The sequence below is a fragment of the Psychromonas arctica genome (genome assembly GCF_036697365.1).
In the GTDB taxonomy this organism is placed as follows: domain Bacteria; phylum Pseudomonadota; class Gammaproteobacteria; order Enterobacterales; family Psychromonadaceae; genus Psychromonas; species Psychromonas arctica_A.
The window spans coordinates 1-200,411 of sequence record NZ_JBAHZA010000007.1 but is presented as its reverse complement, the minus strand read 5'-3'; the positions used below and the strand labels follow the sequence as shown (position 1 = coordinate 200,411).

The following is a 200,411-nucleotide window of genomic DNA, read 5'->3' as shown; positions in this document are numbered from 1 at the left end:
GTTCCAGCTTCATCTCGTATTCATAGCGAAGAAGATGAGCGTCCAATTGGTCGTCTATTAGTAGATGCGACTTTCAGTCCTGTTGAGCGTATTGCTTACAGTGTTGAATCAGCTCGTGTTGAACAACGTACCGATTTAGACAAGCTTGTTATCGATATGGAAACAGATGGTACTTTAGAGCCTGAAGAAGCAATTCGTCGCGCAGCTACAATTTTAGCTGAGCAATTAGACGCATTTGTTGATTTGCGCACTACTTATGAAGCACCAGTAGCTGAAGCTAAACCTGAGTTTGATCCAATTCTTTTACGCCCAGTAGATGATTTAGAACTAACTGTTCGTTCTGCTAACTGTTTGAAAGCAGAGTCGATTCACTATATCGGTGATCTAGTACAACGTACTGAAGTTGAACTTCTAAAAACGCCTAATTTAGGTAAGAAGTCTCTAACTGAAATCAAAGATGTTCTTGCTTCACGTGGACTGTCTCTAGGCATGCGCTTAGAAAACTGGCCACCAGCAAGTTTAATCGAAGATTAGTCTAAAACCGACTTACGAATAATAAGGATTAGGTTATGCGCCATCGTCAAAGTGGACGTCAACTTAACCGAAACAGCAGCCACCGTCAGGCTATGTTTCGTAATATGGCAATCTCTATTGCTACGCACGAAGTTATTAAAACTACAGTGCCAAAAGCAAAAGAATTGCGTCGTGTAATTGAGCCATTAATTACATTAGCTAAAACGGATAGCGTTGCTAACCGTCGTTTAGCATTTGCTCGTCTTCGTGATGATGCAGTAGTGGCAAAATTATTTAATGAACTAGGTCCTCGCTACGCGACTCGTCCTGGTGGTTACACTAGTATCATTAAATGTGGTTTCCGTACTGGCGATAAAGCTCCTATGGCTTACATCCAGTTCGTTGACCGTCCAGTTGTAGCGGACGAAGAAGCGTAAGCTTCTTTATAGTTGCAAGAAAAAAGCCGAACTTATGTTCGGCTTTTTTGTGTCTGAAATTAAAGCTATCTTGTACTCTTAAGATAGCTTATGTGCGGTTAAGTGTATTCGTCTAAACGTTTTTGTACCGCTCTATTGATCACTTCTGCTAACTTATCAAAGCAAGCTTGTCGTGCACTGTTATTGCGGCTTAGTAATACTATCTGGCGAGATGGCACTGGCGGCTCAAACGGAATATATTTTACACCTGCCTGATTACGATTTAGTGGGATAGCTAATTGAGGTAGTAATGTCACCCCGTTTTCAGCACTTATCATATGTCGTAATGTTTCTAAACTCGTTGCCTTAAAGCTATTGTCTTCAATTGCGCCTGCGGCAAAGCAAAACCCTAAAGCTTGATCGCGTAAACAATGGCCATCCGCTAGCATTAGTACATGTTCACCACTCAGTTCTTGTAAACTAATTTGACGTTGATTAGACCAGGCATGTTTATCAGATAATGCGAGTTCTAAAGGCTCATCATAAAGTACTAACTGATTAAATTGTTCCATATCAGGCATCAAAGCTAGCATTAAACAATCTAATTCACCTTCTTCTAATTGTTTGATAAGCGTTTGTGTTTGGTTTTCATGTAAATAGAGCTCTAAATCAGGAAAAGCCTCTTTCATTACCGGAACAATTAATGGTAATAGGTAAGGAGCTACTGTCGGAATAAGTCCAATATGCAATGTGCCACGCATCGGTTCATTATGACTTTTTGCTATCTCTTTTAACGACTTAGCTTCCAATAGAATTGTTTTAGCTTTAGCTACGATATCAAGACCAGCAGGAGTGAAGATAACCTTTCTTGAAGATCGCTCCATTAATTGAACATTAAGTTCCTCTTCTAACTTTTTGATTTGACCGCTTAATGTTGGTTGACTGACAAAACATCTATCAGCGGCTTTTCTAAAATGTTTTAATTCTTCTAAAGCAATCAGGTATTCGAGATCTCTGAAATTCATAACATTAACCTTACACAATATATAATACTTTTATCCTAACATATCCCACTATCAGTGTTATTGGATTATTTAGCACTTAAGGGGTAAATATAGGCATAGGAAAGCAATTTCTTATTTATTTGAAGTTAACTAGCATTCCTTCATTATCTTTTTAGTAAAGATGTCTTAAACTCTACTTTATATCTGGATATTTCTAATATTAATCTACATATTTTGCTCATTTCTGGTTAGTATTATTTTAGTTTGTGTTAATGTTTAGTTCATACGGATATTTAAATCTATTTGCTTATATTAATTGCAGTAAACCTTCTGCAACTCTATTTTGAAAAGGAATTCCCATGAAGTGGTACCAAGTTCTATCCATCGCATTATTAACCTCACTATTATTTGCGTGTGGAGGAGGTGGTGATGGCGGTTTAAGTTTAGGTGGCAGCAGTTCTACTGATACGACCGATTCAACTGATTCTGACGATACAGATACAACTGAATCGCCTGATTCAACTGATTCACTCTCTTTGAGCTCTGTATTATATCTTTGTCCTAGTGATTGGGATCAAGACGATGGTACAGATTCTTGTACGGAAACGACTGAAGTATCAGAAGTTAATCCTGGAATACTCGCTGTTACTTTATTATTAAATGGTCAGGCGGTTGTTGATAGCAATCAGATTATTTCGGCAACAACGACTCTTGGAGAGCTTTCTGTCGACACTGCACTAACCAATAGTGAAGGTGTTGCGTATTTTACAGTTACTTCAGGTGATACGTTAGGAGCAGGTCGAATTTCTTTAGAAACCGATGCTTTTGAAGATGATATTGGTTCAGTAACTGATGATGAAATTAATTTTGAAATCACAGAAGAAGATTTTGAAATTACCATTGAAAATGAGCTTAATGGCGTTTCATTAGCTCAAAATGCATCAACTTTGATTACCGTTAGTTTAACCCTAGACGGTGAAGCTTATACATCACCTGTTGAAGTTACTTTTACTTCTTCATGTGCTGAAGATGAGACTGCTAATTTAGATGAAACGGTAACGACTAGTAATGGTATTGCTCAAGCAACATACCAAGCAGTTGGTTGTACTGGTGACGATACGATTACGGCATCAACGGATCTTAATAGCATCTCAGTAACTACTACGATCAATGTTGCTAGTTCTGCAGCAAACAGTATTCGCTTCATCAGCGCAACTCCAACAGATATTGCTATTGAAGGTACAGGTGGTGCTGATCGTCAAGAAACCTCTACAGTGATTTTTGAAGTCGTAGATATTAATGGTTCTGCGAGTTCTTTACAGAATGTTACTTTTTCATTAAACAATGCACCATCAGGTACAACACTTAGTGTCGATGAAGCAACGACTAACAGTGATGGACAAGTGTCTGTTATTGTTAAAGCGGGTAATGTTGCTGGACCAGTTAGAGTTCAGGTTGAAGTTACTGATTCTGAACCTTTAATTTCTAGTATTTCCGATCAACTTGTTATTTCTACCGGTTTACCAGATCAAGATAGTTTTTCATTTGCTCTTGAAGATCACTCTCCTGAATCATTAGGAATTGATGGGGTAACGGTATCTGCTAGCGTATTACTTGCTGATAGGTTTAATAACGCAGTGCCAGACGGTACGACTATTTTCTTTGATACGGAAGGTGGTGCGATTCGCGATGCAGAGACGGGTACGACAGGGGCTTGTACTACTTCTGGTAGTGGTTGTTCAGTAAACTGGGTTTCACAAAATCCGCGTCCAGAAGGGAATATGCTAACCAATTTTAACGATACTGATCAATGTGGTTATTTTGCATTTGCCCCTACAGGTTTAAATTCAACAGGCCCTTGTATCGAACTTGATGAGGATGGTTATGTTGGTATGGGGAAACCATGGGGTGGGCGAGTAACTATTACTGCTTATACACCGGGTGAAGAGAACTTTGTTGATAATGATGGAGATGGTTTATTTACTTCAGCCGATACATTTGATGAAGTTAATGATGACCTTTCTGAAGTCTTCTTTGATGATAATGAAAATGGAACTTATGATTTCGGTGAAGAGGAGTATCAAGACATTGATGGGAGCCTTGATTACTCTTCTACGAATACAAAATATAATGGTACTTTATGTGATGATGGAACTTGTACAAAAGAACTGGTACACGTTCGTGACCAACAGATTCTAATCATGGCTTCTAGCGATCAATATATCCGTGTTCAAGATAGTAGTGGAACGGATATTGGAGAGATAGATATTAGTGATGCTAGTATCGAATCTTACAAAGTAACTGCTTATTTTGCAGATATCTATAACAATAGACCGCCAACAGGTACCACAATTAATGTCTCTACAGATAATGGACAACTATCAGGACAAACATCGTGGGAAGTCAGCAGTAGCAGTGCTATTGGTCCTTACCAAATTGAATTTACAGTCATTCAAGAAGATACTGCAAATGATAAAACCTTCGATATTCTATCAATTGAATTAGAAACACCTGAGGGTGGAACGCTAACATTCGAAATGGATGTACGTGACGCTGGTTAACTTCGTTTAGTTATTAAATATATTAAGGAGCTTCGGCTCCTTTTTTCTTACCTGCTTTTTGATAAATTTAACTTTGTGGCATACTTCCTGCTTTTATAAAACTGTGCAACAATTTATTGGCAGGAGCTATTATGAAACAATTTTTACATCGCATAACAGAGCAACAAGGGATCACCACTACTATGATGTGGATGTGTGTTAGTTGTGCTGTTTTATTAATTATTCCAAGTTCATTATTTTCTCTCAATAATTCAGACCTTTTACCCGCTTCTTATGCCCCTTATATGTGGGTGTTAACTTTATTAACCGGTTGTTACTTGCTGACACGGCTATTATCATTTTCTTTTTCAGGGTTAAAAGAGTATTACTTGAGCCAGCGCTTAGTTGTGCGTAGAAATAAGATGATTCGTCAATTAGACTTTGAAGAGAAAGCCTTATTACGTGAATTTATTATTCAACGTAAAACGGTGTTGGCTTTGCCGCTAACTGAACCAGCGGTGAGTAACTTATTAGCTTCTGGCGTTTTAGCACCGGCTTTTGAAACACAAGAGATTAAAGGCAGTAGTCGTATTATTAAGCTGTCAATTGCTATTGAAGCAAGAGAAAAATTGACTCATAAGGTAATAGGTCTACCTGTTGGAAAATTGACAGAGACTGAAGCTGAGGTATTGAAAGCAGCACGCCCACAATATGCACGCAATAACTATATCTCACTGAACTAATGTCTCTTTTTATTAGTACTTTTCAAGCAGTGTTATAACAACACTTTTCTGACACTGCTTTAGCCAAGCCCAAATTTTCTATATAATAAACTCTTTTATAACTTCTTTGTGTGAGAGAGTATGACTCCTGAACGTTTTGCCCGTATAACTTCCATGTTAAACCGCCGTCAACCAGACCTAACCGTTTTTATGGAACAGGTGCACATGCAGCATAACTTAGCTGCTATCGTTCGTACAGCGGACGCTATGGGCATTAATAATGTACATGCTACATGGGATATTGATTCGACACGTATTTCACGAAATGTTGCATCAGGTAGTCAGAAATGGGTTAATGTACATTCTCATGATACGGTACAAGATGCTGTGGCAGTAATGCGTGAACAAGGTATGCAGATTATCGCAACTAATTTATCAGCTACTGCGATTGATTTTCGAGAAGTGGATTACACCAAACCTACTGCTATTTTAATGGGACAAGAGAAGTATGGCATTAGTGATGAAGCGCTAGCGCTAGCTGATCAGGATGTGATTATCCCGATGGTTGGAATGTGTCAGTCTTTGAACGTATCTGTTGCATCTGCATTAATTATGTATGAGGCACAACGTCAGCGTGAAATTGCTGGTATGTATGATCAAGTTTGCCAATTACCTAAAGAAGAACAACACCGTATTTTATTTGAAGGTGGTCATCCCATCTATCGTCAATTATGTCGAGAAAAAAGCTTACCTTACCCACCATTAGACGAAGAAGGTCAAATTGCTGCTTCTGAAGATTGGTGGAATGCCATCCGTGGACGTAAATAATTAAAGGAGAACGTTTAATGAGCTTATACCAAGACCGTTTATTAACGGAAGGCATACGTATCATTGAAAAAAGTACTCCATCAGATCAGTTTCATGCCGATTACGCTGAGTTAAGCTTTGAGCAAGCTTTAACAAAGCGTACAAAATTAGCTGAATTACGCTATCAAATTTCGCCTGTTTTAAAGCACTTTCATCAGCTGTTTACGGTGTTTTACAGTTTGCTATGTATTTTGTTTTTCATCATAGGTGCCTCTAGCGTATCTCAGCTGTTAGTTAATCAAAGCAATTCCCAGATTAACTTCTTTTGGGCGATTGTGTTATTTCTTGCCCCTAATCTATTGTCTCTTATTATATGGCTATTTGTTTTTTTTAAACCTGGTGCGTTACGTTCATCTTGGTTAGCCAATATTAGCCTTTCGCTTATTTCATTATTAGATAAATTACTGCATAAACCTCATGACCAGCACCCATATTATACAACGCTGTTTCGCTATTATTTCGAGCATCAGTTTGGTACTTATTTGGGGCGTGCCCGTATTTCCTTAGTAAGCCATTTATGGTGGAGTTGTTATTTAATGGGGGCGACTTTATCTTTGCTATTAGTCTTAGCAACACATCAAGTTGACTTTATTTGGCAAACCACGATTTTAAGTGAAGATGTGTTCATGCAAATAACACAGCTATTAACAGCTATGCCTGATGCATTAGGGATCACCGTGCCAAATATGAATGATGTAGCACAAGCGAGTATTGGTGCGGTTAACTCTTTAAGTTCAGCACAAGAAAATAGAGTGAGTTGGGCTAACTTATTAATTTTTAGTTTAACGATTTATGCATTACTGCCTCGCGTTATATTGATGCTATTTTTTAAACAACGAGTGAAGTCTAAGCAGAGCCATTATCAAATTAACTTTTCGTTACCATATTATGTGCAATTAAAAGGGCAATTACAGCCTGTTAGTAGCCGCTCTTTTATTAGTGATCCTGATTCACAGAGTGAAGACAATATAGATTTAGCAGCTCATAATACTTTGTCAGGCAATAATGATTTTCCAACAGATGCTTTACCACTCGCGGTTGAGTTAAATGGGGCATTATTAAATAGTGTCCGAGGGTTGATTGCCCTTACATATTCCCACTCATTAATAAATGTCATTGATGGACAGACACAACAACAAGCAATCTCTTTAATTACGCATTCTAAGGCTACTAATTTAGCTTTGTATGTTGATATCAAGCGTGTACCAGATCGAGGTTGGTTAAGTTTTGTTAAAAAATGTAGTAGCGATCCCTCAATGACTGTTTATTTGATTATTTTAGGTGAAGTCGTTTTGCAGGAAGATGATAGAGCTTCGCTTAGGTTTAAGGACTGGGTTGAGATGGCTAGTCAAGCTGGTATAGATGCAAGCTATATCACTTATAAGCAAATCAGTGAGGTTGAAAGTGAATAAACAATTATTATCGGTTGCTGTGGTAGGTCATGCAAATACAGGTAAAACCTCTTTAATTCGTACTTTGTTACGCGACGCTAGCTTTGGTGAAATTGCTGATAAAGCTGGGACGACACGGCATGTTGAAGGTGCTGAAATTCGTGTCGATAATAACCAAAATTTAGTGATTTATGATACACCTGGTTTAGAAGATTCAATTAATCTACTGCAAATGATTGATGGAGGGTCTGAACAAGGTGATGGTGTTGACCGCTTACTCTCTTTTATTCAACATGAAGCTAATTTCCCTGAATTAAGTCAAGAACTTAAGGTATTAAAGGCGTTATTAAGTAACGATATTATTTTTTATGTTGTGGATGTACGCGAGCCTATTTTAGGAAAATACCGCGACGAATTAAAAATCTTAAGTTATGCCGCGAAACCTATTATTCCTGTATTGAACTTTATTGATTCGCCTGGCGCTGATGTCACAGCATGGCAAACACAATTAGCTCGTTTAAATTTACATGCTTTTGTTAGTTTTGATAGCGTCGTTTTTCGTTTTTCTGATGAGTTAAAAATCTATCAAAAAATGCAAACTCTATTAGCTCACAGAGAGCAGCAGCTAGCTGAGCTTATCGAGCAGCGCAAACAACAATGGCAAGAAAGAGAAGTTGCAGCGCAGCAGCTAATTGCACAATTATTGGTAGAAGCAGCGGCATGCCGTTTTAAAGCAGATAATAATGAACAAAGCATTGAAGTATTTAGTGAAAAATTACAATCGCGTATTCGTCAGCTGGAAAGAAAAACATTAACGCAATTATTGGCTCTTTATCAGTTTAAGCAAGATGATATCGATCAACATGAATTACCGATTCAAGAAGGGCAATGGGAATTAGATCTTTTCTCTTCGGATAACCTACAAGAGTTTGGTGTTAAAGCAACCAGTAACTTTGTAAAGGGGGCTGGTGTTGGTGTGGCTGTCGATTTAGTTGCCGCTGGAATGACTTTAGGTGCTGCTGCTTTAGCTGGCGGTGTCGCAGGCGTTCTGTGGGGAGTGAAACAACGCTACTATGATGAAATTCAAGCTAAAGTAAAAGGTCATCGTTATCTGTGTGCTGACGATTTGACGCTACAAGTATTGTGGGCTCGACAACTCAGTTTGTTACTCGCATTGCAGCAACGTGGTCATGCAAGCATGACTAAGGTTTCCTTAGCCATGGTTAAATCAGATAAAATAGTATTGCCCAAACAATGGGGGAAATGGCTACGTAGAGCCCGTCAACATCCGCAATGGTTAGCGTCTAACAAGAGCGAACAACCTTTATTAGAAGATAAAAAGCAGCTTATTGTTGATCAAATTACCGTGGCCTTAACAAGTATTAGCGAGCGTAAAGCTGCTGAGTAAATGAAAATATTAAAGTAAATCAGAGATAGAAATACCCAAACCAATGGTATTAGTATATTCATTATATTCGATCAGGCTATTGCCATAACCTGAAGTGACTTGTAGATAACCTTTTACTTTTCCATACAAAGGGAAACTCCATGCGGCTTCAACAGAGCCTTTACTAAAGCCACTTTCAATATTGTTTTGGCTGGTAAATGAATAAACGTGTTCATTATGTTTATAGGCAATAATTACCTTACCATGACCGTAATAGTCTAATAAGTCAGGGTTATCGTCATCTGAGCTTGCTTCTTCTAGTCGATACCAAGGGTTAATAGAGATTACTAAGTTTTGTCTATCAAAAATAAAGCTACTATCAATTCGATTCCAACTACGAGAGCTTGGTTCTGATTTACCATTAGATTGGTGCACAAAACCAATGCTCGCTGCTTTAAAGCGCCACCCAGATCCTAATTCTTTATTAGCATCCCAGATTAAAAAGGCTTCTGGCTCATAGTTGGTTTCACGAAAGGGCGAAGATGACGCCGTATTGTATGCTTGCCATAGTGAACGTTGCGTATAAGCCACATAGCCGGAGATAGGTAAATTACCTATATTATGAAATAAAGGCATTTTGAAACTAATTTGAAATTTCACTTCCAAACGTTGATAAGTATTACCGTTATTTTTATATATATCATAGTCTTGGATTTTATCGTTAAAAGAGAAGGGTAATAAATAGTTAGGTTTATGCGGTATAATTGAAAAATTAACCAGCTCACTAATTGCCTCATCTTCTAATCGCTCATCAATGGCATTAGTTTCTGGTAATAAGGTAACCTCATCTTCAATAGGCTCAACAAGAGGTTCTGTTTCAGCAAATGCAAAAACATGCCATGTTGCTATGAAGACAAAAAAAATAAATCGCATACTTATTCCCTTAAATAAAAGATGCATACCACAAAGTTTATGTATTACATTATCGTTAATGTTAGTTCAGTCTAAACTATTATAAGTTTACGTATAGATTATTAAGCTTATAAGTTGCTAGGATTCAAAATGAAATTAAATAAAATTCCTTTATCAGCGCTGAAGGGTGTTGGTGCAAAAGTAGCTGAAAGATTGAGTAAAATAGGCTTAAACTCAGTTGAGGATATGTTATTTCATTTACCTTTACATTATCAAGATCGTACTCGGATTTATCCTATTAAAGCGATTAAAGATGGGATGCAAGTAAGTGTGCAGGGCGAAGTAGTGAGTTGCCAAGTACAGTTTGGTAAACGCCGCATCTTGAAGTGTAAAATAAACGATGGTGAAGGTATCGCGACGCTTAATTTCTTCCATTTTAATGCTGGGCAAAAAAATAGTTTCAAAGAAGGGCAATGGATACAATGCTTCGGTGAGTTTAAGCGAGGCTATCAAGGGTTAGAGGTGACTCATCCTGATTACTCTTTAGTGAGTGAAAATACTACGGTTTCAATGGAAGAAGCATTAACGCCAATTTACCCAACAACCGAAGGATTAAAGCAAAATAGCTTACGTCAATTAACAGAACAAGCCTTACAACATCTACAGCAAAATCAAGTCGAGGAATTAATTCCTACCGCCTTATTATCACATCCGATTAGTCTATTCGATGCATTAATGACCATTCATCGACCACCACCATCGGCAAGTATCGAACAATTAGAGGATCGATCTCACCCCGCTCAACAGCGATTAATTATTGAAGAGTTATTAGCACAGCAAATCAGCATGCTGGTATTACGTAGTCAAGCACAACAACATCAAGCGCCAGTATTGAGTGCGACAGGAGAGTTGTCAGAGAAGCTATTAGCAAATTTACCCTTTACACCGACAGGGGCTCAGCAACGGGTTAATCATGAAATTCAGCAAGACCTGATAAAAAATTTGCCGATGATGCGCTTAGTACAGGGTGATGTTGGGTCGGGTAAAACGTTAGTGGCTGCATTGGCTGCATTAACTGCGATTGAAGCTGGTTATCAAGTTGCACTCATGGCACCAACCGAATTATTAGCTGAGCAACACCTATTAAACTTCCAAGCTTGGTTCGAGCCTTTAGGGATTAGAGTTGGTATGTTGTCAGGTAAGATGAAAGTAAAAGAAAAGCGTGATCAAACTGAAAATATTACATTAGGTTTATCGCAAATGGTGGTAGGCACACACGCTTTATTTTCTGATAACGTGAAGTTTCATAATCTGGCATTAATCATAGTTGATGAGCAACACCGTTTTGGTGTTGACCAACGTTTATCGCTGCGTGAAAAAGGCATTAATAATGGTTCAGTGCCTCATCAGTTAACCATGACAGCTACACCAATCCCTCGTACCTTAGCAATGACAGCTTATGCTGATTTAAGTGTTTCTATTATTGATGAGTTACCCCCAGGTAGAACACCTATCCAAACTGTTGCTCTTGCTGACTCTAGACGTGAGGAAATTATTCAGCGAGTTTATCAAGCCTGTAAAAATGAAGGACGTCAGGCTTATTGGGTGTGTACATTGATTGAAGAGTCAGAAGCGTTGGAATGCCAGGCAGCTGAAGATACAGCTAATGAATTACAGTTAGCGTTAACTGATTTACGCATTGGTTTAGTACATGGTCGAATGAAGGCTGCTGAAAAACAATATGTGATGGATGCGTTTAAAGCCGGAGAACTTGATTTACTAGTAGCAACGACAGTAATTGAAGTGGGTGTAGATGTGCCGAACTCTAGTTTAATGATTATTGAAAATCCTGAGCGTCTTGGTTTAGCGCAGCTACATCAATTACGTGGCCGTGTAGGCCGTGGTGAAGTCGCGAGTCATTGTGTCTTGTTGTACAAATATCCTTTGTCTAAAACAGCACTAAAGCGTCTTAATGTCCTTAGAGAAAGTAATGATGGTTTTTATATTGCAGAGCAAGATTTAGCGATTCGAGGTCCTGGTGAAGTATTAGGCACAAAACAAACGGGCGTTGCGGATATGAAGATTGCGGATCTATTAAGAGACCAAGTGTTAATTCCACAAGTACAGCAATTAGCATTAACGCTAATTCAATATCATCCTGAATATATTAAACCGCTGGTGGAACGTTGGTTGGGCGATAAGCCCGTTTATGCGCAAGTCTAATTAGATTTAGCTTGAAAAGGGGGATCTATTGATTATTTTGCTTGTATAAAAGCCAGTAATGTTACTGGCTAAATTAGCTAATTTTTTATTTACAACCCTATTCCCGCTAAGGTAAATTCAGGTGGGTTGTCAAATAACACTTCTTGACGGCTGGGTATTTCCCCTTTAATTAACCAACTTGGAATATAATCAGATTCAAACTCTGGTACTTTTCCTGTTGTTTGGTAGTGCAGGGCCAATACACCTAATAATCGTCTCAATAGCATGGCTGACCCACGATAAAGCCCCATTGAATCTTTACCTACTGGCTCTCCAGGTTCTCGTGGTAATAAATCTGCATAATATTCATAGGATGCTTTAATGGCTTCTGTGGTTGCATCACTTAGGCTACTGCGCTGTAGTTTCCACATGCTGGCTATTACACTGACAACTGAATACTCTAAAAAATGAAAACTAACTTCTGCTTCTATACTGGTGAGTTGCTCAATTTTACCGTGCTCCGCATATTGCATAACAGCTCTTAATGCGTCTGTTTGTTGTTGTTTGTCATGTGTATTTGAATAAAATAGCTTATAAAAATGAAAAAAGGCTTTATGAACCTCAAAGTTGCGATGGACTCCTGCCGCTTCATCTAAAAAATGGATGGGATAGGCCTGCAATTCATCTACAATAAACGACTCTTTACATAAGGTGGCCGCTATTGCCGCATCAAGCCATGTATGATCAGAGCTGTAGTGGTGTTTTCCTACGGGAGTTGGCGTTAATATAACAAGCTCACTAGCTAATTCCACCGGCGTTAATCTATTAGGGCTTAAATGCATCCGAAAATGCATCCGGCCAAAATCAGTCGTTTGATAAAGCAACCACATACAGTGTGTTTTAGGCCAACCTAACATCACTGCTTTAGTAAATAAATCCCAATAATGGTCTAATCTCAGTGGCGCAGCATGTTGAATACTTTCTTTCGTAAATACCTTTTTTGATGTTTCATTTGCATTATCAATACGACTTAGTAAGTATTCACTGCGCTGTTTCTTTTCATTTAACCAGTGATTTTTATTGTGATGTTGTCTGATATCCATCTTTTACCTTATTGTATATCGATAAATAAAGCCCTCTAATAGCTATTAGAGGGCTTAAACTTAAAGTACTATTAATGTATTTTAGAGTAGTGAGACTGATATATTTTTTGGGGCTTTATTATTTAATCAGATAGATTAAGCTCTTTGAGTTTACGTGTGAGTGTGTTTCTCCCCCAACCTAATAATTTAGCCGCTTCATGTTTTTTACCTTGAGTGTGTTTTAATGCGCTTTGTAGCATTATTTTTTCAAACTCGGGTAAGAGTTGCCCTAGAATATTACTTTCGCCATTTTTAAGTTGTGCATCAGCCCATTTTTTCAGGCTCTCTTGCCAGATTACTGGTTCGCCTTCTTGCTGAGGGACTTCTTGTTCACTTAGTTCAGGTGGTAGATCGCTAATATGCACTTCCTGCCCACTAGCCATGACAGTTAACCAACGGCATATATTCTCTAATTGACGAACATTACCCGGCCAAGGTAAGTCACTTAAATAGTTAATTGTTGCTTTTGTTAGCTGTTTACTTTCTACGGTCAATTCATTAGCGATATTTTGTAAAAAATGGTTTGCTAATAAAGCAATATCTTCACGACGCTCTTTTAATGCTGGTAGTTGTAAACGAATAACATTTAAACGATGGAAAAGATCTTCACGGAAGTCGCCACTTTGTACTTTTTTCTCAAGATTTTGATGTGTTGCAGCAATTATGCGTACATCGACCTTAATCGCTTGGTGACCACCTACGCGATAAAACTGTCCATCGGCTAACACACGTAATAAACGCGTTTGCACATCTAATGGCATATCTCCAATTTCATCTAAGAATAGTGTGCCACCATCAGCCTGTTCGAAACGACCTTGGCGATTAGCTGCTGCACCAGTAAATGCACCTTTTTCATGGCCAAATAGCTCTGCTTCGATTAACTCTTTAGGGATTGCGGCCATGTTTAAGGCAATGAAGGTTTCATCTTTGCGTGGACTATGTTTATGTAAAGCTTGTGCAACTAGTTCTTTACCAGTCCCCGATTGACCGTTAATAAGTACGCTCATACTTGAGCGAGATAAACGTCCAATCACACGGAAAACTTCTTGCATTGCAGGTGCTTCACCAATAATTTCAGGTGTAGCAATAGGTTGTGCATTAGGTTTTCTTTGCTGTTTTAGCTCTTTACTATGGTTAAGTGCACGTTTGATTAGATCGGTTGCTTCATGAATATCAAAGGGTTTTGGTAAGTACTCAAAGGCACCACTTTGATAAGCATTTACTGCACTGTCTAAATCTGAATGTGCGGTCATAATTATGATTGGGATCAGCGGATAACGCTGATGTATTTTTTGCATCAACTCTAAGCCATCGATACCAGGCATACGCACGTCAGAGATAATAATCTCTGGTTGTTCTATTAGCAGTTGCTGCCATAAACATTCTGCATCAGGGAAGCTAGCATGTTCAATATTTTCTGCTTTTAATGTGCGTTCTAATACCCAACGAATGGCGTGGTCATCATCTACAATCCAAGCGGCCATTATAGCTCCTTATTTTTTATTATTATATTTAACGTTAAATTGGTAAAAACACAGAAAACTCTGTTTTGCCTTTACAACTTTTAAATTCAATTCGTCCGTGATGTTGCTTGATTAATTCTTGTGCAATAGATAACCCTAAACCTGTACCATCTTTTCGTCCAGTTACCATTGGATAAAATAGTGTGCTGCGTAAGTGCATAGGAATACCAGGTCCAGTATCAGTAATTTTTATTTCTGTGGCTAAGCGTTGTGGTAAACCATTAATAGTGACTTGATGTGCAGTACGCGTGCGTAAGGTTATCGTATGATTTTCAGGGAGATCTTGTAATGCTTGCACTGCGTTTTGAACTATATTTAAAAATGCTTGTTGCAATTGATCTGGCTGCATTTCAAAGTCTGGAATACTTGGGTCGTAATCAATATGCAGAGTGATATTGTCTGGAACATTAAAACTGACTAGTTTGCGTACTTTTTCTAATACAGAGTGGATGTTATGGATACTTTTGGTACCCGGCTTTTGAGGGCCTAATAATCTGTTTACCAATGCACTAAGTCGGTCTGCTTGCTCAATAATAATTTGTGTAAATTCTTTCAGATCCGGGTTAGGTAACTCTGCTTCTAATAATTGTGCTGCACCACGTAAACCACCCAATGGGTTCTTAATTTCATGTGCTAAACCACGCACTAGTTCTTGCGCAGCTTTTTGCTGATGCTCTTGATAATGTACTTGGCTAATACGCTTTTGTTGTTCGATACAACGCATCTCAATCACTATATAAGGTGTCACTTTTGTATCTATGTAACTTGCACTCAAATCGATCAGTAGTGGCGTGCCATCGATTAGGAGTGTTATTTCATTTTCGGTGAATGAAGACTCTTCCAATAATAGGTTTTCAATTGATTCAGGTGAAAAATGAAATTGCTCAGCGATCGCTTTTAAGGTTTGACCATATAATCTCTGTTTACTTTGAGAGAGTAACTGTTCACTCGCAGGATTTGCATAAATTAAAGTCAACGAAGAATCTAACGCAACAAATGCTGTTTTTGCCTCTTCAAGGAAGGTAAAGATAAGGTCGAGACTAGGTTCTTTTTGCATATATTGGCAATCTACTTAATGGATATACGTTGTAAATGAATCGTAACAATTTGTGTTTTAGCTAATACTTTTCCATCTTCACCGAGTAAGTGCGCTTGAACCTGGTGAGTGCCTCGGTCAACATTGAGTGCTCTGATAGTTGGTGACATTTGCGGAGATCCTAAGGCTTGACCATCTAAATATAACTGTAGCAACTGTGTGCTTTCTTTTTCCGGTGTTGTTTTTACATTAATTTCTAATGTGCCTTCATTGCTACGAATAGCTGTATCATCTTGTGGGTAAACAATTTCAGCTTGGTATTTAACTACTGCTTTCTTATTTTTTTCTGATTCTTGTTTAGTTTTGTTGGAAGAATTCACTGAACGTGTATCAATAGGCTCTTGATTAGAAACAAGGTTTTTATTTTCCACAGTTATTTGCGGTGTCCCAGGGGGAGCTGTATCTGAAAAATGTGTTTTACCTTGGCTATCTATCCAACGGTATATTTTTGTTTCAGCGAAGGAAAGTGTGGAATAGCTGCAAAATAATAATGTTAAAAACGTAGTTAATTTCATAATCTAAACCTTAATAGTAAATACTTGATTGTCGAATAGCTAAAGGATTAAGACAATAAAAAAATTTACTGTAAACGAGGTTATTCTATAAATGTTAACCTTTACTCATATAATGAGGTCATTCAATGTAACAGTGGTCTGCATTTTCTATTGATAATTTTGCTTAGTGTCTAAGTGGAAAATTAAAATAAAAGGAGTGAGCAATAGCTCACTCCTAGTTCGGCTTTGTTATTGTTATTTAATAAATAACATTTCTGAGTATTTAGGCAATGGCCATAACTCATCAGCAACAAGTAGCTCAAGTGCATCAGCATGCTCACGAGCTTCGCCCATTAATGGACAAAGAACGTCTGCACTGTGGCGCATATGTGCTTCTGCATCAGCAAAATCATGTTTAGCAACTTCTGTATCAATTTTAGTGATTGCCGCTAATAAACCATTTACGTGCTCAGCAACTTGCTTAGTGATGCTTGAATCTAATTCAATACCTAAGTCTTGAGTTGAAGTAGCAGCTAGGCTTAGCTCTGATAAGTAAGCGATTGCTGCAGGGTAAATTTTAGTTTTAGCAATATCGCTTACTAATTTAGCTTCAACTTCAATTGCTAGGTTGTATTGCTCAGCATAAACTTCGTAACGGCTTTCTAGTTCAACTGGTGTTAGTACACCTGTATTCTGGAATAGCTCAATGACTTCTTGTGATTTAAATGCTGGTAAAGCATCTGCAGTTGTTGGGATGTTTTTAAGACCACGTTCTTCAACAGCAGCTGTATGCCATTCAGAAGAGTAACCATCACCACCGAATACAGCGTTTCCGTGAAGTTCCATTAACTCTTTTAGTACAGTAATAACGGCAGCTGTTTGGTCTTCAGTTTTTAACGCAGCTTCTAGTTTTTCTGCAATCCAGTTTAATGAATCAGCAAGCATTGTATTCATTGCAACTAACGGGCCTGATACAGACTGTTCAGAACCTACTGCACGGAATTCAAAACGGTTACCTGTGAATGCAAATGGAGACGTACGGTTACGGTCACCTGGATCACGGTCAAAGTTAAGAATTTGAGAAAGACCTAAATCCATCTCGCCGCCTTGAGTACAAGTTGTTAATTTACCTGTTTTGATTTCATCAAATACTTTCTCTAACTGGTCACCTAGGTAAACAGAAAGGATTGCTGGTGGCGCTTCATTAGCACCTAAACGATGGTCATTACCAGCAGAAGCGATAACTGCACGTAATAATGGACCGTATTTGTGTACACCACGAATTACCGCACCACAGAACAATAAGAACTGTAGGTTTTTGTGTGGTGTTTTACCTGGATCAAGTAAGTTACCTTGTGTGCTATTACCAACAGACCAGTTAACGTGTTTACCTGAACCATTTACACCTGCGAATGGTTTTTCGTGTAGTAGACATAGGAAGCCGTGCTCTTTAGCCGTTTGCTTCATCATTGTCATTAACAATTGTTGTTGGTCTGCACCTACGTTAGCTGCGCCGTAGTAAGGAGCAATCTCGAATTGTCCTGGAGCAACTTCGTTGTGGTGAGTTTTAGCTGGGATACCTAGCTTGTATAGTTTGTCTTCAAAATCTTGCATGAACACTTGAACACGTGCAGGGATTGCACCAAAGTAGTGATCATCAAATTGTTGACCTTTAGCTGGCGCAGCACCAAATAGTGTACGTCCTGCTAATAGTAAGTCTGGACGTGCGTTAGCAAAATTCTCATCAACTAAGAAGTATTCTTGCTCAGGACCACAGCTTGAGTTTAATGCAGCAACTTCTGTTTCACCCATTAATTTAAGTACTTTCTGTGCTGCTTCATCCATTGCAGAGTTAGAGCGTAGAAGTGGGATTTTTTTATCTAGTGCTTCACCAGTCCAAGACATGAATACACTTGGAATCATTAATGTTGCGCCATTTGCTGTTTGTTGGATATAAGCAGGGCTTGTTGGATCCCATGCTGTATAGCCACGTGCAGCGTTAGTCATACGTAGGCTACCGTTAGGGAAAGAAGAACCATCTGGTTCACCTTTAATTAATAGGCTACCTGTAAATTCGTTAATTGCATTACCTTCAGAGTTAGTCAAGATGAATGCATCATGTTTTTCAGCAGTGATATTAGTCATTGGGTAGAAAACATGAGAGAAGAACTTAGCACCTTTAGATAGTGCCCAGTCTTTCATTGCTGCAGCAATAATATCAGCTGTTGCTTTATCTAAAGCGACACCTGTTTGAACTGTTTTCTTAATCGCTTTAAATGCATTTTTTGATACTGCTTCTTCCATCTTAGCTAGATTAAAAACATCAGTAGCCCAGATTTGATTTAGTGGCTCAGTTTGAGCGACCTCTTTTGGTGCACGGTTAGTAATTTGTTCAATTGCTTGTAGGCGGACTTGGTTTCCACTCATGTAATGCTCCTTGCTGATATTAATAGCGCTGTTGTTATTTGTGATAACTATTATTAGAGGTTAAATACTAAAATTTGAAGTTATGACAACTAGATAATTAGAATTTAGCAAGAAGTAAGCCAGTTTTGTTTTTACTGGGTTATTTGTAGATAAAAACAAAAAAGGACAGCAATAAGCAGTCCTTTTAAATTTAAAGAGTGAGAGGGGTTATACGCTGTAGTATAGGTCAAACTCTTTTGGATGTGTTGCTTGTGAAACAGCTTCACATTCAGCAGTTTTTAGCTCAATAAACGCATCAATAGCTTCATTTGAGAATACACCACCTTCGATTAAGAAATCACGATCAGCATCTAGTGCAGCTAGTGCTTCTTCGAAAGAAACAGCTACTTGTGGAATTGCATCTGCTTCTTCTTTTGGTAGGTCGTATAAGTCTTTATCCAAAGAATCACCAGGATGAATCTTGTTTTTAATACCGTCAAGACCCGCCATTAACATCGCAGAGAAACCTAGGTAAGGATTCATAGTTGGGTCCGGGAAACGTACTTCAATACGTGCAGCGCGTGCTGTTGGTACGATTGGGATACGAATAGATGCAGAGCGGTTACCTGCTGAGTAAGCTAGCATTACTGGTGCTTCAAAGCCTGGAATCAGACGTTTGTAAGAGTTAGTTGATGCATTAGTAAATGCATTAATTGCTTTAGCGTGTTTGATAATACCGCCAATGTAATAAAGCGCCAGCTCAGATAAACCGCCGTAACCATCACCTGAGAATAAGTTAACGCCATCTTTACCTAATGATTGGTGACAGTGGTTACCAGAACCGTTATCGCCAACTAATGGTTTAGGCATAAATGTTGCTGTTTGGCCGTATGCGTGAGCAACGTTATGTACAACATATTTGTAAATTTGGATTTCGTCTGCTTTTTCAACCATAGTATTAAAACGACAAGCGATCTCATTTTGACCCGCCGTTGCTACTTCATGGTGATGAGCTTCAACTACTAAGCCCATTTCTTCCATGATTAAGCACATAGCTGAACGTGTATTTTGTGATGAATCAACCGGTGCTACAGGGAAGTAACCGCCTTTGATACCAGGACGATGGCCTGTGTTACCATCTTCATAAGATGTGCCTGAATTCCATGCCGCTTCTTTGGCATCGATTGAGTAGAAAGCACCTGAGATACTGTTACCGTATTTAACGTCATCAAATAGGAAAAACTCTGGTTCTGGACCAAATAAAACAGTGTCTGCTATACCTGTAGAGCGCATGTATGCTTCAGCACGCTTAGCAACAGAACGTGGGTCACGATCGTAGCCTTGCATGGTTTTTGGTTCTAATACATCACAACGTAAGTTCAATGTTACATCATCTGTAAATGGGTCTAGTACTGCTGTTGAAGGCACTGGCATTAATACCATGTCAGAGTCTTGAATTCCTTTCCAACCTGCAATTGAAGAACCATCAAACATTTTACCTTCTTCGAAGAAGTCTTCAGTTACTTGGTGGTGCGGGATCGAAACGTGTTGCTCTTTACCATGCGTATCAGTAAAGCGTAAATCAACGAATTTTACATCTTGCTCTTGGATTAAAGCTAAAACGTCTTGGATTGTTTGTACAGACATGTTGTAGAACCTCATTTGACATCGGAATGTGATGAATTGAAAATTATATTTCTTGATAAAGAAATAGGAATTTATCGGTTTTCTAGTCTTATATATATCATGTCACTTAAAATATGCCAACTCGATTGTCCCCAACAAGCTTGAAAGTTGGCACCATAAAAAAGGGTGACTCAGCGCTTTTTTGTACTTATTTGGTGCATTAACGCACTTATTTGGTGCGGCGTTGTTTTGGTGTGATAATTAGGCTGTTTTTTTTGCTGTTTTATCCATTTTAACTAACTGTGACCGACTTAAAACTTTCTATTTTTGAAATTATGTTTACAATGTGCGCACATTTGGCTAGAACACTTCCTGTGCTTTTATTGCCTAATTCTTTTTATACCAATTAAATAAAAATAGACCCGTCTACTTTTATTTAATTGGTATTTTTAATAGTAAGTTATTTTTGAGGCGCATCATGTCGTTAGATAAATTAAGAAATATTGCCATCATTGCTCACGTTGACCATGGTAAAACAACATTGGTTGATAAACTGTTAGAGCAGTCTGGTACATTAGATTCACGCGGTGGTTCTGAAGAACGTGTAATGGACTCTAACGATCTTGAAAAAGAACGTGGTATTACCATCCTTGCAAAAAACACTGCAATCGTATGGAACGATTACCATATCAATATCGTAGATACTCCTGGACATGCTGACTTCGGTGGTGAAGTAGAGCGTATTTTATCTATGGTAGACAGTGTTTGTCTTATCGTTGATGCAGTTGATGGCCCAATGCCACAAACTCGCTTCGTAACACAAAAAGCATTCGCACATGGCCTTAAGCCAATTGTTGTTATTAACAAAATTGACAAACCAGGCGCACGTCCTGAGTGGGTAATGGATCAAGTATTTGATTTATTCGATAACTTAGGTGCAACTGATGACCAATTAGACTTCCAAGTTGTTTATGCTTCTGCATTAAACGGTTGGGCAAGTACTGATATGGACGTGCAAAAAGATAACATGGAAGACTTATTCCAAACTGTTGTTGATACTGTTGCTCCACCAGTAGCGGATCGCGAAGGCGATTTCCAAATGCAAATTTCTCAACTTGATTACAACTCTTACGTTGGTGTAATCGGTGTTGGTCGTATTACACGCGGTGAAGTTAAAGTAAATCAACAAGTGACTATTGTTGGTGCTGACGGTAAAGAGCGTAAAGGTAAAGTTGGTCAAGTATTAGGTTACTTAGGTCTTGAGCGCCATGACGTTGAAGTTGCAGAAGCTGGTGACATTATTGCAATCAGTGGTTTAGGTGAACTTAAAATCTCTGACACTATCTGTGCTCAAACAAATGTTGAAGCATTACCACCGTTAACTGTTGATGAACCAACGGTAACAATGACATTCCAAGTAAATACTTCTCCATTCTGTGGTAAAGAAGGTAAATACGTTACTTCACGTAATATCTTAGATCGTCTACATAAAGAGCTAGTACATAACGTTGCACTTAAAGTAGAAGAAACAGAAGATCCAGATAAATTTAAAGTATCGGGTCGTGGTGAACTACATTTAGGTATCTTAATCGAGAACATGCGTCGTGAAGGTTACGAATTAGCTGTATCTCGTCCTGAAGTAATCGAGAAGATGATTGACGGTCAGTTACACGAGCCAATGGAAACATTGACAATTGACTGTGAAGAAGAGCACCAAGGCTCTATCATGGAACAATTAGGTATCCGTAAAGCGGAACTAACTAATATGATTCCAGATGGTAAAGGACGTGTTCGTTTAGACTTTATGATTCCAAGTCGTGGTTTAATCGGTTTCCAAACTGAGTTTATGACAATCACTTCTGGTTCTGGTCTTCTATACCATAGCTTTGATCATTACGGTCCTCATAAAGGCGGTACTATTGGTCAACGTCAAAATGGTGTATTGGTCTCAAACCAAGCAGGTAAAGCAGTTACTTACTCTTTATTCTTCTTACAAGATCGTGGTCGCCTATTCTTAGGTCACGGTACAGAAGTATATGAAGGTCAAATTATCGGTATTCATAACCGTGCTAACGACTTAACTGTAAACTGTGTTAAAGGTAAGCAACTTACTAACGTACGTGCGTCAGGAACAGATGAAGCGCAAACGTTATCACCTGAAATCAAACTAACACTTGAGCAAGCGTTAGAGTTTATTGATGTTGATGAATTAGTAGAAGTAACACCAGAAAGCATTCGTATTCGTAAGAAACTACTTACAGAGAACGAACGTAAACGTGCTGCTCGTCCAGCTAAAGGTTAATTCGTTTACATAAACGCTTAACTTGTTACTATGAGGCCTTACGATTGTAAGGCCTTTTTTTTATGTTAAATTTAGTACTAGCCATTTAATGGCTATCATTCATTGATGATGCTGAGGAGTATTATGTTTCAACTAGACCAGCAAATATTAATAGGAAAAATGAAAACGCTCTATGGTTATGGGGTTTTTCTCTTCAAACGCAGCAAAGAAGATAATATCAAAGTACCAGCAGGGCACCTTGCTTATGTGACTTTGTTATCGATAGTCCCTTGTCTTGCTGTAGTCTTTTACATGCTTTCTGCTTTTCCGATGTTTTCTGAATTAAATCGTATTATTGAAGATTTGATTTATAACAGCTTTGTGCCGACTGCTGGCGACGCCGTTAAAGAGCACATGACTGGTTTTATTGAAAACACTAAGCAGATGAGTATGGTGGGTATAGCTTCCTTGGTTGTGATCGCGTTATTACTGATCTCTACTATCGACCAAACCTTGAATCGTATTTGGCGCTGTAATAGAAAACGTTCAACTATCCACGCATTTACCATTTACTGGACTATTTTAAGTTTAGGTCCAATTATTATCGGTGGTAGCATTGCATTAAGCTCTTACCTCTTTTCTATTGTGCAAACCGATGGTTTCTTGTCAGTTGGGCAGCAGTTGTTGAGCTTCATGCCTTTTCTTTTCTCATGGTTAGCTTTTGCTGGGGTTTATACTTTAGTACCACATCAACGCGTCACATTTCGTTGTGCTGTTATTGGTGGTTTTGTTGCGGCGTTAATGTTTAATTTAGCGACTGACTTATTCAGCTTATATATTACCAATTTCCCATCTCAACAAATTATTTATGGCGCCTTAGCGGTTATCCCTATTATGTTTGTTTGGATCTATTTTAGTTGGTTAATTGTATTAATAGGTGCCGAAGTAACATCGACCTTAGATGAGTTCTTTTATCCTGAAGAAACTGAGCTAGATGAGCTTGAGGAAGTCTCATGATAGCCATGATACAACGTGTTAATAATGCATCTGTATCTGTTGATAATGCTGTAGTAGGACAGATTGATAGTGGTTTATTGGTATTATTAGGCGTTGAGAAAGATGATACAGAAAGTCAGGCCAAGCGTTTGGCTGAAAAGGTATTAGCTTACCGTATTTTTTCTGATGAAAATGGCAAAATGAACCTCAATGTCAAACAAGCTGATGGTGATTTGTTAGTTATTTCTCAATTCACCTTGGTTGCAGATACTAAAAAAGGCAATCGCCCAGGCTTTAGTAATAGCGCTGAACCTGCTGAAGCGAAACGCCTCTATGAGTATTTCAGTAAGCAATGTGAACAGTTAGGTTGCCATGTTGAAAATGGAATTTTTGCAGCAGATATGCAAGTCACATCAACCAATGATGGGCCAACGACCTTTTGGTTGCAGGTTTAATTCGCTGTAAGTGAATGCTTGGCTAGTGATAGACCCATAGTATTAAAGATTAAAATACTATGGGTAAATTCGATAGAAGTGTGATTTTTTAAAACCAACGTGTAATTTCTGGTGTTGATGAACTAGAACCAGAGCTGCCTATATTAGTACTGGTGATTTGTTCATCGAAATGAACGCCTGCTCCGCCACTTACATTTAGATAATCACTACGTAAAGAACCATAGATATCACCACTTGCTGTGACATTGATCGCTGCATCGGGTGCATAAGCGGTTAAAAACATATCTGTTGAGCCAGACAAGGTAACACCATAATCACTATTATCCCCACCAGAGTCATACCCTGAGTATAGAATAAATGAATTTTCACCATCACTATTTACTGCCGAAGTAGCTGTATTACCATCACTATCTAAAGCATATACACCACCATCAGCTGTTGTTGTAAAAGTACCTTCGGTAATGATGGTTAGCGTTGCACCATCTTCCACATAAATTTTATCTTCAATAGAGGTGTCCCCACTTAAATAGATGGTGACATTATTACCGCTTTCGATAGTGATTGTATTACCATTTTGAAAGTTATCAATGCTCATTACATAGACTTCTGTTTCTTCACCTAAAAAGTCGATACTTGCTGTTTCTGTATCAAAGCTATCTGTGGTACCACTGTCTTTGTTATATGACTCTAGTCCTGTATCGGTAAATACATAGTCAGTGTAAGGCCAATATGAAAAAGAGTAAGCGGTTGGAGATACACTTCCTAAACTACCTACACCATCCGTTGTGTTAGCAAATTCACTGGTTAAATCTAATATGTCGCAGGTTTCAGTACCAACGTCACTAACTTGAGCAGTATCATAATAGGTTGCATTACTAACACTGCCATAACTAGGATAATTTAAATCTCCACTGTATGAAATCGGATTATCATAACTGTTTAGTATGGTGACATCACCGTTAGCGCTAATACTATCCATGGTTGTTGATGAGTAGGAGTTGGTGACATTACCTGTTGCCTGTGCGTTTCCATCAATAGAGCCAGAGCTGCCTAAGTCAATGTTGCCTGACACATGAGCATCACCTGAAATAGAAGCTGATCCCGACATGGTTAAGTCGCCATTAATCGACACATTTCCATCAATAGGTGAGCTACCACTTAAAGTTAAGCCACTAGCATCTTCGTTTAATACTGAAACATCACCATTATTGCCTGGGTTGCTAGAGTCATAAGCACCTTCACTTGAATCATAACTATCGACGGTGCCACTGCCTCCTAATGTTGCACCATCACAGGTAGTGATTGCACCTGTAAAAACAGAGTTTCCTGAAGAGGAAGTTAATGAAAATGAACCGCGCATTGCATACGTGCCATCGTAGTGAAAGCCTGAACTATTAATTTCTCTTATATCACTATCTAACCAAGCATCAATATTATGATGGTAACCACCAGAATCATTTTGGGCACTGTTTAATAGAGTCATCATATCGTCAGTTGATAGACTACTGTCTGCGCTGAGCGTGTTATAAGCTTCTGCCAGGCCATTTTCAGCTTGTAAACGTGCATTAAGTTCTTTGGAATAATTACCAGCCATGCGCTCTTGATTGAGGTTTTCTTGGATGGTGTCGAACACAATTAAACTACCAAGAAATGTGATCACTAATACAGTAATTAATGCAAACCCTTGGTTCTCTTTAGGTTGGCTGTAAGCGTTATTCATGTTCATTCCCTAAACTATTCATTCAAGCCTAAAATGGCTTGTCGTTGTGCAAACATCATTTGTATTGAATCAGTTTCATCAGCTGGGGTGATTGAAACGGTTAATAGGTTATCGCTAATGGCAAAACTTAGAGCATCGATATTAGTGCCAATAGCAGTAAAGGTTTTGCTAGCATCATCTAAACCTGCCGTGGTGTATTCTGCACACATTAATTCACCATCAGCCAGGCGATAGCTTTCATAATATTGGCTACTCATGCCATTACCTAAGCAGCTGGTATATGTTTCACCTGTATCTAAATTGTCTAGATTAAAAGTTAAGTCTAACTGCTTATAAGTATTACCGTCGCTTCCGGTATAGGATTTGTCATCCATTTCATCTGCTCGGTGTATTGCTCGGCTAAAAATCGAGTTACTAAAACGCAGGACTTCTTGTGTATTTTCTAATTGCTGTGAATAAGTTGAGGTTTCTTTTAAACTTGAGAATACCGTTGCTATACCTAATATAATCAATAACGATAAGGCCATTGCAATCATTAATTCGGTTAAGCTAAATCCAGTTTGTTTTATCTTATATAATGGTTTCATTTTATTGCACCTAAGGACAAATATCTGGGAAAACAGCTTGCACGGATACTTCATCTTCTACATCAGTTAAACGCTGATCACCCCAGTCTATGCTGATCTTTAATGTATCGGTAATATCAAAGGTAGTTGGATCAAAAGTACGGGTAAACCCATCAGCTAAGGTTAAGTCGCCGAGGCTTTTAGACCCATCTTTTAGTTCGCAAAGTGAATTCCAAATTTGCTCTACCGTGTTGCTTGCTTCAATACTTGCCAGTGTATATTGGCTACTACTGCGCGCATACTGTAGGCTCTTATTTTGTGTATAAGCTAAGCCTAAAACGGATAAAGCTGCAATTAGAAGGGCAATTAATAGTTCAATTAAAGTAAAGCCACTCTGTTTGTTGTTCTGTTTACTGCTATGTCTGGCACGACTAAATGAATTTAACATTACTCGCAGTCTCCGCTATCTGTACTGACCTGAATTTGACCACTGTTATAAATAGATAAACAACGGTATTCATCTTCCCAAGTAAACTCGAGTTGCTCATTTTCTGCAAAACCTGTTTTTTGTACGACAAGAGATACTTCACTCGCACTTCCAGCCGAGGGTACGATAGAGACTTGATCAGTTGCCAGGGTAATGGTTTTAATGGTGCTGTCTGCTCCCGATACCTGATTTGTTAATGTCCAAGTTAAACGGTTGTTTGAGGATGTTAAGGTCACTTCTTCATTACGCTTCAATGCTTCGGAGCGTGTTAATTGGTAAATGCTCTGCACTTGGTTAACCGCGACGCTCATACTATTATCACGGATTAAAGTACTCCAACTAGGAATAGCGATTATTGATAAAATAATAACAATCGCGACGGTGACCATCAGCTCAATCAGTGTAAAGCCTTGCTGTTTGGTTGTTATCATTTCCAACATCCTGAAGTAGTTGGCGTTTTTTTGCCAAGGTAATCAAAAGTTAACGTGCCGCAGCTATCATTAGATTGACTAGTACTCGAGATAGGTGATGCAGAGATAGTGTATTTATCATCCTCTAATTCGCTAAAGCTTACCGTGTAATAGTCTGTGCTAAAGTTGCTAGCGGTTGCGCTAGAACCTGAATAATTACCCTGACGAGAGTAATAACGCTCTAACTGCTGGCTTAATTCAATCATCGATTGTTGCACTTCATAACGATAGCTTTTCTGAACGGCAGTAACGTATGAAGCAAACCCAATTTGCGCTAAAATAGCGACAACGGCTATAACGATTAACAGCTCTATCAGCGTAAAGCCAGTTTGCTTTTCGGCATATTGATGCTTATTTTCTTTGGAGCAAAATCTTGTCATAAAAAGTAACATTAAAGGTATACCATTGGTTGGGTAGGATGAGCTTATATAATATATCGGTAGCATCTCATTTTAGTTTAATAATATTACAAATAATAAGAGTGTAAATAGAAACTAATAAATATTGGGTAGTTGTGTCCTAAAACTCCTATTTATTCATGGTGAGAAGACTTTTATTTTGCTTTCACTTGTTGCATAGTCCACTGTCTTCACCATTTGCTTTCACAATATAATTAAAAGAGCTCATTAAATGATGCCAGTTAAGCCCATTTATCTACTATTTTGTTGCATGTCTTTAACCCTTTCTGCTTTTGTTTATGCGGCCACTAATTCATCTGCTGAGTCTACTATGAAAAATATTGAAGTAATTAATAGTTCGATTACCCAAAGCCCTAATGATAAACGTGAATATCAAGTGATCCGTTTAGCAAACCAACTAGAGGTTCTGCTTATTTCCGATCCTGATTTAAAAAATAGTGCAGCTTCTTTATCTGTACCGATCGGAAGCATGCATAATCCAGATTCACAGCTTGGCTTAGCCCATTATTTAGAGCATATGCTATTTCTAGGTTCGAAGCGCTATCCAGTGATTAATGAATACAGTAAATTCATGAGTCAAAATGGTGGATATACCAATGCATATACAGCACAAGATGCAACAGTCTATGGATTTGAAGTCAATGATAATGCATTTGGTGAAGCATTAGATAGGTTAGGCGATGTTATGAATGAGCCGCTTTTAGATGAACAGTATGCTGAAAAAGAGCGCCATACAGTAAATGCAGAAAATGAAACGTATGTTGATAATGATATGCGTAAACTTTATGCACTTCAGCGTTACTCTCTGAATCCAGAACATCCAATGGCTCGTTTTAGTACTGGTAACTTAGAGACGTTAGTAGATAAACCAAATAGTAATTTGCAAGAAGAGCTAACTGCTTTTTTTAAAGCACATTACTCAGCAAATAATATGAAAGTTGCTTTGATTAGCCCACGCTCAATTCAAGATATGCAAACTATTGCTGTAAAATTTTTAACGCAGATCCCTAATAATAATGTCACTACACCGCTGATCATGACTCCATTAGTTACCGACAAACAGTTAGCTTTAGAAGTGCAAATGAAACCTACGGTTGATCTGAAGTTGTTACAAGTGAATTTTTTGATCCCAAGTGTGAAAGATGAATATATGTATCAACCGGGCGGTTATATTAGTCGTTTATTAGGGTCTGATCATAAAGGTGGTTTATCTGATTATCTACAAAAGTTAGGTTTAGCAGAGTCAGTTTCTGCAGGTTTTTATGCAGCTCAAAGCGAACAGTACTCTCAGTTTAGTTTGACCTTTAAACTCACTAATAAAGGGTTAACTCAGCAAGATACCGTGCTAGCAAGTTTATTTGCTTATATTCAGTTAGTTAAAGATAAAGGGATTAACCAACTGCAATATTCTGAACAGAAAAAAAGTTTAGATAACTATTTTCAGTTTTTGCCGAAGCAATCTAGTTTTCAATATGTGATGTCTCTATCTGCGAATATGCAGAAATATCCTTTGCAGGATTTACTCTCTTATTCATTCCGTTTAGATGCCTTCAAGCCGAAGTTAATAGCACAACTATTGGAGTATCTGACACCTGAGAATAGCCGTTTATTCGTCGTTTCTCCCGATGCAAATGTAAATAAAGATATTCCATTTTATAAAGGAAAATATGCACAGCATAAAATTAAACCTTCTCGTCTACAGCGTTGGTTAAACTCTGCTCTGGATATTCAATCAAAAATGACTTTGCCTGTGCGTAATGACTGGTTACCTGAAGACTTATCTATAGTTCAAGAAGAAAAAAGTAAACAGGCGATCCATTTAGTGAAAGAATCTGGCTTATCGGTTTGGATTAAACAAAGCCAATTAAATCAGCCTAAAGGAACCTATAAGTTACAATTAAATAATGATTTGAACGATCGTAGTCCTGCTGCGCGAATCAAAATAAATCTATTATTAGATGTGCTACAAAAACAATTGGCAGAGCTAAGTTTTGTTACTCAAGAAGCTGGTCTTGGTTTTTCTATTAGCAGTAACGATGGACTGATGATTAGTACCAGTGGTTATAGTGATAAACAGGGGAAATTATTACTGACCTTATTGGATTATTTAAATAGTATGGAAATTGATGAACAGTCGATAAGCTTAGCTAAGCAAGACCTAATACGTCGATTGAAAAATCAATCCAAAATGAAAGCGATGGATTTAGGCTTAGACGGCTTTAGAAAGGTCGTACGTTCTCCTTCATGGTCGAATGAAACTCTATTAAAAGCTGTTGACCCAATAACCGCTGATGACCTTAAGCAATTAGTTAAACAAATATTATCTCAATCTAGTGTTAGATTATTGGCCTTAGGTAATTTCTCTACTATTGACGTGTTGCAATTAACCGCGCAATTAAAGGTGAAGATTAAAATTCAGCCTAATCCATTTTATACCATTCATCGCTTACATGCTGACCCAGAACAAGGTGCTTTAAACTTTGTCCGTCAATCAGAGTTAGATGATGATGCGCTAGCTAGTGTGTATTTGATGGTCGACCAAGATCCTATCTCACAAGCAAAAGCTGAGTTATTAAATAAGCTATTAAAACCTGCTTTTTATGATCAAATTCGTACTCAAGAGCAACTAACTTATTCTCCTTTTACCGCCAGTATTGAAGTCGATAAAAGTGTTGGTTTTGGTTTATTTACACAAAGCCCAACCATTGGAAGCGCTGCTTTATATGAGCGATTTAAAGCATTTTTAGAGAACTTCAAAACGGTGTTAGCAAATACTACCGAAAGCGAGTTTGAAGAGATAAAGAAAGCACATATTGCCAACTATTTAGCGAAGCCAAGTAACCTCAGTACAGAGTTTTCTTACCTGATTGGTGAGTGGATGAGCAATAAAGATAAAATTGATACGAAACAGCAGCATGTTGAACAACTACGCTCTATAACTTTAAAAGAAGTACAAGCATATTACAGTCGCTTATTCTTTGATAAAAGAGAAGCTCAACAAATTATTGTACAAGTTAAAGGTAAAAAGTTTAGTGAAGAAGCTCCTTTATCACTGACGCCTGAAATTGCCATATCAACAATTGAACAGTTAAACATTCAACCAAAGTAAACATTACTTTTCGTACATTATATGTGAACTTTTATAAGTGATCATGTTCACACTTAATGTACGCAGGTAAGGAACTTACAGAAGCTCCATTAAATCATTAATTACTCAAGCTCTTAGGTGAAAGCCCACAAGAGCTTTAGCTATGTATGGGACAAACTGAAATATTGGAGTAGTTATTTAATACTATTACGATATAGCCGTTCTGAGTGCAACTATATTATTTTAATGGGGCTGTGAGGACAAACAATTACATGAAATTAAGGCATTTTTACTGAGGTAAAAACTATTAATAGCTGTAATGGGTACAAGTACATAAGAAATTTATAACAATAAAAAAACAAAGGACGAACAGTATGAAAAAAATACTACTTACAACGGCTGTTGCATTAGCATTACCTTTAAATGTTTATGCCGCTGATGAGAAAAGCGAGTTTGTTGAAGGTGACGCAACGGTTGGCGGCGAAGCCGAGTTAGGGGCAACGGTAACGACAGGTAATACTGACACTTCTTCATTTAAAGCTGCTTTGGAAATAAAGCAAGAGCTGTCTAATTGGGAAAATACTTACTCTTTTGATGGTACCTATAAAAAAGATGAAGATGAAGTTACTGCAAAACGTTATTACTTCGAAGTACAAGGTGATTATCAAATTGATGATGTAAGTTATTTATTTGCTAATACGAACTATGAGATTGACCCTTTCTCTGGTTATGACTACGCATCTAGTACATCTGCGGGTTATGGTTACCGTTTTATTGATACTAAGCGTATGTCTTTAACGGCTGAAGCTGGCCCAGGTTATGTTTACCAGAAGTATGATGATGATTCAGCTGAAACTGAAGGGGAAGATTACGATGCAAGTGCGGTTGCACATATCGTTGTTGATTTCCAAACTAAAATTGGCGATTCTGCTAAATTCCAACAAAAGTTTGTTGCGGATTGGGGAAGTAAACTAGATGGCCGTTCAGAAACATCAATTTCAGCTAACTTAGTTGGTTCATTGGCAATGAAATTTGCTGTCGTGGTTCGTTATGATAATAAACCACTTGAAGATGTTAAAAGTACTGACACAGAAACGACGATGACATTATTATACGGCTTCTAATATTAGGGTTTAATAGTGGCTCACTCTGTTTTGAGGCAGTTTATTGAATCTAACTCTTATCGTTAGTACAAAATAATAAAATATCACAATAAGGCAATTAACTAATATGATTGTTTTATTGTGATTTCACCTTCCAATTACTTCTCTTAAACTACTTTATTTATTATTTTATCGCGGTAATTAACTGATAAATATAATAAAATGGCCTGTTTTGATGTGCTTAATGTTACTTATATCACATTAGCTTTGTTGGTTTTTAGTTTTATTTTTTAAATGTTATGTTACCTAATGACATTTGTTAGAATCTTTCCCTCTAAATTAAAAGGTTAATATTCATGCGGCTGTCTCTGCCCTCTGCTTTGCTTACAATGATTAATATTGTGTTTATGACACTGATTTTTACTCATAATGCTTTTGCACAGCCAGAGAAAATAGAAGCAGAGATAGAACTTACCCCCCAAGAAAAGCAGTATATTAAAGACCACCCAGTCATTAAAGTGCATACCGCAGCCTCATGGCACCCTTTCAATTATATCGAAAACGGTGAAGTATCTGGTTACAACAATGATTTGATCCGATTAGTCGCAGAAAAAACAGGATTAAAAATCGAGTTTGTTATTGGTTACGAATGGAATGAATATTTAGAAAAATTAAAAAATAAAGAGATAGATGTTCTCTCTAATATGAAAATAACCCCTGAAAGACAGCAATTTACTACCTTCACACATAACCAAACCCTAAGCTCTATAGATGGTTTACTTACACGAACAGGAGAAGTCTTTTTAAATGATTTCAGCGATATACAGTCTATCGCTGTGATAAAAGGCTTTTATTATGAAGAACTTCTTAATAAGTATTATCCTGATATACAGCTCATGGTTACCAACACAACAGAACAAGCGATTCAATTGTTAGTAGATGGGAAAGTAAATGGTGTTTTAGATTCTTACGATGCGATTAATTACTATGTTAAACGCTCTTTACTGCCAAATGTAGTGAATACTGCGTTAATAGATCATAAGGTTTTTCATTATTTGCCTAAATTTATGGGAGTACAAAAAGGTAATTTAGTATTACGTGATATTCTTGATAAAGGTTTGTTATCGTTAAATAAAAAAGACATAGATGAATTGCATCAAAAGTGGAAGTCGCAAATTAGCTTTGGCAAATCCTATTACGCAGCAAACTACCAAGATCGATTACCTATTCTTTCTAGCATACAACAAAATTATTTAGACAAACATGGCGCATTAATTATGTGTGTCGATCCTGATTGGTTGCCTATAGAAGCCATCAGAAATGGCAAACATATTGGTATTTCTGCTGAATTTGTACGTTTATTCGCACAACGTATTAGCAGCCCAATAGAACTACACGTCACTTCAACTTGGGCGGAAGCACTACAAGCGTTAAAAGATGGGCGTTGTGACTTTACTCCTACGATTAAAAATACGCCTCGTCGTAAGGAGTTCCTATCTTTTACACCTGACTATGTCGCTTTCCCATTAGCATTAATAACAGCGGGTGACAATTATCCTTATAAATTACAACAGGTACTGCATAAACCTTTAGGTATGTTGAAGGATAGTTCATACCGAGAATTGTTAAGTGAAAAATACCCGGATGCAGATTTTCACGAATACCATACCTTGAAAGAAGGATTGGATGCGGTAAGCGACGGTGATATATATGGTTTTATTGATGTGCTACCTGTGATGGTGAATCAGATTCAACATGCGTATCCTAATTTAAAAATAGTGGATCAATTTTCAAGTGATTACTCATTTGCTTTGGCCGTTGAAAAAGGGAATTTAACGCTATTAAGTATTTTCAATAAAGTAATTGGGTCGATTAGTCTCCAAAAGAAACAAGAAATCTTAAACAAATGGTTACCTGCATTATATGAAAGAAAGACCAGTGTTGAAGGGTACTTAATTGCAGTAATTGGCATGTTTCTTCTTACCTTTTTGTTATTGCTGTTATCACTTTCTTATAGAACGAAGTATAAAAAACTACACATAAAAAATATCCATTTAGAACAACTTGCCATGCGAGACTTCTTAACCAGCTTGCCAAATCAGGCTTATTTCAATGAGTTTTTCAAGAAAGAGTGGGTGAGAAGCAGACGCTCAGGTGAAAAAATTTCTTTATTGTTAATTGATGTTGATAATACCAAACAGGTTAACGAAAAATATGGTCGCAACATTGGTGACCAATGCTTAATTGAACTATCTCAACGTTTAAGTAACATTATTCAACGCCCTGCGGATTTATTAGCTCGCCTCGAGCAGGATACCTTTGCGGTATTATTGCCAGACACCTCGGAAGAAGGTATCAAAGCACTTACGGCAGAAATTTTTTATATGATTAACGGTTGGAGCTTTTCTTTTAAAGGCATGAAAGACCCTGGCTCTATTACCATGAGTATTGGTGCAGCTTGTATGGTATCTAATGGCGATTACTTAGAAGAAGAGCTAATGCGTCGTGCCGAGCAAGCTTTATATCAAGCTCAGGATAAAGGGAAAGGGCAGTTAGTGATTTATAAAAATAACCATTAAAGTTAAATCATTTAGATAAAGTCTGCTTAGCTTATAATAAGTCATCACAATATGCCTTACTGCCTCTAGCAATCTTCTTTAGCTTGTTCTTTAAGGTGTTTTGCACCTGATGAGATAATCGGTATAATCGGCGCTTATTTACTCATAAGGTCCGCTGTTTATGCGTCCTAGTCACCGCTCTCCCGAACAACATCGAGATATTACCATTACTCGGCATTATACCGATCATGCCGAAGGCTCTGTATTAATAGAGGTCGGTAAAACTAAAGTCCTATGTAATGCTAGTGTTGCAATGTCTGTACCGCGTTTTTTACGTGGTAAAGGCAAAGGTTGGGTGACCGCTGAATATGCAATGCTACCTCGTGCTACGCATGCGCGTAATCAACGTGAAGTAGTAAAAGGTAAACAAGACGGTCGAACATTAGAAATTCAGCGTTTGATTGCTCGCTCATTGCGTGCCGCAGTAAATTTAAAAGCATTAGGTGAACATACCATTACTGTCGATTGTGATGTAATTCAAGCAGATGGCGGCACACGTACAGCCGCCATAACAGGAGCATGTATTGCCCTTGTAGATGCACTGAACTGGATGGTGGCAAGTGGAAAGTTAAAGAAAAACCCACTAAAACAGATGATCGCCGCCATTTCTGTTGGCATTTATCAAGATACTGCCATTTGTGATTTAGACTACGCCGAAGACTCAAAAGCACAAACTGATATGAATATTGTGATGACAGAGCAAGGCGGTATGATTGAAATTCAAGGCACGGCTGAACAAGGTGAGTTTAGCCACACCCAATTATTAGCAATGTTGGCGTTAGCCAATAATAGTATTACCCAGTTAATTATCGAGCAGAAAAAAGCATTGGAAATGGAGTAAAAAATGAAAGCTTATCAAAAAGAGTTTATTGAGTTTGCAATTGAAAAACAGGTATTAAAATTTGGTGAATTTACCCTAAAATCTGGACGTATTAGTCCATATTTCTTTAATGCTGGTTTGTTTAATACCGGTAGAGATCTGGCTCGATTGGGTCGTTTTTATGCTGCTGCACTGCAGGATTCAAGTATCGATTTTGACTTGCTATTTGGTCCTGCTTATAAAGGCATTCCAATTGCTACAACTACAGCAGTTGCTTTGTCTAATGATTATGATTTAGATGTTCCTTATTGTTTTAACCGTAAAGAAGCAAAAACTCATGGCGAAGGTGGGAGTTTGGTTGGGTCTGACTTGGAAGGTAAGATTATGCTGGTGGATGACGTGATCACTGCTGGTACAGCGATTCGAGAGTCAATGGATATTATTAATGCACATCAAGCACAGCTTGCAGGTGTGTTAATTGCTTTAGATCGCCAAGAAAAAGGTAAAGCAGAGTTATCAGCGATTCAAGAAGTAGAACGTGATTATGATGCCAAAGTTATTTCGATTGTTAAACTAGCTGATGTGGTAACTTACCTTGAAACATTACCTGACATGCAACAACACCTTGAGTCTGTTAAAGCGTACCGTGCTCAATACGGTATTTAAGTGATTGTTTAATATGTACTAATACGTTAACTAGCCTTATTTTTATGATATTGCTGTAACTAACAAGTACAAAAAAAGGCGAAACAGTTATGCTTCGCCTTTTTACATTTTACTTATAAAACTGTATTCGCTTTATCTTTATGATTCGGTTTTGCTATTAACCATTGGTACTTTATCTTCATCAAATTCAGGGCTCGCTTTATGTTGGCTTGCGATGAATGAATAGATAACAGGTAGAATGAATAAGGTAAATAACGTACCAATCGATAAGCCCGCTACAATAACAATACCAATACCAAACCGACTCACCGCACCAGCACCAGATGCAAATAGCAGTGGAATCAAACCTGCTACCATCGCTGCCGTTGTCATTAAGATTGGACGCAAACGTACTGTCGCTGCTTTTTTCACAGCTGCAATACGATCTAAGCCATGATGGAGCTGTTCTTCTTTAGCAACTTCTGCAATCAAAATACCATGTTTAGTAATTAAGCCTACTAAGGTGATCAATCCCACTTGCGTGTAGATATTCATGGTTGCGGCACCCCAAGCAAGTACCATTAATGCACCGCTGATCGCCAATGGAACAGTCATGATAATCACTAGCGGATCTCGCATACTTTCAAATTGACTAGCGAGTACTAAAAAGATGATAAACAATGCCAAGATAAAGGTGACATATAATGCTCCACCTTCAGTCACAAATTGGCGAGCCTCACCTAAGTAATCATGAGTATAACCTTGTGGTAATTTAGTCTCAGATAAGCCCTCAAAGAAAGTAATTGCTGTACCCATTGTCACACCCGGTGATAGTACCGCGCCAACAGTTGCACTATTAAGCTGATTGAAATGAGGTAATGAACGGGGCTCTGCAACCACATCAATTGTAATTAACTCACTTAACGGTACCATATTGCCATTTTTAGCCGGGACATAAAAATCGCCTAATTTTTCTGGCGCTAATCGATATTTCCGCTCTACTTGTGCAATTACTTCATAACTACGTCCGATTAAGTTAATGCGATTTAAATAGCCGTCACTTAATAATGTCCCTAGCGTTATCCCGATATCTTGCATAGTTACCCCGTAGGCACCTGCTTTATCACGGTCTATTTTGATATTCATTGTTGCTGAGTCAAAGGCTAAATCTAGCTCTGAATAAACAAAGTTAGGGTTCGCTTGGGTTTCTGCTAAGACATCTGTAGCAATGCTCACTAAGCTTTGGAACGGATTAGATGTAGTGATTACAAACTGCACCGGTAAACCACCAGAAGATCCTGGTAATTCAGGACGTTGGAAGGTCACTGTGGCAACAGAAGGGATCTCTGCGAAAGCAGGTGTTAAAGTCGCAGATAGTTCCGCAGGTCCTTTTTCACGTTGGCTCCAAGGCTTCATAATCGCGATACCAAATGCTTGATTAGCATTAGGGATACCCGACATAGCTAAGCTACTTTCCACTTCTGGTTGTGCAGAAATCTCATCAGTAACCAAACGCATACTATTTTCAATGAAATCGAGATTAGCATTGGAAGGGGCTTTAGAGAGCATCATTAATACTCCTTTGTCTTCCTTTGGTGCTAACTCTGATGGAATGAATTTAAATAAGTAAGGTAATGATATAAACACTAATATGGCAAAGATAATGATGGCAGGTCGACGTGTCATAATTACATCAAGCGCATTACCATATTTATTGGTTAACCCTGTTAATACTTTATCAACACCACGCTCAAAACGGTTTGGTTGATGATTAACAGTTAACATCTTGCTACACATCATAGGAGATAATGTTAAGGCTACGATACCCGAGACAAATACTGCCCCAGCAAGGGTTAAAGCAAACTCGGTAAATAATGAACCAGTAATACCACCCATTAACGCAATAGGCGCATATACAGCTGCCAGCGTAATTGTCATCGAGATAACCGGCACTGCAATTTCGCGGGTACCTATAATCGCCGCACGGAAAGGATCCTCGCCTGCTTTAATATGCCGGTCGATATTTTCTACCACAACAATCGCATCATCGACCACCAGACCGATCGCTAATACCATGGCTAGTAGCGTCATTAAATTGATGGTAAAACCAAACATCTGCATCACTACTGCAACGCCAATCAATGAGAGTGGGATAGTAATAATTGGGATCACAACTGCACGCCATGAACCTAAGAACAGGATCATTACGATAAGTACAATTAAACCTGCTTCTGCGATAGTTTTAACTACTTCATCAATAGACTCTTCGATAGCGATTGTTGAATCGTAGAGTACTTCCATATTGATTGAGCTTGGATTACTTTTTTCCAAGCTTGGCAGCATATCTCTTACGTCGGCAGTGATATCTAATGGATTAGCCGTAGGTGTTGAGTCAATTGCGACCACAACGGCGTCATTACCATTTGCCATAGCACGGTATGTATCATGACTTTTTTCTAATGAAACACGCGCGATATCTTGTAAATGTATGGTTCTACCATCATCGCGAGTTGCAATAATTAGCTTCTCAAGCTCTTCAGCACTAGTAACCTGTGTTTTTGCATTGCCATTAAACAGGGTGTAGTAACCCATTGCTTGGCCTGTAGCAGATTGAATGTTATTGGCCTGTAGGATACTAATGACTTCAGAGGTACTTAGCCCAAATGCGGCCATGCGTTCCGGATCTAGCCAAATACGCATTGCAAACTCAGTACCGCCATAAAGGTTAACTTTTGCTACCCCGTTGATGCTGAATAACTGAGGTTTGATCACACGTTGTAGGTAATCAGTGATTTGACTTGAGTTAAGCTGATCACTTGAAAAAGCAATATAGATAACCGATGTGGTTGAACCTGTACTGACATCAATCGTTGGATCTTCTGCTTCACTGGGTAGTTGGGAGCTAACGCCGTTAACTTTGGCGAGAATATCAGCGACTGCGCCGCTTGGGTCAGTATTCAAGTTCATGTTCACGGTAATAACAGAACTACCTAAGGTACTTTGTGAACTGATATAATCAATGTTATCTGCCTGTGCAATGGCTTGTTCAATGGGCTGTGTAATAAAGCCTTGAATCAGATCTGCATTAGCACCGTAGTAACTAGTTGTCACTGTTACTACGGTATTGGTCATATTAGGGTACTCTCGTACCTGCATTTTGCTCAGCGCTTGCACACCTAACAGTACAATGAGCAAGCTCAACGATACTGCTAAAACAGGGCGCTTTATAAAAATATCGGTAAATTTCATTCAATCACCTACAGAGCTGGAAGAACAGAGGGTGCATCAAGCGCATCGGATTCAACAATTTTAACACGTGAGCCATTGCTTAAACGTATTTGACCGCTAGTGACGATTTGATCGCCTGCTTTAAGGCCTGACAGTACGTGTATTTTGTCTTCTTTGGTTTTACCTAAAGTCACAATCTGCTGTTTCGCTTCTAAGTAAGTATTACCATCGTCTGCTTCTTTCTCAGTGAGCACATAAACTGTTTCACCGTATAATGTATAATTAATTGCAGTTACTGGGACGACGATTTGATCTTCAATAGTTGGTAAAATCACATCAGCTTTAGCAAACATACCTGAACGTAATATTTGTTGCTCATTAGGTATAGAAGCTTGAACTTGTACTAGGCCGCTTTGAGAATTTACGGCTGGTTCAATTGCTGAAATTTTACCGGTAAAGGCTGTATCTGGCTGAGCATCAATAAAAATATTCATCGCCTGATCGATATGCAATTTATTCAAATCGTTTTGCGCAACAGTAAAACGTATTTGCATGCGGCTAATATCTTCTAATTGCACAATTTCTGAACCGCTCGCTAAGTATTGACCTAAGAATACATTTCTCAGACCGGCGATACCTGAAAACGGTGCGCGAATAGTGCGTAAACTAATAGTTGCTTCATAACCTTCTATTTCACCTTTTAAAGCAAGAAATTCTGCTTCTGCATCATCAACATCGCCTTGTGAAATAGAGCCTTTTTTGAGTAGGGACTTGAGTCGTTTGTAATTACGTTCAATGGCAGGCAATCGAGCTTTAGCTGTTTTTAGGTTAGCTTTTTCTACTTCACTGTCTAAGTATAAAATAGGCTCATCTTTCTTCATCTGCTGTCCAGATGTGAAGTTGATTTTTGCTACCTTGCCAGCGACTTCATTGGCAATGGTTACACCTTGAATTGGTTCGATAAATCCTATTGCACGAAGATGTGGAGTCCAATCCTCTAATGCTGCTGTCGTTGCAGTCACCGAAAATACAGGAGTAGGGCGAGAAGCAAGATATTCTTTAATCTTTTGTGCCTTAAACATGTTAAATCCAATGACACTGCCAAAGACGACAATTGCTAAGATGATTGCCGAAGCTATCCATTTTTTCATTATGTTAGTCCTGTTCGTTAAGGTGTTGGTTTTGAATAATATGCCAAGAAGCATCCCTGACTTGGTTTAGCTGTGACTGCTCTGGTACGACTCTACCTTTTGTAACTTGTTTGGCTAAAGCAATTGCCGTTTCCAGGCTTGCTGCAATTAACGCGAATAATTGCCAATTCACAAAACGCTCTGAATCGATGCCTTCTTGGTAGAAGTCAATGATCAGTTTAAATGTTTTGTTTTCAAATAACGTTAGCTCTGTTTGGTCAATATTAGGCACATAATGCAACATTTCTAATAAGCTTAAGCGCTTCGGATTTTCAATCACAAAATTGAAAACGTTTTGCCAAACCAAATCATATTTCTCTTTGTTAGAAAGTGTCGTTTTCCAATCTTTAAAAATAACTTCTGCAGATTCAGTACTAATGAATTTTTGCAGTTCATTTAACAATGTTTCTTTGCTTTCAAAGTAACGATAAATGGTGCCAATAGAAACACCTGCCTGTTCAGCTAGGTTTTGCATTGAAAATGCATAAAAACCATATTGAGTTAATACGGTTTCTGCTGCGATTAGGATTTTAATTTTTTTTTGCATTATTTTATTTAAAAAGTGAATGAATGTTCATTATCGTTAAATGACATATTTTTGCAATCTTAAAGTAGCAATCTACTTTATAAACATTATGGACTATTTTTAATTCACTTTGTCAAAAAAATATATGTATATAGGTTTGAAGGAGTATAGTTTTTCTCCTGTACTGACTTTCTATGTAAAGATCCGTAAAATCAAACTGATCTTTTTTAACGTAGGACAACTCATGAAATTAAATCCTGGTCAGGATGCCGCTGTCAAAATGATTTCCGGGCCCTGTCTTGTACTTGCTGGTGCTGGAAGTGGTAAAACGCGAGTAATTACTAATAAAATTGCTTATTTAGTACAACACTGTGATTATCAAGCTAGAAATATTGTTGCTGTTACTTTTACTAATAAAGCAGCTCGAGAAATGAAAGAGCGTGTTAGCGAAACGCTAGGACGCAAAGAATCTCGTGGATTAATGGTATCAACTTTTCACTCTCTAGGCTTAGAGATCATTAAGCGAGAAGTTAAAACGCTTGGAATGAAAGCAGGATTTACGCTATTTGATGATCAAGATACCTTAGCACTATTAAAAGAGTTAACAGAGAAACAGCTAAAAGAAGATATGGATTTGATTAAGGCTTTGGTAACGCAGATTTCCAACTGGAAAAATGCGTTGATTTTACCAGCGCAAGCAATCAAACAAGCAAAAGGTGAGCGAGATGTTATTTTCGCGCATTGTTATGATTTATACCAACGTCAATTAAAAGCATATAACGCATTAGATTTTGATGATTTGATTGTTTTACCTACCTTATTATTAAAGTTTAAAGAAGAAGTACGTCTACGTTGGCAAAAGAAGATTCGTTACTTGTTGGTGGATGAATATCAAGATACTAATACTAGCCAATATGAGCTTATTAAATCCCTAGTGGGCGAGCGAGCTCGTTTTACTGTGGTAGGTGATGATGATCAGTCGATTTACTCATGGCGTGGTGCAAGGCCTGAAAATTTAGTTTTGTTACAGCGCGATTTCCCACAATTAAAAGTGATTAAATTAGAGCAAAACTATCGTTCTAGTCAACGCGTTTTAAAAGCGGCAAATGTGTTAATTGCGAATAATCCTCATGAATTTGATAAACGTTTATTCAGTGAATTAGCTTACGGTGAATCCATTAAAGTGTTGTTTGCTAAAAATGAACAGCATGAAGCAGAACGTGTAGTGATGGAGTTATCTGGCCATAAATTTATGAATGGTGCTAACTTCAAAGACTACGCTGTGTTATACCGTGGTAATCATCAAAGTCGGTTACTTGAGAAAGTGATGATGGAAAACCGTATTCCATACAAAATTAGTGGCGGCACGTCCTTTTTCGCGCGTAGCGAAGTGAAAGACATCATGGCGTATTTGAAGCTGTTGGTAAATCATGATGATGAAAACGCATTTATACGAGTGGTAAACAAACCGCCGAGAGGAATAGGAGCAGTGAGCCGTGAAAAGCTTGGTAATTATGCAAATTTACGTCACATAAGCATGTTTGCTGCAAGTTTTGAAATAGGTTTAGAGCAAACCTTAAATGGTAAAGGATTGCAATCTGTACAAGCTTTTACACGTTGGCTAGTTGAATTAAATGATCGTTTAAAACGAGAGGACGACATAGAAGTTGTACGTGATTTAATTCGTGATATTGGCTATGAAGATTGGTTATATGAAAGTAGCCCAAGTCCGAAAGCTGCAGAGATGCAAATGAAAAATGTATCTACGTTATTTAAGTGGGTAACTGAAATGCTAAAAGGTGATGATCTCGATGAAGAGATGACACTAGAGCAAGTCGTCGCACGTTTAACCTTACGTGATATGCTGTCACGTAACGAAAGTGAAGAAGAGTTAGATCAAGTTCAGTTAATGACACTACACGCTTCTAAAGGTCTAGAGTTTCCTTATGTATATATGATTGGAATGGAAGAGGGCTTATTACCACATCAAGTGAGCATTGATGAAGATAATGTGGAAGAAGAGCGTCGTTTAGCCTATGTCGGTATTACTCGAGCCCAAAAAGAATTAACCTTTACTTTAGCGAAAGAGCGAAGCCAATATGGTGAAACGGTGAAACCCGAACCAAGCCGCTTTTTAAATGAATTACCACAGGAAGATGTGGAATGGGAAAGTGGCCCTAAAAAACGCACTGAAGAACAGAAACAGCAGTTAGCAGATAAAGGAATTGCTAGCTTAAAAGCACTGTTTGATTGATTTCAATACTAACTGGTAGCGAGTGTTGCTAGTAGTTAGTAGGTAAGGCGGGTCGAATAGACCTCGAAAGGATTTACAACTTGTTTGCGGCAAATAGGTTTTTGCTAGCAGTTTTAATACTAAACTTAGACTATTAGGAGTCACACATGTTAGATAACATCGAAGGTCAACGCGTACCCAATGTTACTTTCCCAACTCGTCAGGGTGATGAGTGGGTTAATATCACTACTGACCAGTTATTTAAAAATAAAACGGTAGTGGTGTTTGCATTACCAGGTGCATTTACACCGACTTGTTCTTCAACACATCTTCCTCGTTACAATGAGTTAGCTGCTGTGTTAAAAGAAAACGGTGTTGATGAGGTTGTATGTTTAAGCGTTAATGATACGTTTGTAATGAATGCATGGCTTGCAGATCAAGAAGCTGAGCATATTACCGTTGTACCTGATGGTAGTGGTGAGTTCACTGAAGGCATGGGTATGTTAGTGAATAAAAATGACATCGGTTTTGGTAAGCGCAGCTGGCGTTACAGTATGTTAGTAAAAGATGGCGTGATTGAAAAAATGTTCATTGAGCCAAATCAGCCTGGTGACCCGTTTGAAGTGTCTGATGCAGATACGATGTTAAATTACATTAATCCAACTGCTAAAGCACCTTCAGCAGTTGCTCTATTAACTAAACCGGGTTGTCCTTTCTGCGAAAAAGCCAAAGCAGCTCTAAAAGACAATAAGATCAAGTTTGAAGAGATTGTATTAGGCAAAGACGCTACTAGCGTTGCACTTAAAGCAATGTCTGGCCAAACAACAGTGCCACAAATATTTGTTGATGGTAAGCACCTAGGTGACAGTGATGCAGCGGTTGCTTACGCAAATAGCTAAACTGTCCCTCGATTATTATTGATTATCAGCGTATGTTTTTCTTATTAAGACATACGCTTTTTTTTACCCTATTTATTCAAATTATCATTATTTACCTTAGTCAAAAGTGGAGAACAATATGAAGCAAGTTAATGTTCAAGTTGCCGTTATTGGTGCTGGATCTGCAGGTTTATCGGCCTATCGAGCGGCGAAACAAACAACTGATTCAGTCGTCCTCATTGAAGGTGGAACGTATGGCACTACCTGTGCTCGTGTCGGTTGCATGCCAAGTAAATTGTTAATTGCTGCAGCAGAGGTTGCTCATAGCGCAGCACATACTGAACCCTTTGGTATTGTTATTGATGGGCAAATAAATATTGATGGTAAAAAAGTGATGCAACGAGTACGCGATGAGCGTGATCGATTTGTAGGTTTGGTCGTCGACGCCATTGATGAAATAGACCCTCAAGATAAACTAATAGGTAACGTTAAGTTTTTAACAGAAACGCAATTGCAACTTGATGATCACACGACTGTCAATGCGCAGCGTGTTGTTATTGCTACTGGATCTCGGCCAACTTATCCCAATGCATGGGATGATCTTGGGGATAAGTTAATTGTGAATGATGACGTATTTGATTGGCAAGATTTACCAAGTTCAGTTGCTGTATTCGGACCTGGTGTGATTGGTCTGGAATTAGGTCAATCATTACATCGATTAGGTGTTGAAGTATTGATGTTTGGCATGGGAGGAAAAGTAGGCCCCTTCACTGATCCTGAGATTATGGATTATGCTGAAAAAACCTTTAGTGATGAATTTTATCTAGATGCCGATGCAAAAGTTAATAACATGCAACTCAATGGAGAGTTAGTTGAAATTACTTATATTGATAAGCAAGGAAAAGAACAAATTAAACACGTTGAGTATGTGCTTGCTGCCACTGGACGCCGCCCTAATGTGGATAACTTAGGTTTAGAGCAAATAGCAATAGATTTTGATGACCGAGGCGTGCCCGTTGCTGATCCTCATACAATGCAGACCTCTATCTCCTCTATTTTTATTGCTGGTGATGCAAGTAACCAAGTTCCTTTGTTACATGAAGCCGCTGACCAAGGCAAAATAGCAGGTAGAAATGCTGCTATTTATCCAAATATTGTTACTGGTTTACGTCGCTCTGCTATTGCGGCTGTGTTTACTGACCCTCAACTCGCCATGGTCGGGTTAAGTTATCAACAAGTAACAGAGAAATTGGGTGGATGTGACTGTTTTGAAACGGGAAGTGTTTCTTTTGAAAACCAAGGTCGCAGTCGCGTCATGCTTAAAAATAAAGGTTTATTACATCTTTACGGAGAACAGGGAACAGGGCGCTTTTTAGGGGCTGAAATAATTGGTCCTCAAGCAGAGCATTTGGCTCATTTACTCGCTTGGGCTCATCAAAATCGCATGACCATTTCTCAAATGCTAGAAATGCCCTTTTATCACCCGGTGATAGAAGAAGGAGTGCGCACCGCTCTACGAGATCTTAACGCTAAACTGAAATTGGGATCGGCTATGACCAGTGAATGTATGGAGTGTGGTCCCGGTTGTTAAGCTTTATTGAGTGTTACTGTATTAATGAGGTTTCATTCAGTAACACTTAACAAGTGTAGGGATTTATAGCTTAAAGGTAAGCTATAAATAACCCTACAAAAATGGCAATCCCAACATAGTTATTATCTAAAAATGCTTTAAAACAGTTAGCACGTTGTCTATTTTTAATCTGTACTTGTTGTTGTATAAATAAGCCTGACACCACTATAAGTGCAACATAATAAAATCCATTTAAGTTTTCTAATATACCTACCGTTAATAAAATGAGTAAAGTGGTCAATTGCAAAGCTGCAATAATAATTTTATCGAATCGACCAAATAAAATAGCGGTAGACTTGATGCCTATTTTTAAATCATCTTCTTTATCTACCATGCCATACATAGTGTCATAAGCAACGGTCCAAGTTAGGTTTGCGATAAACAGTAACCAAACAATATTATCTAGCTGGTTTGCTTGTGCTGCATAGGCCATCGGAATTGACCAACTGAAAGCTAAACCTAATACAAACTGAGGGAGATTAGTAAAGCGCTTCATGAATGGGTAGATAAAAGCTAACAATAAGCCAACAAATGATAATTGAATCGTTAACGCATTCTGCGTCAATACTAATAGGAAAGCTGCTAAGGCTAAGGAGATAAATAAGTATATCGCTTCTTTGCTAGTGGCGCGGCCAGAAGGTAAAGGACGATTCTTTGTTCGCTCTACAAAGCCATCTACTTTACGGTCCGCAAAATCATTAATGACGCAGCCTGCACTTCGCATAATAAAGACACCTAGGCAAAACACAATGAGAGTACTTAAGTTAGGTAACCCTTCAGCGGCAACCCAAAGAGCCCATAATGTAGGCCAAAGTAATAATAATGTACCGATTGGCTTATCTGCTCGCATTAATTGTATAAAAGCTTGGCGTTTAGGTGCGTTTAGATATGAGATCATTGATAAATTTCCGATGCAGGAAGAAAAACTTCGCTAACGAGTAATGGTTTATTTTCTATATAAAAAAGAGAACGTCTTGCCCAAAGTGAATGATCACAGCTTTGGTCTAATGTGTGACATAGCTGATGTATCAAAGAGCCAGATTTAAATTCTGCTATTTCTATTGTGCCACGCTTTAAAGATGTGCTTTGAAAAAGAAAACGGCCTAGGGATTCACTACCAATATTTGCTAATGCTTGTTGGCTATCCGATAAAGTCTGCGAAGGTATTTCTGTTTGTGCAAAAACGTGAGCTCTTTGATCGCAATATAAAAAAACTTCTCTTACTAGTATTTGTTGAGCGTCAGAAAAGTGTACTGAAAGTGGTGTTGCTTCTGAATTGGTGGTTACTTGTTGGCGCACTTCTACATTAAAACTTTGGCAATGTTGCTCCAGTTTTTTAGTTAATGAGCTTTCATCTAATAGCCATGAAAGCACTTTCTGCGAGCAGTTGTCGACAGACTCAGCTTCTTGCCAAGTAGCGGATGAAGCGATATTAAGCAGTTGGTTAAGCATACAAGCCTTTCATTAAATAGCATTAATTACACTCGTTAGTATGATTTTATACTTACAAAACTGAGTCTACTTAATTTAATACTGTTGTCGTAGATGATAGATAATGGCTGATTATAACAATACTGATTCGTTTATTAACTGAACTTAGTGAAAAATTATGATTTATTCTCATTAACATGCATAAAATCTCAGGATATTTTTAATGATTATTACTTTTTATCCACACTAATCGGTTATGGCTGCTATCATATATGTCAAAAGTATTATTAAAATTTTTGTAGGAATTAAGGATGTTTAAGAAAGTATTATTATGCGTTTTACCTTTGGTATTATTGTCTCCGTTAAACTTTGTTGTCGCTGAAGAAGAAGCGACTCAATTAACATCAGACTACCAGTATTTTGCATTAGACCCAGACATCATTACTAATTATATTAAGCCAGGTAAACGATTAGGTTATATAAGAGTTGGCATCGACCTAATGGTAAAATCCAATAAAGCTTTCCAGGAAGTTGAATTACATGAGCCTTTGATTCGTGATCGTATTATTACCGTATTAGGTGAGCAAAATGAGCAACAAATCCGCTCGGTCAGTGAGCGTAAAGCAATTAGATTGCGTTGCTTAAATGAAGCAAACGATGCGATTTTTGAAATTACAGGTGATAGACCAATAGAAGATCTACTTTTTACTAAATACTTAGATCAGTAATCACCTGTAAATTGTTGCTATAGTTTTAGTCTATGGCAAACAAAAGCTAACATTAGTCCTGCTAATAAACCGACTAAATGCGCATAGTTGGCCAAATTGGTAGGTAAAATATCAATAAATCCTAGTATTAACCAACCTATTAAAATAGCAAACATGCCGTTGGGAAGGTGCACTCTGCTTGTTTTATCTAATTGCCCAAATAACCAACAATATCCCACTAACGCATATACAACACCGCTTAACCCTCCAAAATATGGACCGACTAAAAAGAATTGAGATAGGTTGGAGGCTACGGCTGAAAATAAGAATAATATTATTAGACGTTGTTTACCGTGTTGTTTTTCTACTAAGCCACCTAATTGCCACCACCATAACAAATTAAATACGATATGAAGTAAGCTAAAATGTAATAAAGCCGGAGTGATAAAGCGCCAGCTTTGAAGATAATCAAAAGGCTGCTGTTGATAAAATGCTAAGAATGAATTCAAAGGGTTAAATACACCGAACGCAATTAGCGCATAAATAATGCAGCAAATAGCAAACAGGCTATGTGTCAATATACCTGCTTGGCGTTTGAAGTTACTGAATAAATCAGCATTCGCATAAGAGAGTTGATCTGGTGCACTTTTTAAGTCGCCTGATTCCCAGCTTGCTGAAAGGTATTTACTTTGAGTTGGGTTCGCTAAGAATTCTGCTAACGCTTTTTCTGCAATATGCAGTTGTTGCTCTTGCTCGAGCAATATTTCATAAGAGAATTCTGAATGTTGGATAGTATTACTGATTTTTTGGCTATTTAAATAATCTGAGAATGCTTGCGCTAAACGAAGATGTTCAAAACGATGTAAAGATATCATAGCGTTTCCTATAATTTTTTATGTGTGTAGCAAAAAATATATTGATAGAACTGTTAATAATATTGGTGGTGTTACTTGCTATTCATATCAACTGAACTAATTTAATTAGAGCTGTCTGATTGTTGTACCGATAGTATTAACTATATGAATAAGGTTGTACGAAATAAAATAGGTTCGTTTAAGTGTTCATTGAATTCATCAATTAAGCTTATCGAAAAATTAATTATTGGAATAGTACAAGTCATCATATTAACTAATGTTATTGGTGTTAGATGGTATTGAACTGGATTAGTTGCTAATCCATGATATCAAAGGACTAGTACTATATAGGTATATGAAAAATATAGCGATATAGACTATTGGCAGTTTATGGTTTATTGATTAAAATGACATGAATTGTATTCGCCAAAACACATTATAATAACAAGGAAAATAATATGAATATTAAATCTGCTCGTACTCTAGCACTTGCTGCTTCACTGTTTTTAGTACCAACAAGCTTCCAAGCTGCATTTGCTGCTGACTTTGGTAGCATTGCTACTTCAAGTTTAGAAAAAGTAAATTCTGCAACAAGCAGCGCAGAAGAAAAAGTGAGCTCAGCAACTACTAGTGCAGAAGATAAAGTTAGTTCTGTAAAAACAAGTGCGGAAGAAAAAGTAAGCACTGTTAGTTCAAGTGCCGATAGCTCAAAAATCGATATCAACAGTGCTTCAGTAGAAGAGCTAACATCTGTTTCAGGTATCGGTACTTCAATTGCTGAAAAAATCGTTGAGTACCGTGAGCAATACGGTGACTTCACTGATTTAGCTGACTTAACCAATATCAGTGGTATAGGTAGTTCTACTTTAACTAAAATTTTACCTTACTTAAGCCTATAATTCGGCCCAAAAGTGACTCGATAAACCACTATTATTAGTGGTTTTTTTGTTTTTAAGCTTAATTTTTAGGAATGTTGATGACTATTTTAGTAACAGGTGGTGCAGGTTATATTGGATCCCATACCGTTGTTGAATTATTAAATGAAGGACAGCAAGTTATTATCGTTGATAATTTAGTTAACGCTTCATTAGAATCTTTAAGTCGAGTTGAAAAAATTACCGGTAAAGCACCTCTATTCTATGAAGGTGACATTTTAAACAAAGCTTTTTTGGATAGCGTTTTTGCTGAGCATGATATTGAGTGTGTTATCCACTTTGCTGGATTAAAAGCAGTGGGTAAGTCAGTTGCTAAACCTGTCTCTTATTACCAAAATAATGTTCAAGGTACGTTAACTTTACTAGATGCAATGAAAGAAGCGGGTGTATTTAAGCTAGTCTTTAGTTCATCAGCCACAGTTTATGGCGATCCTGCAAGTTTACCAATACGTGAAGATTTTCCCGTCGGTGGCACAACAAATCCTTATGGTACCTCTAAGTTAATGGTAGAGATGATATTAGCGGATGTAGCTAAATCAGATCCACGTTGGGCTTTCGTTATTTTACGCTACTTTAACCCGGTTGGTGCTCATTTATCAGGACTGATTGGAGAAGATCCTAATGGTATCCCAAACAATTTATTACCTTACATATCACAAGTAGGCGTAGGAAAGCTAAGCCAATTGGCAATTTTTGGCGATGACTATGATACTCAAGATGGTACTGGCGTCCGAGATTACATCCATGTTGTTGATTTAGCGATTGGGCACTTAAAAGCCTTAACACGCATTCAAAGTGACACAGGCGTGTTTATTTACAATCTAGGGACTGGAAACGGTTATTCAGTGTTAGATATGGTTAAAGCCTTTGAAGCTGCGAGTGGCAAAGCGATTCCATATCAAGTATCTCCTAGAAGAGAAGGTGATATAGCAGCTTGTTATGCAGCGCCAGAAAAAGCGTTATCAGATTTAGGTTGGCAAGCAGAGCGCGATTTAGATGCAATGATGCAAGATACATGGCGTTGGCAATCTGCTAACCCTAATGGTTATAAATAGCTGTTATTTTTTAATGAAAATAAGTTACCGCAGTTTTATAAATTACTACGGTAACAAGGCTTAAGGTTCGTATAAATGTACTCTATTCTTGCCTGCATTTTTAGCTTGAAATAAACCTTGTTCTGCATAATCTACTAGCTTGCTGCTTTTTAATTCATTACGGTAAGTCACGGCTCCTATGCTTACCGTGATATTGATGATTTCATCTTCATATTGTACACAAAGCAATTCAGTACTTTTGCGAATCATTTCTGCGACCTGTTGGGCAATCTCGTCATTACTGTTATTGAGCAAAATAATAAATTCTTCACCTTCCCAGCGAGCTACAATATCGGTTTTACGGATACAGTCTTTTAACTTATTCGCGAGTCTTTTGAGAACCGCATCTCCTGCAACTTGACTATATAACTCATTTATATTTTTAAAGTTATCTATATTAATTAATAAAATAGAGAATGAGCCTTTTTTTGTATGCTGCATAAGTAATCTGTCTGACAGTAAGTCATTAAAATAACGACGAGTATAGACATCCGTTAATTCATCTTTTTCTGACAATTGTTTTAATTTTATAGAGTGGTTGCTATTTTGCGTGATCCAACGGTGAATACCGTAAGAAACAAGCATAAAGCCAAATAGCTGTACGATATCTTTAAAGAATACTGCTAATAGCCAAGGTTGAATAAAAATTTCGTTTAAAGTATTAGTGAAGGTAGCGATAAATATAAAAAAGAATCCACTAACTAAGAACTTATGAACATCTAAGTTATATTTTACGTTATTCAAATTAACTAATAAAAAGAATAGGGTGATGGATACGATTGTGTGAAAGAAAAGATTATATAAGTCTATTTGAGTTGTAATAGGAAAGATCCAAGCTTGTAACGAGATATAAGCAAGAACAAAAGAGTAAAGTGAATTTAGCGTACTTTTTTTAGTCAAAGGCTCTTCTCTATTTGCTAAATGATAATCAAATCAGTTAATGTTGATTATAAATAAATATTTTTAATAACTTACTATAATTGTTTTTTTTAGTAAATAAATGAACTTGATTATTAGCGAATATTTGAATTTTGTGATTAATGCTTTATTTCTGTGGACTATCTCTCTATCATTAAGGATCCGTTTTTTAGATGGTTTTTTCCGATGCCTAAAGTGACTCAGCAAGATATTTCAACAAGTTTTGGTCGTAACATTATTGACCGAGGTACCCAGTATTTTAAAGAAAGTCGTGTATTAGCTTGCGACTTCGATGAATCCACTAACTCTTTGGTAGGGCTAGTTAGGGGGAGCAGCGAAACTCCTTATAATACCAAAGCATCTATTAAGCCTTCTAATAAAGGCGGTTATATCATTCACAGTACTTGCTCTTGTAAAGTTGGGTGGAATTGTAAGCACGCTGTTGCCCTATTATTAGCTTACCAAGCTGATACTCCAGATTATAACGTAGAAAACAGTTACCAAGCTTGGTATGAGATGTTGAGTGGAAAAGCTGCTGTTCCAGAAAAAGTAAGAGCATCTGCTTATCAAGGCCACTTCCGTTTTTCTTTTGACAAAAAAGTGTTGAACCATGAGCACCGTTATATCAAGGTCGAGTTCGGTACAGTACGCTTTTTAAAAAGTGAAAATACTCACGTATTTAGTGAGAAAGATTTAGTTTCTGTTGCAGATAATGAAAGTTGGATGGAAAGCTTTAAATGGGTAGAGGATGTCGATGTTGAGATTCTACGTTTATTGTTAACCAAAGAAGGGCGTCCGGCCAAGCTTGGGAAAACTTACATTAAAACTGAGTTAGACTTATTAGCTTTACAGAAAATATTAGCGACGGGGCGTTGTTTTTGGGAAACGTTGGACCAAAAAATTACACCTGCCGATACCCGTGCTTTACATTTAGATTGGGAAAGTACTGAAGATGGGTTAAAACAACTAACGGTCAACCTTGCTGAATGTGATGAATGGTTGTTAGTCCCTACCCCTACCCCTTATTTCTACGATTTAACTCGCCATCAAGCGGGGAGAATAGCTACAGATTTTAATCGTGATTGGTTGCTATCATTATTACAAACTCCTCCATTAGGCGAAGAACAAAGAGCACACTTTACACAGGAAGTGTCGCTTGGTTTTGCACAGGATGTTTTACCTAACCCACAACATTATGATATTCAGCAAATCGATGGGCCGTTACAAGTTATTTTTAAGTTGGATGTGCAAACAATTAAAAGTCAGCCTTTATTTCTTGGACGCTTATATTTTAAATATGGGGAGTTAGTTTTAACTCCAAGTATTTTGGAAGACAAGCAACGCAATCAATATATGCATAAAGGACAAATAGTTAGCATTAATCGTGACATTGAAGCGGAAACTGCGGCGCTTAACGAATTTAATGACCTGTGTTTACTTGATGTTTATATGTATGATCCTAAATACAAAGTAAGTAAGGACTTACAAGGTATTTTGCCACCTGAACTAGGCGGCACTCAAGAGTTTCAATGGCTATCATTACTGACTGCTCATAAAGCACGTTTAGAAGTATTAGGTTGGCAGTTTGATATCGCTAAAGACTTAGCCTTACAAAGCCAGCAGGTTGATAGTATTGATATTGATATTGATGAAAAAGGTAACTGGTTCGATTTAGGTGTCTCTATTGAAGTCGACGGCAAGCGCATTGAGTTATTACCATTATTACTAGAATGGTTACGAAGCAATGAAGATTGGCAGCAAAACAGTTACGATATTTTATTAGCACAAGGTAATGGGCGCCCATTACGTGTTAAACGTGAGTCAATTCAGCCTATTTTATCTATTCTGCAAGAGTTGGGTGAAGTTAATGAAAGCAAAATTAATTTACCGCAAAACCAAGCTGCCTTATTAGCTCAATTACCTGAAATTAATCGATGGATTGGTGGCGAACATGTACAGGCATTAGCGGAAAAACTCGCTAATTTTAGTGGAATCCAAGATGTTGATGCGCCAGATGGGTTAGTAGCAGATCTTCGTGATTACCAAAAAGAAGGCCTAAATTGGCTAATGTTCTTAAATGAGTATGGTTTTTCTGGTGTTTTAGCCGATGACATGGGCTTAGGTAAAACAGTACAAACATTGGCTTACTTGTTATATAAAAAACAGCATCAACTATTAGAACAGCCTGCCATGGTTATTTGTCCAACGTCTTTAGTGGGTAACTGGTTAAATGAAGCGATTAAGTTTACGCCAGATCTAAAAGTGTTGGTGTTACATGGTGTTAATCGTCATCAATTCTTTAATGAGATTAATGATTATGACTTAGTGATCACTACCTATCCATTGATTGCGCGTGACTTTAAAGAGTTTACTGATTACTCATTTTCAGATTTGATTTTAGATGAAGCACAAACCATTAAAAACCCGTTAGCAAAAATGACTAAAAGTATTAAGTTAATCGATGCAAAACAGCGTATATGTTTGACTGGTACACCAATGGAAAATCATTTAGGTGAGTTGTGGTCACTGTTTGACTTCCTAATGCCTGGTTTTCTTGGCTCATACAGTACTTTTAATCGTGTTTATAGAAAAGGTATTGAAGGCGAAGGTAACCATCAGATCCAACAATGGTTAATTCAAAAAACTAAACCATTTTTATTACGTCGTACTAAAGATGATGTGGCAAAAGAGTTGCCTGCTAAAACTGAAATTATTCATACTATTGGTCTGCAAAACGATCAACGTACTCTGTATGAAAGTATTCGTATCACTATGGAAGCAAAAGTACGAGATTTACTGCGTGAGAAAGGTATGGCGAGAAGCCGTATAGAGTTTTTAGATGCATTATTAAAACTACGTCAAGCTTGTTGTGACCCTCGCTTAGTGAAATTAGAGCATGCACAGGATATTAAAAGTTCAGCGAAGTTAGACTTCTTAATGGAACTGTTACCGGAAATGGTGGAAGAAGGGCGTCGCATTTTGATCTTCTCTCAATTTGCACAAATGCTTGGCTTGATTGGTGATGCCTTACAGGAAGCTGGGATTGATTTTGTAAAACTAACAGGGCAAACGCGTAACCGAAGCGAAGTGATTGAAAAATTCCAAGCGGGCGATGTACCTGTTTTCTTAATATCTCTTAAGGCTGGTGGTGTAGGGCTTAACTTAACGACTGCAGATACTGTCATCCACTACGATCCGTGGTGGAATCCTGCCGTTGAAAATCAAGCAACTGACCGAGCTTATCGTATTGGTCAAGATAAGCCGGTATTTGTTTATAAACTGATTTGTGAGCAAACTGTTGAAGAACGCGTATTAGCTTTACAATCACGTAAGCAAAAATTAGCTGATAGCGTATATGGTAAAGAGCAAGAGGAAAACTTTGCTCCGGATAATAGTGATGCTTTATTAAAACTGTTTGAACGTTACTAAATGTCTATAGAACAGGACTTATTAGCCCCAATTAAAGCATTTTTGTACGTAGAGACACCACAAGCTTGGATAGATAAAGCTAAGCTCGTGGAGAATCAATCAGCTTTACTGGTTGATCATATGATTTGCGAGCTAAAAGCGGCACAGACAGCCATGTTATTAATTCGTCGTTACGCTGTAGACAAAGACAGTGGCGATGCTTTAATGGCATGGTTGACGCCTTACAATGATTATGTTTATCGCAAACAAGGGGATTGGAAGGCATTATCTAATAGTAGTCTGTCTAAAAACATCGTTGCTAAAGCTGGTACTCTTTATGGACAAGACTTGATCGATAAAATGGTTTTGTTGATCAAAGAAGAGCTACATCATTTTTATCAGGTCGTAGAGATCATGCAAGCTCGAGATATTAATTTCGATTTTGTAGGCTCTAGTCGTTATGCAAAAGAGCTATTAAGTCATGTCACCACACATGAACCAAATACATTAATTGATAAATTGATTTGTAGTGCTTATATTGAGGCGCGATCTTGTGAGCGCTTTGCTAAAATAGCTGAGCATCTTGACCCAATTTTAAATAAATTTTATGTCTCTTTATTGCGTTCAGAAGCAAGGCATTATCAAGATTATTTAACGTTAGCTGAACAGATTGCTGGTGAGGATATTTCTGAGCGTATTGGTTACTTTGGAGAGTTAGAAGCTAGATTGATTCGAGAGCCTGATACAGACTTCAAGTTTCACAGCGGATGTCCAGTCTAACCAGCCAATTTCTAACTAGTAAGCGGCTGTAATTTATATTACAGCCGTCACAGGTTAGTGTTCGATACTGATATCAGTCGTTGGGATACAGCTACAAGCTAACACATAACCGTCCTCTATCTCTTCTTTAAATAAACCTTGATTATTTAAGACTTTTACTTCGCCCGATAACAATTTTGTTTTACAACGGCCACATTTTCCGCCTCTGCAAGAGTATGGAATATTAATACCAGCAGCTTCAGCTTGATCTAATAATAAACCTTTGTCATTACCTGCCACTTTAATGTCCGATTTTGAAAAGTACATTTGAATAGCTTTATGGCTAAGCTTTTCATTGCCTAACATGGATGTATATTTTGGAGATTGTTGTGTTTCAAGTACTTGTATTGTATCGCCAGCACGTATAACACCTTGATTGAGTGCAATTAAATTTTGTCCAAAATCAATATCACCTTCATGAAATCTAAAGCCTGCCAGTGTTTTCAGGGGCTGCTCTAAATCTGGTACGCCAGTTAAGGGATCAACATTAGTAAAATTACAGCGAGAGCAGGGTTTACTAACTTCAAACTCCACTTCACCAATTTTGATGCGTAACCAAGTATCTTCAATAAAAGCAACGTCGCCTTTAACGATAAGGTTAGGGCGAAAGTGTAAGGCAGTTACTGGCTTATCTAAATGAGCATTGAGCTCATCCACAGAGGCTTGGTTGATTAATAAAAGTGGATACCCATCAGCAAATGAAACTTGAGTTGTACGGTTCTTGACACAACGAATGGTATTCTCTGAAAAATAAACTAGTTGGCAATCTTGTTTTAAATAGGTTGAAAACCATTGGTCATAATCAGGGTGGCAATGTTGAGCTTGCATATTATCTGCCCAAACTTCTACTGTTTGCATCTGCTCAGTAAAATGTTCAGGCTGAATGTAGATACTAGGCTGCTTTGGCGCACTAACTAGCAACCCTTTTTTAGAAAACTCTATACTAACCTGAGTTAATTGTGGGTGAGTTCGACCAGTAATAAATTTACCATTGAGATCGACCAGCATATAACGTCTATCGTTGGTTAAGCCTTTTTCCTCAACAAATGTTTGAGGTAATTGAATACCTTTAGTGGACTTAATTGGATAAATATAGAGATCTGTTAAGCTTTGCACACTAATCCTTAAGTAGTTCGTTCGCGTAAATAACCTGCATAATCAGGAATACGTGTCGCGTAGACTTTATCAATATGGTACGAATCCATAATAAAATCTGCTGTTGCGATATTGGTAGCAATAGGAATGTTCCAGACAGCAGCTAAACGTAATAGCGCTTTTACGTCTGTATCATGAGGAACTGCATTCATTGGGTCCCAGAAAAAGATTAATAGGTCTAAGTTACCTTCAGCTATCTTTGAGCCTAGTTGTTGATCGCCACCCATTGGGCCGGATAACAAACATTGGATGGGTAAGCTGGTTTTTTTTTGCAGTAAAACCCCGGTCGTACCTGTAGCAAATAGATCGTGCTGTGCTAACTGAGCTTTTCGTTTGTCAGCCCAATTAATGAGTAAATCTTTCATATGATCATGTGCAACTAACGCAATTTTTTTAGATTGCGCTATGTCACGTGTAATGTATTCCATAATATTACCTTTTAAACTTATGCAGAGTAGTGCTTATCACCAAACATCATTTTATACATTAGCCAAATAGCTAATATGAGTGTGATAGTAATAGAAAGGAAGTTAGACCCTAGTTCAGGGTACAACGCGCCAGTGAAAGCGGCATAAGAGAAGATACCAATAAAAAATGCTGCCCAAGCAGGGCGGATAGTCGTTTCATTATTCGTTTCATTGATGTATGAACGATAAAAATGACTGATCGCGAAAAACAAAGTTACAAATGGAAAAATGGAAAACGTTACTTGTGAGATGGTTAATATAGAAAAACAGGCGTTAGCCGATAAGCCGATTAAAAAAGTATAAATTAACCATTTTACCGATATGTTGCTTTCTTGCATTTTATCACTCCTAGAATTTGGTTATTTGGAATCTAAAAATAGCATGAACCCATGCCTATTTCTTGTTTTTTATAACGATGATGAGAGCTTAGCACCTGATCTTGAAGTTGTTGTAAAAATTTTACCTAACCCGCGAATTGTTGTAAGAATGTGTGACAAATGCTATCAAATTGTTAATATAAGTTTTATTTCCTATTTGAGGTTGCCTAATGTCTACACCCAAAAGTCCAAAAGCCGCTACTGTAAATTATGATTATGATGCAATTGTTATTGGTACTGGCCCCGGTGGTGAAGGCGCTGCAATGAAGCTAGCAAAGGCGGGTAAACGCGTTGCTGTTGTAGAAAAGTATAGAGATATTGGCGGGGGGTGCACCCATTGGGGAACCATTCCTTCAAAAGCATTACGTCATAGCGTTACGCAATTGATTGAGCTCAAAAATAATGCATTGTTTACAAATAACTATCCTCAAAAGCACGCTTTTACTTTTGCCGATGTGCTTCACCACACTCAGCAAGTTATTGGACAGCAAGTCAAAATGCGCAGTAGCTTTTATAATCGTAATAACTGTACATTACATTTTGGCGAAGCTTCTTTTGTTGATAACCATTCAATTAAAGTGAAAAATCCCGATGGTTCTGTAGAAGTCATTACCGCACAAGATATTATTATTGCTACTGGATCTCGACCTTATCATCCTACAGATATTAACTTTGAAGCTGCTAATATTTATGACAGTGATACTATTTTATCTTTGGATTATCAGCCGAAGAATATTGTTATTTATGGTGCGGGCGTCATCGGTTGTGAATATGCTTCTATTTTTAGAGGGTTAAGTGTCAAAACTGATTTAATTAATACACGGGACAGGCTGTTGTCTTTTCTAGATGCTGAAATGTCCGATGCTTTATCTTATCATTTTAGAAACTCAGGCATGATTCTGCGTCATGATGAAGAATATAAAAAAGTAGAATCTTCATCGGAAGGTGTAGTTATCCACTTTAAGTCAGGTAAAAAAATGAAAGCAGATTGTTTACTTTATGCTAATGGACGTACTGGTAATACTGATTTATTAAATCTTGAAGCTGTTGGTTTGACACCAGACGGCCGAGGCCAATTAGCAATTAATGAACACTATCAAACGGCTGTGGATAATATTTATGCCGTGGGTGATGTGATTGGTTACCCGAGCTTAGCGAGTGCTGCTTATGACCAAGGCCGTATTGCTGCCAACTTAATTATCACGCGAGAAGGTAATAAAAAATTAATTAAAGATATTCCAACAGGTATTTATACTATTCCAGAGATCAGCTCCGTGGGTAAAACAGAGCAAATGTTAACGCAACAAAAAGTCCCTTATGAAGTTGGTCGAGCACAATTTAAAGATTTAGCTCGTTCACAAATTCTCGGTTCTGATGTGGGTAGTTTGAAGATTTTATTTCATCGTGAAACCAAAGAAATTTTAGGTATTCATTGTTTTGGTGAAAGAGCGGCGGAAATTATTCATATTGGTCAGGCAATAATGGAGCAGGAAGGAGCAGGTAATACTATTGAGTACTTTGTGCGTACGACTTTTAATTATCCTACAATGGCCGAAGCATACCGTGTAGCGGCTCTAAATGGTTTAAATAGATTATTCTAAATAGATTAAATATAAAAAATGGGCAGTTGATGGCTGCCCATTATTTTTAGTTATTATCGGTGATTTTTCATCACCCATAACAAAGCACTGATACAACGTGCTTCTTGAAAATCATCCCTGTTTAATAACTCATCTACTTTACTGATTGGCCATTTAATCACTTCTAATGGTTCAGGCTCATCACCTATTAAGCGCTCAGGGTATAAATCTTTAGCCATAAATAACGTCATTTCACTACTAAAGTAACTCGGTGCCATGACCACCTTTCTTAATTCAGTAAAGTCATTTGCTCCATAACCGACTTCTTCTTTAAGCTCTCTATTAGCAGCTTGAATCGCTGTTTCACCTGGATCAATTAAACCTTTTGGAAAGCCTAATTCATAACTGTGGGTACCTGCAGCATACTCTCGAATTAACAGGATAGTCTCTTCATCATAAAAAGGGACGATTAAGACGGCACCTTGTGTACTACTTTTCATTCGCTCAAATTCACGTTGTTCACCGTTGCTGAATTTAAGTTTTAATGTTTCAATTTTAAAAAAACGGCTACAAGCAGCAACACTCTTACTTAATATGGTTGGTAAAATAGGTGATGAGTTACTCATAGCTGCCTCGTAATGTTCAATTAAGTGGTATGGATAAATAAAATACTGTTGAATGTATAGTAAGTATTCATAAAAGCCTACAATATTTATTGTAAGCTTTTATTCTTAATTAACGACCCTTATCTAAAATAACTCATCGTCATAGATAGTACCGCCGGTTTGTGTATCAGATTCACTATACATAGGTTCTGGCACATAATCTTTCGGAATATGAGAGTATCTGAAAAATTCAAATAACGTGGAACTATCAGTTGCTGTTGTTAATAGTCCTGTTGCAGCATCGATGCGTACTGTTGTAATAGATGCTGGACGTTTAGGCTTATATTCAGGCTTATCTTTCATCACTTTGCTCATAAACAGATTCCAAGCTGGTAACGCTGTTCTGCTACCAAATTCACCACCTGCTACTTGGTTTCTACCCAAGTTATTATTGTAAGCTGCACGACCTAATTCTCGATTAAAGTCATCAAAGCCTACCCAAGAAGTAGCGACCATATTACCTACAAAACCAGAGAACCAAGCATCTTTCGAATCATTGGTTGTCCCTGTTTTCCCCCCCATATCTTGTCTGCCAATAGCACGTGCTGCTCGCCATCCGGTACCATTCCAATTAGTTTTATTTTTTCTATTGCCTCCACCCCATACTGCGGTGCGCAATAGCTCTCGTACCAAAAATGCGGTATCAGGACGTATTGCTGACTCCGCTATTTGTGATTTGGCAACAGGAGAAATAGCACAAACTTCAGCATTATGGTCATTAACGGTTCTAGTAGCTAAAGGGTCCGACTCGATTGCTGCTCCTTGTGCTTTGTATTCTTTTGTACATTCAGGACAAGCTATCTTTGGTGCTGCTTGGTACAAAATAGTACCGTATGCATCTTCAATTCGTTCGATAATATAAGGCTCTACTTTATATCCTCCGTTAGCAATGATGGCATAGCCGGTAGCTAAATCGATAGGAGTCATAGATGCCGACCCTAAAGCAAGCGAGTTACTTCTTGGCATATCATCTTCATTGAAACCGAACTTAGTCAGTTGATCAATAACAGTCGTTAAGCCTATATCTTCAACTAAGCGCACTGATACTACGTTTTTCGATTGCCCTAACGCTTGGCGTAAGCGAATTGGCCCTGCATAGACAGCAGGGGAGTTTTTAGGACGCCATGCTTCGCTGCCACTCCATTGGTTAATCGGTGTATCATTAACGAGTGTAGCTAAGGTATAGCCATTATCTAACGCTGCTGAATAGATGAATGGTTTAATATTAGAGCCGACTTGACGCTTAGCTTGCGTTGCTCGATTAAACTTGCTTTGTACAAAGCTATATCCACCGACTAATGAAGTGATTGCTCCATCCTGTGGATTTAAAGAAATAAATGCAGAGCTAACATCAGGGTATTGTGATAATTGCAGTTGTTTTGTGACTTTTTTGTCTTTAGTAACGTCAACTTGACGCACCCAGATTTGCTCACCTACTTTTACAATATCCGATGCTTTTTTAGGTGGTAAACCTTGTCTCGAATCACTTATAAATGCACGTGCCCAGCTTAATCCATCCCATTCAATAGCAGATTTTTTCTCTGACTCACCTTTAATGAGTACTTCTATGCTTTTATCTTTGACTGCAACAACCACTGCAGGTTGTAAGTTTCCGAAGCTTGCTTCTTTAGCGAGCGTTTTAGCAATTTTATCTGCAGACCACGGAGCTTCGCCATCTTCCCACAACACTTTTGTCGGGCCACGGTAACCGTGTCGCATATCGTAATTGTGTGAGTTTTCTATTACTGCATTATTAGCAGCTTGCTGCGCTTCAGTAGTAATCGTTGTGTAAACATTAAAGCCTTCATTGTAGCTTCTTTCTTTACCATAAAGCTCAATTAGCTTATTACGTGCAATTTCTGCTACATAATGCGCAGATAAAGTAATTTCTGCACCATGGTAACGACTTAATACTTTTTCATTACGTGCATCTTCATACTCTTTTTGTGAGATATAACCTTCATCTAACATACGCAACAATACAATATTGCGTCGCTCAGTGGCATTTTCCACTGAATAAATAGGGTTTAAACGAGATGGCGCTTTAGGTAAACCTGCTAATACTGCCATTTCAGATAAAGTTAAATCCGATACATTTTTTCCGAAGTAAACTTGTGCCGCAGCACCTACACCAAAAGAGCGATGACCTAACGCAATCTTATTAAGATAAAGCATTAATATTTCGTCTTTTGTGAGGATTTGTTCAATCTGTATAGCAATAAATATTTCGCGGACTTTACGAAGAATTGTCTTTTCATTGCTTAAAAAGAAGTTTCGTGCAACTTGTTGGGTGATTGTACTTGCCCCTTGCTTTGCACTACCTGACATAATGTAAACACTTGCTGCACGTAAGATACCTATTGGATCCATACCCACATGTTGGTAAAAGCGACTATCTTCCGTAGCAATAAATGCATTTACTAGTTGATCTGGAATTTCTTTGCGTAATAATGGGATACGTCGCTTTTCACCAAATTGAGAAATGAGCTCCCCATCTTTACTTAGTACTTTCATTGGTACTTGTAGAGGTATATCTTGAATGCTAGTAACATCAGGTAAGTCTGATTTAAGTTGATAATAAATGACAAATACTGCGGCTATGCCAATAAAAATCAATATAATAGCAACTAAAAAAAGTCTTTTGAGCCATTTCATCATATTTAAATAATTCCATCGGTATCGTGACTAAGTCACTTTTATGTTAGATATATAGGATGTGTAGTATATAGTGATAAATTATGAGTTAAAGAGCGAACTGTGACTTATCGGCTTGGAAGTTATCGAAATTAAACTTATTATCACCATACACTAATTTAAAAAAGTATTTATTATAGCTATAGGTAGCAAGGAAATTATGTTTTTTGGATTAAAAAAATTAGGTTCTCGCAGTGTCATTGGGATTGATTTTGGATCAAGTTCAATCAAAGCTATTGCGATTTCAAAAGGACAAGGAACGTATCGCGTAGACGGTATCGCTGAAGCGCCTTTAACAAAAGGTTTGATTGTCGATAACCGTTTTGAAGAAGTCGATAAAATCACTGCTATCCTTAAACAAATTCGTCACAGTTTTCCTTCCGGCCTTAAAAATGTTGCTATTGCAGTCACTGGATCTGACGTTATCACTAAAGTCATGAAAATGAATGCTTCATTAGATGAACTAGATTTAGAATCTCGCGTTGAGATTGAAGTTGAAAATAGTATTCCTTTTCCACTGGATGAGATATTTATTGATTTTGAGGTTATGGGACCTAGTGAAAGTGATAAATCTTTAAATGACATTTTGGTTAGTGCAGCTCGTAAAGAGCGTGTGTTATCCCAAGCTCAATGTGTTGATAATAGTGGGTTAAAAACAACAATTGTAGATATTGCTAGCCATGCTTTAGCACGTTCAGCAGAGGTGATTATGACTTCTGATGATTATAACCGTGGCGTGGCAGTAGTTGATATCGGTGCAACACAAATGATGTTAAATATTCTATATCAAGGTAATGTTATTTTTACCCGCAGCAAAAGTCATGGTGGCGCGCTGTGCACTCAAATGCTTTCAGAACGTTACGGTATGCCTATCCAAGAAGCTGAACAGGCTAAACTTAATGAAGACCTTCCAATTGATGCTGAGCTTGATGTTATTACCCCTTTTGTAAATATGACGGTTAACCATTTACGTTTTGATTTGCGCATGTTCACTAACGCACCTAATAATGTTGATGTACAAAAGCTGATTTTGATGGGGGGTGGTGTATTAATGAAGTCTCTTGCTAAGCAGTTACAAGATGAACTTGAATTTGAAGTAGAAATTGCGGATCCCTCACTGGCTCTTGAATGTAAAAGTAAAGAAGAAAATAAATTATTAAAAGAATCTGGTGCTAAATATATGATGGCATTAGGTTTAGCATTAAGAGGCGTTTCATAATGTCGAATATTAATCTACTGCCATGGCGCGAAAATTATAAAAAACAGAAGAAAACAGCGTTCTTTATCATATTGGCTATTAGTGCTTTAGTGGCATTAGGAGTGTCCTATGCCGGGAAAATGTATGTAGATTCCTTAATCAACGCACAAAACGAAAGGAATCAATATTTACAAACAGAAACTATCATTTTAGATCGCCGTATCGCTGAAATCAGTGATATTAAAAAACAAAAAGCGGAGTTGGTAAGACGTATTAATTTAATTCAACAACTTGAAGAGCAAAGAAATACAATTACAAAGTTCTTCAATACGTTACCTGAAGTAACACCACCAGGTGTTTATACCAACTCAATTTCTTTTAATAAAGGAAAAGCGGATGTGAGAGGGCTATCTGACTCAACAGGGCAAGTAAGTAATATGTTAAGAAATATTGATAATTCAGGTTGGTTAGGTGATGCTGCGCTACCTTCTATTGTTAGTGGTCCGACAGAGCCTATCAAGTTATATAATTTTTCGATGAACTTTATTGTTCTGCCTGAAGATGAAGACGGGAAGTAATCATGCATATTAATGATATGGATTTCGATAATGTAGGTAGTTGGCCTAAATTGCATAAGACAGTGGTCATTGCGATTGTTTGTATTTTATTAATTGGTGGTTTTTATTATTACGTAATTGAAGACCAACTTAAACAGCTTGATAAAGTTGAAGCAAAAGAGTTAGCGCTTAAGAATGAATTTAAAGTCAAAGCTGCGTTGTCTTCAAATCTGGAAGCGTACCGCGAACAAATGACTGAAATTGAAGTGATTTTAGCTGGATTAGTAAACAAACTACCGACCAAAAAAGAGCTGGCTAGCCTTTTAGATGATATCGGCTTTATTGGTTCTAATAACGGCTTGCAATTTAAAAGTCTGAATTGGGGTGTAAAGAAACAATTAGAGTTAGCAGAAGAAGTGCCGATAAGTATTAAGGTGGTAGGTACCTATGAGCAGTTAGGTAAGTTTTCAGCAGACATTGCGGCTTTGCCACGCATTGTGATATTAGATAATTTACGGTTAAAGCATAATGATGAAAATACGTTGATACTTGATATTGTTGCCAAAACTTACCAATATAAAGGAAATAAATAATGAAAAAATTATTACCTTTACCTCTGGTGTTTTTATTATTTTCTTGTTCTGAGGCAAACCTCGAAGACTTAAATCAATTTGTTGTTGATACTAAAGCTAAAGTTTACCCAGTGAAAAATGAAGTGCCTACGCTGAAAAAAATCGACACGCTTAACTTCACTCAGGCGGATGGAAGAAATCCTTTTTCTCAACCTAAGCTTGAAGTCATTGCCGAAGTAAAGGATACTCCTAAAAGTTGCCCTCAACCAAATTTTGAACGTAAAAAACAAGCGCTTGAGATGTATTCATTGGGACAAATGCAAATGCGCGGTACGTTACTTAAAGACGACCAGCTATGGGCGTTAGTGCAAATATCTGGTAATGAGGTGCACCGTGTTAAGCCGGGTAACTATTTAGGGTTAAATTACGGAAAAGTACTAAAAATAAATAAAGAACAAATTGATCTATTGGAGCTCGCACCAGATAAAAATGGTTGTTGGGAAGAACGCCTCACACAGATTAAATTAGTCTCAAAATAAAGTTAATCAGGGATGAAACGGAAATCATGAAATTATTAAATCTAAAGCAAATTGCTCTATTAAGTATTAGTAGCCTTTTGTTCATTTTATCTCCTTTTGCAGTTGCTGAATCGCAACTGATTAAATTAAACGTTAATCCACTCTCGGAAGGGAAGTTTGAATTAAAGTTTGAATTTAATGAAACCATTAGCAGTTACACTGATAAATTAAATTATCGTCCTAATAAATTAGTTATTGATGTTACAGATGCGAGTTCATTGCTTGAATTAAACTCTATCACTATCGATAAGAATGGTGTTAAAACTGTTGAAGCTGAACGCATGAGCGAAGGGTTACGTTTAACTATCAATATTGAAGAGTTAATGCCTTATTATATTGCCGAGCAAGGTAAAAACTTAGTGGTTCGTTTTGGCGATACTGAACAAAAGTCTGCTGCGACAGAGTCCGAGTCAGCAATTGCTGCTGCAATCTTGCAAGAAACCGGTGATCAAACTGCACAAAAAACATTAAGCGAAGCTGCTGAGAAAGCACGTAAAGCTGCATTAATTGAGCGTCCAAAAGGTTATGTTAATACGATTTCTGATATCGACTTTAAGCGTGGCTCTGAAGGGCAAGGCAAGTTGTTTGTTTATTTAGATAACTCTAGTGTTGCTGTTGATATTAAACGCCGCGACCAACAACTTATTGTGGAGTTTCAAAGTACTTTTATTCCTGACGATTTTTTGTACATCATGGATGTAGTTGATTTCGCTACTACTGTTAATAAAATTGAGACTTTCCGTGAAGATGGTAAAACACGTTTTGTTTTTACCATCAAAGACGAATACAACTATCGCTACGATCAACTAGATACTTTATTCATGATCGAGGTTTCAAAGAAACCAGAAGACGAAGCTGAAGCTCCATATGAAGGTAAGGCTATCTCTCTTAACTTCCAAGATATTCCTGTACGTACAGTGTTACAGTTAATCGCTGATTTTAACGGTTTTAACTTAGTTATTACTGATTCTGTAAGCGGTAATATTACTCTCCGCTTAGACGACGTTCCATGGGAGCAGGCGTTAGATATTATCTTAAAAGTACGTGGTTTAGGTAAACGTATGGACGGTAATGTATTAATGGTTGCACCAGCATCTGAACTTGCTGCTTCTGAACGTCAACAATTAGAGTCTAATAATGAAGTTGCTGCATTAGCGCCTTTATATTCAGAGTTTATTCAAATTAACTATGCAAAGGCAGAGACAATTGCTGCATTGTTATCAGGTCAGAGTGCGAGCTTGCTTTCTGAACGTGGTAATGTGACCGTTGATACACGAACTAATATTCTGTTAATTAAAGATACCGCTGCAGTGATTGATTCTGTTAAAGAAATTATCGAAGTGTTAGATGTTGCTGTTCGCCAAGTTGTTATTGAAGCGCGAATGGTTACGGTTAGTGATTCTGTTGCGGAAGATTTAGGGGTAAGTTGGGGATTAGATTCTAGTTCTGGGGACTCTGATTCCAGATTAAATACTTTAGATGTAAATCTACCTGTTGCTTCATCAGCCGGTACATTAGGTTTCCAAGTTGCGACATTAGCAAATGGTAATATTCTTGATTTAGAGTTATCTGCTTTAGAGCAAGAAAGTAAAGCTGAGATTATTGCGAGTCCACGTATTACAACGCTTAATCAACAGACTGCTTATATTGAGCAAGGTACTGAAATACCATACGTTGAATCATCTTCATCGGGTGCGACTACAGTAAGCTTTGAAAAAGCGGTATTAAGCTTACAGGTAACACCGCAAATAACACCGGACAATAAATTGATCCTAGATTTAGTGATTACTCAAGATTCAGTTGGTGAAACAGTGACCACTAGTGATGGTGAGTCAGTATCTATTGATACACAAGAGATTCAAACTCAGGTGTTAGTTGATAATGGTGAAACACTTGTACTAGGTGGTATTTACCAACAACAAATCTCGGATACGATCAGTAAGGTGCCAGTTTTAGGTGATATACCTTATCTAGGTTACTTCTTTAGAAACTCGGTTACTGACAACACAAAATCAGAGTTACTTATTTTTGTTACACCACGTATTGTGATGCAAACAAAATACTAAGTTACATTTTTATTAATACATTCAAAAAGCCTGAAGTTTATCTTCGGGCTTCTTTTTTTATGGCTTGCAATATATTGTTAACAATTGCGATAATAAGGCACTTCTCTTTAATTTTTAAGGGGCTTCCCAATAATCAACCACTTGAGTAAAAATTCAACATGGCAGAACAGCGTAATATATTTTTAATTGGCCCAATGGGGGCTGGTAAAAGCACAATTGGCCGTCAACTAGCACAAATGCTGCACTTAGACTTCCTTGATTCAGATAGTGAAATTGAACGCAAAACAGGCGCTGATATCGCTTGGGTGTTTGATGTCGAAGGCGAAGAAGGTTTCAGAAACCGCGAACAAGAGATGTTAGATGAGCTAACTAAAAAACATGGTATTGTTTTAGCAACTGGTGGTGGTGCCGTTATTCGTCAAGAAAACAGAACGCACTTATCGGCTCGAGGTATTGTTGTTTATTTAAAGACAAGCGTACAAAAGCAGCTGGCAAGAACCTTAAAAGACAAGCGTCGACCACTTCTACAAACAGATGATCCACAATCAGTATTAGAAACTCTTGCTGAAAAACGTAATGCACTTTACGAAGAAGCTGCGGATTACACAATTGAAACTGACGAGCAAAGTGCCAAAGTAGTTGCAAGTCAAATTATAGCCTTATTGGATTTTTAATGGAAAAGTTACTCGTTGATCTAGGTGATCGTAGTTACCCTATCTCGATAGGTTCAAATCTGTTATCGGATACTAGCTTGTTGAGTAGTGCGATAAAGGGCAAAAAAGTCATGATCGTGACGAATGATGTTGTTGCACCGCTTTATTTAGAAGCTTGTAAAAATACATTAAAAGACTATCAAATCGATGACGTAATTTTACCGGATGGCGAGCAACATAAAAATCTAAGCACTTTTGAAATTATTTTAAGTGAACTATTAGCTAAAAAGCATGCGCGTGACACTACTATCATTGCATTAGGCGGTGGTGTAATTGGTGATATGGCAGGCTTTGCTGCGGCATGTTACCAACGTGGTATAGCCTTTGTGCAGATACCAACTACCTTATTATCTCAAGTTGATTCTTCTGTTGGCGGTAAAACTGCTGTGAATCATCCTTTAGGTAAGAATATGATTGGTGCATTTTATCAGCCGCAAGCGGTTGTGATTGATATCGAATGCCTAAAAACCTTACCTGCACGAGAGTTTGCAGCAGGTATGGCTGAAGTTATTAAGTATGGAATCATATACGATCAAGACTTCTTTAAGTGGCTTGAACAAAACATTGAAGCGATCAAATCGTTAGATCCTACATCTATTATTTATATGCTGAAACGCTGTTGTGCGATTAAGGCAGAAGTTGTTGCACTAGATGAGAAAGAACATGGTATCCGTGCACTGTTAAATCTTGGCCATACTTTTGGGCATGCGATCGAAGCCGAGCAAGGCTACGGTAATTGGTTACACGGTGAAGCGGTTGCTGCAGGTATGGTATTAGCGGCAGAAACATCTTTTGTTTTAGGCTTAATTGAACATGATGATGTTGATCGTATTATCGATTTAATCGAAGCTTTTGACCTTCCATTAGCAGCTCCAGAAAATATGCAATATGCACATTTTGCTGAACATATGCAGCTAGATAAAAAAGTGTTGGATGGAAAATTACGTTTAGTATTACCAACGTCAATTGGTACCAGTGCATTATTTGATAATGTGAGTGAAATTGTACTTCGCGATGTCATAGAATCTTAATTTATTATGGTTGAAAGAACGCTTATTTCGCTTCCTTCACAGTTGCAGCTTTTAGAGCGGCTGCAACACCATATATACCTATCTTCTTCTCTTATTTTTATCACCGGAGAAACCGGATCTGGTAAAACGACACTCACAGAAAACTTAACGAATACATTACCTGCAGATTTAAAGCAGGTTTATTTAGCTTTATCTGATGTTGCAACTATTCCTGTATTAAGGCAAAAAGTGATTGAACAATTGTTTGATCGTGCGCTATTTAATGCTCATGATAAATTGGTTGATTCAGTTGAGCGTTTGCAAGAGCAGTTTAGTCAATCTCAGAATCGTTTGTTAATTATTGATAATGCGCATCTTTTACCTACAGATTTTTTGATTGAATTATGTGAGCTATTAGCGTCTTTTGAATTAACTAATAACAAAAACGTCAATGTCATGCTGTTAGTTGACCCAGTATCTACTAATAATTTTTTAAGTTACCTTACCTCAAACTTAGTTGATAGATTACGTAAGAAAATTAATCGATTAGAGCTGGTGTTACCCGCATTAACAAGTCAAGAAGCAACGGCTTTGTTAGCCCATAACTTCCAGCAAATAGGTTATCAAGCTAAATTGCAGCATCAAGATGCGTTGAATCATCAATTACATCTTTGCGAAGGCAATCCCAAAAAGATTATTTCGTTAGCCGAAGAGCTTAGCCAGGGAGGCTTTAAAGAAGATAAGCATGCTTGGGTTAAAACATGGCTACCTGCAGCGCTATTGATGCTGTCATTGATTGCTATTGTTACAGCACTTGGAATTTACTTATATCCTAAATTTATTCCGGAACAACAAATACAGAGTGGCGTAGCTGATTTATCAATGCCAGGTACTTCTAAGCTCGAATTAAATCAGCAATTAACTCCTATGATAGAGCCTTTAGCTGGTGGATGGTCTAGTTTCGATTTAGATATTGATAATAATGAAAGCCTAGTAGGATTATCTGATGAAACTGAGCAGCGTGTGGTGATCTCTAATGATCAATTAATAGAGTTATCTGTATTGGTTGAACAGCCCTACAATGAAATGGAAGAGGCTCCTCAAGCAATACAGGACCAGGCTATACCATTATTACTGAGATCCAATAGAAAAGTAGAGGATTCAGAAAGCAATACAACACAACAAGAACAGATAAAAAATACTCAACCAGAAATAATAGCCGAAAATACAGAGCAAACAGGTAATGTGGCAGCACAGAACTTGCCTGAAGTGACACAATCTACAGATAATTTGCTAACTGCTCCTAGTATTCTGCTGAGTAAAAACCCTAAAAACCTAACAATACAAGTTTCAGCTATGTCTACCCGCTCTTATTTAGCAGATTTTAAGCAGAAATTTAATTCAACAGAAAATGTATTTACCTACCAAACTATTCGTAACAATAAACCTTGGTTTGTTGTCGTTTATGGAGAATACACATCAAAAGCATCTGCAGATTTGGCCATTAAAAATTTGCCAGCTGCATTTGCAGGTATGCCTACTTGGATAAAGTCATGGCAAGCAGTACACAATGATTTGCGGTTAAATAATGAATAAAAAAAATAGAGCCTTTTTAAAATGGGCTGGTGGGAAGTTTACCTTAACTGAACAAATTAATGCACGCTTACCAAAAGCTAATAGATTAATAGAACCCTTTGTTGGAGCAGGATCAGTGTTTTTAAACAGTGATTTTGATGAGTATGTTCTGAATGATATTAATCCTGATTTAATTGAAATGTATAAAATCATCAAGCGTAAACCTAAACAGTTTATCCGCGATGCTAAAGTATATTTTCAAGCAAAATATAATCAGGAAGACGTTTATTATCAATTGCGTGAAAAGTTTAATAAAAGTGATGATGTTTACCTTCGCTCATTATTATTCTTGTATATGAATCGCCACGGTTATAATGGCTTATGTCGTTATAATAAAAGTGGTGGATTTAACGTACCTTTTGGTCGTTATAAGCAACCCTATTTTCCTGAAAGCGAGCTATTGTTCTTTGCTGAAAAAGCAAAAAAAGCTACATTCACTTGTAAACCATACCAAAAACTATTTTTGTATTTACGTGATAGTGATGTTTTGTATTGTGATCCGCCATACGTACCTTTAAGTAAAAGTGCTTCTTTCACTAGTTATGCGACGCAAGGCTTTAGTTTGGATGATCAAGCTCAATTAGCGAAGTTAGCTCGTGAAAGTAAAGCAGCGGTGTTGTTAAGTAATCATGATACGACTTTAACCCAAGAGTTATACCGTGATGCTGAGTGCGATAAAATATTTGTATCGCGAACTATCAGTAGTAAATCGACTGACCGTAAGCCGGTTGCCGAATTATTTGCTTTTTTTCCAGCTAAAGTTAAATCAAGCGCAAACATCACAAATAAAAATTAGTGTGTTAGTTCCTGCTTAGGTAGAATAGGCTACTCATACTTTAGCTTATTTCTATTTAGGAACAGACCATTATGACAGATTATTTAATCGCGCCTTCAATCCTTTCTGCAGACTTTGCTCGTTTGGGTGATGATGTTCAAAAAGTATTAGATGATGGTGCTGATGTAGTACATTTTGATGTGATGGATAACCATTACGTGCCTAACCTAACAATCGGTCCAATGGTGTGTAAAGCACTACGTGACTTCGGTATTACGGCACCAATTGATGTGCATTTAATGGTGCAACCAGTAGATACTATGATTGTTGAATTTGCTAAAGCTGGTGCGTCTATTATTACCTTTCACCCAGAAGCATCACAGCATGTAGATCGATCTTTACAGCTTATTAAAGATCATGGTTGTAAAGCTGGTTTAGTTTTAAATCCAGCAACGTCTTTAGAGCAGTTAACCCACGTAATGGATAAATTGGATGTTGTATTGTTAATGTCTGTAAATCCTGGTTTTGGCGGTCAGTCATTTATCCCTCATACATTAGAAAAATTACGTCAAGTACGTAAATTAATTGATGAAAGTGGCCGTGATATTCGTTTACAAGTAGACGGTGGAGTGAAGACAGACAACATTAAAGAGATCGCAGAAGCCGGTGCAGATATGTTTGTTGCAGGTTCCGCTATCTTTAATCAGCCTGATTATAAAGCGGTGATTGACGAGATGCGTGAACAATTAGCTGAAGTAAAATAAAAGCAGCTGATTATGTCTCAACTTACTGATATTAAATTAATCTGTTTTGATCTTGATGGAACACTAGTTAACAGCGTTCCTGACCTGCGTTTATCATTAAATGCAATGCTAGATGAACTGTCTTTGCCTCATGTTAATGACCTAGTGGTAAAAACATGGGTTGGTGATGGTATTGCTAAAATGGTTGAACGTTGTTTACTTCACGTCAATGGTTCTGAGTCTTCTCAAGAGTTACTTACTAGTGCTGTGAGTATTTTTGAACGATATTATCAGCAATTCTTAAATACTGAATCTGGCTTATATCCTGCGGTAAAAAGTACTTTATTTAAGCTGCAAGATAAAGGTTATAAAATAGCGCTCATTACTAATAAGGCTGAGAAGTTCTTACCTGAATTACTTGCTTACTTTGGCATTGACCGGTGTTTTGATTTGTTTCTAGGCGGTGATACTTTAGCGCGAAATAAGCCAGATCCAATGCAAGTCGAATATGCCTGTGAGCATTTTAATATTAGTGCTTTGCAAACTGTTATGGTTGGTGATTCGCGTAATGATATTTTAGCTGGACAGAATGCCAAAGTATCTACCATCGCCTTAACTTATGGTTATAATTTTGGCGAACCGATTGCACAGATTAACCCAGATTATATTGTTAACCATTTCGATGAATTATTAACATTGCTGTAAGCGCAATGAAGGAAAGAAAAATGACTAAACCCGTTGTATTAAGTGGATGCCAGCCATCAGGCGGCTTAACGATTGGTAACTACATGGGTGCACTACGCCAATGGGTAGTGATGCAAGAAGCCAATGACTGTTTGTTTTGTTTGGTTGATCTGCATGCGATTACCGTTCGTCAAGATCCTAAAGCATTACGTAATGCGATTTATGATGGCTTAGCTATGTACCAAGCTGTTGGTATTGATCCACAAAAAAGCACTATGTTTATACAATCACAAGTGCCTGAACATGCAGAGTTATCTTGGATTTTAAATTGCCATACGCAAATGGGTGAGTTAAACCGCATGACACAGTTTAAGGATAAGTCGCAAAAAAATGTGACTAATATTAATGCTGGTCTATATAGCTACCCTGTATTAATGGCTGCTGATATTTTATTGTATGGTCCAAAGCACGTGCCAGTAGGTAGCGATCAAAAACAACATCTTGAGTTAGCACGTGATATCGCGACTCGCTTTAATAATGCTTATGGCGATACCTTCGTAGTACCTGAGCCTGCTATTCCAGAGCATGGTGCACGCATTATGAGCTTACAAGAGCCAACTAAGAAGATGTCTAAATCTGATGACAATGAAAAGAACTTCATTGCTTTATTGGAAGATCCGAAAAAAATAGCTAAGAAAATTAAAAGCGCTGCGACAGACTCTGATGAGCAAGCGCGTATCTATTTTGATACTGCTGAAAAACCAGGTGTATCTAACTTACTGACTTTATTATCATGTTCAACAAACCGCTCTATCGAGAGTTTGATCCCTGAATATGAAGATAAGATGTATGGCCACTTGAAATCAGATACTGCCGATGCTGTTGTGACTCTATTAGAGCCAATTCAAGCTCGTTTTAAAGAGTTACGTGCAGATGAGCAAGCATTACAAGCAATGGCTCGAGTAGGCGCTGAAAAAGCACGAGAGCGTGCCGCTGAGACTTTAGCTAAAGTTTACGACCGTATTGGTTTTTTACCTAAATAGATTTACTAAAAAATACAGTGAATAAAAAGGGCTGATAACATTTAATGTTATCAGCCCTTTTTATTAGCAAAGATTGGATATGATACTCATTATATTAAATAAGAGTGGTGGATATTATCCTTCCCCTAATCCTTTACCTGCATCTTTTTTGTTAATTAACTCAATCATGTAACCATCAGGGTCTTTAACAAAGGCAATCACTGTTGAACCACCTTTCACAGGACCTGGTTCGCGGGTAATAACGCCGCCTAAGCTTTTGATCTTTTCACAGGTTTGGTAAATATCATCAGTTTCGATAGCAATATGTCCGTAGGCATTACCCATATCATAACTATCTGTACCCCAGTTATAAGTTAATTCGATTACAGTAGTATCTACTTCATCACCATAACCAAGAAACGCTAATGTATATTTATACTCAGAGTTTTCTGATTGGCGTAATAGTTTCATATCCAACACATTTTGATAAAAATCGATCGATTTTTCTAAGTTGGTAACACGTAACATAGTGTGTAATAAACGCATAAGCATGTCCTTTAATTAAAATAAATAATACCGATCAAATAGCCAATTTATCGGTTGTCTCCAATGAATGAGATCCTATCATAAATGCACTTAATGACAGGTTAATCTTACTGTTGATTATTGCTTCCAGTTAACTATTTTTTTCTCTTTGCCAGTTAGTAAACGGCGAATATTACTGATATGTCGCAAGATGATTAAACACGATAACATCAATACAGGTAAGGTAAACTCTGGTTTGATGAGGTGTACATACACAGGCGCAGCTATTGCGGTGATAATGGCGGCCAAAGACGCGTAACCGCTGATTGCCACTGTCAGTAACCAGGTAATAACGACTAACCCTGTCATATCCATTCCCAAAGGCAGTAAAGTCCCTAATCCTGTGGCGACTGCTTTACCGCCCTTAAAGTTAAAGTAAGGGGGGAAAATATGCCCTAAACAAGTGGCAATCCCAATAATGCCAATGGCAAAGGGGGGAATACCAACGAAATAAGCCAGATAAACAGGAATTGTGCCTTTTAATAGATCAAAAATAAGTACTAAGCTAGCAGCCTGTGCATGATGCATGCGTAAAATATTAGTCGCACCAGGATTTTTTGAGCCTTGAGTTCTAGGATCCGTCCATCCTTTATATCTGCACAATAAAATTGCACCATTAACTGCGCCTAGAAAATAGGCTGATATGCTAAAAATAAGTGTTGCCAGTATAATCATGGTACTTATTTCATCCTATTAAGGTAAAATGCGAGTCAACTATATATTGTCCACAGATACAAGCTGTGGTCAGAAATTATAATTTTCAGGTTAACACCTGAGTCTACTCGCTAACGACAATAAAAAAAAGCGCAGTGATATCAAAACCAAATACAATGATGGGATAGAAATATGGATATTGTTTTTATAAAACAGCTGCAAGTAATCAGCACAATTGGTGTGTATGGTTGGGAAAAGGGCGTTCAACAAAAGCTCTATTTTGATTTAGAAATGGCACATGATAATAAGCCTGCAGCTGCTGATGATGATATTAATCTAGCATTAAACTATTTTAGTGTTTCAGAGCGTGTTAGCCAATTTGCACAACAAAATCAGTTTGAGTTAATTGAAACAATGGCTGAACGAGTAGCAGCACTAATAATGGAAGAATTTGCTGTTCCTTGGATTAAGTTAACTTTACATAAACCTGGTGCTTTACCTAAAGCACAAAGCCTAGGTGTTCAGATCGAGCGTGGTGCCAAGTAATGGCTCATATTTTCATCGGAGTCGGTTCAAGTATCAATCGACGTGAAAATATTCGCTTGGGTATACAAGCATTACAACAAGCATTTGGGGAATTAAGGTTATCCAATGTGTATGAAAGCGAGGCGGTAGGGTTTGATGGTAGCCACTTTTATAATTTAGTGGTGGAACTATCCAGTGATTTATCTATCGAAGAGCTGATAACACAGTTAAAAGCTATAGAGATACAATTAGGCAGACCATTAAAAGCATTAAAATATGCACCAAGAACATTAGATCTGGACCTACTATTATATGACGATGTCATTGATAATAGTCGTGATCTACCTCGTGCAGAAATAACATTGAATGCATTTGTATTAAAACCGTTAGCAGAATTAGCACCTACATTACTACACCCTGTTTTGAAGCTTAGTTACCATACTTTATGGTCACAATACCCTGCTAATAAACAGAAATTATGGAAAGTGGATTCACCCGTTATCACTGAACCACTATCACCACAGTAACCAAAAGAGATAAATATGAGTTTTTTAGAAGTTATCGTTCTAGCCTTGATTCAAGGTTTAACTGAGTTTTTACCGATTTCAAGTTCTGCACATTTGTTATTACCTTCTGTTTTATTAGGGTGGCAAGATCAAGGTCTGGCATTTGATTTGGTATTAAACATAGGTACTTTAGCGGCAGTGGTAATCTACTTCCAGAAAGATCTACGCAATATGTCATTTGCATGGTTTAACTCGATTAAACATAAACAAACTACACAAGACAGTAAATTAGCTTGGTGGATCATTTGGGCGACTATTCCCGCTGCGCTTATTGGATTTTTTGGAAAAGACTACATTGAATTATATTTACGTAGTGGTTACGTAGTCGCAACGACGACGGTGTTTTTTGGTCTTTTACTTTGGTGGGCGGATGCTAAAGCGGTACAAATTAAGACGGAATACCAGACAGGATTAAAAGGTGCGATCTTTTTAGGTTGTGCGCAGGCATTAGCTTTGATTCCAGGAACATCTCGTTCAGGTATTACTATTACAGCAGGCTTGATGCTCGGATTAACACGTAACGCTGCAGCTCGTTTTTCGTTCTTGATGTCGGTACCAATTATCTCTATGGCATCTGGATATGATTTACTTAAATTTATCTTATCGGATCAATATGTAGATTGGGGATCATTGATGCTTGGTGCTGGTGTTTCTTTTATTAGTGCTATTTTATGTATTCATGTCTTCTTAATACTATTAAATAAAGTAGGTATGTTACCTTTTGTTATTTATCGTTTGATATTAGGCGCGGCGCTTTTTTACGTACTAAGTTAACAAGATGCAAACGCTCAGACGGGCTTTTGCATCTTTTCAATCAATATAATCCTAAACCAATATTTATGCTGGTTTAGGATTATTATTCTTAAAATCTTGTACCAAATCTATTCTTTGTTGCTGCAGTCTATTTCTGATCTCTGCACCTTGAAAACCCTGTTTAATAATCGCTTGGATGTCAGCAGTTAATGCCTGTTGGAAAGCTTGCCACATATAATCGGCAGTCGGGTAAGGTAATAATTCAAAGCCCGTTCTACCTTTAGAGTCAGCCACGCAACATTGCAACATTTGCTGGAATCGTTGTGGTTTACGCCATGCGTCACACTTATCCATAATGCCGACCATAGTACTTGCGCGTAATTCAAAAGCACTGTGAATATTAGTATGGTGTTCGCTGACTAATAACGCTAAATCTCTACACTCATTAGGTACTTTTAAGCGTTTACAAAACTTTTTAATGACTGCTAGCCCTTTGATACCATGACCTTTATGGCTTGGCCATTCACTTTCAGGCGTTAATGCTTTGCCCAAGTCATGCACTAGGCAAGCGAAACGGAAGGCTACCGAGTCTGATAATAAACAAGCTTGCTCCAAGACCATTAATGTATGAATGCCAGTATCTATTTCTGGATGCCAGCGTTTGGGAGCCGGTACTCCATATAAATTATCGATTTCAGGAAACAGTGCCGCTAGTGCCCCACAGTCACGTAACACTTGAAAGTAAACGTGTGGGCTATCAGTGCGTAGCGCTTTTTCCGTCTCCACCCAAACGCGCTCTGGAGTTAAACTTTGTAACTCGCCACTTGCGGCTATGTCAGACATCAGCTGTAGGGTTTCAGATGCAATTTCAAAACCTAATCCAGCAAAGCGTGCAGCAAAACGAGCAACACGTAATACTCGAAGTGGATCTTCACTAAAAGCAGGGCTGATATGGCGTAGTACTTTAGCCGCTAAATCTTGTTGCCCTGAGTATGGATCTATTAGTTTACCGTCTGAAGCTTTAGCTATGGCATTGATGGTAAGGTCGCGGCGAGCTAAATCATCTTCTAAAGTGACATCTTCGCCGGCATAACAGGTGAAGCCTGTATAACCAACTCCTTGCTTCCGCTCAGTACGGGCTAATGCATATTCCTCACCTGTTGTTGGGTGCAGAAACACAGGGAAGTCTTTACCTACTTGAGTAAAGCCTTGTGCTAACATATTGTCTGGGGTGCTGTTCGTGACAACAAAGTCTTGGTCTTTGACTTCGATACCTAATAACTTGTCCCTTACTGCTCCACCAACCAAAAACACTTGCATTGTTTATCCCCTTAATCACCAATACTCTTATTATAACCAAACTATTAAAAGATGCAGAAGCTTGTATGCTTTATTAATAATGATTGTCACGGATATATGTTTTAATATGATGTTAACATAGTGATAATTAGCTTATTTATTTCGACTCTTATGAACATGGTTCCACTCGAGTGTAAGGTATAACATGTATCAAGATTTCTTTTCTTTGAAAGAACAACCATTTTCTATTTCTCCCGATCCTGATTTCCTCTTTTTGAGTGATAGACACAAAGAAGCATTAGCACACTTAATGTATGGACTACAGGGCAATGGTGGTTTTGTTCTGCTCACAGGTGAAGTTGGAACGGGGAAAACTACGGTCTGTCGTGCCTTACTACAAGATATCTCAGAGCAAATAGATATTGCTTTTGTACTCAATCCTGCGCAAACAGAGGTGGAATTATTAGCGACTATCTGTGACCAGTTTAAGATTGATTATGATCAACAACGAGCAAGCTTAAAGAGCCTATTTGATGCAATTAGTGGTTGGATGTTACATAACTTAGAAAAAGGCCGAAGTGCGATTGTCTTAATTGATGAAGCACAACATTTGAGTTTTGCTGTATTAGAGCAACTACGTTTATTAACCAATATTGAATCCAACAATAAGAAACCATTACAGGTTATCCTTATTGGCCAAACAGAACTACAACAAAAACTAAAAGAAAATCAGTTGCGTCAGCTAGCCCAGCGTATTACTGCTCGTTATCATTTATTACCATTGACTCTGCAAGAAACGGAATACTATATTCAACATCGTCTGAATGTAGCTGGAGCGAGTTATCCTATTTTCGATACCAAGCTATTAAAGCGCGTCTTTAAATATAGTCGAGGTATTCCTCGTTTAATCAATCTAATATGCGATCGAAGCTTACTGTGTGCTTTTAGCCAAAACACGCCAAAAGTTACAGCCAATATGATTGATTTAGCAGTAAAAGAGATCGATTTAAGTTTAGATCAAGACCTAGCTAAAGATTTGTTTAAATACGGTTGGCGAGTGTTGTTCTTAGTGATACTTATCGCAGTTACCGCTTATCAGGCTCCGAAAATTTGGCATCACTTAATGCAACCTGAACAGGCTTTTGAAACAGTCAGCGAATTACACTTAAATGTGATACCTGCGGAGCAACAAACTCAAGAACAAGCTGTGTTTAATTCACCAGTATCAACCACAGCTCCACTAATACAAGATAACTTATCTTGGTTTGATAATTACCCTGCTCTAGATTTATCTAAAGGTGAGTATGCAACGGCATTACAAACTTTATACGCTGTATGGGGTTATCAAGTTGAGCTAAGTAGAGCTAATTGTGAGCAAGCGAGTAGAGCTTCATTATTATGCGTATCAACGAATACCTCATTGGATAGGTTAACTACTTTAAACTATCCTGCTGTAATTGAATTAGCCTCTGATGAAGATATTATTTATGCGGTTTTATACCGTTTTGAAGATCAATTTGAATTATTAATTGGAGCACAAAAAATAATAGTAGATCGTGATTGGTTAACGGAATACTGGAGCGGCGAGTTAACGTTATTATGGCAACCGCCATTTGACGTAACAAAACCATTAAAGTTTGGTGAGAAAAGTGGTCGAGTGATGTGGTTAGCTGCTCAGCTTAATCGTTTATATGGACTGCCAGATACACAAAAAGATCGTTTTGACTGGAAGTTAAAAGAGCAAGTTATTGAGTTTCAGGAAGATAATGGGTTAGTTGCAGATGGTATCGCTGGGCAACAAACATTAATGCTACTTGTACAACAATTAGATCCTAAAATACCGTCATTACTATAGAGGCATTATGTCGACCATTTTAAAAGCATTAGAAAAGAGTAAGGCACAGACAACTGCATTGCATGTCGAGCCAACCGCTAATAACGGTTGGAAGGTACTTATAATATCAGTATTGCTTCTAATCGCGATATTGTTAGGTGTCGTTATTTTTTTACTGTTACGTCCGACTCAGGAAACACTAACTCCAAACGTTATACCTAAGTCTGAAGTGTTAGTGCCAGAGCCTACTTTAGTTGTGAAAACATTAGCACCTATAGAGCAACAAGCAACTCAAGTTAGTGAAGTGCAATTTAAAACAATTCCTTTACCAATAAGACAGCCTCCTGTGCCTTCTTGGAATACTAATGGGACAGAGGTTACCGCCGAGCAAGAGTCGGTATTGCCTGAGCCAATCAATGAAGTCGGGCTTACTGCACAAGATAAGTTGGATGCAATTAATACAAAAGAGCAAGATGAAAAGGTGTTATCGGAGATTGATTTAGAAAATGTACCTGACTCGCTAAAACAACGCTTTGCCTTAGCTGTTGAAGAAGAAAAAAATGGTGTATTAAGAGAACAAACTATCGAGCAAGAACCACCTGAAGTAATGGCATCTGAAATTCATGAAATGCCGAACCGTTTTCAGGAGCAAGTCCCGGCTATGCGCTATGATTCACATGTTTATTCCAGTGATGAAGCTGAACGCTGGATCCGTATTAATGGTGTTGATATGCGAGTAGGAGACTTTGTTGGTGATGTTGAGCTGGTGGATATATTGCCTCAACAGAGTGTTTTTCGTTTAGGTGGGCAAAGCTTTACGATAGAGTCTTTACAGGATTGGAAAGGCTAATAGTTGAGTTATACCAATCACACTAATTAACTGATCTATTTTACTTGTTAAAATAACTTATTTCTTCGTTGTAATTTTCGAAAGTAGAACAACTACTTAACTTAAATCACGCCTTGAACTTAGTCATTTTTCCTGCGTAAAATTTAGATCACTTATTTAATATAATTGGTATTAATTGTAATTAACTAATAAAAAACGCACCGAAGTGCGTTTTTTATTGGAGATAAAAGGTGCTTTACCAATTATCAGTACGTTTCTTACGGCGTGGTAAAAATGGGATAATTAAACCAACTAACATACCAAAGAATAAAACACTTCCTCCGTACATTAACCATTCCATTTTAACGCGTTCATCTTTTGTATCTTGCAATAAATCTAGCTCCATATTGCGTTCTTTTAAATCTGCAATGGTGTCTCGCAATGCTCTTTTTTCGCTATCTAATTGTGCGATTAAGCTATCTTTATCGATGATTGCTTGAGTTTGTTCCGCATTTGCCGCTTCATTTTCACTATTAATTGTATTGAGTTTATCTTGGCTCTCTTGATACTTCTTTTGTAATGCAGGTAGCAAGGATTTTGCTGGTTTTTGGGTTTGGATTTCAGATGCTTTTACCCAACCAACACGGCCTGTAGACGTTTTTACCTGCGAGAATTTAGTCTTTTCGTTATACTTTAATGTATCTACTGCAGTGCCTACCTCAATCGTACCAATAATACGATATTGTAAACTCGGACCAGAGTGCATGTAGATAGAAAGTTCGTCACTTACATATTGTGTTGCTGCGAAGCTGCTGATTGGGAAGAGTAAACACAGCAAAAATAATTTGATTAATTTCAAAAGAAAAACCCTTAACAAATAAATTGAGCAATCATTCTAAAAGCAATTGCTGCTCAGTAAAAGCAAAAAGAGAGCCTAAGCTCTCTTTTTCGTTTAGAAGTATTAAATTCTAAGAAAAAATACTTTTTAATAGGTAGAAGAAAACGATCGATAGTCCAGCACCGATTGGCAGAGTTACTACCCAAGAGATAACTATGTTACGAACGACACCTAAATTCAATGCAGCAATACCACGAGCCATACCGACACCTAATACCGCACCTACTAATGTTTGCGTTGTAGAAATAGGCAAACCAGTTCCCGATGCGATAACAACGGTTGAGGCTGCAGCTAATTCTGCTGCAAAACCTCGGCTAGGCGTTAAGTGAGTAATACCGTGGCCAATTGTTGCCATTACGCGTTTACCAAAAATAGCTAGACCTAGTACGATACCAATACCACCTAATGGTAAAATCCACCAAGCAAGTTGTGCTTTAGCAGTAATTTCGCCATCGTGTTCAACTATATTAACCACTGCTGCTAATGGACCAATCGCATTTGCAACATCGTTTGAACCATGTGCAAAGGCCATCGCACAAGCAGTCACTATCATTAGTACTGCGAATATTTTCTCTACATTAGCAAAATGCATTTCTTTATCTGCTTGTGGATCTATTTTAACTCGGTTGATAAATATTCTACCTACAACCGCGACGATAAAGCCGATAATAATAGCTAATGCAATCGCTTCTATAGTCGAAAAATGCAAACCGATATGTTTAAGACCTTTAGTAATAGTTACCAGCGATAATACAAAACCTGCTAAAAACATATATAAAGGCACATAACGTTTCGCATTGGTTATCGGGTCTTTGGTATTAAATATTAACTTTTGAGAACTCATAAAGATCAAGTAAGCAATAATACCTGAGATGAGTGGAGTAATAACCCAACTACCTACGATACCTATAACCTTGCCCCAAGTAACACTGTCTACGCCAACACCCACAGCCGAAAAGCCTACGATCGCACCCACGATCGAGTGAGTAGTTGATACAGGCCAGCCATAGAAAGATGCGATAATGAGCCATAAACCTGCTGCTAATAATGCTGCTGTCATCCCGTAAACAAGTAATTCAGGTTGGTCTATAAAGTAAGCTGCATCAATAATACCTTTACGTATTGTTGATGTTACTTCTCCGCCAGCTAAATAAGCACCAGAAAACTCGAAGATCATTGCAATAATAATCGCTTGTTTAATGGTTAATGCTTTAGAGCCAACTGATGTACCCATGGCATTTGCCACGTCATTTGCACCAATACCCCAAGCCATTAAAAAGCCAACCGTACCAGCAAGCAAAACTAACATGCTGCCGTATGTGTTTAAAATATCCATGATTTAGTCCTTAACGCTAAGATCTTACTAGGATCAGCTCTAGCTGAGTGCCGATCAGTTCAGAATGGTCTGCTAGACTGCCTACCCATTCTAAAATTTTGTACAAAAACATTACATCTACTGGTTTGTAGTTATCTTCAATGGCTAGCAAATTGCGGCGAAGTTTGATTTGTAATGAGTCTGTATCATCTTCAATCGTTTCAAGTACTTCAATCATCTTAGTGACGATGTCTACTTCACGGCCTTTAAAGCCCGTTTCAAGTAATTCATCTAATTCATTAATCGCATTTTTTGCTTGTTGGATAGCATCTAAACTACGTTGTATATACGCCATGAAATCAACAAAAATTTCACTTGGTATTTGTAGCTGGCGTCCGTATACGCGTCCTGCGATATCTTTTGCGGTATTAGCTATTTTATCTTGGCGATTAACTAGCTCAATTAAATCAGCTCGATCAATCGGCATGAACAAACCTTTAGGCAGCGTTAAACGTAATTCGCGTTTAAGCTCATCGGCATCTTGTTCAAACTGAGATATTTGTTGGCGTACTTGGTCTGCTTTTACCCAATCATTATTCGAGCTTGCTTCAAAGAACGGCAACAATAATTCGCTACATACTGCGACTTTGTCCATGTGTAATTGGATTGGTTTAATTGGAGATTTTGCAAATACTCCAAATATCGAATTAACTGGCATGATTCACCTTCGAGTTTTATGGCATTATTGCCACTTTCTAGTTCTATTGACTTATATTCAGCCGCGCATGTTAACTTTCTTTTGCACACAATAGAACATCAATTTAGTATTATTCAGTAAATTTTACGATTTTAAATGATCCAAACCATCAAAATAAGGGTAATTTCGGTAAACATTATGGAAACAGAAATAGAAATTAAATTTTTTTTCAATGCACACTTTGCCGACGAATTACTGCATAAAATCAGTCAATACACGGTCATTTCCCATAAAAATCAAATGTTATATAACGTTTATTTTGAAACCCCTACACGTGCATTAAGAGCAATGGATATGGGCTTACGAGTTAGACGTATTGATGGTCAGAGCACACAAACCATTAAAACATCAGGCCGTGTTATTGGTGGTTTGCATCAACGACCTGAATATAATGAACCGATAGAGGGTTTAGATCCACAATTAGCACTATTTAATAATAAAATTTGGCCTGATAACTGCGATATTGAGCAATTACAGACTCAATTATCGCCTTTATTTAGTACTGATTTTAGACGTTTACATTGGTTATTAGAAATGCCTGACGGCACTTTGATCGAAGTTGCTTATGACTGCGGTAAAATAACAGCTGCACAACAAGAAGAAGATATTTGTGAAATTGAGCTGGAATTAGTTAAAGGTGATGAAGCTCAATTATTTGTACTAGGTAAAGATATTGCCTCATTACCACAGGTTCGCTTAGGTAATGTGAGTAAAGCGCAACGTGGTTATATGTTGAATGAAGGCGCGAGTTTTGCTGTTAAACCTATCGACTTCTCTGATTTACAACCGGAAATGGACTTAAAAGAAGCCTTATCAGTGAACTTTCAACATGGCCTCAAACACCTGCAATATCATGAAAACTGCTACCTTGAAGGTGGAGACTTTAATGCTTTAGTTGAATTACAAAAAAGCATTATGTTTTTGCATCAAAATATACATCTGTTTCATGATGCGGGTACTTCTTTTAAAGGCTATAGCTGGGTAGAAGATTTGCAATGGTTGGCAAGAAGCTTTTCATGGGTTGATGAGCGTTTGGTATTTCAAAAGTTATTGGAGAATAAAGCTTACTATATTCGTAAGCTACCAAAATTAAAGCAACTTCAAAAAAATCTACGCTTAGCAGAACAAGCTTTACCAAGCGAAGAAGATATCTTTAACATGTTACATAGTTCGCGCTATTGTCACTTTGTATTAGGGTTAACAGAGTGGTTAATCAAACTGGAAAAAACTGCTCAGAAAGAGCATGACTCAAATTCATTATTAGCTTTTTCAGATAAAGCATTAACTGAAGGTTGGTCTAAATTAAAAGCAGAACTGTCTGCAGAGCCTTTATTAACCATTGAAAATCTATTGCAACACCAAGGTTTATTGGCAGCAAATTTAATGATTGGATTTAGTTTTGGTAACTTATTTGATGCACAACGTAGTGTTGAGTATTGCTATCCATGGTTGGATATTTACCAAGGCATGCAGGAACTTTCAATGTTAGATGCGATTTATGAACAAGCGCTAGAAGAAGAAGATATTGAAATTAGAAATGAATATTTTAAATGGGTGAAACGCAAACAATATTCATTGTTGAGTGCCATCGAACAATCAAAGCAATACGCCGTTGCAAATGAAATGTATTGGTTAGCGCCGGAGCACTAAACTGGGTAACAAAAGAAGGAAAGTGAGTTATATAATAGTAAATAGATCACAATCTTTTCATATTTACTCCTAATTGGATAATTTATTCGATAGATTGAGCTAATGTTTTGAATCTAAAGGCCGATAACCTATTTATGGTTATCTTCCTTTACTTTATAGCAGTGAAATTAACTAAAAGTCATTGCTATTATTTACTGACATTTGAGCGATTCTATGGAAAAAATACAATTAAACGGTTTAGAAAAACAACTGGTCAATACTTCTGCCTTAAGTAAGGGGATTCTTTTATTTGTAATGGGGGCGATTCTTGCGCTCATACTCAGTCAACTTTTTTCATTTAGTCTACTTCCCGTTTTTATCTTGTTATTTGTATTAAGTCTTTTTGTGGTTTGGCAGGACTACTGCAACCAAAAGCAATTATTGGTATTACAGAGCTACCTTCAGGACCCCGAGTCATCTCAACCTGAACAACTAAAAGGCGCTTTTTCACAGCTTTATTTTTTCGCAAACAGCCAAACAGCTGAAGCTAGTCAACAAAGTGAAGAAGATAAAAATACCTTAGGAAAGTTGCATGAGGTTACAGAGCAATTTGGCTCATGTATGGAGATGATCAACGACTCCATTGCAGAAGAGTTTGATCAAATAGAATCGTTAGCAACAGCGATGAATCAAATGACAGCAGCTGTACGTGAAGTGGAAGATAATGCTGAAAGTGCTTCAGCTTCTACATCAGAGGCTTCGACAGTTGCTGAAGAAGGACGTCAAGCAGTTGATGCTACTATCACTTCGATTAACTCTCTGTCTCGTAATATCGGAGATTCAGCTGCCGCTGTTAATAATGTTGAAATAAAAGTAGAGAGTATTGGTAGTGTCGTTGATACCATCCGAAGTATTTCAGATCAAACTAACTTATTAGCGTTAAATGCTGCCATTGAAGCTGCTCGCGCGGGTGAAGCTGGCCGAGGTTTTGCAGTGGTTGCTGATGAAGTGCGTAACCTAGCCAAACGTACACAAGATGCAACGGTTGAAATTCAAGGAATGATAGAATTATTACAGCAAAGTGCTCAACAAGCAGTAGGATTGATGGACAGCAGTGTTAAAGAAGCGGAAGTTGGTGTAACCGAAGTGACCAAAGCTGGCATCCAATTATCGGATATTGTAGATAAAGTCAGCAATATTTCAGATTTAAACTACCAAATTGCATCAGCTGCTAAAGAGCAAGCCACTGTCGCGGATGATATTAATACTAATCTCGTTCAGGTTAAAGAGATAGTAGAAGGTTCTGTAGTTGTACTTCAAGAAGTAACTGAAATGACTGATGAGATTTTAGGTTACACGGTATTGTTAGTGAAAAAGTAGTGATCAGTTAGAGTTAGGTAACTAAGTTTAAGGTAACTAAGCCTAAGCTAACGATGCTTTTTAGTTTGCTTACCGTAATAGGCATTTATCGGGATCGTGTTGCCTATCGTTTTGTTTATCTAGAACTGAAACTATTTATAATGAAGCAGAATAAATATACTTTTATTCTGCTTGCTCAAAGTATTCACTGCCAGAGGCAAATTGAGTCAACTCTTCAACTACACATTTTTTGATATCTAACTGATTTTCAGCAGGAATGTTATAGCGTAATCCTAGCTGCACATAATCGTCAGCGCTTAAACTTACCGTTAAACGAGGACGTTTAGGTTTTTTATGGGTGGGTAACTCCAATAAATCTCGGATTTTTTCTGAAGGGCTAATCCCTTCATCTAGTGCACTGCGGCGGATGCTATATTGCAATTTACTATCCATATCAAAAGCAATTTGTACTGCTTTTACTACTTTAGCTGATTGCTGCCATTTTTTAGGTAATTCACCGTTTGGCATTTTTACTCTCCCTTGATCCATAATTCTGCAATATCATTGGCAGGTCTAAAACTAGATAAATAAACGTCAGTATCACCATTCTCAAAAATAAAGATATCAATGCTACGTAACTCTTTATTACCTTCAAGCGAAAAGTATTGAAACTCTCTGCCGTGGTTTTGATCTGTAAATTGTGGTGGTTGAGTACCACGATAGTCAGCTTGATGAATATAACCTGAGGTTTCAAAGTCTTGTTGAATATACTCAGTTGCTAACATATCACCGTAATTATGTTGCTCAGTTAATGGTACTAGTCTAGCTTTGCCTGGCGCTTCAAAAATTTCAGAAAATGCATCTAAATCAAACAAAGCCTCAACCTCTGCACGGCTTAGTAACAAACTACATTTAATTAAGTTTTTAGGGTTTTTAGGGAAACTTAAATAGACCAATTTATCATTGGCTCCTTGGCTAGTTAATTGAATATAGTGCTCGTATTGAAACTCAACAGTAATAATATCAGTAACTTGTAACTGTTGCTTACGCATCGCTTCAGGTAAAGCAAAACTATCACCAAAACAAAATATATCACCTTGTAATAATTGCTTAGGTTCATTAAGAACGCGAGTAGGTGCTGCGGGTTTCTTTTTAAACAGTGAAGATAGAAAGCTCATGGTGCTCCTTAAACAAGCAAGATTACATAGTAATATACTATTTTATATGGCAAAAAACACGACGAGCAAATGCTGGTCGTGTTTTGGATAGGCGTAAACTAAACAGCCTTTATTTTTTCTTTAAACGATCTAACACTGATTGTGCACTAGTTTGTTGTGCGCCAATACCTGCATCTTGCAGTTTACTTTTTAATGTTTGCTCTGGTGTTTCTGCATCTAACTGCTCAGCTGCTTTGAGTTTATCATCAAACATAGCTTGTTTTTTCTTAATTCTTTCTAATGAATCTTTAGCATTCAGTAGTTTAGAATTACTCGCTGAAAAGTTATCAGTAATTGCTGATGTTGCTTTTTGCACGCTTTCAGTGGTTTTTACCATCGTTAACTGGCGTTTATATTCAGTTAATTGACGCTCACTTTTCTTGATCAGCTCTTTTAAGCGATCTGCGCTATTTAAGAAGCTTTCATTTGCTTGCTGTTGGTCAGCTGCACTACTTTCTAATTCAGCAATTTTTTCTGCCACTTCAATTGCTAACGCCTCATTGCCTTGGTTAAGCGCTTGCATTGCGTAACCTTCATGCTCTTTAATGCTTGCTTGCAGTTGTGCTAGTTCACGTGCTGCTTGCATTTGTTTTGCCATTACTTCAGTTAAGTCGCGTTTGGCAATCGTAATATGTTTTTCAGAATCACGGATCTCTTGTTCGAAAATACGTGTCGCATTAGCGTCAACAATTGCTTCACCGGCTTCAGTTGCGCCACCACGTACTGCAGTAATAATCTTTTTAAATATGCTCATTGTTCACTCCAAATTATTTTAAGTAACTATCCATTTCACTAATTACTTCAAGGCTATTATCGCTCAAAGTCACAAGCTCAAGCTCAATATCTTCAAGGCTTGAATTAATCGATAGCGCGCCAAAAACAACATATTTGTTTTCGACTTTAGCAAAAGCTGATAATGGCATTGGAATGTTCATTTCTAACATTGCTTCCATCATATTCGCTTTCAGTTCAGTTTTAATTTCATCTTCACCCCATAAGTAGGCGATACATAAAATTTGGTTATCACTAATAGAAACAAAAATAGGGATCTCTTCGCGACCAATGATTTCTACCTGTAGTACATCTATTTCACCATTGATTGGCGTACAGTCAAAATTAAAGCCGGTTTCGGTATCGTCTGCTAACTTATTTAAATGAGTAGCAATAGTATGAATATTCATCGTGTTCCTTAACCATTTGTGACATTAAATGTCTTGTGACTATTAATTTAGTAGTCTTGTCATTATATGTCAATGGATTTATGTTTTTTATTTATACAAGTTGATTGTTCAACCTGCTGCGATAATGAACAAAGTATTGATTGTGCATAATGATTATTAAAAAGTCCGCTCTGTGACCAACCTTATAATAATGCGGTGTTTAAATTAGTTTTCAATGATTAAATGTTGAAAACTACTGATCGATTTCACAACAACTGTTAAGTTAATAAATGATTTAACCTTTCTTTTAGGTACTTTATGTCTTTATTAATAGAAACAGCAGATAAACACCTCCTACAACTAAATGAGCGCTTAGATTTATCTTTTCTAAGTGAGGAACAAAAACAGCAAGTACATAATTTGTGTGCCTTGAGTGATTTTGTTGCTGAATCATTGATAAAACAACCTAGTTTACTTGAAACTCTTTTCTCTAGTGAGTTACTACTTAGTGAAGACAGAAAAACGGCTATACGAAGTGAGCTACAAGCACAGTTAAATACAGTGTATACGGAGCCTGAATTACATCGAGCTTTACGGTTATTTAGACGCAAGCACATGGTAGTAATTGCATGGCGCGAGTTATTAAATATTAGCTCGCTTCAGGAAAGTCTTTCACAAACTTCCTTCTTAGCTGATCAGCTTATACAGCAGAGTACAGATTGGTTATATGAGTTGCAATGCAAAGAACAAGGCACTCCAGTTAGCGATACCGGTGAGCAGCAACGCTTATATATTTTTGCCATGGGTAAATTAGGTGGCGAAGAACTTAATTTTTCTTCTGATATTGACCTCATATTTGCTTATCCGGAAAAAGGCCATACTCGAGGTGGGCGTAGAGAGATTGAGAATTCAGTTTTTTTTACCAAGCTAGGCCAGCGTTTGATCGCCGCATTACATCAAATTACGGTAGATGGTTTTGTTTACCGCGTGGATATGCGCTTACGTCCTTTTGGGGAGTCAGGTCCTTTAGTATCTAGCTTTAACTCTTTAGAAGATTACTACCAAACTCACGGGCGAGAGTGGGAACGATACGCTATGGTAAAGGCAAGAGTGTTAGGTAAAGAAGGGCCTGATAAAGTTGCGTTGATGGCGATGTTGCGACCTTTTGTATTTAGACGTTATATCGACTTTAGTGCAATAGATTCGTTACGAAAAATGAAGGCGATGATCAGTGCCGAAGTCCGTAGAAAGGGGTTAAAAGATAACATTAAATTAGGGATGGGCGGAATCCGTGAAATTGAATTTGTGGTGCAAGCATTTCAACTAATACATGGCGGCCGTAATATCGAATTACAGTGCAAAGGCTTAGAGCAAGCTTTACAAGTCATTGCTGACTTAGACATATTGTCACAACAACGCGTTGATTGCTTACTAGAGTCGTATCGCTTCTTACGTGCGGTAGAAAACGTACTTCAACAAATAGGTGACCAACAAACTCAAACCTTACCGAATAATGAATTAGATCGTTTACGCTTAATCACAGTATTAAAGTTTGTCGATTGGCAGAGCTTTTATACGCGCTTAACGCAAGTTATGACTAAGGTAAATAATGAATTCAACTGGGTTATTGGAGAATCAGAAGAGCAACATCATGAAGCAGAACAAGGCTTTATTGAAATATGGCAGTTAGCCCTTACAAGCGAAGAAATAGAGCAATTTTTAATAGAGACTATTCGTCGTGAGGAAGTTGATGCTACACAAATCACTCACTTCGCAAAGATGATTGTTTCACTTAAGCAAGATATGAGTCGTCGGCCAATTGGACCAAGAGGACAAGAGACGATTGATAAACTATTACCGCGAATTATTTCTTTAATATGTGATTACCCTCAGCCTGATCAGTTGTTTGAGCGCATTCATCATTTACTTATCAATATCATGCGTCGAACTGCTTATTTAGAATTATTAAATGAGAATGAAGGGGCATTAAAGCAATTGTTAAAATTATGCTCCGAAAGTTACCGTGTTTCGGAACAATTAGCTCGTCATCCTATTTTATTAGATGAATTATTAGATCCTGCGAAACTATATCATCCGACTGCTTTAGATAGTTACCACAGCGAACTACAGCAGTTTATGTTGCGTATTCCTGGCGAGGATATGGAACAACAGATGGAAGCATTACGTCAGTTTAAACAGATGCAGTTTTTACATATTGCCACCGCAGATATCGCCAAGGGTATTAAATTACCGCAGGTGAGTGATCACCTGACAGCATTGAGTGAAGCGATATTGGACTATGTCGTGCAGATCGCTTGGACACAAATTACTGATAAATTTGGCTTTCCAAGTAATGTTGAAGGGACTGATCGTAAAGGTTTTGCGGTCATCGCTTACGGAAAAATGGGCGGATTCGAGCTAGGTTACGGCTCCGATCTTGATGTCGTGTTTTTACATGATACACATATTGCTGGTGAGACGAATGGCAGTCGTCCTATTGATAACCGTTTATTCTACTTCCGTTTAGCGCAGCGCATTATTCACCTATTTAGCTCACGTACTAATTCTGGGATATTGTATGAAATTGATATGCGTTTGCGTCCCTCAGGTAATGCCGGTCCATTAGTAGCGGGGTTAGGAGGGTTTAAACGTTATCTGTTGGAAGAAGCGTGGACGTGGGAACATCAAGCCTTAGTGCGTACCCGCCCAGTTTTTATTGATCAAGAGATGTTAGCTGAGTTCAAGGCCATTAGAAGACAAGTATTAAGCCAAGAGCGTGACAGAAAGAAGTTAAGTGATGATGTAACAGTAATGCGTAATAAAATGCGTGAGCATTTAAATAGAGCCACAGTAGGCCAATTCGATTTGAAACAGTCCTCAGGAGGTATGGTTGATATTGAATTTATTGCGCAATACCTAGTGTTAGCATATGCACACCAATATCCTGATTTGCTTACACAATGGTCAGATAATCTGCGCATTTTTAATGCCTGCCAAGAAGCGAGATTATTAACTGAAGAGCAAACCAAACAACTGAGTGATGCCTATTGCCATATAAGGGATACAGCTCATCGTTTAACGTTAGGGAAAGAGGCTCGTGTTACTGTAGTAGATCAATTTGTTGAAGAAAGACAATGGGTAGTGAGTATTTGGGAGCAGCTTTTCAATTAATCATAATCAACTATGTGAAATACCCCTAAAGCTAACTTTGTTGGTTAGTTTTAGGGGGGATGTATAGGTTACTTATAAAACGAGGTTTCACCTTCAGGGCGCGTCTTGAAGCGACGATGTAACCACATATATTGGTCATCACACTCCTTTACCATTTTTTCAATTTCTTGATTGGTACGCGTAGTATCTGCAATTACATCATTACTTGGAAAATCGACAAGTGGTGGATTAAAGATAAGTTCATAGCCTTCAGTCCCTGGTAAGCGCTTTAAGAATAAAGGAATTACTACGCTATTTTTAACTCGAGCTAAGGTGCTGGTACCAGAAACGGTATTCGCTTGCTCTACATTAAAAAACGGGGCGAAGACACTACTTTTATGTCGACCGTAGTCATGGTCAGGTGCATACCATAATGATTGACCTGTCTTTAAGACACGTAGCATCGCTTTGAAGTCTTTACGATCCAGCATCGCTTTATGTTCACGGCTACGGCCTCGGTAAAACCAATAATCTAAAACTTGGTTTTTGTTTTTTCTATAAACAGGGTAACAAGGGTGTACTAAACCTAATGCACGAGCCCCCATTTCCAAAGTTAAGAAATGTGCGCCTAAAAAGATAACACCTTGGTCTTGTCGCATTGCGTGTTGCAGATTATCTAAACCGCGTACACTTACCAGTCCACGTACGCGCCAAGTTGGCCAAAACCATGCCATACCCATTTCAAATAAAGCAATCCCTGTATTCTCAAAGTTTGTTCTAACCTTAGCATCAACCTCTTCTTCACTTAATTCTGGAAAACACAGTTGAAGATTGCGACGTGCTGTGTGGAAACGTTGTTTTGCAAACGGGATCGCCATACGACCTATCAATCTGCCTAATCTAAGCAGGGTAGAGTAAGGAAGTAGCGAAGATAAAAATAAAGCACAAATGCCTAACCAAGATAACCAATATCGAGGGTGAATAAAACTTAGTTTTAATGTGTATGCTTCCATAAATTGCTCTCTATTTTCAGGAGGATTTATTCTACCGATTATTACTTCAAATGACTATTTTGTGGCTGAATATTTTAAGTCAGCTATTATATACTCTATTTTATTTTGATTATTCGGATCTAAGATGCTGAGAGCAAAGCGTTTTTACTTTTTTGATTTTATCTTTTTCAGCGCAATGATGGCGCTGATTGTTGCTATTTTCATTGTGATGTCTGACGATGAAAGTCAAAGACAACAACGTAAATTAGTTGAAAGAACTGTGTACAACAGTTTTATGTCAACACTTGCTCAAACCAAATCTAATGCCGCACTGCTGTTTGAATTACAGTATGCAAACCAAGCTATCTCCCGACTATTAGACCAAGCGAATCAAGCTAAAGAGTCACCTGAAAAACTACGAATAATAGTTGAAAATCTATACCAGAGCTTGCAACCTCAGTTTAAAGTTAGCCGTAAAAAATTCCCTTTTCAGCAAATTTACTTGCCCAATAGCCAACTATTACTGCACTTAGACCAAAAAAGATCTACTGATGATAAGTTTACCCATAATAAAACTGGTTTAGAAAATGTCATTGAAAAACATAAACCATTCTCTGGGTTGTCTTTAAAGAATGGGCGTTATGTCTATCGATACTTCTTCCCTGTTTTTAATGCATCTAATGAATTTATTGCAGTAGTTGAGTTGTCTCTGCCCCTAGCAAAAATACAAAGCTCCTTAGCCGATGGAAGTGAAGTAAAGTATCAATATTTATGGGCCAAAAGGCCTTTATTAGCGGTAACACAGAAAAATAATGTATATCGAGGCACTGCTTTATCAAAGAGTTTCTTAGTTAGTCTTAATCAGCGTGATGAAGATACAGAAGGAATAGTCTTATCAGATAAAGATTTAAGAGAATTAAAAAGTAAATTTACTGCAGAGCAAAGTGCAAAGTTACTGCAGTTAAAACGCTTCTCCTTTAATACGCAAATGAATGGGCGTGATGGTGTGGTGATGTTTATGCCTATTAGCAATATATATGGATACCACGTGGGGGGAATGTTGAGTTTCATTCCCACCATGAAACTTTATATTTCTAGTGCAGAATTTAATGTCATTGCGCTTCTCTTAATCCTTTTATTACTTGTTACCTTTTTATATGCGTTAAAGAAGTCAGCTCATTTATATCAGATAAAAATATCATTTCAGCGCTTTTTAGATGCAATGCCATTCCCTATATATCTGAAGAACAACAATAATCAGTATTGTGGTGCGAATAAAGCATTTTGTGAGTTTTTTGCCCTGAGCAAAAGAAAGCTATTCAATCGTAATGCCAGTTATGATCATGACTTTGAAGCGTTTAAAGTCTCTATGTCAGATGTTGAAGAGGCTAATGGATACCTCGAGGTTGAATCAGTTCAAGTTAAAGGAGATACAGATTTAACTTATAAAATGTATTGTTTTTCAATGGCTGAACAGGATATGCCTAAGCAAGGTTTTGTTGGTTATATTAATGATGTGAGTAATTATAAGTCTCTCAATCAAAAGCTTACCTCTTCTTTATTTGATCAATCTCAGTTCATGGATATTTTGCCATTTGGAGTGCGAATCTTTGATTTAGAAGGGCATGTTACTTACGTTAATAAAGCATTAAGAATGATTAATGGTGGAGTGACTAATGAGTTCTTAAGCAGTGATTGTGAAGCTGTATTTAATTGCATGGAGTGCCATACCAACGTTTGTGCTTTGCATAAAAGCAGAATATTAAAGACTCCACAACGTATTGAAACCATAAAGCATAACAATGAAGGCGAGGTATTTACTTACGAAGTTAGCTACCATCCTTATTATACGGTAGACAAAAAGATTCAAGGGGTTGTGGAGCTAACTAATGATATTACTATTAACAAGTCTCTTTTAGATAAGAACCATGAGTTAACCCTCAGCGATCAACTCACTGGAGTATTAAATTATCGTGGTTTAATCAATGCTGGTGAAAACTACTTCCGTCTTGCTGCGCGCTCTAAGAAACCTTTTTTTGTATTGTATTTAAATATGGTAGGGCTTAATAAAATAAGTGCAGAGCATGGTATAGATGCAAGTGAGAAATTAATTACATGCTTTGTTGAATTATTAAAAGAGACATTCCGCGAAACAGATATCATCGCACGAATCGGTAATGATGAATTTGTTGTTTTAATGAATGATAGTGAATATGAGGTAAGCGACTCAAGAAAGTTTCCACGTTTAGATGAAGCAATCAAAATATTTAATATGCAGGCTAATTTAGCTTATCGTTTAGTGTGTGACACTGGAATTGTTGAATGCAAATCAGCGGTTCACGATGATTTATCCTCATTGATTAAAGATGCGGAACAAGTTGTTTATGAGCAAGGTATCAAACGTGGTTTAAGTAATTAGCCCTTGTTGTAATAAACTGTCTATAAATTGTTGTCGAGTTACTTTCAGCTTGCCTGAACCCTCTGTTGCTGGCCAAAGCAGATAGTGAATGGGAAGTTTGAAGTTGATCAGTCGTTGGGCAAGATACTGTTCTAATTGAGCGCAATATTGCTTAAAGTAACTCGGATTATCCTTGGTAAATGCAACAAAAAGAACGACGCGTTGGCCATACTCAGGGTCTTGAATAGGGTAAATATAAGCTTTTTCTACATCATTATATTGTAGGCAAACTGTTTCAATCTCTTCGGGTTGTATATTTTCTCCGCCACTAATAAATTGCCTGTCTTTTCTACCTGAAATGATTAATTGCTCACTTTTAAGTTGTCCACAGTCACCACAGCTTATCCATTCTTTAGCGGGAATTTTAATAATTCTATTATTTTTAAAGTAACCAATAAAACGTGTTTCCCCACGTAAAAATATTTCATTCTCATCTATTTTCACCTGTCGATATGGTAGTACTATCAACTGCTTATTATTATTTGACGTTGCCACTTGTGAAGCCATTTCAGTACAGCCATAACTGAGGTGATAGGAAAGTGACCTTGCTGATAAAACGTTTAATAATGATTCTGAAAAAGCACTACCGCCTAATAGCAGATGTTTAATGGACGTTTTTTGTGGATAAAACCTGACATCTTTTAATAAACGTATTAATTGGGTAGTAACTAAAGAAAGGTGCGTTATCTTCCTGTCATATATTAAGTCGTAGGTGAGAGGATAGCTGCTTAATTGAATAGTTGCACCTGCGATAATAGTACGTATTACTGTGGCATAACCACTAATGTGGAAAAGCGGTAGTGATAGTAAATTATGATCATCACGTTGAAGCGGTATAAGCTTTTGTGATCCTTTGGCGCTGAAAAAGTGATTTTGGTAATGGTGAACAATCGCTTTAGGAAAGCCACTACTGCCTGAAGTAAAAATAATATTACAGGGCTGCAAAGGGTTTATATTTAAGATGGTTAATTGTTTACTCGATGCAGGAGAAAAAGCGAAGTTAATGGCTAGCGTTTTTAATGCTATATGAGGAGAACTATCTTCCGCCCAGCAATAAGGACTGTTTAATAGCGTTAATCTCTGTTGTATTTCTGTATCTGTGAAGCGAGGGTTTAAGGGACAGAATAACCATCCAATACGTAAGCATAACAGTTGTAATAGCAATAATTGAAGACCGTTATTGGCAATGCAAACGAGCCTATTATTTTCAGACTCATCGATTTTGGTTTGACATGCAATTAATGTTGTTTGTTGTGCTAATTGCTCTGCTAGTACAGTTAACTGGCTATCTAGTTGTCGATAAGTTAATTGTTGTTGATCATCCTGTATAGCTATTTCTTGTCCGTTATTCATTGCATGATAACGAACCGGACATTCATTGATTAAGGCTACCATAAGCGCTTAGCTTCCTTTAAATAACTCTCAAGTTGAGCTGACGTGTTTATTTCTCGATCTTGAATTTTACTCGTAAATGCTTGTTGTGTATCTAAACCTAATTGAACATCAAGTTGTGTTTGTTTCTGCCACTGCTGAGCTAAAACATGTAGTTGGTTAAGTGCGATAGGAGATTCAAAGCTCGAACTCATACACACTTGTAATTTATATTGCTGAGCATGGCGCAATAGGTAATGGATACGATTTTCATCTCCTATTAGCGTTGGTTTAAGTATTAATGCTTTGATACTGTCATTAACAGGTAAAGTGGTGGTAGTTAACAGGCTTTCATCTAACCCTAAAGTACTTTTAAATTGTTGGGCGAGCTTTATATTGCTAGCCATGGATTGTGTTGGTTCTTCTATATAATCAATATATTGCTGCTTAATTTTGGTTAGAAAAAAGCGATAGATTTGCTTATTCCATTGCTGATTTGCATCTAATCTAAAACGTATTTTAGGGTTAATTTGGATTAACTCTTTAATCAATTGAATCTCTTGTTCAACTGCTAATCTGGCTACCTTCAATTTAACTAAACTAGGATTATTTAATGTTTTATATCGCTGAATAATATCAGCAGGTTTTCCTTGTAATAGAGGGACGCTTTGTTGATCAAAGTTGGGGGTAGTTTTCCATGAAATTTGTTGTAGTAAGCAGTGTATTGCAAATTGCACACTAGGTAGAGTTTGCAAAATTTCTATTTGCTGTTGATTGATGGTTGAACTGTGTAGTAGTGCTAATAAGTGGTCTTCACATTCGTTTAATGTTTCATGGCTAAAGCCGGGGAGCGGTGCTATTTCACCGATTGAGTAATCGCCATTTACTGAACGTTTTACTAGCCATAAACCTTGGCGTTGCTTGAGCTTATGACCGTTAAAGTTAATTGAGTTTTGTAAGGATAATGAAAAACGATACAAGCTTAGGCACTTATTTGTGTTTTCAAATAACTCGTTAAGCTTGTTTATATACATTGCGACCCCCGACCTTTTAAGCAGTTATACACTGCCTTAGGTTAGGGGATCTTGATAAGGATCACTCTTCGCCGTGGTATGCGGTACCAGTGTAATCATCAAAACGAGAATAACGTCCTTGGAAGGTTAAGCGAACTTTACCGATAGGACCATTACGCTGTTTACCTATGATGATTTCTGCAATCCCTTTATGTTCGCTGTCCTCGTGGTAAACCTCATCACGGTAAATAAACATGATTAAATCGGCATCTTGCTCAATCGCACCTGATTCACGTAAGTCTGAGTTAATAGGGCGTTTATCTGCACGTTGCTCTAGACCACGGTTTAACTGGGACAGAGCGATAACTGGACAACGTAGCTCTTTAGCTAGCGCTTTTAAAGATCGAGATATCTCTGAGATTTCTAAAGTACGGTTTTCACTTAGCGACGGAACACGCATCAATTGTAGGTAATCGACCATGATCATACTGACTCCACCATGGTCACGAGCAATACGTCGTGCTCGGGAGCGTAATTCCGTAGGCGTTAAACCTGAACTATCATCAATAAACATTTTTCCTCTATCCAATAGGATAGACATAGTTGAAGATAGCGATGCCCAATCATTTTCATCAAGTTGACCAGTACGAATTTTACCTTGGTCGATACGACCCAGTGATGCCAGCATACGATTCATAATTTGGTCTGCAGGCATCTCTAATGAGAAGATGATGGTTGGCTTATCTGCGTTGAGAGCGGCGTGTTCAGCTAAGTTCATGGCAAAGGTCGTTTTACCCATAGATGGACGTGCTGCTACTATAATCAAGTCGCCAGGTTGGAAGCCCGTGGTCATTTGATCTAAATCGTTATAACCCGATGATAAACCGGTAATACCATCGCGCGGGTTTTTGCATAAGTCATCAATTTTAGCGACCGTCTCTTTCAAGATGTCTTTGATCGCTTGTGGACCTTCATTTTTATTATTACGTGCTTCTGCTATTTGGAATACTTTGGTTTCAGCAAAGTCTAATAACTCTGAACTATCGCGACCTTCTGTATCATAACCGGCTTCGGCAATATCGTTAGCTACACCGATCAACTCTCGGACAATGGCGCGTTCACGTACAATATCCGCATAATTATTAATATTCGCAGCACTAGGTGTATTCTGTAATAGCTCAGCTAAATAGGCGATCCCACCTATGCCTTCTAAATCTTGAGTATTTTCAAGTTTTTCCGAGAGAGTAACAATATCAACAGGGATATCATCACTGCTGAGTTTTTCAATGGTTGAAAATATTAGACGATGAGCACGAGTATAAAAATCACGGTCAACCACTCGTTCAGAAACATCAGACCAAGTATCGTTATCTAATAATAAACCACCAATAACGGCTTGTTCCGCCTCAAAAGAGTGAGGAACCGTTTTAATCGGTGAGTTCATAGTATTACTTTTTTGTTTGGTAAAAACTGGCTTGTCCGCCATATTAAAATCCTAATGAATGAAGTTAATTAAAAAACAGGATTTCTATCCAGATGTATGCGGTTAATATTATGCTGATCAGTACTGCTGCTGACCCCATGTCTTTAGCTCTACCTGCAAGTTCATGGTATTCACTGCCTATTCTATCCACTACTGCTTCAATAGCAGAATTGACTATTTCAAACATTAACATGAGTATGATTGGCAGTATCAGTAAAATACGTTCTACTTGAGTTACATCCATAAAAAATGCAGCTGGAATTAATATACAAGTTAGCCAAATTTCTTGTCGAAAAGCTGCCTCATGTTTATACGCACTTTTTATACCTTTAATAGAATAACCTAGTGCTAAACAGATACGTTTTAACCCAGTATTTTTTTGCATTGATAAATGAGCCCATGAGCATAAATTCAAGAAAGCTACTTTAGCAAATAGACGGCCTTCGGTCATCAACTAGCTGTGCACTACAATGAGTGATTTGTCTTGTATCGCAGAACTGTTTTACCTATCTATAACGTATTACTTGGGTATGTTAAACTAGGAGGCCTACAGATAAAGGATACAAGGAAAGTATGTGTTAGCAACAGCGAGTTTTGGATCACGGATAACCAATCGGTTTTGGGTTAAAAATACAGTCGTCCCGCGAGATCCATTATCAACCTTTAAACTCGATTCTCAGCGACCTATCATTTACATATTACCGCAAAATAGTAGTAGTGACTTACTTTCCTTACAAAAGGCCTGCCAACAAGCGGGGTTACCAGATCCTTTTCAATTAGTTGATATTGCCGGAGAGCAACTTGATTCAGTAATATTTTTGCATGAGGCGTTTTGGTTTAAAAAAGCAGAGTTAAAACCACAGCAAGCAGCTTATGTTTCTCAATATCAGCAGCTATCTAACTTACTCCTTCAGCATCGAGAATTAGACGTACAGCTAGTCCCTGTGACTTTGTTATGGGGGAGAAATCCTAATACTCAAATATCGCAACCCCATTTATCTAAAAGTAGTTCTTCTGAGCGAAGTGGTGCTTTACAGCGTAGTTTGAACCGGTTACAAAAAACATACCGAGTTTTACGCTTTGGTCGTGACCTGTTAATACAATTTAATCCACCTATTTCTGCCCGAAGCTTATTAAAAAAAGGTTCAGGATTAAAAGGAGAGCAACATGCCAAGAGATTAGCAAGCGTTGCCTCAGGTTATTTCAATAAGGTACATCGTTGCACTATTGGCCCAGTTGTTTCTGCTCGTCAAAGAATTATTAATGAATTGCTCGAAAGTGAACAATTACAACAAGAAATACAACAGCATAGTATTAAATCAGGTTTATCAGAAACACAAGTTACTCAGCAATGTCAGGTTTATTTACAAGAAATCAGTAGCCAATTTTCATATCGCTTTATCTGTTTTTTTCGTACGGCTTTACGCCGAGTTTGGAATGGCATTTATCAAGGTATTGAGGTAAATAATACTCAAGCGGTGAGGGATGCAACTCAAAGCGGTGCTGAAATAGTATATATGCCTTGCCACCGCAGCCATATGGATTATCTATTACTTTCATATCTCTTACATGAAGAAGGATTAATGCCTCCGCATGTTGCAGCCGGAGTGAACCTTAACTTCTTTCCTGCTGGTGGTGTTTTTAGACGTTCAGGTGCATTCTTTATACGTCGTAGCTTTAAGGGTAACCCTTTGTATAACAAAGTATTTAGAACCTATTTTGCAATGTTGTTTAAGCAAGGCTACCCAATAGAGTTCTTCACTGAAGGTGGGCGTAGTCGAACGGGGCGTTTATTACCACCTAAAACTGGATTATTAGCGATGAGCGTTGATACCTTTTTAACGCAGGCTAATCGTAATGTAGTGCTGGTACCAATATACATAGGTTATGACCATATCATGGAAGTAAGTACTTACATGAAAGAGCTGTCAGGTAAGCAAAAAAAGCAAGAAAATCTATGGCAAATGTTGGGGATATTAAAAAAATTAGGCAACTTTGGGCGTGCTTTTGTTAATTTTGGAGAGCCAATTAGTTTGGCACAGTACTTTGATCAAGAGACGCCGCAATGGCGAAAAAATAAGTTAACAGAAAAACAGATGGTTAAACACGTTAACCATATTGCAGATCAAGTGATGCAAGGGATTAATCAAGCTACTGCGGTTAATGCTTTACCATTGTGTGCTGCAATAGTGTTAGCTAGTATAGGTCATCAACTAAACAAACAGCGTTTACTCACATTGATCGCGTTGCACCAGCAATTGTTAGGGTTATTACCGAAAAGCACTTTAATAACTTATCCTGCTCAGACTCCTGAAGTGGTGTATCAACAAGCCTTGGCGATTAATAAGTTTTCTGAGGTTGATAGCGTGATTATTGTAGATGAAGAACAAGGTAGTCACTTAACTTATTACCGAAACACAATAGTACACCTGTTTGCTTTACCTGCTTTATTGAGTTTCTGTTTATTACATTTAATTGGATCTACTCAGCATATAGAGAAAATAAAACCTATACTCAGCAGTTCAATTGAAAAGCTGATCACCCAATTACTTCCTTTCGTTGAAGCGGAATATTTTTTAGTACCTTCAACACAAAGTACAACCGCACGTGTTAGACGGTTATTATTGGATCTGCAGACTGTTAACATAGTGCGTGTGAACGGTGATTATATTGAAATAAGCAATCTATCATTGATAAAAGTGCTGAGTGCCCATTTAAGTGAGACACGATTACGCTATCATTGTGTGTTATCACAATTAATTATAGATTTTCAACAAAGTGATGAGGCTTTAATTGCTGGAAGTAAAATATTAATTACAGCGCAAAGCATTGAACCATTTGAGCAAAAAGTGATTGAGGTGTTTATTAAACAACTCAATAGGGAAAGCTTTACAATCGACGCTGCAAAGCAGTTGTTGGGTTGTTTATCAGACAATTAGGGAAAGTATGTTATTAGATGGAAAAGCCTTAGTGGCAGCATTACGCGCAGAAGTTAATGAAGTGGATTGTGCTACGGTTAATGAGCATTTACAAAATAATACACCTTTATTGTTCATTGATATTAGAGAGCCAAATGAAACAACAGCAGGGTATCCTGTTGGTTGTGAGTTGGTACCGCGTGGTGTACTAGAGATGCAATTAACTACCTTATCGACTTATCAGCGTTTAGTTAATGATTTAGCATCGGCATCGCAACTTCCTATTTATTTATTATGTCGCTCTGGTGCACGCAGTGTCTTAGCTGCCGCCTCATTACAGAAGATGGGATATGAAAATGTATATTCTGTTGCTGGTGGATATATTGAATGGCAGCAACAAGGGTTATTAATTCACAGTGAATAAGCCTTATTTAATTTTAAAAGAAGCGGTTTTTTTTCAAGAAGAGATTAAAAAAAGCCGTTTCTTGACATTTTTACAGCCAGCTAAAGGTAAAGTTGAGGCAATGCAGTTTCTTGCGGATATTAAAGCTGAGCATAAAGATGCTCGTCATCATTGCTGGGCCTTTATAGGCGGTAGTCCTAAAGATAGTGTGAATATGGGGTGTAGTGATGATGGTGAACCTAAAGGCACCGCTGGAAAACCGATGTTAGCTGTTTTACAAGGTAGTAATGTCGGAGAGATGGTTGCCGTTGTGGTTAGGTATTCTGGTGGTATTAAATTGGGAACGGGTGGTTTAGTTCGAGCCTATAGTAATGGTTTGCAACAGTTATGCCCAAGTATGCCGACAATGGAGAAGCGTTTTTTTGAACAATTTCAGTTACAATGTAACTATGCGCAAATGGCGACATTAGAGCATATACTGTTAGCTCATTCAGGGCGTCTTCTTGAAGTTGATTATCAACAGTCTGTTCAAGCATTAATTGAAGTTGATAGGGAACAGGTCAGTTTGTTTAAACAAAAATTACAATCATTGATGCAGGGACAAGTCATTGCAAAAAAAATCAATAGTTCAGTTAATGAATTGGGTTAACTAGTGGCTATTCGTTCAATCATCAGAATCGTGGCCATGCTGATCGGGTTATTCAGCTTAACCATGCTACCGCCAGTTTTTATTGCTTATATCTATCAAGATGGTGGTGGTAATGACTTTTTAGCCGCATTTTTTGTGACGTTATTAATTGGCTTTGCATTCTGGTTGCCGAATCGACGTTATAAAAGTGAATTAAAGGCTCGAGAAGGGTTTTTGATTGTAGTGTTATTTTGGGCAACCTTAGGCAGCGTCGGTGCAATTCCTTTCTTGATGAGTTCTAGTGTGGACATGAATTTGGCCACTGCTTTTTTTGAGTCTTTCTCGGGGCTTACTACCACTGGTGCAACAACTATTGCGGAACTCAATGACTTGCCTAAGTCGATACTTTTTTATCGACAAATGCTGCAATGGTTTGGTGGAATGGGGATCATTGTATTAGCCGTTGCTGTTTTACCAATGCTAGGTATAGGTGGAATGCAGCTATACCGCGCGGAGACACCGGGTCCGGTTAAAGATTCTAAAATGACACCGCGTATTGCAGAAACTGCAAAGGCACTTTGGTACGTTTATTTATGTTTAACCGTTGCTTGTATGTTGGCCTTTTGGCTTGCTGGTATGACCCTATTTGATGCATTAGGACATAGTTTCTCTACTGTTTCAATTGGCGGGTTTTCCACTTATGATGCCAGCATGGGACACTTTGATAGTGATGTGATCAATATGATCACTGTCGTATTCTTACTTATTTCAGGTATTAACTACGCATTGCACTTTACTGCTTTTTCAGCGAAGGAGTTCAGTTTAAATGTGTACCGAAAAGATCCAGAAGTACGTGCCTTTATCTTTATTCAGTTATTTCTTACCGGGATCTGCTTCTGGGTGTTAATGGGTAATGATATCTATAGCACCATTGAAAACACTTTCTCACATGCTCTATTTCAAGCTGTCTCTATTTCAACTACTGCTGGTTTTACAACGACTTCCTTCTCTGATTGGCCTTTATTTTTACCTGTATTATTGATTTTTTCTAGTTTTATTGGTGGATGTGCAGGATCAACGGGTGGTGGATTAAAAGTAATCCGAGTATTGTTATTGAATCTGCAAGGACAACGAGAGTTGAAACGACTTGTGCACCCTAAAGCCGTATATAAAATTAAGTTAGGTAATAAAGCTTTGCCAGACCGCGTTGTAGAAGCTGTATGGGGATTTTTCTCAACCTACGCATTAGTATTTATCATTTGTATGTTGGCCTTGCTGATGACCGGGATGGATGAATTAAGTGCTTTCTCTTCGGTGGCGGCAATGCTAAATAATTTAGGCCCTGGTTTAGGCGATGTCGCATTACACTTTAATGATGTTAGTGATGCATCTAAGTGGATCATGATTATTGCTATGTTGTTTGGTCGATTAGAGGTATTTACCTTATTGGTTCTATTTACCCCTGTTTTTTGGAAAAATTAAATTATGTCTACAATACAAGTACCTACTAACACGTTAATTATCTACTCTTCAGTAGATGGGCAAACACTAAAAATAATGAACCGTATTAAACAGTCGCTTGAAGGCGAAGTGACTGTGATTGATATTGATGATAATCCAGATATTGATTTTACTTTGTATAACAAAGTATTAGTTGGGGCATCTATTCGGTATGGTAATTTTAGAAAGAATATAATTAACTTTGTGAATCAACATAAATCACAATTAGATACATTACAGAATGCTTTTTTTGTAGTGTGTTTAACCGCTCGTAAACCCGAAAAAGCAGTACCTGAAAATAATGCTTATATGAAGAAATTTGAACAGTTATCTGAGTGGCAACCGAAGCACAAAGCTGTCTTTGCAGGAGCTTTATTATATTCTCGTTATAACTGGTGGCAGACACTATTGATTCAACTTATTATGAAAATGACTGGGGGAAGCACTGACAAAACACAGGATATGGAACTAACCGATTGGCAAAAAGTACAACAATTCGGTGAGCGCTTTAATCGCCTATAAAGGGCAAATTTAAGCTGAAATATTTATGTCACTGATTTACAATGTTCGCCCTTTTTCCCGTTTCTATGATCAATAGGTTGCTATATTTTGAGTCAGAATATGACTAGTCCTGCACAGAACGTCTTGTTAGATGTCTTTGGCTACAGCCAATTTCGAGATGGTCAAGAAACGGTTATCAATGAATTAATCGCAGGACGCGATGCTTTAGTGGTAATGCCAACAGGTGGCGGTAAAAGCTTATGTTTTCAAATCCCTGCATTAGTGCGTGAAGGGATATGTATTGTTATCTCTCCATTAATTTCTTTAATGAAAGATCAGGTGGATACCCTGCAAGCTTGCGGGGTCGCAGCAGCCTATTTAAATTCAACACTTTCTTATCAAGAACAAAATGAGATTATCAACGCTTTACATCAGGGCCGTTTAAAACTCCTATATGTCGCTCCTGAGCGTTTATTACGTCAAGATTTTATCGCGCGATTACAACATTTACCTATTAACTTATTTGCGGTGGATGAAGCGCATTGTATTTCCTCTTGGGGACATGATTTTAGGCCTGAATATGCACAATTAGGCCACCTTAAAGAATATTTTCCTAATATCCCTTTAGTCGCTTTAACAGCGACTGCTGATCATGCAACACAGCAAGATATTCTACAGCGCTTACAATTGCAGGATCCATTAATTGAAATCCGTAGTTTTGATCGGCCTAACATCGAATACTTATTGATTGAAAAATACCGTCCATTAACGCAATTGTTTAATTATTTAGATCAGCATAAAGATGAAAGCGGTATTATCTATTGTACTAGCCGTAAACGTACCGAAGAAATAGCCGGTAAGCTTGCAGCCAAAGGGCTTAATTCTCGTTGTTATCATGCTGGGCTTCCTCTAGAGGAGCGTCAACATGTTCAAGACCTATTCATTAAAGATGAAGTAGAGATTGTAGTCGCGACAGTAGCCTTTGGTATGGGAATTGATAAACCTAATGTACGTTTTGTAGTACATTACGAAATCCCGAAAAATATCGAATCTTATTATCAAGAAACCGGGCGTGCTGGGAGAGATGGGTTACCTGCACAAGCTATGTTATTTTACGACCCTGCCGATCCTGCACGCATTCGTAGCCTGTTAGAAAAGAATCCTAATCAAGAGCAGCTTCGCATTGAGCTGCATAAACTTAATACTATGGTGGCCTTTGCTGAAGCACAAACCTGTCGTCGTAGAGTGGTATTAAACTATTTTGGTGAGTACAGTCCTAAAGCTTGCGGGAACTGCGATATTTGTTTGGATCCACCACAAAGTTATGATGCAACAGTAGATGCACAAAAGATTTTATCCTGCGTTTATCGTACAGGGCAACACTTCGGTATTACACATGTCGTTGAGGTATTACGTGGTGCACAAACAGCACGTGTTAAGAGTTTAGGGCATGATCAGTTATCAACTTTTGGTATCGGTAAAGATAAGTCCACAGAACATTGGTTTAGTATCGCTAGGCAGTTAATTCATTGCGGTTTATTGATGCAAAATTTAACGCGCGGCTCTGCGTTACAGTTAACAGAAGCTGCTCGAACCGTATTGAAATCAGAACAAGCCTTAATGCTTGCCGTACCTCGATTACAACTTGTTAAAACTACCGCGAAGCAAAAACGCCGTAGTGTTTCTGCAAATGCAGATAGTAAATTATTTGCTAAACTACGCCATTTACGTAAACAGATTGCAGACCAAGAAAATCTACCTCCTTACGTTATTTTTAGTGATGTATCTCTTTCAGAAATGAGTGAAATGATGCCAACCAACGACTCTCAATTTCTATCAATCACTGGTGTAGGGCATATTAAATTAGATAAATATGGTGAAGAGTTCTTATCTGAAATTAAACAGTATGTGGACACTCTTTAGGGCTTAATTATTTAACAATAATAGTCTATCAAATCATCAAGTTTACATTTGATATAACTCTAATAGCTTTGCCCAGTCAATTTCAGGTTGTGCCATTTTTTCAGATAAGATCGGCTGCCATTGCTGTTCATCTTTCGCTAAGCTAAATGCAAAAGGGTAATAGGGCGTTAATCCAACACGTAAATCTGTTGCAATTAATCGACCTTCTTGTTCAGTAAACTGTAAAAATCCACCACTAAACCATTCTAAACGTTGTAACTCAGTTGAGTTAAAGCCATTTAATAGGTTACGACCATTATCAAAAGGCTGCCAAGATAGCGGCTGTTGATTAAAAGCATGTGTAAAGCCTACATAATATTTATTATCTTGGTAACTAATAACTCGCCATAACAAGGTATTAAAAGGTGTAGGAGAAATAAATATTTCACCACTCTGTGCGATAGGATCCTGTTGTAATTGCATCTTAATTTGCATACGTTGTGCTTGGCTTTGCACCAGATACAAGCAACTTATCCCTAACATAATAGCATTGACTCTTTGCCACCTTATTGCCCTTGGTTTAACCCATAATCCAACACCCCCAATTAAAAGAGGTAAAGTGTAAAGAGGATCAATAATAAAGATACTTGACCAAGAAACAGGCGGAATATTGATTGGCCACAATAATTGTGTGCCGTAAGTAGTAAATGCATCGAGTAAAGGGTGAGTAATCAATGGCAGAAAGATTACTAGGAATAGGGCCTTGTTATCAGTTCTTAGTGTCGGTTTTACTAATAAAGCTAAATAATAAATAGCAACACTTAAAGCACTTAGTACTAGTAAAGAGTGGCTGAATCCACGATGGAAAGTAAAATCTTGAATTGCCGTCTGGTAGCTTAATAATACATCTAAATCAGGAAGAGTACCTAAAACTGCACCTGCAATTAATGCTTTGCGGCCAAAAGGCTTAATACCGACAATACCAGCAACACTAGTGCCTAACGCTATTTGAGTGATTGAATCCATGTTTACTCTTTTTGGTAACAACTAAAAGACTAGTGTAATGCAATCGCGATTAAGCACCAATCAAGTTGACATAAAATCGACAGGATCAGCTTTTATTTTTATAACCCCCTAAATATACATAAACTATATTTATTTAAAGTCATTTAGACGTGTTAATACTGCATTAAATACAGCAGGAGCAACAGTTTTCTCAATATCATTCAAACTATTTTTTTTAAAAGTTTCACTGAGAAATGCACATAAATAAGTTAATGGGGCGTGAGCAAAAAGTTTAGGATTCGATAAATAGTCACAACCTCTATGACTCATCCAAGCTGCGTTATCTTCCTGATCCATAAAATGACCGCGCAAAATAACACTTTGTAGTTTTTCTAAAAGTTGGTGGTAATCAAAATAGTCACTTTCAAAGTCACCTTTATAAGATGCAATCAGGTTAATTGTGGCTTGCTTAGGTAAATTATTAAGTTGGTGTATATTACTCATTTCGAACCTCTCATTACGTTATTTGCGTATTAAAAAAGCTGAAAAATATCAGACAACAGTTAAAAATTAGCACATCTTTATGACGTAATTGTTATTGGAGGTTGTAGTTTTGCAGAAACAAAAGTGGTGTTATTGGATTAGTGTGAGTGAGGTCACTACTTTAAAGTAAATCGGAAAGGAAGGTAAACGGTAAAGCTAATAACTCTCAGTTAAGTCGATTGTAAGCAGGCAAACAATCGACTTTATGACTCACTATTTAATTAATTGGTAAGTTAGCGAGTGTTTGTTGTTTCCGATGATTAACGAATCATTATCAACCATCACATTTGACCAATCACTAAGGACGCTTGTTACATCCATTTCAACACCATTCTTTAGTTCATCACACATTTTTCTTGTGTTAGCCATTTTGCTGATGCGTAATTGATTATCACTGAATTCTGCTGTGCCTACGAAATTGTTACAGCCTAAATTACCGGTACTTTTGTTGGTAGGATCAATCATTAATGTACTATTGATTACGGTCGCTAATTGGATATTATCAACGTGTGTTAATTTCCAATTGTGCTGTAACTGCTCTATCTTGACTTGTTGCGGTATTATTTGTGTTTCTGCAGTACAAGCACCCAAAACTACACTACTCAAAATAAGTGTAATTGCTTTAACAGTTTTCATAATATTTAATCCATTTAATATGTAGAGATTGTTTATTATTAATAATATAAATGATACTTGTTCTTATGTGAAGTAATTGATTTAAGTACCATTTTTCTTAGTTATTTTTTATTATTTCGCTTAACAGTTTTCACGCCGGTTAATTTCTTAATTTGGCGCATAATACGTGATAAATGTATGCGATTAATCACAGTTAAAGTCACGTTAATTGAATAGATTTGGTTCGTCACTGCTGTGGTTTGTAAATCTATAACGTTAGCATTACTTTTTGCTATCACATTGAACATTTTTGCTAAGCCAGCTTATGATTTGCCATTTGAATAACCAGATCACAGGAGTATTCATACTGGTTCATAAACTTCATATCCCATTCGACAGCGATATACTTATCAAGTTCATTTTCAAATCCATTTACATTATGACAGTTCGTTACATGGACAACTAAGCCTTTACCGCTACTCGTATGGGCTACGATAGGGTCACCTGGCAATGGTTTACAGCAGTTAGCATAAGACAGCATTATATCTTCCGCACCTTTAATAGCGCTTTGGCGAATATTTTGTTTATGCTGTGATTCTGTTAACTCTCCTGCATTACCACGCAAGCGTCTAGCAATGATTAAGCTGAGTAATTTACCGCTACCAATTTCATGTAATAAATGGTTAAAACCATCTAGGTGATGATCGGCAATTACCTTGTCGATATTCTCTTGTGGGATATCCGTTAAATTAGTGGCATTCAATGCTTGTTTTAATAAGCGGCGACCTAATGGAATCGTCGTTGTTTGCGGTAACTGTTTAAGGTAGTTACGGATACTGTTTCTAGCTCTATGTGTCGCTGCAAAGTTTAACCATTCGGGGCTTGGGCTGGCCTCTTTACCAGTGATGATCTCAATAGTTTGGCCACTTTCCAGTTTCTGGCTTAATACTGAGTACTCATTATCAACTTTGGCCCCAATACAATGATGGCCAATATTGGTATGAACTGCGTAAGCGAAGTCTACTGCAGTCGCAAAAGCAGGCAATACGATAATTTTACCCTGAGGGGTTAATACGTGAATATCGTTTTTACCTAATTCTTGTTTAATATTTTCTAATAAAACAATAGAGTTAGTGCTGTTATCTTCCTGTTCTGTTAAACCTTGGAACCAGTTACGTGTTTGGAGTTGTGCTGCAATATTAGTGGTCTTTTTACCTTCTTTGTAACTCCAGTGTGCCGCAATACCATGTTTTGCTACTGCATCCATATCTTCAGTTCGAATTTGGATCTCGATATTCACACCTTGATGGGTGATTAAAGTGGTATGCAGTGACTGGTAACTATTGGTTTTTGGTAGGGCAATATAATCTTCAAAGAACTCTAATTTTGGCTGATATAGGTGGTGTATTTGACCTAATACGCGATAACAAGTATCTAAGTCTTTAACAATAATTCTAAAAGCGTATACATCCATTACATCATGGAATTGGCAGCCTTTCTTACGCATCTTTTTGTATAAGCTGTAGAGGTGTTTTTCGCGACCTATTACTTGTGCGTCGATAGACATCGAGTTTAATTGCTCAGAAATTTCATCACAAATACTTGCTATGAAATCTTGACGATTACCGCGAGCCTTAGCAATAGCTTCTTTTAATACATGGTAACGAGCTGAGTTCTGCGCTTTAAAGGCAAGTTCTTCAAGTTCATTTTTTAAATGATGTAAACCTAGACGGTTTGCTATTGGTGTAAAAATTTCAAAGGTTTCTTGGGCGATACGTTGTCGTTTATCCAAACGTAACGAATCAAGAGTACGCATATTGTGTACGCGGTCAGCTAGCTTGATTAACATTACTCGGAAGTCTTTAGACATAGCGATTAGCATTTTGCGTATATTTTGCGCTTGCGCCTGTTCGCGATTTTCAAAATTGAATTTATCTAGTTTAGTAACACCTTCTACAAGCTGTGCCACATCTGGATTAAATGCTTCTGCTAATTCTTCATGTGTAGTATCGGTATCTTCTAGTACGTCATGCATTAGGGCTGCAGAAATAGCTTCATAATCAAGCTTCATACCGGCAAGAATTTCAGCCACTGCAACAGGGTGAGTAATATAAGGTTCACCACTTGCTCTTTTCACACCGTCATGTGCCGCATACGCATAATGATACGCGCGTTCGACAAAGGCAACATGCTCTTCTGTCATATAGGTTTGAATAGATGCTTTTAGTGTTTGGAACATGAATATTACTTTCCTTATTTTAACGTTACTTTAGTAGCATAATCGCAGTTTAGTGAGTTTCAAAGTATTTAATGCCATAAAGCAACAAATAGCGGTTAATCCGCCGCTGACCACTGTTTTAAACGGCTTATCTCTTGTGGCCATAAACTTTCATCAGTGGTTTCTAAAATCAGTGGGATCTCATTAAAGCGTTTGTCTTTCATTATAAATTCAAAGCAGTCCCAACCAATTTCACCTTCACCTAGTGGGGCGTGTCTATCAACACGACTAGCAAAAGGAACTTTGCTGTCATTAATATGCATTGCTCGTAAATATTCAAACCCCACGACATCTGAATATTCTTTAAACGTTGCTTCAGTCGCTGCCATACCACGCAAATCATAACCTGCGGTAAAGGTGTGGCAGGTATCAATACAGACTCCAACGCGTTGTTTATCATCAACTTGTTCAATGATTTTCGCTAGATGCTCAAAACGATAACCTAAGTTAGTGCCTTGACCTGCAGTATTTTCTATAATCGCTGAGACCGAACTGGTCTGTTGTAGTGCAATATTGATCGACTCTGCAATACGTTTTAAGCAATCATTTTCAGATAGTTTTTTAAGGTGGCTACCTGGATGAAAATTTAACAGAGTTAACCCTAGCTGTTCGCACCGCTGCATTTCGTCTAAAAATGCATTACGAGACTTTTCTAATGCTTCTGTTTCTGGGTGACCTAAATTAATTAAATATGAGTCATGAGGTAAAATATTTTGGCTTTGGATTTTATAGCGCATACAGGCTGCTTTAAATTTACGGATCGTGTTGTCGTCAAGTGGTTTGGCATCCCAACGTCGTTGATTTTTAGTAAATAAAGCAAAAGCTGTTGCCCCGATATCATGGGCATTTTTAGGGGCATTAAACACGCCGCCAGAGGCACTAACATGTGCGCCAATATATTTCATTCATTAAGCTCTTAAATTTAAGTGGATAACCAGTATATCTAATGGTTACTGTAGGTCAAACGGTAAACGACTTAAGCTGTTATTTATTATGATAGGGGGCAATAGAGGTGTTTAAGAGGGCCAGTAGGTACTGAGATAGTCTATTTTAAATAGGGAGCTCTGTTTGGCCATTATTTAATGGTTTTTGTGTAGGTGGCGATGAAATAGTGCTGTTATTGAGTTCTGTGTTATTAGTAGAAGGTACTGTTTGGGTTTGCTCTGTAGTTTTCTGTTTAGGAGTCGCTGTTTTCTCTGAGCTTGTCGTTTTGTTAAGTTCACTACCGATGCTATTAAAATTTTCAATAGGCTCAATAAAAGTGTTTTTTAATAGACCCTGTGTACCGTTGTTGTGTGGAACTGCTGTGTCACTTTTAATGGTTGTTGTACTTTTTTCTTCTGCTTCTACAGAAAAGATCAACAGGGTAAATAAGAGGCTGATAAAATAAGGCATAATGTCTGCTCATGAGTAAATAGTGGATAAATATTAATCAAACTAGCCTTAATTAACAAGTTATAGGGGAATCAAATGGCTTGTAATCGCTGTATGAGTACTGTTTTTAAAGAAAAAATTGGCCGCTGTCAGCAGTGCATGATGATTAATTTATTGCTGTTGATTGTTTTGTCTAGTATCTATTTACTAGCAAATGTTAAGCAATGGTTAGCGGTGCAACAGGTAGCTTTTTTGATGTTTCTTTTGTTAACCGCTCTCTTAATGGGATTACATTTAATCGCTTGGTGTTATTACCGCTTAACGGAAAAATAATATAGGTAGCATGGGTGCTAACAATTATTTATGGCAAATAAACGCAGCCTAAAATTGCATCTCTGCTTGCACCTGTTACTGCTTTCAAAGGGACTTTTTTCTCTAGGATTCTTTGTTCTGCTAGCCAAGCAAAAGCCACTGCTTCTACATACATTGGATTAATCGCTAAAGCCTCAGTGGTATATACTTCGCGATTAGGTAGTAATGTACTTAAGCGTTGCATTAATAATGGGTTTAAGGCGCCGCCGCCACAGACGTAAACCGATCCATCTTTACTTTGTAATTCAATTTGATCGACTATGGTTAACGCAGTGAACTCAAGTAAGGTACGCTGTACGTCTTGTGCTTGGTAGTTTTGATTTTTTATTTTTTCCTTTAACCAAGCTAGGTTGAATTTTTCTCGCCCAGTACTTTTAGGGGCAGTTAAGGCAAAATAAGGATCGGCTAATAATAAACTCAATAGAGAGTGATTGACGGCCCCGCTGCTAGCAAACCAAGCACCTTTATCATAGGTTTTTTGATGATGTAAGTTAATCCAAGCATCCATTAACATATTGCCTGGACCTGTATCATAACCAAAGGCATGTTGAGTGCCATTCAACACACTAATGTTAGCTATTCCACCTATGTTTAAAATAATTCGTTGTTGATCATTTTTTGCAAATAAAGCTTGGTGAAAAGCAGGTACTAAAGGAGCACCTTGACCACCATAAGCCATATCCATTCTTCTAAAGTCAGCAACACAGGCAATTTGTGTATATGCTGCTATCACATTTGCATCACCAATTTGTTGGGTAAACGCGACTTCAGTATCCGGTGAATGGTAAATAGTTTGCCCATGGCTACCAATAGCAGAGATCGAAGATGCCTGAACATTTTCACTTTTCAGCAGACTATTCACTGCTTCTGCACAGGCAACAGCGAACTGATGGTCTACTTCACCTAATTGGTGCAGACTAGCGTGCTTTTCATTGCATATTGAAAGCAATTTTTGGCGTAGATCTGGTGTTAATTCGATTGCTGTACCAGCTTTTTGCACAAAGCTACCTTCATTGCGTTCACATAGCGCAACATCAATCGCATCTAAGCTAGTGCCCGACATTAATCCTAGGTATAAACGTGGCGTTTTATTCATTAATTAAATGACTCGAGAAAATTGTTGTTGGCGTGCTTGCTGACGCAAATAAACATCAAAGCACATACAAATATTACGGATCAAAAGCTTACCCGTTGCTGAAACTAGAATCTGATGTTTATCCATGGTGATTAGTTTGTCCTCTAAAAAAGGCGTTAATAACTGCATATCATGTGCAAAGTAATGATCAAATTGTATCGTAAATTGTTGTTCGATAGTGGCTTTGTTTAGACTAAAGTTACAGATTAATTGTTTGATCACTTCACGGCGAATCAAGTCATCTTTGGTTAATTGAATACCGCGCCATTGCGCATGACCTAGTTCTTCAACTTGTTGGTAATAATCTTGTAATTTTTTTTGGTTCTGGGAGTAACAATCGCCAATCTGACTGATTGCTGAAACGCCCATGCCTAATAAATCAGCTTCTTGTTGTGTGGTGTAACCTTGAAAGTTACGATGTAACTTACCTTGTTGTTGAGCGAGTGCAAGTTCATCATCAGGTTTAGCAAAATGATCCATACCGATAAACTGATAGCCCGAGCTGGTTAAAAATTCGATTATTTGTTGTAACATGGCTAGTTTTTCTGCTGGTTTAGGCATTTCATTTTCATTAATTTTACGTTGAGCTGCAAATAAACTAGGCATGTGTGCGTAGTTAAAGACTGATAAGCGAGCTGGATCTAAAGTAAGAACTTTTTGTAGGGTATAAGCAAAGCTTTCTTGATTCTGTAACGGTAAACCATAAATCATATCAAGGTTAATAGACTGAAAGCCTTGTTGTTTTGCACGAGTTAATAGTTGTTCAATAAAGTTTTCATCTTGTTCTCGGTTCACCGCTTTTTGTACCGCTTTATTAAAGTCTTGGATCCCTAAGCTCAAGCGATTAAAGCCTTCCTTTGCTAAATGGTCTATGGTGCTTAATGCTATTTCTCTCGGGTCAACCTCAATACTTAACTCTGCATCTTCGGCAAAATTAAAATGTGTTCGCAGTAATGTCATCAAGCGAGTTATTTGCGCGGGTAATAAAAAAGTCGGCGTACCACCACCCCAATGGAGTTGGCTGACTATTCGATTTTTCATTTGTGTTGCTTGATAAACAATCTCTTTTGCTAAGTAATCTAAGTACTTATCTGCTTTCTCTTGATGACGAGTAATGACCTTATTACAACCACAAAAATAACAAAGCTTATGACAAAAAGGGATGTGAATGTATAAAGATAAAGGGCGCTCCGGATATTGCTGAGTTGCTGCAGATAAATCGGTTTGATTAAAGCTTTCGTTAAACTCTAAGGCTGTTGGGTATGAGGTGTAGCGTGGACCACTATAATTATATTTTTCAATCAGGGCTTGATCCCAAATCAGCTGTTGCATCTGTCACTCTCTTTTGTGCTTTAATTATGAGTAGTGTCAGAATAACAATTAATTAGCACTCCTTTATTGCGCTACATCAGTTGCTTAGGCAATAAAAAGTGCTATTTATTGATAGGGGAGAACTAAATAATCTCAATACGGGATAAGAAAAGTGAGTCACACATCTATTTATACGGATGTTTACAGTAAATTATTGCTTCAATAATTTGCCTTCATTAATCAGAATTGATGTTAAATAGTAAACTCTGCGAGTAGAGCACTTTCTTTAATGATTGCCTCTTCCATCTCAGCTTCAAAAAGTTCGCGTCTCACGTCTAATATTTTGATCTCTTTTACTGGACGTGCCTTACGCTCTTCATGCGTAGGCATATCTTTAACTTTTTCAAACATAGCCGTTAAAGCAGGGTAATCTCCTGCAATATCAACGGGTTTTTCAAGTTGTAGCGTTTCTAATAGTACTGTTAAGCGAATCGCTGCTTCTGATACATTACATTGCTTTTGCATAGTCGCTTTGGCAATAAAACGAATACTTTCTACAATATTATTATTTCGCTCTTGAACTTTTTGTTGTTTAAATTCCGCCTGTGCTTGTTCCGCTTTTAAGGCGCGTGCTTTATGGGTTTTAATTTTGTTAAGCAACATGCCAGCATAAAAAGCCAAGGCTAAAATAACGACAACAGCGACAACTGCTAATATCATACTTGTATTCATATTAAGGTTAACCTATCTAAATTCATCCAATGCAGAACTTGCGTCTTCAAATTGTTGTAATAAATCTTCTTCGCCTTCATCGTCCACCCAACCTAATTGTTTCATTAGTTCTTGATGGCGTTTCAGTTGTTGATCAACCCAAGTTTGATCTTCTTTCGATAAAGGTTGGTCAGTTTCAGCTTGCTCTAAAAGATCATTTAAGCGGTCATCATTTTCGATATTCGCCAGTTCTTTCTCTGGTGAAATTTTGACAGGTGCCTTTTGTGGAGCCGGTGCGCTTTTCACCACTTTTACTTTTGGTTGCATATCGATTTTAGGTTTAACCGCTTCTTGCGGTTTATCGTTAAGCGTCAGTGCAACTGGTTTTTTGCTTCCAACTCGTTTGTCATTTTTTGCTTGGCGTTGACTCTGTTGTGTACCTTGTTTGCTTTCAACTGCGTTACGATTGCCGGCTTTATTACCTTTTAATTTTTCTTTACGTTTCTTTTCACGTGCTTCTTTTGCTTGTGTTGACGTTTCTTTTCTACGGCCATCAAATTTAGCGTCACTGTTACCCGCTGTACGGCTTTTTTTAGAACGAGACATGTTTATAGTTACCTTTAAATATCAGTTTTTACCTTAATGTTATTAGTACATTCAATTACATTAAGAGAAGTGGTGTTTGTACACCAAAATTTGGGGTGTTGATGGTGCGCAGAATAACAGGTTTGTAGGGTGCTTAGCAATCAAGCTTCCTTAATCAATCTTCATTTTTCAACAGTTAAATCTATGCTACTTGGAATTCTATTTAATGAGTCGTTTATATGTGTAAAACAGAGCGTTGGATTCTTTTTGTTTAATGAGCGCTAAACATAAGATTTTTATCGTCTTTCGTTTAACGATGAAATATGGCTGAGAGCATGATTGGGAGATTTTATTATATGGAATTTGAGTGCAATAAATTTTCAGCATCACTGAATTTAATTCCTAAAGTTTGTTGAATTAGGCGTGCTATAATGCGCACAAATAAAAACCGTCATAAGATAGTTTTTCAAGAATATAATAAATTGCTATATAAAACAGATGAGGCATATCGTGGAGTTTCCAAAAATACATTTTCAAAAAGCGCACTTTTTAATTAGTGCACCAGATATTCGTCATTTAGATAAGCATTTGCCTGTTGAAAGTGGTATTGAAGTCGCTTTCGCTGGGCGCTCTAACGCTGGAAAATCGAGTGCTTTAAATCGTTTAACTCGTCAAAAAAGTTTAGCAAGAACGAGTAAAACGCCTGGTCGTACGCAGTTGATTAACGTCTTTGAAGTTGAAGAAGGTAAAAGATTAATCGATTTACCGGGTTATGGTTTTGCCAAAGTACCACTAGAAATGAAGTTGAAGTGGCAGAAGTCTTTAGGTGAATACCTACAAGAGCGTGAATCACTGAAAGGGTTAGTGGTACTAATGGATGTACGCCATCCTTTTAAAGACCTAGACCAGCAGTTAATATTTTGGGCTATTGATGCCAACATACCTGTATTAGCACTGCTAACTAAAGCTGATAAGTTAAAACAAGGCGCGCGTAAAGCGACATTATTAAAAATGCGTGAAGAAGCAAAAAACTTTGAAGGTGATGTACAGGTGGAGCTGTTTTCATCGTTAAAAGGGTTAGGTGTTGATGTATTAGAGCGTAAAATTGCGCAATGGTACGGTGAACATGACTTACTTGAAGTTGAACAAGAAACAGTAGTATCGCCAATACAAGAAAACGACGAAAACTAGTCGAAAGCCTCTGTCGTAGATTCTACGACAGAGGCTTGTATCTGTTTATTAACCATTCATACTGGCACGATAAGGGATGGACATAACAAAACGTGCTCCCTCCGCTTCTGCGATATATTCAATATTTCCTTTAAATAATTGACTAACAATATTGTAAACAATATGCGTTCCTAAGCCGCTACCACCCGATCCTTTTTGCGACGTCACAAAGGGGTCAAAAATACGCTGTGCTATATCCTCAGCTATACCTCTTCCCGTATCTCGATAATCAATCATTAATGTATTTTCTTGCAACGCTATATTAATAAAAATATTGCGTTCGCCTGACCAATCATGGAAGCCATGAATAATAGAATTAATAATTAAGTTTGAATAAATTTGTACAAAACTACCCGGGAAACTATACATTGCGAGTCCATCAGGGCATTCAATATGAACTTGCGTTTTGCTTTGCTTTATTTTGTGTTTTAAAGAGATAGCAACTTGCTCGACATTCTCTTTAAGGTTGAAGGCATAACAAGACTCAGAAGATTGATCTACTGCAACCTGTTTGAAGCTGCTAATTAATTCAGCTGCTCGTTTTAAATTGCTGTGTAATTGTTTACTCGATTCTTGGGATTGCTCTACAAAGTGCTTTAAATAAGTGCGAGAAAGTTCAGCTCCTTGGAGATGCTCACTTAATGTATATATCTCTTCTTGTAAAGCTGAAGCGGTCGTAACGCTCATACCAATAGGTGTGTTAATTTCATGAGCAACACCAGCTACTAAACTACCTAATGATGCCATTTTTTTCGATTCTACCAGTGTTTGCTGTGTACGCTTTAGTTGCTCAACCGTTTGTACCATTTGCGCATTACTCGCTGTTAAAGCTGCGGTACGTTTATTCACTTTATCTTCTAGCTGATCGTTGAGTTGCAGTATTTGTTGCTCGACCTGTTTTTGTTGCGTTATATCGTGGCCAAATCCAATCAAATATTTAACGTCCATTCCCTCATAAAAAGCAGAGAAGGTCCAAAGCAATGTATTAACTTCACCCATTTGATCATGCATATCAATTTCAATGCCGTACAAAGGCTCGTTGTCAGAAAGCTTTTCTTGTAATTCTGGTCGACGCTCTGTTAACACAAAAATATCTAACCAATTTTTTTGGTTTAATTCTTCTTGAGAGTAACCTGTAAGGATCACGGCAGCTGGGTTAATGGTGGCTATTTTCAGATCCGCATCTAAACAACAGATGATAGTGCTGGAGGAGTTAATAATTGTGGCTGAGAAGTCTCGCTCTTGCTGTAATGCATTAATGGCGATCTCTTTGTCGGTTAACTCTGCCACAATCCTTCTTTGCATTTTATTCAGTAGATAAACTAGTTCATCTAACTCATCGCTCGAAGCGGAAAGATTAGCTTTACGTCCATCTAACACTAAGTTTTTATTATGCGACGAAAGCTTAATATTACGAGTGTACAAAGCAATTTTATTGATATGTCGAATTACGGTGTAATAGATAATAAGCAGGATACAAATGGCGACGACCATGATCTTTAACGTTTGGCTAATCAAAATCGATAACGCATCGTCGAGTAATTGTTGATAGACCTGATCGAGTGAAGCTGCGACAAACAAAGTGCCTACAATTTGTCTTTGGTGGATTAAATCAAATTTAGCCGTGATGTCATATTTATCTTGGAAAATTCCTTGGTGAGCAATCGCTACCTCAGTATTACCGACGACTTCGTAAACTTTGACGTATTGCATATAAGGCAGGTTAATAATGCCTTTGCTTTGTGCTTCTATTTGTTCTTTGTCAAAATTCCAGAGGCTATTCGCTAATGGTTCAACAAAGCTAGATTCAACTTGCGCTATATTGGCATTAATTTTGGTTAAATTATTTTGATAATTAAATAGTAGCTGCAATAGTGTAATGATAATCGCCAAGGTAAAACTGCATACTAAAACATAAGAAAGTAGACGAATCGACAAACTATTTTTCATTTTAAATGATTGTAAATTAATTAATGATTGCATTATATTTCTTAATATTTATGTGAACCTACTACCCAAATTGTTATAGATAAGATTACCACCTAGTCTCATTCTTTAACATATTTATGAGGCGCTAAGTCATTATATTAGATAACTTTTACGTATTTGCTTGAAATATATGTTTCCTTGCTGTGCTGATACCTTGAATTTTGTGACTCTTAGCCTCATATTATTAATTCCTTCTCAGATAAGATGAATGCTATGACTACGATAAAAGATTCAAGTTTATTAAAAACAGATGGCCTTCCTTTGTTTAGCCAATTAAAAATCGCTGAAATAGAGCCGATTGTTAAACAAACTATTGCCGATAATAAAGCCTTAATTGAACAAAAATTAGCTGAGCTAGATACTTACACTTGGGATAACTTTGTTGCCGTATTAGATGAAGCAGATGATCATCTTGGCAAGCTTTGGTCTCCAATTTCCCACATGAACTCAGTGGTCAGTAACGATGAATTACGTGCTGCACATGATGCCTGCCTTGGTTTGTTTTCAGAATACGGAACTTATGTTGTCCAACATCAAGGGCTATATGAGGCTTATTTAAGCATTGCTAACAGCAGTGATTTTTCAGAATTAACAGGCGCACAACAAAAAGTTATTGAAAACGAATTACGTGACTTTAAATTAGCCGGTATTGCACTTAGCGAAGAAAAACAAAAACGTTACGGTGAAATTAAACAACAGCTTTCGCAATTACAATCAACCTTTAGCAATAATGTAATGGATGCAACGTTAGCGTGGAGTAAATTGGTTACAGATCTCGATTTGTTAGCTGGTTTGCCAAAAACAGCGATTGCAGCAGCACAACAAGCAGCACAAGAAAAAGAACAGGAAGGGTATTTATTTACTCTAGACTTCCCAAGTTACTTAGCGGTCATGTCTTATGCTGAAAATCGCGAACTGCGCGAAGAAATGTACACAGCCTTTGCTACTCGTGCTTCAGATCAAGGCCCTAATGCGAACGAATTTGATAACAGCGATATCATTGAGCAAATTTTAGCGTTACGTCATGAGCTGGCACAATTACTCGATTTTAATGATTACGGTGAATACAGTTTGGCAACTAAAATGGCTGATGAACCGGATCAAGTTATTGATTTTTTAACTCAACTTGCTGAAAAATCAACAAAACAAGCAGAGCAAGAAAGAGACGAAGTGTTAGCGTTTGCTCGACAAAAAGATGGCCTAGAAACTTTAGAGTCTTGGGACTTAAGTTACTATGCAGAACTGTTAAAACAACAGCGCTATCAAATCTCTGATGAACAGTTACGTCCTTATTTCCCTGAAAGTCGTGTGGTTTCTGGATTATTTGACGTTGTACATCGTCTATTTGACTTAAATATTCAAGAGTCAAAAGATGTTGATGTTTGGCATCAAGATGTACGTTTCTTTGAAATCTATAACCGCCAAAAAGAGTTAGTAGGTAGTTTCTATCTCGATTTATATGCTCGTGCTCATAAGCGTGGTGGTGCATGGATGAATACATGCCGAGGCCGTCGTCGCAAAGTTGATGGTAGTTTACAATTACCTGTGGCTTACCTGACGTGTAATTTTAATAAGCCAGTGGGTGAACAAGAAGCACTGTTTACACATGATGAAGTCGTAACATTATTCCATGAATTTGGTCACGGACTTCACCATATGTTAACTAAGGTTGAAGCGTCAGGCGTAGCCGGCATTAATGGTGTTGCTTGGGATGCGGTAGAGTTACCAAGTCAATTCTTAGAAAACTGGTGCTGGGAGCCAGAAGCATTAGCATTAATCTCAGGGCATGTTGATACAGGTGATACTTTACCATCTGATTTACTGAAAAAGATGCTACAGGCTAAAAACTACAACAGTGCACTACAAATGGTTCGTCAACTTGAGTTTTCACTGTTTGATTTCCTATTGCATCATCAGTACCAAGCTGGTCATACAGGCCAAGCACAAGTAGTGCTAAGTGAAGTAAGAGCTAAGGTTGCAGTGATTAAAGCACCATCATTTAATCGTTTTCAACATAGCTTTAGCCATATCTTCGCTGGTGGTTACGCTGCAGGTTATTACAGTTATAAATGGGCTGAAGTGTTGTCTGCAGATGCGTTTTCTCGCTTTGAAGAAAATGGCATTTTCGATGCTAAAACTGGACGTTCTTTCTTGAATAATATTCTAGAGAAAGGTGGTAGTGAAGCACCTATGACCTTGTTTAAAAACTTTATGGGACGTGAGCCATCAATTGATGCGCTATTACGCCATTCAGGCATTAAATAAAGTTACTGGTTGTACTCCTAAATAATTGGAGAAGGCTAATCAAAAAAGGGCTTGTCGCATTTAACGACAAGCCCTTTTTTTAATTGATAAGTAGGGCGAGTATTACCACTCAATTCCTGCTTGTGCTTTAACACCATCTTTAAAAGCATGTTTCTCAGCAAGGATCATACTGTAAGTATCAACTGCATCGATTAACTCTTGTTTTGGACCACGACCAGTTAAGACTACATTCATGTCACGAGGACGGTTTTTCAGTGCGTCTAGTGTTGGTTGTAGTTCAAGGTATTGGTATTTAAACATATAAGTGATTTCATCTAAGATAACCAATTGGTATGAATCATCAGCAAGTAGTTCAGCCGCTTTATCCCAAGCTTTTTGTGCACTATCAATATCTTTTTGGCGATTTTGAGTTTCCCAAGTAAAACCATCTCCCATGGTAAACCAGTCAACATTGTCATGGCTGTTAAAGAATTTCTCTTCACCTGTCGACATTGCACCTTTTAAGAATTGTACCACTGCTACTTTGTGCCCATGACCTAATGAGCGCGCCAACATACCAAAAGCAGAGCTACTTTTACCCTTACCCGGGCCCGCTAATAAAATACTGACACCGCGCTCTTCTTTAGCTGCTGCAATTTTTTGATCTTGCTTTTCTTTTACCGCTTTCATTTTCTTTAAATGTTTTTCTTCTGAGATTTGGTCAATAGCCATGTTGTATTCCTTATTAATAACATAAAGCCTGCATTAGCAGGCTTATAATAAATTGTGGAGTGTGCGAATTTTTTATTCCGCTTTGATACTATTATTAACGCTATCAATAGTACCAGTAAGGAAGCCGAGTCAATAAATGACCCTCAATAATATTTATTAGTTAGCCGTCTTATTTAAAGGTGATGGACTACGCGGTTGATGCCTGTCTAATTTGATTATTCCTAAACCTAATACGTTAAGCTAGTGCAATTAGATTAATGTTTTTAATATGCAGCCATCAATAAATTCATGCTTCATTTATAAACTAATGAAGAAGAGCATTATTTAAAAAGCCATTTGATTTAATTTATTTTCATAAAATCTGACTATAAATATGATCTAACTGTTGTAATCTACAATGTTTTGCATAAATAATGAAGTAAATCTCACTCTCTCTTCTGTTGATTAGATGGTGTTTTAATTATCTGCTTTTTTGATGAGGTTATAATGAGAAAATGGTTCATTATGAGTGCCTTAATAGTAAGTTGTTTGTTGTTAGGCAGCACTTACTTTGTTGGTGTTCAAATAGAAAAAACATTAAAAGAGCAAATTGCTCAACTTGATAACCCTGATGTTGATATTCAGTTAGTCAATTATCATAAGTCATTTTTTAATGCGCATGCAGACTTTAAAATATTAGTTTCGTTACCAGAGCGTGAGCCGCTAGAGATACAGATGGCATCTGATATTACCCACTACCCTTATAAAGCCAATTCAATCAATACGATGCATTTTTCTGATCAATCATTGCAGAATAAATTGAACACTTTTTTTCAAACTGAAGACTGGTTTAAATCTACAGAGTCAATTAACTTATTGGGCAAAGTAGAAGGGCAGCTATCTTTACCTAAAGGTACTTATGAAACGCCACAAGAAACTTTAGATACAGGCGCATTAACTCTGACTTATGGCTATGATCTTAAAAGTGAGCAAAGCGATCTGAATGTAAATTGGGCCGGTTTTAACGGCATTGTGGGAAATGAGCATTTTACTGCGAAGGATATTGTTATTGCAGCGTCTTTTGTCAAATTAGAGGTTGCGCACCTCATCGATTATCAATACCAAATTGATATTGGAGAGTTTGATTTCCAACGGGCAGATAAGCAACTGACATTGCAACAGGCCAAGCTAAATGGCGCGAGTACAACTGCTGATGACCGATTAACACTAAGTAGTAAAAATGCATGGGAAGTAAAAACTATACAGAATGGCCCACAAACTTTCACTGATACACAATTCTCTTTAGCCCTTAATAAATTGAATATTGCGGCATTAAATGAGTTGAAAATGAATATCGACGATCCTAGCATTAGACGTCAATCTTTGAGTTATTTAATGAGTTTAGGTGTTGGCGTTGAGCTGAAGAAACTATCTTCAAAAACCCCTTGGGGTGAAGTGAATGCTAACTTACAGGTTGATGTTCAAAAAAATGTTGCATTGCAAAATATCACCAATAATCCATTAATGCTAATTGATTACAGTAATGGTTCACTTAATGTCAATTTACCTAATACATTACTTGGACAGCCAGAATTTGCAGGGCTTTTACAAGTGGCTTTGAATAATCGCATATTGGATGAAGATGAAGGTAAATTAAGTCTACAGGCAACTTTAGACAGAGGTGAGCTGACAGTAAATGATAGAGTAATACCTATGTAGCATTTACATTAGATATAAATGCGAATAATCAATGCAAAGCGATTATTCGCTAACCATATTAACGTAAGTAAGGGTTACTTTTTTGCTCTTTACCAATGGTCGTAGTTGGGCCATGGCCAGGATAAACTAATGTATCTTGCGGTAAGGTTAATAGTTTTTGCTTAATACCAGAAATTAACTGTTGATGGTCTCCTCGAGGGAAGTCCGAACGCCCTACTGCACCATTAAATAGAATATCCCCAACAATTACTTGTTTGCTTTGAGCGTCAAACAAAGCGATATGGCCTGGTGTATGCCCAGGAATATGTAAAATATCTAGTTTAATATTACCTACGTGAAGCTCTTCACCTTCTTCTAGCCATTTTGATGGTTTAAAGCTAGTGGTGTGTGGAAAACCAAACATTGTACTTTGTGTTTCAAGTTGCTCTAACCAAAAAGCATCTTCTTTTTCAGGCCCAAGTACTGGAATATCGAGTTGTGCTAATAGTGCTTCTGTGCCGCCTACATGGTCTAAATGCCCATGGGTTAAAATAATTTTATCCACAGTAACATTATGATTCTTAACCGCACTTAAAATACGCTCACTTTCCCCACCTGGGTCAACAATGACTGCTTTTTTTGTTTCTTCGCAGATAATTAAACTACAGTTTTGTTGATAAGGGGTAACGGGAATAACCACGACTTTCATTTTCAATCCTTATATTTGATAACCTGTTTATTTTACCTGTCTAGTCACAAGATAGTACAAGTAATTTTTTAACAGTGGTCTTATCCTAAAGAATGACCGTAATCTTTGTGTGTTTTTCTTTTACCGAAAACATCGTACTATCGACTACCTATAAAAGAGAGGAAATCGCATGAGCAAATTTGAAAAGCCATCACAGGACGCACTAAAAGAACAATTAGACGAGCTACAATACCAAGTGACTCAATTAGAAGGAACTGAACCCCCTTTTAATAACATCTATTGGGATCACCGTGAAGAAGGTATTTATGTGGATATCGTGTCTGGTGAACCATTATTTAGCTCTCTAGATAAGTTTGATGCACACTGTGGTTGGCCAAGTTTTACTCAGCCGATTGAAAATATCGAGTTAACTGAAAAGGTCGATACCAAATTATTTTCCCAGCGTACTGAAGTGAGAAGTGCACAGGCAGATTCACACTTAGGACATGTCTTTGAGGATGGTCCTGCACCAACAGGGTTACGTTATTGTATTAATTCTGCTTCATTACGTTTCGTAAAAAAAGATGACATGGCTGCACAAGGTTATGAGCATTTATTAAATTTGTTTACTTAACTTTAAGCGCACCTGAATCTCGACACATAGATAATAAGGGTTTACGGCTATTGTAACGGGAGTATTGCGCTGCCAGTTTGGTAGGTAGCTGTTCTAACGGCAATAATTGAAACCCTAATTGATGATAAAAATCTTGCAAATGAGGATAAGGAAAACAATAAATTACCTCAGTTTGTAACTCTAAAATATATTGGATTAATTCACTTGCCAAACCTTGGTGGCGGTAGTCTGGATGACAAGCGACACCGGTTAACAATTTATCATTATTTACCTTTTTTAATCTTGCTGCACAGACTATTTGAGTCGTTTTGATTACAAAGACTTGCTCGCTTTTATTAGCCAAGCCTTTTTTGTATACCTGTTTATAAAATTGGTTTACTAAAGGGATTTGTACCCCATCTAGTTCACTACATTGTAATGTCTTAACATCCATTGAAAATCCTGTTTATTTGTTTCAAGTGTTTGATAATGTATGATGAATACATAGTAAGTGCAGTTAAATAAATACCATAAAGGATTATCATGATTGAAAAAAACAGCTCTCTCAAGGCCTTTAATAGCTTTTCAATTGATGCTGAGGCACATTTGCTTTTTCATTTTACTGACTTATCTCAGCATGCTGAACTATTAGCCTTAATCAAAAAAACAAAAGAAGAAAGTAGACCAATTTTAGTCTTAGGTGGCGGTAGCAACACATTATTTTGTGATGACTTTGATGGGTTAGTGATTAAAGTTGAGTTAATGGGAATTAAGCATACAGAAACATCTGAATATCATTTATTAGAGGTTGCAGCAGGCGAAGATTGGCACCAATTGGTTGAGCAGACGGTAGAGCAGGGCATCAACGGTTTAGAGAATCTTGCATTGATTCCTGGCGTAGTAGGCGCAGCACCTGTACAAAATATTGGTGCTTATGGCGTTGAATTGAAAGATTTTTGTGTACAAGTGGATTATATCGATTTAATTGATGGCAGTGCTCATTCTCTAACTAACGAACAATGTAAGTTTGCTTATCGAGATAGTATTTTCAAAGGCGAGTTAAAGGATCGCGTATTAATTACCTCTGTTTCATTGAAACTTCCTAAGCAATGGCAAGCACATTGCCAATACGGCCTTCTACAAGGTTTAAATGAAACCGAAGAGTCAGTGAGTGCACTGCAAATATTTGATAGTGTTTGTCGTATTCGCACTGAGAAATTGCCAGATCCTAAAGTATTAGGCAATGCAGGTAGTTTCTTTAAAAACCCAATAGTCAGTGAATATTTAAGTGAACAATTATTATCTCATCATTCTGATATGCCACATTACCCTCAGCAAGATGGTAATGTGAAGTTAGCAGCTGGTTGGTTAATTGATCAATGTGGCTTAAAAGGCCATAAAATTGGTGGGGCTGCAGTTCATTTACAACAAGCTTTGGTATTAATTAATGAAGATGGTAGGGCGACTGCTGATGATGTTATTCAATTAGCTTGGTTTGTTAGAGAACAAGTATTACAAAAGTTTGCTGTCTTATTAGAACATGAAGTACGATTTATTGATGCTCAGGGCGAAACTGACTTATTACAGGTTATAGACAATGTCTGAATTAAATGAAAAAGGTAATAAACTGCTGGCTTTATTAGCTGATGGTGAGTTTCACTCTGGTGAAAAAATAGGTGAGTTATTAGGCGTATCAAGAACGTCTGTTAATAACTATATCAAAGCATTACAAGAGATTGGGCTAGATATATATAAAGTAACAGGCAAAGGGTATTGTAGTGCTACACCGCTCGCTTTGTTAAGCCAACAAGCTATTCGCGAAATTAGTGGAATGAATAATGTTCATGTAGAGCAGATATTACCTTCTACTAATGAATACTTATTGGATAAAATTCCGAATTTAACAAACGGTCAAACCTGTATTACTGAATGCCAAACTGCTGGCCGAGGTAGACGAGGTAGACAGTGGGTCTCACCGTTTGCTTCACACCTTTATTTCTCAATGTATTGGCGTTTAGAGGCAGGCATAGAAAAAGCTTCCGGTTTAAGCTTGCTGGTGGGAATTGCTGTGGTTAATGCACTAGAGAAACTTGGTATTCAAGCTGTAGGGCTGAAATGGCCTAATGACCTGTATTATCAAGGAAAAAAACTCGCAGGCATATTAATTGAGTTAAACGCGCAAGCTTCTGAGGTGTGTCATTGTGTGATTGGCATTGGCATTAATATTAGAATGCCTGCACACCAAGCAGACGCCATTGATCAACCTTGGACAGATCTCAATACAATTAATGCTCAGCCTATCGATCGGAACCACTTGTCGGGGTTATTAATTACCGAATTGCAAACTCTGTTAGCAGATTACGAAGAAAAAGGTTTATCGCCATTTTTAGCTCGTTGGTTTGAACTAGATTGTTTCTTGAATCAGGATGTTAATCTGATTATGGCTGATAAAATTCAAAAAGGAATATGCAGAGGAATTAATGAGCAAGGTGCATTGCTGTTAGAGGTCGATCAACAGGTTACTCCTTACATTGGCGGTGAAATATCGCTACGCTTGGCGAATAATTAGACTAAATCAACAAAATTGATTTGTTTTTGAGCAAACAAACAAAAAACTGTGTTTTTTTACTAATAAACACTTGCAAGGCAAGCTCAAGTTCTTTAATATTCGCGGCACTTAGACAGCGCCGACTTAGCTCAGTAGGTAGAGCAACTGACTTGTAATCAGTAGGTCACCAGTTCGACTCCGGTAGTCGGCACCATCTAAGTCCTGGAGGGGTTCCCGAGTGGCCAAAGGGAACAGATTGTAAATCTGTCGCGAAAGCTTCGGTGGTTCGAATCCACCTCCCTCCACCATATTTATCTCGCTTGTCACAGTGAGGCAGTAGAGAACAATGCAATAGCATTGTTTTTTGCTATGTAGCTTACGCTACCGATGCAGTTTTGCGGGCATCGTATAATGGCTATTACCTCAGCCTTCCAAGCTGATGATGCGGGTTCGATTCCCGCTGCCCGCTCCAAGTTTTCTTAGTGAAAATAAACTTTAAAACCAAGCTATTTGCTTGGTTTTTTTGTATCTGGTGTTTGAGAAATCAGCTTCTACAGCTTTTGTAAGTACCAGCGATCTCGCGTCCAATAATCTGTTTTATGGCAAGCAAACAAATTAATTCCACATAAGTATTATCCTACACAAAATTTAAATAGTTTATTGTATATAATGAGTATTATACAATCCTGACATATCTTAACTAACTGATAATTAATGCTATTTAATTGGCTTTACTGAGGTGAAGTCGATATTAAACCACATTAAAATAAGAATAATAAAAGGTGTGACTTTAGTTTCAATTTAATAAAGAAAATAGAAACGTATTATAATCAGTTGTTTATTGATATATGACATAATAAGGCATTGATTTTTCCCTCATTAATCACTATCGTAGTTTAAAAATACCAACTATTTAGCCAACGGAGCTTAGCGTAAATGCATTATTTCTGGGTGCCATTTTTACCCATGTTTGGGATTATCGTTCCTTTACTTGCCAATAAACTTAACCGCAGCGCATGTACGCTGGCGACTGCATTACTGCCAGCTCTAGCTCTTGGCTTAATTTTCTTAGATTTACCCGCGGTATTAGCTGGAGAATCTTTTAGTCAGAGCGTTGATTGGATCCCTCAGTTAGGGCTGTCATTATCATTTCGTCTTGATGGTTTAGCTGCATTATTTAGTATCTTGATCTTAGGGATTGGTTTACTGGTTATCTTGTATGCACGTTATTACTTATCTGAAAAAGATAACATGGGCTATTTTTATAGCTATTTGATTATGTTTATGACTGCCATGTTGGGTATTGTCATGTCAAATAATATGCTACAGCTCTGGTTTTTTTGGGAATTAACTAGCATTAGTTCATTCTTGTTAATTGGTTTTTGGTCGCACAATAGTGATGCCCGTAAAGGCGCTAGAATGGCCCTTACAATAACTGGTGCTGGTGGTTTAGCACTATTAGCCGGGATCATATTATTAGGCCAAGTGGTTGGTAGTTACGAATTAGATGTTGTTTTAAATAGTGGTGAGTTGGTAAAACAAAGCCCATACTATATTGCTATTTTAAGTTTATTTTTAATTGGTGCATTTACTAAATCTGCTCAATTTCCGTTCCATTTTTGGTTGCCTCATGCGATGGCAGCTCCAACACCTGTAAGTGCTTACTTACACTCTGCAACTATGGTAAAAGCGGGTATTTTCTTATTAGCCCGTTTTTATCCTGTATTAGCTGGTACAGAAACGTGGTTTGTGGTGGTTTCTTTAACGGGTTTATTTACTCTGTTATTGGGCGCTTATACGGCATTATTTAAACATGATTTAAAAGGCTTATTAGCTTACTCAACGATTAGTCACCTTGGCTTGATCGTATTGTTACTTGGTTTAAATACTGAATTAGCAGCCATTGCTGCGATATTTCATATTATGAACCATGCGGTTTTTAAAGCGTCATTATTCATGGCTGCAGGTATTATCGACCACGAATCAGGCTCGCGTGACATGCGTAAAATTAATGGGTTACTGAAATATATGCCTATTACTGCTACGTTAGCAATGGTTGCTTCTGCGTCGATGGCAGGGGTTCCTCTACTGAATGGTTTCTTGTCTAAAGAGATGTTTTTTGCTGAAACATTAGAGCAAAGTATTTTAGGTGCTATGTCTTGGTTAATCCCTGTTTTAGCGACTATTGCTGGTGCTTTTTCTGTCGCTTACTCTCTCCGTTTTATTCATGATGTTTTCTTCAACGGCGAGCCAAAAGGTTTAACCAAAACACCGCATGAACCGCCACGTTACATGCGTGTCCCAGTAGAAATCCTAGTGACTATTTGTTTATTGGTTGGTATTTTCCCTAATTATACTATTGGTCCGTTATTGGAAAGTACTTCTCTAGCTGTGCTTAATCATGAGTTACCTGAATATAGCCTATCTATCTGGCATGGATTTAACCTCCCATTATTAATGAGTGGTTTGGCTGCTACAGGTGGTGTTGCTATTTATTTAAACCGAAAACATTTGTTTAAATTTGCAGGAATGTTCCCTGATATTGATGCAAAAATTGTATTTGAATCTTGTATTCAGGCTGCTGTGGCTTGGGCACAAAAGGTCAATATGAAATTAGAGAATGGATCTTTGCAGCGCTATGCTTTTTGTCTCTGTTTCTTTGCATTATTGCTTATTGCACCGCCTTTATTTGATTTAGATACAACGAGAGGAAGTCTGCCTGAAACACCTATTAATGGCGCTGTGCTTGTTGCTGCAATCTTAATTATTGCTGGCTCTCTTGCTACTATTATTTGGAGTCATTACCGTTTAATTGCATTGTTGATGCTGTCGTTAGTTGGTTTGGTCGTTTCGATCACATTTGCTTACTTCTCCGCACCTGACTTAGCGCTCACACAACTGTCAGTAGAAATTGTAACGGTGATTCTATTGTTGTTGGCTTTATATTTTTTCCCACAACAAACTCCAACCAGTAAAAGCCGCCCTAGTCATTTTGTACGTGATTTAACGGTCGCATCATTCATTGGTTGTATTATTGGTGCGATTTGTTTTGCGTTAATGACACATCCTTTAGATAGTATTTCTGAGTTCTTTTTAGCTAATTCGAAAACAGGCGGTGGCGGTACTAACGTAGTGAATGTCATCTTGGTTGATTTCCGTGGTTTTGATACTTTTGGTGAGATAACAGTACTTGGTATTGCTGCCTTAGGTATCCATAAACTTATCGCTCGTATGCGTTTATCAATGCGTACCAAAGACTACGATGGACGTTTGTGGGCTAAAGATAAATATCCTGTATTGTTGTCGGTTGTTTCACAAAGCTTATTGCCACTATTTTTGCTTATTTCTGCTTATATCTTTATGCGTGGACATAACTTACCAGGTGGTGGCTTCATTGCTGGTTTAATTACATCAATTGCCTTAATTCAACAATACCTTGCACATGGTGTTGATTGGATGGAGAAAAGGGTGAATGTGAGCTACCACTATATGATTGCAGCTGGATTGACCATTGCTGGATTGACTGGATTAGGAAGTTGGATCTTTGGTCGTCCGTTCTTAACGTCTTGGTTTGAATATGTGTCATTACCTTGGATAGGTAAATTTGAACTTGCTAGTGCATTAGTTTTTGATATTGGTGTGTACTTTACCGTGATTGGTGCGACATTATTAATCTTAGCAAGTTTAGGTAAGTTAACGACAAAAGATCGACTAACAGTAGGAGAAAGATAATGGAATTAGTCTACGCGATTTGTGTTGGCTTCATGAGTGCTTGCGGCATATTTTTAATGCTCCGAGGACATACTTTTACCCTAGTTATTGGACTTACTTTGTTATCTTATGCTGTTAACTTGTTTTTATTTGCTAGTGGTGGATTGACCATAGGCGAACCTGCTGTGTTAAGTAGTAGTGAAAATTACGCGGATCCATTGCCACAAGCCTTAGTATTAACGGCTATTGTGATTGGCTTTGCCATGACTGCTTTTGCGGTAATTCTAGCTATGCGTGGGCGTGCCGATTTAGGCAGTGATCACGTAGATGGAATAGAGCCCTTTGATCCTTTAGCTGAGGAAAAATCCTAATGAGTTTGTTTGATCACTTAGTTATCTTTCCGGTACTAATACCTTTTTTTGTTGCTGTTGTTATGCTTTTTCCGCGCTTAAATAACTCTTTAAGCGCACAAAGAATAGTTGCCGTTGCGACTAATTTATTAATGGTTGTTGTTGCCTTTGCGTTGCTATTTAGAGTTGAAGAGCAAGGTATTCAAACCTATGTACTTGGTGACTGGTCTGCCCCGTTTGGGATTGTATTAGTCGCAGATCTTTTCTCGGTATTAATGGTTTGTTTGAGCGCTATTTTAGGTTTAGCTGTTACTTTGTATGCCACGGGCGGAGAAGATAGAACAGGTGCATTTTTCTATTCATTGATTATGTTTCAAGTAATGGGAATTAATGGCGCATTTTTAACGGGCGATGCATTTAACTTATTTGTATTTTTCGAAGTGTTATTGATTGCTTCATATTCTCTCATGATTCATGGGGGAGGAAAGCACCGAACACAGGCAAACATACATTATGTTTTTCTTAACTTAATTGGATCTTCACTATTTCTGTTTGGTTTAGGGACTTTATACGGAACCTTAGGAACGCTTAATTTTGCAGATATGGCTGATAGAGTCCCATTGCTTTCAAGTAATGAATTGCTGATTGCTAAATCTGGTGCTTTATTATTGTTGGCCGTTTTTGGTTTAAAAGCCGCGATGTTACCGTTACATTTTTGGCTACCTAAAGCTTATTCAGCAACAAGTACACCAGTGGCGGCATTATTCGCCATTATGACTAAAGTCGGTATCTATAGTATCTGGCGAGTACACGGGGTGATATTCGGTGATCAAGCCGGAGAATTAGCAAATATAGCTTTGCCATGGTTATGGCCAATTGCTTTATTAACCATTGTGGCTGGTTCGATTGCACTACTTGCGAGTAAAAGTCTACGTGTACTTTGTAGTAATTTAGTCATTGTTTCAGTAGGTACATTGTTGATAACTATTAGTTTGAATACGGTGCAAGCTACTGCCGCAGGTATTTATTATTTATTACATAGTACAGTGGCTTGTGCTGCTATGTTCTTGTTAGCTGGATTAATACAACAACAACGTGGTCAAGCTGAGGATCGCTTTGTTGCCGCGAGAGCAATGTCGCAATCAGGCATATTGGGCTTTATTTTTGCTCTGTTAGCTATCGCTTTAATTGGTATGCCTCCATTATCAGGGTTTGTAGGCAAAGCATTGATTCTCCAATCTGTAACGGTAGCTAGCCAAGCAATGTGGGTGTTCCCAATTTTACTTGGTGGTGGTTTGATCGCGTTGATCGCTTTATCTCGCGCGGGTACTTCCTTGTTTTGGAAAACCACTGGTGCAAACACTAGTGCATTAAAGGGACATCCTAATCAATACCTAGCGATTGGATTATTAGTCGCAATACTACCTTTGATGGTTATCTTTGGAGGGACGGTCAGTGATTATGCACAATTGGCAGCAGAGCAACTTAAATCCGGCTTAAGTTTACAACAACTGAATGAGGTGACTAAATAATGGACAAAGTACGTAAATTTGTTTGGTTTCCCACTCCATATCACAGTATTTTATTATGGTTAGTGTGGCAGATTTTACATGACTTTAGCCGCGGCCATATGGTGTTAGGTGCAGTGTTTGCTATTGTTATTCCTTGGATTGTAGCACCTTTAAGTGAAGAATCTGCGGTAGCCAAAAACCCTATTAAAGCATTAACATATACATGTCGTTTGCTATTTGACATTGTTGTATCTAATTACGATGTAGCGAAGCGAGTTTTACAAAGTAATCGCACTTTAAAGCCTGCTTTTATTGCTGTGCCTCTAGATATTAAAGGGTCTGTACCACTTACTATATTTACCAGTAGTGTTTCTTTAACACCGGGTACGGTAAGTGTGGAGCTGTCAGATAGTAGAGAGTGGCTGTATGTTCATGTGTTACACCTGGAAGATGAGCAGGCATTAATTAAGCTTATCAAAGCTCGTTATGAAGCACCTTTAAAGGAGATTTTTGGATGTTAAGTATCGCTATACTGATTGCTTGTGCGTTAATTTGTTGTGCTTTAGCACTAAATGCTTGGCGTTTAATCATTGGTCCAACAACTCCAGATAGAATTATTGCTGTTGATACTATGTACATTAATAGTATTGCTCTGATCATATTGTTAGGGATTCATCAAGGATCTGCGATCTATTATGAAAGTGCACTATTGATTGCACTGCTTGGCTTCGTAAGTACTTCAGCTTTCTGTAAGTATTTATTACGTGGCGATATTATCGAATAAGGAAGACAAATGAGTGTATTTGTAGAAGTCGTAGTAAGTGTACTAATCGTATTTGGTAGTTTTGTTATGTTAGTTGGTTCTGTCGGTTTAGCAAAATTGCCTGACTATTTTACTCGTTTACATGCACCAACTAAAGCTAGTACGTTAGGGGTTGCCTGTATTCTTATTGCTTCGATGATATTTTTTAGTGTTCAGATTGGTCATGTGAACTTAAAAGAAGTGTTAATTAGTATGTTTTTACTGATTACAGCGCCTGTGGCTGCTCATATGCTGGCGAAAGCTGGATTACATTATAAAGTGAAAATGACTGAGCCTACTCAAAACCAAGATTTAGCTAAAAAAGCTTACTTACAGCAGCATCCAGGTGATAATACCAATAAATAGCTGATCTATTTTACTGGTTTAAACAGCCGACTTCCTCGTTGTAAATTTCGTAAAGGGAGTAGCTATCAAATAATTAATACCTTTTGGTTAATTCTCTAATAGACGATTAACGAGGTTAATCTTCGAAAGGCTCAATTTACACCTTGAATTGAGCTGTTTCTTTAGCGTAAAGTCTAGATAATATATTTAATGTCATCGCTATTAGAATGAATTTATAGATTTTATACGTTCCTGTAATATTAGAATAATTCCCATAAATTATTGATTTATCATCCTATAGGGGATTATTTAATGCTATCAAGGAACTCCTCTGTTTTCATATAATTTTCAAGCGCCTCTGAAAACTGCTTAATTGTTTTTACTTTGCTAGGTTTGGGATTTCTGTTAAATACATGATAACAAGCATATTCTGGGGGCTCAGTAGAAAGCTCTGAGATTTTAACAGGGTGAATTTTTTCGAACTTTCTCGCTATCCATATCGGTACTATTGCCCATTTTTCCTTTAGATCAAACATAGTGAACAACAGTGATACTGTATCAACACTAGAATATTCACTTTGATCATGTTCCCACCAAAAGTTATGCCATATTTCATATTCTGGTATGTAAGAAAAGAGTATTTCATCGGAGGTTTTTAAATCATGAGGATGTACTTCTTTTGGATATTTTGAATATGTTGATGAAATTACTACGCCTCTAGACTTAAATAGAGGTGTGGCAATGGCATTCGGATATTTTAATGAATTGAGTGTGAATCCGATATCAATTTCATTACTTTCAATTAAATCGTAAACTGTTTTACTCCAATGCGAGCTGACATTAAGAGAAATAGCATTATTACTATTGATAATATCTTTATAAAGGCTTGAAAAAACGCACGTATTTAAACTATCAATACTTGCTAGTTTTAAATTCATTTTAGATTCTTGAAGTGTCCAAAGTTTAGTTTCATTACTCAGCGTTTTCCAGCGAGTCGCTATTTCAACGAATTCCTCCCCCTTCAACGTGAGACTGACAAATTTTTCTCCTCGTGATCGAATTAATAATTCACATCCCAAAGCTTCTTCTAAAGAGCGAATTCTGTGACTGACTGCAGACTGTGAAATAAACAGGTTCTTAGCTGCGATAGATAGATTTTTTGCTTCAGTAACCATCAAAAAAGTTTCAATCTGTTCGATATTCATTATTTATCTCAAATAATTAAATATTAATGATGTGAATATATAAATGCAATTTAATTCATTATTTTAATATTATAAAAGTTGATAGATTTAAATCTGTATAAAAATTCCCCATGTAGCAGGTTCCTAAAAGGGAAAAACATCAGCTTATTTAGTGCTTTTAAAAGCATGAAGGAAAATCATAATGAGAAGCAATATAGCGCAAGGTGAGCTTTTTAGTGACTCACTATTAACAGAAATTAAAGAAAAATTTTATCACGTGGACTTTGATCCAATACAAAATAAAAAAAGAATATTTTTCGATAATTCTGGTGGCGCTTTTCGACTTAAAGCTGCAATTGACAGGTTCAAACAATTAGATGAATTACCGGATTGTCCTGAACATGGCAATAAGACGGCTACATGGTTAATGGATATACAAAAGGAAGGTTATAAATCAATTGAAACCATGCTTAATTTTGATACCGGCAGTATCGTTACATCGTATACGGCGTCAATGGTTATGTTTGATATGGTTAGAGTTGTGATGGAGAACATCCCCGGCGGTAACGTAGTCACTACTATGCTTGAACATCCTTCTGCTTATGATGCGATGGTCTTTTATGCTGAAAAAAATGGTAAAGAGCTGAGAGTTGCTAAAACAAATCCATTAACCGGTGGTGTGGATGTTGAAGACATAACAAAACTGATAGATGAAGATACCTGCTTATTATCATTTATGTATGCATCAAATGTTTCAGGTGCCTTGTTAGATGAAGAAAAGATTGTTGAACAGGCAAGAAAGATTAAACCGGATCTTTATATCGTTGCAGATGCTGTTCAACATGCACCGCATGGCGTTATCGACGTTACTAAAGTACCTGTTGATGGTCTTAACTTTGCCCCTTATAAATTCTTTGGTCCGCGCGGTTTTGGTGTGGGTTATGTGTCAGAAAGACTCTCTAAATTACCGCACAACAAATTAATCGCTAAACCACAAGATTGTTGGCAGCTTGGTAGTCCAGCGCCTGCACATTTTGCTGCGCTTAACGAAGTTGTTAATTATGTCTGTTGGATAGGTGAACAGTTTAATGCTTCAGAGAGTAGAAGAGCACTTTTCGTTGAGGGTATGGAGCGAATAAAGTTACATGAGAGGGCCCTTATGAATGCGATGTTAGACGGGACAAAAAACATACAAGGTCTTAGATATATAGAAGGTGTTCATGCCTATTTGGACTACAAAGACTTAACCAAGAAAGATTTCATTATGGCAATTGGCTTTGACAATATCGAGTATAAAAAGGCAGTGGAAATGTATGAAGAATTAGGAATTATTGCTTTCGAACGCCTTTTATCAAGCCCCTACTCATCAAGAATGTTGGAGTCATTTGATTTAAAAGGAGCTATTCGCGTATCACCAATTCACTGCCATAACTTACAAGATATTGAAGATTTTTTGAAAGCGACCAAAGTGCTTTGTAATAGCTGATACAGCGACTGCTTAGACAATAACGTATGAAGTTATCTTTGTGATAAGTACAACAAGATAGCGATAAGGTTAATATTTATTCACGCAATATTCTACGTCCTCTTGGTGTTAAGTTAGCTGTTCATAGATAGTGACTCATGATAATACCAAAGAGATATTGGAATCTATTCTAGGGAAAATTCTAGAAATTTTAACAAGCAAAAAACATTAATTTTGAACATCTATTTTAAGGATAAAATTTTATGTCTAGAAAAAGTAAACTTGTAAAATTATTTATGCCATCTGTTATTTATTTAGCAGCTTCTTTTAGTACTCCTGTTGTCAGTGCTGAGCAGACTTATGTAAAAATAGGCACGGGAGGACAAACAGGTGTTTATTATGTTGCAGGTCAGTCTATATGTCGTTTAGTTAATAAAGGGACCGATGAGCATGGTATCAAGTGTACTGCACCATCAACGGGTGGTTCTGTTGCTAATATTAATGCAGTTCGTCAAGGACAGTTAGATTTCGGCGTTGCGCAATCAGATTGGCAGTCATATGCCTTATCTGGCACCAAGCATGCTTCGTTTATTGAGCAAGGGAAATTTGAAGATCTACGTGCTTTATTTGGGCTTTATAGTGAACCATTTACCGTTGTTGCTCGTGCAGATTCAGGTGTGGAAACTTTTGATGATCTAGTTGGAAAACGTGTCAACCTTAGTAATCCAGGTTCTGGTACTCGCGGTACAATGGAAATTATTATGGCAGAAAAAGGATGGACGCAGGACACCTTTAAATTGGCTGCTGAGTTAAAAGTATCAGAGCAATCACAAGCCTTATGTGACAATAAAGTTGATGTGATCTTAGTGAATGTTGGACATCCTTCAGGGATTATTAAAGAGGCAACGACTTCTTGTGATACGAAAATAATACCAGTTACGGGTCCTGTTATAGATAAGTTGATTGCAGAGAATGATTTTTACGCACCAGCTATTATTAAGGGTGGTCTGTATAACGGTAATGATAACGATGTAAATACATTTGGTAATTCAGCAACAATGGTCACTTCTGCAAAAGTTGATGACGAAGTTGTTTACCAAATGGTGAAAGCTGTTTTTGATAATTTTAAAAACTTTAAGCGCTTACACCCTGCATTTGCAAACCTAGATCCTAAAACAATGATCACCGATGGTTTGTCTGCTCCACTACATGATGGTGCTATTCGTTATTACAAAGAGAAAGGTTGGATGTAATTTTTACCCTTCAATAAGAGATGCTTTTGCATCTCTTTTTTTATATCAACTTTTCAGGAGCTTATATGATAAGTCCGCCTAAACAACCGACTCAAATTAACGATCAAGAACTTCAAAATATGGTTGCTGCCAGCGATACTGGCGCGCGCATCCCTGAAGGGTGGCAGGGTGTTTTATTACTTGGAACGGCGTTTATATGGTCATTGTTTCAATTATGGGTTGCCTCTCCACTGCCTTTTTATGATTGGCCTATTATCGGTAGTTTTGGTATTTTTAATGATACTCAAGTGCGCGCTATACACTTAGGTTTTGCAATCTTTTTAGCATTTACTGCATTTCCTGCGACCTCTCGCTCTCCGCAATATCGAGTACCTTTTAGTGATATGGTATTGAGTATTATTGCTGCTTTTTGTGCTTCTTATCTCTTCACTTTTTACGACCAACTTGTCACTCGACCTGGTTTACCCAATACACAAGATTTAGTTACCTCTGTTATCGGTATTGTACTTTTACTTGAAGCAACTCGACGAACGCTTGGGCCTCCACTGATGATTGTGGCGATTGTCTTTTTAGTCTACTCCGTAGCCGGTCCTTACATGCCTGAAATTATTGCGCATAAAGGAGTGACATTAAAAGAGCTTGTTAACCACCAATGGCTAACCACTGAAGGTGTTTTTGGTATTGCAGTCGGTGTGTCGTCTAGTTTTGTTTTCTTATTTGTTTTATTTGGTGCTTTACTGGATAAAGCGGGGGCGGGTAATTACTTTATCCAAGTCGCCTTTTCACTATTAGGGCATATGCGCGGAGGCCCTGCAAAAGCTGCTGTTGTTGCTTCTGGACTTACTGGATTAATTTCTGGTTCTTCTATTGCCAATGTGGTGACAACCGGCACATTCACTATTCCAATGATGAAACGTGTCGGTTTTTCTTCTGAAAAAGCCGGCGCGGTTGAAGTTGCTTCCTCTGTTAATGGTCAAATCATGCCGCCTGTGATGGGAGCCGCTGCATTTTTGATGGTTGAGTATGTGGGCATTAGCTATGTTGAAGTGATTACACACGCCTTTTTACCTGCACTAATATCATATATTGCATTAGTCTACATAGTACATTTAGAAGCACTTAAATTAGATATGCAAGGATTACCTCGCCGGAGTGCTGTGAAACCTTGGCACTTACGTGTGATGGGGTTATTAACAGGATTCATGGTGACTGCTGTTATTGCTGCAGCCGTTTATTACGGAATCGGTTGGATAAAGCCAGCTTTTGGAGATTATGCAGGGGTTGTTATTGCAGGGTTGCTCAGTATTACATACCTTTACTTATTGCGTATTGCTTCTTCTGTTCCAGATTTAGTGTTGGATAACCCTGATTCACCGATGCTTGAATTACCAGAAGTTGTTCCAACGGTTAAATCTGGCTTACATTTTCTATTACCCGTTGTCGTACTCGTTTGGTGTTTGATGATTGAACGATTATCTCCTGGGTTATCAGCTTTTTGGGCAACAGTGCTGATGCTTTTCATTTTAATAACCCAACGTCCAATTATGGCCTTCTTTCGTCAACAAGATGATTTAATTATCCAATTACAAAGAGGTGGTAGTGAGTTGCTAGAGGGGCTTATCGTTGGTGCACGTAACATGATCGGCATTGGTATCGCGACCGCAGCGGCTGGCATTATTGTCGGAGCCGTTTCGCAAACAGGCGTAGGTTCGGTATTAGCTGATCTTGTTGAAATACTGTCAATGGGTAACTTATTATTAATGCTTATTTTGACTGCTGTTTTGAGCTTAATATTAGGAATGGGATTGCCAACCACAGCGAACTATATTGTTGTTTCGTCATTATTAGCACCTGTAGTTGTTCTATTGGGCCAAGAGTCTGGTTTGATTGTTCCACTCATTGCTGTCCATTTATTTGTCTTTTATTTTGGTATTATGGCCGATGTGACTCCGCCTGTTGGATTGGCATCTTTTGCCGCAGCGGCTGTGTCAGGAGGTAACCCGATTAAAACAGGTTTTGTTGCTTTTAATTACAGCTTGCGAACAGCAGCGTTACCATTTCTATTTATTTTTAATACGGATTTATTATTAATAGATGTTACTTGGTTAGAGGGGATATTAGTTTTTATTGCCGCAACAGTAGCAATCCTTATTTTTACTGCTGCAACTCAAGGCTTTTTTCTTACTAAGAGCCGCTGGTATGAATCTTTATTATTACTGTTGGTTGCTTTCTCATTATTCCGTCCAGGTTTTTGGATGGATATGATTGTTACTCCTTATCATCAATTAGCTCCTACTGAATTAGTGCAAAAACATAACAGCATTGAATCTAGAGCTGCTGTGCGTTTTTGGGTTGATGGAGTGGATGATGTTGGTAATGAAAGAACATTTCTTGTCAATATGACATTAGGAGAAGGTGCTGATATTTCAGAACGCTTAGCTACAGTTGGGATTGAGTTGGTTATTAAGGACGGGAAAGTCATTATTGATTATGTAGGTTATGACAGTCCAGCAGAACAAGCAGGCTTGACCTTTGATCAAGTAATTACCTTGGTAGAAACGCCACAAGTTCAACCTATTAAACAACTGATTTATATCCCTACTCTTGCATTATTTTCGTTGATTGTGATCATTCAACGCCGTCGTAAAAGGTTATTAACAAATAGCTAACTGAATGGAATAATCTGACATGCTAATGGTCAGATTATTCATTTCTAAAAAAGGTAAAAAGTTATATTCATTCGTTTTATAGATTATCTAAGAGGTTTTATGCCAATCTGCTAATAATTTAACGAGTTGTTTGCTCGCGCTATTTTTCTTTTCACTTTCTCGGGTGAGCGCAGACCAAGCTAGATCAAGTCCTTTTTGTCCAAGCTGAACGCTACTAATTCGCTGCGATTCAATTGCTGCATTAATTGCCCACTTGGACAGTATGCTTACCCCTAAACCAGCACTAATTAGCTCGATGATTGCATCGGTCATTTCAACCACTTCGACTTGGTGTGGAATAACACCTGACGGTCGAATAAAACGTTCATATTCAAAGCCTGGTAAAACTGTCTGACTGTAGGTGTAGTATTGAATATCTCTAAGGTCTTCCGGATTAATAAAAGCTTGGTGACTCAGTGGATGAGCATAGGGAATCACTAAGACAAGTTCATCCATAAAAAGAGGTGTGTTAAGGATACCAGGCGTGGCCAAGTAACCAGGTGCAATGACAATATCGACAGAGCTATGCTGTAAACTTGAAATCGGATTTTGTGTAGCAGAGGCAACTAATCTTAACTTGAGGTGACTGGCTTTCTGATTAACAAATTTAATAAAATCAGGTATCCAGTAATAACAGGAATAAGAGGCAACGCCTAAACGAACGATTTGTTTTTCTAGATGCGCGTTTTGCTCAAAATCTGCTTCGGCGCGCTCTAAGACTGGTAAGGTTTGTAATGCGACTTTTGTGATTAAACTACCTGCAGGCGTTAATTTTAAGCGCCGTCCTTCTTTTTCAAATAGTTTACCACCAATACGACGTTCTGCCTCAGCGATTCGATGGCTCAAAGCTGACTGGCTAATACCGAGTGCCTCTGCTGCTTGAGCGATATTACCTAATTCAGAGAGTGCTTTAAGCATTTGCCAGTGTCTAATTTCTAGTTTCATAAAGAGGCCAAATCATTAAATTAATACATGAATAAAATGCATGTATAAACATTATTATTCACTTATATATTAATGTAGTTTCGAGTATTGTCTAGTTTATCAAATGCGCATATAAACGAATATGAGCTGTTTACCGTGTTAAAAAAGAATGAGATATGATGAGACAAGTCAAGGGAGTTAAATTACAAATGAGCGGGGCTGCGATGGTTTTACTTGCGGCTATTGGGTTTGGTTTTAATCCACTGTTTGCTCAAATTCTATTTGCTCAAGGTATGTCAGTAGAAGTTGTTACTCTTTGTCGTTTTATTTTACCTGGCGTTATTTTGTCATTTTATCTTCGAGCACCTGCAGCATTATGGCCAGAAGTTGGTCGTATGCTTATTATTGGTTTTGCTAACGCTCTAGGAGTATTAGCTTACTTTTATGCTTTGCAGAATTTAACTGCAGCTAGCGCTATATTGATCTATTACACTTATCCGTTTTTCTCCTTATTGATTGGCGTTCTGATCTTCAAACGATCGTTAAGCATCAATGCTCTATTATCTGCAGCCTTAGTATTAATAGCTGCTTCATTGGTAATAGAACCTTCGGAGCTATCTATGGAGTCAAAGTGGGCATTATTGGGCTGTTTTTTAGCGCCTATGGTTTTTGCTTTTCAAATACAATATTTAGCTAAACCTAAGCAGAATTTAATGGCGCTTAATCGAGTAGCGTGGAGTACTTTAGGGCACTTAATTATTCTTATTCCACTGGTGATCTATACCTCTCCTAAGGTGGTCCTCCCTCATGAGATAAATGGTTGGTGGGCTTTATTAGGTTTAGCATTTATTGCCGCAGCCTTACCTCAATACTTGTTTGTGATAGGGGCAGTTAAAACCAAGCCAGAGGTTATTGCTGTGTTAGGGGCGGTTGAGTTAATTGTTGCAATGCTTTCTTGTGCTGTATTTCTCGATCAACCTCTAACTAGACTTGATATAACTGCGATGTTATTAGTTATTATCGCACTTGCAATACGGCACCCCAAAAAGGCTGCAATAGTGTTGGAATCTGAGCAAAAATCCCGGGGATATACTGAGTTAGTGTAAACTCAGTTAATGTATAGCTCCGTTACCAATCAATATGTTTTAATCAGTGTTGTTCACTCGATACCAAGACAGCCGTAAAAAGATAATACCGTTGAAATCGCTAATATTTTTAGTTTATTTTTCAGGTGTTAAGCTGTGGATTAATAGTAAAGTCGACACTTTACTACTGAATAACTTTCTGAACTTATTTTGTTTATAACTCTTTTCCTAAAAGTAAATCTAATGCTTCGCACTTATTTCTTTTCAATATCTTTAAGCAGTAAGCCTTTCATATTATTTAATAAATAAAATATATCTACCAGTAGCAATTATCCCTTTATAAATGTTATGTTATAACGTATCCATATTGATTTGAATATTATTGATAAATAGTATTTAAGCTGGGCAAATAAAGTGAAGGATAATCTATGAGTCTTAATACAGTTGTTAAAAAGGATGATGTTGTTGAGTCTGTATTACCATTACCGATCGATAAGCAATCAAGTGTATTAACTGATATCTATCAACCAGAAAACAATATCGCGATATGGCAACGCACATTACCAATAGAGATGACAACTTCTATCCAAGAGATGTTACAAAATAGTAAGCCATTAGCGCTTGTTAAGTACGTGACACCAGATGATGTTGCAGAATGGATTAGAGGTAAGCTGGACGGATATGCTTGTGCAAATGCTTTGAGTGAAGATATTGCATTAATTGTCGATATGTTCTGCTGTTTATTTGATACCAAAGAAGCTGGATTACGTTTAACCACACTAGATAAAGCGATGTGTCCAAAATTTCATGTTGATCAAATACCATGTCGTTTAGTGAGTACTTATACTGGCACAGCAACAGAATGGTTAGAAAATAATCACGTTGATCGCAGCCAATTAGGCGCAGGCAATAAAGCTGGTCATTCTGATAATGATTTTACGATGCAACGCATGCAGTCAGGTGATGTTGCTTTATTAAAGGGTAGTGGCTGGAAAGGTAATGAAAATATGGGGTTAGTGCATCGCTCACCTGCTTTAAAGTTAAATGAAAAACGATTATTACTCACATTAGATATAGTGTAATCACAATGAATGAATTTAATACGATTATTGATTTTGTAGAAAAACATTGTAAAGCACGTGGTAAAAAACTAACGCCAAAGCGTAAATTAGTTTTACAGACATTGCTGCATGCTAACAAAGCACTCTCTGCCTACGAATTGTTAGATTATTGTCAAACTCATTTTAAGCAGCCTATGCAGGTTATGACAATTTATCGTATTTTAGAGTTTCTTGAACAAGAGCACTTTGTTCATAAGTTAAAAGTATCTAACCAATATGTGGTTTGTTCGCATATCCTCTGCGAAGATGAGCATGGTACTCCGCAGTTTTTAATTTGTGAAAAATGTAACAAAATCAATGAACAAATAATTGATCCTCAAATGATGACAGGGCTTCAGTCAAACGCCCAACAGGAAGGGTTTACTGTGGTTAATCCACAGATTGAAATCAACGGTATATGTGATCAATGTGTTGAGTAAAGTCCTTCAGACCTGCCTTTAAACTATTTCTTATATTATTTCCTCAAAGGAGTGTGAAAACTTATGTCTGCGACATTAATTAAAAATGCCCAAGTGGTTAATGAGGGTACTATTACCTACACAGATGTACGCATTGTTGACCAGCGCATTGAGCGTATCGCAGTTAATATAGAAGCAAAACCAGGTGATCAAATTATTAATGCTGATGGTGCTTATTTATTACCAGGTATGATTGATGATCAAGTTCATTTTCGTGAACCAGGTTTAACTCATAAAGGGACTATTGCTAGTGAGTCACGCGCTGCAGTTGCTGGTGGTATTACTAGTTATATGGAGATGCCTAATGTAAATCCAGCAACCACTACCATAGCGGCATTAGAGCGTAAGTTTGATATCGCAAAACAAAGTTCATTGGCTAACTACTCATTTTACCTAGGGGCAACTGAAGATAACTTGGAGCAAATTAAGTTATTAGATCCAAGTAAACATTGTGGTGTGAAGGTCTTTATGGGCGCGTCAACGGGGGATTTATTAGTTGAAGACCCACAAGCATTAGAGGCTATTTTTCGTGATGCACCGGTGCTGATTGTGACTCACTGTGAGAGTGGTGCAGTTATTAAAGCAAATCAAGAAAAGCTATTAAGTAGTAAAACGCAATTTGCTATTGATGATCATCCTGTATTACGAGATGAGCATGCCTGTTACGCTTCTTCTTCATATGCAGTTGGATTAGCGAAAAAATATAATAGCCAACTGCATGTATTGCATATTACTAGTGCAAAAGAGCTCGCATTGTTTGAAGCGGGGCCGATTGATAATAAATCTATTACAACAGAGGCTTGTGTACACCACCTTTGGTTTAGCGAAAAAGATTATGCTGCATTAGGGAATCAAATAAAATGTAACCCTGCGATTAAAACAGAGCATGATCGCAATAGCTTACTCGCAGCTTTAAAGACAGGGCAGATTGATATTATTGCCACTGATCATGCTCCGCATACCTGGCAAGAAAAACAAGTTCCTTATGAACAAGCACCAGCGGGTTTACCTTTAGTTCAACATGCTCTATTAAGCCTATTTGAGCAAGTGGAGCAGGGGGTAATGACTTTACCGCAGGTTGTTGAAAAAGCAGCGCATAATCCAGCTATTCGTTATCGTATTCAAGAGCGTGGTTATATTCGTGAGGGTTATTATGCTGATCTCGTATTAATCGATAGTAAAGCTGGCACATTAGTAAGTAATGAAAATAGCCTGTATCACTGTGCTTGGTCACCTTTTGCTGGACATCGGTTTTCTGCTCAAATCAAAAATACCTGGGTAAATGGAAAATTAGTTTATGCGAATCAACAAATTATTGACGATCCATCTGCTGCTATGCGCTTAGCATTTGCAGGTTAAGAAAATTGGTATTAGGCTTCTAGTAAAGATAAATCAGTATGTTAAGGGTAAATTTAATGAATCAGAACACAGTGTTAATCATGCTTGAAAAAAGCCCTAGGAGAGTTAGTAATGCGCTCTGAACATCAGCCGATTTTAAAAGTTCCAACCAATATTATTACTGGCTTTCTCGGGGTAGGAAAAACCTCTGCCATTTTAAACCTTATTAAAAATAAGCCTAACAATGAGCGTTGGGCAGTATTAGTTAATGAATTTGGTGAGATTGGTGTTGATGGTAGCCTAGTGCAGGGGATGCATGGTGATACAAAACAAGTATTCATCCGTGAAGTACCTGGCGGCTGTATGTGCTGTGCCGCTGGTGTACCGATGCAAGTTGCCCTTAATCAATTATTATTAAAATCGAAACCAGATCGGTTGTTGATTGAGCCTACTGGACTTGGTCACCCCAAAGAAGTATTACAGGTATTATCTTCAGAACATTATCGCGACACATTGTTATTACAAACAAACATCACATTAGTTGATGCCCGAAATTTATCGGATGCTCGATATACTGAACATGAGACATTTAATCAACAGATAGCGATTGCTAATACCGTGGTAGGTAATAAGGAGGATCTTTATCAAGAAGGTGATGTTGGTAAGTTACAAGATTACGTCGTAAAAGTAGCGGGACAAAACACTAAGGTTATTTTTTCTGAGCATGGTACTTTTTCGTTAACAGAGCTTGATAGTACAAATCAAATTCAGCAGCCTGTATCTGACCATCATGACCATCATGACCACCATACAGAGAGCCAACCGCTTGCATCAGAAGTATCTATGCCCGAGAGAGGCTTCATTAAAGCTATTAACAAAGGGGAAGGGTTTTATAGTGTCGGTTGGCGTTTTGCTGAGACTAAAATATTCGATCACAATAAACTGTTATTATTATTTTCCGCGTTAACAGTGGAGCGTATGAAAGCAGTATTAAGAACAGATAATGGTACGTTTGGCTATAATCTTACTGTTGATGGATTAACTGAGACACAATTAGAGGAATGCCAAGAAAGTCGTATTGAGCTAATTGCAGAGCAATTGAATATATCGTTGATAGAACAACAATTATTTAATTGTATCAAGTCATTAGATAAACCCGTAAATAGTTAAGTTTATATAATTGCTTTGACTGCTAATTAGCATTTAAATTAGCTACTTTTTATTAAGCTCTTGTCTATTTATGTGAAATGTCACATAAATAGACTTAGCCTTATAGGCTGGCTTAGAGATGCTGCTAAATCTAATAACCTTTTGTTTACTCTACTTTTATAATGTATTAATTTGCTTGCTAATATCATGACTTAACTCGACTAAGCCCTTGGCAAGAGACGTAACTAGCTGCTCGTAACCATCGGCTTTTAGTGGAGTGTTAATGTCGAATTGACCGCCCTTAATCAACTTACCTTGTGGATTAATTAACAACCATTCACCACTTAGCTCAGCTTCACCAGTAAAAGCGCCATTAAATTTATTTAGGTGTATTTTTAGTACCGTTTGGTTTGTCAATTGCATTGATGAATGGCCTGCTATTGGCCAATAATGCTTCTGTGTCGCCCTTAGATTGCTAGCCATTCTCTGATCAATTTGTTTTGATATTTGATGCGCCCAGCTATTATGGTTTGCCAAGATAACCTTGGTGTCTGATACTCTGTACACTAGGTTAGCTTGATCTAAGTAACTATCTAATTCAGTGCTCACTACTAATAGTGGCAAGCTATTATTTGCTATCGCTGTTGCAGAGGTTTCTGGTAATAAAAATAGTGAGTCTTGCTGCACTTCATTATTACTACACCCTGCGATAAATATAACAAATATCAATAACCACTTTTTCATTAGTTTGCTCTCTTAGTTGGAATTGGATCGGCCACTTGGTCTTCACCAAATATCAGTGAGTTTGGTTTGTCGTTAATCTGTTTTAATACAGGTTGTAATTCAAGCATGACTTTTTCAACTTTATCCAGAGTCTGCTCTAAATCGTTATACATAACTGAGTTAGGGCTGAAGCCTGCTAAAGTTTGTTGTAGTTGCTGTAGGCTAGTTTGGACATCAGCAGGTATTGTTTGGATCTCTTTTTGCGAGATTATCTCATTAAGTTTATCAAAAGTGTTGTTAGCAGATGTTAAGGTCTGATTTAAAGAGTTCATGGTTTTAGTCATTGAACCGGCTACTTCATTTAAAGGAATTTTATTAAACTTATCCATAAATGAGGATATTTGTTCCTGAATCATGGCTAAGCCTCCTTTTTTGGTAGGGAAAACGTCGTATTCACCTACTTTAGTGATCTTAAAATCAGGGTTTGGGGTGTCGAACTCTGTATCAATAAAAAGCGCTCCCGTTAATAAGTTACCACTTTTCAATTGGCCTTTAAGACCACTTTTAAAATGTTCCTCAATGGTTTCGCGGAAATTACTTAAGGACAAGTTACGATCTGCATTAAATAATCTACCAAGCTCAATTTTGATTAATACTTGAATTTTCACCGATGACGTATCGCCTTGAGGCACCATCATGTCATAAGGTGCTTGTAATACTGTCCCTATACGAATACCTCGATACTCTACAGGAGCACCAACAGTTAGGCCTCGAATCGTTTCATCAAACTCCATAATGAATTTTACATACTGTTTATAAAGTCCGTTCTGTACTTGTTCATAGTTATCAAATAGCGGCAGTTTTACTACGTCACTGGCAAAGGGAGTGCCTGCTCTTTCACCTGCAGGAATACCAAAAGTAACACCACCAGAGACTAAGCTTTGTAGTGAATCTACTTGTACTTTAATACCATCAGCATTGAGTTGAACATCAACGCCTGATGTTAACCAAAACTGCGAGCCAGAAAGTAATAGGTCATCATAGGGTTCGAATATAAATAGCTGATATAAGGCTTTTTTCGTTTTTAAATCAAAAGAGGTCTTTTCTACACGCCCCACGGTAAACCCTTGGTAGGAAACTGGATCGCCAACGCTGAGTTTACCTGCATTGTTATGGCTTAAGATAACGCGTTTACCTTTACTGCCAAGCGGTGCCACAGGAGGAAGATCTAACGCTTCAAATGTAAGTTTTTTCGTTTTAGAGTCGCCAGGCTGTATTTGAATATAAGCCCCAGACAAAATAGTATCTAGCCCTGATATACCTTCACTACCCACCCGTGGTTTAACCACCCAAAATTGGGTCTTATCATTAAGCATTCTTTGGCTATCTTTGTTCATTTGTGCTTTTATTTGTATGTGATCGTAATTTTCACTGAGTGTCACAGAGGTGACTATTCCTACTTTTACATTCAAAGATCTAATTTCAGTTTTACCGACTTTGATGCCTTCTGCTGTTGGCATATTAATGGTGATTTCTGTACCTTTGTTATCTATATATTGAAATAACATCCATGCACCAATAAACAATGCCAATATTGGAATGATCCATATTGCAGATATTTTTTTCTGTTTTTTTATTGTTGCTTGCACTGGCGTATCATCACTCATCATTGGTTATCTCTTCTAATCATTTATTGGTTGAGTATATAGCGTTGCTTTATCAACGTCTTTTTTGGTTACAGTGTTGGTGTTACGCCACAACATACGAGAATCAAATTTTATTGCTGAGAGCATAGTAAATATAACGACAGCTGCGAAGCAAAGTGCCGCTGGACCTGGATAGATTGACATCAGTTTTTGTAATTGAACCAGTGCGACTAATATCGCCACAACAAAAATATCAATCATTGACCAGCGTCCAATAAACTCAGTTATGCGATATATTTTTAACTTCTTAATCGCATCACTTTCAGGCAAATTACTCAGCGTTTTCGCAGTAATAAATAACCAGGCTAACGCAAATATTTTAAGCAATGGAATAAATACACTAGCAATAAAAATAATTGCAGCCACAGGGTAAGAACCTAGTTGCCATAAAAGAATAACCCCTTCCATAATAGTCGATGGGCTACTTGTGCCTAAGCTGACGGTATACATCATTGGATATAGGTTGGCTGGGAAATAAAAAATAACGGCTGTAATTAACAAAGCCCATACTTTTTGCAAATTAGCTTCCATATCAAAATCATGAAGTGGTGCATCGCATCGTATACACGTTTGTTGTTTAGTTTGGTTGTTAGGGTTTATTTGATGACAAGTATGACAACTAAGATGCGTCTTAGAATGGTGAGTATCCCCTAGATAACTTGGTTTAACCGGTTTAGCTGGAATAAGCTGCTCCCAAAGCCAGCTCTTATCAACGATCGCAACACATTTAACGACTAAAACCGCGTAAATACAGAAGGTAAAAAATGAGTAGCCAAGGCTGATTTCAGCAAGAGAGGCTATTTTTACTAAGCTAACTAAGACACCAAGTAGAAATACATCAACCATTAACCATGGTTCAATCAAAAATAATAATTTGCAGAGAAACTTAATCACTTTTCTAGGTTTTTGATTGGTTAAGTTGGATGATTTTTTAGTCGCTTGAAAGTATAGGTATAACATCAAACAAACATAGAGACCTGGTAGCATGAATACCGTACCTAATAATAAAAAACCAAGTAAGGTATTTTGATATTCTCCTAGCATATGAGCTGCTTGTAATAGGTTAATCTCTTGAGTTAAACCTTGCACCGAGAAAGACATAAAAGGAAAGGAGATACTCAACAACAACATAATTAAACAAGCGAAAGCAAAGGCCAATGCTTTTTGATGCACAAAGGCAATGTTTTGCATTAATACATGTTCGCATCTTGGGCAATGTGCTTTTTGATCTTCATGTAACTCAGGGACAGCGACAACTAGCCCACATTCTTCACAGGAGATCATTAAGTTAGTGTGTGTAGCGTTAATATTTGTATTCACGTTATGAGTATGTTCGCTTATTGATAAAACTGACGTTAGTTTTAGTTCTATAAAAAGAGTATCAAGTATTGGTAGATGAAAGTGAGTATGAATGAACTATGATTTTTGATAATAACAGATGTTTTTTTCTACATCTATGCGAAGCCAAAAGTAATCAAAAGGTATCTATAAACTTTAATCACTGATGAACAGCCGAGGTTAAGTCGAATGTTTAAAGTTATAGAGTGATAACTACAATCAGCGTCATGTAACAGAGATTCATCAATATTGAATTAATAAAACAACAACTTACTTGTTAAGTAGTAAAACTCTCCTATATTTCTTTAAGTAAACATCATTACTTCGTTCACAAAAAGCAGAATAAAGGTAATATCACTATAAACTAACCATATAGATATACTAAATTGGTTGATATTTAATCTAATTTTTTGTGATAGGTAATCTCACATACTACTTAACTTTATATTTTAGGACCCATAATGGCTATTTCGATCGGATTTAAACAACGAATAATATTGGCATCGACACTTTTATTAGGTGTGTCTTTATTAGTTTCAAATTGGGTGTCGTATAGTACGACTCGCGCAGAAAGTGTCGCGGAAGTAGAGAGAAATTCTCACGCAGTGTTAAAAAAGGTTAAAGAAGATATTAATGCGTGGTTGCAAAGTGGTGAGGTAGTAATTACTAGTGCAAAAAAATTATTAAATAGTAATGATACAGCCAAAAAAGATGAAATTGCCAAGCTATTAGTCGCTTCAACCCCGTTAGATGCAGTTAACTTTGCTGATCAACAAGGGCTTACAGTCGGTAATGCGGGCGTTATTGAAGATTATGATGCGACTCAAGAAGAGTGGTATCAAGATGCAAAAGCAGCCAATAAACTAATTATTACTGATATTTACTTTGATAAAGGGATCTCAGATAAGTATATGTTTAGCTTTTTGGACGTCGAAAATAACGGCGTAATTGGCGGAGATATATTTTTAGAGGCGGTTGATCATTTCATTAAGGATGTCGACTTCAAAGGCTCTGAAATCAGTATTTATGATGCAGATGGAGGGTTAATTAGCACTTCTGGAAATGGTAAGTTTGGCGATCGAATGGTTGATAAAGCGTTGGAGCGACATGTCCTAAGCACTGATAATGGTAAATTCATTTATCAAAAAGGTAGCCATCAGCAACAAGTTTTTTTTACTGATTTAACATTAATTGGTGGTAAGAAATGGCATATCGTGATGGATATTGATGAGTCGGTCGTATATCAATTCTTAGATGACCAACTTAGTTCAGCGATTATTACTGCTGCGATACTCATCCTAGTGACGATTGTTTTATTGGTCGTAACACTAGCCAAAATTTATACACCGATTATTTCATTGAAAGAAAGAATTGGTAGCCTAGCTCAAGGAGAAGGCGACCTTACACAACGCCTAGAAGTTAAAGGAAATGACGACCTTGCGCAAATAGCCATGGATGTGAATTCTTTTATTAGCCAGTTACAAACCATGTTAATTGATGTGTTAACTTCTTCAGCTGAGATATCAGAAGAAATTAGACAACTGAAACAAGCTTCGCTTGCTAATACACAGTCGTTGAGAATGCATTCCGATGAAACTAATCAAGTGGTCGCAGCTATTACAGAAATGAGTGCTTCGGCTAATGCGGTTGCTGACAATGCGAGACAAACGGCCTTAAGTACACAGAAAACAAGTGATGAAGCATTAGTATCCAAAGAGCTTGTTCAAACATCTTCTGATAGTGTAAGAATGCTAGTAACAGAGGTCGATACAGCTTCAGAGCGTATTAATACTATGAATGAAAATACGCAAGAAATCGTATCGGTATTAAGTGTTATCGGTGCTATTGCTGATCAAACTAACTTGCTTGCGCTAAATGCAGCAATTGAAGCCGCACGTGCAGGAGAGCAAGGTCGAGGGTTTGCTGTAGTTGCTGATGAAGTTCGTTCGTTAGCCGCAAGAACTCAAACCAGCACCGCAGAAATTAACGAAATACTGTTAAAATTAACAAGTGATGCTGGGCTTTCGGTTAAAGCAATGGAAGTGACTCGAGAGAGTTGCCAAAGTACAACTGATAATACGATTCGTGTTGGTAGTGGCTTAGATGCAATGGTCGGATCCATTATTGAAGTGAATGAGTTAAGTTCACAAATTGCTACAGCTGCTTCAGAGCAAAGCACAGTGGCAGATGAAATAAGCCGTAATATGTCTTCAATCCAAAATATGGTGAATGATTTAACTGAAAATGGCCAGTTAACGACAAACAGTACAGAAAACTTAGTGACAGCAAATCAACAGCTAGCTGCCTTAGTGAGCCGTTTTAAACTAAACTAAGCACTTTATAGACACTCCTTTTATAGTAACTATAAAAGGAGTGTCTACTTTTCCCTCGCAATTTGATAACTTATGTTTAAATGAATTGATGAGAATATTTATGCATAAAGACCAACTCACCTTTAATAATATGATCACCTACGGTATTGCTGATTTAATTCTATCAATTGGCGATCCCGCTTTTTTTGATAAATTAACCTACTTATTAAAATCGGCAGCGAGTTTCGATGATTATGTTATTTTAATTTATCATCCGACAAAGTCTCCTACCGTCTTAAACTCTTCCTTTGCGACTGACGAGATGGCCGTTTGGGATCGTTATTTAGCTGGGGCTTACCTATTGAGTCCATTCTATAATTATGGGGTTAATCAAGGAAAAGAAGGGTTTGTTACATTAGATGAGATAGTGCCCGATAATTTTTATCAAAGTGCTTATTATGAAGATTATTTTCGACAATCTAAGCTAGTGGATGAAACCTGTTTTGCTGTGCAGGGGAATGATAATAACGTGTATTTATTATCATTAGGTAGAACTAAAACCTTATCTAAATTTAGTGACCGTATGTTAGTGAGATTACGAGAGTTGTATCCTATTTTTAGCTCAGCAGTGAAAATGCACGATAAAACACAACACTTACCGGACCGTCATTCTCATGTCAAAATAAAGGAGTATATTGAACAATTTGGTATGGATGTGCTGACTCCCAGAGAGCATGAAGTCACACTATTGTTGATTCGTGGCTACTCAAGTAAAGAGGCTGCACGTTTACTTAACATCTCATCTGAGACTGAAAGAGTGCACCGTAAAAATATTTATACCAAGCTACAAGTAAACTCACAGCATGAGTTACTCGCCAAGATATTTGACGATATTGTAAACCTCACCCCAAACTAATTTTTGCTTTAAGTATGTCTATACCGCAATTGGGTAATAGTACTCAGTAAATTCTATCTCTATGATAATTTTAACGATTATCAAGGTAGCAGATACTGATGACACAAATACAAATTAAACCAGAACGATTACTTTCATTTATTGCTGAAATGGCCAAAATTGGCGGTACACCTAATGGCGGGTGTAATCGCCAAGCGTTGACCGAAGAAGATCGCATTGGCCGCGCATTATTTCTTGATTGGTGCCGTGAGATTGGCGGTGTTAGCCGACTTGATAGCATGGGTAATATCTTTGTACATTTTGAAGGAACTGATACCACTAAATTACCTGTATTAATGGGATCGCATTTAGATACTCAACCTTCTGGTGGTAAATTTGATGGCGTTTATGGTGTGCTTGCTGCATTAGAAGTTATGTCTTCGTTATATGATCAAAACATAACTTTGGCTCATCCTGTCGAAATTGTGGTATGGAGTAATGAAGAAGGCTCTCGGTTTAGTCCTGCCATGTCAGGATCCGGTGTTTTCGCTGGTAAATTATCACAACCGACACTTTATCAATCGGTTGATGACCAAGGTATTAGTTATCAACAGGCTCTTATTGCAACGGAACAACTTGGTGAGTTACCTTGTGAATCCTTTCCTTTTGCCGCCGCATTAGAGCTTCATATCGAACAAGGTCCTATCCTAGAAGCGGAGCAAACAAGCATTGGTATTGTAACTGGTGTGCAAGGGATGAATTGGTATCAGGTAACCATTTCTGGTGAAACTACTCACGCAGGCCCAACGCCGATGTCAATGCGCAAAGATCCTGTGCAAGGTTTGAATACATTGCTACCAGCTATCTACGCTAAAGTCGCTGAATATGGTGAGCAAGCTCGAATTACCATCGGTAAAATAACAACTATTCCAGCCTCGCCAAATACCGTTCCTGAACACGTTATTTTCACTTTAGACTTAAGGCATCCGACTCAAACCATATTAGACACTATGTCTAAAGAAGTTTTGAACCTCTGCGAACAAATTCCACCTATTTTAAGCTCTAAAATTGATGTGTTGTGGCAATCCCCTGCAGTTGAGTTTGACTCGCGTTGCATCGAAGTAGTTAGCGGTGCAGCTAAAAAATTAAACTTGAGTGCAATGCCGATAGTTTCTGGGGCTGGTCATGATTCAGTTTATTTATCTACTGTTGGGCCTACTGGAATGATTTTTGTGCCATGTAAAGATGGCATTTCCCATAATGAGAAAGAGCATGTTGAACCTGAGCATTTAATTGCTGGTGGCAATGTTCTATTGCATAGCTTGATGCAATTAGCACAATAAAAGGAAGGGTAAAATGGATAATTTATTAAGCCGCCGTCAAACCAATGGTGGAACCACTGCGTTAACTGATTGGGGAATTACTTCAGAAACAGGGCGCTTAAAAGAAGTATTAGTTGGGCCGATTGACCATTTTGAGTGGCGCTCAGGTAATTCAACATCTCGACGTCATATGGAAGCAGGCGAACGTTATGACTTAAATGTTGCTAAAGCACAATATAACGAAATGCTTGATGTTTACCGCGAAACAGGTGTGAATGTGCATTTTTTAAATGCTAAATCAGAACAGCCTTATTCTATTTATGCTCGAGATTCATCAGTGATGACTCCATGGGGGCCAATTATTAGTCAAATGTATAGTCCTTGGAGGCAGAGTGAGTGGCTTACTGTTTTAGAGTTTTATACTAAAAAAAATATTCCTATTTTTGATGTTGTGACTGCTGGTAATTTCGAAGGTGGCGACTTTATGCTGATGGAACCAGGTGTGGTGCTCTGCGGTTACTCTGGCGAGCGCACTAATGAAGCTGGTATGAATCAAGTAAAAGGCTGGTTTGAAAAAGAAGGGTGGGAATTTCAAGGAATTAAATTCGACTCTCATTTTTTACACATGGACGTACAGTGTGTGATGGTTGCTGAAAAATTAGCTGCGGTATGTACTGCGGTTGCTCCGGACAGTTTATTGAAGTGGTTAAAAAGCAAACATATCGACATTATTGATATCCCTTACAAAGAAGCGATGGAGCTAGGTTGTAATATTGTTTCATTAGGTGATGAAAGAGTATTAATTCCATCGGATAGTTTGACCTTGAGAGATCAATGCAATGCACGTGGATTAACCGTGTTTGATCCTGATATATCGATGATTACTAAAGGTGGCGGTGGCGTACATTGCATGTGTCAAGCTTTGAAAAGAGATTAAAAATAAACATTAATATTGGATAGGTGAAAAATGGATCTCGCATTATATCGAACATTATGGGGTGTGACTGAGCCGCTCACGTCGTTGGTTGATCAACTTCGTGATGCAGGATTTTCCGGAGTAGAAGGAAGAATCCCTGCGAGCACTAAAGCAAGGTCAGCTTTTAAATTGGAATTAGAAAAAACGGGTTTAGATTATATTGCGATTATCTTTACCGGTGGCGATGTAATTCCTAATCAAAGTAAAACACCAGCAGACCACCTTAATTTTTTAACCGAGCAAATAGAGTATGCGAAACAGCTTGGTGCCAAATTTATCAATGTGCTTGCAGGCAATGACCGTTGGCCAATGACTGTTCAGGTGGATTTCTTTTCGAAGGCAGTAGCGATTTCAAAAAAAGCAGGTATCACATGTAGTTTTGAAACTCACCGCGGCACTTCTTTATACAGTCCTTGGGTTACGTTAGCACTCATGGAAGAAGTACCAGAACTATTGTTCACTATGGATATTAGTCATTGGGTTCTAGTGTGCGAACGCTTATTAGATAGACCTGAAGACCAAGATGACTTAGCTGCTTTTTTAGCGCGAGTGTTTCATGTACAAGCTCGAGTGGGTTATGACCAGGGAGCACAAGTCCCTCACCCTGCGGCACCAGAATATCAAGCTGCGTTAGCATTTCATCAAAACCAATGGCAGAAAGTTTGGAAGAACCATCAAGAGCAAGGCCGTCTAATCACCACAATGACGACTGAGTTTGGTCCTGATGGGTATTTACATCATTTGCCTTTTACTGATGTGCCTGTCGCTAATTTATGGTCATTAAATGACTGGATGGCGCAGGAAGAAAGAGCACATTTTACTCGTTTTATACAAGCATAATAAATAATGGATTTAAAAGGCTTACTATGAAGAATCAAAGAAATACATTTACACATATTCCAGTGGTTAATGTGTCTGGATTGTTTAGTGATGATAAACAACAGCGTGAAGCTGTCGCACAAGAGATGGGAAAAGCTGCTGCAGAAGTTGGATTCTTATATGTAACTGGGCATGGAATTCCAGTCGATAAAATAGCGAGTTTAAGAGAGGCTGCCAAGCGCTTCTTTGCGCAATCATTTGAAACAAAAATGCAGCATTATATTGGTAGTTCTGAAACCCACAAAGGATTTGTTCCTGAAGGGGAAGAAATATACGGAACAGGTAAACCAGATAATAAAGAAGCCTATGATGTAGGTTTTCCAGCGCCTAAAGATAATCCATACGTTTTAAATAACACCCCTTTAATTGGCGAAAACGAATGGCCAAAACTAGCTAGTTTTCGTGAGCCTATTTTGGATTATTACAATACATTATTTGCATTAGGCAGAAAATTATTCTCCGGCTTTGCTCTCGCTCTAGGCCTAGAAGAAACTTACTTTGAGAAGATGGTGACTTGTCCGCCTGCCAAATTACGTCTAATCCATTACCCATTTGATGAGAATGTTGTTGATCGACCAGGTATCGGAGCACACACCGATTACGAATGTTTTACCATGCTATTGGCAGACCAACCTGGGTTGGAAGTACTGAATGACGATGATGTTTGGGTCGATGCTCCTCCTGTAAAATTAGACGATGAAGAAGCTTTTGTTATTAACATTGGTGATATGTTGGAAGTATTGACTGCAGGTAAATTTGTCGCGACATCTCACCGTGTTAGAAAAGTGGCTCATGAACGATATTCATTCCCGCTATTTTTTGCTTGTGACTACGACACACTAGTTAAACCGTTACCGCAATTTGATGATGGTAAAAGCGAGTATAAAGAACTCAGTATTGGTGAGCATATGTATAGCCAAGCATTACAAACTTATCGTTATTTGCGTGAAAAAGTAGCTAACGGTGAATTATCACTTCCTGAACGTGCGACAGGTGTTGCGACGTTTGGACATTTAAAGAAACAAAAATAACGTTTAATTAATATTTATTAATACTACGACAAGGAAAATACTTATGGAAAAGGTAAAAAAATTACTCACAACAACATTAATTGCAGCTGCAATAGGTACAAGCTCAGTGAATGCGATGGCTGCATCAACTCTTTCTGAGGGTAAGCTAAGCGTTGGAATGGAGATCACTTATCCACCTTTTGAATCCTATGAGGGAGATAAAGTGGTTGGCTTTGATCCTGAACTCACTGTTTTGTTAACCAATAAAATGGGTGTGAGTTATGAATTTAGTGATAACAAATTTACTGGGTTAATTCTTGGTTTAGGTGCTAATAAATTTGATGCGGTTATTTCTGGTATGTACATTATTCCAGATCGACTTAAAAAAGCCGATGCTATTCCTTATGCGAAAACTGGTGCATCTATCATGGTGCCAAAAGGCAGCGATATTCAACCCAAAACAGGTGAAGATTTATGTGGTGTTAAGGTCGGCCTTCAACAAGGAACTACTTGGGTTAAGACGTTAAATGATTTATCGACTTCATATTGTGTGGAAAATGGCCTTAAGCCTATTATCGTCCAAGAATTTCCTACTGCGCCTGAAGTAACGCAAGCAATGATGTCTAAAAACGTGCAAGCGCAATTGGAAATTGCTGGTGCGGCAACCATGTTTGTAGAACGCACTAAAGGACGTGTTCAAATCAGTTCAGATACGCTTGTCTTCCCTCAGACTTTAGGCATTTACATCAAAAAAGGTAATGAAGCGTTAAAAGCAGAACTAGAAAAAGCGATGGCTGAGATTAAAGCCGATGGGTCGTACGATCAGTTGATTACTAAATATGAATTAACACCTGTTAGTGAGTAATCGAAAGCAGTGGCGATGAGTACTAGTGTTCTATTTTACGACGAAAGTTATAGAACACTATTTTCCTCCTTCGATGATTAAATCGAGTTTTTTTATTTGTTTGAAATGCAATTTTAGTTAGAAGTACGTCACTTCTAAAGGAGTTATTATGAGTTTAGATTGGCAGTACTTTTTTTCATTATTTACTGTGTACGACTTCTATGAAGCTTGTGTAGTAGTGGTTATATTAAGTGTTTTAGCTTGGGTTATTGGCGCAGTACTTGGCTTTATTATCGCTTGTTGTAAGTTATCTGAGAAAAAGTGGTTATCGATCCCTACTTCGGTATTTGTCTGGTTTTTCCGAAGTGTGCCTCTATTAGTCGTGTTAGTTTTTGTTTATAACATGCCTCAACTTTTCCCTTCTACAGGTACATATCTTGGTATCCCATTTTTTGCTGGTTTAGTTAGTTTAGTAGTAACAGAAGCCGCGTATATGGCTGAAATTCATCGTAGTGGTTTATTATCTGTTGCTAAAGGGCAAAAAGAAGCTGGGCATGCTTTGAGTATCGGTTTTTTTGGTGTTCAACGTATTATCATTATTCCTCAGGCAATTCGTGTATCAATGCCTGCTATGATTAACGAATTTGTGACAATTATTAAATTAAGTTCCTTGGTGTCTGCTATCTCTTTATCGGAAATATTACAGGTTGGACAGCGACTTTATTCTCAAAATTTTCTTGTATTAGAAACCTTATTAGCAGTAGCTGTTTATTACGTTGCGATAGTCACTATTTTCAGCTCAATTTTGCATTGGGCTGAAAAGAAAATGGATATTCCGTCGCGCTCGCCAGAAGCATTATCTGATGAACAGTGTGAAATATTAAGACAACAAGCCAAAGCGGTTAACAATACACCGATTGACGCGACCGAAAAAGGCATGCCTAACGCACTATCGCTTCGTCAAATTAAAAAATCATACGGTCAACATCAAGTACTAAAAGGCATTGATCTAAATGTGAAGCCTGGTGAGGTACTCAGTATTATTGGCCCATCGGGTTCAGGTAAAACGACGTTAATTAGAACCATTAACGATCTCGAAAAAATTGATAATGGTGAAATTGTTTTATTTGGTGAAAATTTCATTAAACCTAAGCAAGAAAGTGTTAAGCGCGATGTTTATCAAGGTATTAAGCGTATTGGTATGGTGTTTCAATCATTTAATTTGTTTCCTCATAAAACGGTCTTACAGAACGTAATGATTGCTCCGCATTACCATGATAAAAATAGCTCTGTAGAAGAAACAAAAGCTCAAGCTTTGTTTTTATTAGATCGCGTTGGCTTATTAGCACATGCCTATAAATACCCTCATCAACTCTCTGGTGGACAGCAGCAGCGCGTTGCTATCGCACGAGCATTAGCAATGTCTCCTGATATCATGTTATTTGATGAGCCAACATCAGCATTGGACCCAGAAATGGTTGGGGAAGTGTTAAAAGTAATTCAAGATCTAGCAAAAGAAGGCATGACCATGATTATCGTTACTCATGAAATGGAGTTTTCTTTATCTGTATCAGACCGAGTTATTATGATGGAAGAAGGCATTGTGCAAGTAGATGCTAGTCCTAATGAGATTATCAATAATCCAAACCAGAGCGCTGAGTTTGAGCGAATTAAAGAATTTATGGGGAAAGTAGCCTAATGGATGTTCAAGAACAAAAACTACGCGTAGATTTAGCTGCTGCTTATCGTTTAGCGGCCATGTTTGGCTGGGAAGACACTTTATACACACACTTCTCAGTGCGTTTACCTGGAGAGGGGGAACCGAGGTTTTTAATTAACCCTTTTGGTTTGATGTTTGATGAAATCACTGCAAGCAACCTTATCGTCGTTGATGGTCAAGGTCATATTGTTAGTGGCGATGCTAAATATAACCCTGCTGGGTTTACTATACATAGTGCAGTGCATAATGCCCGCGATGATGCTCATTGTGTCATACACACTCATACCTTAGCTGGCATGGCCGTTGCTGCTTGCAAAGAAGGTTTACTAAATCTTAATCAAATTAGTGCAGAGTTTCACGAGCAAGTGGGATATCACGATTATGAAGGTGTGGCATTTAATTTAGCGGAAAGAGAACGTATACAAGCCTCTTTAGGTGACAATATGGCACTTATTTTAAAAAGCCATGGCTTGTTAAGTGTCGGAGAAACCGTTGCTGATGCCTTTCAAATTATGTTTTACCTGAATAAAGCCTGCGAAATTCAATTGGCAGCAGGGCAAATGTCTAGTTTATCTTCTATTGAAACTATTCCAGATAAGCTAGCAAGTTACGTATCTGGTCAATTTCAAAAAGTAGCACATGAGAGGCAAATAGTATGGGACGCATGGTTAAGAAAACTTGACCGACTTGACCCGTCGTATAAGGAGTAAGAATGAAACCTGTTGTATTAAGCATGATCAATAATGAAGAGCTGACAAATGAGCTGCTAGCTTGTGCTAAAAATAACCATCCTGAAGTAGAGTGGGTACTGCCAGATAACCCTTTAGCAAGGCAAGCAAAAGTAGCTGCTTGTTGGCAGCCACCTGTAACAATACTCACTGACTTCCCAAATTTAGAGTGTTTGCATTCAATAGGGGCGGGTGTTGATAACTTAGGAGACTTACTTCATTCATCGGTAAAAATAAATCGTATTGTCGATGATGGGCAAAAGACTGGGATGTTTGAATATGTGTTATGGGGTGTTTTGTATTATCAACGAGATATGGATAGATATAATCAAGATAAAAAACTAAAACAGTGGAACCCCTTGCCCCAACGTACGATGCAAAGTATTAAAGTTGGTATTTTAGGTTTGGGCGAGTTAGGTGGTTATGTCGGTGAAAAACTCGCGGCTATGGGCTATCAAGTTTATGGTTGGTCAAGAACAGAGAAACAGATTAACGGTATAACAAGCTACCACGGGCAATCAACTTTACCGACGTTATTAGAAGATCTTGATATATTAGTAAATTTACTACCTTTGAATCCGCAAACTAAAGGTATCCTTAATCAGGATTTACTCTCAAAGCTACCTAGTAAAGCAGCATTAATTCATTGTGGTCGTGGAGATCATTTAGTGGAGAAAGATCTAGAAGTCTTATTGAATAACAACCGTCTTCGCGGTGCTATTTTAGATGTGTTTTCAACAGAACCCTTACCCAAAGACAGTAACCTGATGACAATGGACAAAGTATTTGTTACTCCTCATATCGCTTCTACGGCAACCAATGAAAGCATCGCTGCTCAAGTAGTACAGTCATGTTTAGGTATCTGAGGTAGCGTTTTTTGAGTCATGGAAGGCTAATGCAACCGCCATTGATTGCACTAAACATAATGAGGCAGATTGAGACCTAAACGCATCGACTTTACCTTCATTAACTACAAAACATACATTACTATAAGCAGCTAATGGACTCACATGACTGTCAGTGATTATTATCTGCTTTGCACCTTTTTTCGACGCTTCTTCACTCAAGCTTAGTGTTTCTTTAGCATAGGGGCTAAAGCTAATCGATAAAACCACATCGTTAGCACCTATCATTGATAATTGCTCATCGAACATACCGCCCAACCCATCAATTAAAAACGCACGTCGCCCTACATGACGCAATGCATAAGTTAAATAGGCGGCAGTACTGTAGGAACGACGCAATCCAATAATATAAATGTTTTCAGACTCACTTAGAATCTCTACGGCAAGCTCTAGTTGGTCTTCTGGTGTTTGTGTTGCTAATTGGTTCATCGCTTCAGAGTTAACACGTGCAAACTCTTGTAGGATAGGTAATGGCTTCTCTAACGGTATTGGGTTTGTTTCGAGTGTTTTATATAAGCGTACTCTATCGGTGTAACTTGCTGTTTCTTCAATCAGATCTTGTCTAAATAAAAGTTTAATTTCGTTAAAACCTGAAAATTCAAAAGCTTTTGCAAAACGTATCAAGGTAGAAGGGGGAACATTTGCTTGTACAGATATGTCCGCTATCGTATCAAAAGCAAGACTCTGGTTATTTTTTAACACATAAGAAGCAACTTGCTGTAGTCGCTTGCTTAAGTTTGGATATTGAGTGCTAATTTGAGCTTGTAGTTGAACAATATTGGTTGCTGTTGCCATTTTATTTCCTTGAAAAACCAAAAATGAACTATTTATTTCATATTAACACAATAATGGAATAAATGATTTATACCTATTCTAGTTAGTCTCACCCGGTATTTTAGCCTATTAGTTTCTTTAATGAGGTCACACTTTTTTATTTAAATGAAATTTATATTTCGTTTCATGTTGATTTTGAAATTTTTGTTTCATAATATCTATTAACGCTTAATTAAAGTCATATACAGAATGTATTCATATAAGTAGTGGCTTTTATTAGAGCAACAGTGGTTGAAACGATTCGTTACAGATTTGGAGCAAACTTACGATGCCAACACCAATACCAACAACAAAATACCCTAAAACGTTAGATCTTATTTGTATGGGAAGGGTTGCTGTGGATTTTTATGGGCAGCAAATAGGTGCTCGCCTTGAAGATATGTCTTCATTTTCAAAGTATTTAGGAGGCTCATCAGGCAACGTAGCCTATGGAACCGCTAGACAAGGTTTAAAGTCATCGATGTTCGCTCGTGTTGGTGATGAGCATATGGGAAGGTTTTTAAAAGAAGAGTTGGACCATGTGGGAGTTGATACGCGTTATTTAATTAAAGATCAACAACGTTTAACTGCTCTCGTTATTTTAGGTATTAAAGATGCCGATACCTTCCCTCTAATTTTTTATCGTGATAATTGTGCCGATATGGCGATTACTGCGACAGATGTTAATGAAGAATATATAGCTTCAGCCCGTTGTTTAGCGATTACAGGTACTCATTTATCAAACTCTCAGACGCGAGATGCAGTACTGACAGCATTAAAATATGCAAAAAAACATAGTGTAAAAACCGTGCTAGATATCGATTATCGTCCGATTTTATGGGGGCTGACCTCATTAGGTGATGGTGAAACTCGCTTTATTGCTTCGCAGTTAGTGACTGAACAATTGCAAGATGTTTTACACTTATTCGATTTAATCGTGGGGACTGAAGAGGAGTTTCATATTGCTGGTGGCTCAATCAATACCATTGAGGCATTGCAACGAGTACGTCAGGTTAGCCAAGCAGAGTTAGTTTGTAAGCGAGGCCATTTAGGGTGTTCAGTCTTTCCTGGAATTATTCCATCAACGTTGGATGAAGGTATTACTGTTCAAGGTGTACGCGTCGAAGTATTAAATGTATTAGGGGCTGGTGATGCTTTTATGTCAGGGCTCTTACGAGGTTATTTAAATGGAGAAAGCTGGGAACAATCTTGTGCTTATGCAAATGCTTGTGGAGCATTGGTTGTTTCACGCCACGGCTGTGCTCCAGCAATGCCATCGAAAGAAGAATTGGATAATTATTTAGCGCGTGCTGAGCAAGTCCTTCGTCCAGATTTAGATAATGAATTGAATCACTTGCACAGGGTGACAACCCGAAGAAAAAAATGGCAAGAATTATGTGTTTTAGCTTTTGATCATCGTAGTCAATTAGTGGAGATGGCTAAACAATTCGATGTAGCTCCTGTGCGTATTGAATATTTAAAAACGCTTATTTTTAACGCAAGCCAAATGGCGGTAAAGGAAGCAAATTTAATCGGTAAGGCCGGGATATTATGTGATAGTCGTTTTGGTCAATCAGTATTAAATCAAGCGACAGGCAGCGATTGTTGGATAGGTCGGCCAATCGAATTACCAGGTTCTCGTCCACTTACTTTAGAGCATGGCAATATCGGTTCTCAATTAGTGCATTGGCCTTTAGATCATGTTGTTAAATGCTTAGTGTTTTGCCACCCATATGATAATGGCGATATGCAAAAAAATCAGGAAGAAGCAATCCAAGAAATTTTTGAAGCTTGTTGTTTATCTGGGCATGAATTGCTTCTAGAAGTTATTTTACCAAAAGAAATGCCACAGGGTGATGAGCATTATATTCATCTGTTAACTCGTTTATATGCGCTAGGTATCAAACCAGATTGGTGGAAGTTACCCCCTTTAAGTTCGTCATCATGGGCACAAATAAGTGCATTAATTGATGATAATGATAAACATTGTCGAGGCATTGTTTTATTAGGTTTAGATGCACCTGTTGAACAGTTGAAGTCAGGCTTTATAAGTGCTTCAGAATGTAAATGGGTTAAAGGGTTTGCTGTCGGACGGACTATTTTTGGTGAACCGTCACGCTCTTGGTTCGCTAATGAGATTGATGATATGGCGCTAATTGAACAGATAAAAAATAACTATCTCACCATCATTGATGCATGGCAGGCTAGGTAAAAATCACTTTAATATTTAATGCATGTTTTAAGGAAGTTATTTATGGAAACCATTCAAAATTTTATTAACGGTCACGTCAGCATGAGTAAAAGCGAGCGTTTCTCTCCAGTGTTTAATCCTGCATCGGGAGAACAAACACGCCAAGTCGTTTTAAGTAATGAGTCAGATACGGTAGCTGCCATTGTAGCAGCTGAGTCTGCTTTTCCTGGTTGGTCAAAAACATCGCCGTTAAAACGTGCACGTATTATGTTTGCATTTAAAGCACTGTTAGAAAGTAATAAAGATAAACTTGCTCGTATTATTTCAAATGAGCATGGCAAAGTATATTCAGATGCGATGGGCGAAATAACGCGAGGCTTAGAAGTGGTTGAGTATGCTTGTGGTATCCCGCATTTGCAAAAAGGAGAGCATTCAGCCAATGTCGGGAGTGGTGTAGATAGTCATTCATTAATGCAGCCTTTGGGTGTATGTGTTGGCATCACTCCATTTAATTTTCCTGCTATGGTGCCGATGTGGATGTTTCCAATCGCGTTAGCTACAGGGAATACTTTTATATTAAAACCTTCAGAGAAAGACCCTTCACTAGCTTTACAGTTAGCTGATATGTTAAAAAAAGCGGGCTTACCTGACGGTGTTTTTAATGTAGTGAATGGTGATAAACAAGTTGTTGATATACTACTAAGTGACCCGCGAGTGCAAGCAGTTAGCTTTGTGGGATCAACTCCGATTGCAGAATATATATATAATACAGCTTCTTCCTATGGTAAACGTTGCCAAGCATTAGGAGGCGCTAAAAACCATTGTCTGTTGATGCCTGATGCAGATATTGATATGGCTGCTAACGCAATTATCGGAGCTGCTTATGGATCTGCTGGTGAGCGTTGCATGGCGTTATCTGTTGTAGTGGCTGTTGGTGACCAAGCTGCTGATGAATTAATCGGAAACCTTAAAGCTCAAATTAAAAAAATGACAATAGGCCCAGGTATTGTAGAAGGACCTGAAAATGATATGGGACCTGTTGTTACCGCAGAGCATAAAGCTAAAATATGTTCATTTATTGATATTGGTGAAAAACAAGGGGCTGAACTATTAGTCGATGGGCGCCAACTTATAGTTGAAGGAAATGAAAAAGGTTACTTTATTGGACCGACTCTATTTGACCATGTCTTACCAGAAATGACAATTTACAAAGAAGAAATATTTGGTCCAGTATTAGCCGTATTGAGAGTTCCTAACTATAAAACAGGGCTCGAATTAATTAATAGTTGTGAATATGGAAATGGTACCGCTATCTTTACGCGTGATGGTGAAACTGCTCGGGAATTTAGTGAAAGCGTATTAGCAGGAATGGTTGGAGTGAATGTGCCTATTCCCGTTCCAATGGCTTTCCATAGCTTTGGAGGTTGGAAAAGATCAATTTTCGGCCCATTAAATGTCCATGGAAGTGACGGCGTGCGTTTTTATACGAAAATGAAAACAGTTACAACACGTTGGCCCGCGAGTATTCGATTAGAAGACCATACTAATACCTTTACCATGCCAACTATGTAATGTCACAAAGCAAATCTCAATGCATATTGAGATTTACTTTACTACTTACCTGCAAATATACTTAAATTAGGTAACGTTATGATGGTCGTTTCAGATCCTTGGTTTTATGCTACAGCTATTCCTGCGGTGATCATTTATGGCATCGGTAAAGGTGGTTTAGGTGGGGCACTTGGCATTATTGCTGTTCCGTTAATGGCATTTACTATTGCTCCTACACAAGCAGCTGCTATTTTATTGCCTATTCTATGCCTAATGGATATTTTTGCAGTAAGGCAACACTACTCTAATGCAGACTATTCAATATTAAAATGTATGTTACCCGGGGCTATTTTAGGTGTGGCATTAGCTAGTTTATTTTTGAGTGTAATATCTGAAGTGGGACTAAAGCTAGTTATTGGCGGTTTATCGCTCTTATTTTGTTTTCAATATTTGATAAAAGGCCTTAATCATTATAGTAAAGGCGGAATTGTTAGTGCATGGTGTTGGAGTGCGCTAAGCGGTTTTTCTAGTACTGCTCTCCATGCAGGCGGTGGGCCCGCGAGTATTTATTTACTGCCTTTAAAGCTAGAAAAGGTAACATTAATTGCGACGATGGCAGTTCTTTTTGGCATTATTAATCTTTTCAAATTAATCCCGTACTCTTTACTAGGAGAATTTGACCATACGAATCTAATGACTTCACTGCTCTTAATGCCTTTAGCCCCAATAGGGGTCAAGTTAGGGATTTTAATGCTACATAAAGTTAGCCAAGATGTCGTTTATCGTTTGTGTTATTTGTTCTTATTTATATCAGGTTGTAAATTATTTTGGGATGGTACTTATTTCTTTGCTTAGTTCGATTTTAAGTACTTATTGAATGCAAATGGTAAAGGGAGGAGGAAAAGAAAGTGTTAAAATAATTTACTCAAATATTTTAACACTTATTGCTGCAAAAGCATTTAACTGTTTGTTCTAATTAAAAATTTCATTTCAGGGACATTAGCTGGCACTACCAACTCACCTTCAGTAAGTGCAATTATTTCAGCTACAGAAACGCCTGGTGCTCGTTCAACTAAATGAAACTTACCGCCTTTTATTTCAATAAAAGCTAAATCTGTTAATACCTTTTTAATACAGCCCTTACCAGTTAAAGGAAGTGAACAGTTAGGTAGTAACTTAGATTGCCCATGTTTAGATGCATGAGTCATGGTGACAATAATATTTTCGGCACCCGCTACTAAGTCCATTGCCCCGCCCATACCCTTAATAAGCTTTCCAGGAATCATATAAGAAGCAATATTACCATTTACATCTACTTCAAAAGCGCCTAAAACGGTTAAATCAACATGTCCGCCTCTGATCATGGCAAAAGATTCTGCAGAGTCAAAAAATGAAGCTCCTTTAGTAACTGTTACTGTTTGCTTACCTGCATTAATAAGGTCTGCATCAACATCTTCCTCACTAGGAAATTGTCCCATCCCTAATAACCCGTTTTCAGATTGCAACATTACTTCAATACCTTTAGGTAAGTAGTTAGCAACTAAGGTTGGAATACCGATACCAAGATTAACATAAAATCCGTCTTGTATTTCTTGAGCAACACGCTGTGCCATTTGTTCACGAGATAAAGTCATGTCAGTTTCCTATTTAGTTATTTGAGTTGTGCGTTGCTCAATACGTTTTTCAAATGTACCTAAAATAATTCGATTAACATAAATGCCTGGTACGTGGATTTGATCCGGATCTAACTCTCCTGGTTCAACAATTTCTTCCACTTCTACTACGGTTATTTTTCCTGCCGTCGCTGCTATTGGATTGAAGTTTCGAGCTGTTTTTCTAAAAATAAGGTTGCCATACCGGTCTGCTTTCCAAGCTTTAACAATTGCGAAATCGCCTTTTATTGCGTGTTCTAAAATATAATATTTCCCATCAATCTCTCTTTCCTCTTTACCTTCCGCAACTGGAGTACCGTAACCCGTAGCAGTAAAAAATGCAGGGATTCCTGCACCGCCAGCACGCATCTTTTCTGCTAATGTCCCTTGAGGTGTTAATTCAACTTGCAATTCTCCAGCCATCATTTGACGTTCAAACTCTGCATTTTCACCTACATAGGAAGCTATTATTTTTTTTATTTGACGGTTAGGCAAAAGCAGACCTAGACCAAAATCGTCGACGCCGCAATTATTCGAAACAATGGTAAGGCCTGTTATACCTTTTTGTTTTATTTCTAATATTAAGTTCTCTGGAATACCGCACAAACCAAAACCACCAGCAATAACAGTCATATTGTCTTCAAGCCCGAACATCGCTTCTTCATAACTTGATACTACTTTGTCAAACCCAGCCATTTTACACTCCTTCGTTATATGTTAATCACGATTAAAGTTAGTAACTCATTGTTAATATGGATCTATTTTTTAAAAGTGAAGTAGAACATTGTTTGGTTTCTATTTTTTTACTTCTATCTGTTTTTCAATATAACTGAGTTTTATTTTTTCGATAATTATTTATCGTTTTTATGTGAGGTTGATAAAATGTAGTCGTAAATATTATTTAGAGTTTATCACTAATTTTTCTAGTTTTTTTCAATAAAAACATGTTCTTATGTTGTTTTTTTTGTTTTTTATTTTTTGATATTTATTTTTCAGCTTGAGGAGGTGTATCTGCTGTATCAATTCATATCTATTATCGTTATGTTTGAAAATTTTAATGAAATGATTCTTTAATCTACTTTTATTTTATTCTTATTTAGTCATACAAATTAAATATTCAACTGTAATTTGAAAAATATTTTCTAAAATATTGGAGGGGACTTTAAATTCTATTTATTAATTTACTCATCATTACATTGATCTAAATTATTTTATTGAATGATAAATTACAGTTTTTTAGTGTTTTTTGTTCGTATTTAAGCGTTAAGTAGCGTTTTTTACGTGTAAAAGGCATTTTAATTCGACTTGGTTAACACTTACGTAACAAGTGGTTTTTCAACTATAGCTTAAGCGGTTCTTAAAGATTAGTATGAGGCTTAACTTATTTGAAAATATTTTTTCATTTTATTTTCAAGTGAATTGATATAAAGATTTGTTATTTTTTAAACGAGAATGACATCTTAATAATCACCTGAAAATGTATTTTCTCTGATTATTAAGTTGTTACTCTCTTTAACCCCCAAGTACTGTTTAGGAGAGTTTTACATGAAAAAATTTAAACTATTAAGTGCAGCCTTATTATCGATGACACTGACTGCTCCATTGATTTCAATGTCTGCTATAGCAGAGCGTTATGTCATGGTTAGTCATGCACCAGATTCAGATAGTTGGTGGAATACGGTAAAAAATGGTGTTGCTCTTGCTGGGAAGCAAATGGATGTCACTGTTGAATATCGTAATCCCCCTACTGGCGATTTAGCTGATATGGCACGTATTATTCAGCAAGCTACTGCTTCCAATCCTGATGGTATTATTACAACACTGGCTGACTATGATGTATTGAGTGGGCCTATTAAAAATGCGGTCGATCAAGGAATCAATGTCATTATTATGAACTCTGGCACACCAGAACAAGCCCGTGATGTAGGGGCGTTGATGTTCGTTGGTCAGCCTGAATATGATGCAGGTTACGCAGCTGGTTTACGCGCAAAAAGTGATGGTATTAAATCGTTCGTATGTGTTAACCATGCAGTTTCTAATGCGGTTGTATCAGAAAGATGTCGAGGATTTGCTGCTGGCTTAGGAGTAGAGCTGGGTAATTCAATGCTTGATAGTGGACAGGATCCCGCAGAAATTAAAAATCGTGTACTGGCGTATTTAAGTGCAAATCCAAATACCGATGCGATACTTACTATTGGTCCTACTTCTGCTGATCCTACTATTTTGGCATTACAAGAAAATGGGTTAGCTGGAGATATTTACTTTGGAACATTTGACCTAGGTGAAAACATTGTAAAGGCAATAAAATCTGGCGTTATCCAATGGGGTATCGATCAACAACCCTTCTTACAAGCTTACTTACCTGTTGTGATTTTGGCTAACTATGATCGCTTTGGTGTGTTACCTGGAAATAATATTAACTCTGGACCAGGGTTTGTTACAAAAGATGGTTTATCACTTGTTGAGAAGTACGCCGGTGAATACCGTTAATTTTTAAAGTCATATAACCAGCATTTTCTATAGGGTGCTGGTTTTATCTCACACTATATTCTTCTTGTTAAATTCAGAGGTTAAAGATGAAAGAGTCAACAATAACGCCAACAGAAATGATAGCAAAACCTGAAGAGCCGGCTGCAGGTCAATCAAACGATGTTTCCGTAGAAACAACAGATAATTCAGATGAGCGAGTTAAAAGTAGATCAAGTCTTCGAGAAGCGCTTATCAGGCCTGAGTTAGGTGGTATTTGTGGCACCATTTTAGTATTTACCTTTTTCTTATTAACCGCCAGTGACTCTGGTATGTTTTCGGCATCAGGTGTTATCAACTGGTCAATTGTTTCATCTCAATTCATTATTATTGCTGTAGGCGCATGTTTACTTATGATTGCCGGTGAATTTGATTTATCTGTTGGTTCTATGATTGGTTTCAGTGGCATGTCCATTGCGTTGTTATCTATCACATTCGGATGGCCCGTTTGGATGGCGATTATTGTTACCTTTATGTTGTGTATGGCGATTGGTGCACTAAGTGGTTGGTTGGTTATTAAAACGGGTCTACCGAGTTTTATTGTGACACTCGCATTTTTGTTCATTTTGCGCGGCTTAACTATTTTTGCCGCTATTTCAACTACTAACAAAACAATCGTCGGCGGTATTAAAGATGCTGCTGAAGGTGATTGGCTTGCCCCTATATTTGGTGGCAAAGTATTTACTGGTTTTTTCCAATGGTTAGGCGATAACGGCTGGATCGACACATTCCAACGTGGTTTTAAAAAGGGACAACCTGTAGTCGACGGTATTCCAATGTTAATTATTTGGGCGATTATATTGTTAGTATTTGCTCATTTACTATTAACAAAAACAAAGTTTGGTAATTGGATTTTTGCTTCTGGTGGTAGTGCACAAGCTGCTACTTATGTCGGTGTTCCTGTTAATAGAGTTAAGATTCTGATGTTTATGTTCAGTGCTTTTTGTGCATGTGTCTTTGCCACTTCACAAGTAATGGAGTTTGGATCTGCAGGGGCAGACCGTGGCTTACTTAAGGAGTTTGAAGCAATTATTTCAGTGGTGATTGGCGGGGCATTATTAACTGGCGGTTATGGCTCAGTAATTGGTGCTGCGCTTGGGGCTATTATTTTTGGAGTGGTACAACAGGGGTTATTCTTTGCTGGTGTAGAAAGCTCATTGTTTAGGGTTTTTCTAGGGGGAATATTGTTATTCGCAGTAATACTTAACACATATATTCGTCGTATGATCACAGGAGAGAAGTAATATGAATGCACCCATTATTGAAATGAAAAAAATTGAAAAGCATTTTGGTTCTGTCATTGCTCTATCTGGGGTTTCGTTAAAGGTAATGCCAGGGGAATGTTTATGTTTATTAGGAGATAATGGCGCTGGTAAATCAACATTTATTAAAACCATGGCGGGGGTTCACAAACCCTCCGTAGGAGAAATATATTTTGAAGGGGCACCAATGAGCTTCGAATGCCCACGAGATGCTATTACAGCTGGTATTGCGACTGTGTATCAAGATCTCGCTATGATTCCTTTGATGTCCGTTGCTCGAAATTTCTTTATGGGTAACGAGCCAACTAAAAAAGTTGCCGGTATTCCGTTTTTTGACCATAAACATGCGAATGAAATCACCATGAAAGAGATGAAAAAAATGGGGATTAATTTACGCTCAGCTGAGCAAGCTATTGGCACTTTGTCTGGCGGTGAGCGTCAAACGGTTGCGATTGCCCGTGCTGTTTATTTTGGTGCCAAAGTCTTAATTTTGGATGAACCTACTTCCGCTCTAGGTGTTCGCCAAACGGCGAATGTTTTAGCAACGATCGATAAAGTGCGTAAGCGCGGTATTGCAGTGGTGTTTATTACGCATAATGTACGACACGCAATGGCAGTTGGTGATGCTTTTACTGTACTAAATCGTGGTAAAACGTTAGGTACAGCGAGAAAAGGTGAGATTACTTCGGAAGAGTTACAGAATCTAATGGCTGGTGGAGCAACATTAGCAACATTAGAGGGCTCACTCTCAGGGATGGTTTGATAAAACTTATGTTGTGATTTTTTTCCTACTTTAATAATCCCTGATCCTATTGTTTAGGTTTAGGGATTATTTATTACACCTCGATACAGCTTCCTATTAATCGTCATCTTTTAGAGTAAGTCAATTAAGTCATCTAGTTGGCCTGCTAAATAGCTTATTCCTTCTTTATCCCTTTCATATATGAACCAAGTTATTCAACAACTAGCATCCGTTATTTAGTCTTTGAAAGGCTCAATTTATGCCTTTAATTGAATTGTTTTTTCAGAGTAAAATTTAAATAATATATTTAATACAATCGAAATAACAAGCTGCTTCTTGATAAATTTCTGTAAGAGAATTGTTATTTAGCTGAATTTATTAACCGAGTTAGCGCCGTTCAACGATGCAGAATGTAGGTCGCTCATTTAATTTAATGTGTCATCATTATGTAATATGTTGAGGAGTGAAAACCATCTGTAAAATAGATAGCCTCAATACTGGATAAGAAAAGCGAGTCAACACCTCTATTTATAGGGATTCCTGGATTAATACCAATCACACTAATTAGCTGATCTATTTTACTTGTTAAAATAACTTATTCCTTCGTTGTAATTTTCGCAAATAGAATAACCATTTAACTTAAATTACATCTTGAACTCAGTCATTTTCCCTGCGTAAAATTGAGATCACTTATTTAATATAATTGGTATAAATTACTTCTCAATAAGCCGTTATTGCTTCAATCATTTATATTGAACTACACACAAATACAGTATTATCTATTAAATATATTAACTGTATTGTTTTATGTTGTTTTTTCTTGTGTTAATTAGAGTTTCGGTAGATAGAAGCTTCAAGGTCAAATATAAATGACAATGAAGCGATAGGGAAAGGGACTAAGTTACTTATTTACAGGGTCTTATTTCATTAACTTCTGCATGCCTCTCAGCATTTTTTCGGCCGTTTCATAATGGTCACCTTCCCAAAGCTGGTCATTTAAGAATTCTCCTGAAAAGAAACCGTCATAACCTGTGGATTGAATTGCATCTACCCACTCTTGCAATGGTACTTCACCCTCACCAATTAAATAGCCTCGTAGTTCTTTTTCATCCACCCAAGGTTGATTTTTTGCTGGCCTTAATCCATCTGAAATATGCACGTTGTAGATAAGATCTTTATCAATGTTAGCAACTTGATCTAATGTTGCCCCTCTACATGCCCAAAGGTGCCATGTATCCAATACAAAACCAAAGTTATCTCGACCCACTGCATCGTGCAATCTGAAGTAATCATCTAATTTTGCTATTGGCGTCCATGCAGCACCTTCAAATTGAAAGCGAATATTATGCTCTTGGCCAATATCTGATATATGTGCGATATTCTGTGCAGTAATTTTAATATTATCTTCTAGTGATAAGCCATTAAGTCCCTCAAATGAGTTTAATTGTATCGTTGGGGCTCCTATTTCTTGCGCAAATTGACACAGAGTTTCAACTTGTTTGAATACGGCTTGTTGTGTCTTTTTATCTGATGCTTCAACACTGCCAATAATATCAATAGCAGATGGTTTTATACCTGCGTTATCTAGCTTAGTTTTTAAGGCTTTGCTGGTTAAGCCACTATTGATATAACGCCATAGTTTTTCGGTGTGAATTTCTAGGCCTTGATAACCGGTTTCTTCAGCAAGTCGAATATCGCTCACTATGTTGTTGTATAAAGAGCACATGCCATGTAATGCAAATTTCATAAAACCATCCAAATGAATAAACTTAAATTCAGTTTTTTGTTGAATTAAAAATAAGAAATAACATAAAAGTGCTACTTCTTAAGGTTATTTAAAGGCAGTGGCTTTATTATAAGACCACTGTTTTGTTTGTTGTTAACGATACTAATGCTGCATCTGCTAGTGCGAGTGCTCTTTCACCATCGATACCTGGCGATCGTGACTCTGCCCCGCCTAATACTTCAACAAAATGATTCCATTCATTTTTATAAGCTTCTGCGTAACGTTGTAAAAAGAAGTATTCTGGGTTTGACTCTATAGCCCCTTGGTCACCAAACTGTTTAACAGAGTTTTCAGTAATGTTGCTTGCTGTTAATAAGCCTTGGCTACCGTGTACTTCTATACGCTGGTCATAGCCGTAACCCGATCGTCGACTATTGTTGATGGTTGCAAAGGCACCTGAAGCAAAGGTTAATACAACGACTGATGTATCAATATCACCTGCTTCTCCTATTTCAGGGTTAACCATGCAACTTCCATAAGCGGTAATGGTTGTTGGCTCTGCATTCATTAAATAACGGACCATATCAAAATCATGAATCGTCATGTCTCGGTACATACCACCTGAGGTTTTAGCATATTCTGCTGGTGGCGCAGCTGGGTCGCGTGAGGTAATAATGAGAGATTCAATCTGGCCAATTGCTTGGTTATTTAAGCGTGTTTTAAGTTCGTTGAAATGTGTATCGTAACGTCGGTTAAAGGCAATAAATAAGGTCGTATCGTTGTCTTCGACTACTTTCAAACATTGGCGTACTTTCGCTAAATCCAGGTCGATAGGTTTTTCACAAAAAATAGCTTTACCATGTTGTGATGCCATTTCGATAAAGTTAACGTGTGTGTCTGTCGCGGAACAAATACAAATAGCATCAATGTTGGGGTCTTGCATCGCTTCTTCTACTGTTTGTATTTTCGCATTATATTTTTTTGCTAACTCTTCGCGGCCGGCTTTGTAGGGGTCTATAATGGAATAAACATTAGTTTGTGCGTGGTCATGTATATTTTGTCCATGAATACGACCAATTCTTCCTACGCCAAACAGTGCAATATTAAACATATAGTGTTCCTCTGAGGTGAGTATTGTGTTTATAAAACTATTGTTTCTTGATGTTTTCTACTATTAATGCTGTTCCTTGCCCACCACCAATACATAAGGTGGCTAGTCCGTAACGTGCATTTCTTTTATCTAGCTCATGTAATAGGGTGACCAGAATACGCGCACCTGATGCACCAATAGGGTGTCCAAGTGAAATAGCCCCCCCATTTACATTAGTTTTATTAAGGTCGAGTTCTAAACCCTCTATTACCGAAAGAGCCTGAGCAGCAAAAGCTTCGTTTGCCTCTGTTAAATCAATATCTTTGATGGTTAGATTCGCTTTTGATAATGCTTTTTTTGTCGCAGGCACTGGGCCAAACCCCATGAGATTAGGGTCTACCCCTGCGCTTGCATGAGATACAATTTTGGCTAATGGTGTTAACCCTAAGGCTTTTGCTTTTTCTGAACTCATTAGTACTAATGCACTTGCGCCATCATTAATACCAGACGCATTACCTGCAGTAACAGTACCTTCTTTTTTGAAAGCCGGTCTTAACCGTTTTAAACTGTCAATATTTGTATTGGCTCTTGGAAATTCATCTTTATCACAAATGATATCGCCTTGGCGTGTTGTAATAATGTGAGGGGTTATCTCATTATCAAATTTACCTGTGGTAATTGCTGTCTGGGTACGTTGCTGTGATTGTAAAGCGTAATTATCTTGTACCTCACGTGTTAAATCATACTTTTCAGCCAAATTTTCAGCGGTAATACCCATGTGAACATCTGTAAAGGCATCGGTTAACCCATCAGATAAGATAGTGTCAATAATTTGGTTGTTTCCAAATGGCTTACCGTTTCTATGCTGCTCAATGATATGAGCTGCATTAGACATACTTTCTGTACCTCCGACGATAACAATATCTGACTCATCGGTTTGAATAGCTTGAGCACCTAATATGACAGCTTTTAATCCTGAACCACATACTTTAGATATGGTGTATGCAGTGCTTTCTTGAGGGATACCTGCTTTAATTTGAATTTGCCTTGCTATATTTTGACCATGACCTGCTGCTAATACATTACCTAGTATTACCTGTTCAACTTGGTTTGGCTCTATACCGGCCTTTTTAACCGCACTTTTAACGGCCGTTACACCTAGTTCGACAGCACTTACATCGGCAAACATGCCTGAAAATGAACCTATTGCGGTTCTAACAGCACTTACAATAACAACGTCTTTCATATCAACCTCTTTATTTACCTACCGGCCATAATATTTAAAATTTTCAACTGATTTGTTATTAAAAATAATTTTCATTTCCTGTGCTTTTTAAATGGAAAAATATTTTTAGAAATAGTGTTTGTCGATATTATTGTTTATTTTTAAAAACTGCTATTCGTTTAAATAATCTTTTACTTGAAATGTTAAGCGTATCACTACTACCTAAGCTTACTCTAATATCTTAATTTTAACTCATTGTTTTATATTGATTATATTTTTTTATTTAAAACGGTGGATATAAGAGGTCGATCATAAAAATTTAAATTAACAATTATTTTTCTAAAATTGTTGATAGAGCGCCAATTAAGGGTGAAAAAATATTTTCATTTTAAATTTATTGGCGTATATTCGATTCGTATAGCGTCAAATCAATACTTATTACAATTTAGTGTTTGTACCTAAAGTCAACTTGTTGTTACCAATAATTCGGAGATAGAGATGAGTCAAGTTCAATATGGAATTAGCCCTTTAACATGGACCAATGATGATATGCCTGAACTCGGTGGTGATATTCCATTGGATCAATGTTTAAGTGAAATGGCAGAAGCCGGTTTTACTGGTACTGAATTAGGGACTAAATACCCTAGAGAGCCAGAGGTATTAGTTCCTTTACTTAAAAGCCATGGGTTGGTATTAGCGTCAGGTTGGTTTAGCGGTAATTTAATGGTGTGTAGTGCAGAACAAGAAATTGCCAATATGCAAGATCACATTAAATTATTAAAAGCTGCTGGCTGTAAAGCAATGGTATACGGTGAAGTTAGTAATTCTGTACATGGAGATATTAATACAGCTTTATCGAAACGTGTCATCTTGACGGAAAGCGAATGGAAAGAATACGGTAAGAAAATTAGCATTGTTGCAGATCATTTATTACATGAACATGGCATTAAATTATCATTTCATCACCATGTTGGAACTATTTGTGAAACAGAGGCTGATATTGACATGTTAATGGACGTAACTGGTCCATCTGTATTTTTAACTTTGGATACCGGACACATTACTTATGGTGGTGGTAATCCAGTAAGTGTAATTAGTCGTTGGGGTGATCGCATTGGTCATATGCATTTTAAAGATCTTCGCTTAGAAGTAATGGAAGCAGCGCGTAGCGCAGATAAATCTTTCTTAAATGCAGTGTTGGACGGCGTATTCACGGTACCTGGCACTGGAGATGTTAATTATGATGATGTTTTCGGTGCGTTGAAAGCAAGAAATTATGAAGGATGGTTATTGGTTGAAGCAGAACAAGATCCTGCAAAGGCAAACCCACTTACTTTTGCCAAAACTGCTTATCAAAATATTTCTGGTTATGCAGAGAAGTTTGGTCTGTAAGCTTTGAGTTAAAGATCTAAATTCTTATTGTTTTTTGTTTTATGAATGGTGTGTAAGCGATGTTTAATGAAGAGAGTCATTTAAAACAACCTATTCGTTGGGGCATGGTAGGCGGAGGGCGTGGTAGTCAGATCGGTTATTCACATCGAAATGCTGCGTTACGCGATGGGTTATTTACATTAGTTGCCAGTGCCTTCGATTTAAATGCACAAAGGGGACGTGATTTTTCGATTAATTTAGGCGTCGATGAAAACCGTTCTTATGCTACTTATCAAGAGATGTTTGCTCAAGAAAAACTTCGAGAAGATGGTATTCAAGCTGTCTCTATTGCGACACCAAACAGTACTCATTTTGAAATATGCAAAGCAGCTTTAGAAGCTGGCTTACATGTTATTTGTGAAAAACCGTTAACCTTTACGGTAAGTGAGGCATATCAACTAAAAGCATTAGCGCATCAAAAGAATAAGCTAATTGGTGTGATGTATGGTTACTCAGGCTTCCCTATGATTCATCAAGCTCGTGAAATGGTACGTCGTGGTGACTTAGGAGATATTCGTGTTGTTAACGCACAGTTCGCACACGGTTTCCATAATGAAGAATATGAGAAAAATGACCCTAGTTTGAAATGGCGTGTTACTCCCGCTGCTTCTGGCCCAACTTATGTTATTGGGGATATCGGCACGCATGCTTATTTTCTTTGTGAAATGATCACCGAGCTAGAGGTCGAAAGTCTTTGTTGTATGCGCCAAAGCTTTATTGAATCACGCGCTCCATTGGAAGATAACGCTCATATTATGTTGAAATTTAAAGGGGGGGCGGTTGGAACTTTGTGGGCTTCTGCGGTTAATGCTGGTTCTATGCATCAACAGAAAATTCGCATTGTTGGAGAAAAAGCGTCGATCGAATGGTGGGATGAATTTCCTAATCAACTTCGTTATGAAATTCAGGGTGAAGCTCCGCGTATTTTAGAACGTGGTATGAGTTATTTATATCAGGATGATCAAGGGGTTTCGTGTAATCGAATCGGTGGTGGTCATGCTGAAGGGTATTTTGAGTCTTGGGCTAATTTATACGCTCGTTTTGCTCATGCCTTCGACGCATCTGATAAAGGGGATAAAGTCACTCTTGAGCGAATTTGGTTTCCTAGTGTGGATGCCGGAATTGAAGGTACTCGGTTATGTGAGAAATGCGTTGAATCTGCTGATAATGGCGCTCAATGGGTTAATTACAAAGATGAAGGAATAAATAATGGCACAAGTTAATTTTAAAGAAGGCAGAGAGTTAGATGCAATTGTATTAGGCCGAGCAGGTGTTGATTTATATGCGCGTGAAGCGAACACTGACATTGCAGATATTTCTGGATTCGACAAATATGTCGGTGGCTCTGCTGCAAATATTGCTGTTGCAATTAATCGTTTGGGTGGAAGCGTTGGTTTTATTGGCGCTGTTGCAGATGATGCTTTTGGGCGTTATGTGCAAGGTTATATGGAGCAACAAGGTATAAACCTTGATGGGATGATGGTTGATAACAGTGGTTCGCGTACCTCCGTGGCCTTTACTGAAATGAAAGCATCCGATTGCGATGTATTAATCTATCGAAATAATGCTTCTGATTTAACTTTAAAAACAGAACAAATAAAACCTACTTACCTGCAAAAGAGTAAGACTTTAATTGTTACTGGGACTGCTTTATCTGCTAGCCCAAGTAGAGAAGCAACCTTATTGGCGATGCAACATGCACGTCGTGTTGGAACCGTTGTTGTATTAGATGTCGATTACCGCCCTAAAACATGGCGTACAGATGTGGATGCATCAATTTACTACGGTATTGCGGCGAACCTATCTGACATTGTGATTGGCAATCGAGAAGAATTCGACATGATGGAAACAGTGATTGCTCCAGGTAATCAAAATGATGATGAAACAGCAGACCGCTTTCTTAAAGGTCAAACAAAAATTGTGATTATTAAAGCCGGAGAATTAGGTTCTCGTGTCTACTGTAAGGATGGTCATCAATTTGAACAGGGTATCTATAAAGTTAAGGCTAAAAAACCTTTCGGATCCGGTGACTCTTTTGCTGGGGCTTTAATTTGGACACTTACTCATGGTGGATCATTGGAGCAAGCCGTCAGTAATGGTTCAGCTGCTGCGGCGATCAATGTAAGTGGTACAAGTTGTACTGAAGCTATGCCAAGCAGAGAAGAGCTCGAAACATTTATTACTAAATTTGAACAGGCTGAACGATAAGCCTTGCTGTACTTTACGACTCTTTTTAATGACTCAATTTAACTAATTAGGATATGACTATGGGAAAGCACATCGCACCTTTTGACAATAAAAATCAACCTATCATTGACGTAAACGATGAGACGACACCGTTATGTTTTTTTAATCCTGTTAAATTAAAAAAAGGAGAAACTTTTTCTCATCAGATTGCAGGGTATGAAAGTGTCATTGTTCTAGGTGGCGGGACTTGTTCTGTGACTGTTGGTGGAGAAACTTTTTCCAGTATTGGTAAACGCGCCACTATATGGGATGGAGATCCTGAATCTGTTTATGTTCCTGTTGGCATGCTTGCCGAGATTATTTGTGAAACTGACGAAGCTAATTTAATGATAGCAGGCGGTCTTTATGATGAAGTATTAACTCCATTCGCAGTGACTACCGTCGATAAAATTCAGTATGGCTCTGATGATACTAAAACACACCGTAAAATTAAGCATGTGCTAGGACAAGCTAATGCAGATAAACGTGGTCGTTTGTTAGTGAGTGAATTATTCACTGTAGGGGCTGGTGGTTGGTCGGGCTTTCCTGCACACAAACATGACTGTGATCGCGGTTCATTAGAAACTAATTACGAAGAAGTTTATCAATTTCAATTTAATCCTGGGCAAGGCTTTGGGGCTCAATTTCTTTATGAGCATGAAGATGATTGTGGGCCTGTGTATCACGTTAAATCAGGTAGTGTGATCGCTATTGATAAAGGGTATCACCCGAGTGTAGCTGCCCCTGGTTATGAGATGTATTACTTTACCGTGATTGTTGGAAAAACGTCTAAATCTCTTGTTCAACATTTCGACCCCCATCATGAATACCAAGTGCATACGATCCCTGGGATCAAAGACATGATTAATAAATTTAAATAAAAGGAATCTATTATGCTGGTGAATTTGAATGATGTATTACCACAGGCGGCTGTGAGTGATTATGCGGTACCCTGTTTTAACGTTTTTGGTTATGAAGATGCAAGAGCAGTTGTTGATGCTGCGGAAACTGTTCAAAAGCCTGTGATTTTGGCTTGTAATAAAGACGTAATCGACTTTTACGGACCTGTTGTGGCTGCAACCATGTTCAATGAGTTAGCTAAAAATAGTTCTCAAAAAGTCGTACTTCATTTGGATCATACCTATGAAGAATATATTGTTTATCAGGCCATTAAAGCTGGTTTTAGCTCTGTTATGTTTGACGGCTCTCAGTTATCTTTAGCCGATAACATTGCAAGAACAAAAAAAGTCGCTGAAGTCGCTCATGCTTGTGGGGTCAGTGTGGAAGGCGAAATAGGATCTGTACCTTATCAAGAAGGACGAGACCATATTAAAACGATTGATACCAGCCCACTTGAAGCACAGCAATATGCAGAGCAAAGTAATTTAGATTGTATCGCCTTATCTGTTGGTAATGTACATAGGTTAACAGAACCAACGAGCATTATTGATTTTGAACTGCTCAAGCAGATAGAAGCCCTAGTCACAAAGCCTTTAGTGATTCATGGCACTAGTGGCATTAGAGATGAAGATATTATTAAATTAAAGAAAACAAAGGTCTCAAAGTTTAATATCGGGACTTGTTTGAGGCAGGCCTTAGGCCATAATTTACGTGATTATATGAATACAGAGAAGGATAAGTTTGATCGTCTTTACTTTATGAAAAAGGCGATGCCTCATGTTAGAGAGGAAGCGATTAGATGCTTTAAATTATTGTCCTAACTGCTTAAATTCTATATTCTTTAATGGTTGACACCTAAGGATCCACTTAGGTGTTTTTTTAAGAGTAAACATAATGCCCAATGATATTGAAGTTGCTACTACACTAGATAAATTTAAAGATATACTCGCCGAACGTTACGACACGTTAAGTAATCGACTTAAACAAGTTGCTGATTTTATTAGTGAAGAACCCATGGTTGTTGCTTTTGAAACTATGTCGGTTATTTCTGTTAAAGCAGGGGTGCCAATTTCAACATTAAGCCGTTTTGCTAATACCTTTGGTTTTGATGGTTTTAGTAAAATGCAAGTTTTATTCAGTGATCAGTACTTCCACAAGCCTCGTGATTATAAAGAGCGGATTAAAAGAGCAAAAAGCGAAGGCATATCTCAAATTGAATCGATTCAAGATATTTTTGAAAATTTAGGCGAGTCCAATATCAAAGCAATGGAAGATCTTTTGGTTGGTATCCCATCTTCTAAATTGGAAGATGCGATTGCTCTGCTATCATCTGCGAACACTATTTATGTTCAAGGAGTGAGGAGAGCTTATCCAGTCGCTAGTTATCTTTGGTATATGTTGCTTAAAGGTGATTCTAGTACTGTATTGGTCGATGGTGCGGGTGGAATGCGGTCACCTATGTTAAAGCAAATTAAAAAAGAGGATGTTTTATTTATTACCACATTTAAACCTCATGCCCAAGAGTCTATCGCTGCTATAGAGCGTGCGCGTGAAGTGGGGGCAAAAATAGTTGCTATCACAGACAGCCAAATGAGTGAACATGGTCGACAAGCTGATATTTGTTTTGAAATTATCGAGAATGATGTGATGGAATTTCGTTCTTTAACCAGTGCAATGTTTATTGCTCAAACACTTGCCGTAGGTTTAATGCTGTAACCATAATCCTTAGTTTACTATTACGCGGTGTAAAATTTTATTTCACCGTTGTAATCTTCAGTTAGTCATTCATTTTTATTCTTGGTTATCATCAATCTACTCATACTGTCTATTACATTGAGATTAATAACAATTAACCTTTTTCTATATGAGATGCTGAATTTTAATCTCTCCTTTCTTTTTGGAAAAAAAATTTTATTATTTAGATGTTTATTGTTTATATATCCCCGTTACTCTCTTTTTCTATTCTATGTTATTTATTGATTTTTATGTGGTTTCAATATTTATTATTATTAGTTAAATACATGGAAACAAATAAATTCCTTTTAAAACAGTGTCTTGATGTGGTGTTTTTTTTGATGTTTATTATTTTATGATATGTGTAACACTTTTGATCTAAATGGCTGTCATTAAACTTCCTTCATTAATATGATGAAAATCTAAATGAAATTTTTTTTCTATTTTAATTGGTTTATTTTCTGCTTATATCGTTTTTAAGTGGTTTATCATGACTTTGGAGTAAAAACATGAATACCTTTCGATTAACTACAGGGCAAGCATTAGTCAAATTTTTAAATCAACAATATGTTGAAGTAGATGGGCGAGAGGAAAAATTTGTACATGGTGTTTTTACTATTTTCGGGCATGGTAACGTATTGGGCTTAGGGCAAGCATTAGAACAAGATCCTGGTGAATTGATTGTGCATCAAGGTTGTAATGAGCAAGGTATGGCTCAAATAGCGGTTGGCTTTGCTAAGCAAAATAAAAGAAAGAAAATATATGCTGTAAGTGCTTCCGTAGGGCCTGGCTGTGCAAATATGATCACTGCCGCTGCGACAGCCACTGCCAATAGAATTCCAGTTTTATTATTGCCGAGTGATGTATATGCTTCACGTCAACCAGATCCTGTTATTCAACAAATTGAACAATTTCATGACTATTCCATTTCTACGAATGATGCATTTCGACCTGTCTCTAAATATTTTGATCGTGTAATACGACCAGAACAACTAATGGTTGCGATGATCAATGCTATGCGAGTTTTAACAGACCCTGCAGATACTGGTGCTGTAACTATTTCATTACCTCAAGACGTGCAGGGGGAAGCGTATGACTTTCCTGAACATTTCTTTCAAAAACGAGTGCATCGAATTGAACGTCGTCCAGCTTCTGAAGCAATGATTGAAGATGCTGTTGCTGCAATTAAAGATAAGAAAAAACCTTTACTCATTTGTGGCGGTGGAGTTCGTTATTCTGAGGCTCATGATACTTTTAAAGCATTTGCTGAAAAGTTTAATATTCCATTTGGAGAAACTCAAGCAGGTAAAAGTGCTGTTCCTTTTGACCATGAATTGAATTGTGGTGGTATAGGTGCGACTGGGACTTATTCTGCTAATATTTTAGCAAAAGAGGCTGATGTTATTATTGGGGTGGGTACTCGAATGACGGATTTTACCACAGCTTCTAAATCTCAATACCAGCATGAGGATGTTACATTTGTAAATATCAATGTAACTAGCTTTGATGCTTATAAATTAGATGGTATTCGAGTAGTTGCAGATGCAAAATCTGCACTAACGGCATTATCAGAGGCATTGGAAAAAGAAGGGTATTGCTCTAATTATACGACAGAAATTGAAAATGCCCGTAGCCAATGGGCAAAAGAATTAGTGCGTCTTGATAATGTAAAATACGAGAATGAAAATTTTTCTTCCGAAGTATCTGGTCATATCTCTAATACAGTACTTGATGAGTATGCTGAAGTATTACAGTCTACTTTATTACAAACAAGGGTTTTAGGCATGCTTAACAGTGAATTAAGTGATGATGCTATTGTTGTTGGAGCAGCAGGATCTTTACCTGCTGATTTACAGCGAGTATGGAGACCTAAGCAAAAAGATACTTACCATATGGAATTTGGTTATTCTTGTATGGGTTATGAAGTTGCTGCTGCTATAGGAGCAAAGATTGCTTGTCCAGAACAACCTGTTTATGCATTGTTGGGCGATGGTTCTTATATGATGCTTCACTCAGAACTACAGACTGCTATTCAAGAAGGCATTAAAATTAATATTATTTTATTAGATAATATGAGTTTTGGGTGTATTAATAATTTGCAAATGGATAATGGAATGGGCAGTTTTGGTACTGAAAATCGCTATAGAGATCCTAAAACGGGTAAGTTAACAGGACGCTCTGTGCCCGTTGATTTTGCTAAAAATGCTGAAAGTTATGGTTGTGTTACTTATACGGTTCGTAATGAAAAAGAGTTACTTTTCGCATTAAAAGAATCAGAAAAACAAACAGTTTCTACGTTAATTGATATTAAAGTATTACCTAAAAGTATGACTCACGGGTATGAATCCTGGTGGCGATGCGGTATAGCTGCTGTAGCTGATAAACCTGAAATAGAAAAAGCAGCTAATAAAATGAATACCATTGCAGCAGGTGTTCGACAGTACTAATTCTTTATGAAAACTTAGTATTGTGAGGCTCTATTTAATAGGGCCTTTTTTATATGCCTCATTAAATATTCATGTTATTTATTAACGTTTATGTTGTTGTTGCCGATAAGCTTGTTATTAAGATATTTTATTGTGTAATTCGTAATAACTGATCCAAACTATGATCAACGGATCGATACTATTCAAAAATCATTAATACTTTAGCGACTCATTATTTTACAAGTTCTTTGCTATGTTAGGTTTTTAATTGATATTTAGTTACCGAAAAGTTAACAGTTATTTCTTCTCTTAATAAGGTATTATTTTATGATTAACTCTGTATTTTTAAGGAAGTAACATGACCGTTTCTGTTTTAATTTGTGATGATTCAAATATTGCTAGAAAACAATTAAGAAAAGCACTTCCTGAGCAATGGAAAGAAAGTGCGCTGTTAGTCAATAATGGAGAAGAAGCACTTGAAGCATTGCAAATGGGTAATTTTGACCTATTATTTTTAGATTTAACAATGCCTGTAATGGATGGTTTTCAGGTTTTAGAAAATATTAAAGAGCAAGGCATAAAAATTAAAACAATTGTTGTTTCTGCGGATTTACAGATTGAAGCCAGAAATAAAGTAGCTGAAGATGGAGCGATTGATTTTATTAGAAAGCCTGTTTCTACATCAGCATTAACAGATGTATTAAATACACATGGATTATTATGATTGATAGCCTGAATTTCAACGAGGATCAACGCGATTATTTACAAGAAATTTGTAATATCGGTATGGGCCAAGCCGGTGAATCGTTATCGATGCTATTTGAGCAGTATGTAACATTATCTGTTCCAGCGATTGAAATTATTAACGCGCGAGAACTGACTCCTGTATTACGTCGCTTAATTCCTGCTGAAACGATTTCTGTTGTTAGTCAGGGCTTTTATACTCATGTTACTAATCCTAAGTTTTGTGGTGAATCATTAACAATCTTTAGTGATACCAGTTTTGATAGTCTTGCTCAATTGCTGTCTTTTGATGAAGAGATGACACCTGAATTTGAGCAGGAGATTTTATTAGAAATCTCCAATATTATAAATGGTGCATGTTTAAGTGGTATTGCTGAACAATTATCTGAACGTTTCTTCAATACACCTCCTTCTATTATTGGTCAATCTATACCTGTTGATAGCTTATTGTCTCAGCAAGAAATTCGGTGGGATCATGCACTATCAATAAAAATAGAATATAAAGTTGATAAGCACTCCTTTCAATGTGACTTATTACTATTGTTACCTGATAGTTCTATTAAATATTTACAAAGTATTTTAGATAAATTACTGGATGAGTTTTAAATCTAATGTCTAATAAATTTGCTTACGCTCAGAATGTTATTGATTACCTTGATAATGGTCTTTTCATTGTTGATAAGAATTTTAATGTTCAGCTATGGAATAAGTTTATGGAAGTACACAGTGATTTTTCCGAAAATGAAATCATTGGTAAAAACTTTTTTGAGTGTTTTAAAAATATTCCGCAAAAATGGCTTGAAAGAAAGATAAATAGTGTCTTTTTACTTAATCATGAATCTTATACTTCATGGGAACAGCGCCCTTATTTATTGCAGTTTTCCCATGGCCGTTCTGTAACCGGTCATTTAGGCTTTATGTATCAAAATTGTAACTTTACACCTATTTGTAATCAAGATAATGAAGTTGAATACGTTTGTATTACCATTAAAGATATGACAGATATCGCTATCTCTACTATGCAATTAAAAGAAGCTTGTACTGAATTAGAGCGTATCAGTAGTATTGATGGCTTAACTCAGTTATATAATCGAGCTCATTGGGAAAAAGCATTTGCAAATGAAGTCGAAAGAATAGATAGATATGGCGGTAAGGTTTCACTAATTATTTTTGATATGGACTATTTTAAAAGTATTAATGATAACAATGGACACTTATTTGGTGACCAAGTACTAAAAGAAGTCGCTAATAGATGTAAGAATGTGTTGCGTTCCGTCGATGTTATTGGGCGTTACGGTGGAGAAGAGTTTGTCGTTTTCCTACCTGAAACTAATATTCAAGAAACCGCTTTAGTTGCTGAAAAACTCAGAAAAAACATATGTGACACACCAGTATATTATGAGGATATAACGTTACCTATTTCTATTAGTGCTGGTTTTACTACTTCAGCAGTTGAATGCAATGACTTTGAAAAATTACTCCGTCAAGCTGATATTGCGTTGTATCAAGCAAAAGCGAGAGGGAGAAATCAATGCGTAAATTATCTAAAGCTACCTGTAGAAGAGCCTAAAGAATAACTGGAATGTACTGTAGATGAATAATAGTGATAGATAAATGAATTAATCCTTGCTGATCACATAATCTAAACCTTGCGTCTTAGCTTGATACATTGCTATATCTGCAAAAGATAATAACCCCTCAGCATCACACTTCATCTCTTTAGTAAGAAATGCAATGCCTGTACTGACACCTAAAGATAATATATGCCCATCATGATGGATAGGCTTTTCTACTGCACCTTTAATTTTTTCTGCTATTTTGATTAAAGAGTTTATATTTGTGTAATCTTCAATAATAAAAATAAATTCATCACCTCCTACACGATAGGCACTATCACGTTGACGTAATGAAGTCAGAATACGCGCTCCAATAGTTTTTAATGCGGTATCACCGGCTGCATGTCCAAAGTTATCATTGATGTATTTAAAGCGATCTAAGTCAGCCATTAACACCGCAAAATGATGACCTTTTCTTTTGGCATGCTCGAATCGAATACTTAGTAATTCTTCTAATTTAGTGCGATTATGAAATCCTGTTAGTGGATCGGTTCGTGCAAGACTATATAAACGTTTGTTTGCTTTATTAAGTGACTTTGTTCTGGACTCAACACGTTCTTCTAGTTCGTTGGTGAGTTTTCGTAATTCTAAATGTGAATCAGCTAATGAGTTTTGGCTGTTAGAAAGGCGACTCATCATGGCATTAAAGGTAATTGCCACTGTGCTTAATTCATCTTTTCTTTTCAATAGATCCCATTGTGCTCCTTGCTGAGAATCTAAGTCTATACTTCTAATATGACTAATTAATGACTTAATCGGTTTGCCTAAATTATTACGTAAGAAATGAATAACTAAACCAACTCCTATCAAAATGATTAAAGCTGCATAGATGAGCATTTTTATAAGAAAATCAGCAAGCTTGGACTCAAGTAAGTGTTGGTCTATTGTTGCTATGATGTAGTGTTGCTGTTGAGTAGCAGGCGGTAAAGGCTTTTTGATTAAATATTGGTTATCTTGTGGAATAAAATGTTCAGGTTTTGATAAGGTGCTTTTTTGGTTGTCTAAAGGAGTTGATTGAAAGAGAATTTTACCGTTCTCATTAATTAATGCTGCGTAGGTGAGACCTTCCGTACTATCCACTAATTTTTGGCATAGTGCGTCATAACCAAAAAATTCATTAGGTAATAAACCAAGTTGTAGTAAGCGTTCTGTTTTATAAATAAGTTCTTGTACGGCAACATCACCTCGTTGAATAAATAAATTCTTGTTAGTGTTATACACTTCTAATGTAAATATAAATAAAATAATTGAAGTAATTAGAATCAAACTTACTGTAAACAAGGTTGCTATTTTACTAGTCAGTGAAATTGGCATTATTCGCTCCAATCGTACTGTTTCTTGGTTTTTATATTGAGGAAAATTTGTACATCAATATTCATTCCCAATGCTTTAGCCCGTGCAAGGCTAATCATTGGCTCACCTTTTTCAGTAGAATTAATGGGAATATCGCTTGGAGCTACGCCATCAATTAATATTTTCCTTGCCATTTCTCCTGCAATATAACCTTGCTGATAAGCTGAAATTGCTACTGCGACTAACGTGCCTGAGTCAACTCGAGACTCCCAAAATGAAAAGTCAGGGAGTTTACTATTTTCTGCGGTCCACCTTAAAATCTCTTTGAAATCGATGTTCCTATTACTTTCATCCTTAATATTAAAAACACCTAACAAAGCAACGGCATCAACTTTAGTTTGTAATGACTTCATTATGTCTTTGTAATTGGTAAAGGTGTCCGCAACGTACCATTGTGTCACTTCAATATCAGGGACTTCTTTTATCTTTTCTTTTATTCGTTTAACAACACCAGCCCACATGGGGTCGGAGTCAACAATCACTGCAATGTGCTTTATATCTTTTTTAATCGTTCGGAGTAAGTTTATTGCTGGGATAAAATGTTCATATTCCATAACTCCTGTCGCATTGCTTGAGTTTGAAAAATGGTAGATGGAGGGATCTCGGTTAACTGCACTGAAGACAATCGGTAAAGTAGTATTAACATAATCCATCGCAACATATTTTTGTGCATTATCGTCGTTCGTATAAAGTAAGTCAGGTTGCCATTGGTCAATTAAATTTTTTGCTATCATTGCTTTTTGCTGGATAAGAGTAGGATCACTGATTCGTTTAGTATCTAATTCGACGATTTTATATTCTACATTACTAAGTGATAGGCCATCTTTAAAGCCTTGCAGTTGGCTGGAATTCCATTCCCATGACATATGGTAACTAGGGACGTGTAAAATCCGTAATGATTGTTGTTCATTAGCAAGTATGTGGGTAGTAAGGTTTAAAAAGATAATATAAAAAACGATAGCAAATCGAAAAAACATATCCATGACCCTCATTATCAAATTGAAGCGAGCATTTAATCAATAGTATTTTTTAGTGGCTAGCGTTGTTAATTATAATCCGAATAGGTCAAATTAACTAAAAAAAACATTATCAGTATCTCAATATAAGAAATAATACAGGTTTTTCAGTGATTGTTAACTCAAGTTATATTTAAGTCATAAAAATATTCAAAAGTGAGTATTTGATCTTATTTTACAACTACAATCTTTCTCATTGTTTTGAAGGAGTAGGTTGGTTTGTAATTGTTTGTTAATTATTTAGTGTTGAAGGCATCAAGGGAACTTTATTCAAAAGCCCCTTAATAATACCAATCACACTCATTAATTAATCTGTTATATTTATTAAAACAGCTTATTTCTTTGTTATAATTTCCCTTAACTCACTGAAGACTATTAACGAAGTTAATCCTCGAAATATTTATATTACGTCTTGAACTCAGTCATTTTCGGTATAAAAATTTAGAGCACATTATTTAATGTAATTAGTATAAATATTGAAATTATAACAATGTGCTGATTGCCCAAATTGCAGCTATGGCGATAGTAATAAAAATCATCGCTTTAGTTTTGTGTTTTTTAATCAATTGTTCAGCTTGGTTTCCTGCATAGTAAACAATAATTGCTAATCCAAAGTAGCGTATTGATCGTGCAATAGTGGCTGCAAATAAGAATAGCAGTAATGAGTATTTAGTTGCACCTGCAGCGAGCATTGCGATTTGAAAAGGGATGGGGATAATACCTAAGGTTATAACAAACCAAAAACCTTGAGCTTGCATTTTTTGCCTTACCATTTCAAATTGCTCTGGTGTTGAAAGTGTATTGATTACCCAGTCTCCAACTGCGTCAAATAAATAATACCCTAATGTGTAACCAAAAAGAGCGCCTATTAAACAGCCAATAGTTGCCATCAATGCGATAATCCATAGTTTTTCTCTACGAGCTTGCATTAAAGGAACTAAGATTGCTTCTAGTGGAATAGGGACAATTACTGATTCCAAAAATGAAGCAATGGTTATTCCACTAAGCATATGTTTTGAGTCGATAAACTTCCGAGTTCTTTGTTTTAAATTAATTTTGGTTGGCATAAGGATCTCTTGGTCGATATTTATATAACTAGTTGGTCTCTTAAATTCAGAGCTCTATATACTTAAGACAAGTTTTATGCCAAAAATTAAATCATTGTTAATAAAGGTATAATTAAGTTTTATCTATTTTGATAGTGTAATTATTACAGAGTTAATGCCCGCTTTACTCTCTTTTTAAGCATGGTTATTTTATGTCGGATCGTAGATGAGCTCACTTAATAACGGAAAGTGATCTGATCCGATTGAAGGCATTCTTTCTATTTTACTTAAAGTGAAGTGCTCACTATGGAAAATGTGATCTAATGGCCAGCGTAAAATTGGATAATCCGAGTGGAAAGTATTAAACATTCCTCTACCTATTCTTGGATCTTTTAAACCACTTATTTCTCTAAAAGCTCTAGTTGTTGGTGACCAAGCTACGTCATTTAAATCTCCGGTTACTATTGTTGCTTCCGTAGAGGCTTTATTTTGTTCTGCTATCTGTTTTGCTATTAACAACAGTTCTTTATCTCTAGGAGTAGAGGTGTCGTTTTCAGTAGGGCTAGGTGGTGCTGGATGAAGAAAGTGACATTTAATTTTAGTGTTTTCATTGATTACTAAATAACAATGAATAGAAGGAATATCTTTTTCAATTAACTCCAATACTTGGATATCTTCTAAAGCATATTTACTGTAAAGGTGCATGCCATATAAGTTATCGAGTGGGTGGTTGACCCTATATGGATAATCTTTATGTATCGATGTTAATTGAGATTCCCACCAAAGATCTGTTTCCAATGTTACTAAGACATCAGGTTGATGATGATTAACAAGGTGAATTAATTTATCTACTTGTCGGTTCGGCATTAACACATTACTTGTCATTATTTTAATTGATGACTGACCTTGAGTTTTTACGCTCTCAAGAACCTGTTTATTACACAGTCTTGTATAAGGAAATATCCACATTAATTGATAGCTGGATAGTAATGCATTAATGATAAATAAGGTCAAACACATAATTGGTGAATCGATAAAACTGCTAGCAAACATTAATACCAGAGTAATCACTGCTATTTGTACTCTTGGAAACTCCCAAACTCTTGATATCCAGTGATTTGAGGGGGAAAAAGGTGCGAAAGTAACAAACATCATGATACTTGTTATTAGCAATATAGTGATTTCGAACATTTGTTATTCCTAGTGATAGTGTCAACTTTTAATTTATACCAATCATACTGAATAAGTATTCTAAGTTTTGCTTTTAATAGTTAATCAGAGTTAAAGATAAATACAAGAGATTCATATAATTAGATAATTAAACACATTACCCAACACTTTCACCAAGGTGTTTTATTTATTTTAAATTCACAATTTTTATGACTTTAAAACACTAAAATACTTTAATCTAGCCTGAATAATCAGAAGCCTCGATTATTAATGATTACCGCAATGATTTTGATCAACTCTCATCGCAAATATAATTTTTAAAGTGCTAAGTACCTCTATTTTTCATACTACAAATCTATCAGAATTAGTGATTTTAACTATACTTTGTGAGTAGTTTTATCTTTTTTAATTAAAATTATGTATAGTGATTATGAATTTTAGATCAAATATTTTTTATTTGAGATTCTTTTTCATTAATGAGGATATTTATGAAAAAAAATAACAAGCCACTAATATGTATTTTATTATGCTCATTTTTGTTAATTGGTTGTGCTTCTGAACAACGTTATCTTGTTGGGCCTGCTGAAGATTCAGAGGTTTCACTCGCCCCTTTTGAATCAGATAAAGTTCAGGTTTTGTTTTATTTTGAAAAAGATAATTCTGTTAAAAAACAATCGATTTTAGTGCACTCAGAAACACGCTTATTAGGTGCGTTATTGAATGAGTTATATTTTTCTTCTGCTTTCTGTGTAGGTGAGGAAGTGATCCGTTTTGAAAAAAGAGAAAAAGGTTTTCATGCTCAAGATACGATCACTAATACTCATTATGCGAACTTTAAAATACAAAAAGAGCAGCCTCTTTATATAGGGGTTGTAGTACATGAAGACGGGAGTATTGATACTGATATCACTACTAAAGAAGATGCTGAAAAAGTCGTTGGAAAAATTGTAAATAGGACATTTTTAGTTAATCGAAAAGTTGAAGAGTGTGACCCGCCAATAGCTGAAGCGACTCCTCCCCAAAAAGATGTAATTTTAAAAAATATTGAGTTATCTGCTGATGCATTATTTGATTTTGATAGTGCGACTTTAAATAAACAGTTAATAAAAAAGAATATGAGCCACATCTTAGAGCAAGTAAATCGTTCTGATATCTCTGTTACCCGCATAGTGGTGAGTGGGCATAGTGACCGCTTAGGGAAGGCCGGTTACAACCAAAGACTTTCTGAAGAAAGAGCTCAGGCTGTTGTTAATTATTTGATTTTCGAAGAGGTCAGAGTTCCAATCGAATCGATCGGCTATGGAAGTCGACTACCCATTACAGATTCTGAATGTTCAAGCCAATTATCTCAAAAATCATTAATTGACTGTTTACAACCCGATCGACGCGTGAGTGTTGAGTTATGGGGTAATTATGAAGAAAAATCGACTTTAAGTATAAAAAAATAAACTCTATTTCCACTTTATTAACAGGGTTTTAGGAGGACAAAATGTTTAATAATATTAATATTTTAACACAGGGTACTGAAGGCACATTAGAAACCAGCTTAGTCACTAATGAAAGCCTAAGTCCAATTGTTCTCCAAGCCCAAGAAGGGGTTGCTTACGAATTACAAGCAATTGATTCTCAACTAGCGCCTCAACAGGTACTTATTTCTAGAAATGGGGCTGATTTAGAATTACGTTTTGATGAGTTTGCAACATCAGATACCCCTGTTGATGCGATTATTGAAGGTTATTATGACCTACCTCAACCGCCTGCTTTAACTGGCGTATCAGAGACTGGTGTGTATTATGATTATGTTCCACAGACAGGGCTTGAAGATGCATTATCATGGAATTTAAGTGATGGATTCAGTACTTACCAAAGCCTTGGTTATACACAAGTTGCATCTAATGCAGTACCTTGGCTTTCTGTTGCTACTGTAGGGGCTTCTGCTGGCGGTGTTGCTATCGCTACTGCAGCCGTTGTTTCTTCAAGTAATGATAGCTCTTCGTCTGAATCTACTCCTGCAATTACTATTGATCAGCTAAGTCTAGATAATAATCGACCTGCAATTACAGGGTCGGTGGTTGATGGTGATGCAAACATTGTTATTACAGTTAACGATATAGATTATGATGCTGTTAACAAAGGGGATGGGACTTGGGAACTACCTGAAGATACAGTTGAAGTTTTAGATGAAGGAGAAGTTATTGTCACAGCGACAGCTGTCGACGAGACAGGAAATAACGAAACAGTTACTGGTACTATCGTTATTGATGCTATCGCTGTGGATGTTACTTTAGATAGCATAACAACTAATAATCAATCACCTACTTTGACTGGAACGATCAGTGACCCTTCAGCGACAATAGTTGTTTCATTTAATGGCAATGAATATGTAGCGGCAAATAGCGGCGACGGAACGTGGAGTTTAGCTGGCGATGCATTTCCTGTATTAGATGAAGGTGAGTTAACCGTTACCGTTACCGCTACTGATGCAGCAGGTAATATTGACGTTACAGTTGATACTATTAATGTTGATCTTACTCCGCCAACTGTTTCCTTAGATCCATTGATTACCGACGATCCAACAGCTTTATTAACCGGGCAAGTGGACGACCCTGATGCAAGTATTGTGGTGGTAGTTGATGGGATCTCTTACGAGGCTCTGAATGATGGAGGTGGTACTTGGACATTACCGGATAACACTTTACCTAACTTACCAGAAGGTGTAACAGAACTTACTATTACAGCCACAGATACAGCCAGCAATAGCGAAACCATTGTTGATAGTATTGTTATTAATTCAGAACAAGTTGAAATAGGATCACGAAGTTTAACTTCTGGTGAAACTCAACCTGAACTTACAGGTTTTATTGATAACCCTGATGCGAGAGTTGTTGTTACAGTTAAAGGTGTTAAGTGTGAGGCTAAAAACAATGGCGATGGAACCTGGACGTTAGATTCTGATGATATTCCAGTATTAGAAGAGGGACCTACTGTATATACAGTGACTTCCATAGATGATTCAGGAGCGAGAGTTTCTACAAGTAATACTGTTACTGTTGATTTATCTGGTCCTGAAGTATCGATCAATTCAATTTTGACTAAGGATAATACCCCTGCTTTAACTGGTACTGTTGATGATCCTGATGCAACTATTGTCATTAACATAAATGGCGATAGTTACACTGCTATTAATAATGGTGATGGAACTTGGGTGGTTAACGATAATTCGTTATTCGGTTTAAGTGAAGGAGTTACTGATATTACTGTCGTAGCTACCGATGTATTTGGAAATAACACCACATCAACAGGAAATATTACTATTGATACTCTTGGAGTTAATGTAACTATAGATGCATTAATTACTAATGAAACCTCACCGGCGCTAAGCGGTAGCATTGATGATGACACAGCAACTGTCATTGTCACGGTCAATGATGCTGATTACAGCGCTGTTAATAACGGCGATGGCACTTGGAGTTTAGCAGCTGATACCTTACCTGATTTAGTGGAAGGTGATGTTGAGGTCAGTGTTTCAGCAAGTGATCAAGCAGGCCATACGGACAACACAACAACAACCATTGAAGTGGATACAACAGCTCCTGTAGTGAGCGTAGACTCAGTGATTACCACCGATAATACGCCAATGTTAACGGGTCATGTCGATGATACAACGGCCACCGTTGTGGTAACCGTGGACGGCATCGAATTCGAAGCAACCAACAATGCCGATGGAACCTGGTCTTTAGCGGATAACACCTTAGCAACATTAGATGATGGTGAAACCGTTATCACAGTGACAGCAACCGATGCGGCAGGTAATAGCGCAACAAATACTGGCACCGTTGAAGTAGATACAATTAGTTTAAACGTCAGTGTTGATGCGTTAGTGACCAATGATACGTCACCAGCGTTAAGCGGTAGCATTGATGATGCGACAGCGACCGTGATTGTCACGGTCAATGGTGTTGATTACAGCGCTGTTAATAACGGCGATGGCACTTGGAGTTTAGCGGCTGATACCTTACCTGATTTAGCGGAAGGTGAGGTTGAGATCAGTGTTTCAGCGAGCGATCAAGCAGGTCATACGGATAGTGCAACGACCACGATTGAAGTGGATACTACAGCTCCATTAATTAGCGTTGACTCTATTATTACAACTGACAACACGCCAGTGTTAACGGGTAATGTTGATGACACAACGGCCGCCGTTGTGGTAACCGTGGACAGCATCGAATACCAAGCAACCAACAATGCGGATGGGTCTTGGACTTTAGCGGATAACACCTTAGCAACATTAGATGATGGTGAAACCGTTATCACAGTGATAGCAACCGATGCGGCAGGTAATAGCGCAACAAATACTGGTACCATTGAAGTAGATACAATTGGTTTAAATGTCAGTATTGATGCGTTAGTGACCAATGATACGTCACCGGCGCTAAGCGGTAGCATTGATGACGCAACGGCCACCGTGATTGTCACGGTCAATGGTATTGAATATGGTGCGACAAATAACGGCGATGGTACTTGGATTTTAGCGGCTGATACCTTACCTGATTTAGCGGAAGGTGAGGTTGAGATCAGTGTTTCAGCGAGCGATCAAGCAGGCCATACGGACAGCACAACAACAACCATTGAAGTCGACACAACAGCCCCTGTGGTAAGAGTTGACTCCATTATTACCAATGATACAACACCTGCTATCACTGGCTCAATTGATGATCCAACCGCAGTCGTTGTGGTGACTGTTACCGTGGATGGTGAAGAATATACAGCAACGAATAATACTGATGGTACCTGGACATTAGCGGATAATACCTTACCTGCACTGGATGATGGCGAAACCGTTATCACAGTGACAGCAACCGATGCGGCAGGTAATAGCGCAACAAATACTGGCACCATTGAAGTAGATACAATTGGTTTAAATGTGAGTATTGATGCGTTAGTGACCAATGATACGTCACCAGCGTTAAGCGGTAGCATTGATGATGACACAGCCACCGTGATTGTGGTGGTTAATGGTATTGAATACGGTGCGACTAATAACGGCGATGGCACTTGGAGTTTAGCAGCTGATATCTTACCTGATTTAGCGGAAGGTGAGGTTGAGATCAGTATCTCGGCAAGTGATCAAGCAGGCCATACGGATACTGCAACCACCGCGATTGAAGTGGATACTACAGCCCCTGTAGTGACTGTAGATTCAGCTATTACCACGGATAATACCCCTGTTATTACTGGCTCTATTGACGACCCAACGGCAACCGTCGTGGTGACGGTCAATGTTGGCGGTGAAGAATATACAGCAACAAATAACACCGATGGCACCTGGATATTAGTAGATAACACCTTACCAACATTAGATGATGGTGAAACCGTTATTACAGTGACAGCAACCGATGCGGCAGGTAATAGCGCAACCAATACTGGCACCGTTGAAGTAGATACAACGGGTTTAAATGTGAGTATCGATGCCTTAGTAACGAATGATACGTCACCGGCGTTAAGTGGCAGCATTGATGATGCTACGGCGACTGTGATTGTTACTGTCAATGGTATTGACTACACGACTGTCAATAACGGCGATGGCACTTGGAGTTTAGCAGCTGATA

At 37.5% G+C, this 200,411-nt stretch carries 169 protein-coding genes, 3 tRNA genes and 2 pseudogenes; 105 read left to right on the top strand and 69 right to left on the bottom strand.

Annotation, left to right across the window (positions count from 1 at the left end; translation table 11 throughout):
• A partial coding sequence (locus tag V5290_RS10355; RefSeq protein ID WP_333385056.1) for a DNA-directed RNA polymerase subunit alpha occupies positions 1–534 on the top strand: 534 nt, incomplete at its 5' end.
• A gap of 35 nt (positions 535–569) precedes the next feature.
• Positions 570–950 (top strand): 50S ribosomal protein L17, encoded by a 381-nt coding sequence (gene rplQ / locus V5290_RS10350; protein ID WP_028869287.1) that lies wholly within the window; start codon positions 570–572, stop codon positions 948–950.
• A 98-nt stretch (positions 951–1,048) separates the two neighbouring features.
• Here the strand turns inward: rplQ and oxyR are convergent, their stop codons facing one another.
• A complete protein-coding gene (oxyR, locus tag V5290_RS10345) occupies positions 1,049–1,954 on the bottom strand; it encodes a DNA-binding transcriptional regulator OxyR (protein ID WP_333385050.1) in 906 nt (301 codons plus the stop codon).
• Positions 1,955–2,292: 338 nt separating this feature from the next.
• Between oxyR and V5290_RS10340 the strand changes: the two genes are divergently transcribed.
• From V5290_RS10340 to V5290_RS10320, 5 genes are all read left to right on the top strand, one after another.
• Complete coding sequence (locus V5290_RS10340; RefSeq protein WP_333385047.1) at positions 2,293–4,494, top strand: hypothetical protein; 2,202 nt, start codon at positions 2,293–2,295, stop codon at positions 4,492–4,494.
• Between the two features lie 131 nt (positions 4,495–4,625).
• The gene (locus V5290_RS10335) at positions 4,626–5,216 is read left to right on the top strand and encodes a superinfection exclusion B family protein (protein ID WP_333385044.1); all 591 of its coding nucleotides are present in this window, start codon (positions 4,626–4,628) and stop codon (positions 5,214–5,216) included.
• A 120-nt stretch (positions 5,217–5,336) separates the two neighbouring features.
• The gene (trmH, locus tag V5290_RS10330) at positions 5,337–6,023 is read left to right on the top strand and encodes a tRNA (guanosine(18)-2'-O)-methyltransferase TrmH (protein WP_333385041.1); all 687 of its coding nucleotides are present in this window, start codon (positions 5,337–5,339) and stop codon (positions 6,021–6,023) included.
• Between the two features lie 17 nt (positions 6,024–6,040).
• On the top strand, positions 6,041–7,474 hold the full coding sequence (locus V5290_RS10325; protein WP_333385038.1) for a DUF2868 domain-containing protein: 1,434 nt from the start codon (positions 6,041–6,043) through the stop codon (positions 7,472–7,474).
• A complete protein-coding gene (locus V5290_RS10320; RefSeq protein WP_333385035.1) occupies positions 7,467–8,861 on the top strand; it encodes a GTPase/DUF3482 domain-containing protein in 1,395 nt (464 codons plus the stop codon). Before V5290_RS10325 ends, V5290_RS10320 begins: the two co-directional genes overlap by 8 nt.
• Before the next feature lie 9 nt (positions 8,862–8,870).
• Here V5290_RS10320 and V5290_RS10315 read toward each other — a convergent pair whose 3' ends face one another.
• Complete coding sequence (locus V5290_RS10315; protein WP_333385033.1) at positions 8,871–9,773, bottom strand: phospholipase A; 903 nt, start codon at positions 9,771–9,773, stop codon at positions 8,871–8,873.
• Positions 9,774–9,902: 129 nt separating this feature from the next.
• On the opposite strand from V5290_RS10315, the gene recG reads away from it, so the two are divergent.
• Complete coding sequence (gene recG / locus V5290_RS10310) at positions 9,903–11,975, top strand: ATP-dependent DNA helicase RecG (RefSeq protein WP_333385030.1); 2,073 nt, start codon at positions 9,903–9,905, stop codon at positions 11,973–11,975.
• 89 nt (positions 11,976–12,064) lie between these two features.
• On the opposite strand, the gene V5290_RS10305 is transcribed toward recG, so the two are convergent.
• From V5290_RS10305 to glnA, 6 genes are all read right to left on the bottom strand, one after another.
• The gene (locus V5290_RS10305; protein WP_333385028.1) at positions 12,065–13,057 is read right to left on the bottom strand and encodes a hypothetical protein; all 993 of its coding nucleotides are present in this window, start codon (positions 13,055–13,057) and stop codon (positions 12,065–12,067) included.
• Between the two features lie 122 nt (positions 13,058–13,179).
• Positions 13,180–14,580, bottom strand: coding sequence for a nitrogen regulation protein NR(I) (gene glnG / locus V5290_RS10300; protein WP_333385025.1), 1,401 nt, complete (start codon positions 14,578–14,580; stop codon positions 13,180–13,182).
• A gap of 34 nt (positions 14,581–14,614) precedes the next feature.
• A complete protein-coding gene (glnL, locus tag V5290_RS10295) occupies positions 14,615–15,676 on the bottom strand; it encodes a nitrogen regulation protein NR(II) (protein WP_333385021.1) in 1,062 nt (353 codons plus the stop codon).
• Positions 15,677–15,687: 11 nt separating this feature from the next.
• Positions 15,688–16,230, bottom strand: coding sequence for a DUF4124 domain-containing protein (locus V5290_RS10290; protein ID WP_333385018.1), 543 nt, complete (start codon positions 16,228–16,230; stop codon positions 15,688–15,690).
• Between the two features lie 234 nt (positions 16,231–16,464).
• Positions 16,465–18,636: a glutamine synthetase III gene (locus V5290_RS10285; RefSeq protein WP_333385015.1), complete on the bottom strand. Its 2,172-nt coding sequence runs from the start codon at positions 18,634–18,636 to the stop codon at positions 16,465–16,467.
• A gap of 207 nt (positions 18,637–18,843) precedes the next feature.
• The gene (gene glnA / locus V5290_RS10280) at positions 18,844–20,262 is read right to left on the bottom strand and encodes a glutamate--ammonia ligase (RefSeq protein ID WP_333385012.1); all 1,419 of its coding nucleotides are present in this window, start codon (positions 20,260–20,262) and stop codon (positions 18,844–18,846) included.
• 457 nt (positions 20,263–20,719) lie between these two features.
• On the opposite strand from glnA, the gene typA reads away from it, so the two are divergent.
• From typA to dtd, 3 genes are all read left to right on the top strand, one after another.
• A complete protein-coding gene (gene typA / locus V5290_RS10275; RefSeq protein WP_333385009.1) occupies positions 20,720–22,543 on the top strand; it encodes a translational GTPase TypA in 1,824 nt (607 codons plus the stop codon).
• A 123-nt stretch (positions 22,544–22,666) separates the two neighbouring features.
• Positions 22,667–23,539 carry a virulence factor BrkB family protein gene (locus V5290_RS10270; protein WP_333385006.1) on the top strand — a complete coding sequence of 291 codons (873 nt, stop codon included), beginning with the start codon at positions 22,667–22,669 and terminating at the stop codon, positions 23,537–23,539.
• Positions 23,536–23,973: a D-aminoacyl-tRNA deacylase gene (dtd, locus tag V5290_RS10265; RefSeq protein WP_333385005.1), complete on the top strand. Its 438-nt coding sequence runs from the start codon at positions 23,536–23,538 to the stop codon at positions 23,971–23,973. The genes V5290_RS10270 and dtd overlap by 4 nt, the downstream gene beginning before the upstream one ends.
• An 88-nt stretch (positions 23,974–24,061) precedes the next feature.
• On the opposite strand, the gene V5290_RS10260 is transcribed toward dtd, so the two are convergent.
• Genes V5290_RS10260 through V5290_RS10240 form a run of 5 tightly spaced genes read right to left on the bottom strand, consistent with a single transcriptional unit; the run spans position 24,062 to position 27,596 of the window.
• Entirely contained in the window at positions 24,062–25,693 is a 1,632-nt protein-coding gene (locus V5290_RS10260) for a PilX N-terminal domain-containing pilus assembly protein (protein WP_333385003.1), read from the bottom strand.
• A gap of 14 nt (positions 25,694–25,707) precedes the next feature.
• Positions 25,708–26,280 (bottom strand): PilW family protein, encoded by a 573-nt coding sequence (locus V5290_RS10255; RefSeq protein ID WP_333385000.1) that lies wholly within the window; start codon positions 26,278–26,280, stop codon positions 25,708–25,710.
• 10 nt (positions 26,281–26,290) lie between these two features.
• Entirely contained in the window at positions 26,291–26,707 is a 417-nt protein-coding gene (locus V5290_RS10250) for a prepilin-type N-terminal cleavage/methylation domain-containing protein (RefSeq protein WP_333384997.1), read from the bottom strand.
• Positions 26,707–27,177: a GspH/FimT family pseudopilin gene (locus V5290_RS10245; RefSeq protein ID WP_333384994.1), complete on the bottom strand. Its 471-nt coding sequence runs from the start codon at positions 27,175–27,177 to the stop codon at positions 26,707–26,709. Before V5290_RS10245 ends, V5290_RS10250 begins: the two co-directional genes overlap by 1 nt.
• Positions 27,174–27,596 carry a type IV pilin protein gene (locus tag V5290_RS10240; RefSeq protein WP_333384991.1) on the bottom strand — a complete coding sequence of 141 codons (423 nt, stop codon included), beginning with the start codon at positions 27,594–27,596 and terminating at the stop codon, positions 27,174–27,176. Before V5290_RS10240 ends, V5290_RS10245 begins: the two co-directional genes overlap by 4 nt.
• A gap of 250 nt (positions 27,597–27,846) precedes the next feature.
• On the opposite strand from V5290_RS10240, the gene V5290_RS10235 reads away from it, so the two are divergent.
• From V5290_RS10235 to pyrE, 5 genes are all read left to right on the top strand, one after another.
• Positions 27,847–30,744 (top strand): insulinase family protein, encoded by a 2,898-nt coding sequence (locus V5290_RS10235; RefSeq protein ID WP_333384988.1) that lies wholly within the window; start codon positions 27,847–27,849, stop codon positions 30,742–30,744.
• A gap of 353 nt (positions 30,745–31,097) precedes the next feature.
• Positions 31,098–31,847, top strand: coding sequence for a DUF481 domain-containing protein (locus V5290_RS10230; RefSeq protein WP_333384986.1), 750 nt, complete (start codon positions 31,098–31,100; stop codon positions 31,845–31,847).
• Positions 31,848–32,182: 335 nt separating this feature from the next.
• Positions 32,183–34,405 (top strand): transporter substrate-binding domain-containing diguanylate cyclase, encoded by a 2,223-nt coding sequence (locus V5290_RS10225; RefSeq protein ID WP_333384983.1) that lies wholly within the window; start codon positions 32,183–32,185, stop codon positions 34,403–34,405.
• 160 nt (positions 34,406–34,565) lie between these two features.
• Positions 34,566–35,285: a ribonuclease PH gene (rph, locus tag V5290_RS10220; RefSeq protein WP_333384980.1), complete on the top strand. Its 720-nt coding sequence runs from the start codon at positions 34,566–34,568 to the stop codon at positions 35,283–35,285.
• A gap of 3 nt (positions 35,286–35,288) precedes the next feature.
• Positions 35,289–35,930, top strand: a complete 642-nt coding sequence (gene pyrE, locus V5290_RS10215) for an orotate phosphoribosyltransferase (RefSeq protein ID WP_333384977.1) — start codon at positions 35,289–35,291, stop codon at positions 35,928–35,930.
• Between the two features lie 138 nt (positions 35,931–36,068).
• Here pyrE and V5290_RS10210 read toward each other — a convergent pair whose 3' ends face one another.
• Genes V5290_RS10210 through V5290_RS10200 form a run of 3 tightly spaced genes read right to left on the bottom strand, consistent with a single transcriptional unit; the run spans position 36,069 to position 40,874 of the window.
• Positions 36,069–39,158 carry a multidrug efflux RND transporter permease subunit gene (locus V5290_RS10210; protein WP_333384974.1) on the bottom strand — a complete coding sequence of 1,030 codons (3,090 nt, stop codon included), beginning with the start codon at positions 39,156–39,158 and terminating at the stop codon, positions 36,069–36,071.
• An 8-nt stretch (positions 39,159–39,166) separates the two neighbouring features.
• Positions 39,167–40,288 (bottom strand): efflux RND transporter periplasmic adaptor subunit, encoded by a 1,122-nt coding sequence (locus tag V5290_RS10205; protein WP_333384972.1) that lies wholly within the window; start codon positions 40,286–40,288, stop codon positions 39,167–39,169.
• Positions 40,289–40,292: 4 nt separating this feature from the next.
• Positions 40,293–40,874 (bottom strand): TetR/AcrR family transcriptional regulator, encoded by a 582-nt coding sequence (locus tag V5290_RS10200; RefSeq protein WP_333384969.1) that lies wholly within the window; start codon positions 40,872–40,874, stop codon positions 40,293–40,295.
• 223 nt (positions 40,875–41,097) lie between these two features.
• Between V5290_RS10200 and rep the strand changes: the two genes are divergently transcribed.
• The 3 genes from rep (at position 41,098) to V5290_RS10185 (ending at position 45,555) form a co-directional block, all read left to right on the top strand.
• The gene (gene rep, locus V5290_RS10195) at positions 41,098–43,107 is read left to right on the top strand and encodes a DNA helicase Rep (protein WP_333384966.1); all 2,010 of its coding nucleotides are present in this window, start codon (positions 41,098–41,100) and stop codon (positions 43,105–43,107) included.
• Between the two features lie 146 nt (positions 43,108–43,253).
• Positions 43,254–43,985 (top strand): glutathione peroxidase, encoded by a 732-nt coding sequence (locus V5290_RS10190; RefSeq protein WP_333384963.1) that lies wholly within the window; start codon positions 43,254–43,256, stop codon positions 43,983–43,985.
• A 118-nt stretch (positions 43,986–44,103) separates the two neighbouring features.
• Positions 44,104–45,555, top strand: coding sequence for a dihydrolipoyl dehydrogenase (locus tag V5290_RS10185; RefSeq protein ID WP_333384960.1), 1,452 nt, complete (start codon positions 44,104–44,106; stop codon positions 45,553–45,555).
• A gap of 70 nt (positions 45,556–45,625) precedes the next feature.
• Here the strand turns inward: V5290_RS10185 and ubiA are convergent, their stop codons facing one another.
• Complete coding sequence (gene ubiA, locus V5290_RS10180; RefSeq protein WP_333384958.1) at positions 45,626–46,492, bottom strand: 4-hydroxybenzoate octaprenyltransferase; 867 nt, start codon at positions 46,490–46,492, stop codon at positions 45,626–45,628.
• On the bottom strand, positions 46,489–47,046 hold the full coding sequence (locus tag V5290_RS10175; protein ID WP_333384955.1) for a chorismate--pyruvate lyase family protein: 558 nt from the start codon (positions 47,044–47,046) through the stop codon (positions 46,489–46,491). The genes ubiA and V5290_RS10175 overlap by 4 nt, the downstream gene beginning before the upstream one ends.
• Before the next feature lie 290 nt (positions 47,047–47,336).
• Here V5290_RS10175 and V5290_RS10170 point away from each other — a divergent pair, with 290 nt between their 5' ends.
• Positions 47,337–47,753 (top strand): flagellar basal body-associated FliL family protein, encoded by a 417-nt coding sequence (locus V5290_RS10170; RefSeq protein WP_333384952.1) that lies wholly within the window; start codon positions 47,337–47,339, stop codon positions 47,751–47,753.
• A 17-nt stretch (positions 47,754–47,770) separates the two neighbouring features.
• Here V5290_RS10170 and glpG read toward each other — a convergent pair whose 3' ends face one another.
• Complete coding sequence (gene glpG / locus V5290_RS10165) at positions 47,771–48,607, bottom strand: rhomboid family intramembrane serine protease GlpG (RefSeq protein ID WP_333384949.1); 837 nt, start codon at positions 48,605–48,607, stop codon at positions 47,771–47,773.
• A gap of 437 nt (positions 48,608–49,044) precedes the next feature.
• Between glpG and V5290_RS10160 the strand changes: the two genes are divergently transcribed.
• Positions 49,045–49,485 carry a helix-hairpin-helix domain-containing protein gene (locus V5290_RS10160; RefSeq protein ID WP_333384946.1) on the top strand — a complete coding sequence of 147 codons (441 nt, stop codon included), beginning with the start codon at positions 49,045–49,047 and terminating at the stop codon, positions 49,483–49,485.
• 77 nt (positions 49,486–49,562) lie between these two features.
• Complete coding sequence (galE, locus tag V5290_RS10155) at positions 49,563–50,576, top strand: UDP-glucose 4-epimerase GalE (protein WP_333384943.1); 1,014 nt, start codon at positions 49,563–49,565, stop codon at positions 50,574–50,576.
• A gap of 60 nt (positions 50,577–50,636) precedes the next feature.
• Here the strand turns inward: galE and V5290_RS10150 are convergent, their stop codons facing one another.
• The gene (locus tag V5290_RS10150) at positions 50,637–51,515 is read right to left on the bottom strand and encodes a GGDEF domain-containing protein (protein ID WP_333384940.1); all 879 of its coding nucleotides are present in this window, start codon (positions 51,513–51,515) and stop codon (positions 50,637–50,639) included.
• Positions 51,516–51,719: 204 nt separating this feature from the next.
• On the opposite strand from V5290_RS10150, the gene V5290_RS10145 reads away from it, so the two are divergent.
• Positions 51,720–54,962: a DEAD/DEAH box helicase gene (locus tag V5290_RS10145; RefSeq protein ID WP_333384937.1), complete on the top strand. Its 3,243-nt coding sequence runs from the start codon at positions 51,720–51,722 to the stop codon at positions 54,960–54,962.
• Positions 54,963–55,721: a tRNA isopentenyl-2-thiomethyl-A-37 hydroxylase MiaE gene (gene miaE / locus V5290_RS10140; RefSeq protein WP_333384933.1), complete on the top strand. Its 759-nt coding sequence runs from the start codon at positions 54,963–54,965 to the stop codon at positions 55,719–55,721. It begins immediately after the preceding gene.
• A gap of 54 nt (positions 55,722–55,775) precedes the next feature.
• Here the strand turns inward: miaE and V5290_RS10135 are convergent, their stop codons facing one another.
• Genes V5290_RS10135 through V5290_RS10125 form a run of 3 tightly spaced genes read right to left on the bottom strand, consistent with a single transcriptional unit; the run spans position 55,776 to position 57,720 of the window.
• Entirely contained in the window at positions 55,776–56,876 is a 1,101-nt protein-coding gene (locus V5290_RS10135; protein WP_333384931.1) for a YcbX family protein, read from the bottom strand.
• 8 nt (positions 56,877–56,884) lie between these two features.
• On the bottom strand, positions 56,885–57,343 hold the full coding sequence (locus V5290_RS10130; RefSeq protein ID WP_333384928.1) for a methylglyoxal synthase: 459 nt from the start codon (positions 57,341–57,343) through the stop codon (positions 56,885–56,887).
• Between the two features lie 17 nt (positions 57,344–57,360).
• Positions 57,361–57,720 (bottom strand): YijD family membrane protein, encoded by a 360-nt coding sequence (locus tag V5290_RS10125; protein ID WP_333384925.1) that lies wholly within the window; start codon positions 57,718–57,720, stop codon positions 57,361–57,363.
• 209 nt (positions 57,721–57,929) lie between these two features.
• Between V5290_RS10125 and sthA the strand changes: the two genes are divergently transcribed.
• Positions 57,930–59,360 (top strand): Si-specific NAD(P)(+) transhydrogenase, encoded by a 1,431-nt coding sequence (sthA, locus tag V5290_RS10120; RefSeq protein WP_333384922.1) that lies wholly within the window; start codon positions 57,930–57,932, stop codon positions 59,358–59,360.
• Between the two features lie 53 nt (positions 59,361–59,413).
• On the opposite strand, the gene nudE is transcribed toward sthA, so the two are convergent.
• A complete protein-coding gene (nudE, locus tag V5290_RS10115) occupies positions 59,414–59,965 on the bottom strand; it encodes an ADP compounds hydrolase NudE (RefSeq protein ID WP_333384919.1) in 552 nt (183 codons plus the stop codon).
• Positions 59,966–60,088: 123 nt separating this feature from the next.
• Positions 60,089–62,659, bottom strand: coding sequence for a PBP1A family penicillin-binding protein (locus tag V5290_RS10110; RefSeq protein WP_333385065.1), 2,571 nt, complete (start codon positions 62,657–62,659; stop codon positions 60,089–60,091).
• Between the two features lie 199 nt (positions 62,660–62,858).
• Between V5290_RS10110 and pilM the strand changes: the two genes are divergently transcribed.
• From pilM to trpS, 12 genes are all read left to right on the top strand, one after another.
• Positions 62,859–63,917, top strand: a complete 1,059-nt coding sequence (gene pilM / locus V5290_RS10105) for a type IV pilus assembly protein PilM (protein ID WP_333384916.1) — start codon at positions 62,859–62,861, stop codon at positions 63,915–63,917.
• Complete coding sequence (locus V5290_RS10100; RefSeq protein ID WP_333384912.1) at positions 63,917–64,474, top strand: PilN domain-containing protein; 558 nt, start codon at positions 63,917–63,919, stop codon at positions 64,472–64,474. The genes pilM and V5290_RS10100 overlap by 1 nt, the downstream gene beginning before the upstream one ends.
• Positions 64,475–64,476: 2 nt before the next feature.
• Positions 64,477–65,046: a type 4a pilus biogenesis protein PilO gene (locus V5290_RS10095; protein ID WP_333384909.1), complete on the top strand. Its 570-nt coding sequence runs from the start codon at positions 64,477–64,479 to the stop codon at positions 65,044–65,046.
• The gene (locus V5290_RS10090) at positions 65,046–65,564 is read left to right on the top strand and encodes a pilus assembly protein PilP (RefSeq protein ID WP_333384906.1); all 519 of its coding nucleotides are present in this window, start codon (positions 65,046–65,048) and stop codon (positions 65,562–65,564) included. Before V5290_RS10095 ends, V5290_RS10090 begins: the two co-directional genes overlap by 1 nt.
• 26 nt (positions 65,565–65,590) lie before the next feature.
• Complete coding sequence (locus V5290_RS10085) at positions 65,591–67,669, top strand: type IV pilus secretin PilQ family protein (protein WP_333384903.1); 2,079 nt, start codon at positions 65,591–65,593, stop codon at positions 67,667–67,669.
• A 158-nt stretch (positions 67,670–67,827) separates the two neighbouring features.
• A complete protein-coding gene (aroK, locus tag V5290_RS10080; protein ID WP_113819341.1) occupies positions 67,828–68,343 on the top strand; it encodes a shikimate kinase AroK in 516 nt (171 codons plus the stop codon).
• Positions 68,343–69,413 (top strand): 3-dehydroquinate synthase, encoded by a 1,071-nt coding sequence (gene aroB / locus V5290_RS10075; protein ID WP_333384897.1) that lies wholly within the window; start codon positions 68,343–68,345, stop codon positions 69,411–69,413. Before aroK ends, aroB begins: the two co-directional genes overlap by 1 nt.
• Before the next feature lie 6 nt (positions 69,414–69,419).
• Positions 69,420–70,988, top strand: coding sequence for an SPOR domain-containing protein (locus V5290_RS10070; RefSeq protein WP_333384894.1), 1,569 nt, complete (start codon positions 69,420–69,422; stop codon positions 70,986–70,988).
• Entirely contained in the window at positions 70,981–71,823 is an 843-nt protein-coding gene (locus V5290_RS10065; RefSeq protein WP_333384891.1) for a Dam family site-specific DNA-(adenine-N6)-methyltransferase, read from the top strand. The genes V5290_RS10070 and V5290_RS10065 overlap by 8 nt, the downstream gene beginning before the upstream one ends.
• Before the next feature lie 71 nt (positions 71,824–71,894).
• Positions 71,895–72,566, top strand: a complete 672-nt coding sequence (rpe, locus tag V5290_RS10060; RefSeq protein ID WP_333384887.1) for a ribulose-phosphate 3-epimerase — start codon at positions 71,895–71,897, stop codon at positions 72,564–72,566.
• A gap of 12 nt (positions 72,567–72,578) precedes the next feature.
• On the top strand, positions 72,579–73,250 hold the full coding sequence (locus tag V5290_RS10055) for a phosphoglycolate phosphatase (RefSeq protein WP_333384885.1): 672 nt from the start codon (positions 72,579–72,581) through the stop codon (positions 73,248–73,250).
• A 20-nt stretch (positions 73,251–73,270) separates the two neighbouring features.
• The gene (trpS, locus tag V5290_RS10050; protein ID WP_333384882.1) at positions 73,271–74,272 is read left to right on the top strand and encodes a tryptophan--tRNA ligase; all 1,002 of its coding nucleotides are present in this window, start codon (positions 73,271–73,273) and stop codon (positions 74,270–74,272) included.
• A gap of 114 nt (positions 74,273–74,386) precedes the next feature.
• On the opposite strand, the gene gloA is transcribed toward trpS, so the two are convergent.
• Both gloA and plsY read right to left on the bottom strand, forming a co-directional pair.
• Entirely contained in the window at positions 74,387–74,797 is a 411-nt protein-coding gene (gloA, locus tag V5290_RS10045) for a lactoylglutathione lyase (RefSeq protein ID WP_333384879.1), read from the bottom strand.
• Between the two features lie 117 nt (positions 74,798–74,914).
• Positions 74,915–75,511: a glycerol-3-phosphate 1-O-acyltransferase PlsY gene (plsY, locus tag V5290_RS10040; RefSeq protein ID WP_333384876.1), complete on the bottom strand. Its 597-nt coding sequence runs from the start codon at positions 75,509–75,511 to the stop codon at positions 74,915–74,917.
• A 171-nt stretch (positions 75,512–75,682) separates the two neighbouring features.
• On the opposite strand from plsY, the gene folB reads away from it, so the two are divergent.
• The 3 genes from folB to V5290_RS10025 are packed head-to-tail and all read left to right on the top strand — an operon-like array spanning position 75,683 to position 77,355.
• The gene (gene folB, locus V5290_RS10035) at positions 75,683–76,036 is read left to right on the top strand and encodes a dihydroneopterin aldolase (RefSeq protein ID WP_333384873.1); all 354 of its coding nucleotides are present in this window, start codon (positions 75,683–75,685) and stop codon (positions 76,034–76,036) included.
• Positions 76,036–76,542: a 2-amino-4-hydroxy-6-hydroxymethyldihydropteridine diphosphokinase gene (folK, locus tag V5290_RS10030; protein WP_333384869.1), complete on the top strand. Its 507-nt coding sequence runs from the start codon at positions 76,036–76,038 to the stop codon at positions 76,540–76,542. The genes folB and folK overlap by 1 nt, the downstream gene beginning before the upstream one ends.
• Before the next feature lie 15 nt (positions 76,543–76,557).
• Positions 76,558–77,355 carry an undecaprenyl-diphosphate phosphatase gene (locus V5290_RS10025; RefSeq protein WP_333384867.1) on the top strand — a complete coding sequence of 266 codons (798 nt, stop codon included), beginning with the start codon at positions 76,558–76,560 and terminating at the stop codon, positions 77,353–77,355.
• A 63-nt stretch (positions 77,356–77,418) separates the two neighbouring features.
• Here V5290_RS10025 and V5290_RS10020 read toward each other — a convergent pair whose 3' ends face one another.
• Positions 77,419–78,654 carry a multifunctional CCA addition/repair protein gene (locus V5290_RS10020; protein ID WP_333384865.1) on the bottom strand — a complete coding sequence of 412 codons (1,236 nt, stop codon included), beginning with the start codon at positions 78,652–78,654 and terminating at the stop codon, positions 77,419–77,421.
• A 184-nt stretch (positions 78,655–78,838) separates the two neighbouring features.
• On the opposite strand from V5290_RS10020, the gene V5290_RS10015 reads away from it, so the two are divergent.
• Complete coding sequence (locus tag V5290_RS10015; RefSeq protein ID WP_333384862.1) at positions 78,839–80,488, top strand: AAA family ATPase; 1,650 nt, start codon at positions 78,839–78,841, stop codon at positions 80,486–80,488.
• Positions 80,489–80,495: 7 nt separating this feature from the next.
• Complete coding sequence (locus V5290_RS10010) at positions 80,496–81,317, top strand: general secretion pathway protein GspB (RefSeq protein WP_333384859.1); 822 nt, start codon at positions 80,496–80,498, stop codon at positions 81,315–81,317.
• 235 nt (positions 81,318–81,552) lie between these two features.
• On the opposite strand, the gene V5290_RS10005 is transcribed toward V5290_RS10010, so the two are convergent.
• From V5290_RS10005 to V5290_RS09995, 3 genes are all read right to left on the bottom strand, one after another.
• Complete coding sequence (locus tag V5290_RS10005; protein WP_333384856.1) at positions 81,553–82,155, bottom strand: TIGR04211 family SH3 domain-containing protein; 603 nt, start codon at positions 82,153–82,155, stop codon at positions 81,553–81,555.
• Positions 82,156–82,264: 109 nt separating this feature from the next.
• Positions 82,265–83,530 carry an inorganic phosphate transporter gene (locus V5290_RS10000; protein WP_333384854.1) on the bottom strand — a complete coding sequence of 422 codons (1,266 nt, stop codon included), beginning with the start codon at positions 83,528–83,530 and terminating at the stop codon, positions 82,265–82,267.
• 16 nt (positions 83,531–83,546) lie between these two features.
• Entirely contained in the window at positions 83,547–84,227 is a 681-nt protein-coding gene (locus V5290_RS09995) for a TIGR00153 family protein (RefSeq protein ID WP_333384851.1), read from the bottom strand.
• Between the two features lie 177 nt (positions 84,228–84,404).
• Here V5290_RS09995 and V5290_RS09990 point away from each other — a divergent pair, with 177 nt between their 5' ends.
• Positions 84,405–85,916, top strand: a complete 1,512-nt coding sequence (locus tag V5290_RS09990; protein ID WP_333384848.1) for a CYTH domain-containing protein — start codon at positions 84,405–84,407, stop codon at positions 85,914–85,916.
• Positions 85,917–86,129: 213 nt separating this feature from the next.
• On the top strand, positions 86,130–87,275 hold the full coding sequence (locus V5290_RS09985; protein WP_333384846.1) for a methyl-accepting chemotaxis protein: 1,146 nt from the start codon (positions 86,130–86,132) through the stop codon (positions 87,273–87,275).
• 162 nt (positions 87,276–87,437) lie between these two features.
• On the opposite strand, the gene V5290_RS09980 is transcribed toward V5290_RS09985, so the two are convergent.
• From V5290_RS09980 to V5290_RS09965, 4 genes are all read right to left on the bottom strand, one after another.
• Positions 87,438–87,782 carry a hypothetical protein gene (locus V5290_RS09980; protein ID WP_290040156.1) on the bottom strand — a complete coding sequence of 115 codons (345 nt, stop codon included), beginning with the start codon at positions 87,780–87,782 and terminating at the stop codon, positions 87,438–87,440.
• 2 nt (positions 87,783–87,784) lie between these two features.
• Positions 87,785–88,432, bottom strand: a complete 648-nt coding sequence (locus V5290_RS09975; RefSeq protein ID WP_333384842.1) for a hypothetical protein — start codon at positions 88,430–88,432, stop codon at positions 87,785–87,787.
• A 109-nt stretch (positions 88,433–88,541) separates the two neighbouring features.
• Positions 88,542–89,225 carry a PspA/IM30 family protein gene (locus V5290_RS09970; RefSeq protein WP_333384840.1) on the bottom strand — a complete coding sequence of 228 codons (684 nt, stop codon included), beginning with the start codon at positions 89,223–89,225 and terminating at the stop codon, positions 88,542–88,544.
• Positions 89,226–89,238: 13 nt separating this feature from the next.
• Entirely contained in the window at positions 89,239–89,652 is a 414-nt protein-coding gene (locus V5290_RS09965) for a YjfI family protein (RefSeq protein ID WP_290040161.1), read from the bottom strand.
• A 297-nt stretch (positions 89,653–89,949) separates the two neighbouring features.
• On the opposite strand from V5290_RS09965, the gene glnE reads away from it, so the two are divergent.
• On the top strand, positions 89,950–92,802 hold the full coding sequence (glnE, locus tag V5290_RS09960) for a bifunctional [glutamate--ammonia ligase]-adenylyl-L-tyrosine phosphorylase/[glutamate--ammonia-ligase] adenylyltransferase (protein ID WP_333384836.1): 2,853 nt from the start codon (positions 89,950–89,952) through the stop codon (positions 92,800–92,802).
• Between the two features lie 68 nt (positions 92,803–92,870).
• On the opposite strand, the gene lpxL is transcribed toward glnE, so the two are convergent.
• Positions 92,871–93,794: an LpxL/LpxP family Kdo(2)-lipid IV(A) lauroyl/palmitoleoyl acyltransferase gene (gene lpxL, locus V5290_RS09955; protein WP_333384833.1), complete on the bottom strand. Its 924-nt coding sequence runs from the start codon at positions 93,792–93,794 to the stop codon at positions 92,871–92,873.
• Between the two features lie 124 nt (positions 93,795–93,918).
• Between lpxL and V5290_RS09950 the strand changes: the two genes are divergently transcribed.
• Positions 93,919–96,192, top strand: coding sequence for a diguanylate cyclase domain-containing protein (locus tag V5290_RS09950; protein ID WP_333384830.1), 2,274 nt, complete (start codon positions 93,919–93,921; stop codon positions 96,190–96,192).
• Here the strand turns inward: V5290_RS09950 and V5290_RS09945 are convergent.
• The 4 genes from V5290_RS09945 to V5290_RS09930 form a co-directional block, all read right to left on the bottom strand.
• Positions 96,181–97,626: an AMP-binding protein gene (locus V5290_RS09945; RefSeq protein WP_333384827.1), complete on the bottom strand. Its 1,446-nt coding sequence runs from the start codon at positions 97,624–97,626 to the stop codon at positions 96,181–96,183. The genes V5290_RS09950 and V5290_RS09945 overlap by 12 nt on opposite strands.
• Positions 97,620–98,636, bottom strand: a complete 1,017-nt coding sequence (gene menC / locus V5290_RS09940; protein ID WP_333384825.1) for an o-succinylbenzoate synthase — start codon at positions 98,634–98,636, stop codon at positions 97,620–97,622. The genes V5290_RS09945 and menC overlap by 7 nt, the downstream gene beginning before the upstream one ends.
• Before the next feature lie 61 nt (positions 98,637–98,697).
• Positions 98,698–100,101, bottom strand: coding sequence for a replicative DNA helicase (gene dnaB / locus V5290_RS09935; protein WP_333384822.1), 1,404 nt, complete (start codon positions 100,099–100,101; stop codon positions 98,698–98,700).
• A 22-nt stretch (positions 100,102–100,123) separates the two neighbouring features.
• A complete protein-coding gene (locus V5290_RS09930) occupies positions 100,124–100,483 on the bottom strand; it encodes a diacylglycerol kinase (protein WP_333385062.1) in 360 nt (119 codons plus the stop codon).
• A 190-nt stretch (positions 100,484–100,673) separates the two neighbouring features.
• Between V5290_RS09930 and plsB the strand changes: the two genes are divergently transcribed.
• The 6 genes from plsB (at position 100,674) to recQ (ending at position 107,971) form a co-directional block, all read left to right on the top strand.
• Positions 100,674–103,037 (top strand): glycerol-3-phosphate 1-O-acyltransferase PlsB, encoded by a 2,364-nt coding sequence (gene plsB / locus V5290_RS09925; protein WP_333384819.1) that lies wholly within the window; start codon positions 100,674–100,676, stop codon positions 103,035–103,037.
• Positions 103,038–103,044: 7 nt separating this feature from the next.
• On the top strand, positions 103,045–103,440 hold the full coding sequence (locus V5290_RS09920) for a rhodanese-like domain-containing protein (RefSeq protein WP_333384816.1): 396 nt from the start codon (positions 103,045–103,047) through the stop codon (positions 103,438–103,440).
• Entirely contained in the window at positions 103,433–104,068 is a 636-nt protein-coding gene (locus V5290_RS09915; RefSeq protein WP_333384813.1) for a YigZ family protein, read from the top strand. The genes V5290_RS09920 and V5290_RS09915 overlap by 8 nt, the downstream gene beginning before the upstream one ends.
• Positions 104,069–104,071: 3 nt before the next feature.
• Positions 104,072–105,529, top strand: coding sequence for a TrkH family potassium uptake protein (locus V5290_RS09910; protein WP_333384810.1), 1,458 nt, complete (start codon positions 104,072–104,074; stop codon positions 105,527–105,529).
• A gap of 3 nt (positions 105,530–105,532) precedes the next feature.
• The gene (hemG, locus tag V5290_RS09905; RefSeq protein WP_333384806.1) at positions 105,533–106,069 is read left to right on the top strand and encodes a menaquinone-dependent protoporphyrinogen IX dehydrogenase; all 537 of its coding nucleotides are present in this window, start codon (positions 105,533–105,535) and stop codon (positions 106,067–106,069) included.
• A 99-nt stretch (positions 106,070–106,168) separates the two neighbouring features.
• Complete coding sequence (gene recQ / locus V5290_RS09900) at positions 106,169–107,971, top strand: DNA helicase RecQ (protein ID WP_333385059.1); 1,803 nt, start codon at positions 106,169–106,171, stop codon at positions 107,969–107,971.
• A 42-nt stretch (positions 107,972–108,013) separates the two neighbouring features.
• Here the strand turns inward: recQ and V5290_RS09895 are convergent, their stop codons facing one another.
• From V5290_RS09895 to V5290_RS09870, 6 genes and pseudogenes are all read right to left on the bottom strand, one after another.
• The gene (locus V5290_RS09895; RefSeq protein WP_333384803.1) at positions 108,014–108,976 is read right to left on the bottom strand and encodes a metal-dependent hydrolase; all 963 of its coding nucleotides are present in this window, start codon (positions 108,974–108,976) and stop codon (positions 108,014–108,016) included.
• A 129-nt stretch (positions 108,977–109,105) separates the two neighbouring features.
• Complete coding sequence (locus tag V5290_RS09890; RefSeq protein ID WP_333384801.1) at positions 109,106–109,459, bottom strand: hypothetical protein; 354 nt, start codon at positions 109,457–109,459, stop codon at positions 109,106–109,108.
• 252 nt (positions 109,460–109,711) lie between these two features.
• A complete protein-coding gene (locus tag V5290_RS09885) occupies positions 109,712–110,134 on the bottom strand; it encodes an META domain-containing protein (protein ID WP_333384798.1) in 423 nt (140 codons plus the stop codon).
• 101 nt (positions 110,135–110,235) lie between these two features.
• A pseudogene (locus V5290_RS09880) lies at positions 110,236–112,358 on the bottom strand (RelA/SpoT family protein).
• Between the two features lie 89 nt (positions 112,359–112,447).
• Positions 112,448–113,296 carry a deoxyribonuclease IV gene (gene nfo, locus V5290_RS09875; protein WP_333384795.1) on the bottom strand — a complete coding sequence of 283 codons (849 nt, stop codon included), beginning with the start codon at positions 113,294–113,296 and terminating at the stop codon, positions 112,448–112,450.
• Positions 113,297–113,441: 145 nt separating this feature from the next.
• Positions 113,442–113,786, bottom strand: coding sequence for a hypothetical protein (locus V5290_RS09870; RefSeq protein ID WP_333384792.1), 345 nt, complete (start codon positions 113,784–113,786; stop codon positions 113,442–113,444).
• Between the two features lie 75 nt (positions 113,787–113,861).
• On the opposite strand from V5290_RS09870, the gene V5290_RS09865 reads away from it, so the two are divergent.
• Positions 113,862–114,098, top strand: a complete 237-nt coding sequence (locus V5290_RS09865) for a DUF3624 family protein (RefSeq protein ID WP_333384789.1) — start codon at positions 113,862–113,864, stop codon at positions 114,096–114,098.
• A gap of 28 nt (positions 114,099–114,126) precedes the next feature.
• Here V5290_RS09865 and V5290_RS09860 read toward each other — a convergent pair whose 3' ends face one another.
• The 4 genes from V5290_RS09860 to yihI all read right to left on the bottom strand — a co-directional run bounded on the left by V5290_RS09860 (position 114,127) and on the right by yihI (position 117,900).
• Entirely contained in the window at positions 114,127–115,233 is a 1,107-nt protein-coding gene (locus tag V5290_RS09860; RefSeq protein WP_333384787.1) for an anhydro-N-acetylmuramic acid kinase, read from the bottom strand.
• A gap of 3 nt (positions 115,234–115,236) precedes the next feature.
• The gene (hemN, locus tag V5290_RS09855; RefSeq protein WP_333384784.1) at positions 115,237–116,604 is read right to left on the bottom strand and encodes an oxygen-independent coproporphyrinogen III oxidase; all 1,368 of its coding nucleotides are present in this window, start codon (positions 116,602–116,604) and stop codon (positions 115,237–115,239) included.
• Positions 116,605–116,835: 231 nt separating this feature from the next.
• On the bottom strand, positions 116,836–117,315 hold the full coding sequence (locus tag V5290_RS09850; protein ID WP_333384781.1) for a DUF2489 domain-containing protein: 480 nt from the start codon (positions 117,313–117,315) through the stop codon (positions 116,836–116,838).
• 12 nt (positions 117,316–117,327) lie between these two features.
• A complete protein-coding gene (yihI, locus tag V5290_RS09845) occupies positions 117,328–117,900 on the bottom strand; it encodes a Der GTPase-activating protein YihI (protein WP_333384778.1) in 573 nt (190 codons plus the stop codon).
• A 489-nt stretch (positions 117,901–118,389) separates the two neighbouring features.
• On the opposite strand from yihI, the gene yihA reads away from it, so the two are divergent.
• Positions 118,390–119,070, top strand: coding sequence for a ribosome biogenesis GTP-binding protein YihA/YsxC (gene yihA, locus V5290_RS09840; RefSeq protein WP_333384775.1), 681 nt, complete (start codon positions 118,390–118,392; stop codon positions 119,068–119,070).
• Positions 119,071–119,118: 48 nt separating this feature from the next.
• Here yihA and V5290_RS09835 read toward each other — a convergent pair whose 3' ends face one another.
• A complete protein-coding gene (locus V5290_RS09835; protein WP_333384772.1) occupies positions 119,119–121,092 on the bottom strand; it encodes an ATP-binding protein in 1,974 nt (657 codons plus the stop codon).
• Between the two features lie 219 nt (positions 121,093–121,311).
• Between V5290_RS09835 and prlC the strand changes: the two genes are divergently transcribed.
• Positions 121,312–123,363, top strand: a complete 2,052-nt coding sequence (gene prlC, locus V5290_RS09830; protein ID WP_333384769.1) for an oligopeptidase A — start codon at positions 121,312–121,314, stop codon at positions 123,361–123,363.
• A 102-nt stretch (positions 123,364–123,465) separates the two neighbouring features.
• On the opposite strand, the gene cobO is transcribed toward prlC, so the two are convergent.
• Positions 123,466–124,074, bottom strand: a complete 609-nt coding sequence (cobO, locus tag V5290_RS09825; RefSeq protein WP_333384767.1) for a cob(I)yrinic acid a,c-diamide adenosyltransferase — start codon at positions 124,072–124,074, stop codon at positions 123,466–123,468.
• Between the two features lie 486 nt (positions 124,075–124,560).
• On the opposite strand from cobO, the gene V5290_RS09820 reads away from it, so the two are divergent.
• On the top strand, positions 124,561–125,772 hold the full coding sequence (locus tag V5290_RS09820) for a DUF945 family protein (protein ID WP_333384765.1): 1,212 nt from the start codon (positions 124,561–124,563) through the stop codon (positions 125,770–125,772).
• A gap of 58 nt (positions 125,773–125,830) precedes the next feature.
• Here V5290_RS09820 and V5290_RS09815 read toward each other — a convergent pair whose 3' ends face one another.
• A complete protein-coding gene (locus tag V5290_RS09815; protein WP_333384761.1) occupies positions 125,831–126,460 on the bottom strand; it encodes an MBL fold metallo-hydrolase in 630 nt (209 codons plus the stop codon).
• A 169-nt stretch (positions 126,461–126,629) separates the two neighbouring features.
• Between V5290_RS09815 and msrB the strand changes: the two genes are divergently transcribed.
• Entirely contained in the window at positions 126,630–127,073 is a 444-nt protein-coding gene (gene msrB / locus V5290_RS09810) for a peptide-methionine (R)-S-oxide reductase MsrB (protein WP_333384757.1), read from the top strand.
• Here msrB and V5290_RS09805 read toward each other — a convergent pair.
• Complete coding sequence (locus tag V5290_RS09805) at positions 127,066–127,506, bottom strand: GNAT family N-acetyltransferase (RefSeq protein WP_333384755.1); 441 nt, start codon at positions 127,504–127,506, stop codon at positions 127,066–127,068. The genes msrB and V5290_RS09805 overlap by 8 nt on opposite strands.
• An 89-nt stretch (positions 127,507–127,595) precedes the next feature.
• Between V5290_RS09805 and murB the strand changes: the two genes are divergently transcribed.
• The 11 genes from murB to V5290_RS09750 all read left to right on the top strand — a co-directional run bounded on the left by murB (position 127,596) and on the right by V5290_RS09750 (position 136,340).
• Positions 127,596–128,657, top strand: a complete 1,062-nt coding sequence (gene murB, locus V5290_RS09800) for a UDP-N-acetylmuramate dehydrogenase (RefSeq protein ID WP_333384752.1) — start codon at positions 127,596–127,598, stop codon at positions 128,655–128,657.
• The gene (birA, locus tag V5290_RS09795; RefSeq protein WP_333384749.1) at positions 128,650–129,621 is read left to right on the top strand and encodes a bifunctional biotin--[acetyl-CoA-carboxylase] ligase/biotin operon repressor BirA; all 972 of its coding nucleotides are present in this window, start codon (positions 128,650–128,652) and stop codon (positions 129,619–129,621) included. The genes murB and birA overlap by 8 nt, the downstream gene beginning before the upstream one ends.
• A 117-nt stretch (positions 129,622–129,738) precedes the next feature.
• A tRNA-Thr gene (locus V5290_RS09790) sits at positions 129,739–129,814 on the top strand.
• Positions 129,815–129,824: 10 nt separating this feature from the next.
• Positions 129,825–129,908, top strand: a tRNA-Tyr gene (locus tag V5290_RS09785).
• Positions 129,909–129,997: 89 nt separating this feature from the next.
• Positions 129,998–130,072: transfer RNA gene (locus tag V5290_RS09780), tRNA-Gly, on the top strand.
• Between the two features lie 464 nt (positions 130,073–130,536).
• Positions 130,537–133,332, top strand: coding sequence for a monovalent cation/H+ antiporter subunit A (locus tag V5290_RS09775; RefSeq protein WP_333384747.1), 2,796 nt, complete (start codon positions 130,537–130,539; stop codon positions 133,330–133,332).
• A complete protein-coding gene (locus V5290_RS09770; RefSeq protein ID WP_333384744.1) occupies positions 133,332–133,682 on the top strand; it encodes a Na+/H+ antiporter subunit C in 351 nt (116 codons plus the stop codon). Before V5290_RS09775 ends, V5290_RS09770 begins: the two co-directional genes overlap by 1 nt.
• Entirely contained in the window at positions 133,682–135,193 is a 1,512-nt protein-coding gene (locus tag V5290_RS09765; protein ID WP_333384741.1) for a monovalent cation/H+ antiporter subunit D, read from the top strand. The genes V5290_RS09770 and V5290_RS09765 overlap by 1 nt, the downstream gene beginning before the upstream one ends.
• On the top strand, positions 135,193–135,693 hold the full coding sequence (locus V5290_RS09760) for a Na+/H+ antiporter subunit E (protein WP_333384739.1): 501 nt from the start codon (positions 135,193–135,195) through the stop codon (positions 135,691–135,693). The genes V5290_RS09765 and V5290_RS09760 overlap by 1 nt, the downstream gene beginning before the upstream one ends.
• Positions 135,687–135,956: a K+/H+ antiporter subunit F gene (locus V5290_RS09755; RefSeq protein ID WP_333384737.1), complete on the top strand. Its 270-nt coding sequence runs from the start codon at positions 135,687–135,689 to the stop codon at positions 135,954–135,956. Before V5290_RS09760 ends, V5290_RS09755 begins: the two co-directional genes overlap by 7 nt.
• Positions 135,957–135,965: 9 nt before the next feature.
• Positions 135,966–136,340 carry a Na+/H+ antiporter subunit G gene (locus V5290_RS09750; protein ID WP_333384734.1) on the top strand — a complete coding sequence of 125 codons (375 nt, stop codon included), beginning with the start codon at positions 135,966–135,968 and terminating at the stop codon, positions 136,338–136,340.
• A 284-nt stretch (positions 136,341–136,624) separates the two neighbouring features.
• On the opposite strand, the gene V5290_RS09745 is transcribed toward V5290_RS09750, so the two are convergent.
• Complete coding sequence (locus tag V5290_RS09745) at positions 136,625–137,524, bottom strand: LysR family transcriptional regulator (protein ID WP_333384731.1); 900 nt, start codon at positions 137,522–137,524, stop codon at positions 136,625–136,627.
• 181 nt (positions 137,525–137,705) lie between these two features.
• Here V5290_RS09745 and V5290_RS09740 point away from each other — a divergent pair, with 181 nt between their 5' ends.
• The 3 genes from V5290_RS09740 to V5290_RS09730 all read left to right on the top strand — a co-directional run bounded on the left by V5290_RS09740 (position 137,706) and on the right by V5290_RS09730 (position 142,890).
• Complete coding sequence (locus tag V5290_RS09740; RefSeq protein WP_333384727.1) at positions 137,706–138,989, top strand: aminotransferase class V-fold PLP-dependent enzyme; 1,284 nt, start codon at positions 137,706–137,708, stop codon at positions 138,987–138,989.
• A 242-nt stretch (positions 138,990–139,231) separates the two neighbouring features.
• Complete coding sequence (locus tag V5290_RS09735) at positions 139,232–140,221, top strand: TAXI family TRAP transporter solute-binding subunit (protein ID WP_333384725.1); 990 nt, start codon at positions 139,232–139,234, stop codon at positions 140,219–140,221.
• A gap of 65 nt (positions 140,222–140,286) precedes the next feature.
• Positions 140,287–142,890, top strand: coding sequence for a TRAP transporter permease (locus tag V5290_RS09730; protein ID WP_333384722.1), 2,604 nt, complete (start codon positions 140,287–140,289; stop codon positions 142,888–142,890).
• Positions 142,891–142,977: 87 nt separating this feature from the next.
• Here the strand turns inward: V5290_RS09730 and V5290_RS09725 are convergent, their stop codons facing one another.
• Positions 142,978–143,874 carry a LysR family transcriptional regulator gene (locus V5290_RS09725; RefSeq protein ID WP_333384720.1) on the bottom strand — a complete coding sequence of 299 codons (897 nt, stop codon included), beginning with the start codon at positions 143,872–143,874 and terminating at the stop codon, positions 142,978–142,980.
• A gap of 155 nt (positions 143,875–144,029) precedes the next feature.
• Between V5290_RS09725 and V5290_RS09720 the strand changes: the two genes are divergently transcribed.
• From V5290_RS09720 to V5290_RS09700, 5 genes are all read left to right on the top strand, one after another.
• Positions 144,030–144,959, top strand: coding sequence for a DMT family transporter (locus tag V5290_RS09720; RefSeq protein WP_333384717.1), 930 nt, complete (start codon positions 144,030–144,032; stop codon positions 144,957–144,959).
• A 407-nt stretch (positions 144,960–145,366) separates the two neighbouring features.
• On the top strand, positions 145,367–146,020 hold the full coding sequence (locus V5290_RS09715; RefSeq protein WP_333384715.1) for a DUF1826 domain-containing protein: 654 nt from the start codon (positions 145,367–145,369) through the stop codon (positions 146,018–146,020).
• A gap of 5 nt (positions 146,021–146,025) precedes the next feature.
• Positions 146,026–146,478 (top strand): Fur family transcriptional regulator, encoded by a 453-nt coding sequence (locus tag V5290_RS09710; protein ID WP_333384712.1) that lies wholly within the window; start codon positions 146,026–146,028, stop codon positions 146,476–146,478.
• Between the two features lie 63 nt (positions 146,479–146,541).
• A complete protein-coding gene (locus V5290_RS09705) occupies positions 146,542–147,876 on the top strand; it encodes a dihydroorotase (protein ID WP_333384708.1) in 1,335 nt (444 codons plus the stop codon).
• Between the two features lie 111 nt (positions 147,877–147,987).
• A complete protein-coding gene (locus V5290_RS09700; protein ID WP_333384706.1) occupies positions 147,988–149,025 on the top strand; it encodes a GTP-binding protein in 1,038 nt (345 codons plus the stop codon).
• A gap of 156 nt (positions 149,026–149,181) precedes the next feature.
• Here the strand turns inward: V5290_RS09700 and V5290_RS09695 are convergent, their stop codons facing one another.
• The 3 genes from V5290_RS09695 to V5290_RS09685 are packed head-to-tail and all read right to left on the bottom strand — an operon-like array spanning position 149,182 to position 152,753.
• On the bottom strand, positions 149,182–149,748 hold the full coding sequence (locus V5290_RS09695; protein WP_333384703.1) for a PqiC family protein: 567 nt from the start codon (positions 149,746–149,748) through the stop codon (positions 149,182–149,184).
• Positions 149,748–151,397: an intermembrane transport protein PqiB gene (gene pqiB, locus V5290_RS09690; protein WP_333384700.1), complete on the bottom strand. Its 1,650-nt coding sequence runs from the start codon at positions 151,395–151,397 to the stop codon at positions 149,748–149,750. Before pqiB ends, V5290_RS09695 begins: the two co-directional genes overlap by 1 nt.
• A gap of 12 nt (positions 151,398–151,409) precedes the next feature.
• Positions 151,410–152,753 carry a paraquat-inducible protein A gene (locus tag V5290_RS09685; protein ID WP_333384697.1) on the bottom strand — a complete coding sequence of 448 codons (1,344 nt, stop codon included), beginning with the start codon at positions 152,751–152,753 and terminating at the stop codon, positions 151,410–151,412.
• Between the two features lie 479 nt (positions 152,754–153,232).
• Here V5290_RS09685 and V5290_RS09680 point away from each other — a divergent pair, with 479 nt between their 5' ends.
• The 11 genes and pseudogenes from V5290_RS09680 (at position 153,233) to V5290_RS09635 (ending at position 164,323) form a co-directional block, all read left to right on the top strand.
• The gene (locus V5290_RS09680) at positions 153,233–155,104 is read left to right on the top strand and encodes a methyl-accepting chemotaxis protein (protein ID WP_333384694.1); all 1,872 of its coding nucleotides are present in this window, start codon (positions 153,233–153,235) and stop codon (positions 155,102–155,104) included.
• Between the two features lie 100 nt (positions 155,105–155,204).
• Positions 155,205–155,999: a LuxR C-terminal-related transcriptional regulator gene (locus V5290_RS09675; protein WP_333384692.1), complete on the top strand. Its 795-nt coding sequence runs from the start codon at positions 155,205–155,207 to the stop codon at positions 155,997–155,999.
• A 98-nt stretch (positions 156,000–156,097) separates the two neighbouring features.
• Positions 156,098–157,321 (top strand): Zn-dependent hydrolase, encoded by a 1,224-nt coding sequence (locus tag V5290_RS09670; RefSeq protein WP_333384689.1) that lies wholly within the window; start codon positions 156,098–156,100, stop codon positions 157,319–157,321.
• A gap of 13 nt (positions 157,322–157,334) precedes the next feature.
• Positions 157,335–158,237, top strand: a complete 903-nt coding sequence (locus V5290_RS09665) for a dimethylarginine dimethylaminohydrolase family protein (protein WP_333384687.1) — start codon at positions 157,335–157,337, stop codon at positions 158,235–158,237.
• A gap of 30 nt (positions 158,238–158,267) precedes the next feature.
• Positions 158,268–159,116 carry a sugar phosphate isomerase/epimerase gene (locus V5290_RS09660; RefSeq protein WP_333384684.1) on the top strand — a complete coding sequence of 283 codons (849 nt, stop codon included), beginning with the start codon at positions 158,268–158,270 and terminating at the stop codon, positions 159,114–159,116.
• A gap of 26 nt (positions 159,117–159,142) precedes the next feature.
• On the top strand, positions 159,143–160,186 hold the full coding sequence (locus tag V5290_RS09655; protein WP_333384681.1) for an isopenicillin N synthase family dioxygenase: 1,044 nt from the start codon (positions 159,143–159,145) through the stop codon (positions 160,184–160,186).
• Between the two features lie 43 nt (positions 160,187–160,229).
• A complete protein-coding gene (locus tag V5290_RS09650) occupies positions 160,230–161,030 on the top strand; it encodes a transporter substrate-binding domain-containing protein (RefSeq protein WP_333384678.1) in 801 nt (266 codons plus the stop codon).
• A 148-nt stretch (positions 161,031–161,178) separates the two neighbouring features.
• Positions 161,179–161,829, top strand: a pseudogene (locus V5290_RS17550) (amino acid ABC transporter permease); the annotation flags it as partial.
• Between the two features lie 117 nt (positions 161,830–161,946).
• Positions 161,947–162,708 (top strand): amino acid ABC transporter ATP-binding protein, encoded by a 762-nt coding sequence (locus tag V5290_RS17545; RefSeq protein ID WP_416351612.1) that lies wholly within the window; start codon positions 161,947–161,949, stop codon positions 162,706–162,708.
• The gene (locus tag V5290_RS09640) at positions 162,708–163,439 is read left to right on the top strand and encodes a class II aldolase/adducin family protein (protein WP_333384673.1); all 732 of its coding nucleotides are present in this window, start codon (positions 162,708–162,710) and stop codon (positions 163,437–163,439) included. The genes V5290_RS17545 and V5290_RS09640 overlap by 1 nt, the downstream gene beginning before the upstream one ends.
• A gap of 2 nt (positions 163,440–163,441) precedes the next feature.
• A complete protein-coding gene (locus tag V5290_RS09635) occupies positions 163,442–164,323 on the top strand; it encodes a glyoxylate/hydroxypyruvate reductase A (protein WP_333384670.1) in 882 nt (293 codons plus the stop codon).
• On the opposite strand, the gene V5290_RS09630 is transcribed toward V5290_RS09635, so the two are convergent.
• Positions 164,312–165,157, bottom strand: coding sequence for a MurR/RpiR family transcriptional regulator (locus V5290_RS09630; protein WP_333384667.1), 846 nt, complete (start codon positions 165,155–165,157; stop codon positions 164,312–164,314). The two genes, V5290_RS09635 and V5290_RS09630, sit on opposite strands and share 12 nt — an antisense overlap.
• 307 nt (positions 165,158–165,464) lie before the next feature.
• On the opposite strand from V5290_RS09630, the gene V5290_RS09625 reads away from it, so the two are divergent.
• The 3 genes from V5290_RS09625 to V5290_RS09615 all read left to right on the top strand — a co-directional run bounded on the left by V5290_RS09625 (position 165,465) and on the right by V5290_RS09615 (position 169,772).
• A complete protein-coding gene (locus V5290_RS09625) occupies positions 165,465–167,387 on the top strand; it encodes a bifunctional 5-dehydro-2-deoxygluconokinase/5-dehydro-2-deoxyphosphogluconate aldolase (RefSeq protein WP_333384664.1) in 1,923 nt (640 codons plus the stop codon).
• Positions 167,388–167,429: 42 nt separating this feature from the next.
• Complete coding sequence (locus tag V5290_RS09620) at positions 167,430–168,938, top strand: CoA-acylating methylmalonate-semialdehyde dehydrogenase (RefSeq protein WP_333384662.1); 1,509 nt, start codon at positions 167,430–167,432, stop codon at positions 168,936–168,938.
• A gap of 78 nt (positions 168,939–169,016) precedes the next feature.
• The gene (locus V5290_RS09615; RefSeq protein WP_333384658.1) at positions 169,017–169,772 is read left to right on the top strand and encodes a sulfite exporter TauE/SafE family protein; all 756 of its coding nucleotides are present in this window, start codon (positions 169,017–169,019) and stop codon (positions 169,770–169,772) included.
• A 104-nt stretch (positions 169,773–169,876) separates the two neighbouring features.
• Here V5290_RS09615 and V5290_RS09610 read toward each other — a convergent pair whose 3' ends face one another.
• Both V5290_RS09610 and V5290_RS09605 read right to left on the bottom strand, forming a co-directional pair.
• The gene (locus tag V5290_RS09610) at positions 169,877–170,551 is read right to left on the bottom strand and encodes a 3-oxoacid CoA-transferase subunit B (protein WP_333384655.1); all 675 of its coding nucleotides are present in this window, start codon (positions 170,549–170,551) and stop codon (positions 169,877–169,879) included.
• A gap of 9 nt (positions 170,552–170,560) precedes the next feature.
• Complete coding sequence (locus V5290_RS09605; protein WP_333384653.1) at positions 170,561–171,265, bottom strand: CoA transferase subunit A; 705 nt, start codon at positions 171,263–171,265, stop codon at positions 170,561–170,563.
• Between the two features lie 849 nt (positions 171,266–172,114).
• Here V5290_RS09605 and V5290_RS09600 point away from each other — a divergent pair.
• The 3 genes from V5290_RS09600 to V5290_RS09590 all read left to right on the top strand — a co-directional run bounded on the left by V5290_RS09600 (position 172,115) and on the right by V5290_RS09590 (position 175,120).
• A complete protein-coding gene (locus V5290_RS09600; protein ID WP_333384651.1) occupies positions 172,115–173,059 on the top strand; it encodes a sugar ABC transporter substrate-binding protein in 945 nt (314 codons plus the stop codon).
• 86 nt (positions 173,060–173,145) lie between these two features.
• Positions 173,146–174,339 (top strand): ABC transporter permease, encoded by a 1,194-nt coding sequence (locus V5290_RS09595; RefSeq protein WP_333384649.1) that lies wholly within the window; start codon positions 173,146–173,148, stop codon positions 174,337–174,339.
• A 1-nt stretch (position 174,340) separates the two neighbouring features.
• Complete coding sequence (locus tag V5290_RS09590) at positions 174,341–175,120, top strand: ATP-binding cassette domain-containing protein (RefSeq protein ID WP_333384647.1); 780 nt, start codon at positions 174,341–174,343, stop codon at positions 175,118–175,120.
• An 898-nt stretch (positions 175,121–176,018) separates the two neighbouring features.
• Here the strand turns inward: V5290_RS09590 and V5290_RS09585 are convergent.
• The 3 genes from V5290_RS09585 to V5290_RS09575 all read right to left on the bottom strand — a co-directional run bounded on the left by V5290_RS09585 (position 176,019) and on the right by V5290_RS09575 (position 179,161).
• Complete coding sequence (locus V5290_RS09585; RefSeq protein ID WP_333384644.1) at positions 176,019–176,846, bottom strand: sugar phosphate isomerase/epimerase family protein; 828 nt, start codon at positions 176,844–176,846, stop codon at positions 176,019–176,021.
• A 106-nt stretch (positions 176,847–176,952) separates the two neighbouring features.
• Complete coding sequence (iolG, locus tag V5290_RS09580; RefSeq protein WP_333384640.1) at positions 176,953–177,936, bottom strand: inositol 2-dehydrogenase; 984 nt, start codon at positions 177,934–177,936, stop codon at positions 176,953–176,955.
• A gap of 37 nt (positions 177,937–177,973) precedes the next feature.
• Complete coding sequence (locus V5290_RS09575) at positions 177,974–179,161, bottom strand: acetyl-CoA C-acetyltransferase (RefSeq protein WP_333384637.1); 1,188 nt, start codon at positions 179,159–179,161, stop codon at positions 177,974–177,976.
• A 477-nt stretch (positions 179,162–179,638) separates the two neighbouring features.
• Between V5290_RS09575 and iolE the strand changes: the two genes are divergently transcribed.
• From iolE to V5290_RS09525, 10 genes are all read left to right on the top strand, one after another.
• Entirely contained in the window at positions 179,639–180,532 is an 894-nt protein-coding gene (gene iolE, locus V5290_RS09570) for a myo-inosose-2 dehydratase (RefSeq protein ID WP_333384634.1), read from the top strand.
• A gap of 59 nt (positions 180,533–180,591) precedes the next feature.
• Positions 180,592–181,794: a Gfo/Idh/MocA family oxidoreductase gene (locus tag V5290_RS09565; RefSeq protein WP_333384631.1), complete on the top strand. Its 1,203-nt coding sequence runs from the start codon at positions 180,592–180,594 to the stop codon at positions 181,792–181,794.
• Entirely contained in the window at positions 181,781–182,779 is a 999-nt protein-coding gene (iolC, locus tag V5290_RS09560; RefSeq protein WP_333384628.1) for a 5-dehydro-2-deoxygluconokinase, read from the top strand. Before V5290_RS09565 ends, iolC begins: the two co-directional genes overlap by 14 nt.
• A gap of 59 nt (positions 182,780–182,838) precedes the next feature.
• On the top strand, positions 182,839–183,678 hold the full coding sequence (locus V5290_RS09555; protein ID WP_333384625.1) for a 5-deoxy-glucuronate isomerase: 840 nt from the start codon (positions 182,839–182,841) through the stop codon (positions 183,676–183,678).
• Positions 183,679–183,690: 12 nt separating this feature from the next.
• On the top strand, positions 183,691–184,518 hold the full coding sequence (locus tag V5290_RS09550) for a class II fructose-bisphosphate aldolase (protein ID WP_333384622.1): 828 nt from the start codon (positions 183,691–183,693) through the stop codon (positions 184,516–184,518).
• Between the two features lie 73 nt (positions 184,519–184,591).
• A complete protein-coding gene (locus tag V5290_RS09545) occupies positions 184,592–185,413 on the top strand; it encodes a MurR/RpiR family transcriptional regulator (protein ID WP_333384620.1) in 822 nt (273 codons plus the stop codon).
• A gap of 527 nt (positions 185,414–185,940) precedes the next feature.
• The gene (gene iolD / locus V5290_RS09540; RefSeq protein WP_333384617.1) at positions 185,941–187,878 is read left to right on the top strand and encodes a 3D-(3,5/4)-trihydroxycyclohexane-1,2-dione acylhydrolase (decyclizing); all 1,938 of its coding nucleotides are present in this window, start codon (positions 185,941–185,943) and stop codon (positions 187,876–187,878) included.
• A gap of 337 nt (positions 187,879–188,215) precedes the next feature.
• On the top strand, positions 188,216–188,581 hold the full coding sequence (locus V5290_RS09535) for a response regulator (RefSeq protein ID WP_333384614.1): 366 nt from the start codon (positions 188,216–188,218) through the stop codon (positions 188,579–188,581).
• Positions 188,578–189,207: a hypothetical protein gene (locus V5290_RS09530; RefSeq protein WP_333384610.1), complete on the top strand. Its 630-nt coding sequence runs from the start codon at positions 188,578–188,580 to the stop codon at positions 189,205–189,207. The genes V5290_RS09535 and V5290_RS09530 overlap by 4 nt, the downstream gene beginning before the upstream one ends.
• A gap of 5 nt (positions 189,208–189,212) precedes the next feature.
• Positions 189,213–190,178 carry a diguanylate cyclase gene (locus tag V5290_RS09525; RefSeq protein ID WP_333384608.1) on the top strand — a complete coding sequence of 322 codons (966 nt, stop codon included), beginning with the start codon at positions 189,213–189,215 and terminating at the stop codon, positions 190,176–190,178.
• Between the two features lie 42 nt (positions 190,179–190,220).
• Here V5290_RS09525 and V5290_RS09520 read toward each other — a convergent pair whose 3' ends face one another.
• The 4 genes from V5290_RS09520 to V5290_RS09505 form a co-directional block, all read right to left on the bottom strand.
• Positions 190,221–191,531, bottom strand: coding sequence for a diguanylate cyclase domain-containing protein (locus V5290_RS09520; protein ID WP_333384604.1), 1,311 nt, complete (start codon positions 191,529–191,531; stop codon positions 190,221–190,223).
• Entirely contained in the window at positions 191,531–192,553 is a 1,023-nt protein-coding gene (locus V5290_RS09515) for an ABC transporter substrate-binding protein (protein WP_333384601.1), read from the bottom strand. The genes V5290_RS09520 and V5290_RS09515 overlap by 1 nt, the downstream gene beginning before the upstream one ends.
• A 515-nt stretch (positions 192,554–193,068) precedes the next feature.
• The gene (locus V5290_RS09510; protein WP_333384598.1) at positions 193,069–193,653 is read right to left on the bottom strand and encodes a YqaA family protein; all 585 of its coding nucleotides are present in this window, start codon (positions 193,651–193,653) and stop codon (positions 193,069–193,071) included.
• A 189-nt stretch (positions 193,654–193,842) separates the two neighbouring features.
• The gene (locus V5290_RS09505) at positions 193,843–194,823 is read right to left on the bottom strand and encodes an endonuclease/exonuclease/phosphatase family protein (RefSeq protein ID WP_333384595.1); all 981 of its coding nucleotides are present in this window, start codon (positions 194,821–194,823) and stop codon (positions 193,843–193,845) included.
• 467 nt (positions 194,824–195,290) lie between these two features.
• On the opposite strand from V5290_RS09505, the gene V5290_RS09500 reads away from it, so the two are divergent.
• Complete coding sequence (locus V5290_RS09500; RefSeq protein ID WP_333384593.1) at positions 195,291–196,250, top strand: OmpA family protein; 960 nt, start codon at positions 195,291–195,293, stop codon at positions 196,248–196,250.
• A 41-nt stretch (positions 196,251–196,291) separates the two neighbouring features.
• On the top strand, positions 196,292–200,411 hold a 4,120-nt coding region (locus tag V5290_RS09495; protein WP_333384590.1), incomplete at its 3' end, for a beta strand repeat-containing protein.

Excerpts from the sequence above, each read along its gene's own strand:
- V5290_RS09775 (WP_333384747.1), top strand. The coding sequence starts at position 130,537 with ATGCATTATTTCTGGGTGCCATTTTTACCCATGTTTGGGATTATCGTT.
- V5290_RS10235 (WP_333384988.1), top strand. The coding sequence starts at position 27,847 with ATGATGCCAGTTAAGCCCATTTATCTACTATTTTGTTGCATGTCTTTA.
- V5290_RS09670 (WP_333384689.1), top strand. The coding sequence starts at position 156,098 with ATGACACAAATACAAATTAAACCAGAACGATTACTTTCATTTATTGCT.
- V5290_RS10070 (WP_333384894.1), top strand. The coding sequence starts at position 69,420 with ATGGTTGAAAGAACGCTTATTTCGCTTCCTTCACAGTTGCAGCTTTTA.
- V5290_RS10285 (WP_333385015.1), bottom strand. The coding sequence starts at position 18,636 with ATGAGTGGAAACCAAGTCCGCCTACAAGCAATTGAACAAATTACTAAC.
- V5290_RS09610 (WP_333384655.1), bottom strand. The coding sequence starts at position 170,551 with ATGACTTTATCTCGTGAACAAATGGCACAGCGTGTTGCTCAAGAAATA.
- V5290_RS10090 (WP_333384906.1), top strand. The coding sequence starts at position 65,046 with ATGAAAAAATTATTACCTTTACCTCTGGTGTTTTTATTATTTTCTTGT.
- glnL (WP_333385021.1), bottom strand. The coding sequence starts at position 15,676 with ATGCAAAAAGAACCTAGTCTCGACCTTATCTTTACCTTCCTTGAAGAG.
- iolD (WP_333384617.1), top strand. The coding sequence starts at position 185,941 with ATGAATACCTTTCGATTAACTACAGGGCAAGCATTAGTCAAATTTTTA.
- sthA (WP_333384922.1), top strand. The coding sequence starts at position 57,930 with ATGTCTACACCCAAAAGTCCAAAAGCCGCTACTGTAAATTATGATTAT.
- V5290_RS10260 (WP_333385003.1), bottom strand. The coding sequence starts at position 25,693 with ATGAATAACGCTTACAGCCAACCTAAAGAGAACCAAGGGTTTGCATTA.
- rplQ (WP_028869287.1), top strand. The coding sequence starts at position 570 with ATGCGCCATCGTCAAAGTGGACGTCAACTTAACCGAAACAGCAGCCAC.
- V5290_RS17545 (WP_416351612.1), top strand. The coding sequence starts at position 161,947 with ATGCCTAACGCACTATCGCTTCGTCAAATTAAAAAATCATACGGTCAA.
- V5290_RS09865 (WP_333384789.1), top strand. The coding sequence starts at position 113,862 with ATGGCTTGTAATCGCTGTATGAGTACTGTTTTTAAAGAAAAAATTGGC.
- V5290_RS10130 (WP_333384928.1), bottom strand. The coding sequence starts at position 57,343 with ATGGAATACATTACACGTGACATAGCGCAATCTAAAAAAATTGCGTTA.
- menC (WP_333384825.1), bottom strand. The coding sequence starts at position 98,636 with ATGTATATAAACAAGCTTAACGAGTTATTTGAAAACACAAATAAGTGC.
- rph (WP_333384980.1), top strand. The coding sequence starts at position 34,566 with ATGCGTCCTAGTCACCGCTCTCCCGAACAACATCGAGATATTACCATT.
- V5290_RS09985 (WP_333384846.1), top strand. The coding sequence starts at position 86,130 with ATGGAAAAAATACAATTAAACGGTTTAGAAAAACAACTGGTCAATACT.
- V5290_RS09965 (WP_290040161.1), bottom strand. The coding sequence starts at position 89,652 with ATGAATATTCATACTATTGCTACTCATTTAAATAAGTTAGCAGACGAT.
- V5290_RS10175 (WP_333384955.1), bottom strand. The coding sequence starts at position 47,046 with ATGCTTAACCAACTGCTTAATATCGCTTCATCCGCTACTTGGCAAGAA.
- V5290_RS09585 (WP_333384644.1), bottom strand. The coding sequence starts at position 176,846 with ATGAAATTTGCATTACATGGCATGTGCTCTTTATACAACAACATAGTG.
- V5290_RS09535 (WP_333384614.1), top strand. The coding sequence starts at position 188,216 with ATGACCGTTTCTGTTTTAATTTGTGATGATTCAAATATTGCTAGAAAA.
- gloA (WP_333384879.1), bottom strand. The coding sequence starts at position 74,797 with ATGCGTTTATTACACACTATGTTACGTGTTACCAACTTAGAAAAATCG.
- rpe (WP_333384887.1), top strand. The coding sequence starts at position 71,895 with ATGACAGATTATTTAATCGCGCCTTCAATCCTTTCTGCAGACTTTGCT.
- plsY (WP_333384876.1), bottom strand. The coding sequence starts at position 75,511 with ATGATTATACTGGCAACACTTATTTTTAGCATATCAGCCTATTTTCTA.
- V5290_RS09920 (WP_333384816.1), top strand. The coding sequence starts at position 103,045 with ATGTTATTAGATGGAAAAGCCTTAGTGGCAGCATTACGCGCAGAAGTT.
- pqiB (WP_333384700.1), bottom strand. The coding sequence starts at position 151,397 with ATGATGAGTGATGATACGCCAGTGCAAGCAACAATAAAAAAACAGAAA.
- V5290_RS09505 (WP_333384595.1), bottom strand. The coding sequence starts at position 194,823 with ATGTTCGAAATCACTATATTGCTAATAACAAGTATCATGATGTTTGTT.
- V5290_RS09700 (WP_333384706.1), top strand. The coding sequence starts at position 147,988 with ATGCGCTCTGAACATCAGCCGATTTTAAAAGTTCCAACCAATATTATT.
- V5290_RS09530 (WP_333384610.1), top strand. The coding sequence starts at position 188,578 with ATGATTGATAGCCTGAATTTCAACGAGGATCAACGCGATTATTTACAA.
- V5290_RS09990 (WP_333384848.1), top strand. The coding sequence starts at position 84,405 with ATGGAAACAGAAATAGAAATTAAATTTTTTTTCAATGCACACTTTGCC.
- V5290_RS09980 (WP_290040156.1), bottom strand. The coding sequence starts at position 87,782 with ATGCCAAACGGTGAATTACCTAAAAAATGGCAGCAATCAGCTAAAGTA.
- V5290_RS10085 (WP_333384903.1), top strand. The coding sequence starts at position 65,591 with ATGAAATTATTAAATCTAAAGCAAATTGCTCTATTAAGTATTAGTAGC.
- V5290_RS10010 (WP_333384859.1), top strand. The coding sequence starts at position 80,496 with ATGTCGACCATTTTAAAAGCATTAGAAAAGAGTAAGGCACAGACAACT.
- V5290_RS09500 (WP_333384593.1), top strand. The coding sequence starts at position 195,291 with ATGAAAAAAAATAACAAGCCACTAATATGTATTTTATTATGCTCATTT.
- V5290_RS09715 (WP_333384715.1), top strand. The coding sequence starts at position 145,367 with ATGAGTCTTAATACAGTTGTTAAAAAGGATGATGTTGTTGAGTCTGTA.
- V5290_RS09820 (WP_333384765.1), top strand. The coding sequence starts at position 124,561 with ATGAGAAAATGGTTCATTATGAGTGCCTTAATAGTAAGTTGTTTGTTG.
- V5290_RS09745 (WP_333384731.1), bottom strand. The coding sequence starts at position 137,524 with ATGAATATCGAACAGATTGAAACTTTTTTGATGGTTACTGAAGCAAAA.
- rep (WP_333384966.1), top strand. The coding sequence starts at position 41,098 with ATGAAATTAAATCCTGGTCAGGATGCCGCTGTCAAAATGATTTCCGGG.
- V5290_RS10125 (WP_333384925.1), bottom strand. The coding sequence starts at position 57,720 with ATGCAAGAAAGCAACATATCGGTAAAATGGTTAATTTATACTTTTTTA.
- V5290_RS09695 (WP_333384703.1), bottom strand. The coding sequence starts at position 149,748 with ATGAAAAAGTGGTTATTGATATTTGTTATATTTATCGCAGGGTGTAGT.
- V5290_RS09650 (WP_333384678.1), top strand. The coding sequence starts at position 160,230 with ATGGAAAAGGTAAAAAAATTACTCACAACAACATTAATTGCAGCTGCA.
- V5290_RS09725 (WP_333384720.1), bottom strand. The coding sequence starts at position 143,874 with ATGAAACTAGAAATTAGACACTGGCAAATGCTTAAAGCACTCTCTGAA.
- typA (WP_333385009.1), top strand. The coding sequence starts at position 20,720 with ATGTCGTTAGATAAATTAAGAAATATTGCCATCATTGCTCACGTTGAC.
- V5290_RS09760 (WP_333384739.1), top strand. The coding sequence starts at position 135,193 with ATGGACAAAGTACGTAAATTTGTTTGGTTTCCCACTCCATATCACAGT.
- V5290_RS09860 (WP_333384787.1), bottom strand. The coding sequence starts at position 115,233 with ATGAATAAAACGCCACGTTTATACCTAGGATTAATGTCGGGCACTAGC.
- V5290_RS09620 (WP_333384662.1), top strand. The coding sequence starts at position 167,430 with ATGGAAACCATTCAAAATTTTATTAACGGTCACGTCAGCATGAGTAAA.
- V5290_RS10110 (WP_333385065.1), bottom strand. The coding sequence starts at position 62,659 with ATGAAATGGCTCAAAAGACTTTTTTTAGTTGCTATTATATTGATTTTT.
- trmH (WP_333385041.1), top strand. The coding sequence starts at position 5,337 with ATGACTCCTGAACGTTTTGCCCGTATAACTTCCATGTTAAACCGCCGT.
- V5290_RS10065 (WP_333384891.1), top strand. The coding sequence starts at position 70,981 with ATGAATAAAAAAAATAGAGCCTTTTTAAAATGGGCTGGTGGGAAGTTT.
- dnaB (WP_333384822.1), bottom strand. The coding sequence starts at position 100,101 with ATGGCGGACAAGCCAGTTTTTACCAAACAAAAAAGTAATACTATGAAC.
- iolC (WP_333384628.1), top strand. The coding sequence starts at position 181,781 with ATGGCACAAGTTAATTTTAAAGAAGGCAGAGAGTTAGATGCAATTGTA.
- V5290_RS09625 (WP_333384664.1), top strand. The coding sequence starts at position 165,465 with ATGCCAACACCAATACCAACAACAAAATACCCTAAAACGTTAGATCTT.
- V5290_RS09630 (WP_333384667.1), bottom strand. The coding sequence starts at position 165,157 with ATGGCAACAGCAACCAATATTGTTCAACTACAAGCTCAAATTAGCACT.
- V5290_RS09615 (WP_333384658.1), top strand. The coding sequence starts at position 169,017 with ATGATGGTCGTTTCAGATCCTTGGTTTTATGCTACAGCTATTCCTGCG.
- V5290_RS09655 (WP_333384681.1), top strand. The coding sequence starts at position 159,143 with ATGAAGAATCAAAGAAATACATTTACACATATTCCAGTGGTTAATGTG.
- birA (WP_333384749.1), top strand. The coding sequence starts at position 128,650 with ATGTCTGAATTAAATGAAAAAGGTAATAAACTGCTGGCTTTATTAGCT.
- miaE (WP_333384933.1), top strand. The coding sequence starts at position 54,963 with ATGTCTATAGAACAGGACTTATTAGCCCCAATTAAAGCATTTTTGTAC.
- V5290_RS09565 (WP_333384631.1), top strand. The coding sequence starts at position 180,592 with ATGTTTAATGAAGAGAGTCATTTAAAACAACCTATTCGTTGGGGCATG.
- V5290_RS10020 (WP_333384865.1), bottom strand. The coding sequence starts at position 78,654 with ATGCAAGTGTTTTTGGTTGGTGGAGCAGTAAGGGACAAGTTATTAGGT.
- V5290_RS09835 (WP_333384772.1), bottom strand. The coding sequence starts at position 121,092 with ATGCAATCATTAATTAATTTACAATCATTTAAAATGAAAAATAGTTTG.
- V5290_RS09730 (WP_333384722.1), top strand. The coding sequence starts at position 140,287 with ATGATAAGTCCGCCTAAACAACCGACTCAAATTAACGATCAAGAACTT.
- V5290_RS09755 (WP_333384737.1), top strand. The coding sequence starts at position 135,687 with ATGTTAAGTATCGCTATACTGATTGCTTGTGCGTTAATTTGTTGTGCT.
- V5290_RS09660 (WP_333384684.1), top strand. The coding sequence starts at position 158,268 with ATGGATCTCGCATTATATCGAACATTATGGGGTGTGACTGAGCCGCTC.
- V5290_RS10340 (WP_333385047.1), top strand. The coding sequence starts at position 2,293 with ATGAAGTGGTACCAAGTTCTATCCATCGCATTATTAACCTCACTATTA.
- V5290_RS09735 (WP_333384725.1), top strand. The coding sequence starts at position 139,232 with ATGTCTAGAAAAAGTAAACTTGTAAAATTATTTATGCCATCTGTTATT.
- V5290_RS09995 (WP_333384851.1), bottom strand. The coding sequence starts at position 84,227 with ATGCCAGTTAATTCGATATTTGGAGTATTTGCAAAATCTCCAATTAAA.
- murB (WP_333384752.1), top strand. The coding sequence starts at position 127,596 with ATGATTGAAAAAAACAGCTCTCTCAAGGCCTTTAATAGCTTTTCAATT.
- V5290_RS09675 (WP_333384692.1), top strand. The coding sequence starts at position 155,205 with ATGCATAAAGACCAACTCACCTTTAATAATATGATCACCTACGGTATT.
- nudE (WP_333384919.1), bottom strand. The coding sequence starts at position 59,965 with ATGAGTAACTCATCACCTATTTTACCAACCATATTAAGTAAGAGTGTT.
- cobO (WP_333384767.1), bottom strand. The coding sequence starts at position 124,074 with ATGGCTATTGACCAAATCTCAGAAGAAAAACATTTAAAGAAAATGAAA.
- V5290_RS09575 (WP_333384637.1), bottom strand. The coding sequence starts at position 179,161 with ATGAAAGACGTTGTTATTGTAAGTGCTGTTAGAACCGCAATAGGTTCA.
- folB (WP_333384873.1), top strand. The coding sequence starts at position 75,683 with ATGGATATTGTTTTTATAAAACAGCTGCAAGTAATCAGCACAATTGGT.
- V5290_RS09635 (WP_333384670.1), top strand. The coding sequence starts at position 163,442 with ATGAAACCTGTTGTATTAAGCATGATCAATAATGAAGAGCTGACAAAT.
- V5290_RS10145 (WP_333384937.1), top strand. The coding sequence starts at position 51,720 with ATGCCTAAAGTGACTCAGCAAGATATTTCAACAAGTTTTGGTCGTAAC.
- V5290_RS10325 (WP_333385038.1), top strand. The coding sequence starts at position 6,041 with ATGAGCTTATACCAAGACCGTTTATTAACGGAAGGCATACGTATCATT.
- recQ (WP_333385059.1), top strand. The coding sequence starts at position 106,169 with ATGACTAGTCCTGCACAGAACGTCTTGTTAGATGTCTTTGGCTACAGC.
- V5290_RS10190 (WP_333384963.1), top strand. The coding sequence starts at position 43,254 with ATGTTAGATAACATCGAAGGTCAACGCGTACCCAATGTTACTTTCCCA.
- V5290_RS09815 (WP_333384761.1), bottom strand. The coding sequence starts at position 126,460 with ATGAAAGTCGTGGTTATTCCCGTTACCCCTTATCAACAAAACTGTAGT.
- glnG (WP_333385025.1), bottom strand. The coding sequence starts at position 14,580 with ATGGCCGCTTGGATTGTAGATGATGACCACGCCATTCGTTGGGTATTA.
- iolG (WP_333384640.1), bottom strand. The coding sequence starts at position 177,936 with ATGTTTAATATTGCACTGTTTGGCGTAGGAAGAATTGGTCGTATTCAT.
- V5290_RS09525 (WP_333384608.1), top strand. The coding sequence starts at position 189,213 with ATGTCTAATAAATTTGCTTACGCTCAGAATGTTATTGATTACCTTGAT.
- V5290_RS09595 (WP_333384649.1), top strand. The coding sequence starts at position 173,146 with ATGAAAGAGTCAACAATAACGCCAACAGAAATGATAGCAAAACCTGAA.
- V5290_RS09765 (WP_333384741.1), top strand. The coding sequence starts at position 133,682 with ATGAGTTTGTTTGATCACTTAGTTATCTTTCCGGTACTAATACCTTTT.
- V5290_RS10250 (WP_333384997.1), bottom strand. The coding sequence starts at position 26,707 with ATGTTAAATTCATTTAGTCGTGCCAGACATAGCAGTAAACAGAACAAC.
- V5290_RS10270 (WP_333385006.1), top strand. The coding sequence starts at position 22,667 with ATGTTTCAACTAGACCAGCAAATATTAATAGGAAAAATGAAAACGCTC.
- V5290_RS09870 (WP_333384792.1), bottom strand. The coding sequence starts at position 113,786 with ATGCCTTATTTTATCAGCCTCTTATTTACCCTGTTGATCTTTTCTGTA.
- folK (WP_333384869.1), top strand. The coding sequence starts at position 76,036 with ATGGCTCATATTTTCATCGGAGTCGGTTCAAGTATCAATCGACGTGAA.
- V5290_RS09705 (WP_333384708.1), top strand. The coding sequence starts at position 146,542 with ATGTCTGCGACATTAATTAAAAATGCCCAAGTGGTTAATGAGGGTACT.
- V5290_RS10315 (WP_333385033.1), bottom strand. The coding sequence starts at position 9,773 with ATGCGATTTATTTTTTTTGTCTTCATAGCAACATGGCATGTTTTTGCA.
- V5290_RS09600 (WP_333384651.1), top strand. The coding sequence starts at position 172,115 with ATGAAAAAATTTAAACTATTAAGTGCAGCCTTATTATCGATGACACTG.
- V5290_RS09640 (WP_333384673.1), top strand. The coding sequence starts at position 162,708 with ATGGATGTTCAAGAACAAAAACTACGCGTAGATTTAGCTGCTGCTTAT.
- nfo (WP_333384795.1), bottom strand. The coding sequence starts at position 113,296 with ATGAAATATATTGGCGCACATGTTAGTGCCTCTGGCGGCGTGTTTAAT.
- V5290_RS09605 (WP_333384653.1), bottom strand. The coding sequence starts at position 171,265 with ATGGCTGGGTTTGACAAAGTAGTATCAAGTTATGAAGAAGCGATGTTC.
- prlC (WP_333384769.1), top strand. The coding sequence starts at position 121,312 with ATGACTACGATAAAAGATTCAAGTTTATTAAAAACAGATGGCCTTCCT.
- V5290_RS10210 (WP_333384974.1), bottom strand. The coding sequence starts at position 39,158 with ATGAAATTTACCGATATTTTTATAAAGCGCCCTGTTTTAGCAGTATCG.
- ubiA (WP_333384958.1), bottom strand. The coding sequence starts at position 46,492 with ATGATCTCATATCTAAACGCACCTAAACGCCAAGCTTTTATACAATTA.
- V5290_RS09720 (WP_333384717.1), top strand. The coding sequence starts at position 144,030 with ATGATGAGACAAGTCAAGGGAGTTAAATTACAAATGAGCGGGGCTGCG.
- yihI (WP_333384778.1), bottom strand. The coding sequence starts at position 117,900 with ATGTCTCGTTCTAAAAAAAGCCGTACAGCGGGTAACAGTGACGCTAAA.
- V5290_RS09590 (WP_333384647.1), top strand. The coding sequence starts at position 174,341 with ATGAATGCACCCATTATTGAAATGAAAAAAATTGAAAAGCATTTTGGT.
- V5290_RS10160 (WP_333384946.1), top strand. The coding sequence starts at position 49,045 with ATGAATATTAAATCTGCTCGTACTCTAGCACTTGCTGCTTCACTGTTT.
- V5290_RS09550 (WP_333384622.1), top strand. The coding sequence starts at position 183,691 with ATGCTGGTGAATTTGAATGATGTATTACCACAGGCGGCTGTGAGTGAT.
- iolE (WP_333384634.1), top strand. The coding sequence starts at position 179,639 with ATGAGTCAAGTTCAATATGGAATTAGCCCTTTAACATGGACCAATGAT.
- msrB (WP_333384757.1), top strand. The coding sequence starts at position 126,630 with ATGAGCAAATTTGAAAAGCCATCACAGGACGCACTAAAAGAACAATTA.
- V5290_RS09510 (WP_333384598.1), bottom strand. The coding sequence starts at position 193,653 with ATGCCAACCAAAATTAATTTAAAACAAAGAACTCGGAAGTTTATCGAC.
- V5290_RS10100 (WP_333384912.1), top strand. The coding sequence starts at position 63,917 with ATGTCGAATATTAATCTACTGCCATGGCGCGAAAATTATAAAAAACAG.
- V5290_RS10240 (WP_333384991.1), bottom strand. The coding sequence starts at position 27,596 with ATGACAAGATTTTGCTCCAAAGAAAATAAGCATCAATATGCCGAAAAG.
- V5290_RS09545 (WP_333384620.1), top strand. The coding sequence starts at position 184,592 with ATGCCCAATGATATTGAAGTTGCTACTACACTAGATAAATTTAAAGAT.
- V5290_RS10000 (WP_333384854.1), bottom strand. The coding sequence starts at position 83,530 with ATGGATATTTTAAACACATACGGCAGCATGTTAGTTTTGCTTGCTGGT.
- V5290_RS09975 (WP_333384842.1), bottom strand. The coding sequence starts at position 88,432 with ATGAGCTTTCTATCTTCACTGTTTAAAAAGAAACCCGCAGCACCTACT.
- V5290_RS10290 (WP_333385018.1), bottom strand. The coding sequence starts at position 16,230 with ATGAAATTAACTACGTTTTTAACATTATTATTTTGCAGCTATTCCACA.
- V5290_RS09515 (WP_333384601.1), bottom strand. The coding sequence starts at position 192,553 with ATGGATATGTTTTTTCGATTTGCTATCGTTTTTTATATTATCTTTTTA.
- V5290_RS09950 (WP_333384830.1), top strand. The coding sequence starts at position 93,919 with ATGCTGAGAGCAAAGCGTTTTTACTTTTTTGATTTTATCTTTTTCAGC.
- recG (WP_333385030.1), top strand. The coding sequence starts at position 9,903 with ATGAAATTAAATAAAATTCCTTTATCAGCGCTGAAGGGTGTTGGTGCA.
- V5290_RS10055 (WP_333384885.1), top strand. The coding sequence starts at position 72,579 with ATGTCTCAACTTACTGATATTAAATTAATCTGTTTTGATCTTGATGGA.
- glnA (WP_333385012.1), bottom strand. The coding sequence starts at position 20,262 with ATGTCTGTACAAACAATCCAAGACGTTTTAGCTTTAATCCAAGAGCAA.
- aroB (WP_333384897.1), top strand. The coding sequence starts at position 68,343 with ATGGAAAAGTTACTCGTTGATCTAGGTGATCGTAGTTACCCTATCTCG.
- V5290_RS09750 (WP_333384734.1), top strand. The coding sequence starts at position 135,966 with ATGAGTGTATTTGTAGAAGTCGTAGTAAGTGTACTAATCGTATTTGGT.
- V5290_RS10025 (WP_333384867.1), top strand. The coding sequence starts at position 76,558 with ATGAGTTTTTTAGAAGTTATCGTTCTAGCCTTGATTCAAGGTTTAACT.
- V5290_RS10335 (WP_333385044.1), top strand. The coding sequence starts at position 4,626 with ATGAAACAATTTTTACATCGCATAACAGAGCAACAAGGGATCACCACT.
- hemG (WP_333384806.1), top strand. The coding sequence starts at position 105,533 with ATGTCTACAATACAAGTACCTACTAACACGTTAATTATCTACTCTTCA.
- V5290_RS09930 (WP_333385062.1), bottom strand. The coding sequence starts at position 100,483 with ATGCAAAAAAATACTGGGTTAAAACGTATCTGTTTAGCACTAGGTTAT.
- V5290_RS10200 (WP_333384969.1), bottom strand. The coding sequence starts at position 40,874 with ATGCAAAAAAAAATTAAAATCCTAATCGCAGCAGAAACCGTATTAACT.
- hemN (WP_333384784.1), bottom strand. The coding sequence starts at position 116,604 with ATGCAACAGCTGATTTGGGATCAAGCCCTGATTGAAAAATATAATTAT.
- glpG (WP_333384949.1), bottom strand. The coding sequence starts at position 48,607 with ATGATATCTTTACATCGTTTTGAACATCTTCGTTTAGCGCAAGCATTC.
- V5290_RS09970 (WP_333384840.1), bottom strand. The coding sequence starts at position 89,225 with ATGAGCATATTTAAAAAGATTATTACTGCAGTACGTGGTGGCGCAACT.
- glnE (WP_333384836.1), top strand. The coding sequence starts at position 89,950 with ATGTCTTTATTAATAGAAACAGCAGATAAACACCTCCTACAACTAAAT.
- V5290_RS09885 (WP_333384798.1), bottom strand. The coding sequence starts at position 110,134 with ATGAAAACTGTTAAAGCAATTACACTTATTTTGAGTAGTGTAGTTTTG.
- trpS (WP_333384882.1), top strand. The coding sequence starts at position 73,271 with ATGACTAAACCCGTTGTATTAAGTGGATGCCAGCCATCAGGCGGCTTA.
- dtd (WP_333385005.1), top strand. The coding sequence starts at position 23,536 with ATGATAGCCATGATACAACGTGTTAATAATGCATCTGTATCTGTTGAT.
- V5290_RS09895 (WP_333384803.1), bottom strand. The coding sequence starts at position 108,976 with ATGGATTCAATCACTCAAATAGCGTTAGGCACTAGTGTTGCTGGTATT.
- V5290_RS10225 (WP_333384983.1), top strand. The coding sequence starts at position 32,183 with ATGCGGCTGTCTCTGCCCTCTGCTTTGCTTACAATGATTAATATTGTG.
- V5290_RS09945 (WP_333384827.1), bottom strand. The coding sequence starts at position 97,626 with ATGGTAGCCTTAATCAATGAATGTCCGGTTCGTTATCATGCAATGAAT.
- galE (WP_333384943.1), top strand. The coding sequence starts at position 49,563 with ATGACTATTTTAGTAACAGGTGGTGCAGGTTATATTGGATCCCATACC.
- pyrE (WP_333384977.1), top strand. The coding sequence starts at position 35,289 with ATGAAAGCTTATCAAAAAGAGTTTATTGAGTTTGCAATTGAAAAACAG.
- V5290_RS09850 (WP_333384781.1), bottom strand. The coding sequence starts at position 117,315 with ATGAATACAAGTATGATATTAGCAGTTGTCGCTGTTGTCGTTATTTTA.
- V5290_RS10205 (WP_333384972.1), bottom strand. The coding sequence starts at position 40,288 with ATGAAAAAATGGATAGCTTCGGCAATCATCTTAGCAATTGTCGTCTTT.
- V5290_RS09710 (WP_333384712.1), top strand. The coding sequence starts at position 146,026 with ATGAATGAATTTAATACGATTATTGATTTTGTAGAAAAACATTGTAAA.
- V5290_RS09680 (WP_333384694.1), top strand. The coding sequence starts at position 153,233 with ATGGCTATTTCGATCGGATTTAAACAACGAATAATATTGGCATCGACA.
- V5290_RS09520 (WP_333384604.1), bottom strand. The coding sequence starts at position 191,531 with ATGCCAATTTCACTGACTAGTAAAATAGCAACCTTGTTTACAGTAAGT.
- V5290_RS10305 (WP_333385028.1), bottom strand. The coding sequence starts at position 13,057 with ATGGATATCAGACAACATCACAATAAAAATCACTGGTTAAATGAAAAG.
- V5290_RS10255 (WP_333385000.1), bottom strand. The coding sequence starts at position 26,280 with ATGAAACCATTATATAAGATAAAACAAACTGGATTTAGCTTAACCGAA.
- V5290_RS09665 (WP_333384687.1), top strand. The coding sequence starts at position 157,335 with ATGGATAATTTATTAAGCCGCCGTCAAACCAATGGTGGAACCACTGCG.
- V5290_RS10015 (WP_333384862.1), top strand. The coding sequence starts at position 78,839 with ATGTATCAAGATTTCTTTTCTTTGAAAGAACAACCATTTTCTATTTCT.
- V5290_RS10230 (WP_333384986.1), top strand. The coding sequence starts at position 31,098 with ATGAAAAAAATACTACTTACAACGGCTGTTGCATTAGCATTACCTTTA.
- V5290_RS10185 (WP_333384960.1), top strand. The coding sequence starts at position 44,104 with ATGAAGCAAGTTAATGTTCAAGTTGCCGTTATTGGTGCTGGATCTGCA.
- pilM (WP_333384916.1), top strand. The coding sequence starts at position 62,859 with ATGTTTTTTGGATTAAAAAAATTAGGTTCTCGCAGTGTCATTGGGATT.
- V5290_RS09770 (WP_333384744.1), top strand. The coding sequence starts at position 133,332 with ATGGAATTAGTCTACGCGATTTGTGTTGGCTTCATGAGTGCTTGCGGC.
- V5290_RS10170 (WP_333384952.1), top strand. The coding sequence starts at position 47,337 with ATGTTTAAGAAAGTATTATTATGCGTTTTACCTTTGGTATTATTGTCT.
- V5290_RS10245 (WP_333384994.1), bottom strand. The coding sequence starts at position 27,177 with ATGATAACAACCAAACAGCAAGGCTTTACACTGATTGAGCTGATGGTC.
- lpxL (WP_333384833.1), bottom strand. The coding sequence starts at position 93,794 with ATGGAAGCATACACATTAAAACTAAGTTTTATTCACCCTCGATATTGG.
- V5290_RS09555 (WP_333384625.1), top strand. The coding sequence starts at position 182,839 with ATGGGAAAGCACATCGCACCTTTTGACAATAAAAATCAACCTATCATT.
- V5290_RS10095 (WP_333384909.1), top strand. The coding sequence starts at position 64,477 with ATGCATATTAATGATATGGATTTCGATAATGTAGGTAGTTGGCCTAAA.
- V5290_RS09805 (WP_333384755.1), bottom strand. The coding sequence starts at position 127,506 with ATGGATGTTAAGACATTACAATGTAGTGAACTAGATGGGGTACAAATC.
- aroK (WP_113819341.1), top strand. The coding sequence starts at position 67,828 with ATGGCAGAACAGCGTAATATATTTTTAATTGGCCCAATGGGGGCTGGT.
- V5290_RS09740 (WP_333384727.1), top strand. The coding sequence starts at position 137,706 with ATGAGAAGCAATATAGCGCAAGGTGAGCTTTTTAGTGACTCACTATTA.
- oxyR (WP_333385050.1), bottom strand. The coding sequence starts at position 1,954 with ATGAATTTCAGAGATCTCGAATACCTGATTGCTTTAGAAGAATTAAAA.
- V5290_RS09890 (WP_333384801.1), bottom strand. The coding sequence starts at position 109,459 with ATGAGTAATATACACCAACTTAATAATTTACCTAAGCAAGCCACAATT.